At 40.0% G+C, this 230,686-nt stretch carries 183 protein-coding genes, 1 tRNA gene and 9 pseudogenes (1 of these 193 cut by a window edge); 107 read left to right on the forward strand and 86 right to left on the reverse strand.

Annotated elements, in window-relative coordinates; all coding sequences use genetic code 11:
• From KZC02_RS10890 to KZC02_RS10905, 4 genes are all read left to right on the forward strand, one after another.
• On the forward strand, positions 1–1,095 hold the 3' portion of the coding sequence (locus tag KZC02_RS10890) for a DUF5723 family protein (RefSeq protein WP_221394130.1). The gene continues 453 nt to the left of window position 1, outside the view; 1,095 of the gene's 1,548 nt are visible here — the last part of the coding sequence; its start codon lies off the left edge, out of view; the stop codon is at positions 1,093–1,095.
• 78 nt (positions 1,096–1,173) lie between these two features.
• Positions 1,174–1,569: a peptide-methionine (R)-S-oxide reductase MsrB gene (msrB, locus tag KZC02_RS10895; RefSeq protein WP_221394131.1), complete on the forward strand. Its 396-nt coding sequence runs from the start codon at positions 1,174–1,176 to the stop codon at positions 1,567–1,569.
• 81 nt (positions 1,570–1,650) lie between these two features.
• The gene (locus tag KZC02_RS10900) at positions 1,651–4,209 is read left to right on the forward strand and encodes a penicillin-binding protein 1A (RefSeq protein WP_221394132.1); all 2,559 of its coding nucleotides are present in this window, start codon (positions 1,651–1,653) and stop codon (positions 4,207–4,209) included.
• A 190-nt stretch (positions 4,210–4,399) separates the two neighbouring features.
• Positions 4,400–5,170 (forward strand): TSUP family transporter, encoded by a 771-nt coding sequence (locus tag KZC02_RS10905; protein WP_221394133.1) that lies wholly within the window; start codon positions 4,400–4,402, stop codon positions 5,168–5,170.
• 258 nt (positions 5,171–5,428) lie between these two features.
• On the opposite strand, the gene KZC02_RS10910 is transcribed toward KZC02_RS10905, so the two are convergent.
• Positions 5,429–7,198: an ABC transporter ATP-binding protein gene (locus KZC02_RS10910; RefSeq protein ID WP_221394134.1), complete on the reverse strand. Its 1,770-nt coding sequence runs from the start codon at positions 7,196–7,198 to the stop codon at positions 5,429–5,431.
• A 233-nt stretch (positions 7,199–7,431) separates the two neighbouring features.
• On the opposite strand from KZC02_RS10910, the gene KZC02_RS10915 reads away from it, so the two are divergent.
• From KZC02_RS10915 to KZC02_RS11000, 18 genes are all read left to right on the forward strand, one after another.
• Entirely contained in the window at positions 7,432–7,986 is a 555-nt protein-coding gene (locus tag KZC02_RS10915; RefSeq protein ID WP_221394135.1) for a DUF4126 domain-containing protein, read from the forward strand.
• Positions 7,987–7,999: 13 nt separating this feature from the next.
• Entirely contained in the window at positions 8,000–8,911 is a 912-nt protein-coding gene (locus tag KZC02_RS10920; RefSeq protein ID WP_221394136.1) for an AraC family transcriptional regulator, read from the forward strand.
• Positions 8,912–9,003: 92 nt separating this feature from the next.
• A complete protein-coding gene (locus tag KZC02_RS10925; RefSeq protein WP_221394137.1) occupies positions 9,004–10,380 on the forward strand; it encodes a glycoside hydrolase family 88 protein in 1,377 nt (458 codons plus the stop codon).
• 209 nt (positions 10,381–10,589) lie between these two features.
• Positions 10,590–11,288 (forward strand): sugar phosphate isomerase/epimerase, encoded by a 699-nt coding sequence (locus KZC02_RS10930; protein WP_229254177.1) that lies wholly within the window; start codon positions 10,590–10,592, stop codon positions 11,286–11,288.
• A gap of 340 nt (positions 11,289–11,628) precedes the next feature.
• Positions 11,629–12,774 carry a Gfo/Idh/MocA family protein gene (locus tag KZC02_RS10935; RefSeq protein ID WP_221394138.1) on the forward strand — a complete coding sequence of 382 codons (1,146 nt, stop codon included), beginning with the start codon at positions 11,629–11,631 and terminating at the stop codon, positions 12,772–12,774.
• 153 nt (positions 12,775–12,927) lie between these two features.
• The gene (locus tag KZC02_RS10940; protein WP_221394139.1) at positions 12,928–13,704 is read left to right on the forward strand and encodes a 3-ketoacyl-ACP reductase; all 777 of its coding nucleotides are present in this window, start codon (positions 12,928–12,930) and stop codon (positions 13,702–13,704) included.
• 188 nt (positions 13,705–13,892) lie between these two features.
• Positions 13,893–15,134: an MFS transporter gene (locus tag KZC02_RS10945; protein WP_221394140.1), complete on the forward strand. Its 1,242-nt coding sequence runs from the start codon at positions 13,893–13,895 to the stop codon at positions 15,132–15,134.
• 305 nt (positions 15,135–15,439) lie between these two features.
• On the forward strand, positions 15,440–15,820 hold the full coding sequence (locus KZC02_RS10950; protein ID WP_221394141.1) for a hypothetical protein: 381 nt from the start codon (positions 15,440–15,442) through the stop codon (positions 15,818–15,820).
• Between the two features lie 136 nt (positions 15,821–15,956).
• Entirely contained in the window at positions 15,957–16,193 is a 237-nt protein-coding gene (locus KZC02_RS10955) for a hypothetical protein (protein ID WP_221394142.1), read from the forward strand.
• Positions 16,180–16,500 carry a type II toxin-antitoxin system PemK/MazF family toxin gene (locus KZC02_RS10960; protein ID WP_221394143.1) on the forward strand — a complete coding sequence of 107 codons (321 nt, stop codon included), beginning with the start codon at positions 16,180–16,182 and terminating at the stop codon, positions 16,498–16,500. The genes KZC02_RS10955 and KZC02_RS10960 overlap by 14 nt, the downstream gene beginning before the upstream one ends.
• A 260-nt stretch (positions 16,501–16,760) precedes the next feature.
• Positions 16,761–17,141, forward strand: coding sequence for a hypothetical protein (locus KZC02_RS10965; RefSeq protein ID WP_221394141.1), 381 nt, complete (start codon positions 16,761–16,763; stop codon positions 17,139–17,141).
• A 141-nt stretch (positions 17,142–17,282) separates the two neighbouring features.
• A complete protein-coding gene (locus KZC02_RS10970; protein ID WP_221394144.1) occupies positions 17,283–18,395 on the forward strand; it encodes a Gfo/Idh/MocA family protein in 1,113 nt (370 codons plus the stop codon).
• A gap of 36 nt (positions 18,396–18,431) precedes the next feature.
• On the forward strand, positions 18,432–19,115 hold the full coding sequence (locus tag KZC02_RS10975; protein WP_221394145.1) for a DUF6624 domain-containing protein: 684 nt from the start codon (positions 18,432–18,434) through the stop codon (positions 19,113–19,115).
• 5 nt (positions 19,116–19,120) lie between these two features.
• Positions 19,121–20,125, forward strand: a complete 1,005-nt coding sequence (locus tag KZC02_RS10980) for a glycosyl hydrolase family 18 protein (protein ID WP_221394146.1) — start codon at positions 19,121–19,123, stop codon at positions 20,123–20,125.
• A 58-nt stretch (positions 20,126–20,183) separates the two neighbouring features.
• Positions 20,184–20,873, forward strand: coding sequence for a hypothetical protein (locus KZC02_RS10985; RefSeq protein ID WP_229254179.1), 690 nt, complete (start codon positions 20,184–20,186; stop codon positions 20,871–20,873).
• 209 nt (positions 20,874–21,082) lie between these two features.
• Positions 21,083–22,111, forward strand: coding sequence for a serine hydrolase (locus KZC02_RS10990; protein ID WP_221394147.1), 1,029 nt, complete (start codon positions 21,083–21,085; stop codon positions 22,109–22,111).
• Between the two features lie 271 nt (positions 22,112–22,382).
• Positions 22,383–22,712, forward strand: a complete 330-nt coding sequence (locus tag KZC02_RS10995) for a hypothetical protein (RefSeq protein ID WP_221394148.1) — start codon at positions 22,383–22,385, stop codon at positions 22,710–22,712.
• A gap of 73 nt (positions 22,713–22,785) precedes the next feature.
• Positions 22,786–23,136, forward strand: coding sequence for a hypothetical protein (locus KZC02_RS11000; RefSeq protein ID WP_221394149.1), 351 nt, complete (start codon positions 22,786–22,788; stop codon positions 23,134–23,136).
• 12 nt (positions 23,137–23,148) lie between these two features.
• On the opposite strand, the gene KZC02_RS11005 is transcribed toward KZC02_RS11000, so the two are convergent.
• The gene (locus KZC02_RS11005; RefSeq protein ID WP_221394150.1) at positions 23,149–23,502 is read right to left on the reverse strand and encodes a helix-turn-helix domain-containing protein; all 354 of its coding nucleotides are present in this window, start codon (positions 23,500–23,502) and stop codon (positions 23,149–23,151) included.
• A gap of 90 nt (positions 23,503–23,592) precedes the next feature.
• On the opposite strand from KZC02_RS11005, the gene KZC02_RS11010 reads away from it, so the two are divergent.
• The 3 genes from KZC02_RS11010 (at position 23,593) to KZC02_RS11020 (ending at position 25,402) form a co-directional block, all read left to right on the forward strand.
• The gene (locus tag KZC02_RS11010; RefSeq protein WP_221394151.1) at positions 23,593–24,159 is read left to right on the forward strand and encodes a hypothetical protein; all 567 of its coding nucleotides are present in this window, start codon (positions 23,593–23,595) and stop codon (positions 24,157–24,159) included.
• Between the two features lie 104 nt (positions 24,160–24,263).
• A complete protein-coding gene (locus tag KZC02_RS11015) occupies positions 24,264–25,058 on the forward strand; it encodes an SDR family oxidoreductase (protein ID WP_221394152.1) in 795 nt (264 codons plus the stop codon).
• Between the two features lie 20 nt (positions 25,059–25,078).
• Positions 25,079–25,402: a nuclear transport factor 2 family protein gene (locus KZC02_RS11020; protein WP_221394153.1), complete on the forward strand. Its 324-nt coding sequence runs from the start codon at positions 25,079–25,081 to the stop codon at positions 25,400–25,402.
• Here the strand turns inward: KZC02_RS11020 and KZC02_RS11025 are convergent.
• Positions 25,392–25,772 carry a helix-turn-helix domain-containing protein gene (locus tag KZC02_RS11025; RefSeq protein WP_221394154.1) on the reverse strand — a complete coding sequence of 127 codons (381 nt, stop codon included), beginning with the start codon at positions 25,770–25,772 and terminating at the stop codon, positions 25,392–25,394. The genes KZC02_RS11020 and KZC02_RS11025 overlap by 11 nt on opposite strands.
• Positions 25,773–25,970: 198 nt before the next feature.
• Between KZC02_RS11025 and KZC02_RS32890 the strand changes: the two genes are divergently transcribed.
• The 5 genes and pseudogenes from KZC02_RS32890 to KZC02_RS11050 all read left to right on the forward strand — a co-directional run bounded on the left by KZC02_RS32890 (position 25,971) and on the right by KZC02_RS11050 (position 28,521).
• The gene (locus KZC02_RS32890; RefSeq protein ID WP_221394155.1) at positions 25,971–26,552 is read left to right on the forward strand and encodes a DUF1801 domain-containing protein; all 582 of its coding nucleotides are present in this window, start codon (positions 25,971–25,973) and stop codon (positions 26,550–26,552) included.
• Between the two features lie 16 nt (positions 26,553–26,568).
• Positions 26,569–26,766, forward strand: a complete 198-nt coding sequence (locus KZC02_RS11035) for a DUF1801 domain-containing protein (protein WP_221394156.1) — start codon at positions 26,569–26,571, stop codon at positions 26,764–26,766.
• 111 nt (positions 26,767–26,877) lie between these two features.
• A complete protein-coding gene (locus tag KZC02_RS11040) occupies positions 26,878–27,081 on the forward strand; it encodes a hypothetical protein (RefSeq protein ID WP_221394157.1) in 204 nt (67 codons plus the stop codon).
• Positions 27,078–27,524 carry a PIN domain-containing protein gene (locus KZC02_RS11045; protein ID WP_221394158.1) on the forward strand — a complete coding sequence of 149 codons (447 nt, stop codon included), beginning with the start codon at positions 27,078–27,080 and terminating at the stop codon, positions 27,522–27,524. The genes KZC02_RS11040 and KZC02_RS11045 overlap by 4 nt, the downstream gene beginning before the upstream one ends.
• Positions 27,525–27,680: 156 nt before the next feature.
• A pseudogene (locus KZC02_RS11050) lies at positions 27,681–28,521 on the forward strand (SMP-30/gluconolactonase/LRE family protein).
• Between the two features lie 10 nt (positions 28,522–28,531).
• Here KZC02_RS11050 and KZC02_RS11055 read toward each other — a convergent pair.
• Positions 28,532–29,383 (reverse strand): tyrosine-type recombinase/integrase, encoded by an 852-nt coding sequence (locus KZC02_RS11055; protein ID WP_221394159.1) that lies wholly within the window; start codon positions 29,381–29,383, stop codon positions 28,532–28,534.
• A 197-nt stretch (positions 29,384–29,580) separates the two neighbouring features.
• Between KZC02_RS11055 and KZC02_RS11060 the strand changes: the two genes are divergently transcribed.
• From KZC02_RS11060 to KZC02_RS11090, 7 genes are all read left to right on the forward strand, one after another.
• Complete coding sequence (locus KZC02_RS11060) at positions 29,581–31,242, forward strand: DUF6345 domain-containing protein (protein ID WP_221394160.1); 1,662 nt, start codon at positions 29,581–29,583, stop codon at positions 31,240–31,242.
• A gap of 114 nt (positions 31,243–31,356) precedes the next feature.
• On the forward strand, positions 31,357–31,593 hold the full coding sequence (locus KZC02_RS11065) for a hypothetical protein (RefSeq protein WP_221394161.1): 237 nt from the start codon (positions 31,357–31,359) through the stop codon (positions 31,591–31,593).
• A gap of 254 nt (positions 31,594–31,847) precedes the next feature.
• Positions 31,848–34,250, forward strand: coding sequence for a TonB-dependent receptor (locus KZC02_RS11070; RefSeq protein WP_221394162.1), 2,403 nt, complete (start codon positions 31,848–31,850; stop codon positions 34,248–34,250).
• Between the two features lie 7 nt (positions 34,251–34,257).
• Positions 34,258–35,205: a DUF4249 domain-containing protein gene (locus tag KZC02_RS11075; protein ID WP_221394163.1), complete on the forward strand. Its 948-nt coding sequence runs from the start codon at positions 34,258–34,260 to the stop codon at positions 35,203–35,205.
• Between the two features lie 380 nt (positions 35,206–35,585).
• Complete coding sequence (locus KZC02_RS11080) at positions 35,586–35,990, forward strand: hypothetical protein (protein WP_221394164.1); 405 nt, start codon at positions 35,586–35,588, stop codon at positions 35,988–35,990.
• A gap of 108 nt (positions 35,991–36,098) precedes the next feature.
• Entirely contained in the window at positions 36,099–36,791 is a 693-nt protein-coding gene (locus KZC02_RS11085; protein WP_221394165.1) for a DUF421 domain-containing protein, read from the forward strand.
• 78 nt (positions 36,792–36,869) lie between these two features.
• Positions 36,870–37,271, forward strand: a complete 402-nt coding sequence (locus KZC02_RS11090) for a DUF1398 domain-containing protein (protein ID WP_221394166.1) — start codon at positions 36,870–36,872, stop codon at positions 37,269–37,271.
• Positions 37,272–37,322: 51 nt separating this feature from the next.
• Here the strand turns inward: KZC02_RS11090 and KZC02_RS11095 are convergent, their stop codons facing one another.
• Complete coding sequence (locus KZC02_RS11095) at positions 37,323–38,336, reverse strand: low specificity L-threonine aldolase (protein ID WP_221395012.1); 1,014 nt, start codon at positions 38,334–38,336, stop codon at positions 37,323–37,325.
• 144 nt (positions 38,337–38,480) lie between these two features.
• Between KZC02_RS11095 and KZC02_RS11100 the strand changes: the two genes are divergently transcribed.
• Positions 38,481–38,663, forward strand: a complete 183-nt coding sequence (locus KZC02_RS11100; RefSeq protein WP_221394167.1) for a hypothetical protein — start codon at positions 38,481–38,483, stop codon at positions 38,661–38,663.
• Between the two features lie 107 nt (positions 38,664–38,770).
• On the opposite strand, the gene KZC02_RS11105 is transcribed toward KZC02_RS11100, so the two are convergent.
• From KZC02_RS11105 to KZC02_RS11110, 3 genes and pseudogenes are all read right to left on the reverse strand, one after another.
• Positions 38,771–39,568, reverse strand: coding sequence for an FAD-dependent oxidoreductase (locus tag KZC02_RS11105; RefSeq protein WP_229254181.1), 798 nt, complete (start codon positions 39,566–39,568; stop codon positions 38,771–38,773).
• 101 nt (positions 39,569–39,669) lie between these two features.
• Positions 39,670–39,918: pseudogene (locus KZC02_RS33305) on the reverse strand (FAD-dependent oxidoreductase); the annotation flags it as partial.
• A 175-nt stretch (positions 39,919–40,093) separates the two neighbouring features.
• Positions 40,094–42,412: a GH92 family glycosyl hydrolase gene (locus KZC02_RS11110; protein WP_221394168.1), complete on the reverse strand. Its 2,319-nt coding sequence runs from the start codon at positions 42,410–42,412 to the stop codon at positions 40,094–40,096.
• A gap of 307 nt (positions 42,413–42,719) precedes the next feature.
• Between KZC02_RS11110 and KZC02_RS11115 the strand changes: the two genes are divergently transcribed.
• From KZC02_RS11115 to KZC02_RS11125, 3 genes are all read left to right on the forward strand, one after another.
• Positions 42,720–43,562: an MBL fold metallo-hydrolase gene (locus KZC02_RS11115; protein ID WP_221394169.1), complete on the forward strand. Its 843-nt coding sequence runs from the start codon at positions 42,720–42,722 to the stop codon at positions 43,560–43,562.
• 288 nt (positions 43,563–43,850) lie between these two features.
• Positions 43,851–44,621 carry a patatin-like phospholipase family protein gene (locus KZC02_RS11120; RefSeq protein WP_221394170.1) on the forward strand — a complete coding sequence of 257 codons (771 nt, stop codon included), beginning with the start codon at positions 43,851–43,853 and terminating at the stop codon, positions 44,619–44,621.
• A 119-nt stretch (positions 44,622–44,740) separates the two neighbouring features.
• Positions 44,741–45,907 carry an ATP-binding protein gene (locus tag KZC02_RS11125; protein ID WP_221394171.1) on the forward strand — a complete coding sequence of 389 codons (1,167 nt, stop codon included), beginning with the start codon at positions 44,741–44,743 and terminating at the stop codon, positions 45,905–45,907.
• A 13-nt stretch (positions 45,908–45,920) separates the two neighbouring features.
• Here the strand turns inward: KZC02_RS11125 and KZC02_RS11130 are convergent, their stop codons facing one another.
• The 3 genes from KZC02_RS11130 to KZC02_RS11140 form a co-directional block, all read right to left on the reverse strand.
• On the reverse strand, positions 45,921–47,261 hold the full coding sequence (locus tag KZC02_RS11130; RefSeq protein WP_221394172.1) for a vanadium-dependent haloperoxidase: 1,341 nt from the start codon (positions 47,259–47,261) through the stop codon (positions 45,921–45,923).
• Entirely contained in the window at positions 47,258–50,653 is a 3,396-nt protein-coding gene (locus tag KZC02_RS11135; protein ID WP_221394173.1) for a VCBS repeat-containing protein, read from the reverse strand. The genes KZC02_RS11130 and KZC02_RS11135 overlap by 4 nt, the downstream gene beginning before the upstream one ends.
• 96 nt (positions 50,654–50,749) lie before the next feature.
• The gene (locus KZC02_RS11140) at positions 50,750–52,648 is read right to left on the reverse strand and encodes a RagB/SusD family nutrient uptake outer membrane protein (protein WP_221394174.1); all 1,899 of its coding nucleotides are present in this window, start codon (positions 52,646–52,648) and stop codon (positions 50,750–50,752) included.
• 236 nt (positions 52,649–52,884) lie between these two features.
• Here KZC02_RS11140 and KZC02_RS11145 point away from each other — a divergent pair.
• Positions 52,885–54,062 (forward strand): IS3 family transposase gene (locus KZC02_RS11145; RefSeq protein WP_221389931.1). Its coding sequence is split into 2 segments (ribosomal slippage): positions 52,885–53,155 and positions 53,155–54,062, totalling 1,179 coding nucleotides; the frame shifts between segments, so codons are not numbered across the junction.
• Here the strand turns inward: KZC02_RS11145 and KZC02_RS11150 are convergent.
• The gene (locus tag KZC02_RS11150) at positions 54,036–57,161 is read right to left on the reverse strand and encodes a TonB-dependent receptor (RefSeq protein WP_221394175.1); all 3,126 of its coding nucleotides are present in this window, start codon (positions 57,159–57,161) and stop codon (positions 54,036–54,038) included. The two genes, KZC02_RS11145 and KZC02_RS11150, sit on opposite strands and share 27 nt — an antisense overlap.
• Positions 57,162–57,818: 657 nt before the next feature.
• Here KZC02_RS11150 and KZC02_RS11155 point away from each other — a divergent pair.
• Positions 57,819–59,168, forward strand: coding sequence for a vanadium-dependent haloperoxidase (locus KZC02_RS11155; protein WP_221394176.1), 1,350 nt, complete (start codon positions 57,819–57,821; stop codon positions 59,166–59,168).
• A gap of 55 nt (positions 59,169–59,223) precedes the next feature.
• Here the strand turns inward: KZC02_RS11155 and nadB are convergent, their stop codons facing one another.
• From nadB to KZC02_RS11185, 6 genes are all read right to left on the reverse strand, one after another.
• On the reverse strand, positions 59,224–60,804 hold the full coding sequence (nadB, locus tag KZC02_RS11160) for an L-aspartate oxidase (RefSeq protein ID WP_221394177.1): 1,581 nt from the start codon (positions 60,802–60,804) through the stop codon (positions 59,224–59,226).
• 294 nt (positions 60,805–61,098) lie between these two features.
• The gene (gene nadA / locus KZC02_RS11165) at positions 61,099–62,094 is read right to left on the reverse strand and encodes a quinolinate synthase NadA (protein WP_221394178.1); all 996 of its coding nucleotides are present in this window, start codon (positions 62,092–62,094) and stop codon (positions 61,099–61,101) included.
• 211 nt (positions 62,095–62,305) lie between these two features.
• Positions 62,306–63,727 (reverse strand): inorganic phosphate transporter, encoded by a 1,422-nt coding sequence (locus KZC02_RS11170; protein WP_221394179.1) that lies wholly within the window; start codon positions 63,725–63,727, stop codon positions 62,306–62,308.
• 198 nt (positions 63,728–63,925) lie between these two features.
• Positions 63,926–64,978, reverse strand: coding sequence for a 23S rRNA (adenine(2503)-C(2))-methyltransferase RlmN (rlmN, locus tag KZC02_RS11175; protein WP_221394180.1), 1,053 nt, complete (start codon positions 64,976–64,978; stop codon positions 63,926–63,928).
• A 165-nt stretch (positions 64,979–65,143) separates the two neighbouring features.
• Complete coding sequence (locus KZC02_RS11180) at positions 65,144–65,680, reverse strand: CvpA family protein (RefSeq protein WP_221394181.1); 537 nt, start codon at positions 65,678–65,680, stop codon at positions 65,144–65,146.
• Complete coding sequence (locus KZC02_RS11185; RefSeq protein WP_221394182.1) at positions 65,677–66,129, reverse strand: GatB/YqeY domain-containing protein; 453 nt, start codon at positions 66,127–66,129, stop codon at positions 65,677–65,679. Before KZC02_RS11185 ends, KZC02_RS11180 begins: the two co-directional genes overlap by 4 nt.
• Positions 66,130–66,289: 160 nt before the next feature.
• On the opposite strand from KZC02_RS11185, the gene KZC02_RS11190 reads away from it, so the two are divergent.
• Positions 66,290–67,009 (forward strand): pyridoxine 5'-phosphate synthase, encoded by a 720-nt coding sequence (locus tag KZC02_RS11190; protein WP_221394183.1) that lies wholly within the window; start codon positions 66,290–66,292, stop codon positions 67,007–67,009.
• A 110-nt stretch (positions 67,010–67,119) separates the two neighbouring features.
• On the opposite strand, the gene KZC02_RS11195 is transcribed toward KZC02_RS11190, so the two are convergent.
• Both KZC02_RS11195 and KZC02_RS11200 read right to left on the reverse strand, forming a co-directional pair.
• Positions 67,120–68,490, reverse strand: a complete 1,371-nt coding sequence (locus KZC02_RS11195; protein WP_221395013.1) for a Gfo/Idh/MocA family protein — start codon at positions 68,488–68,490, stop codon at positions 67,120–67,122.
• A gap of 260 nt (positions 68,491–68,750) precedes the next feature.
• Complete coding sequence (locus tag KZC02_RS11200) at positions 68,751–69,053, reverse strand: SCP2 sterol-binding domain-containing protein (RefSeq protein ID WP_221394184.1); 303 nt, start codon at positions 69,051–69,053, stop codon at positions 68,751–68,753.
• A 219-nt stretch (positions 69,054–69,272) separates the two neighbouring features.
• On the opposite strand from KZC02_RS11200, the gene KZC02_RS11205 reads away from it, so the two are divergent.
• From KZC02_RS11205 to xylA, 3 genes are all read left to right on the forward strand, one after another.
• The gene (locus KZC02_RS11205) at positions 69,273–69,698 is read left to right on the forward strand and encodes a hypothetical protein (RefSeq protein ID WP_221394185.1); all 426 of its coding nucleotides are present in this window, start codon (positions 69,273–69,275) and stop codon (positions 69,696–69,698) included.
• A 144-nt stretch (positions 69,699–69,842) separates the two neighbouring features.
• The gene (locus tag KZC02_RS11210) at positions 69,843–71,960 is read left to right on the forward strand and encodes a SurA N-terminal domain-containing protein (protein ID WP_221394186.1); all 2,118 of its coding nucleotides are present in this window, start codon (positions 69,843–69,845) and stop codon (positions 71,958–71,960) included.
• 227 nt (positions 71,961–72,187) lie between these two features.
• Complete coding sequence (gene xylA, locus KZC02_RS11215) at positions 72,188–73,516, forward strand: xylose isomerase (RefSeq protein ID WP_221394187.1); 1,329 nt, start codon at positions 72,188–72,190, stop codon at positions 73,514–73,516.
• Positions 73,517–73,671: 155 nt separating this feature from the next.
• Here the strand turns inward: xylA and KZC02_RS11220 are convergent, their stop codons facing one another.
• The 8 genes from KZC02_RS11220 to KZC02_RS11250 all read right to left on the reverse strand — a co-directional run bounded on the left by KZC02_RS11220 (position 73,672) and on the right by KZC02_RS11250 (position 84,349).
• Entirely contained in the window at positions 73,672–75,177 is a 1,506-nt protein-coding gene (locus tag KZC02_RS11220) for a RagB/SusD family nutrient uptake outer membrane protein (RefSeq protein WP_221394188.1), read from the reverse strand.
• Positions 75,178–75,205: 28 nt separating this feature from the next.
• Entirely contained in the window at positions 75,206–78,670 is a 3,465-nt protein-coding gene (locus KZC02_RS11225; RefSeq protein ID WP_221394189.1) for a SusC/RagA family TonB-linked outer membrane protein, read from the reverse strand.
• Positions 78,671–78,690: 20 nt separating this feature from the next.
• Complete coding sequence (locus tag KZC02_RS11230; RefSeq protein ID WP_229254183.1) at positions 78,691–79,527, reverse strand: FecR family protein; 837 nt, start codon at positions 79,525–79,527, stop codon at positions 78,691–78,693.
• The gene (locus KZC02_RS31725; RefSeq protein ID WP_229254185.1) at positions 79,475–79,702 is read right to left on the reverse strand and encodes a hypothetical protein; all 228 of its coding nucleotides are present in this window, start codon (positions 79,700–79,702) and stop codon (positions 79,475–79,477) included. The genes KZC02_RS11230 and KZC02_RS31725 overlap by 53 nt, the downstream gene beginning before the upstream one ends.
• Positions 79,703–79,748: 46 nt before the next feature.
• Positions 79,749–80,426: an RNA polymerase sigma-70 factor gene (locus KZC02_RS11235; RefSeq protein WP_221394190.1), complete on the reverse strand. Its 678-nt coding sequence runs from the start codon at positions 80,424–80,426 to the stop codon at positions 79,749–79,751.
• A gap of 157 nt (positions 80,427–80,583) precedes the next feature.
• Positions 80,584–82,296 carry a GMC oxidoreductase gene (locus tag KZC02_RS11240; protein WP_221394191.1) on the reverse strand — a complete coding sequence of 571 codons (1,713 nt, stop codon included), beginning with the start codon at positions 82,294–82,296 and terminating at the stop codon, positions 80,584–80,586.
• 206 nt (positions 82,297–82,502) lie between these two features.
• Positions 82,503–83,024 (reverse strand): gluconate 2-dehydrogenase subunit 3 family protein, encoded by a 522-nt coding sequence (locus tag KZC02_RS11245; protein WP_229254187.1) that lies wholly within the window; start codon positions 83,022–83,024, stop codon positions 82,503–82,505.
• An 83-nt stretch (positions 83,025–83,107) separates the two neighbouring features.
• Positions 83,108–84,349, reverse strand: coding sequence for an MFS transporter (locus KZC02_RS11250; protein WP_221394192.1), 1,242 nt, complete (start codon positions 84,347–84,349; stop codon positions 83,108–83,110).
• Positions 84,350–84,738: 389 nt separating this feature from the next.
• On the opposite strand from KZC02_RS11250, the gene clpB reads away from it, so the two are divergent.
• From clpB to KZC02_RS11265, 4 genes are all read left to right on the forward strand, one after another.
• A complete protein-coding gene (clpB, locus tag KZC02_RS11255) occupies positions 84,739–87,342 on the forward strand; it encodes an ATP-dependent chaperone ClpB (protein WP_221394193.1) in 2,604 nt (867 codons plus the stop codon).
• Between the two features lie 212 nt (positions 87,343–87,554).
• Positions 87,555–87,686, forward strand: coding sequence for a hypothetical protein (locus tag KZC02_RS32895; RefSeq protein ID WP_310590431.1), 132 nt, complete (start codon positions 87,555–87,557; stop codon positions 87,684–87,686).
• On the forward strand, positions 87,667–88,107 hold the full coding sequence (locus tag KZC02_RS11260) for a DJ-1/PfpI family protein (RefSeq protein ID WP_310590432.1): 441 nt from the start codon (positions 87,667–87,669) through the stop codon (positions 88,105–88,107). Before KZC02_RS32895 ends, KZC02_RS11260 begins: the two co-directional genes overlap by 20 nt.
• Before the next feature lie 167 nt (positions 88,108–88,274).
• Positions 88,275–89,780: an ATP-binding cassette domain-containing protein gene (locus tag KZC02_RS11265; protein ID WP_221394194.1), complete on the forward strand. Its 1,506-nt coding sequence runs from the start codon at positions 88,275–88,277 to the stop codon at positions 89,778–89,780.
• 254 nt (positions 89,781–90,034) lie between these two features.
• Here the strand turns inward: KZC02_RS11265 and porQ are convergent, their stop codons facing one another.
• Positions 90,035–91,114, reverse strand: a complete 1,080-nt coding sequence (gene porQ / locus KZC02_RS11270) for a type IX secretion system protein PorQ (protein ID WP_221394195.1) — start codon at positions 91,112–91,114, stop codon at positions 90,035–90,037.
• Positions 91,115–91,202: 88 nt separating this feature from the next.
• On the opposite strand from porQ, the gene KZC02_RS11275 reads away from it, so the two are divergent.
• The 6 genes from KZC02_RS11275 to KZC02_RS11300 all read left to right on the forward strand — a co-directional run bounded on the left by KZC02_RS11275 (position 91,203) and on the right by KZC02_RS11300 (position 101,149).
• Positions 91,203–92,762, forward strand: a complete 1,560-nt coding sequence (locus KZC02_RS11275; RefSeq protein WP_221394196.1) for an acyl-CoA carboxylase subunit beta — start codon at positions 91,203–91,205, stop codon at positions 92,760–92,762.
• Positions 92,763–92,961: 199 nt separating this feature from the next.
• A complete protein-coding gene (locus KZC02_RS11280; RefSeq protein ID WP_221394197.1) occupies positions 92,962–94,236 on the forward strand; it encodes a Gfo/Idh/MocA family oxidoreductase in 1,275 nt (424 codons plus the stop codon).
• A gap of 102 nt (positions 94,237–94,338) precedes the next feature.
• On the forward strand, positions 94,339–97,782 hold the full coding sequence (locus KZC02_RS11285; protein ID WP_221394198.1) for a family 16 glycoside hydrolase: 3,444 nt from the start codon (positions 94,339–94,341) through the stop codon (positions 97,780–97,782).
• 267 nt (positions 97,783–98,049) lie between these two features.
• Positions 98,050–98,883: an SMP-30/gluconolactonase/LRE family protein gene (locus KZC02_RS11290; RefSeq protein ID WP_221394199.1), complete on the forward strand. Its 834-nt coding sequence runs from the start codon at positions 98,050–98,052 to the stop codon at positions 98,881–98,883.
• Positions 98,884–98,926: 43 nt separating this feature from the next.
• Positions 98,927–99,454: an RNA-binding protein gene (locus KZC02_RS11295; RefSeq protein ID WP_221394200.1), complete on the forward strand. Its 528-nt coding sequence runs from the start codon at positions 98,927–98,929 to the stop codon at positions 99,452–99,454.
• A 159-nt stretch (positions 99,455–99,613) separates the two neighbouring features.
• Entirely contained in the window at positions 99,614–101,149 is a 1,536-nt protein-coding gene (locus KZC02_RS11300) for an IS1182 family transposase (RefSeq protein ID WP_221389638.1), read from the forward strand.
• Between the two features lie 155 nt (positions 101,150–101,304).
• Here the strand turns inward: KZC02_RS11300 and KZC02_RS11305 are convergent, their stop codons facing one another.
• The 7 genes and pseudogenes from KZC02_RS11305 to KZC02_RS11335 form a co-directional block, all read right to left on the reverse strand.
• Positions 101,305–101,673: a DMT family protein gene (locus KZC02_RS11305; RefSeq protein WP_221394201.1), complete on the reverse strand. Its 369-nt coding sequence runs from the start codon at positions 101,671–101,673 to the stop codon at positions 101,305–101,307.
• Positions 101,670–102,860, reverse strand: coding sequence for a nucleoside permease (locus KZC02_RS11310; RefSeq protein WP_221394202.1), 1,191 nt, complete (start codon positions 102,858–102,860; stop codon positions 101,670–101,672). Before KZC02_RS11310 ends, KZC02_RS11305 begins: the two co-directional genes overlap by 4 nt.
• A 67-nt stretch (positions 102,861–102,927) precedes the next feature.
• On the reverse strand, positions 102,928–105,588 hold the full coding sequence (gene mutS / locus KZC02_RS11315) for a DNA mismatch repair protein MutS (RefSeq protein WP_221394203.1): 2,661 nt from the start codon (positions 105,586–105,588) through the stop codon (positions 102,928–102,930).
• Positions 105,589–105,766: 178 nt separating this feature from the next.
• Positions 105,767–106,360, reverse strand: a complete 594-nt coding sequence (locus KZC02_RS11320) for a pseudouridine synthase (RefSeq protein WP_221394204.1) — start codon at positions 106,358–106,360, stop codon at positions 105,767–105,769.
• A 45-nt stretch (positions 106,361–106,405) separates the two neighbouring features.
• Positions 106,406–106,990: a Uma2 family endonuclease gene (locus KZC02_RS11325; RefSeq protein ID WP_221394205.1), complete on the reverse strand. Its 585-nt coding sequence runs from the start codon at positions 106,988–106,990 to the stop codon at positions 106,406–106,408.
• A 76-nt stretch (positions 106,991–107,066) separates the two neighbouring features.
• A pseudogene (locus tag KZC02_RS11330) lies at positions 107,067–107,845 on the reverse strand (exodeoxyribonuclease III).
• 99 nt (positions 107,846–107,944) lie between these two features.
• Positions 107,945–108,589 (reverse strand): hypothetical protein, encoded by a 645-nt coding sequence (locus KZC02_RS11335; RefSeq protein WP_221394206.1) that lies wholly within the window; start codon positions 108,587–108,589, stop codon positions 107,945–107,947.
• Positions 108,590–108,849: 260 nt separating this feature from the next.
• On the opposite strand from KZC02_RS11335, the gene KZC02_RS11340 reads away from it, so the two are divergent.
• Positions 108,850–109,347, forward strand: a complete 498-nt coding sequence (locus tag KZC02_RS11340; RefSeq protein WP_221394207.1) for a DUF4494 domain-containing protein — start codon at positions 108,850–108,852, stop codon at positions 109,345–109,347.
• 164 nt (positions 109,348–109,511) lie between these two features.
• Here KZC02_RS11340 and KZC02_RS11345 read toward each other — a convergent pair whose 3' ends face one another.
• The gene (locus KZC02_RS11345; RefSeq protein ID WP_229254188.1) at positions 109,512–110,189 is read right to left on the reverse strand and encodes a hypothetical protein; all 678 of its coding nucleotides are present in this window, start codon (positions 110,187–110,189) and stop codon (positions 109,512–109,514) included.
• A 197-nt stretch (positions 110,190–110,386) separates the two neighbouring features.
• Between KZC02_RS11345 and KZC02_RS11350 the strand changes: the two are divergent.
• Positions 110,387–111,216 (forward strand): annotated as a pseudogene (locus KZC02_RS11350) (UDP-2,3-diacylglucosamine diphosphatase).
• On the opposite strand, the gene KZC02_RS11355 reads toward KZC02_RS11350, so the two are convergent.
• The 4 genes from KZC02_RS11355 to KZC02_RS11370 form a co-directional block, all read right to left on the reverse strand.
• Entirely contained in the window at positions 111,213–111,956 is a 744-nt protein-coding gene (locus KZC02_RS11355; protein WP_221394208.1) for a carboxypeptidase-like regulatory domain-containing protein, read from the reverse strand. The pseudogene KZC02_RS11350 and the gene KZC02_RS11355 overlap by 4 nt on opposite strands.
• Positions 111,957–112,133: 177 nt before the next feature.
• Complete coding sequence (locus tag KZC02_RS11360) at positions 112,134–112,967, reverse strand: phosphatidate cytidylyltransferase (protein ID WP_221394209.1); 834 nt, start codon at positions 112,965–112,967, stop codon at positions 112,134–112,136.
• Complete coding sequence (locus KZC02_RS11365) at positions 112,942–113,160, reverse strand: DUF2007 domain-containing protein (protein ID WP_221394210.1); 219 nt, start codon at positions 113,158–113,160, stop codon at positions 112,942–112,944. Before KZC02_RS11365 ends, KZC02_RS11360 begins: the two co-directional genes overlap by 26 nt.
• A 57-nt stretch (positions 113,161–113,217) precedes the next feature.
• Positions 113,218–114,171: a CPBP family intramembrane glutamic endopeptidase gene (locus KZC02_RS11370; protein ID WP_221394211.1), complete on the reverse strand. Its 954-nt coding sequence runs from the start codon at positions 114,169–114,171 to the stop codon at positions 113,218–113,220.
• Positions 114,172–114,290: 119 nt separating this feature from the next.
• Here KZC02_RS11370 and dusB point away from each other — a divergent pair, with 119 nt between their 5' ends.
• From dusB to KZC02_RS32900, 6 genes and pseudogenes are all read left to right on the forward strand, one after another.
• Entirely contained in the window at positions 114,291–115,280 is a 990-nt protein-coding gene (gene dusB, locus KZC02_RS11375) for a tRNA dihydrouridine synthase DusB (protein ID WP_221395016.1), read from the forward strand.
• Complete coding sequence (locus KZC02_RS11380; protein ID WP_221394212.1) at positions 115,274–115,804, forward strand: acetyl-CoA carboxylase biotin carboxyl carrier protein subunit; 531 nt, start codon at positions 115,274–115,276, stop codon at positions 115,802–115,804. The genes dusB and KZC02_RS11380 overlap by 7 nt, the downstream gene beginning before the upstream one ends.
• Positions 115,805–115,866: 62 nt before the next feature.
• On the forward strand, positions 115,867–116,586 hold the full coding sequence (pyrH, locus tag KZC02_RS11385; protein WP_221394213.1) for a UMP kinase: 720 nt from the start codon (positions 115,867–115,869) through the stop codon (positions 116,584–116,586).
• A 28-nt stretch (positions 116,587–116,614) separates the two neighbouring features.
• Positions 116,615–117,173, forward strand: a pseudogene (gene frr, locus KZC02_RS11390) (ribosome recycling factor).
• Between the two features lie 58 nt (positions 117,174–117,231).
• Positions 117,232–117,480, forward strand: a complete 249-nt coding sequence (locus KZC02_RS11395) for a hypothetical protein (protein ID WP_221394214.1) — start codon at positions 117,232–117,234, stop codon at positions 117,478–117,480.
• Between the two features lie 160 nt (positions 117,481–117,640).
• The gene (locus KZC02_RS32900; RefSeq protein WP_310590449.1) at positions 117,641–117,802 is read left to right on the forward strand and encodes a type II toxin-antitoxin system RelE/ParE family toxin; all 162 of its coding nucleotides are present in this window, start codon (positions 117,641–117,643) and stop codon (positions 117,800–117,802) included.
• 48 nt (positions 117,803–117,850) lie between these two features.
• On the opposite strand, the gene KZC02_RS11405 is transcribed toward KZC02_RS32900, so the two are convergent.
• The gene (locus KZC02_RS11405) at positions 117,851–118,846 is read right to left on the reverse strand and encodes a UDP-glucuronic acid decarboxylase family protein (protein WP_221394215.1); all 996 of its coding nucleotides are present in this window, start codon (positions 118,844–118,846) and stop codon (positions 117,851–117,853) included.
• 41 nt (positions 118,847–118,887) lie between these two features.
• Positions 118,888–120,204 carry a UDP-glucose/GDP-mannose dehydrogenase family protein gene (locus KZC02_RS11410; protein WP_221394216.1) on the reverse strand — a complete coding sequence of 439 codons (1,317 nt, stop codon included), beginning with the start codon at positions 120,202–120,204 and terminating at the stop codon, positions 118,888–118,890.
• Between the two features lie 267 nt (positions 120,205–120,471).
• Here KZC02_RS11410 and KZC02_RS11415 point away from each other — a divergent pair.
• From KZC02_RS11415 to KZC02_RS11425, 3 genes and pseudogenes are all read left to right on the forward strand, one after another.
• Positions 120,472–121,580 (forward strand): annotated as a pseudogene (locus KZC02_RS11415) (acyl-CoA dehydrogenase family protein).
• Between the two features lie 124 nt (positions 121,581–121,704).
• Positions 121,705–122,616 (forward strand): SPFH domain-containing protein, encoded by a 912-nt coding sequence (locus tag KZC02_RS11420; RefSeq protein ID WP_221394217.1) that lies wholly within the window; start codon positions 121,705–121,707, stop codon positions 122,614–122,616.
• 1 nt (position 122,617) lies between these two features.
• Positions 122,618–123,055 carry an NfeD family protein gene (locus KZC02_RS11425; RefSeq protein ID WP_221394218.1) on the forward strand — a complete coding sequence of 146 codons (438 nt, stop codon included), beginning with the start codon at positions 122,618–122,620 and terminating at the stop codon, positions 123,053–123,055.
• 216 nt (positions 123,056–123,271) lie between these two features.
• Here KZC02_RS11425 and pafA (KZC02_RS11430) read toward each other — a convergent pair whose 3' ends face one another.
• The 3 genes from pafA (KZC02_RS11430) to KZC02_RS11440 form a co-directional block, all read right to left on the reverse strand.
• Entirely contained in the window at positions 123,272–124,918 is a 1,647-nt protein-coding gene (pafA, locus tag KZC02_RS11430; protein ID WP_221395017.1) for an alkaline phosphatase PafA, read from the reverse strand.
• A 55-nt stretch (positions 124,919–124,973) separates the two neighbouring features.
• A complete protein-coding gene (gene pafA / locus KZC02_RS11435) occupies positions 124,974–126,647 on the reverse strand; it encodes an alkaline phosphatase PafA (RefSeq protein WP_221394219.1) in 1,674 nt (557 codons plus the stop codon).
• Between the two features lie 191 nt (positions 126,648–126,838).
• On the reverse strand, positions 126,839–129,649 hold the full coding sequence (locus KZC02_RS11440; protein ID WP_221394220.1) for a pitrilysin family protein: 2,811 nt from the start codon (positions 129,647–129,649) through the stop codon (positions 126,839–126,841).
• Between the two features lie 260 nt (positions 129,650–129,909).
• Between KZC02_RS11440 and KZC02_RS11445 the strand changes: the two genes are divergently transcribed.
• On the forward strand, positions 129,910–130,302 hold the full coding sequence (locus KZC02_RS11445) for a hypothetical protein (protein WP_229254189.1): 393 nt from the start codon (positions 129,910–129,912) through the stop codon (positions 130,300–130,302).
• A gap of 61 nt (positions 130,303–130,363) precedes the next feature.
• Entirely contained in the window at positions 130,364–130,891 is a 528-nt protein-coding gene (locus KZC02_RS11450; protein WP_221394221.1) for a thioesterase family protein, read from the forward strand.
• Here the strand turns inward: KZC02_RS11450 and KZC02_RS11455 are convergent.
• Positions 130,881–135,473: a translocation/assembly module TamB domain-containing protein gene (locus tag KZC02_RS11455; protein WP_221394222.1), complete on the reverse strand. Its 4,593-nt coding sequence runs from the start codon at positions 135,471–135,473 to the stop codon at positions 130,881–130,883. The two genes, KZC02_RS11450 and KZC02_RS11455, sit on opposite strands and share 11 nt — an antisense overlap.
• Positions 135,474–135,628: 155 nt before the next feature.
• Between KZC02_RS11455 and tsaD the strand changes: the two genes are divergently transcribed.
• On the forward strand, positions 135,629–136,627 hold the full coding sequence (tsaD, locus tag KZC02_RS11460) for a tRNA (adenosine(37)-N6)-threonylcarbamoyltransferase complex transferase subunit TsaD (RefSeq protein WP_221394223.1): 999 nt from the start codon (positions 135,629–135,631) through the stop codon (positions 136,625–136,627).
• Positions 136,628–136,654: 27 nt separating this feature from the next.
• On the opposite strand, the gene KZC02_RS11465 is transcribed toward tsaD, so the two are convergent.
• Positions 136,655–137,218, reverse strand: a complete 564-nt coding sequence (locus KZC02_RS11465; protein ID WP_221394224.1) for a Uma2 family endonuclease — start codon at positions 137,216–137,218, stop codon at positions 136,655–136,657.
• Positions 137,219–137,432: 214 nt separating this feature from the next.
• Between KZC02_RS11465 and KZC02_RS11470 the strand changes: the two genes are divergently transcribed.
• Complete coding sequence (locus KZC02_RS11470) at positions 137,433–138,227, forward strand: MOSC domain-containing protein (protein ID WP_221394225.1); 795 nt, start codon at positions 137,433–137,435, stop codon at positions 138,225–138,227.
• Positions 138,228–138,306: 79 nt separating this feature from the next.
• Here KZC02_RS11470 and lpxA read toward each other — a convergent pair whose 3' ends face one another.
• The 4 genes from lpxA to KZC02_RS11490 form a co-directional block, all read right to left on the reverse strand.
• Positions 138,307–139,119, reverse strand: coding sequence for an acyl-ACP--UDP-N-acetylglucosamine O-acyltransferase (lpxA, locus tag KZC02_RS11475; RefSeq protein WP_221394226.1), 813 nt, complete (start codon positions 139,117–139,119; stop codon positions 138,307–138,309).
• A complete protein-coding gene (locus KZC02_RS11480) occupies positions 139,116–140,501 on the reverse strand; it encodes a bifunctional UDP-3-O-[3-hydroxymyristoyl] N-acetylglucosamine deacetylase/3-hydroxyacyl-ACP dehydratase (RefSeq protein ID WP_221394227.1) in 1,386 nt (461 codons plus the stop codon). Before KZC02_RS11480 ends, lpxA begins: the two co-directional genes overlap by 4 nt.
• Positions 140,502–140,589: 88 nt before the next feature.
• On the reverse strand, positions 140,590–141,639 hold the full coding sequence (lpxD, locus tag KZC02_RS11485; protein ID WP_221394228.1) for a UDP-3-O-(3-hydroxymyristoyl)glucosamine N-acyltransferase: 1,050 nt from the start codon (positions 141,637–141,639) through the stop codon (positions 140,590–140,592).
• Positions 141,640–141,732: 93 nt separating this feature from the next.
• A complete protein-coding gene (locus KZC02_RS11490; protein WP_221394229.1) occupies positions 141,733–142,965 on the reverse strand; it encodes an HD domain-containing protein in 1,233 nt (410 codons plus the stop codon).
• 120 nt (positions 142,966–143,085) lie between these two features.
• Between KZC02_RS11490 and KZC02_RS11495 the strand changes: the two genes are divergently transcribed.
• A tRNA-Ile gene (locus tag KZC02_RS11495) sits at positions 143,086–143,159 on the forward strand.
• A gap of 414 nt (positions 143,160–143,573) precedes the next feature.
• Here KZC02_RS11495 and KZC02_RS33310 read toward each other — a convergent pair.
• Together KZC02_RS33310 and KZC02_RS11505 are read right to left on the reverse strand one after the other, a co-directional pair.
• The gene (locus tag KZC02_RS33310) at positions 143,574–143,693 is read right to left on the reverse strand and encodes a LuxR C-terminal-related transcriptional regulator (protein WP_221395018.1); all 120 of its coding nucleotides are present in this window, start codon (positions 143,691–143,693) and stop codon (positions 143,574–143,576) included.
• Positions 143,684–144,202, reverse strand: a complete 519-nt coding sequence (locus tag KZC02_RS11505; RefSeq protein ID WP_221394230.1) for a response regulator transcription factor — start codon at positions 144,200–144,202, stop codon at positions 143,684–143,686. Before KZC02_RS11505 ends, KZC02_RS33310 begins: the two co-directional genes overlap by 10 nt.
• Positions 144,203–144,612: 410 nt before the next feature.
• On the opposite strand from KZC02_RS11505, the gene KZC02_RS11510 reads away from it, so the two are divergent.
• The 5 genes from KZC02_RS11510 to KZC02_RS11530 all read left to right on the forward strand — a co-directional run bounded on the left by KZC02_RS11510 (position 144,613) and on the right by KZC02_RS11530 (position 155,019).
• Positions 144,613–147,654, forward strand: a complete 3,042-nt coding sequence (locus KZC02_RS11510; protein WP_221394231.1) for an Ig-like domain-containing protein — start codon at positions 144,613–144,615, stop codon at positions 147,652–147,654.
• A gap of 19 nt (positions 147,655–147,673) precedes the next feature.
• A complete protein-coding gene (locus tag KZC02_RS11515; protein ID WP_221394232.1) occupies positions 147,674–148,714 on the forward strand; it encodes a T9SS type A sorting domain-containing protein in 1,041 nt (346 codons plus the stop codon).
• Positions 148,715–148,985: 271 nt separating this feature from the next.
• Positions 148,986–150,986: an ATP-binding protein gene (locus KZC02_RS11520; RefSeq protein ID WP_221394233.1), complete on the forward strand. Its 2,001-nt coding sequence runs from the start codon at positions 148,986–148,988 to the stop codon at positions 150,984–150,986.
• 252 nt (positions 150,987–151,238) lie between these two features.
• Positions 151,239–152,849 (forward strand): M81 family metallopeptidase, encoded by a 1,611-nt coding sequence (locus tag KZC02_RS11525; protein ID WP_221394234.1) that lies wholly within the window; start codon positions 151,239–151,241, stop codon positions 152,847–152,849.
• A gap of 433 nt (positions 152,850–153,282) precedes the next feature.
• Positions 153,283–155,019: a thiamine pyrophosphate-dependent enzyme gene (locus KZC02_RS11530; RefSeq protein ID WP_221394235.1), complete on the forward strand. Its 1,737-nt coding sequence runs from the start codon at positions 153,283–153,285 to the stop codon at positions 155,017–155,019.
• A gap of 80 nt (positions 155,020–155,099) precedes the next feature.
• Here the strand turns inward: KZC02_RS11530 and KZC02_RS11535 are convergent, their stop codons facing one another.
• From KZC02_RS11535 to KZC02_RS11550, 4 genes are all read right to left on the reverse strand, one after another.
• Positions 155,100–156,272, reverse strand: coding sequence for a glutathionylspermidine synthase family protein (locus KZC02_RS11535; RefSeq protein ID WP_221394236.1), 1,173 nt, complete (start codon positions 156,270–156,272; stop codon positions 155,100–155,102).
• A 125-nt stretch (positions 156,273–156,397) separates the two neighbouring features.
• Entirely contained in the window at positions 156,398–157,009 is a 612-nt protein-coding gene (locus KZC02_RS11540) for a hypothetical protein (RefSeq protein ID WP_221394237.1), read from the reverse strand.
• Positions 157,010–157,250: 241 nt separating this feature from the next.
• On the reverse strand, positions 157,251–158,534 hold the full coding sequence (locus KZC02_RS11545) for an aminotransferase class V-fold PLP-dependent enzyme (protein WP_221394238.1): 1,284 nt from the start codon (positions 158,532–158,534) through the stop codon (positions 157,251–157,253).
• 214 nt (positions 158,535–158,748) lie between these two features.
• Entirely contained in the window at positions 158,749–159,522 is a 774-nt protein-coding gene (locus KZC02_RS11550; protein WP_229254190.1) for a M23 family metallopeptidase, read from the reverse strand.
• Positions 159,523–159,665: 143 nt separating this feature from the next.
• On the opposite strand from KZC02_RS11550, the gene KZC02_RS11555 reads away from it, so the two are divergent.
• Positions 159,666–160,637, forward strand: a complete 972-nt coding sequence (locus KZC02_RS11555; RefSeq protein WP_221394239.1) for an aldo/keto reductase — start codon at positions 159,666–159,668, stop codon at positions 160,635–160,637.
• Positions 160,638–160,775: 138 nt separating this feature from the next.
• On the opposite strand, the gene KZC02_RS11560 is transcribed toward KZC02_RS11555, so the two are convergent.
• Positions 160,776–161,186: a DoxX family protein gene (locus KZC02_RS11560; protein WP_221394240.1), complete on the reverse strand. Its 411-nt coding sequence runs from the start codon at positions 161,184–161,186 to the stop codon at positions 160,776–160,778.
• A 177-nt stretch (positions 161,187–161,363) separates the two neighbouring features.
• Here KZC02_RS11560 and KZC02_RS11565 point away from each other — a divergent pair, with 177 nt between their 5' ends.
• Together KZC02_RS11565 and KZC02_RS11570 are read left to right on the forward strand one after the other, a co-directional pair.
• Positions 161,364–163,655: a TonB-dependent receptor gene (locus KZC02_RS11565; protein WP_221394241.1), complete on the forward strand. Its 2,292-nt coding sequence runs from the start codon at positions 161,364–161,366 to the stop codon at positions 163,653–163,655.
• A gap of 152 nt (positions 163,656–163,807) precedes the next feature.
• Positions 163,808–164,119 (forward strand): isoamylase early set domain-containing protein, encoded by a 312-nt coding sequence (locus KZC02_RS11570; RefSeq protein WP_221394242.1) that lies wholly within the window; start codon positions 163,808–163,810, stop codon positions 164,117–164,119.
• Between the two features lie 132 nt (positions 164,120–164,251).
• On the opposite strand, the gene KZC02_RS11575 is transcribed toward KZC02_RS11570, so the two are convergent.
• On the reverse strand, positions 164,252–165,178 hold the full coding sequence (locus KZC02_RS11575; protein WP_221394243.1) for a hydroxypyruvate isomerase family protein: 927 nt from the start codon (positions 165,176–165,178) through the stop codon (positions 164,252–164,254).
• Positions 165,179–165,355: 177 nt separating this feature from the next.
• A complete protein-coding gene (locus KZC02_RS11580) occupies positions 165,356–168,049 on the reverse strand; it encodes a PVC-type heme-binding CxxCH protein (RefSeq protein WP_229254191.1) in 2,694 nt (897 codons plus the stop codon).
• Positions 168,050–168,225: 176 nt separating this feature from the next.
• Here KZC02_RS11580 and KZC02_RS11585 point away from each other — a divergent pair, with 176 nt between their 5' ends.
• The 3 genes from KZC02_RS11585 (at position 168,226) to KZC02_RS11595 (ending at position 169,340) form a co-directional block, all read left to right on the forward strand.
• Positions 168,226–168,450, forward strand: a complete 225-nt coding sequence (locus KZC02_RS11585) for a hypothetical protein (protein ID WP_221394244.1) — start codon at positions 168,226–168,228, stop codon at positions 168,448–168,450.
• Between the two features lie 252 nt (positions 168,451–168,702).
• The gene (locus KZC02_RS11590; protein WP_221394245.1) at positions 168,703–168,888 is read left to right on the forward strand and encodes a hypothetical protein; all 186 of its coding nucleotides are present in this window, start codon (positions 168,703–168,705) and stop codon (positions 168,886–168,888) included.
• A 35-nt stretch (positions 168,889–168,923) separates the two neighbouring features.
• Positions 168,924–169,340: a hypothetical protein gene (locus KZC02_RS11595; RefSeq protein WP_221394246.1), complete on the forward strand. Its 417-nt coding sequence runs from the start codon at positions 168,924–168,926 to the stop codon at positions 169,338–169,340.
• Positions 169,341–169,395: 55 nt separating this feature from the next.
• Here the strand turns inward: KZC02_RS11595 and KZC02_RS11600 are convergent, their stop codons facing one another.
• Positions 169,396–172,473, reverse strand: a complete 3,078-nt coding sequence (locus KZC02_RS11600) for a PVC-type heme-binding CxxCH protein (RefSeq protein WP_221394247.1) — start codon at positions 172,471–172,473, stop codon at positions 169,396–169,398.
• Between the two features lie 110 nt (positions 172,474–172,583).
• Here KZC02_RS11600 and KZC02_RS11605 point away from each other — a divergent pair, with 110 nt between their 5' ends.
• Positions 172,584–173,174 carry a hypothetical protein gene (locus KZC02_RS11605; RefSeq protein ID WP_221394248.1) on the forward strand — a complete coding sequence of 197 codons (591 nt, stop codon included), beginning with the start codon at positions 172,584–172,586 and terminating at the stop codon, positions 173,172–173,174.
• A gap of 58 nt (positions 173,175–173,232) precedes the next feature.
• Here KZC02_RS11605 and KZC02_RS11610 read toward each other — a convergent pair whose 3' ends face one another.
• Positions 173,233–173,517: a putative quinol monooxygenase gene (locus KZC02_RS11610; RefSeq protein WP_221394249.1), complete on the reverse strand. Its 285-nt coding sequence runs from the start codon at positions 173,515–173,517 to the stop codon at positions 173,233–173,235.
• Between the two features lie 135 nt (positions 173,518–173,652).
• On the opposite strand from KZC02_RS11610, the gene KZC02_RS11615 reads away from it, so the two are divergent.
• The 3 genes from KZC02_RS11615 (at position 173,653) to KZC02_RS11625 (ending at position 175,543) form a co-directional block, all read left to right on the forward strand.
• On the forward strand, positions 173,653–174,579 hold the full coding sequence (locus tag KZC02_RS11615) for an alpha/beta hydrolase (RefSeq protein ID WP_221394250.1): 927 nt from the start codon (positions 173,653–173,655) through the stop codon (positions 174,577–174,579).
• A gap of 77 nt (positions 174,580–174,656) precedes the next feature.
• A complete protein-coding gene (locus tag KZC02_RS11620) occupies positions 174,657–175,088 on the forward strand; it encodes an antitoxin Xre/MbcA/ParS toxin-binding domain-containing protein (RefSeq protein WP_221394251.1) in 432 nt (143 codons plus the stop codon).
• A gap of 2 nt (positions 175,089–175,090) precedes the next feature.
• On the forward strand, positions 175,091–175,543 hold the full coding sequence (locus KZC02_RS11625; protein ID WP_221394252.1) for an RES family NAD+ phosphorylase: 453 nt from the start codon (positions 175,091–175,093) through the stop codon (positions 175,541–175,543).
• 116 nt (positions 175,544–175,659) lie between these two features.
• Here the strand turns inward: KZC02_RS11625 and KZC02_RS11630 are convergent, their stop codons facing one another.
• The 6 genes from KZC02_RS11630 to glp all read right to left on the reverse strand — a co-directional run bounded on the left by KZC02_RS11630 (position 175,660) and on the right by glp (position 180,198).
• Positions 175,660–176,076, reverse strand: a complete 417-nt coding sequence (locus KZC02_RS11630; protein WP_221394253.1) for a hypothetical protein — start codon at positions 176,074–176,076, stop codon at positions 175,660–175,662.
• Between the two features lie 116 nt (positions 176,077–176,192).
• Positions 176,193–177,185, reverse strand: a complete 993-nt coding sequence (gene moaA / locus KZC02_RS11635; protein WP_221394254.1) for a GTP 3',8-cyclase MoaA — start codon at positions 177,183–177,185, stop codon at positions 176,193–176,195.
• A gap of 95 nt (positions 177,186–177,280) precedes the next feature.
• Positions 177,281–178,186, reverse strand: coding sequence for a bifunctional molybdenum cofactor biosynthesis protein MoaC/MoaB (gene moaCB, locus KZC02_RS11640; RefSeq protein ID WP_221394255.1), 906 nt, complete (start codon positions 178,184–178,186; stop codon positions 177,281–177,283).
• A gap of 74 nt (positions 178,187–178,260) precedes the next feature.
• Positions 178,261–178,707 carry a molybdenum cofactor biosynthesis protein MoaE gene (locus KZC02_RS11645; RefSeq protein WP_221394256.1) on the reverse strand — a complete coding sequence of 149 codons (447 nt, stop codon included), beginning with the start codon at positions 178,705–178,707 and terminating at the stop codon, positions 178,261–178,263.
• A 114-nt stretch (positions 178,708–178,821) separates the two neighbouring features.
• Entirely contained in the window at positions 178,822–178,980 is a 159-nt protein-coding gene (locus KZC02_RS11650; RefSeq protein ID WP_229254192.1) for a MoaD/ThiS family protein, read from the reverse strand.
• A 27-nt stretch (positions 178,981–179,007) separates the two neighbouring features.
• Positions 179,008–180,198 carry a gephyrin-like molybdotransferase Glp gene (glp, locus tag KZC02_RS11655; protein ID WP_221394257.1) on the reverse strand — a complete coding sequence of 397 codons (1,191 nt, stop codon included), beginning with the start codon at positions 180,196–180,198 and terminating at the stop codon, positions 179,008–179,010.
• Between the two features lie 535 nt (positions 180,199–180,733).
• On the opposite strand from glp, the gene KZC02_RS11660 reads away from it, so the two are divergent.
• Positions 180,734–181,483, forward strand: coding sequence for a lytic transglycosylase domain-containing protein (locus tag KZC02_RS11660; RefSeq protein ID WP_229254194.1), 750 nt, complete (start codon positions 180,734–180,736; stop codon positions 181,481–181,483).
• A 129-nt stretch (positions 181,484–181,612) separates the two neighbouring features.
• Entirely contained in the window at positions 181,613–182,059 is a 447-nt protein-coding gene (locus KZC02_RS11665; RefSeq protein WP_221394259.1) for a peptidylprolyl isomerase, read from the forward strand.
• Positions 182,060–182,138: 79 nt separating this feature from the next.
• On the opposite strand, the pseudogene KZC02_RS11670 reads toward KZC02_RS11665, so the two are convergent.
• From KZC02_RS11670 to purH, 4 genes and pseudogenes are all read right to left on the reverse strand, one after another.
• Positions 182,139–183,757, reverse strand: a pseudogene (locus KZC02_RS11670) (sodium/sugar symporter).
• Between the two features lie 167 nt (positions 183,758–183,924).
• The gene (locus KZC02_RS11675; protein WP_221394260.1) at positions 183,925–184,383 is read right to left on the reverse strand and encodes a hypothetical protein; all 459 of its coding nucleotides are present in this window, start codon (positions 184,381–184,383) and stop codon (positions 183,925–183,927) included.
• 17 nt (positions 184,384–184,400) lie between these two features.
• On the reverse strand, positions 184,401–184,787 hold the full coding sequence (locus KZC02_RS11680) for a hypothetical protein (protein ID WP_221394261.1): 387 nt from the start codon (positions 184,785–184,787) through the stop codon (positions 184,401–184,403).
• Positions 184,788–184,937: 150 nt separating this feature from the next.
• Positions 184,938–186,413, reverse strand: coding sequence for a bifunctional phosphoribosylaminoimidazolecarboxamide formyltransferase/IMP cyclohydrolase (gene purH / locus KZC02_RS11685; RefSeq protein WP_229254196.1), 1,476 nt, complete (start codon positions 186,411–186,413; stop codon positions 184,938–184,940).
• Between the two features lie 326 nt (positions 186,414–186,739).
• Between purH and KZC02_RS11690 the strand changes: the two genes are divergently transcribed.
• Together KZC02_RS11690 and KZC02_RS11695 are read left to right on the forward strand one after the other, a co-directional pair.
• A complete protein-coding gene (locus KZC02_RS11690; protein WP_221394262.1) occupies positions 186,740–187,528 on the forward strand; it encodes an SDR family oxidoreductase in 789 nt (262 codons plus the stop codon).
• A gap of 68 nt (positions 187,529–187,596) precedes the next feature.
• A complete protein-coding gene (locus KZC02_RS11695) occupies positions 187,597–188,205 on the forward strand; it encodes a 2,3-diphosphoglycerate-dependent phosphoglycerate mutase (RefSeq protein ID WP_221394263.1) in 609 nt (202 codons plus the stop codon).
• A gap of 96 nt (positions 188,206–188,301) precedes the next feature.
• On the opposite strand, the gene KZC02_RS32905 is transcribed toward KZC02_RS11695, so the two are convergent.
• The 5 genes from KZC02_RS32905 to KZC02_RS11715 form a co-directional block, all read right to left on the reverse strand.
• Entirely contained in the window at positions 188,302–190,371 is a 2,070-nt protein-coding gene (locus tag KZC02_RS32905) for an FG-GAP-like repeat-containing protein (protein ID WP_310590433.1), read from the reverse strand.
• On the reverse strand, positions 190,355–191,686 hold the full coding sequence (locus KZC02_RS32910) for a VCBS repeat-containing protein (protein ID WP_310590434.1): 1,332 nt from the start codon (positions 191,684–191,686) through the stop codon (positions 190,355–190,357). The genes KZC02_RS32905 and KZC02_RS32910 overlap by 17 nt, the downstream gene beginning before the upstream one ends.
• Before the next feature lie 45 nt (positions 191,687–191,731).
• On the reverse strand, positions 191,732–195,046 hold the full coding sequence (locus tag KZC02_RS11705) for a VCBS repeat-containing protein (protein ID WP_229254199.1): 3,315 nt from the start codon (positions 195,044–195,046) through the stop codon (positions 191,732–191,734).
• A gap of 139 nt (positions 195,047–195,185) precedes the next feature.
• Positions 195,186–196,652 (reverse strand): RagB/SusD family nutrient uptake outer membrane protein, encoded by a 1,467-nt coding sequence (locus KZC02_RS11710; RefSeq protein ID WP_221394265.1) that lies wholly within the window; start codon positions 196,650–196,652, stop codon positions 195,186–195,188.
• Positions 196,653–196,722: 70 nt separating this feature from the next.
• Positions 196,723–199,815, reverse strand: coding sequence for a TonB-dependent receptor (locus tag KZC02_RS11715; protein ID WP_221394266.1), 3,093 nt, complete (start codon positions 199,813–199,815; stop codon positions 196,723–196,725).
• Positions 199,816–200,245: 430 nt separating this feature from the next.
• Between KZC02_RS11715 and KZC02_RS11720 the strand changes: the two genes are divergently transcribed.
• Complete coding sequence (locus KZC02_RS11720) at positions 200,246–203,281, forward strand: FAD-binding and (Fe-S)-binding domain-containing protein (RefSeq protein ID WP_221394267.1); 3,036 nt, start codon at positions 200,246–200,248, stop codon at positions 203,279–203,281.
• Positions 203,282–203,617: 336 nt separating this feature from the next.
• Here the strand turns inward: KZC02_RS11720 and KZC02_RS11725 are convergent, their stop codons facing one another.
• Positions 203,618–204,862 carry an MFS transporter gene (locus tag KZC02_RS11725; RefSeq protein WP_221394268.1) on the reverse strand — a complete coding sequence of 415 codons (1,245 nt, stop codon included), beginning with the start codon at positions 204,860–204,862 and terminating at the stop codon, positions 203,618–203,620.
• 37 nt (positions 204,863–204,899) lie between these two features.
• Positions 204,900–205,307 (reverse strand): alternative ribosome rescue aminoacyl-tRNA hydrolase ArfB, encoded by a 408-nt coding sequence (arfB, locus tag KZC02_RS11730; RefSeq protein WP_221394269.1) that lies wholly within the window; start codon positions 205,305–205,307, stop codon positions 204,900–204,902.
• A 308-nt stretch (positions 205,308–205,615) separates the two neighbouring features.
• Between arfB and KZC02_RS11735 the strand changes: the two genes are divergently transcribed.
• Entirely contained in the window at positions 205,616–206,899 is a 1,284-nt protein-coding gene (locus KZC02_RS11735; RefSeq protein WP_221394270.1) for a DUF6600 domain-containing protein, read from the forward strand.
• A 161-nt stretch (positions 206,900–207,060) separates the two neighbouring features.
• The gene (locus KZC02_RS11740) at positions 207,061–208,080 is read left to right on the forward strand and encodes a GntR family transcriptional regulator (RefSeq protein WP_221394271.1); all 1,020 of its coding nucleotides are present in this window, start codon (positions 207,061–207,063) and stop codon (positions 208,078–208,080) included.
• A 188-nt stretch (positions 208,081–208,268) separates the two neighbouring features.
• On the opposite strand, the gene KZC02_RS11745 is transcribed toward KZC02_RS11740, so the two are convergent.
• From KZC02_RS11745 to KZC02_RS11765, 5 genes are all read right to left on the reverse strand, one after another.
• Complete coding sequence (locus KZC02_RS11745) at positions 208,269–209,552, reverse strand: TIM barrel protein (RefSeq protein WP_221394272.1); 1,284 nt, start codon at positions 209,550–209,552, stop codon at positions 208,269–208,271.
• A 183-nt stretch (positions 209,553–209,735) separates the two neighbouring features.
• Complete coding sequence (locus KZC02_RS11750) at positions 209,736–211,859, reverse strand: bifunctional aldolase/short-chain dehydrogenase (RefSeq protein WP_221394273.1); 2,124 nt, start codon at positions 211,857–211,859, stop codon at positions 209,736–209,738.
• A 253-nt stretch (positions 211,860–212,112) separates the two neighbouring features.
• Positions 212,113–213,186 (reverse strand): T9SS type A sorting domain-containing protein, encoded by a 1,074-nt coding sequence (locus KZC02_RS11755; protein ID WP_221394274.1) that lies wholly within the window; start codon positions 213,184–213,186, stop codon positions 212,113–212,115.
• A gap of 62 nt (positions 213,187–213,248) precedes the next feature.
• Positions 213,249–213,974 carry a hypothetical protein gene (locus KZC02_RS11760; RefSeq protein WP_221394275.1) on the reverse strand — a complete coding sequence of 242 codons (726 nt, stop codon included), beginning with the start codon at positions 213,972–213,974 and terminating at the stop codon, positions 213,249–213,251.
• Positions 213,975–214,210: 236 nt separating this feature from the next.
• A complete protein-coding gene (locus tag KZC02_RS11765; RefSeq protein ID WP_221395022.1) occupies positions 214,211–216,301 on the reverse strand; it encodes a prolyl oligopeptidase family protein in 2,091 nt (696 codons plus the stop codon).
• A gap of 298 nt (positions 216,302–216,599) precedes the next feature.
• On the opposite strand from KZC02_RS11765, the gene KZC02_RS11770 reads away from it, so the two are divergent.
• Complete coding sequence (locus KZC02_RS11770) at positions 216,600–218,924, forward strand: response regulator (protein ID WP_221394276.1); 2,325 nt, start codon at positions 216,600–216,602, stop codon at positions 218,922–218,924.
• Positions 218,925–218,964: 40 nt separating this feature from the next.
• Here KZC02_RS11770 and KZC02_RS11775 read toward each other — a convergent pair whose 3' ends face one another.
• On the reverse strand, positions 218,965–219,885 hold the full coding sequence (locus tag KZC02_RS11775; protein WP_221394277.1) for a PE-PGRS family protein: 921 nt from the start codon (positions 219,883–219,885) through the stop codon (positions 218,965–218,967).
• A 92-nt stretch (positions 219,886–219,977) separates the two neighbouring features.
• On the opposite strand from KZC02_RS11775, the pseudogene aspS reads away from it, so the two are divergent.
• From aspS to KZC02_RS11815, 11 genes and pseudogenes are all read left to right on the forward strand, one after another.
• A pseudogene (gene aspS / locus KZC02_RS11780) lies at positions 219,978–221,743 on the forward strand (aspartate--tRNA ligase).
• Positions 221,744–221,909: 166 nt separating this feature from the next.
• Positions 221,910–222,545, forward strand: a complete 636-nt coding sequence (locus KZC02_RS31730; RefSeq protein WP_229254201.1) for a polysaccharide biosynthesis/export family protein — start codon at positions 221,910–221,912, stop codon at positions 222,543–222,545.
• 38 nt (positions 222,546–222,583) lie between these two features.
• On the forward strand, positions 222,584–222,835 hold the full coding sequence (locus tag KZC02_RS31735; RefSeq protein WP_229254203.1) for a polysaccharide biosynthesis/export family protein: 252 nt from the start codon (positions 222,584–222,586) through the stop codon (positions 222,833–222,835).
• A 35-nt stretch (positions 222,836–222,870) separates the two neighbouring features.
• Positions 222,871–222,963 (forward strand): annotated as a pseudogene (locus KZC02_RS31740) (hypothetical protein); the annotation flags it as partial.
• Between the two features lie 81 nt (positions 222,964–223,044).
• The gene (locus tag KZC02_RS31745) at positions 223,045–224,307 is read left to right on the forward strand and encodes an SLBB domain-containing protein (protein WP_229254375.1); all 1,263 of its coding nucleotides are present in this window, start codon (positions 223,045–223,047) and stop codon (positions 224,305–224,307) included.
• A gap of 264 nt (positions 224,308–224,571) precedes the next feature.
• Positions 224,572–225,093, forward strand: coding sequence for a hypothetical protein (locus KZC02_RS11790; RefSeq protein WP_221394278.1), 522 nt, complete (start codon positions 224,572–224,574; stop codon positions 225,091–225,093).
• A gap of 505 nt (positions 225,094–225,598) precedes the next feature.
• Positions 225,599–226,909: a flippase gene (locus KZC02_RS11795; RefSeq protein WP_229254204.1), complete on the forward strand. Its 1,311-nt coding sequence runs from the start codon at positions 225,599–225,601 to the stop codon at positions 226,907–226,909.
• 158 nt (positions 226,910–227,067) lie between these two features.
• Positions 227,068–227,553 (forward strand): hypothetical protein, encoded by a 486-nt coding sequence (locus KZC02_RS11800; protein ID WP_221394279.1) that lies wholly within the window; start codon positions 227,068–227,070, stop codon positions 227,551–227,553.
• A gap of 276 nt (positions 227,554–227,829) precedes the next feature.
• On the forward strand, positions 227,830–228,777 hold the full coding sequence (locus KZC02_RS11805; RefSeq protein ID WP_221394280.1) for a sugar transferase: 948 nt from the start codon (positions 227,830–227,832) through the stop codon (positions 228,775–228,777).
• A 365-nt stretch (positions 228,778–229,142) separates the two neighbouring features.
• Entirely contained in the window at positions 229,143–229,754 is a 612-nt protein-coding gene (locus tag KZC02_RS32745; RefSeq protein WP_304488627.1) for a DapH/DapD/GlmU-related protein, read from the forward strand.
• On the forward strand, positions 229,751–230,608 hold the full coding sequence (locus KZC02_RS11815; RefSeq protein ID WP_221394281.1) for a bifunctional 2-polyprenyl-6-hydroxyphenol methylase/3-demethylubiquinol 3-O-methyltransferase UbiG: 858 nt from the start codon (positions 229,751–229,753) through the stop codon (positions 230,606–230,608). Before KZC02_RS32745 ends, KZC02_RS11815 begins: the two co-directional genes overlap by 4 nt.
• Positions 230,609–230,686 lie beyond the last annotated feature (78 nt).

The raw sequence follows: 230,686 nt of genomic DNA on the forward strand, positions 1-230,686 counted from the left end.
GAGCCGCTCGCCAGGCTGTTGAGTAAAACAACAAGGCTGGACGATTTGCAAGGGCCGGTTTTTGAAAACCAGTCAGGGCAGTTGCATCTTAATGGATTTGGTGAAGTTGCATTCACGCTCGGAGGCGTAGTGCTCGACAATGAAATTGATTTCCTGAAAATAGGTGTTACCGTTAAACGGCTTATTGGCCTGTATAACGCCCATGCTATTGTAGAAAATTCCTCCTATAACATTTTGCCGGACCCGACCTGGGACGACAAGCGCCAGTATATCAATATCAATCAGATCAATGTCAAATATGGCCTAACAAGAGATGAAGGATTTAAAAACATAAGGCCAACGCCAGCCTGGTTATTAGGCGGCGCTGCTCCCGGAAGTGGCTGGGGTTTCGATCTGGGTGCAGTATATGAATTCAGGCCGGATGTTAACAAGTTCACTTATACCGAAAAAGGCGAGCGCAAAAGAGATGCTTCAAAAAACAAATACCTTTATCGTGTTGCTGTATCCCTGACCGATATTGGAAGAATTCATTTCAAAAATCCGGCTTATGTATTACAGCAGGAAGTACACACTCAGAACAAAACTTTACTTTACGATTCATTTCAAAAACTGGAAGGTTCGGAAGGAGCATTTACTGCGATTAACAATTCATTGGGTGTAAGCGGTTCTCTTGCTCCGGATTTTCACTCAGTACTGCCGATGTCTTTTCAGGCGAGTGTGGATTATCATATAAAGCCAAATGTATATGTGTCAGGTTTATGGGTACAAAACCTCGTTCCCCAAAGTGCTTTTGGAATGAAGGCAGAATCAGTCGTTGCAGTAACGCCCCGGTATGAACACAAATGGTATGAAATTTCTGTTCCGCTTACGCTCATGAACCGTTACCGGTCACCGGCTATCGGGCTGGCTGGAAGAGCAGGGCCGCTATGGATAGGTACCGATCATTTAACCGGACTTTTAAATATTGGTAAACCGAAAGCGTTTAATATATATTTTGGCATATCAGCAGGTTTGTTCCGAAAGCCGCCTGAAATGCAAAATAAGTGCTGGCCTCGCGAAAATTCATGGTTGAGACGTATTTTCAGCAAACGATAAATGTCTGCAGTATGTTATCCTGGTTGGCAGCACACTTTTTTTACAGAAACTGAAAGTTTAAATTATAATCAGGAAAAAATGAGAGAAATAGAAAAAACCAAAGAAGAATGGCAGGCTGAACTAACCGGACAGCAATGTTTTGTTCTTTTTGAAAAAGGCACCGAACGTCCGTTTTCGCATCCCTTTAATGATAATAAAGAAGAAGGCACTTATGTATGTGCTGCTTGCGGGACACCTTTATTTACATCTGAAACCAAATATGAGTCCGGATCAGGATGGCCAAGTTTTTTCCAGCCTATTTCTTCTGAAAACGTAGAAGAAATAACGGATAAAAGTCACGGTATGGTTCGTACAGAAGTAGTGTGCCGCAAATGCGGAGGGCATCTGGGCCATGTTTTTAATGATGGACCCAAGCCAACAGGACTAAGGTATTGCATGAATGGTGTTGCTCTTAAATTTAACAAAGCAGAATAGAATATTTTTTAGTAAAAGCCGGACTTAGCCATAAATGTCCGGCTTTTCTTATCTTTGGACACTTACGAACCTTAACGTTTGATGGAAGTTATCAGATCGTTTTTTAATAAAATCAGAACTTTGTTGCAATCTGTTGTAAGACAGGCCTCAACATTCATTAATAGCATAGTATATCGTTTTTTCTGCCTGGTCGCTGGAAAAGACCGTACTGATGCGTTTCTTTATACTGTCCGTAAAAATAGAAAATCATTCAGGGAATGGCGGGATAGCAAACTGGACAAAAACTCGGCTTATTATAAACCGGTTTCCATTGCATGGAAAACCTTATTATACGGTTTTCTGGGTTTTGCTTTCTATATTTTTTGTATAGAAACCAATTTTCTTTACCTCATGGGAAGCATGCCCAGTGTAGAAGACCTGCAAAATCCAAAAGTTTCGCAATCTTCCGAAATTTATACTGCAGACGGCGTTATGATCGGGAAATTTTATACCGAAAACAGAACACCTGTTACTGCAAAAATGATTTCCCCGAATCTGGTTAAAGCTTTAATAGCCACGGAAGACATCCGGTTTTATACTCATTCAGGAATTGATTATAAAGCCATGGCAAGTGTGGCGCTAAACATAGTTTCAGGCACTACGGATCGTGGAGGTGGCAGTACAATTACACAGCAATTAGCTAAAAAACTTTTCAAAACACGGAAAAGTGATGCCAGGGGTTTACTTGGTCCTGTTCCGGGATTAGGGACACTTATTTATAAAACCAAAGAATGGCTGACGGCGATCAAACTGGAAAGGAATTTCACCAAAGAAGAGATCCTGACCATGTATTTCAACACAGTAGATTATGGCAACAATGCTTATGGGATAAATACAGCTGCAAAATCTTATTTCAGCAAATCCCCTGATAGCCTGAACATACAGGAATCCGCTGTGCTCGTCGGGTTGCAAAAAGCTACAACTACATACAATCCGATACGCAATCCAAAACGCTCACTGGAACGTCGTAATGTTGTAATTTCCCAGATGCAGAAATACGGTTACCTCACTGTAAAGCAGGCCGATTCTATCAGCGCATTACCAACGATTTTAAATACAAAATTTGAAACGCCTTATGACGGCAATGCCAATTACTTTAAAAATGCAGTAGTTGATTTTGTAAAAAAATGGGGTGAAGAAAACGGTTACGATCTGTATACCGATGGTTTGAAAATCTACACGACCATTGATTCCCGGATGCAGGAAGATGCAGAAGAAGCAATGACCCAGAAAATGAAACAATTACAGCGCGTTTTTGAAGATCACTGGGGTAAACAAAATCCATGGGTTGATGAAAACGGTAAAGAAATCCCTGATTTTCTTGCCAACGTTGTTAAAAGAACAAGCAGGTATAAAAATCTGGCAGCCAAATTCCCAAACAGTCCGGACAGTGTACTTTTTTATCTCAATAAAAAAGATACGATGACAGTTTATGACTGGAAAAACAGCGGGGAAATGAAAAAATACTGGAGTTCGATGGATTCTCTGGATTATTATAAAAGAGTATTGCGTGCCGGAATGATGGCGATGGACCCGCACAATGGCCAGATTAAAGCCTGGGTAGGTGGACTGGATTATAATTATTTCAAATATGATGCTGTAAAACAAGGTAAAAGACAACCTGGATCCACATTTAAGCCATTTGTTTATACCACTGCCATTGATGATTCCAGCTTCAATATGTCACCTTGCAGCCAGATTGAGGACAAACCTTTCTCAAAAAAATATGTAGAAAAAGGCGAAGAAAAAGAATGGAAACCAAGAAATGCAACGGGTTACTGGACTTACTCCAACATGACTTTACGCCGGGCCCTGGCGCAATCTGTCAACTCTGTTACAGCACAGCTAACTGACGAGGTGGGGCCGGCCAATGTAGTTCGTTATGCTAAGAAAATGGGAATAACAACACCATTGGAAGCACTGCCATCAATTGGCCTCGGACCGTTTGACGTATCACTTTATGACATGGTTGCTGCTTACAGCGTTTTTGTGAATAATGGTACTTATACCAAACCTATACTGGTTACAAAAATTGAAGACAGTAATGGTAAAATCATTGAAGAATTTCAGCCGGAACACCATGAAGCGATTAGCCCGGAATCAGCATTTCTGATGGTACATATGCTTAAAGGTGGTGTAGAAGAACCGGGTGGAACTTCGGGAAGTATCAAATGGCGGTTTGATGTAGCTAAAAATAACAATGAAATAGGCGGTAAAACGGGTACAACTTCTAACAACTCAGATGGCTGGTTTATGTGTATTACGCGCGATCTGGTGATTGGTGCCTGGGTTGGAGGAGATGACAGAAGTATTCACTTCCGAACGACTAACCTTGGGGAAGGTGCTAAAACGGCATTGCCCATCGTAGGCAGTTTTCTCGAAAAGATTTATAAGGATAAATCTATTGGTATAGAACCCGGTCCATTTCCTAAGCCCAGCTTTAAGATTAACAAGGAATATCAATGCGTTACTTATTATGCACCATCTGATGACGATTCTCTGGAAATAGAAGGTGATAGTACACCGGTTAAAAGAAATGAAGATGACGACTTTCTGATAGGCCCGCCGCCAATTCCGATAGATACGGGAAGAAGGAACTAGTTTTGAAGTTCAAAGTTTAGACAGGCCGCCACTTTAATGTAGCACTGGTTCAGCATAATATTCGAATCTTTTAAAATCAAAGGCGTTATTTCGAGTGAAATTATTTTTATATAAAATCAGAGGCGTGGAGATTTGTTTCTTCTACCTCTGATTTTTTATTTGTGTTTTATAAAAGGCAGAAATTGATTAAATGACCCAGGAATTAATATTACTTTGTTTTGTTTCTTTTTTTGCCGGTTTTGTTGATGCTATTGTAGGAGGAGGCGGTTTGATCCAGACACCTGCCATGTTGATTATATTGCCGCAATATCCCATTGCAACGCTGTTGGCAACCACCAAAATCCCTTCATTCAGCGGTACTGCATTTGCCGCTTTTAAATATTCAAGGAAGATAAAAATTGACTGGAAACTCCTGGTTCCTGTCATTTTCACCGCATTCTGTGGAGCTACACTTGGAGCTTACTGTATCACACTAATCGGCAGTGATGGGATCAAACCCGTCATTCTGGTATTTCTAATAGGCATTGCGATTTACACCTATTCTCAAAAGAATTTTGGATTACATCAGGAGAAGGATCTTTCTTTTGCCAGGCAATTAATTATTGGTCTCACTTTTGGCTTTTTGATTGGTTTTTACGATGGCCTTATCGGTCCGGGAACTGGTACTTTTCTGGTACTGGCTTTTGTATCGTTACTCGGAAATGACTTTATCAGATCGAGCGCCAATGCAAAATATGTGAATGTCGGGACTAATATTGCAGCCATTATTTATTTTGCCAAAACAGGGCATATCCTTTATGAATATGCAATTCCAATGGCAGTATTCAATTTATGCGGTTCGTTTCTGGGCATTAAACTGGCATTACTGAAAGGCAATAAATTTATCCGCATTTTTTTCCTGGTTATTGTCTCAGCGACGATTCTTAGGTTTGGGTGGGATATTTTTATGAGGAAGGTTTAATTTTTTGGCTGGTTTTTTATTAAAGTACCGGAAGTAAATAAATGTCAGAAGCAAGACCAGCGTAACAGATATAATGAGGTAAATCAAAGGCACATTTTCCTTTCCATACCGTGGTGTCCGGTATTCCTGGTAAGACATTACCGCCATAAAAATCGCAGTAATGATAATGCCTATATTATATTTTAAGAATTTCATTGCATTGGTTTTTAAGAGGCAATTTTTATTTAAGAAAGGCAAAAAACTTAATCTGAATAAATTCTATCCAATCTTTAAAACCTCCTTATACTGCATTCTGTATAAGTTCGCATAGAAACCTTCTTTTTCCAGCAACTGTTCATGGTTTCCTTCTTCCATGATCAACCCTTTGTCTACTACGATGATCTTATCGGCTTCCTGAATCGTTGAAAGCCTGTGTGCAATAACAATGGCAGTACGGCCTTTCATTAGTATTTCAATTGCTTTTTGTATCAGTTCTTCCGTTTCACTGTCAACCGAAGAAGTCGCTTCGTCCAGTACAATAATCTTGGGTTCGTGAACCATTGCTCTTACAAAAGATATCAACTGGCGTTGTCCGACAGATAATGTAGAACCCCGTTCCATGACATTGTAAGTGTAACCACCAGGTAATCTTTCAATGAAATCATGTACACCAACCAATCTGGCGGCTTCTACGATTTTTTCATGGGTAATAGAAAAATCACCCAAACGGATATTATTTTCTATCGTGTCAGAAAACAGGAAAACATCCTGTAAAACCACACCCACATGCCTGCGCAATGCATTTAATTCATAATCATGCACTTCAATATCATCTACGTAAATGTTGCCTTTATTAATATCGTAAAAGCGCGTCAGTAAATTGATAATTGAAGATTTCCCTGCTCCTGTTGCACCTACAAATGCTATGGTTTTTCCTTCATCAACCGTAAAATTGATATCTTTCAGCACATATTCTTCCTCATTATAAGCAAACCAAACATTTTTGAATTCAACTTTTCCCCGGATCGTTGCCGGAGCAAAAGTCCCTTCATTGGAAGTATATTCGTCGCTGTCCAGCAATTTTAAAATCCTGTCTGTACTTACAATTCCCATTTGTAACGTATTAAAACGGTCGGCAAGCTGACGGATCGGGCGAAAAAACAAGTTGATAAACATTACAAAAGCGGTGACTGTACCAAATGTAACTTCAGATTGTAATATCTGCCTGGAACCATACCATACCACCAAACCGGTTCCGGCAGCTGCGATTACATCAGCAACAGGATAATAAATAGAATAGTATAAAATCGACCTGATGTTGGCGTCGCGGTGCACTTTGTTAATATCCTGAAATTTCTTGTATTCAATATTTTCACTGCTGAAAATCTGTACAATGCTCATTCCTGTGATATGTTCCTGTACAAAAGAATTCAGATTAGAGACCGCCGCACGCACTTCATTGAATGAGTCCTTAATTTTTTCTTTGAACACATAAGTACAAATGAGCATAATGGGAATCGTCGACAAGCTAATTACAGACAGACGCCAATCGGTATAAAACATAACGCCGATGATTAACACCAATTGCAGAATATCCCCGGCAATAGCAGCCATTCCGTCACTAAATACATTGGACAGTGTTTCTACATCAGAAATAGTGCGTGTTACCAGACGGCCAATGGGAGTCTGATCAAAAAATTTAAGACGAAGTCCGATGATTTTCTGATAAAGCTGTACCCGAATATCCCTGATAATATATTGCCCTAACCAGCCTGACATATATGTATTCCAGAACTGGGCTAATCCCTGAATGATCGTAACAATGATCATCACGACCAGCATGAGAGTCAGCTGTGAATAATCTCCGTTGGCAACAGGTTTATCAAGTGTATATTTAATTAAAAGTGGAGTCAGGGGTGCCAGCAATGCGTTCAGCATTATAATGGCGATCAGCAAATAAAACTGCTTCTGATACGGACGAACGAACGCATATAAACGCCGTAAAGTGGGAAGATCAAATATTTGGCCGCTTTTAGTTTCCTGATTCACTGATTATCTTTATAATTTAACTTTAATATCTCAAACATCTCATAACGAACAACAGAAAAGCAAAATTAGTCACCAGCAGAATAAAAAATTGTATAGATAGCGCGAACGTTTCCGTTCGTGATTATTATTTTTGGGCCTCCGGCTTGATTTTATTAAATAATTTATATCATTAAGGCCGGAGGCCTATAAATAGTGATCACGAAGGGGGACGTTCGCGCTATCTAAAAAAACCTATGGAATTGTTTCTCAGTTTGTGTCTCGGATTAGGACTTAGTGCCAGTTGTGGTTTCAGGGTATTCTTACCTATGCTGGCAGCAAATATTGCCGCTATGAACGGATGGATCACTCCGGGAGAAAATTTTGAATGGCTGGCAACATGGCCAGCATTTTTTGCTTTATTGATGGCTACAATTGCCGAAATAGGCGGGTACTATTTGCCTTTCATTGATAATTTACTTGATACCATAGCCACACCAGCCGCGGTAGTTGCAGGCACATTACTGACAACTTCCTTTATACAGATCGACAGTCCGGTTTTACACTGGGGACTTGGGTTAATTGTGGGCGGCGGAACGGCAGGTCTGGTACAGGCCGGCACTGGTTTTTTACGGTTGCTTTCCTCCAAAACAACTGCCGGTATAGGAAATCCTGTGGTTTCTACTGCTGAAAATGTTGCTTCATTCAGCCTTTCCGGATTAGCTATTTTTTTGCCCGTTATTGCTTTGGTGCTGGTAGTTTTAATGGTTTTATGGCTTTTGAAAAAGTTAATACGTTTGAGAAAGTCATAACCCAGTACAGTTCATGTCCGATTCCATACCCGTTCATTCCTTGCCAAGATCACCGGGTAAAGTTCCTGCACTGAAAATTTACAAGTTCAAAAACAGTACTGAAAATGGAACCGAATTACCTGATTCATTGCCAATTACGCCGCTCCCTACTGATACACCGCACCGGCATACTTATTATGAAATCCTGTTTATAGAAAAAGGCCAGGGTTTTCATGAAATTGACTTTCATTCTTATCCCGTACAGGCTTCCGCACTGCATTTTCTTACACCGGGCCAGGTTCATTTACTTCATTTTTCTACATCCTGCCAAGGTTTTATTGTGGCTTTTTCGGAGGATTTCTACACATTTTATAATCCGGAAAACGCAGGACTTTCCCAGCTTTCCTTTTTTCAGCCGGGCCGTCGTCAACCAGTTATTGCACTTACAGATCCCGAAAGGCATTATTTCCATAACATCATGGAAAACATGGTTTCTGATCATTTGCAGGCTGAAACAGATCAGGCACTGATTGGTAAATATTTAGGTTTACTCATACAAAAATGCGGATTGTTGGCTCAAAAAGAATCGCATCATTTTGAAACTAATTCACCACCACCAGACCTGCTGGGCCGTTTTCAGGAAATGGTTGAAAAAAATTTCAGGCAAATGCACGAGGTACAGCAATATGCAACTATGCTTTCTGTGTCGCCGGATTATTTAAGCAAAATCGTTAAAAAATATCTGGGTACGCCTGCACAGGAATATATTCTGGACAAACTTTTACTGGAAGCAAAACGGCTGCTTGTATTTACACACCTCAGCAGCAAAGAAGTTGCCTATCATATCAATATGGAGGATCCGTCCTATTTTGGAAGGATTTTCAAGAAAAAAACCGGACTGACTCCAAACGAATACCGCGACCATGTACGGAAAAGTGCCATTTAATAGCAAAAATGTACCTTGCTGGTAATTAGTACTAATAATATCTCTGTATTGTCCTAAAATAAAAAGGCTTAATAATACTATTGATATAATTTATGCAAATTCGCAACGATCTTACAGCGGCTTCTCTTCAACCAAAAATTGACAAATTGTGGGAGCTTTCAGCTGAAAAAATCCGGCTTATATCCACGGAATATGATAACTCAAAAGGCACTCCGGTATTTACAGTAAATGGAAAATATACCCTGCGCGGCTGGACTGAATGGACACAGGGTTTCCAGTACGGCGCCGAAGTTTTACAATATGACGTAACCGGTGATCCTGCATTTTTAGATAGTGCGAAAAAAAATACGGTTAATTCAATGGCTTCGCATGTAAGTCATTTTGGTGTTCACGACCATGGTTTTAATAATGTCAGCACGTATGGCAATTTGCTGAGGCTAATGAACGAAGGACGGATTACTGAGAACACCTGGGAAAGAAATTTCTATGAACTTGCGCTGAAAATTTCAGGCTCGGTTCAGGCAAAACGCTGGACTGATACCAGGGACGGAAAAGGCTATATACATTCTTTTAACGGCCCGCATTCCCTCTTTGTAGATACTATCCGTTCGGTGCGTGCGCTGATGGTTTCCCATTTGCTCGGTCATAGTTTAATGGGTGAAAATGATGTAAAAACCAGTTTGCTGGAAAAAGGTATTTATCATTCACTTGCTACGGCAAAATACTCTGTTTACTATGGTGAAGGCAGGGATAGTTATGATCTGTGGGGGCGTACAGCTCACGAAAGTGTGTTTAATACCAATGACGGAAATTTCCGGTGCCCGAATTCACAGCAGGGGTTTTCCGGTTTCACGACCTGGACACGCGGATTGGCCTGGGCAATGACCGGTTTTGCGGAACAATTGGAAACCCTTGTTCAATTTTCAGACGACGAACTTATTCCACTTGGCGGACGAGCTGAAATTGAAAGCATTTTTCTCAAAGCTGCCAAAGCTACCTGTGATTTTTATATTGAAAATACGGCAGCCGACGGCATTCCTTACTGGGATACCGGTGCTCCGCAACTGTACAAATTAGGTGATTACACCTCCCGTACTTCCGATCCATACAACGATTTTGAACCGATCGACAGTTCAGCTGCCGCGATTGGTGCGCAGGGATTATTGCGTTTGGGAAAATATCTGAATGATAAAAATGAAGATGGAAGCCGTTACTGGCAGGCAGGTCTAACTGCACTCGATGCCCTTTTTGCTGAACCTTATTTGTCAGCTAACCCTACACATCAGGGATTGATCCTGCATTCTATCTATCACCGTCCAAATGGCTGGGATCATATTACGGCAAGGCAAAAAATTCCAAATGGTGAATCAAGTATGTGGGGGGATTATCATGCAAGAGAGGTTGCGCTGTACCTGCACCGGATCAATAAAGGATTGCCATATTATTCTTATCTGGGAGCGGTTAGATAATTATTGATGGTTAATTGTTAATGACACTTGTATCTGAATATATCAGATTTTGCAAAGTCATGACGACAACCAGCCACTATTTCAATTTCCATAAAAATTATCAATAAAACACTTGCCAGGCCATTGAGAACATCTCATTATTATTAAGATTAAAACTTAGAAGGAAAATTAAATACACCGCCATTAACCATTAATAATTTCAATTAAGAATGAACCTCGATCGCTGCTGTATACATACTATTACAACCAAACCTTGGGGCTTGCCGGAGGCAGTGGAAAATTATGCCGCAGCTGGTGTAAAAGGTATTAGCGTTTGGCAGGGTGCGACCGAAGGAATTGGTCCGCATCGGGCAGGAGAAATCATCAGGAAAGCCGGTTTGGAAATTGTTTCTTATGTCCGTGGTGGCTTTTTTCCTCATACCAGCAGCGCAGGACGAGCTCAGGCAATTGATCATAATAAAAAATTACTTGAAGAAGCTGCCGCTCTTGGTGCTCCTATGATTGTACTGGTTTGCGGCGCGTCGCCGGATCAGTCCATGGAAAAATCGCGCGGGCAAATAAGGGAAGGAATTGAAGCTATTTTACCATTAGCAGAAAAACTGAATGTAAAACTGGCGATAGAACCTTTACATCCAATGTATGCTGCCGATCGTTCTGCCATAAATACATTATCACAAGCCAATGATATGGCAGAATCCTTCCAATCTGGCTTTGTTGGTGTGGCAGTGGATGTTTATCACCTCTGGTGGGATGCAAATCTGGAAAAAGAAATAGCCAGATGCGGCGCTCACGGAAACTTATTCGCTTACCATGTTTGCGACTGGAAAGTCAATACGATCGACCTCCTTAACGACCGTGGATTAATGGGAGAAGGTTGTATTGACCTGAAAAAATTCGTAGCTGGGTAGAAGCAACTGGCTTTAATGGCTTCTGCGAAGTGGAAATATTTTCAAATATTCATTGGGCGAAGGATCAGCATTTGTTTTTAAAAGAAATTACCACGGCATTTTTGGAAAAGGTTTAAGGTTGATTATGCTGATAAAAAATTTGGTCGGCCGCAGGCCTTTAAAAATAATCACCCGGCAAGAACCTGGCGCTATCTTAAAATACTCCATAGGAGCAACCTGTTTGTAGAATAATTGCAATACAAAGATCCAACGCGTGCCGTAGTTACGCAACATACATATTAATTGATAAAACCAGCCTCGCGGTAATGTTTCCTTTAACGGCCAGCTAACAGCTAAAAATATGACAACACATACAATTGGTATTATCATGAACGGCGTAACCGGCCGTATGGGGACAAACCAGCATTTGCTTCGCTCGATCAAGGCAATTATCGAACAGGGTGGTGTAAAAATTTCTGCTGACGAAGTAATAATGCCTGACCCTATTCTGGTGGGTCGCAACGAAAGCAAATTGCAGGCATTGTGCAAACAGTCGGGCGTTACGAAATATACGACTGACCTGGACTCTGTGTTAGCCGATCCACAGTATCAGGTTTACTTCGATGCGCAGGTTACCGGCCGGAGAGCGCCGGCTGTAAAGAAGGCAATCTTGGCAGGAAAGCATATTTACTGTGAAAAACCTACGGGAACCACTACCGAAGAAGCATTGGAACTGTATGAGCTTGCCACGGCAGCCGGGCTCAAAAATGGTGTGGTTCAGGATAAACTCTGGTTGCCGGGAATGCTAAAATTGAAACGATTAATGGAAAGTGGTTTCTTTGGAAAAATCCTTTCCGTTCGTGGCGAGTTTGGTTATTGGGTTTTTGAGGGGCATAGTGTTCCTGCACAACGTCCTTCATGGAACTACCGCAAAGAAGACGATGGGGGAATTATTGTGGATATGCTTTGTCATTGGCGATATGTCCTGGATAATCTTTTTGGAAAGGTAAAAGCAGTATCCTGCCTGGGTGCCACACATATTCCGGAACGAATCGATGAGAATGGGAAACTATACCAGTGCACCGCAGATGATGCATGTTACGCAACTTTTGAATTAGAAGACGACGTGATTGCACAGTTCAATTCTTCCTGGACGGTTCGGGTCCGGCGTGATGACCTGCTGACTTTACAGGTTGACGGCACAAAAGGTTCTGCCGTTGCCGGGTTGCGGGAATGTTATATTCAGCATTACGGCAATACACCCAAACCTGTCTGGAATCCTGATATTGCCCAACCGATCCCCTTCTTTGATGGTTGGTCAAAGGTACCTGAACAAGAGAATTTCGACAATGCATTCAAAGCTCAGTGGGAATTATTTTTAAAACATATAGTCAAAGACACCCCTTTTCCATGGGATCTCAAAGCCGGAGCACGTGGTGTGCAACTGGCAGAAAAGGGAATAGAAAGCTGGGAAAAACGTCAATGGGTAAATATTGAAGAATTGTAAGCAAGGTAATTACCGCTAAATTTTATTCGAGATAAGTTTAAAAGTAAATGCCACGAATACACTAATAGATACTAATATCCGAAAATCACAAAACTATCAGTGAAAATTCGTGCATTAGTGGCATAAAAAAGTATCCGTGGTAAAATATTCATTATGGAAGTAAAAAAAGTGGCATTAATTACCGGAGGGAGCCGGGGAATTGGATTTGGTATTGCAAAAGCTTTGGCGAAAGAAGGCTATAATCTGGCAATCAATGGCGTTCGTGATGAATCAGGTGCTGCTGAAGCATTAGACGAACTACGCCAACTTGGAGCAGAAGTCCTTTATTGCCAGGGAAATATTGCCAATGCTGAAGACAGGGAAGCTATTGTTGAAAAGGTCTATTCGGTTTTTGGCCAGATTAATGTCCTCGTTAATAACGCAGGTATTGCACCACGGGTAAGACTGGATATTTTGGAAACTACGGTCGATAATTACCAGGAAGTTTTAACAACAAATCTGGAAGGACCGTTTTTCCTGACACAAGCTATTGCTAAACGCATGGCGCATACCAAGCAAAATAATTATGCTTTTGAAGCCGCAATTATTTTTGTTACATCCATTTCAGCCACTGTTGTATCCATTAACCGGGGTGAATACTGTATTTCAAAAGCAGGGCTTGCCATGACCAATCTGCTGTTTGCCGTCCGTTTGGCCGAATATAATATTCCTGTTTATGAAATAAGGCCGGGTATTGTTTCCACCGACATGACTTCCAAAGTGCAGGAAAAGTACGATAATCTGTTTCAAAACGGCATTGCATTGCAGCCTCGTTGGGGAACCCCGGAAGATGTAGGAAAAGCAGTAGCCTCACTCACCAGAGGTGATTTCCCCTACTCTACCGGACAGGTAATTGGTGTTGATGGAGGAATGCAAATCGGGAGACTTTAATTGGCTGTTAGCTTCTGACCTTTAGCTATTAGCTTTTTTTGGCTCTGGCACCAGTTAATTTGAATGACCAGATAACTTAATGACACTATTGCAACTGTAAGATTTGTAAAAAAGTTATTGATAACCTTTCAATAATATTCACTTTAAACGAAGCTAGAAGCTAATGGCTGATAGCTCACAGCCAACCGATGTCCATCACTTCTGAATCGCGTCCGTCTTTGCTTTCGCAACTTTTACAGGTGCCGGTTATCGTGGCTGCACTGGGTTATCTGGTCGATATGTACGACCTGTTTTTATTTAGTGTCGTACGTGTTCCCAGTTTGAAAGCTTTGGGAGTTCCAAATGATCAATTATTGACAGAAGGAATTACGCTACTAAATTATCAGATGGCCGGAATGCTCATTGGTGGGGTTCTTTGGGGAATTATTGCAGACAAAAAAGGCAGGCTTTCAGTTTTATTCGGTTCTATCATTATGTATTCCGTTGCCAATATTGGTAATGGTTTTGTAACATCTCTGGATCAATATGCCATACTACGCTTTATCGCAGGCGTTGGCCTTGCAGGAGAATTGGGGGCAGGGATTACGCTGGTAACTGAAGTTCTTCCAAAAGAAATCCGCGGATATGGAACTACGCTGGTGGCAACGCTTGGCGTTTTGGGAGCCATTCTTGCTTATTTTGTAGCAGATATGTTTGCATGGCGGATCTCTTATTTTGTTGGAGGCGGTATGGGGCTTATTCTTCTGGTATTAAGATTTAATGTTTTTGAATCAGGAATTTTTGATAAAGTAAAAGAGAAATCTGTTGACCGTGGAAACATCCTCATGATCCTTACTAACTGGAAACGGCTTTCCAAATATCTAATGGCAATTTTGATTGGCTTACCCATCTGGTTTGTAGTTGGAATCCTCATCACATTCTCTCCTGAATTCGGTTTAGCAAAAGGAATTGAAGGAATTAATGCTGGAAAAGCAGTCATGATTGCATTTTCAGGACAGGTTTTTGGTGATATCGTCAGTGGCTTGTTAAGCCAGTATTTAAAAAGCAGAAAGAAAGTAATCGGCTTATTTATCATCTTTTCCCTTGTTATGGTAGTAGGGTATTTGATGATCCCGATCACCGATTTGTTTTCCTTCTATATTTTATGTGCGCTGCTCGGCTTCTGTAATGGTTACTGGACATTATTTATCACTATTGCCGCTGAATTATTCGGCACCAATCTTCGCGCAACGGTAGCGACTACCGTTCCAAATTTTGTACGTGGTGCAACTATTCCGTTGGCGGCATTATTTGTTCAGTTTAAACCTGGTATAGGAGTGATTCAAAGCGGGTTACTTATAGGCGTTACTACCAGTGCTGTTGCTTTGCTTGCTTTATATTTTATTGAAGAAACATTCACAAAGGACATGGATTTTGTAGAAAAAGAATAAAATTCATTTTAATATTGTATCGTTTTCATTTCCATAGATTAAAATCTGTGGCTACAATTTGTGCATGCTTACAACATTTTTTTAAGTGCATTTTGCAGTGTCACTAACTTCTATATGCGATTTGGACGGGCTTTCCTCTTTACAACGCCCTTCGAAACTAACCGCTAAATAACTCAAACCAATTTCCTGCCACTCGTCACCGGACTGTTACCATTCGTGTACTTTGTAATACATAGTACCTTTCATAACACTTACATTTGTCATGTTCTTTTAGATAAACAACCAGACATAAAGTATAACATGCCATGAAAAATTCAATCAAAACTTTCGCTGTTGCCTTTGCTCTTATTGCTGCTGCTTTCAATGCCAATGCAGAAGATAAAGAAGTTAAAAAATCTGCCGGTTTCGGAACTGGTATTTACACCACAAAAAGCGGTAAAATCAATGTATTGGTAGATAAAGTAAGTACTGATGCTTCCACTACACTCTTACTTAAAAACGAAGCGGGTGACGTAGTGTACCGCGAAACTATCAACAAAAACCAGCAAAAATTCGGCCGTATTTTGAATGTAGACGAACTGGTAGCCGGTAAATATGAAATTGAAGTGACCAGCAAAGGTGAGAAACAAGTCAAATCTTTCGAATTGTCAGAACAAAAAACCGAAAGGGTTTTGGAGATCAAATAAGATTTTACAATATAAATTTCAATAGATGAAGCTTCTGAGAAATCAGAGGCTTTTTTTGGTTCGAATAATAAGCTTAAATTTATCCATCAAATCTTTTTGTCAAAAATCATTAAATTTGATCAATAACATTGAGAACATGACCAGAGAAATAATTATTGAACGAACTATAAAAGCTATTCATCAGCTCCCGGAAGACAAGGCGGAGGAAATTTCTGTGTTTGCTGATTTTTTAATTAAGCGCTATGAAGAACAGCAACTTTTAGATGGAATTCAAAAATTAGCTTCTATCAGTCAAAGTTTTAATTTTTTAAATGAAAAAGAAGACATGTATTCTGTATATGACTTAAAAGAAATTTATAATGCCGAAAGGTGACATAATTCTTATACCCTTCCCATTTACAGATTTAAGTGGCAGTAAACTCCGCCCCGCAGTAATACTTGCGGATACAAGTCTTGATTTTACCGCTTGTTTCATAACAACTCAAATTGGTTGGCAAGAATCGACTGATATACTATTTTCACCCAATATCACCAATGGGTTGAAAAAACAATCCCTAATCCGTACAAGTAAAATTGCCACACTAGACAAAAATCTTGCAAAAGGACTGCTGGGAAAATTATCACAAATTGATTTGACTGAGCTTAATATTAAGCTCAAAGTATTGTTCCAACTTCCTTAGTCTAAGAATCTATAGAATAAAATTCATCTTCAAATTTTCCACTTACACCGATTTACAATAGGTGCTGCCTCCCAGGATTTCTATAGGTTCACTTTTACAACGCCCTTCCAAACCAACCGCTAAATAACTCAAACCACTTTCCCACCACTCGTCACCGGACTGTTACCATTCGTGTACTTTGTAATACATAGTACCTTTCATAACACTTACATTTGTCATGTTCTTTTAGATAAACAACCAGACATAAAATATAACATGCCATGAAAAATTCAATCAAAACTTTCGCTGTTGCCTTTGCTCTTATTGCTGCTGCTTTCAATGCCAATGCAGAAGATAAAGAAGTTAAAAAATCTGCCGGTTTCGGTACTGGTATTTACACCACAAAAAGCGGTAAGATCAATGTATTGGTAGATAAAGTAAGTACCGATGCTTCAACAACGCTTTTACTTAAAAACGAAGCAGGTGATGTAGTGTACCGCGAAACAATTAATAAAAACCAGCAAAAATTCGGCCGTATTTTGAATGTAGACGAACTGGTAGCCGGTAAATATGAAATTGAAGTGACCAGCAAAGGTGAGAAACAAGTCAAATCTTTCGAATTGTCAGAACAAAAAACCGAAAGGGTTTTGGAGATCAAATAAGATTTTACAATATAAACTTAAAACCGAATGGCTCCTGATTACCAGGAGCCATTTTTGTTTATATAGCATATTGATAAGGAGATTTGTAACCGTTGTATCTTTTTAGTTTATCCCAAAACCACTTATTTAACCATCTGTTCTATGAATTCCCGTCGTGATTTTCTGCAAAAAGTTTCCCTGGGTATTGGCGTTACTGCCCTATCCGGTTTGCCTGCCCTTTCTTGTAGTACCAACTCAGATGGTAAACAGGATAAACAATTAAGAGTAGCCATCATGGGATTGGGCGGTTACGCCAATATTGTTGCCAAAGGCATGCAGGAATGTAAACTTGCAAAGATTACAGGAGTCATTTCCGGCACTCCTTCCAAAGTTGAAACCTGGAAAAAACAATACGGAATTCCTGACAAAAATGTTTATAACTACGAAAACATCAGTCAGTTAAAAGACAATCCGGATATTGATCTTGTCTATGTCATTACACCAAATTCACTGCATCACAAGCACGTATTACAAGTTGCAGCCGCAGGCAAACACGTTATCTGTGAGAAACCGATTGCTGACAATGCCAAACAGGCAAAAGAAATGATTGATGCCTGTGCAAAAGCAGGCGTTAAGTTTTATATTGGTTACCGGCTACATTTCGAACCACATACGCGTGAATTGATCCGGATGCGTGAAGCCGGAGAATTCGGCAAAGTTATGCATGTTAACAACTATGCTGGTTTTAAAATAGGCGATCCTACGCAATGGAGGCTTAAAAAAGCGTTGGCTGGTGGCGGTGCCATGATGGATGTAGGGGTTTATTCACTAAATGGGGCACGGTATTGCACTGGTGAAGAGCCAATATGGGTGACTGCCCAGGAAAGCAAGACAGATACAGTCAAATTTAAAGATGTGGACGAAACTGTTACTTTTCAGTTAGGATTTCCGAGTGGAATTATTGCAAATTGCGGCTGTACTTACAATTTCAACCATGTGGAAAATTTGAAACTAATGGGAGAAAAAGGCTGGGCTGAACTGAACCCGGCATTTGGTTATGGACCAATTAAAGGAGTTACACATCTCGGCCCGATAGATCAGCCTGATGTAAATCACCAGGCGTATCAGATGGATGGCATTGCGGAAAGTATACTCAACAACAAGCCTGATCCGAATGTGACCGGCCAGGAAGGGTTAAAAGATATGATCGTGGTTGACGCCGTTTATGAATCCCTTCGAAAAGGCGGAGCAAAAGTTTTTATTAATAAATCTTAGCAGGGTTAAGACACACATTTCCCGTTTATTTAAATTATGAAAATCACTTTTTCATTAATTCTTTTTGCGGTTATCAGCTTTTCAGCACCGGCGCAAAATATTAATGTGCAGCTAAAAAAAGAACTGGATAGTATTTACGTACTTGACCAGAAATACCGGGAATTAATGTCAATAGCACAGCAGCCCAAAAAAGCGGACTCTCTTTCAAAAATTTACAATGTGCCGAAGGAAAATTTATCCAATCGCCTCTGGACTTTTCAATCTGATGTGGATGAATCGAATATGAAAAGGATTGAGGCAATTGTAAAGCAATATGGTTATCCCGGAGAATCCATTGTGGGTTCTCCCGCTAACGAAGCAGTTTTTTATGTAATTCAACATTCCGAAAAAATTGACCAGTATCTGCCATTGGTAGAAAAAGCGGCTCAGGAAAAACAGCTTCCATTTAAATTATACGCCATGATGCAGGACCGTTCTTTGATGCAGAACGAAAAAGAACAGATTTATGGAACACAGGCAAGCGGTTTCAGTGCTGTAAATAAAGAAACTAAAAAAGCTGAATGGACATGGATTATCTGGCCAATAATTGATCCCGAAAATGTAAACAAACGCCGCAAAGAAGCGGGATTTGAGCAGACCGTTGAAGAAAATGCAAAAAGATTAGGTGTAACTTACAGGATATTAACGATTGATGAAGTCAACAAAATGAAAGTACGATAAACAGGATGGCTAAAAATAACAACCTTTATCTCTTATTGATTTTCATTCTGGTTGGGATTTTGCCGGTATTTTCGGGCTGTAGCAAAAAATCCGTTATTGTTGATAACGCTAATGTTTCAAAAACAAAATTCAGGGTAATTGGCTACCTTCCGGGCCGGGAAAATATAATTACTTCTGCCAATTCTATCGATTACAACAAAATCACCTATCTCTATATTGCCTTTATTAATCCGGATTCTTTGGGCAGACTTACCGGAACTGAAAACCTGAAAACTGTTGCGGATATAGCACATACAAAAGGCGTGAAAATCCTGGTATCCATTGGAGGCGGCAGTGCTCCTGCTTATTATCCCAGGTTTTTGACAGGAGAAAAAAAGACAAAAATCATATCTGGTCTCGTTGAATTGGCAGTCAATAATAATCTGGATGGAATTGATGTGGATCTGGAAGGTGGACTGATTGATACCAATTATGAGAATTTTGTCATTGACCTGTCATCTGCTCTGAAACAAAAGAACAAAATGATAACCGCTGCTATTGCTACGGTTTATAAAGATCAGTTCACTGATAAAGCTCTGGCACATTTCGACTTCATAAATATTATGTCATATGACAAAACCGGTCCATGGAACCCGTCCAGAACTGGCCCGCATGCACCCTATGAGATGGCTGTGGAAGATTTGGAATACTGGACAAAAACAAGAGGAATTGCAAAAGAAAAATTAAGTCTTGGCGTTCCGTTTTATGGATACGGTTTTGGCGGAACTGCACCCGAAAGTATTTCATGGAAAAACCTGTTAATTCAATATCCAAATGCTGCTCAGGCGGATGAAAAAAGTGTAAATGATGGTATGATTTACTATAATGGCATTCCAACAATCAGAAAAAAGACTTCATTAGCGCTGGAAAAGGCTGGTGGTATTATGATCTGGCAATTGTTGCAGGACACAACCGGCTCGCAATCATTATTAAATAATATAGATGAAGTTATTAAATCAAAAGGAAGGTAGGTTCTTTGCCACTGCTTGGCGAACCACAAAGACTCTAAGACACAAATAATAGTATAAGATGAAGCAATTCGTGTCTTTCTGCCTTCGTGGCCATTTCATTTTCTTATTTTCATTTTGGCTGTCAAGCGGTTCTACGTTCTCGCAAAACGTTGAATTTCAAATTACAGCACCAACACCATTGAAAGGCAGAAAAGCTATTCTTCTGACCCGCGAGCGCGTATTTGCTTCTACCGTCCATTCAATAAAACTGAACGAATATCCCGTTGGGCTGCAAATGTCACCAGATCTGTTGCCTGATTTGTATGAATTGAATGTTTCAAAAATGAAAGGATCATTGTCCTTTTTCCTGGAACCGGGAACGGTAATACGGCTCGATACCAATGATGTTTCAAAGTCTGTGGTTATTAATTCAAAAAGTAATCCGGACTGGCAAGTATTTCAATCTACAATTCAGCGTCCTTCGGATAAGAAATTAGCACAATATTCGGCAGAAGAGAGCCGCTCCCGCAAGCAGGCCAAAACGGACAGTTTGAATTACTGGACTGAACAGAAAGCGATTGAGTATAAGGCCTTTATTGAAAAGACCGGCGAATTTATCCTCACGCATCCCAAATCTTATGTGAGCCTTTATTTGTTGAAGAGCAACTGGTATGCATTTAAAGACAAAAGGCTTCTGGAAAAGCTCGATGTTTCTTTGGCAGGACACCGTAATTATCAGTTTTTAAAAATGAAGAAAAAAGGGACTTAGGAGTATTCGATAACAGATTCACTTCCTTATTACTATATTGGATAAACGAAAAGTTTACGCTGCCTTATCTCCAAAGTCCTTCTGTATGCTCAAAACTAAAACTTTATTCCTATTCTCCTCTGCATTTCTGTTCCTTCTGATTAGCATCCGCTCAATCTGTCTATTTTCCTGATTCCACCTGGAAGACGAAAGCACCGGCCGAACTAAAAATGAACAAGCAGTGGCTGGACAGCGCCGTGAATATTGCGTTGCACAATGAGAATGATGTCGATCGCGATCTTCGGATTGCCAATTTGAAATCTTACCAGCGAGAGCCTTACTATCAGATTCTTGGCCCAACAAAAAAACGCGGAGGTCCGGCAGGATTGGTAATCAAAAATGGGTATATCGTCGCGCAATGGGGAGATGTGGAAAGAGTTGATATGACTTTCAGCGTTACCAAGAGCTATTTATCCAGCATCGCCGGATTGGCGCTTGATGACGGATTAATCAAAAATGTGCATGACAAAGTAAACAAATATGTTTGGGACGAAACTTTTGAAGGAGCACATAATGCCAAAATAACCTGGGACCATTTACTGACACAAAGCTCGGATTGGTCGGGCAATCTGTTCACACAATACGACTGGGCAGATCGTCCGCCAAAAGATGGTAATATCGACGATTGGCGTAACAGGAAATTGCTCGAACCCGGTACTAACTTTGAATATAATGATGTGAGAGTTAATTTGCTGGCTTATTCGTTATTGCAAGTTTGGCGAAAACCGTTGCCGGTCGTACTCAAAGAAAAAATCCAGGATCCGATTGGTGCATCTACCACCTGGCGCTGGTATGGTTACGATAACTCCTTTGTAAATATTGACGGCGTTATGACGCAATCTGTAAGTGGTGGCGGTCATTTTGGTGGCGGATTATTCATCAATACGCTCGATCAGGCGCGCTACGGGCTACTATTTCTCAGAAAAGGCAAATGGAAAGACAAACAAATTCTGTCCAAAAAATGGGTTAATTCCGTGCATCAACCTTCGTCAGCCAACAAAGCCTACGGCTACTTATGGTGGATCAATTCCGACAATGCAATCACCAATGCTCCTGCTAACCTTTATTACGCCAATGGTTTTGGTGGTAATTACATGATCATAGACAATGCACATGATCTGGTGATTGTGACTAGGTGGATGGATGGGAAAAAGTTGGGGGATTTGGTGAATATGGTGATTCGGGCGAGCGGGGAGTGAAACTTGGTATGATTATTGTCAAAATTAGTCGAAGTTAGGATTTATAAAAGAATATAAACGAGCTAAACGTTATTAATGTAAAGGGCTCGTTACCAAAAGAAGAAGAATTATCTTTGTCTCCTAGTTCGTTCTAAAGAAGTTTAGTAAAATAAATTTCAGTAGATTCGTTTAAATAAGGTTATGCAAGAAATTTGTAAACGACGCCTTAATAAGTTAAAATTGTACAATTACAAAAGAATCTTGACAACTAAGTCAGAAAATCATTAAAATTATGGGCACAAAAAAAGCCTTTTGGCTGTCGTATGACCTAGGAATCAAGGGCGATTATACAGGATTATATACTTTTTTGGATTCGGTTGAAGCGAAGGAGTGTGGTGACAGCATTGCTTTTTTCAAAAAGGATTATGGAACCGACTTCATTGATTCTTTGACTCAAGAAATTCAAAAATGTTTAAAGGTTGCTAAAACTGATAGAATTTATGTCGTCTATATTGATACTAATACTAACTTAATCAAGGGAAAATTTCTTTTCGGAGGAAGAAAGAGAGCTCCCTGGGAAGGTTATGCGACTAAGGGACAAGCGACCGAGGAGGATAATTAGTATGGCGAAGATAGTTTTAACAGACTCTTGTTTTTGGTTAGGCCTCATTGATCCAAACGATCAATATCATGAAATGTCTAACACTATTGCAGAACTGATTGAAGGATACCAAATAATACTTCCATGGCCTTGTCTTTATGAAACAATCTCAACACATCTAACAAGACGCAGAAAGCTTCTTCTTTATTTGGAAGAGTTTATCCGAAAACCAGAAGTTCTCCTTCTCGATGACACAGAATATAAAGAAAATGCATTTAGGGAAGTCTTTATTCAAAATAGATTAGGTCACACTTACAGTCTCACTGACAGCGTAATTCGAGAAATTTTGAAGGACATCAATGTGAAAGTGAATTACCTAGCCACCTTTAACAATAACGACTTCGAAGATGTTTGTCAAAAAAGGCAGATCGAAATTCTCAATTGAAAAATTTGTGGATTAATATCGATTTTCACCAACCCTCTCCAAATCCCATAACCCCCAATCCTGCAAAACATTAATAACCGGCATCAACGACTCGCCATACTCCGTAATTTTATACTCAACCCGCGGCGGAATTTCGGCATAAATTGTTCGTTCTAAAATCCCATCTTCTTCCAATTCTCTTAATTGGTTTACCAGCATTTGCTTGCTGATTACCGGTAATGCCTTTTGAAGTTTGCTAAAACGGTTGACATTTTTGCTTACCGCATAAATAATCAGCGGCTTCCACTTCCCTCCTATCCGGTTCAGGCAATGTGTAACTGGACAGTTATTTGGATTAAAATCTTTGTTTTTGCGGTGATTATCCATTAGTCTATAATAATGTACTACGAAGCAATATACTGACTACTTGTAGTATCGAGACAAAGGTTAGAATTTTGTTTTAATAAATCCAAAATCATGACCATAGAAGAAACCAAAGCATTTATCCAGGCAGAATGGGTAAGTATCACTACCGAAGTCCGTCCAAGTGTTACCAAGTCAGCAGCAGGAGACTTGCAGCCATTTTATTGTTCAAGAGCGTTCAACTATACGCCGGGTGACGTATTCGAATGTACCGTTATCAATTATGCAGATCCAAATGGTAAAGTACCATTGGTGAAAATCCATATTAAGGGACATATTGTTTGGCAAGATGAACATCCACTTACGCCAGGCGCTTACAAAGTGGATTACGTTGCCGATGAAATATATGAAGCAACTCCGCTTATTCAGGGATTTGCAGATGCTATTAACAAGTTACCAGCATCCGGGCTGGACAAATGGGAAGTGAACATTGCACAAAACCTGTTGAAAAAAGGATTTCCAGCTTTTAGCCTTGTAGAAGGAGAAACATATGTGGATTATGACCTCATATATGTTTATGACAACCTGTTTTTCAATGGAAGCAAAAACGTAGATGGCCGTGCATTTGACAAGCCAGAAAACCGACCGACTAATTTGCAGGTGCCTTTAATCAGAAAGTAAAAAAATTCAAGGCCCCAAGGATAAATTAATCCCTATCTGAATCGTTTTTCCATACTTGTTTGAGGTAAACATTTGCCTGAATTTTGTTGAAACAATTCAAAAAAATGGAACAACAATTCAATTTCGATAACGAACTTTCAGGAAAAATTGCGCTTGTAACAGGTGGTACAAAAGGCGCCGGAAAGGCTATTGCTGAAAGACTGGCTAAGGCTGGTGCACAAGTGATTATCACAGCAAGGAACAAACCCGACGTTTGGGATGACGCTCTTCACTTCATAGCCGCTGATTTGAGTAAATCCGAAGGAACAGAAAAAGTCATTGCGGAAATAAAAACACAATATGGCGGCGTGGATATTCTGATCAACAATCTTGGTGGCTCGGAAACACCGGGCGGAGGTTTCTCTGTGTTAACGGACAATGACTGGGAAAACAGTTTGCAAACCAATTTGCTCGCGCCTGTACGGCTCGACAGAGGACTATTGCCTTATATGCTTGCAAAGGCGTCAGGTGTAATTATTCATATTGCATCCATTCAGGGAAAAATGCCTCTGTATGAATCTACATTGCCTTATGCAGCCGCAAAAGCTGGTTTGATCAATTATAGCAAAGGTTTAGCCAATGAAGTTTCGTCCAAGGGTGTGCGCGTTTTAACGGTTTCTCCGGGATTTATAAAAACAACCTCTGCTGAAAGAATGGCCGAACGGCTGGCAGAAAGTGCAGGAATTACCAAGGATCAAGCAATACAGGGCATTATGGATTCACTGGGCGGAATTCGTATGGGACGTCCGGCCAAACCGGAGGAAGTAGCAGAACTTGTGGGTTTTCTGGTTTCACAACGAGCAGGTTATCTAAGCGGAACGGAATATATTATCGACGGCGGCACAATTCCAACCATTTAAGTAACTTCTAATTTTTTAAAATGGATATTCCAAAAGTAATAGAAGACCTGTTTACAGCGCAAAACGAACATAACAGCCAAACATTTGCAAGTAACTTTTCAGAAGATGCAAAAGTATATGATGAAGGAAAAACACATCAGGGAATAAAAGCGATCAGACAATGGAATGAAGCAGCAAATACAGCGTACAAGACAAAAGTTAAACTTGTTGAGATCGTAGATACAGGCAAAAAAACTGTTGCCACAGTATTGGTTTCAGGAACGTTTGACGGCAGTCCGGTTACTTTAAATTATAATTTTGGAATTGAAAATAATACAATCAATTCCCTGAAAATCACCGGCTGATTTCCACAAAATCTGCATCAACACGCTTTTCAATTACGCTGCGAAGGTGGTCCTGATGTTCATCTGCCCAGTTTCCCATTGCATTAATAACCGGTATCAAACTTTCTCCCAAAGTAGTCAGGCTGAATTCGACTTTGGGCGGAAGTACCGGAAATATCTCTCTGGTAATCAGCCCGTGTTCTTCAAGCTGGTTCAACTGCATATTCAATACCCGCCGTGTTGCATCAGGAATTTTGCGTTGCAGCTCGCTTGGCCGTTTATGCCCTTCCCAAATAAAATAAAGCAGCCTTATTTTCCATTTACCATACAGCACCTCGCCGATCAGGTCGAGCCCGCAATTCAATGTGATGGGTATTTTCCTTTCATACATAATACAAAAACAGCTGATTGTGCCAATAAGTGCAAGGTTAGCAAGGTTTGTTTTCAGTAATATAGTTTATCACCCTGGAGTTATTGAATCTTTAATTGTAAATACTTAATCTTGTGTAAATTAAAACAATTTTCTAAAGCCGGATTGGGTAATATTGAAAATCTGTAAATATTTTATACGTGCATTGCTAAAAATACCATGACAAAGAACAATCCTGATGTCGATAACTACATTGCCGGCTTTCCGGAAGAAACCCAAAAGCTTTTGGAACAGGTAAGGCATGAAATCAGAAAAGCTGCACCAGATGCAGAGGAGGCAATTAAATACGGAATCCCGACTTTAATTTTAAACGGGAATCTGGTTCATTTTGCAGGATATAAAAACCATATCGGCTTTTATCCGGCGCCGCAGGGATTGGAGGAGTTCAAGGAAGAGTTATCCGGATATAAAGGTGCAAAAGGTTCGGTACAGTTTCCGATAGACCAGCCGCTTCCATTGGATCTGATCGCACGAATTACAAAATACAGGATTGAAAAGAATCTGGAAAAACCGGAAACCAAGGTTAAAAAGAAGGAGATACAAAAATCCAAAAAGCCTTCGGATAAGGAACAGGTTTCCGTACACATTCAAAAACTTCATGCTGAGATACGGGAAGCAGTTGAAACCATCCGAAAAATCATTTTGAATACAGATCAGGAAATTGCAGAACGGATCAAATGGAATAATCCGAGTTTCTATTACACCGGAGAAATGAAACCATTTGACCCAGAAGGAATATAAAAGGGAAATCGCAGTAATGAATATTCACAAAGGGAAAATCATGCTGGTCTTTCCAAGTGGTGCAAAAGTAAAAAATACGGCAGAATTGTTGGAAGGAGATTATGAGGATGGGAGAAGAACGGTGATTTTCAAGGATTTGGATGATGTAAAATCGAGAGAAAAGTTATTGCAAAATGTGATCAGGGAATGGCTTTCTTTGGTTGAGAAAGACTGATTATTTTATTAGTATGAATGTGCCATAGGTACAACCTGTTTGTAGCATTTTTAGTAATCGTTGACAGTATAAAAGAAATATGTAACTTCGACTTAATAAACGTTCAGTATTATGGTAATCGAAAGAACTAGCAAAGAAATCATTATAAGACTTCCTTCATATGTAGATACTGAAGGCCTCCAGCGCTTGGTAGATTACCTCACCTACAAAGAAGCAACTTCAAAATCGAAAGCCAAACAATCGGACATTGATATTTTAGCTCAGGAAGTTAAAGAAGGTTGGTGGGCAAAAAATCGGAGCCGCTTTGTTAAATGAAAATTATAGTTGATACCAATATTATTTTTAGTGCCCTTCTGAATTCAAATAGTACAATTGGAGATCTTCTGTTCAACTCTGATAAACACTTTGAATTTTATAGCTGTAATTATATGGGGTATGAAATTCAAAAACACTGGAAAAAGCTTCAAAAAATATCAAAACTATCAGACGAACAACTTCAGGTTTCTTATACCTTGGTTCTTTCACGATTGAAATTTATCAATGAAGAAATACTTCCTTTAAAAACTTGGTTAGCAGCTGAACAACTAACAAAAGGAATTGATATTGATGACACAGATTTTGTTGCTTTGACTAAATTTCTAAAAGGCACGTTATGGACCGGAGACAAAGTACTGTATAACGGACTCAAAGAAATTAACTTCAAAAAATTAGTCAACATCACTGAATTAGTCGCACTAAGGCTGAAAGAAAACAAATAAAACTCCTCCAACATAAACAAGTATTAAAAGCCCTTTGGCAGGCTTTTTAAGTAACCCATAATTAAGTTTCCAAAAATGAAAAAATTCAGCAGGACTTACTTTACCAGAATAACATTAGTATTACTTTTTTTACCTGCATTATTGTCAGCACAGATTATGGATTCAAAATCGATTGTAGCTTCCGGAGCGGTAGTTGAAAAACTGGGTGATGGATATAAATTTACGGAAGGCCCTGTGGCAGATAAGCAGGGAAATGTTTTTTTTACAGACCAACCCAATAACACAATCATTCGCTGGGATGCTGTTACGGGTAAATTCAGCACTTTTTCTGATCATGCAGGTCGTTCTAACGGAATGTATTTTGATGCAAAAGGGAATCTGGTATCCTGTGCGGATGAAGATAACCAGGTTTGGTCTTTTGACAAAAAAGGCAAAGCCATTGTTTTGGTAAAAGACTATGATGGCAAATTATTAAACGGTCCGAATGATCTATGGATTGACCCCAAAGGCGGAATTTATATGACCGATCCGCTTTACAAAAGAGATTACTGGAAACGTGATCCGGAAATGCAGCAGGATGGCGAACATGTATATTATTTAAGTCCGGACCATAAAAAGCTTGTTCGTGTAGACAATCAGCTTAAAAAGCCTAATGGGATTATTGGAACAAAAGATGGCAAAAAACTCTACGTTGCAGATATAGGTGCAGACAAAACCTATGTTTATGATGTAACAGCAGACGGGTCTTTGACGAATAAAACACTTTTTGTGTCCAAAGGATCGGACGGTATGATACTGGATGCAGAAGGAAACTTGTACATTACCGGAGACGGCGTAACGGTTTTTGACAAAAAAGGAGAAAAAAATCGCTCACTTCCCGATACATAAGGGCTGGACAGCTAACCTGTGCTTTGGAGGAAAGGATAATGACCTGCTTTTCATTACCGCTGAAACAGCTGTTTATGGTTTAAAAATGAAGGTAAAAGGAGTTAAGTAATATTCGAATATTAAATCATGTCCATAGGACTGAGTATTTTGTGCTTATCTGCTTTCGCAATTTGCTGATACACTTTCGTAGTTTTTATAGAACTATGGCCTAAAAAATCCTGGATAATATGAATATCAGTACCGCTTTCCAACAGATGTGTAGCAAAACTATGGCGCAGCGTATGAACACTTACTTTTTTTTCAATACCTGCCCTGGTTATGGCATTGGCAAATACCTGCTGTACACTTCTGTTGGAATAAGGTTTTGCTGATTGATTTCCCTCAAACAACCATTTTTTAGGCATATACATTTTCAAATATTGCAGTAATATATCCCGGAACCGGATAGAAAGCATGACCTCTCTTTCTTTCAGGCCAAAATCACTTCTTATCACAATCAGCATATTTTTAAAATCAATATCTGAAATTTCAAGTCCGGTTATTTCACTTAACCGGAGCCCGCCACTGTAAAGCCCGGTTAATATCGCGCGGTGTTTGAGGTTGTCTGTGGCTTCCAGAATCCTGTTAATTTCTTTCTTCGTGAGTACTTCAGGTACTTTATATTCTCTTTGCGGCTGGTACAGATGTTCTGTTTCCAGGTCACGTTTAAAAACCCCGCTAAAAAGCAGTTTAATTGCACTTACCATTTGCCGCAGAAAGCCTTCCGAAATATTTTCAGACTGTTTTTCTTCAATATAAGCTTTTAGGTCACTTTCACCGACCGTTGACGGCGATGCTCCTGTCGAAACAAAAAATGAACAGACTGCTTTTTTATAAGCTTTAATAGTACTGTAACTGTACCTGTTTTTTTCCAAAAAGCTCACAAAATTGGCAATCGTTCCTGAAAATGACTCCAAGTTGTTACTATTCATAATGTTGTGATTTTAAAGTGTGTTATACGCAACAAATGTAATGAACATTACAGGAGCCTGTACTTTTGACTTAGTGAGCGGTAAAAGAGCCTGTTAACTTCTTTAATCAGCTCCAAAGCTATCCTGCCAGGCTTTGAAAAGGAAGGCGTAAAAGTGCTCCGACGAAACAGGAAAACACTCATGTAATTTAGGAAAAAATGGAATTAAAACTGATCGAAAGAAAATCACCTTTTGCTGAAAAAGCGGGAAGCTTTGGATTAAATATTGGTGAGTCAGAGGACAGGTACGGCGCACACAGTATCCAGGAGTTCCCTTCTATCGGCGAAAGAGGAAGGCTTAACTTTACACATGCTGATGCGCAAGGATTTATGGATTGGTATGGCAACTGGAACAAGGGAAATTTCTGGTTTACAGATTCCGGGGTACAGGTATGGGGTTACGAGGAATCTTATGACAACTGGCTGGATACTTATGGTATGGATTCAGTGGTTGTTTTTTACCATTCCGGCCATGGTGGTATGGACGGAAATGGCGTGTTTTATGCACCGCTGGGCGGTTACTGGGATAACCGGATTGACGCAGTTTCCAGTAATATGGTGATTGGCAATGAGCAATTGAAATACTTATTCTGGTCTACATGCCAGTCCCTAAAAGTATCCGATGTTGCAGATGTTAACCCAAACCTGTTAAGTCCGATCAGTACGTGGCATAACTCGAACCAGGGTTTGAGGATGATTTTTGGTTATCAGTCTAACAGCGTGGACAATCCTAATTATGGCCGTTATTTTGGGAATAACTGGAATGCAGGGCAGAAATTCAGTGAAGCGTGGCTGAATGCAAGCTGGGCGATATCACACAACCAGATCCCGACAGCTACTGCGATGGGCTCTACTCCAGAAGAAGCTCAGAACATTCTTTTCAACGAACGTTACTTCGAATGGGGAGGTGTTGCCAAAAACTGGTACTGGTGGCGCTGGGGCGGATTTGAAAGGCCTGTTTTCCAGCTTACCAACCGTCAGGAATTACCCAAAAAGCCGGAAGTGCTCCTTTTTGGCGCACCTATTTTTGATGAAAATTATATAAAATCAATGGCAAACGAACTGGGTTTTTCAAAAAAAGAACGCGAATCATTTGCTATTGAACGGAATGGAAATATCATTTTGGAGGGTTCAGATAAGCAACTAACTATTGATAAAGACGGTCGCCTGTTAGCTACATTGGGAGATGCGAATTATAAAAATACGACTGCCCTTGACACCGACAAAGCCATTGCAAAAGCCGAAGATGCGATTAAACAACTTAATTTTGACCAGCAGGGAGCTGATCTGGTATATGATTCTGTTCGTGTGGATAAAGCTCAGGGCGGAACAACCAATGGCAGCGGAAGAATAGAAGATGCATATGTAACCGACACAACTGTTATTTTCAGGCAGGCTCATAAGGATATTAAAAGCATTAATAATAACCACGGCCTGGTAATGATGACCTATGATAATGATGGAAAACTGACCCGTATCCATAACTCGACACGGAAAGTGATTGGTACAACGCGCAATCCGCAAAGGGTAGCTCCTAATCCTGTAAAGGGAGAGAAAAAACTGGAATTTAGACATCTGGATGACATTTCACTGAATCTGGCTTTTCAGCAGGAACTCGAACATGTTACAGGAATTAAGCTTGGAACCAGCCGCAGCGGACAACCACTGGATACGGAAGTAGTTGATTCAAAAGAAGGTTATGATTTTTCCGGAAGCAGCGGCGAACTGGTTGCACACCGGGAATATGAACTGAACCATGGAGACGTGGATGGTTTGCCCATGCAGAAAATCCACAGAGTGAGAGTTCCGTTATTTACCTGATATTTTTTTATTCAAAACTGGCAGGAGCTGTTACTTCTGCCAGTTTTTTTATGTGTTTCCAACCATGCAGACCGTTTTCGTTTCTTTACAGCATTAGAAACTAAATAGTTAGCCATGAAAATTAAAAATTCAATCAAAACAATTCTTTTCAGTTCAGTAATTTCTATTGTTGTCTTTGGCTATGAATTTCAACTTAACGGAAAAATTATTGGTGCAGTTTCCACCATTAATAATGGAAAAGTCTGGTTGCAAAAAGACGTTTCAGAAGAGATTAAACTGGTTCTGGCCAGTGTTTCTTCCGGCTTAATGTTAAGGAATAATATGGAAGAAAATGCGTTAAGTCTGAAATGAGTGAAATGAAAAAATGAATTACAACTGATCGTTGGATTAGGTAACTCTATTTTCAAAAATGAATCAGTCATTGGAAAAATCCTGTGGCTGATTCTTTTTGTTATGTAGAGAAATAAACATTTGATCTTATTTCTTAAAATACAATTATATACAAACTATTACTATAACTTTAATTTAATTCGCACAGGTCTATTAAACTATTTTTACAATCAATTGTCTGCTGATACTTACACAGACTAAACTCAACATGAAATATGCACGTTATTTTTACCCTCATTTTTCTGCTTATTTCAGTACTGGCTTCTGCCCAGCAACGCATAACCATCAGCGGATATATCAAGGAGAAAGGAAGCCTGGAGCAATTGCCGGGTGTAAATGTATACATCCCTGATACACCCTACGGTGCCGTTACCAATTCATATGGTTTTTATTCCTTAACCATACCGGCTGCCGATTCAGCTACGGTTCATTATTCTTTTGTAGGTTATGAAAAAGCGGAACACCGGATAAGCTTGTCTAAAGATATTCAGCTCAATATCATACTTTCCACAGTTAATCAGTTGGAAGAGGTTACTGTTTCAGCGCGTCGCGAAGAGGATTACGTAAGCAGGTCGGCTCAGATGAGCCAGATTGAGATCCCAATATCACAGATAAAAAAAATACCTGCCTTTTTTGGTGAAAAAGATGTACTTCGTGTTTTGCAGCTGATGCCAGGCGTACAAAAAGGAACCGAAGGGCAAACCGGCCTGTATGTACGAGGCGGCGGGCCAGACCAGAACCTAATCATTCTTGACGATGCCATTGTGTACAATGCCAATCACCTTTTTGGTTTCTTTTCTATATTCAACAGCGATGCACTCAAAAGTGTGGAGCTAACCAAGGGAGGTTTTCCGGCTCGTTATGGCGGCCGCTTATCGTCGGTACTGGAAATGAATATGAAGGAAGGAAGCAAGGACAAACTGCATGGTGAAGGTGGAATCGGTGTTATTTCTTCCCGGCTGACTTTGGAAGGGCCGATTACTAAAAAATCATCTTTCCTCATATCAGGGAGGCGTACATACATAGATTTTTTTGCCAAACCTCTTATCGCTCAGCAACAAAAAGGTGAAGACAATCAGGTAAAGCCCGGTTATTATTTTTATGACCTGAACGCAAAAATGAATTACGATTTTGGCCAGAAAGACAAACTTTATATCAGTGGCTATTTTGGCCGGGATAAATTTTACGCCAATGAAAGCAGTTCGACTTCTGTGTCCAAAGCCGGGCTCGACTGGGGAAATGCAACGGCAACCATGCGCTGGAATCACCTGCTCAACCAAAAATTGTTTGTCAATACCTCTTTCATTTTCAGCAATTTCAATTTCGGGGTTTCAAGTTATTCAAATGAAACCAATGCCGGAATTGACAATGATGAGTTTAGCCTGGAATACGATTCACGAATCCGGGATCTGGGCGTTAAAACTGATTTTGACTTTTATCCTTCTACCAAACATGCCATAAAATTTGGTGCACAGGCTACTTTTCATAAGTTTATTCCATCCGCACTGGCCATTGCCGGTACTTTTATTGATACATCCATCAAGCGCTCAGTTCAGCCAATTAATACATTGGAAGCCGGACTGTATATTGAAGATACCTGGCAGGCAATGGACGCATTAAAAATGAATGCAGGATTCAGGTTAAGTTCTTTTCAGACAGAAACCAAAACTTATATCCGTCCTGAACCCCGGTTTTCTGCTGCTTTGCGCCTTGCACAGGATTTTTCTTTCAAAGGATCTTATGCACAGATGAACCAATATGTCCATTTACTATCCAATACCGGCCTCGGCCTGCCTACCGACCTTTGGGTGCCAACTACCGACCGCGTTGCTCCACAACAGTCCAGACAGGTTGCGATTGGTTTTGCAAAAGATCTGGAAAGACCAGCCCTTTCTCTGACTCTGGAAGGTTATTATAAGAAAATGAACCACATTCTCAATTACAAAGAAGGATCTTCATTTTTGAGCATTAATGGAGAAAATGCCAATGAATTAAGCTGGGAAGACAATGTTACAGCCGGAAAAGGGTGGTCATACGGAACGGAATTCCTGATCCAGAAAAAAACAGGGAAACTTTCGGGCTGGATTGGCTACACCTTATCGTGGACTAAATGGAAATTTCCTGAACTCAATTTTGGCAAAACATTTTACCCAAAATATGACCGGCGCCACGACCTTTCTGTTGTTGGCATCTACGAAATCGGGAAAAGAATCACATTATCGGCTACCTGGGTATACGGAACCGGAAATGCTCTTACTTTACCAATTTCTAAATACACCGGTTACAGCGATAATTTCCTGAGCCGGATTAACCCGAACGGAACAATTAATACCGAATTGCGGGGCCGGAGAGTAAGCGAGTATGGCGACAAGAACAGTTTCCGTGCAGAAGCATTTCACAGGATGGACATTGCCCTTCAGATTCGCAAGAAAAAGAAAAGGCACGAACGGACATGGGAATTCGGAATTTACAATGTCTACAACCGGCGAAATCCATTTTTCTATGATATATCAGAAGATGAGGTGACAAACGGTACGACGACAACCACGAAAAACACACTGAAAAAGTATTCCCTTTTCCCCTTACTTCCTTCGTTCAGTTATAACTTCAAGTTTTAAGTAAATTATGAAACTGTTTCAATTCGTAATCCTGTTTTTCATACTAGGTATTTCAGCCTGCGATTCGCTGGTCACAGAAGTGTCTCCGGATAATCTGCCTGACATACAATCCAAATTAGTAGTACAGTCATTCATTTCTCCCCAGGCGTCGCGGACCATTGTCGCAGTTACAGAATCCATCCCGTTGTTTGGCGAATCTGAGGCTGGTACCGGCGCGATAAAAAACGCATTGGTCAGAATTTCTGATGGTGTCAAAAAAGCAACTATTCCTTTTGATACAGCTACCAATCTTTACAGTATTACGAAGGAAAAGTTTGAGATCGTGGCTGGTAAAACTTATACCCTAATAGTCTCCGATGGCAAAAGGACTGTAACTTCTACCTGTAAAGTGCCACTTAAACAAACAGTTGCAAAAACGTACGTGGTCGATACGACTTATTCCAATAACGGATTTGACCAGGATACGATACTTACGATTAAAATGACCTGGCAGGATATTCCGGTTGATACCAATTATTACCGTATACGTGCCACTGTGGATCTTGAGTATAGTATTCCGGACGGCACGAACGCTGCAAATTTCAAGGAAAAACGCGTTACAAACAGGTTTAATTTCAGATGGGATGATACCATTGGACGAAACGATTTCCAGAGCGATGCAAATCTGGACGGAGCTATTTTCTCCTCAGCTATCGGCAGAAGTACGCTCCCTTCCGTACAAATATATGATTATGGCAACGGTAACAGATTTGTTGTTTATCCTAAAAGTAAAATACTGGCAATTACTTTTAACATAGAAAATACCGACGCGACCTACTTTAAATATCACCGCTCACTGGAGTTAAGCGGCAACGAAAACCCGTTTTCTGAACCCACGCTGATCTATAACAACATTGAAGGCGGCCTTGGCTGCTTTGCTGCATATAATACAGGAAGTGTGGTTTACAAGCCATAAATTTCAAATTTTCTATTTCTACATTTTATTCCATAATGAGGTAGTTTAACCTCATTATGTTTTCACTTTTTCTGACATCTGGCTGTAATTATTTATTACTCCGGTTTTATATATAACTACAAATCAGTAATTTAGATAAATGAAAGCATCAGTTTTCTATCTTATTCAAGATAAAGAGTATATTGTTGAAAACGTCCCGGTTTATAGCACATGCATTAGATACAGCGGCATGATTTTTTCGATGTAAAAGACAAATGGATAATAGGAATATACTATTTCAAACTTTTCTTATTATAATAAACGGCATCTTAATACCACCTCTGACAAAGGTTTATACACACCGGCTATTATAGTCTTGCTAATCTTTAAAAACTATTGCTATGGACTTACAAGGAACAAATTTGACACAGGATGGCTCACAACCAGAAGACAAGGACATCAATGAGCCGGATACCCTCGTAGAAACTCTTGAGGCTTTGAAGGAAAGAGGTTTTACCTATGATTTCAATCTGACCGCACACGCACTGGAAGTACATAAAGAAGATGGCATCAATATGTCTCTGGCACCGGAAGATTTCAATATTGTTGAAGTTTTTCGTTTTGAGGGAATGACTAATCCTTCCGATATGTCTATATTATACGCTATTGAATCAACAAATGGCCTTAAAGGAACACTTTTAAGTAGCTATGGAGTATATGCAGACGCAATGTCTAATGAAATGATTAAGAAACTGGATACAAGAAGTTCTTTTTTGGCACATCCCGACAACCAATTACCTAGCTAAGAACCTGGCATTTTACTGAAATAATATGCCAGAATATTGATGAGATGTTATCAAACTTTTGACCGGGTTTGATAACATCTTTTTTTGTCATCTAACGCAAATCTGAACATGAAAGAAATATTTGAATGGGAACGGCTCCTGACCAATGAGCTACCCCTCGTTTTTGTCTTTGAAGTAATATTTCGCTCAGCAATCATGTTTACGATTGTACTTGTAGCATTACGCGCGACAGGAAAAAGGGGTGTAAAGCAATTATCCATTTTTGAAACTGTGATTATCATTGCACTGGGCTCAGCAGCAGGCGACCCGATGTTTTATGAAGATGTGGGTATTCTTCCCGCGCTGGTTGTGTTTACCACAGTCATTTTACTTTATCGCGGCGTAACATGGCTTACCGGTAAAAGTATATGGTTCGAAAAGCTGGTGGAAGGTGAAACGGTTTGCCTTATCAAAGAAGGAAGATTTTCTATCTCGGAATTTAAAAAAGAAAGCCTGGCCCAGGATGAATTTTTTTCAGAGCTCAGGTTAAAAAGTATTGAACATCTGGGACAGGTAAAAAATGCTTATCTGGAGCCTTCGGGAGAAGTCAGCGTATTTTTTTATGATGATAAAGAAGTTTTGCCCGGGCTTCCGCTATTACCCGATTTATATAAAGTTAAAAGGAAGGAAATTCATGTTGAAAGCTGCTATGCCTGCTCTTTTTGCGGAAATGTTGAAAATTTGAAACCCGGGACTGCGACTTGTACGAATTGCAAAAGAGATGAATGGGTACTTGCAATTAAAACACAAAGGAAAGCCTGATTATTTGATTGTTTTGATATCAGTTTCTTATATTTGAACAAAGCAATATTCTGTTTTAAACAAACAATACAATACTCCATGGAAAATATAACATTGACAGAAGATCTTATCGTATCTGCTGAAAAAAGAGCTGCGGGACAACCATACCCTTATCTTGTAAAAAACCTAAAAGCTCTGGGTATTGACAATTACATTGTAAAAGTAAGCACTCATAAACGCACTTATAATGCAACCAATGGCGAAAAACTGATTATTGCCGGTGATATGCCCGAGTACGAATGTGCTGAAACTTTTGAACTGGAAGCTGTAAAAGCAGCAGTAAAAAGAACACAGGACGGACTGACGGATTATCCTACATTTTTAAGGGAAATAGGAGATGCGGGGATACACACTTATGTGGCTGATATAACCGGTATGAAGGTCATTTATCAGGGCCCGAATTCTGAATATGAATACGAAGAAGTTATTCCTGCAATTTAAGATATTTGTAACCATCCCTTCTCGTTCATCAGCAGGGATGGTCACAAAACACTAAGCTAGCCTCTTTCTCATTTCTTCCAGGTGATTGTCAGTAAAATCATGGTGTGTTACAAAACGAACCAGATTTTTCCCGAATGTAACTGCTTTAATCCCCTTTCCGGCCAGTTTTTGAACGTAATCTGTTTCAGAAATCTGTTCTTCCAAACGGATAATAACAATATTGGTATCAACAGGAAACAACTCTGTTACTTCTGATTTCTTTAGGAAAATGTCTCCGATTGCACGGGCACGGATATGATCTTCTTTCAGGCGTTCAACATGATGATCTAATGCGTAGATCCCTGCCGCAGCAAGAAATCCCGCCTGACGCCAGCCACCACCCATCAGTTTCCTGAAACGCCGTGCTTTGGTAATTGCCTGTGTTGATCCGATCAGCAAAGACCCGACAGGGCAACCCAGGCCTTTTGATAAACAAATACTGATACTGTCGAACACCTGCCCATATTGTACCGGGAGTTCCCCGGTTTCAGCTAATGCATTGAAAAGACGTGCCCCATCCAGATGTAATGGTATCTTTTTGTCCAGACAAACCTGCTTTATGGATTTAATCTCATTAATATCATAGTAAGACCCGCCGCCTTTATTCATCGTATTTTCAAGTGAAACAAGACGCGTAATAGTCGAATGAATATCGTTTTCCGGGCTGATCGCTTCTGCAACCTGTGCAGCTGTTAACCGGCCACGGTCGCCATCCATTAATTTAACAGACGAAAAAGAATTGAGCATAATCCCTCCTCCTTCATACAGATATATATGCGAATGCTTATCACAGATAACATCACTTCCAGGCTGCGTATGTACCCTGATAGCCAACTGGTTAGTCATCGTTCCCGACGGGCAAAAAAGGGCGTCTTCCATACCAAAAAGCCGTGCAGCTTTCTCCTGCAATGCATTGACAGTCGGATCATCACCCATTACGTCGTCTCCTACCTCTGCCGACCACATAGCTTCCTTCATTTGTGAAGTTGGCTTTGTAACTGTATCACTACGCAGGTCTATGATTATTTTCATATTTTAATAAAATATCTGAAAAATAAGTATAATCTGTTTTAAACAGGATTTTTGGTCAAAGCGTGAAGATATAAAATGAATTGAGGAGATTTGTAAGATTTATACAGATATGAAATCTTAATTACATAAAAAGAGCACATGGAGTTTGAAGAATATCTAAAACAAAAGAAAATAGACGCAATAGCATTCAAAAATGCAGATAATCCGAGGTTTCTGGAATGGAGCGAACTATTTAAAACCATGCATCCTGAGAGTTTTACCGCTCAGAAAAAATTCCTGATCAATGATATCAGAAGGAGATATCTTCTTTCGGATTTGTAGTCACCCCCGGGCGTTGCCCGGGGGTAAGATATGGAAACTTTTCAGGATAGTTTAGGGAATTGGATCATGAATTTATTCTAAATTCTCAATTCTAAATTCTTAACTCCCTACCCTTTCATCTCCTGCATGAGTTTCTGGAGAATGCCTACGGTTTTTTCGGTTTGTTCTTTACTTGGTGTTGTATCCCAATTGCCTACAATTCCATTACTTCCGATATAAATTCCATCTTTGCGTGATATGAAATTGGCACCATTAGTATACAATTTGTAATTGATATCAGCCTGCGGGATAAGACAGGAAAGCTGTCCGGATACAGGCGTTAATTCTGCATCATTGAAAACCGGTTTTGCACCCAGCCCCATACAATTTACAATTACTCTTTCGGGCAACGCGTCGATATCTTCCAGCTTTTTAATTTCCTGAATTTTCACTTTCCCGCCAAACATCAGAAAATCATTGAGATGGTGCCTCAGATATGACGGTATGTTAAACATCAGATTCGTTCTCCGGGTTACATGTCCGGCGTTGAAAGGATGTTCTTTTTCACTCAGTTTTACACGGTCCGGTATGAGTCCGTGTGCTTCAAAATCTTCTCCTCCTGCGCCAGGAATATATGCCGGTTCTTTTTCAAACACGCCATATTCCTCTGCCCAGCAGGCAATTTCATCCATTCCCAAAAGAAACTGAAAACGACGGAATGAATAACGTGTCGCTTCTTCCCAGGTTTTCTGAAACTCAGGTTTGGCGACTTTCACATCACAAACCCGGGAAGCCGGAGACCAGGTCCCTGTTGCCAGGTTGCTGGTAATATTCGGCGGAACATCTTTGGTATAAATCGTAACATCACATCCGCTTTCCTGTAATAAACGCGCAGTAGCAATCCCAACTGTACCGCATCCCAGCAAGGCAATTTTTTTTCACCGGTAGCCATAACGTTGTTCCTGGCAATATTGCCCGTTCCCCATGACAACGACCAGCCACTGCCTCCGTGACCGTAATTATGAACAATGGTCTTATTTCCGACCTGTTCCACATCGAGCCTTGGACCTGATGGACGGAATGGGCGTAAACCAACTGTTTCCTTCACAATGCGGTCCATTGAAAGCCTGAGCTTTGGGATCTGATGGTAACCGCGATTGATATAAAAATGTTTATCGGGATATAATTGCTGTGTTTTGGGAGCGCAGGAAGTAGCAATGGCACCAACGGCAAAACCGGCAGGAATTGCTTTTCCAAAAAAGTTTCTACGGTTCATTATAATAGATTAGGAAGATGGATTCTAACGAAAATTAAAGAACACAAACTTCGAATGCAAATTTTACGCTGGCACAAGCTGCCTAATCAGAATAATATTTTACTATCTTTCTATTAATACAATTAAACCATTGCATTATACAAAATAAAAGAAATAATATTTTATCAAAATAAAATTATTCAGATAACGACGGAGGCAGGTCACTGATGTTGGCTCCCCAGTTTTTATTAGGCTTGTCAGCCATTTGTAAAACCAGTTTACCACCTTTTATTAATTCTTCGTGTAACAGGTAGGTTTTCGTAAATGGCTTTCCATTTAATGTAGCCGATTGTATGTACAGTGCAGTGGCAGAAACGCCTTTTGCAATGATACTAAACTTTTTTCCTTTCAAATTCAGAACCGTTTCTTCAAAAACCGGGCTTCCCAAAACATAAACCGGGGAACCTGGTGTAACGGGATAAAACCCCATCATGCTGAACGCAAGCCAAGCCGACATTTGTCCGCCGTCTTCATTTCCGCTTAATCCACCCATTCCGGTATCGTATTCTTCTCTTATGATCTTTCTTACCAATTTCTGTGTTTTCCAGGGCTGGCCGGCAAATGCATATAAATAAGGGATCTGATGGTTTGGTTCATTGCCATGCCAGTAATGGCCCTGTTCGAAAAGTGTATCCAATTTATTACTAAAGGCCTTACTTCCACCCATTATCTTTTGCAACCCGGCAACATCCTGCGGTACAAACCAGGTATATTGGGCAGGTGACCCTTCGGTAATAAACGAAGACCGTTTCACAAAAGGATCGAATGATTTTATCCAGCTTCCATCCGCATAACGTCCACGCGCATAACCTGTTGAAGGATCTATTACATTCTGATAATTCAATGCCCGTTTTTTTAGAGCAATTGCATCATCCTTATGACCAAGCCCGGATGCCAATACAGAAAGGCAGTAATCGTCATATGCGTATTCAAGTGTGCGTGATACCTGCTCACGTTTATGAAATGCCTGCCAAACACTGTCTTCCAACGGAACATAACCGTATTTAAGATAAGACTCCAGCGCTCTCCTGCCTTTCCCGGCTGCATAACTCTTCGTATCTGTATTGACTTCAAAAGCATTTTTACGAAGTGAAGTATAAGCTGACTCAAGATCGAAATTTCTTATATTTTTGACATAAGCGTCTGCAATGACTGACATGGAATGGTCGCCAACCATAGCTGAAGTATAGTGGTTCCAGCAAGGAAAAATAGGCATCCAGCCTCCTTCTTCCGCTTTTTTCACCAATGACTGCATCATATCACCGGATTGTTCAGGTTCCAGTAAATGATGTAACGGCATGGCTGCACGGAATGTATCCCACATGCTGTAATCACAGTAATAATCAAATCCTTCGGCTTTTTGCAAAGGCGTTCCTCCGGCAAAAGAAGGATATTTCCCATCAAAGTCAGAATATAATCTCGGAGACAACTTAGTTCTGTACAAAGCACTGTAAAAAAGCTTTTTATCGTTCTCACTACCTTTAACTTCTGCTTTTCCTAATGCTGCATTCCACAATTTTTGAGTTGTTTTTTGTATCGTTTCAAAGCTTTTACCTTCAATTTCCTTTTGAAGATTCAGCCTGGCTCCTTCCAGACTGGTAAATGAAGTACCGATCTGAACCAATACAGTTTGCCGGGCTGCACCAAATCCAATATACGCTCCCAATTTTTCCTGCATTCCTTTACCCTGATATAATCTTCCGCCAGGCACAATGGTATCGCCCTTCCAGACTCCAAACTGGGTAATCTTTTTATCAAACTTTAACACAAAGTATCCGCTGAAACCCGCTGACTGTCCGGATCCCTGATAAATGCGATGAACAGGATTATAACCCGTTATTTCGCCTTTCTCCGGAAAAATTTCTACAAACCCTTCTCCCTCATCGCTGTTAGGCTCGACCACAATAAAAGATTCATCATCACTTTCAAAAGTAAAACGCATCATGGCTGAACGTAATGATGCTGTAACTTCTGCATTGATCTTATAATCTTCAAGACCTATGCCATAATAATCTGGTGACGTCTTTTCTTTTTCATGGACGAATGGCGTGGCTCTCAATTCCGGATTTACTTTTAATTCTCCTGACATAGGCATAATAGTAAGCGTTCCGTAATCCTGTACACAGGAACCATTCAGCCAGTGTGTACCACGAAAACCCTGAAAAAGTGAATCAGTATAGTAATAGGGAGCAATACATTTTGTTTCAGTAGATCTGGTTTGTGGAGTCCATTGGGTCATTCCATGCGGAGCACCAACAACCGGAATCGTTTGTCCTTTCAGCTCGCTTCCTGCTTCGCTATGCGAACGCGCACTCTCTATAGTAGACGGTGCCGTTCCAATCCGGGTTTCTACATATTCCAACACCGTTTTCTGAGCAAAACCATACTTACAATTGAACAGACTTAAGAGCAGGAAGAGATAAAATGATTTTTTAAACAAACCAGAAATAGTCATAAGAAAATAAGACTTTACCTTACAAAGGAAAAAAGATCAAAAAAATAATGATATGTTTAAGAGCCTGTTGAAATTTAGAATGTAAAATTGTTTATTGTTTATCGCTTATTTTTTAAAGGAAGTAAGACAAATTTTTTCGGAATAGCGGGCTATTCCGAAAAAATTTGGCGCAGATGTACTCAAAAAATAGCATAAACAACTTTACATAATGAATTTTAAACATGCTCTAAACAGTTTTAACAAAAACCAAATCTGCTTTACTTGCATAGCCAGTGAACACAGGACGATATAAACGGATACTTCCCTTATGAATTTACATATCATCGATACAGGATTTTTCAAACTGGATGGCGGAGCAATGTTTGGTGTGGTTCCCAAAACACTTTGGAATAAACATAATCCGGCAGATGAAAAAAATCTTTGCAGCTGGGCTATGCGCTGCATGCTTGTTGAAGATGGGAATAAATTAATGCTTATTGACACCGGATTAGGTGACAAACAGGATGACAGGTTCTTTGGATTTTATGACTTGCACGGAGATGCAACATTAATTTCATCTATTCGGGAGAAAGGCTACGATGTTACAGACATTACCGATGTAATACTTACACACCTCCATTTCGATCATGCAGGCGGTGCTGTCCGATACAAAACTGACCGTTCTATTTTAATCCCGACATTTCCTAATGCAACTTATTGGTCCAATGAAGAACACTGGCAATGGGCAACCAACCCTAATCCGCGAGAGAAAGCATCGTTTTTGAAAGAAAACATCTTACCGTTGCAAGAATCGGGACAATTGAAATTTATAAAAAAGGGAATGTCCCCATTTCAGCATATTGATTTCATTCATGTAGATGGGCATACCGAACAAATGATGCTTCCAGTTATCAGTTATAAGGATCAAAAAATTATTTACGTTGCTGATCTTCTGCCTTCATCCTTTCATGTTCCGCTGCCATGGATTATGAGTTACGATGTACGGCCGTTATTAACAATGCAGGAAAAGGAAGCCCTTCTTGAAAAAGCTGCGGATGAAAAATACATTCTGCTATTCGAACATGATCCTATATATGAAGCCGCATTGGTTGAAAAAGCAGAAAAGGGAATAAAGATTCAGGAACGGGGAGATTTTATTAATTTTATCTGAATGAGAAGAGAAGGTTATACAGAGAACCACAGAGATTTAATAGAGTTTCACAAAGGTTTCTTTTAATTTAAAACTTTTTGTTACTATTAGTCCTTAACACGAATTCTTTTGTATTGCTATCGGCCGACAGCATTCGGCTATCAAATTGATGCATGGAAGGAGATTTTGACTGATTCCCGATAGCAATACTGTCTTACAGATTGTACTCAAAAATTTTTTTTAATCCTTAAACATAAAAGTTCTGCGCAACTCAGCGCTAACCCCTGCTAACTCTGCATTTAAACACTTATGACGAAAATAGGACTTGTTTTATCCGGAGGCGGAGCACGCGGTATTTCACATATTGGTGCTGTGAAGGCTCTAATGGAGCAGGGAATTACTGTGAATGTTATCAGTGGAACCAGTGCCGGAGCATTTATTGGCGCCTTGTTAGCTTATGGATATTCCCCTGATGATATTCTTGAAATCTTCTTAAAAACATATTTTTCAGGTTATTTAAGATTTGGATTCAGTATGGGAGGTTTACTGAGAATAGACCGTGCGGAAGAAATCCTGAAAAAATATATTCCTGAGAATACTTTTGAAGCACTAAAAATCCCATTAGCCGTAACTGCGACTGACATCAACGCCGGCGAAGAAATATGTTTCAGGACCGGCGAATTAGCCAAACCGGTTTTAGCATCCTGTTGTCTGCCGGGATTGTTCAAACCTATTATTTTTGAGGGAAGGGAATTGGTTGACGGCGCTATTTTCAACAATTTACCGGTTGCTGCTATTGAAAAAGAGGTCGATTTTATGATCGGCATTCACTGTAACCCAATTATGCTTCAAAAATCATCTGCCCATATGCATAGTATTACTTACCGGAGCTTCCGGTTGGCTATGCGCGGAAAAGCCAAAGTAAGCCTGGATCAATGCGACCTGCTTATAGAAGCCCCGGAATTGGGTGATTTCAATACTTTTGACTTTCGAAAAACGCAGCAGCTGTTTGATATAGGCTATAAGTATACAAAGGAATTATTATTGCAAAAAGATGTGCTTTCGACAATTGACCGCTAGCCATCCGGCGCGTTGTTATTGGCTTTGGATAGTTTAATTTTCGATGTGACTTTAAACTTTATCCTTGTATATCCAAAGTTTAACTTTGGATATACAAGGATAAAGCCATATATTTAGGTATGATCAAGCGGAAATTACAGCAAAATATAGAAAAGAAATTAGGTCAGTCCCCTGTTGTTTGTATACTTGGACCCAGGCAGGTAGGCAAAACAACGCTGGCTAAACTAATTGCTAATACCGATAAAAAAAGTTTTATATATCTTGATGTGGAAAATCCACGGGATATTGCAAAACTAGATGATGCTTATTCCTATCTGGATAACTACCGGCAATCATGCATTCTGATTGATGAAGTACAACTTATGCCCGAATTATTTTCGATATTAAGACCTCTTATTGATGATTACAGGAAACCAGGAAGATTTATTTTACTAGGGTCCGCGTCACCATCATTGGTTAAAGGTGTTTCAGAATCTTTAGCAGGGCGGATTTCTTATCTGGAACTTACTCCAATAGGAATTTCTGAAATAATGGAAGCATATCCGCTTCGTGTACATTGGTTCCGAGGTGGTTTTCCAAATGCGTTGTTAGTCGAGCATGTATCTGATGGACAAGATTGGTTGCAGGATTTTATAAGAAGTTATATAGAACGTGATCTGGCATATCTATTCGGGGCAGAGCTCGTTCCTGTTCTACTACGCAACTTTTGGAGTATGCTAGCTCATACACACGGCAATATCTGGAATTCTGAAATATTTGCCCGTTCCCTTGGTGTAACTGCACCTACCGTTTTACGTTATTTTGGATTTTTAGAAGGAGGGTATATGGTGAGAAAACTTCCACCATGGTTTGTGAACGCAAAAAAACGACTCGTAAAATCTCCAAAAGTATATATTCGGGATACGGGAATACTACATAGCTTACTAAATATCAGTACACAGGATGAATTATTAGGACATCCCGGAGTTGGTGCATCTTGGGAAGGATATGTCATAGAACAGATTTCACAACGGATAGGAAGTGGCATTGAATTGTTTTTTTACCGGACTTTGGCAGGTGCAGAATGTGATCTGATTTTAGTTCGAGGAATAGAACCAATTGCCTGTATCGAAATCAAACTAAGCAATTCTCCTTCAATTACAAAGGGATTCATCAGTTCAACGGAAGATCTGAATCCTAAATATAAATATATCATTACTCCGGAAAGTGATAGGTACACAACAAGTTATGGAGTAATTGTAACTAATTTAAATGATTTTATAGAAAATGATCTGACTAAAATTTAATGTTGATTATTAATTATTTGATAGCAACAGCCGGCTGAGAGCCGTCAGCCGACAGCTTCACAACTACCCAATTTCCCACTTTTTCCCCTTGCTCAAACCCAACGTCAATAGCATCTTTGAAATGGATTCCCCCGTAAAACCTGGAAATGGCGGCTTCCTGTGCCGCATTATTAAATGATTTGAAACTGCGGGCTTTCAGGCCAAAACGCTCTTCCACTGTGTCGGTATAAGCAAAGTTTTCTCCAAAATAATGCGTAAGAATAACAGACACAGCCGATGATATTACTGAATGTCCACTCAGATATTCCGGGAACGGTGGCGTTTGTAAAAATGGTTTCCAGGTTGGATCAATGTATTTGCGGATCGCCGTTTCCGGACGTATCCGGTTACTTCTGTATTTTTCATCCCAGCAAGCCATAAATCCGTCCATCATACCAATGGCAACGGCTGTATTTACCTGCATGGTTTTAGCAAAATTTGTTTTTCCCTTCCGGCATGCAATATCTGTGATTCCCATCCAGTGCGAACCTGGGGATATTTTTTTCATACCCACCAGTAAATGTCCCTTATTGTCCAATGCAAATGGATTACAATCCCAGAATGCAGCAATCACTTTGTGTTCCGTTCCTGATTTATCATCATAATTCAACTTCATCAATTTAAAAAATTCAGAGCTTTTATCCTCGGAGAAAGCGATAGGAGGAACAGGTTTAAACTGAGATGCAGAATCCAGTGTAAAAGGCCTGACCGTATTAAAATAAGGCTCAACCGGAGGAAAATATCCCGGAGGAGTCGGGTACCAGCTGCCATTTATTTCCTTTGGTTCGTAACGCGGAAAATTACTGATCAGATTATATCTGTCTGCTTTGGCATACTTCAAAATTTGCTTACTGACAGCCAGTGCATATTTGCCGGATCCTGTAATGATGTCATTACTAAAACCAATGGAGCGACAGGAGTCGATCAGATGATCCTGGTATTTTTGCAATAATACCTTTCCTGACGGCTGCATTTTTTTGGCTGTTTCAAGCATCGCTAATGCAGCACTAAGCTGATACGAATAGGTTTCAACACTATCCGGTTTCACAATCTTTGGAAAACCATTCAGTACACCTGCCATACTTTTTGTGGCTGAATCATTTAATGCTACCACTTCATAGCCCGCAAGACAAGCATACGAAAAAAAACGGGCACCCAAAGGTGGATTTGTAACGTCATGCACCATTACGTCCGTCATGTGTGCAGTAATATTGCCTATTGTTTCAGGACTTATATCCGGTATTTTCTGATCAGCCGTTTTACATCTGAACAGCGTTCCGGTGAGAATAATAAGAAGAAAGATTTTACTTTTCATTTTGAACTCAATTGATATGCTTTTATTTCCTGTTGATTGATCCCGAATAATAATTTATTACCAATTGGAAGCACACTTCTAACGTCTCCATTTAGTGCAAAACCGGATTGTAACTGGGGGATATAATCAAATTTTCCTTTGCCGTTTCCTTTCAGTAATACGCCATAATTTGCATCATATTTCCCAAATCTTAAACGTGCCTTACTCACATTGCCGCATATTAGTAAATCCTTATTTCCATCGTGGTCATAATCCAGCGGGGTAATGGTATAAGCTGGTGAAACCTGAACTTCCAGAGGTAATGATCTCTCAGTAAATTTACCATTGGCACCACTTTCAAAATAGGCCGTCTTGAAATAATTGGCTTTTAAAGATTTCGCTCCCTGCAATTCTTCCGGCGTAAATATTTCCTTAACTGTTGCTTCCGCATAACTTTTATAATCCTGAAAGCGCGTACGCATAATGCTCATCTGGTCCAGCAGTTCGTCCCGGGTGATATACGGATAACTTTTGCCGTGAATATAAAAACTCATGATCGGATCAATAGCTCCGTTGTCGTCAAAATCTTTATAAATTAATTCCGCCGGCTCTGCGTCACTTGCTTTGCATTGTGTATTCAGGCCCATATTTCCAACCACCAGATCCGGTTTTCCGTCTCCGTTTAAGTCATCCAGCAAAATTTTGTTCCACCATCCGGTATAGGATTTTGCAAAAAAATCTTTCGTTCTATTCAACAGTTTTCCATTGGTATTGATAAAAACAGTAATTGGCATCCATTCTCCGACAATGATCAGATCCGGTTTTTTATCGCCGTTCAAGTCCGTCCAGGCCGCATCCGTAACCATTCCTATCCTTTCTATTTCAGAAGAAACCTGCTTCGTCTGATTGCTAAATTTCCCTCTTCCGTCATTGATCAAAACATAACTTTCAGGTGTTTCAGGATAACGTCCCGGAATTACGCGTCCGCCTGCAAACAGATCAGGTTTTCCGTCTCCATTCATATCTGCTACACGTACACAGCTCACACTGGTCAGCATTTTGGGTAATGCATCTGTCTTTTTTGTAAAATTCCCCTTACCATCGTTGATATACAACCGGCTTTGCAAAAGCGGATCTTCGGGCAAAAATGCTGCATATCCACCACTCGCTACAAACAAGTCCGTAAAGCCATCTCCGTTCGCATCAAAAAATACAGCATCAGTATCGTCACTTTGTTTATCACTACCAAAAGCCAAAACAGGTTTTGTAGTAAATGAGCCTCCTTTTTGCTGAAAATACAGTTTCCCCGCTTCGCCAGAGCCACCACCGGTATAGACGTCTTCCAGCCCATCACCATTTACATCGGCCTTGGCCATGCACGGGCCTGAAAACGAAATTGGGTTGATCAGTAAAGGCTGACGTTTAAAATCATTGGTTCGAATTACCGGACTTTTAAAAGCAACAGGAGAATGTACGGATGTAAAAACAGGGGTGGGAATTTTAGTAAATGACTTCCCGGTTTTAGCATTTTTTTCAGATAATGCAAGTATCTGGTTTGTTTTCGGATTGAGTATCTTTTCTCTTTTTCCACTTTGCCAGATTATAACCAATGAATCAATAGCATTGTCCCTTCCCAATCCAAAATGTAAAACCGGTGATACACTGGATTGGTAACCGCGGGTTGGCATTTGTTCCAGATATTGCTGTTGTCCTTTATGATAAATCGTAATCCTTGCGCCTAAACCTAAGGTATTTTTACTATCTCCTTGTGTTTTGATCTTCAGGTAATTATTCTTTAAATATTTATCGCTTTCATTCTGATAAATAAAAGCAGGAATATTGATGTTGTTAACGACCAGATCCAGATCTCCGTCATTGTCCAGATCAGCATAAGCCGCACCTCCGCTGTTAGAAATCTGGCTCAAACCCCAATTTTCTGCTACATTATTAAAAGTCAGGTTCTTATTATTCTGAAATAAATAATTTTTCATATTGGAAGAGGGCATCTTATATACCAATTCCAGAACATCTTCTCTTTTCACCTGCCCTTCTTTTCTTTTTAAATGATCTCCCATGTATTTTACAAAATCCATATTCGTAAAATCACGCAGATTTCCATTGGTTACAAAAAGGTCTTTCCAGCCATCATTGTCATAATCAGCAAACAAAGGCGCCCAGCTCCAGTCCGTATTAGATACTCCTGCCAGCTGCCCGATTTCCGAAAAAGCAGGTTTCCCTTTACCCTTTACCCCTTCCCCTTTTGCCCCTTCATTCAATTGCAGCATGTTCCGCATATACTGATGCCTGAACCCTACTTTGACATTGAAATCAAATAGTTCATAATTATCCAGTCCAGCCAGTAATTTTTGTCTGCGGTTATCTTCCGGCAACATATCAAGGGTAAAAATATCAGGCAGTCCGTCGTTGTTAAAATCAGCAATATCATTGCCCATTGATGAGTGTGAAGTGTGGCCGATACCTGCGTCTGTTACGTCAGAGAAAGTACCGTTTTTGTTGTTGATATATAAAAAATCAGGAACCGAATAATCATTGGAAACGTACATGTCCGGCCATCCATCCTGATTGATATCAGCAATTCCTATCCCCAATCCGTAAGTTAACGGAGAACTGTGAATTCCCGACTTGATGGTTACATCAGTAAAAAACGGAGTTCCGTCTGATTTTAAATCATTACGAAATAACCTTACACCGCAAATCGGGTCATCTTTTTTAAGCAGATCAGCTGTGCTGGATTCGTCCAGTATGGGTAATGCTTTGGGATTATGATTTAACAAAAACATATCAAGATCGCCATCCCGGTCATAATCAAAAAATGCAGCCTGCGTACTGTTACTTGGCGCTGAGAGGCCATATTGTCCGGCCATTTCTTCGAATTGAGGAATCCCGTTATCGTTGTTTCCTTTATTGATAAAAAGCTGGTCTTTTAAACTTTCGGGAGAAACATTTCCTGAGTAACATACATAAATATCCAGTTTGCCATCGCCGTTTACATCCGCCATAGTTACGCCGGTTTTCCATGGTTTTTCCCTACCGCCAACACTTGAAACCGCTGTAATATCTTCAAAAACCATTTTTCCTTTATTCAGGTAAAGTTTGTTTGAAACCATATTACCTGTAAAATAAATGTCATCCAGCCCGTCACCGTTTAAATCACCGACCGCTACGCCACCTCCGTTATAAAAATATTCATACATCAGCACATTGGTATTCAGTCCTTCCGTTAATGTATTGGCAAAATCAACTTTGGTTTGTTCCGGCGTCAAAAGGGTAAACAGAGGCGTGTCTGTTTCAGGCTTTTCTTTTTCAGAAGTCGATGAATTCTGACAGCCAGTGAAAATAAAGGTTCCTGTAATAATCAGGCTCAAAAAATATTGAACGTTTATTCGTATCATATTTCGGACTTACGCAGGTATATATAATAGAAAAAAGAAACTATGCCTTCATGGAAGACATAGTTTCTTTAAAATTAATCATTATAAAAAGACAAACTAGTTATCGTAACCAGGATTTTGAAGTAATGATGCATTCCTGTTAATTTCATTACGGCTGAAAGGACGGAAATACATTTTATCCACCCATGTACGGTTTTCATGAGATTTTTCTTCAACAGGCGTGTAAGTATAATCGTAAACCGTTGTATCGAAATGATACGGTTCTTTCATAGACTTACCTGTTTTGAATTTACCAAGAACGTTAACATATTGTAATGGACGTCCAAGTGTTTCTTTTGCAATCATCCAGCGACGTGCATCATGATAACGCTGTTCTTCATAAGCCATTTCAATTCTTCTTTCGTGACGGTAAGCTTCTTTTAAAGCTGCACCAGTAGCTTTTGATGCAGGCATACCAGCACGGAAACGAATTTTGTTCAACCATGTAAGAGCAACTGCTTCCTGTCCTAATTCAATACTTGCTTCAATATAATTGAAAACAGCTTCAGTATATCTCAGGAAAGGCCACGGAATATTCTGACGGTCAGTATTTTCAACAAGATCCGGATTAGGATCAATAAATTTACGCATGTAATAACCGGTACGGCTTCCGTTCCAGTCTTCAATTGTACTCTGACGTGTATCTAATCCTTTACGGTTAAACAAGGCCCCTTTATCGTCCAGAAGGTCGTAAGCACCAGTCTGTATCTGATTTGTAGGGTCAACATTTCCTGAAATTTTGTTACGCGGTTTCCAGGGAGCTCCGTCATACATTACAGTTGCATAAAAACGAGGGTCACGATTAACATATGGCGCAGCTTTTTGAACAGGATTTGTCCAGGCAAAAGAAGTTCCATCCATCATTTCGTAATCATCAACCAGTAAACCGATTGGTGTATTACCAGCCCAGTTATGATAACCGTTCGGGCCATTTCTTAACCCAGTCTGGCGCGCACCACCTTCATTCCCGTCATTAAGACTTGGTGTAAAAAACTTACCAAAAATGATTTCATTACCTCCTGACGGATCCAGTGTTTTGTCAGCACTGTACCCAGCCATTGCAATAGAAATATAATTAAGCCTGCCTTGTTCAGCTGTTGCAGGAGCAGTCAGGTCTAATTTGTATCCACCATTACCTCCGTCAATTACAGCCTTTGCAGCAGCCTGAGCGGCAGTCCAGCGGGCAGCACGGTCTCCGGATAAATATCCAAGAAATTCAGGATGAGCAAATCCTGCAACCAATGCTGATTTCGTTTTTGCAGTTGGAATATCATGCAGGTCACTTGCTGCATAAAGTAAAACCCTTGATTTAAGAGCTAACGCAGCAACTTTTGTAGCACGGCCTTTCACAGCTGTTTTACCATCTAATAACAAAGCAGCACTATCAGCATCGTTTATTATTGACTTTACACATTCATCATAAGTATTACGGGCAACTGAATAATCTTCATTTAAGGCATACACCTTTTTGATGATTGGTACAGAGCCATAATAGCGTAATAATTGCTGATAGTAATAAGCCCTTAAAAAATACGCCTCACCTTTCAGACGCGCTTTCAAAGTTTCATCCGTAAAAGTAGCCGAAGCCAGGTTATTTATTGCCTGGTTTGCTGATCTGACGCGGGTATACATAGCTCCCCATCCGTACGTATCATCTACCCAACCAAGATTGGAAGGGCTTAAACTTCCTTCATTTACTGTGTTAATACTACGGCCGGTATGGGTAAATACAGCTTCGTCGGTAAGAGAAGCCAGCATTTGTTCACTAAAACCTCCCTGCTGAAGACCGGCATAAATCCCGGTAACAAAACCTTCTGCGAGTGCTCCGTCTTTCCATACTTCCTCAGTTGGTATTTCAGTTGGAGGCGTTACGTCCAGGAAGTCTGTATTGCAGGATGAGAGCCCTAATGTGGCCGACAGTGCAATCAGTAATATATTTCTATAATTCAATTTCATATTCATAATTAATTAAAATCCTACACGTATACCTGCATTAAGAATTCTCGACTGTGGATAGTATTGTCCACTTGTGCTTGTAGATTCAGGATCCCAGATTTTGATTTTAGAGAAAGTAAACAGGTTCAATCCATTTACATAAACCCTGAATTTATTTAACCCTAATTTCTGACCAACTGGACTTGCTACCTTTAAGTGGACATTGAGTTAAGTGAAACTTTTATAACTTAACACTTATGTCTGGAGAAAGAAGAGTATTTGACAAGGAGTTCAAACTGATGAGCGTTGAACTAAGCAATAGCCGCACAGACCTTGCTGCACTGGCAAAAGAATTGGATGTTCCACCTGCTATGCTATACCGCTGGCGTAGAGAGTTTTCTGCGAAACAAAACGGTAGTTTTCCTGGCAACGGAAAGGTGATTTTAAGTGAAACGGAACAGGAATTGGCCCGGCTAAGGAAAGAACTCCGCGACACACAACTTGAACGAGATATCTTAAAAAAGGCTGTAGGCATTTTCTCCAGGAGCGATGGCAAATATTCGGGTTCATAAAGGATCACCGGAAAATATTTCCCATTGAGAAAATGTGCATGGTTTTTAAGGTAAGCAGAAGCAGGTTTTATACTTGGCTGAGCAATAAACTATCGGATACAGCTATTGAAAATCAGACCCTTATCGATAAAATAATTGTTATTCATGGGGATAGTAAACAAACGTACGGAAGCCCCAGGGTCACTCAGGAATTGTACAAACTGGGGGTGAAAGTGTCCCGTCCAAGGGTCGCCAGACTGATGAAGAAAGCAAAAATAAGAAGTATTGTCAAGAGAAAATTCCGTGTCACAACAGATTCTGAACATACATATCCGGTTGTAGCAAATAAGCTTAACAGGCAATTTAAAGTAGAAAAAATAGCTACTGCGTGGGTGTCTGACATCACATACATTAAAACGACGCAAGGTTGGCTATATCTCACCATAGTACTGGATTTAGCTGACAGGAGAGTAATTGGATGGGCGCTTAGTTCAACAATGAAAGCTATTGATACTGTGATACCTGCGTGGAAAATGGCTCTGAAAAATAGAAGCGTAACCTGTGAATTAATTTTCCATTCGGATAGGGGAATTCAATACGCCTGCAACGAATTTAAAAGTTTGCTGGACAAAAGCCCACTGGTAATAAGAAGCATGAGCAGAAAAGGAAATTGTTGGGATAATGCGGTTGCTGAAAGTTTTTTTAAGACCTTAAAAGCAGAATGTGTTTACCAAAATACTTTTATTAATAAACACCAGGCAGCAATAATTGTATTTGAATATATTGAAACCTGGTATAATAGAAAGAGGCTTCATTCTGCCCTCGGGTACATGTCACCAAAAGAATTTGAAGAACTTTTAAATATGCAGAAAATTGCGGCTTAACATTTTGTCCTCTTTATTGTTGCAATTCCAAACAGAAGAGGGAAGATTGTAACCCAACTCGATATTCTTAACACGTACGTAATTATTGCTTTTCAGGAAGTAATTGTTAAAACCAGCCTGATCAACATTTGTGTAATACCTGTTACCTCTGTTAGTCAAACGAGGATATCTTGTATCAGGATTGTCGATGGTCCATCTGTGGTCAAAATCGTATTTCAAATAGTTACCAATATCTCCGGATTCTGTCAGACCTACTAGCTGTAAACCACCAGCAGCACCTTGAAACAACACAGATAAGTCAAAGGCTTTATAACCAAGATTCACAGAAGCACCACCTGTAAACCATGGACGTTGTACCTTTTCAGTACGCAACCGGTCATCGGCAGTAATTTTACCATCACCATTTACATCTTTAAATTTCATATCGCCAGGAAGCAGAGCACCAGCAATCGCGCTATAATCTAACTTATTATCTCTGATTTCAGCTTCGTCTTTAAACGATCCGTCAAATTGATAAACAAGGAATGATTGATAAGGCATACCAGTTGATTGCTGATAAGTAGGCGCACCTGGCGTTTCATCCCAGTATTTGATCTGGTTTCTTGCGTATCCACCATTTACACTCACAGAGTATGTGAAATCCTTGATGCTGCCATCGTAGCTAACTTTGAATTCCCATCCTTTATTTTGCAGTTTTCCCAAGTTTTGAGGAGGAAGTTTACCGTCAATACCAGCTGATGAAGGAGTTGAGCCCGCTTTTGGGATCAAAATCTTAGAACGGTTATTAACGAAGTAGTCAAATTCGAAAGCTACTTTATCTTTAAACAAGGTACCTTCAATACCAAAGTTTGAGTTGTTCGCTACTTCCCATGTAAACTGACCATTTGCAACGCGTGACTCAAGCAAAGTTTTAACAGCCTGATCATTGATTACATACTGGCCAAAATTCATTGTTGAAAGATACTGGTATTCAGCAAGGTTTTCTGTTCCAACGATGTAAGGTTCAGCTCCCATTTGTCCCCATGAACCACGAAGTTTTACGTTGTTCATAAAACGGATGTTGTTTTTCCAGAAATCTTCTTCTGACATACGCCATCCTGCTGATACCCCTGGGAAAAATCCGAAACGGCCATCTTTCGGGAAAATATAAGAACCATCAACTCGCCACAAGAACTCAGCCAGGTATTTTTCCTTATAGTTATAACCAGCACGTCCAAAGTAACTTAGACGGGCACGTTGGTACAAATCTGTTGGATTTATCAAATTTGAATTACCAATATTTTGCTCAGGAGTTCCACCAGCAAAAAGTTGATCGACAACAGGAGAAATGAAATATCTGCGGTAAGCAAAGAAACCATCTGCATCCACTTTTTCACGCTGGATACCGGCCATTACGTTAAAATTATGCGCTCCAAATGCTTTTTCGTAAGAGACCTGTCCTGTCAGCTGTACAGATAATTCCTGTGCTGTTGTTTCAGTCAAACGAGGATCATTGAAAGTTGACCTTGTCGCTCCTGTCAAAACAGGTGTTACACCATCCGCTTCGTAAGAAGTTTTATCCCAATAATACAACGTCCATGGTTTTGCCCATGATTTGCCGCGGCGTATTTGTTTGTCAATTGCCGCCATACCGATCACTTTCAGGCCAGGAACACCAGGAACGTCAAATTCCAAAGTACCATTGGTTTGGATGTAATCACGTTTGTCATTGTTGTAACCAGTCTGGTTGGTAGTAATGATAGCCGGATTCTGGCCATTTTCAATATCAGGACCAGGCCTTCCATCAGGCCAGATTGCAATTTCTGTAGGTTTTCCACGCATTAACATACGGAAGATATCACCTGCACCACCACCATTCGGGAAATGACGAAACTCCTCACGAAGTGCCATACCCAATTTAGCTTTAAGATATTTATTGATCTTAGTATCCAGGTTAAGGCGCATATCATATTGCTTGTAACCTGTTGCAGAATTGATATAGTTACCATCCTGGTTGATATAACCCAATGATGCCAGATAATTGATATTCTCACTGCCACCCATCAACTGTAAGTTATGGCGTTGCTGAGGGGCCCAGTTACGGATAACTTTGCTGTACCAGTCTGTATTCGGGTGAAGCAGAGGATCACTTCCGTCTCTGTATTTTTGTATATCTCCAGGTTGGAAAACAGCAGTTATCAATTCGGAATTGTCTGTTCTTTTGTATGTTCCCGCTGTGTTGAAGCCCTGTAATGCTCCGCCCCACTGTGCTGCAGGAAGATTGTCATAAATCTGCAATTCGTTTCTGATCGTTGCATATTCAGCTGCATTAGACATTTTTGGTGTTATTGTTGGCTGGCTCATACCAACATTCATGTCATATGAGATCTGTGGTTTACCTGATTTACCACGTTTAGTTGTGATAAGAATAACACCATTACCAGCACGTGACCCATAAATTGCAGCCGCTGCATCTTTCAAAACGGAGATACTTTCAATATCAGCCGGATTCAGACGATCCAAACCACCACTACGGTTAGGTACACCATCCACAACGATCAGTGCATTGCTGTTACCCAATGAGTTGGTACCGCGAATACGGATTGCAGATCCATCATAACCAGGTTCACCGCTGGATTGAACAGTGGAAACACCCGGAAGACGTCCGCCCAGTGTATTAGAAAGGTTAGCAGAAGGCGCTTTTTCAAGTTCTGTTCCTTTTACGGCTACTACAGAACCTGTTAATGTTGCCTTTTTGGCAGTACCATACCCCACAACCACAACCTCTTCCAAAGCCTTAGTATCCGACAAAAGTGTTACATCAACTGATGACTTGTTGCCAACTGTGATTTCCTGTGTCAGATAACCGATGTAAGAAAACACCAGTGTTGCATTTGCAGGAACAGTAACTGTATAGGATCCTTCTCCATCAGTTACAGTACCTGATGTAGTCCCTTTTACAACTACACTTACACCAGGAAGTCCGGTGCTTTGATCATCTTTAACTTTACCTTTTACAGTTTCCTGAGCAAATGCTCCGACAACAGTAAGCAGTGAAAGAAAGAGAGAAAATGCATATCGCTGTACGCTGCGATATGTCCATCTAGTAGAAATTCTCATAGATTAATAAATAAAATAGATAAAAAAAGAATTGGTAAAATTTTTAACCTCTAAAACTGCGGGAACACAAAGCGTAGAGCTGGCAAATATGTTACTAGAAACTTAAATAGTTTGTAGTACGAAATGTAGGAACTGAAAAGTAAATGTTTATAGTCATAATGAAGTTTTGCTAGGTTGAGTGAATCTTCAAATCAAAGTAAAAGGTGAATTGCGCTTTTCAAAAACATGAACCAAAATATCCCCAATGGGTTATCTGCACATCTATTATTTGATAAGTACCAAATGTATTTTTATACTCGTTTGATAATGCAAAAAGATATCAAATATTTAACAAATAAAAGGCTTCTTGAAAAAAATCAATGTATTATGAAAAAATAACAATGAATATAAATGTCAAAACGACACAATGCATATTTTCGAGTCAATTTGTAACTCATAATTTACTTATCAATAGAAGTTATTAAGATTTTGACTACTCATTTTTACTACACTTTTTCATTAGAAAAACGTTGAGATTTCCAGTTGAAAATAAATCTTTGATCTAAAAAAAATACAGAATAATTTTGGCATAGTTAAAAAAGACGTTTAACTCAAACCGGAAATTCTTCATTATATTCGCGGTTTATTTTCATCCTTTTCGGCAACAGTGATATTGTAATGAAATTCATCCTACCACTCATCATTATTACACTTTTTACAGTTAGTTGTAAAAAAGATGTTTCCTCTGAAGAATATAATTTAAAGGCCTCAGATCCAAAATTATTTCATGAAACAGCAACGCACTTAACTGACGTAATTATTCATGATATCTTCAAACCGCCCGTTGCAAGCAGGATATATGGTTATTCATTCATAGCAGCATACGAAGCCCTGGTACCAGGTTATCCCGAATATCAGTCACTTGGAGGACAACTAATGAAATTTAAAGGTGCTCCCAGGCCTGATACAAGTCTGGCATATTGCTATCCCCTGGCAAGTATAAAAGCTTTTACTTCCGTAGCACGTACACTTACTTTTTCGGGTAATATGTGGGATGATTATGAAAAAGGATTATTTGAAAAATACAAAAAAATGGGTATTCCTGAGGACGTATACGAGCGTTCGATGGCTTATGGCGATACAGTGGCCAAACACGTAATGGCTTATGCTTCAAAAGATCATTATAAAGAAATAAGAGGCTATAGGTATACTGTTACCAATGCACCGGGAACGTGGGTACCTACGCCACCGGCTTACGCTGATGCATGTGAACCTATGTGGAATACGGTCAGGCCATTTGCACTGGATTCGGTCACCCAGTTTCGCTGCCCGCCGCCAGCTCCTTATGACCTGGCAAAAAACAGTAAATTCATGGCCTTGAGTATGGAGGTTTATAACATAGGAAAAAATCTTACTGAAGAGCAAAAGGCAACTGCCTATTTTTGGGATGACAATCCTTTTGTTACCAATGTGGTGGGCCATGCTATGTTTGCCAGTAAAAAAATGACTCCGCCCGGACATTGGCTTGCCATTATACGTACGCTGGCGCTGGATAAAAAACTGGATCTGGTAAAATCTACTGAGGCCTATACGCTGGGTGCATTGTCATTGTATGATGGCTTTTTATCATGCTGGGACGAAAAATACAGGAGTGTCAGGATAAGGCCGGAAACGGTTATCAATAACAATTGGGATCCGAACTGGCGGCCATTTCTGGAGACACCCGCTTTTCCTGAATATGTAAGCGGACACAGTACTATTTCAGCTGCCTGTGGTGTGGTGCTGGAACATTTGATAGGCAAAAATGTAGCTTTTACCGATTCAACTGAAAAGAAATACGGACACGGAGTTAAGTCGTTCAAATCCTTGGAAGATGCTTACTGGGATGCATCAATAAGCCGTGTTTATGGCGGTATTCATTATCGCGATGGTGTTGAAGAGGGAACGCATCTGGGCAAGAAAATAGGTGAAAACGTATGGCAGAAAGTAATTACCAGAAAAGACAGGAATACAATTGCGGCTAAATGAATATCCGGCAGACTTTCCAGGTCTAAGTTTCCCAGTCTCTGAAACCTGGAAAGTCTTATGCTTTCACATGATCCGCATTATAATGCAACCCAATGTTTTCCCGCCTTGCCATAGCCATTTTGATGATCAGGTAAGATACAGAGATCATATTTCTGAGTTCACAAATAGCAACGGATACTTTGGACTCACGGTATAAATCTTCATGCTCCTGATGCAATAACTGCAAACGATCATAAGCCCGTTTCATCCTTCGGTCGGTGCGCACAATACCCACATAATTAGACATAATACTGTTAAGCTCGCGCGTCATTTCGGTCACCAATACATTTTCTTCCGGATGTGTAGTGCCGGAATCATCCCACTCCGGAATATTGTCCGGTGTAAAAGATTCATCAAAACTTGACAATGTACTTTCATAGGCTCGGTGTCCAAAAACTACTGCTTCCAGTAATGAATTGGAAGCAAGCCTGTTAGACCCATGTAATCCTGTACATGCACATTCTCCTACTGCATAAAGAAAGTTAATATTGGTTTTTCCCCATTCGTTTACCCTAATACCGCCGCACATGTAATGCTGCGCCGGTACAACAGGTATCATATCGGTTCTCACATCAATTCCTGCATCAAGACAGTACTGTGTAATGTTGGGGAAGTGTTCCAGGAATTTTTCATAATCACAATGGCGTACGTCCAGATAAACATGATCTACACCGTTCTTCTTCATTTCAGAGTCAATTGCCCGTGCGACAATATCACGGGGAGCTAAAGAAAGTCTGTCATCATACAATTCCATGAAGGTACTGCCATCAGCACGTTTCAGAATACCGCCAAAACCACGAACAGCTTCTGAGATAAGAAATGAAGGTTTTTTCCCGGGAAGATAAAAACTGGTAGGATGGAATTGTATGAATTCCATGTTATCACAAATACCTTTGGCACGGTAAGCCATTGCAATTCCATCGCCGGTCGCAATGGTAGGATTGGTCGTACTCTGATAAATATTACCAATTCCGCCAGTGGCAAGCATGGTCGTTTTGGCAGTAAATTTTTCAACTTCTCCGGTTCTCCGGTTTAGCACATAGGCACCAAAACATTTGATATCTTCCTGGTAACGGTATACAGTTGCACCCAGATGGTGCTGTGTGATTAATTCTACTGCATAATAATGGGTAAATATCTGAATGCTCTTGTGCCTGTTTACTTCCTCTAAAAGCGCACGCTCAATCTCAGCACCTGTAATATCTTTGAAATGCAGTATCCGGTGATCGGAATGTCCGCCTTCCTTGGCCAGATCGTATTCTCCGCCTGATTCCTTATCGAAACGGGTTCCATAGTCAATCAATTCCTGAATCCGTTCAGGAGCTTCTTTTACAACGATTTCTACGATATTCCTTTTATTTACTTCATCGCCGGCATCCATTGTATCCTGAATGTGCTTTTCAAAAGAATCTGATTCTGCCCAGACAACCGCAATTCCGCCTTGTGCATATTTTGTATTCGTTTCGTCCGCCTGAACTTTGGTTATTACGGCTATCGAAATCTCTCGTTCTGCATTCTCAAAATGCCTCGCAAGTTTGGCGGCATAACTAAGTCCGGCTATACCGGAACCAATAATCAGGAAATCAAATTGAGGCATTTTATGAATTTAGGGGTTATTGAATGTTTTTTTCGGCTTTCGGCTTTGGGCTTTGGGCTTTGGGCTTTGGGCTTTGGGCTTTGGGCTTTGGGCTTTGGGCTTTGGGCTTAAAATTGGGTTCTACAAATAATGGTTCATTCGTTTTTCCGTTTTTCCGTTTTTCCGTTTTTCCGTTTTTCCGTTTTTCCAGGGCGTTGCCCTGGGCTGAGATATTAGAGCCTTTCAGGCTGGCTTTTGATTTGGTTTTTATACTGAACCGTATTGTTGGCCTGGTCTTTGCTCTTAATATTAATTCTAGATTCCTTTGCTTAGTTCAAGCATTCTGGCCACGGATTCGTATGCTTTTAAACGGATATCTTCCGGTACAAAAATTTCAGGTTGCTCGTATAACAATGCTTTGTAAACTTTTTCCAATGTATTCATTTTCATATACGGACATTCAGAACAAGCGCAGGTATTATTATCAGAACCAGGTGCCGGAATCAGTTTTTTATCTGGCACCGATTGCTTCATTTTGTGCAAAATTCCCGCCTCAGTTGCCACGATAAATTTATCATGCGGGGATTCTTTCACAAATTTCAATAACCCGGTTGTTGAACTAACAAAGTCGGATTGCATCAAAATATCCTCTTTACATTCAGGATGTGCTATTAATAGCGCATCAGGATGTTCTTCTCTCAGCTCTTTTAATTTTTCTCTGGAAATGTCAATATGTACAATACAAGCACCGTCCCACAAAACCATTTCACGCCCCGTTTTATGCGCTACATACCTACCCAGATTTGCATCCGGAGCAAATATAATTTTCTGGTCTTTTGGCAGACCGTTTACTATCTGTAATGCATTTGAAGATGTGCAAACTATATCAGTCAAAGCTTTGATCTCAGCTGAGCAATTGATATAACTAATCACGATATGGTCGGGATATTGTGCCTTAAAGGCAGCAAATTTATCAGCAGGAGCAGAATCTGCAAGGGAACATCCGGCGTTAAGATCTGGAATTACTACTTTCTTATTGGGACTTAACACTTTGGCAGTTTCTCCCATAAAGTGTACGCCGCAAAAGATGATCATATCAGCTTCTGTAGCGGCAGCCTGTTGTGACAATCCAAGGCTATCTCCTATATAATCAGCCAGATCCTGAATAGCTGCATCTACATAATAATGCGCAAGGATGACGGCGTTTTTTTCTTTTTTTAATCGGTTTATTTCTGAGATCAGATCGATATCATCTGCTATTGCTTCGGTAACATACCCGTAACGGCTTACTTGTTCTTCAATCGTTGTCATTATGGCGAATAATTGGCTTTTAGTAATTCTTAAAAATCCATGCCGAATTTACGATAATAACCGTTTTAAAAAACTTTCCATTCCAAATGAAGGAGAAAAAGGGAGGTATAGAGATTACACAGAGCTATACAGCGAAAAAAAGAGAGCCACTGAGAATAATAAATCTCTGTGGCTCTCCCCTTTTCTCTGTGTAACTTTGTGTCTCTTTTTCCTAGAATATCCAGCGAAAAAAAACATATATAGTACCGGATAATAACATGGTCACGGGCAAAGTAAGTACCCAGGCAATCACAATATTTCTGATCGTACCAGCTTGTAAGTTTTTTACACCTTTACTGGCAACCATTGCTCCTGCAATACCGGAAGACAATACATGTGTGGTACTTACAGGCAGTCCAAGATAGGATGAAACACCAATTGTACTAGCTGCAACCAGCTCTGCCGAAGCTCCCTGTGCATAAGTAAGATGCTGTTTACCAATCTTTTCTCCGATCGTAATTACGATCCGCTTCCACCCTACCATGGTTCCTAATCCGAGTGATAATGAAATCATTAGTATTACCCAATCCGGGGCATAATCGGTGTAACGTCTGATGCCGGTTTCACTGGCTGACTGCATTTTCAAGTATGCTTTGTCCTCCGTATTTAGTGTGGCATCACCATTGTCAAGAATCGTTTTTGTATTTCTGCTGATCAGTAATAAAGAACGGCGAGCGCTCATTCTGTCTTTCTGAGCAAGTTTATGGTCTGTTAGCGGTTTGCTTATTTCAGTATTTAAAAAAGCAATTTCCGAATGTATGGAGCGCAGTTTTTCCCTGTCAGAGGCAGACAGTTTCAAGGAGTCAATCCTGCTTGTAGTCTGTTCAATACGGGCAAGATCAGCCTTCATTTCAAAAGGATCAATGCTGTTGTCCAAAGCAAAATACCCGGGAACGATTCCAATCAATATAAGCATAACAAGTCCTACGCCTTTTTGGCCATCATTGGAACCGTGAAAAAAGCTAACCAGCGTACACGTTGTAATCAAAATTGCCCTGATCCATATCGGAGGCGGCTGATTTTTCTTTGGTTCACTAAAAATGATATCACGTAAAGGTTTGGAAAAGGCCCTGCGTAAAATGAACATGATAATAATTGCCAGGGCAAACCCAAATATCGGTGAAGTAAGCAACGATGTGAAAAGCTCCTCAGCTTTGGACCAGTTTACACCTGCGCCATGCGTATTTTCAGGCATGAACGTGAATGCTAATCCTACACCCAGAATTGACCCAATCAGCGTATGCGAACTTGAACTCGGAAGCCCAAAGTACCAGGTTCCTAAATTCCAGATTATGGCACTGAAAAGCAACGCAAATATCATGGCGACACTGTGATAAACGTTCTGATCGATCAGCATTTCAACCGGCAAGAGATTTACAATGCCCATCGCTACGGCAATTCCCCCAAAAAATACACCCAGGAAATTGAAAAGCCCGGACCAGATTACTGCAACATTAGGTTTTAAGGAATTGGTGTAAATAACGGTTGCGACAGCGTTGGCTGTATCGTGAAAACCATTAACGAACTCAAATGCACAAGCAGCTAAAATACTGAAAGCGAGGAGAAGGAAGATGTCGGTTTCAAGACCAAACATAAATTGCGTATAAGTTTACTTTATAAAGAAAAAGCTGAAAGTTTATAAATCAATTGTTACTCGGAAAGACGCTAACCCGAAGAATAAATTTCCGGGCAAAACTACTGATTGTTTAGATATACAATGTTACCAAATTGTTAATTTGAAATGATCTTAACAATCCGATAATTTAGATGGCTCAATTGAGTAATACAAATTCTAAGCTACTTCCTTGTTAGCCAATTGTCCGCAAGCAGCATCAATATCCTTTCCACGGCTTCTGCGAACATGGACTGATACACCCCGATCCTCTAAAAAGGCGGCGAATTTATCCAGCCTGTCGGCATCTGTATTAGTAAAATCTGCTTCTGCAATTGGATTGTATTCAATGATATTCACTCTTGCGGGTACACGTTTGGTAAATTCCCATAATTCTTTTGCATCCTGCAAAGTATCATTGAAATTATTGAAAACAATGTATTCAAAGGTAATCCGGTTGCCTGTTTTTTTGTAAAAATAATTCAGTGCCTCGGCCAGGTTATCAAGTGAATTAGATTCATTAATAGGCATGATCTGATTCCTCTTTACATCATTGGCTGCATGCAAAGAAAGTGCAAGCCTGAAACGGACTTCATCATCACCCAGCTTTTTAATCATTTTTGCAATGCCGGCTGTTGAAACCGTTATACGTTTTGGAGACATATTCAGGCCTTCCGGAGAAGTAATATGTTCAATTGATTTAAGGACATTGGCATAATTTAAAAGCGGCTCACCCATTCCCATGTATACGATATTAGTCAATGGTGCCTTAAAGCTTGCCTCTGCCTGCCTGGCAATTGCTACAACCTGATCATAAATTTCACCTGCTTCCAGATTCCGCTTACGATCCATATAACCGGTTGCACAAAACTTGCAGGTCAGCGAACAGCCAACCTGGCTGCTTACGCAGGCGGTCATACGGTCGGCAGCAGGAATTAATACACCTTCTACCAGATTTCCGTCAAAAAGCCGGAATGCCGATTTTACAGTTCCATCGTTGCTTTGCTGCTGCCTGGCAACATCCATGGAATGGATCACAAAATGATTATCAATTAGTTGCCTGGTTGCCAGAGACAGGTTTGTCATTTCTGAAAATGAATTTGCAGATTTTTTCCAAATCCATTCGTAGATCTGTTTGGCACGAAAAGCTTTTTCACCATTTTCAGTCATCCAGCCTTTAAGCTGTTCAACACTCAACTTCCTTATATCTTGTTTTTCCTGTAATCCGGTCATTATTTCTTTCACTAGTTGCTGCAAAGGTACTGAAAATCAACTATTGATTCGTTAACCCGTCCAATAAACCGAAAGTTCAATTCGTGGGTTAAACGTGGTGGTCTTCAAGAGAAGTCAACTTTTTGAAAGTTGACTTCTCTAACTTTTGACCTGTAAATACCGTATTTAAACATCATCCATGTAATCCTTTTTCCATTCACGGATCAGTTCTGTCCCTTTTGGCATTAATTGAAGTGCTTTTGTAATAACCGTTGGTGCAATGGGGACAACCAACGGATATATGTAAGTACCATCTGTACGGTGAGCAGGTATTTTTACACCAATCATATTCACTAACCAAAAGAAAACGCTGATACCAAATACCCACGTAAAAACGCCTACCAAAGCACCGGCAAAACTATCAAAAGTGCCTAAAATGGAATATCTCAATGATCTTCGTATCCTGTACCCAAATTGATTGAGCAGAAAAATAGTAGGAAAAAACACGGCAGAAAAACCGACATAGGGCAGAATTCGCTTTGCCATATGATCGCTGACGTAAGGAGTCAGTATCTCCATTCCCAGGCCCAAAAACTTAAAACCCAAAATCATGGCTACCACAAGTCCTGCAATTCCGATTATCTCGATCAGCAATCCTTTCCGGTAGCCATGCATTGCCCCCCAAAGCAGAGGAAGAAGGATGAGAACATCCAATAATTTCATGCCAATAAACTCTTAACTAATGTAGAAACAACACGTCCGTCGGCTTTTCCGGCCAATTCCTTTGTAGCAACGCCCATTACTTTTCCCATATCAGAAGGTCCGCTTGCTCCAATACGGGTGATGATTTCCTGGACTTTTACTTTAATTTCTTCTTCTGATAATTGTTTAGGCAGGAATTGTTCAATGATTGCCAATTCAGCTTCTTCTACCTGAAGCAGATCTGCACGTCCTTGGGTTTTGTATATGTCTGCCGATTCTCTGCGTTGCTTTGCAGCTTTGGTCAGCAGTTTCAATTCTTCATCAGCAGATAGTTCTCCTCCGGTATTGCCTGGCTTAGTTTCTTCGAGTAATATCAGGGATTTGATAGACCGTAAAGCACGTAATGTATCAACCTCTTTTGCGCGCATGGCATCTTTTATACCTGATTCAACCTGACTTTTAAGTGACATATATTAATGATTAAATGAATGAATAAGTGAATTTAGAACACGTAAATGCTAAATTTGTGTTCAAAGGCACAAAGTTACACGAATCGTTATAAATAGACGAGTAACTACGGCATTAGTCCTGAATTCTATTATTCCTTCACTTAACATGCAAGATTCCATTATGACTCGTCTCAGTGTAAACATCAATAAAATAGCAACCCTTCGCAATTCACGCGGCGGGGATAATCCGAATGTACTTAAAGTGGCATTGGATTGCGAACGTTTTGGTGCTCAGGGAATAACGGTGCATCCTCGTCCGGATGAACGGCATATACGCTATCAGGATGTGTATGATCTGAAAGAAGTTGTGACAACTGAATTTAATATTGAAGGAAACCCGTCTGAACGTAAATTTATAGATCTTGTACTCGCCACAAAACCAGAGCAGGTGACATTGGTTCCGGATACGTTGCTGGCCATTACGTCCAATGCTGGCTGGGACACGGTAAAAAACCGGAGTGAGCTAACCGAATTAATACAGGAATTTAAAAAAGCATCCATCCGTGTTTCAGTTTTTGTAGATGCAGACGAAGAGATGGTAGAAGGTGCCAAAATCTGTGGTGCGGATCGTATTGAACTTTACACCGAACCTTATGCAGCCCAATATTTCGAGAACAGGCAAAAAGCCGTTATCCCGTTTGTTAAGGCAGCAGAAAAAGCCAGGGAAATTGGGCTTGGTATCAATGCCGGCCACGATCTGAGTCTGGATAATCTCCATTTTTTGAAACAATGCATTCCCTGGATGGATGAAGTTTCCATTGGCCATGCCTTGATTTCTGATGCGCTGTATCTGGGTTTGGAGAATACGATCCAGATGTATTTAAGGGAATTGGAATTATAATTTTATAAGATTTTTAAGGAGAAGTCAAGTCACCAAGACTTGACTTCTCTATTGTAAGACTTTCCAAGTCTTAGAGGCGGAGACACCTGGTTTTGGAAAGTCTAATTCTTTCACCAGCCGGTCCGGTACTCTCTTTTTACAAACTGGTTAGCCATATCAAAATTTGTAATTTTCATATTAGCTCCATCCCATAGCAACTTTTGTCTGCCGGGGAAATTAAATCCTTTTCCGTCTGCTTTACTTTCACGATAAAGAAATGATCTTACAGCCAGGTTTCCCATTAGGACTGTTTCAGTAAAAGGCCCGGATTCTTCAAATGCCGAACTTGTATAAGTTCCATGGCCTTTCTTGCAAGCCTGTACAAATTGCTGCTGATGCCCTTCGCTGCTTCCCTGTACCAATGGCCTGGTCGGAGCAGCGGGTTTTACATTCTGAAAGTTTTTTTCAGGCCATAATCTCGGGTTATTGCCAAACATTTCAGCACTTAAAATTCCCTTCGTTCCAATAAACAGCATTCCACCATCTGTCGGGTCAAATACAGTCTTATAATCACAGCCATCCGGTAATTTGGGACGGATACCGCCATCATACCACGAAAAACTAATTTCACCGCCATTTTTAGTTTTGGAAGGAAATTTTAAATGAATTGAAGTTGATGGCGGACAAACATCATCAAAAAAGGCTTCTTTAAAAAAATCAGAATATACAGAACCTACACTGCATTCGACAGACGTAGGATATCCAAGTTTCATAGCGCGGTAAGGCACATCCATCAAATGGCAGGCCATATCTCCCAGTGCGCCAGTCCCAAAATCCCAGTAACCTCTCCAGCGGAAAGGCATATAGGCTTCGTGATAATCACGTTTCGGAGCAGTTCCAAGCCAAAGATCCCAGTCGACACCGGCTGGAACCGGCTGAGACTCACCTTTGTCCTTAGGCGACTTTACACCCTGTGGCCAAACGGGCCGGTTTGTCCAGACTTCAATGGTATGGACATCCCCTAACACTCCGGACTGTACAATAGCTTCTGTTTGCCTGGTTCCGTCAGTACTGCTTCCCTGATTGCCCATTTGTGTTACTACCTTATATTTTTTGGCAGCTTCAGTCAGTTTTCTGGCTTCCCAAATATCTTTTGTTAACGGTTTTTCAAGATATACATGTTTTCCTAATTCCATGCAGGCAATAGCGATCGGGTAATGCATGTGATCTGGTGTTGTCACAATAACAGCATCAATGTTTTTCGCTTCCTTTTCAAGCATTTTCCGGTAATCCTTGTAATACGGCGCCTGAGGAAATTGCTTTCGATACTTTTCAGACTGCCGGTCATCCACATCACATAAGGCCACAAAATTGTCGGTACCATTATTATATGCCTGCCGGATATTATAATCTGCCTTACCTCCACACCCGACAGCAGCAATATTTAACTTATCACTCGGAGCAATAAATCCTTTGCCAAGAACATGTCGCGGCACAATCATAAAACTTCCGGCAGCCAATACACCGGCTTTCAGGAAATGCCTGCGTTTTATTTCAATTTTTGAATCAGTTTGTTGATTTTCCACCTTTTGATCATTTAAGTTTTAAAAACAAATTAATGTGATGTTCCCATGCAGCAGAATGCTCAAAGAGACAATAATCCGCTATATAAACAAAAAGAATCAATAGTTTCAATTACTACTATTCCCGGAAATAATATTAATAAAAAAATAGAAAAATTTGATGCAATTTCTGATTTGTATTATTGTCCCCCGAAAGTTTTAGCGATTTTCATGGCAACTCCCATATCTCCGTCGATTTTAAGTTTGCCCGACATATAGGCCATCATGGCGTTCAGGTCACCATCAATAAGTTTCAATGCATTTTTAGTAGAAACTTCAAATGTACAATCTGCATCGAGATCTTCGTTAGATACCGTGTTAGGAACGACTTTACTATTTATGAATACATTTCCTTCTTCGGTTTTGAATTTAACAGTAGCATCCAGTCCGCTGTCAGTTCCAAGCATGCTGGTCACGCGGTCAGTAAGTATTTGCAGGCTCATATTAATCAGGCTTTGGTTTGTTTTAAATTGCAATTTTTATTGTACTAATGTAACAAATGTATATTCCCTGAGAAGAATATTCAAATGCACTTGGTCTTTCGCTGTAAAACTACAACTTTTGCGCCCTGTTTTTAAAAACCACATTTTGTCCGGATACCATCAATGAGTGAACCAATTATACGTCCTGCATTTCTTACCTTTTTGTGCCTTCTCACATTTATGAGTTCAATATCCGGTTTGTGGAGCCAGTCCGAAAGTTTATGGAACCCGGGCATTACGGCCGAAAACAACTTAAAAAGGTATGAAGAAGCACATGCTGATATTGACAGGAAAGCCAACGTTGCAGAAAAGAAGATAATGAATGACTTTTTTGGATCACTGAAACAACAAACTACTCCTGATGCCATTGTAATCGGCTCTATCATTATGCTCATTTTTGAGACATTTTCCATATACGCGGCTTACCTGATGTGGAACCTGCAGAAAAAAGGATATTACCTGTATCTGGGTGGAATAGCGCTGGCTTTCCTTGCTCCACTGTTTTTAATTGGTGGCTGGCTTGGCTTGGTAACATCAGCAACCGGTATGTTTTTAAGTATTTTTATGGCCATCTTTTACGCTTTTAATCTGAAACATTTACACTGATATATGCAACTTTAAAAGTTAAAAGTTAAAAGCTCTGAATGAAGAAATATTTGAAATTCACGAAATGAATTCAGAATAGATTTCTAAGTCCTTGCATTCCACGCAGAAAAGATTTTATTTTGCGCACTAATTTGAAAAGAGAAAATGGCTTTAATTACAAAAATCAGAGAGAAATCCGGGGTGGCAGTTACGGTAATTGCTATCAGTCTAATACTCTTTATGGTAGGAGGAGACCTGATGGGTCCCAATTCCATGCTTGGAGGAGGCAACAATCAGGTTGTGGGCGAAATAGCCGGTAAAGAAATCAATATCAAAGACTTCCAAAGTCGGGTCGATGGTTTTAAACAAAATTATGAAGCTCAGTCCGGCCGCAGCCTGAACGAAAATGAACTCGCTTCTTTGCGTGATCAGGCCTGGAACCAGTTCGTTGTTGACATTGCTTACAAAAAACAATTTGATGACCTGGGCCTTACCGTTTCTGATGACGAACTGATAGACATGGTACAGGGTAACCATATCAGCCCTTCTATTTTACAGGCATTTTCTGATCCAACTACTGGCAAATTTGATAAAAATGCTGTTGTTAACTATTTAAAAAATCTTAAAACATTACCCATCGAACAACAAAAATCGTGGGAAAATTTTGAGAAAAGCCTTCGTGAAGAACGTACGAGAAGTAAATATGAAAATCTGCTAAAGTTTTCTACCTACACTCCAAAAGCACAGGCTGAAAAAGAATACATTGCCCAAACTGCAAAAGCCTCTTTACGTTATTTATATGTTCCCTACTTTTCTATTGTAGATACTACAATAAAAGTAACGGATTCTGAACTTGAAAAATATCTGAGCGCACACCGTCAGGAATACAAAGGAACTGACACGCGTTCAATTGAATACGTAACATTCCCGGTTCAGCCAGCAAAAGACGACAGTGCTGCACTCTACACTGAAATTAAAGAACTTGCACGCGGATTGGCCACTGCTACAAATGATTCTTCTTTTGCCAGCATGAATTCTGATATTCCGCTACCAATTAACATGTCTTATGCCAACATGTCTGACCAGTTGAAAGAAGCTGTTAAGACTTTTGTACCAGGTGGTGTTTATGGTCCGTACCGCGAAGGCAATACTTATTACATTTACAAATACGGTGGAACAAGAACAGATACAGTTGCATCAGCAAAAGCAAGCCATATTTTAATCCGTGCCGAAAACCAGTCGGATTCTGCCAAAGCAACTGCACGTGTAAAAGCAGAAGCAATACTGGCACAAATAAAAGCAGGTGCGAATTTCGAAGCTCTGGCTGCTACGTCGAGCGCGGATCCAGGTTCAGCACAACGTGGCGGAGACCTGGGTTATTTCCAGAACAATGGCGCCATGGTTAAACCTTTTGAAGAAGCGGTTTTCTCTGCGACAGCACCAGGCCTGATCCCAAGATTGGTAGAAAGCCAGTTTGGATTCCACATCATTAAGGTAACGGCTACGAAATCTAATACTTTATATCACATTGCTGCAATTGGAAAAACCATTGCTCCAAGCCAGACAACCCGTGATGAGGCTTATCGTAAAGCAGACGAATTCGCTAATTCTGTCAAAACAAAAGAACAGTTTGACGAAGCAGTGAAGAAAAACAAAGCTTTGGTTGTTGCTACCGCAAACCGTATCCCTGAAACGGCTACTAATATTAATGCGATTCAGAATGGCCGTGAAATTGTTCGCTGGGCATTTAAAGACGATACTAAAATTGACAATGTATCCCAGGTTTTTGAAACTGAGGAACAATATATCGTTGCCGCTTTAACGGGCAAATCTGATCAAGATGATGTAAAAGTGGAAGACTTCCGTGATGAGCTGACTACCAAAGTACGTAACCAGTTGAAATCGGAACAAATTACCGCTAAACTGAAAGGCGCAACGGGCGATCTGGAAACAATTGCTAAAAAATATGGTGCAGGTGCACTTGTGGAATCCGCTTCTGATATTTCTCTGGCAACAGGATTTTTAACAAGCGCTGGTTTTGATCCTATTGCACTTGGAAAAGCATTCGGACTGAAAGCCGGGCAGAAATCAGGTGTGTTCACCGGTGAAAATGGCGTGTTCATTATGGAACTGATCAATAAAACAGATGCTCCAAAAATTGCAGATTATACACAATACAAAACACAGCTTACCCAATCATTGGAAAGCCGTATGTCTTATCTTGTGAATGAAGCAATTCGCGAAAATGCCAAGATTGAAGATCGCCGCGCTAAATTCTTCTGATAGATTACCAGAAATAAAAAATATTTAAAAAGAGGAGCAGAATTCATTTCTGTTCCTCTTTTTAATTTAGGTTGCAATATTTTCAGAAAAAAGTACTAGTATTGCAGTATGAAATGTCAATAGTACACTTATTATTAAATCAGAAGTTAAAGGATTGAATATTTAAGCTATTAAGCACATCTGGTGAAGAACTGAAGTATTTACAAAACGATTAACAATAACAACAAATGAGCATACTACTTGGAGATCAGGAGTATTTTAAAGGCATCGGGAAAATCGCATACGAAGGCCCCGAATCAGACAATCCGTTAGCTTATCGCTGGTATGATGAAAATCGTATTATTGATGGCAAAACGATGAAGGAACATCTTCGTTTTGCTGTTGCATACTGGCATACATTCTGCGGAAACGGAGGAGATCCTTTTGGAGGTCAAACGTTATTTTATCCATGGGATAAAAAAGCAGATGCAGTTGATCGTGCTAAAGACAAAGCAGATGCTGCTTTTGAATTAATTACAAAACTTGGTGCTCCTTATTATTGCTTTCACGATCTTGACGTAGTTGATTACGAAAGTGACGTGCGCAGCAATGAAAAACGCATGCAGACACTAACTGAATATCTTGCCCAAAAACAAAAAGATTCAGGCGTGAAGCTGCTTTGGGGAACTGCTAATTTATTCGGCCACCACCGTTATATGAATGGTGCTTCAACCAATCCTGACTTTGACGTAGTGACCCACGCAGGTGCCCAGATTAAAATGGCGCTGGACGCAACAATTGCATTAGGAGGTGAAAATTACGTATTCTGGGGAGGTCGCGAAGGTTATATGACTTTGCTTAATACAGATATGAAACGGGAGCAGGATCATTTTGCTCAAATGCTGAAAATGGCTGTTTCCTATGCACGAGGAAAAGGATTTACCGGTAAATTCTTTATCGAACCGAAACCTTGCGAACCAACAAAACATCAGTATGACTATGATGCAGCTACGGTAATCGGTTTCCTTCGCCAGCATGATCTTTTAGAGGATTTTGCTTTGAACCTGGAAGTTAACCATGCAACACTGGCCGGACATACATTCGAACATGAGTTACAGGTTGCTGCTGATGCAGGCATTTTAGGATCAATTGATGCGAACCGCGGAGATTATCAAAATGGCTGGGATACAGATCAGTTCCCGAACGACATTGCAGAATGGACAAAAGCACTTCTGGTAATTTTACAGGCAGGCGGCTTAAAAGGTGGCGGTATCAATTTTGATGCTAAACGCCGTCGTAACTCTACTGACGTAGCTGATGTTTTCCATGCACATATTGGTGGTATGGATGTAGTAGCACGTGCGTTGGTAATTGCTGACAAAATCAGAAAAAACGGTGAGTATGACAAAATCAGAACAGATCGTTATGCAAGTTTTGATGGTGGAAAAGGATCGGAATTTGAAGGTGGAAAACTGAAACTTGAAGATCTTTTCGAACTGGCTGCTGCAAAAGGTGAACCAGCTACAATTTCAGGAAGACAGGAATATCTTGAAAATCTGATCAACAGGTTTATCTAAGCATACTTCAACTATATTGTAACGAAAAAGAAGCGCTGGAATCCCGGCGCTTCTTTTTTCGTTACTGACATCTTCCCTTTTACACGGCCTATTATTAAGCCTGGCCCTGGCTATCGAAACAACCGGTACGACATACTATTTACCAGAGAAATAAATCAATATCCCGGAGTAGGCACCAGGTTCGTATTGTTTCTCAGTTCGGCAGTCGGGATAGGGAATAAAAGCTCTCTTTCAGTTAAAACAGGGCCGTAAGAAAATTTATGCCCAACATAATTATCAAATGTCTTTGAAGTTACATTGAATGCCTTGCGAAGGCGAACCATATCAAACCAGGTAATATTTTCATAACACAATTCGTACCAGCGTTCCTTCCACACTGCTTCCCGGAACTGATCTTTTGACAAACCTGTCAGCTTTGGCAATTGTGCTCTGGTTCTTGTTGCATTGACCGCATCATAAGCATCAGCAGCCGGGCCGCTTACTTCGTTGGATGCTTCGGCATACATCAACAATACGTCGGCGTAACGAATCACAGGCCAGTTAAGATCACTATTCGCAGTGGTAGTCTGAGCGGTTACATCAAAATGTTTATAAATAAAATAACCTCCTAAATTCACTTCCAGATTTCTGTCCGACTGATTTGTGAATTTTGTAAAGAAAAACTGTTTTTCCTTTGCACGCAAATCCGCAGGATCAAACGATTTTACAAAGTCTGCATTAGCATAAAGCCCACCGGTTTCGTCAGAATATGCCGAAATATTTTTGTTGTAAGGGATGATAAACCCTTGCCAGCTACCAGGAAGAATTTGCGTCCGGAACTGGATCATGAAAATATTTTCTTCAATATTCTTCTTTGTTGGGTTGTGCAGGTCATCATATGTAGTAAAAAGCTTAAATTGCTTAGAGTCAATTACTTCTTTGGATTTTTTTGACGCAAGGTCATAGTATTCGGCACCTTTTTGTAAAGGGAAGCCAGCCATAGTAAGATATACTTTTGCCAGCAATGATTTTACAGCACCAGTACTCACCTTACCCGACGCATCAGCCCAGGGCAATCCGGCGGCCTCAGCCGTTTTCAAATCTTCCACAATCAGGTTGTACACATCATCAGGGTTAGCCTGAGTTGGTCTCAGCTGTTCCGATTCCAGTGTAATAGGTTCTGTAATTAATGGAATGCTGCCAAATAATCTTACAAGATTAAAATAATACCAGGCCCTAAGGAAATGAGCTTCTCCCAAAAGTTTGGTAGCTTCGGTAGCATCCATTGTAATGGTAGGAATCTTAGTAATAGAAAGATTGGCATTGGCAATACCTTTATAGTAGGATGCCCAATAATCACGGCTGTAAGCGTTGTCAGAAGTATTTCTAAGATCCTTTACAAAATAACTATTTACTGCCTGGCCTAAATCTGTTGAGGCTAATCCGGTAGCAAATTCCGTCATTGACCAGTCAGCCCCTCCAAAGCCACTATTCATAATGGGATCACGCATAGCGAGGTAAATGGCATTTACAGAACTCCTTGCATGTTCCGGTTTAGTAAAATAATTTTCAACAGTGAAACTACTTGGATCCGATTCATCAAGAAAATCTGAACAGCCTGCTAACCATAATGTGCCGGCAATCATCGCCAGCAGTCTATATTTTTTTGTTATTCCTTTCATTATTTCTCCTTTAAAAGTCTGAATTAAATTAAAATCCAATATTAAGTCCCAGCATAAATACCCTTGGTTTTGGGTAATCATATAATGTCAGCCCCTGATCGAAAGGAGCACTGGAGTTGGATACTTCGGGATCATATCCTTTGAATTTTGTCACAACAAAGAAGTTCTGAACAGAACCATATACTCTTAACCGATCCAGTTTCAGCTTAGAAGTAACTACCGATGAAAAAGAATAAGCCAATAACAGGTTACGTCCACGTATGAAAGATCCATCTGTTACTTTATGGCTGTCATTATTGGTTGTATAATAGGCGTTGATAGGACGAATTTGCGCAATTGGCGTATTCTGGTTGGTTTCTGTCCAGGCATTCAATACTGTTTTGTAACTATTGGCAATGCCTTGTCTGTCTTCCGCAGAGTGAATACTTCTGTCGAGTACATCGTTACCATACATGTATTGCAGATCCACCGTCAGAGATAATCCCTTGTACTGGAAAGTGTTCAGGAAGGTTCCGAATCCGTCAGGAATACCTTTTCCAATAATGGTCCGGTCGTTATCATTAATTGTACCGTCATTATTAAGATCCTGGTATTTCACATCACCAGGCAGCATATTGTATTTCTTTGCCTGCTCAGCTTCGTTGCTTCCCCAGGTACCCAGATGTACCCTTCCAAAGAAAGAACCAACCGGCTCGCCTACTCTTATTACCCCATTACCAGAAAATATATCACTGCCGCCAGACAAGGCCAGTACTTTATTTTTGTTCACCGAAATGTTGAAAGTCGTGTTCCATGAGAAATCACCCATTTTTAATACAGTAGCGTTCACTGCAAATTCAACCCCTTTATTTTCCATACTTCCAATGTTGGAAAAAATGCTTGAATATCCACTGCTCAATGGCAAAGGCGCATTCAGCAACATATCATTTACCTTTCTATGGTATAGATCCAGTTCAAAATTCAGCCTGTTCGAGAATAAACCCAGTTCTAATCCAAAATCGACCTGACGGGTTTTTTCCCATTGCAAATTAGGATTGGACATTCGTGCTATACCAATACCGATATTACGTGCGCCATCAAAAATCACATTATAGTTATCCATACCCGCAAGTGCCCGGTAAGCAGGAATTTCTGAATTACCTGTTGCTCCGTAACTGGTCCTAAGTTTCAGATTTGAAATGGCAGGCACATTCTTCATGAAGTTTTCTTCTGTAACCCGCCATGCGAGTGCAGCAGATGGAAAAAAGGCATACTGATTAGCTGCACCGAATTTAGAAGACCCATCTAAACGTCCTGTAAAAGTTACCAGGTACTTATTAAGCAAACCATAATTCAAACGCGCAAAATAGGAATTCAATCCATAAGCCTGTCCGTTGGAAGAAGGAGCCTGAGGGCTTGACCCGGCACCAAGATTATTAAACTGGAAATAAGTATCGCTGAAACCCTGTGTTCCCGCATAATTTTCAAAACGGTCCACGTGCTGCCAGGACAGACCAGCCATAGCATTTAAAGAATGTATTTTGGCAAATTCTTTATTGTAAGTCAGGTAATTCTCAAACTGCCATGAATTGTACCTGTTATTACGGACATAAGCATCGCCGTTGTCTGAAATATACTGCATTCCCTTCGCTGCGAAATAATCATTTCTCTGGTTGATCACATTGGTACCAACCGTTGATTTCAATTCAAGATCATCAGCGATATGAAAAGTAGCATACATGTTACCCAACATGGTTTGAGTACGCAGATAATACAATCTGTCGGCAGAAACCCGTAACGGATTATCTCCACCTTCCATACCTGGATAATCCCTGTTGCTGGCCCAGGATCCATCTGCATATTTTACAGGGATAATAGGCAATTCTTCCAAAACCTGGCGCATCATGGTAATACCGCCGCCGTCAAGCTGATCGACCTGCTTTTCATTCTGATCCGTGTAACCCAAAGTACCTCCTACTTTCAGCCAGCTTTTAATCTGGGTATCAAATACGAAACGGCCTGAAAATCTTTTCTGCCATGAGCCGCGTGCAATTCCGTCCTGATTACGATAATTTACAAAGGCACCATAGCTTCCTTTTTCATTACCGTTTGTAAGGCCCAGCTGATGGTTCTGCGAAAAAGCCTTTTGAAATGACTCATCCTGCCAATCTGTATCGTACAATGGATTTCCCTGTGAATCGAATAGTTTCGGATTGGTTCTCTTGGTTTTTGGATCGGTATATTTGGTACCTGTTGCCCAACCTACCGGATCGTACTTTGCAGCATTGGCGTAGGCAAGATCTTCTGTAGCCAGAAATTCTTTTGAATTAAGCAGTTTTAATTTTTTTGGAGCAACGCTAATACTGAAATCAGTATCATAAGTAACTTTTCCACCTCCTGTAGTTCCGCGTTTGGTCGTAACCAAAATTACACCATTTGCGCCGCGGGCACCATAGATTGCGGTTGAAGAAGCATCTTTGAGTACCTCGATAGAGGCAATATCATTGGGATTAATATAATCGATTGGTGTACTGCCATTTTGCAGATCAACTGCATTTAGAATTACTCCGTCTATTACATACAAAGGATTATTGGATACACTCAAAGAACTCGCACCACGAATACGGATATTAGCCCTTCCACCCGGGCGGCCCGAGTTTGAAGATACATTCACACCGGTTACCCGTCCCGAGAGCCCCTGGTTTAGCGAAGAAGCCGGACGTTCCTGCAAGGCTTCTGCTTTTACAGTACCAACGGCACCTGTTAAGTCTGATTTTTTTACCGCACCATAACCAACAACAACGATTTCATCCAGCGCATTTTCATCAGGAGCCATACTGACATTTATAGCAGTTTGATTTCCTAAATTAACTTCCTGTGATTTATATCCTACAAAACTAAAAACCAAAACGGATGGCCCGGAATCAGGAACGTCAATTTGAAAGCCACCGTCGGCTTCGGTAGATGTTCCTTTCTGCGTACCTTTTAAAACAACACTTACACCAGGTAATCCTGTACCTTTCTCGTCTGAAACTTTTCCTTTTATCGTTTTATCAACTATAGCCGGAGCAGCAATACTAGTAGCAAGGCTTAATTCTGTACTTATTTCCTGTGGAACTGATGCTGATTCCTTCTTTTCGTCTTTAGAAGAATCACTTGTTTTTTCTTTGTTTTCCGTAATGACAAAAGTGTTTTTCCTTGTCTTTTTATATTTTAATCCATTCTGTTTAAGAATTAAATCCAGGTTTTTTTCAATCGGCTGGCTTAGATCCAGTGAATTTGCAGCTACGTTAACCGAACCAACCAGTTTGTCTTCAAATACAATTTCAACACCATAGTGTTTCTGCAGTTCAAGCAATACATTTTTGAGCATCATTTCCTGTCTTATCGAAACAGGTTGCCTTACAGGCATGGAAGCAAAGGCAATTGTCTGAGAAACAGCAATCTGTTGCGACTGCGTCATCAGTACCAACCCAATTCCCACCCATTGCTTAGCGGATAATTTTAGTTGCATAATTAAAAGGTTTAGATGATTTAGTAATTAGATATAAAGACAGAATCGCCGGAAGTCCGGATGTTCAGATCCAGTACTTCCGACATTGTTTTCAAAAGCTCATCCGCAGTTTTTGTTTCGAAATTGCCAGTGATAGTCCGTGCCGCTATAGAGCGCTCGGCTATATGGACGTGTATCCCGAAATTTTCTTCTAACATGGATGATATCTCTCTGACAGATGTGGAATTAAAGACATAACGCTGATCTTTCCAGGCGGCAAAAGTTTTTGTGTCCTGGTGTTTTTCCAGCTGAACAGAACCATCATGATCCAGAATAGCCAGATCGCCCGGTTCCATCATTACTTCTTTTCTTTGCTCTTTATGGGCATAATCTATACGGACACTCCCATAACGCAATGCAACCTTGGTACTTCTCGGGCGGGCAAAAACAGAGAATTGGGTACCCAGTACTTCAACCTGAAATGAATCCGATGTTTTAACTACAAACCTTTTATTATCAATCGTATGACTGACCGTAAATTCACCCTCACCTTTCAGAAATACTTCCCGCACCTCACTGTTAAATCCGAAACGGGGTATTTTCAGGATTGAATTTGCATTCAAAGCAACGCGGCTGCCATCTTCCAGGTACAGATCCGTCGTTTGTCCATAGCCAGTCTGGTATGTCTTGTATTGAATCGGCTCACGAAACCACCATCCGCAGCCTCCAACCAATAAAATTGAAGCCGCAACCAGCAAAAATCTCTTAAAAGCATTGGATCCAAATTGATCCTGATTAATATCTGATCCTGTTTCATTGCTGTTATTATCCTGATCGATATCTGCATGAATTTTCTGGAAGCAAAAGTTCAATGGCATTGTCCTGATTTGGTATGAACTGCGGAGAGCGCGTTTCATATTCCAGCACCCATTGATAAAAAGTATCCGAGTTTTCTTCCCTTCTGATCCACTCCTCGGCCAACTGCCTTTCCAGTGGATTAGAACGCCCGGACAGGTATTCAAAAAGTACATATTTTGATATAGATGCTTTCATTTCAGTTGTGTTTCAATGATCAACACTGATTGGAAAAAAGGCTTTATTAAAGTGCAATGCAGAAAGAACTTAATAAAGTCAGGAGGCATGAAGTCATCCATTCACCATGCAAGGCAGAACGTAAATGTTTTAATGCTTTGGAGATATGTACTTCCACAGTTTTGGGTGAAATATGGAGTTCATTGGCTATTTCATGGTATTTTTTATTTTCAAACCTGCTCATGAGAAAGACCCGCTGGCATTGTGCAGGAAGTTTCCCTATCACTTCATTAACCTTCAGAAAAAGATTATTGTAGTGAATTTCAGCATCCGGCTGCTGATGGCTGGTAGAAATAGCATTCTCAGTATTTGTTTCAAGAGAATCAGTTTTACCGAACTCTCTGCGCATATACGTATAACATTCATTACGTACCGACCTGAAAAGATAACTGGTATAAGAGGTGTTAATATTTTCGTATGCCTTAGTACGATAAAATTGAAAAAAAACTTCACTGACCAGATCCTCGGCAATTTGTTTGGAATATACAAAACGCACTGCGTGGCTGCACAGCGGATTGTAAAATCTCCTAAAGAGTAATTCCAGCCCTTTTGCAGGATCCTGCTCAAATGTTGACTTCAAAAATACAGCAGAATCAACCTGTCCCGAACCTGTTTTTTCTTCGTGTATTATTGACACAAATGGATTCGCTGGCTTAGGTTCTTCGTTGAGCAAAGGATCGCGCATGTGAGTCTTTTGTTATGTAATAATGTAAAGACTTTTTTGCACTTAGTTTCCCTTAGTCTTAGCATAAAAAAATTAAATACTTTTTTTATGCAATAACAAAAGCAAAAAAAGAACCGCCATCGCTTCCGATGACGGTTCTTCTGTTGGAATATTTTAATTACAAATTCTTAGCCTTCATTTCTTTCACTGCATGATCAACTGCTCTTGCTGTAAATGCCATATAAGTTAATGAAGGGTTTTGGGTGGAAGTGGAAGTCATACTTGCACCATCTGTTACAAACACATTTTTTGCCGCATGTAACTGGTTCCATTTATTCAGCATGGAGGTTTTCGGATCCTTTCCCATACGTACACCACCCATTTCGTGGATGTCATTGCCAGGATTTCTGTGGCCGTCGTGCGATTTGATATTTTTGAAACCGGCATTGGTAAACATTTCAGTAACCTGCTCTAGATAATCCTTGATCATTTTCTCATCATTATCATCGTAACCGACATTAATTTTGAGCATCGGCATACCAAACGGATCTTTCAGGACTTTATCCAGAGCAACATAATTACTTTCTTTTGGAATCGTCTCGCCCATCATGTGTGAACCAACACTCCAGTTGCCATAGTTGGTTTTTAACAAATTCGCTTTCAAAGATTCTCCCATACCATTATGGTCTGAATAAGTCTCGCGGCCGGCACCAAATCCCGCCGCATAACCTCTGAGAAAATCTGTTTCCTGCTTGTAAACATTACGGAAGCGGGGAATATAACCGCTATTCGGAACTCGTCCGTCCGTGGTAGAATCCAGGAATCCTTCATATTCACCCGATATACTTGCGCGGTAATTGTGGAAAGCAATGTACTTACCCAACACACCGCTATCATTTCCCAGTCCATTTGGGAAACGTGATGAAGTGGAGTTCATCAGGATCAGGTTCGTATTTAAAGCAGCTGCATTTACAAAGATGATACTGGCATAAAATTCCATCATTTCCTTTGTGTTGGAATCGATCACGCGTACGCCGGTTACCTTCTGCAGTTTTTCATCATAAATAACAGAATGAACAACAGAATGCGGACGAAGCGTCATATTTCCTGTTTTCATTGCCCATGGAAGTGTCGATGCATTACTGCTGAAATACCCTCCAAAAGGACAACCGCGTTCACACATCGTGCGGTTCTGACATTGTGCACGGCCCTGATCAAGATGAATCTGCTTAGGTTCAGTAATATGGGCAGCACGGCCGATTATGATGTGACGGTCTTTATATTGTTTTGCAACCTGTTCTTTAAAATATTTTTCCACACAATTTAATTCGTGTGGTTTCAGGAACTCTCCATCCGGAAGTGTATCAAGTCCGTCTTTATTCCCTGTAATACCCGCAAATTTTTCCACATGGCTATACCATGGTGCAATATCGTCATAGCCAATCGGCCATTCCACGGCAAATTTGTCCCGCGCCGGACCTTCAAAATCGTATTTACTCCAACGTTGTGTTTGTCTGGCCCAAAGCAACGACTTCCCTCCTACCTGATAGCCGCGAATCCAGTCAAAAGGTTTTTCCTGTATGTAAGGATGTTCATTGTCCTTAGCAAAAAAGTGCGCGGACGACTCTTTGAAATTATAACACCTGCTTGCAATCGGATTAGCTTCGGTAACAGCAAGCGGCAAACGCTCACGGTGTTCGAATTCCCATGGCATCATGTTCGTAGTCGGATAATCCACAATATGCTTCACATCACGGCCGCGTTCCAGAACCAGTGTTTTCAAACCTCTTTCAGTCAGCTCTTTTGCCGACCACCCGCCACTGATTCCTGAGCCAATTACAATGGCATCGTAGGTACGGGCTTTTTTACTATCTATATTGAAATTTGCCATATATTATTAGGAGAATGGAGGAAAGGGTGGCCCGCATAGGGTGGCCCGCAAAGGGTGACCCGCATAGGGTGGCCCGCATAGGGGGATGGAGGATGCACATTCGCAAATCATTTCACCGCCTTTCCATATTAATTTAAGATTATGATTTAAATGGCTGAAAGAAATGGAGTCCGATTATGACTTTCTTCCTTTCCTTCCATCATCCATCATCCCTTGTTCACCGGCACACACCCATGATAACGCGCCGGAATCATTTCGTAATGCGTAATATTTGTCATTACATATTCTGAATTCATGTAACCCTGGATGGTCAGGTTTTTTACCATTCCTAAAAATGCCTTCTGATCCGCGTCACTGCTCTTTTCTATTTCCTGAAGAAGGTGCATTTTCTGATCTTTATTAGCAGCAGCAAACGATTTCCCGAAATTTTTCTGACTTTGAGATTCGAGATTACTAACTCCTTTTGCCAGATTATCCTGTGCTTTTTTATCGTAACAATCCTTCACCATTTTTTGCACAAACCCGCCTACGCCAAGTTCTCCTGCTCCGGGTGTATCCGTTTTAGGAATAATAGTTTCTACCACACCTGTCAAAATTGCTGACTCATCGGCTGAAAGTAAAATATTCCCAGGTAAAGAACTTTTGCTCCACCCTGATGCCCAGGATGGCAAACCCGCCATTACGCCCACAGCCGCAGCCATATTTTTAAGCGCCACGCGTCTTTCCATTTCTTGTTTTATTTGAAAGGTGAATAATTGATAGTTTTGTACAAACACAGAACACGACCTGGATCATGCGTAATAGGTTTGTCTTATTCTTCCAGAAAATCCAAATCCCGTCCGTGCGTTTCAGGAATTGTCAGAATACAGTAAATACCAATAAAAAAGCATATTACCCCAACCAGCGCCCCTGAATTCAATACGGAAAAAGATTCTTTAAAAGATGCAAACAATGTAGTCATCAACACTACTGTACCTCTAACCATGTTTGGAACCGTCGTTGCTGCCGTTGCGCGTAGGTTAGTACCAAATTGCTCAGCTCCAATAGTTACAAACATTGCCCAATATCCAATTCCGAATCCTAAGAATCCTGCAACTGTGTATAAATGTGCCGCAGTGTTAACGCCTGCATATAAATAAACGCCACTGAATATTAACGTAAAAATCATTAGATAAAATACAGCTTTTTTCCTTGATTCGAGCCAATGGCTTAAAAATCCGCTCGACAGGTCACCAATTGAAAGCCCAACGTAACACCACATGATCGAAAGTCCAGGTTTTACGGGTTCTGCAATGCCAAGTGCTTTTCCAAATTCATTGCTGAAAGTGGCAAGAATCCCAATTACAAACCAGGTAGGCAAACCAATTCCGATGCATTTCAGATACCGGCTCAATCTGTCTTTATTATTGAACAATGAAAAGAAATTTCCTTTTTGTATGTGTTTCTGATTTTTAAGATCTTTGAAAATACCGGATTCAAAAACGCCGATCCTCAACAAAAGAAGTGAAATTCCAAGGCCTCCGCCGATAAAATATGCATATCGCCAGCTGAAATATTCGACGGTAAAGTAAGCAACAACTGCTCCCAGCAAGCCAATACCAGCAACAAGAGAAGTTCCGATTGCACGAAGATGTTTGGGCAATATCTCTGAAACCAGTGTAATACCAGCTCCAAGTTCTCCGGCTAGGCCTATACCTGCAACGAAGCGCAACAATTTATAAGTAGTCGGATCCTGCACAAAACCGCAGGCAATATTAGCAATTGAATAAGTGATGATAGAACCAAACAAAACCGATAACCGGCCTTTCTTATCTCCCAAAACACCCCATAAGATACCTCCGATCAATAATCCTGTCATTTGCCAGTTCAAGATACTGGCACCTACTTTCGAAATATCAGCTTCGGACAATCCCAGCGAAGCCAAACTTGGCAGGCGTACAATTCCGAAGAGGAGGAGATCATAAATATCAACGAAATAACCAAGGGCGGCTACAATAACCGGGGCACTGAATAAATGTGAAAAATTAGAACGTGGAGCTGCAATCGTCGTCATTAGTAATAATTAAGGGTTTTATCAGGACTACAATATTATAAAAATAGCCGGACATCTATCCGGCTATATTGCTCAAAATTTTATGTTTTTTAGATCGCACCTGAATTTTCATCTTTTCCGCTAACTATTACTACAAATTCAATCATATTTTGAGTGTTAACAATTGTTCTTTCAGCTAATTATGCATTCCTATATCATAATTTGAGCACTATCATTTCAGTGTAATCCGATAAGTAACAGATTGGGTTGATAATAAAACCTTTTATTCCGGTCAAAATGGCATTTAAATGCATTAATAATTGAAATTCCGGTCAAAATTTCCGGTTAATTATTCTGGTACATCCTTTTTGGTAAATATGTAAACCTTAATCACACATAATATTAACGCCATGAATTTTAACCAATATACCATCAAGGCGCAGGAAGTTATACAGCATGCTGCGCAAATGGCCCAGGGAAACCAACAACAGGCTATTGAAACGGGTCATGTATTAAAATCAATTTTAGAAGAAGATCCGAATACTTCTCTGTTCATTCTTAATCAGTTAAATATAAGTCCTGAGATACTGAATACGCGACTGCAGAAGATTTTGGAGAGTTATCCGCATGTAAGCGGTGGCCAGCCATATTTAGGCAATGATATGGCCGCAGCAAGCGGTAAAGCGCAGAATTATCTGAAGGAATTCGGTGATGAATTCATAAGCATTGAACTTCTTATATTGGGTATTCTGAGTGGAAAAGATTCCACCGCTACCATGATGAAAGAAGTAGGTTTTAAGGAAAAAGATTTGATTAACGCCATAAAAGAACTGAGAGGTAAAAATAATCCCGTGAAAGATCAAAATGCAGAAGCAAAGTATCGTTCTCTGGAACGGTACAGTAAAAATTTGAATGAACTGGCTAAATCCGGTAAGATTGACCCGGTAATTGGCCGTGATGAAGAAATACGTCGTGTATTACAAATTTTAAGTCGTCGCACCAAAAATAATCCGATCCTTATAGGTGAGCCGGGTGTTGGTAAAACAGCTATCGTCGAGGGCCTGGCGCAAAGAATTGTACAAGGTGATGTACCTGAAAACCTTAAATCCAAAATCGTTGTATCCCTGGATATGGGATTGCTGATCGCTGGTGCCAAATACAAAGGTGAATTCGAAGAACGGCTGAAAGCAGTTATTAAAGAAGTCACGGATTCCGAAGGTGAGATTGTACTTTTTATTGATGAAATCCACACATTGGTGGGTGCAGGTGGCGGCGGTGAAAGTGCGATGGATGCGGCTAATCTGCTGAAACCGGCATTAGCACGTGGTGAATTGCACGCAATTGGCGCTACTACGCTGAAAGAGTATCAGAAATACATGGAAAAGGATAAAGCACTGGAACGCCGTTTCCAGGTTGTGGTAGTGGATGAACCAAGTATTCCGGACGCTATAAGTATCCTGCGTGGTATTAAAGAAAAATATGAACTGCATCATGGTGTGCGAATTCAGGATGATGCGGTTATAGCGGCCGTTGAACTTTCAAGCCGTTATATCAGTGATCGTTTTTTACCGGATAAAGCCATTGATTTAATGGACGAAGCGGCTTCCAAATTGCGCCTGGAAATGGACAGCGTACCGGAAGAACTTGATGAGATGAACCGCCGGATCATGCAGCTGGAAATTGAACGCGAAGCTATCCGCCGTGAAAACAATAAGGATAAGGAAACGATTCTGAACAAAGAAATTGCTGATCTGAGTGAAACCCGGAATGCGTTGAAAGCACAGTGGGAAAACGAAAAAGGAAAAGTAAATGAAGTCCGTTCCCTTAAAGAACAATCTGAACAATTAAGACTGGAAGCTGAACAGGCTGAGCGTTCGGGTGATTTTGGCAAAGTAGCTGAAATACGTTACGGACGGATTCCGGAGGTGAACGCAAAACTGGCCGAATTACAGAAAGCAGAAAATACCGAAAGCCTGATGCAGGAGGAGATTACGCCTGAAAATATTGCTGAGGTAGTTGCCAAATGGACAGGAATCCCGGTTAGTAAAATGCTTCAGAGCGACAGAGAAAAATTGCTGCAGCTGGAAGCACATCTACATCAGCGCGTTGCCGGACAGGATGAAGCGATAGAAATGGTTTCAGATGCAGTAAGACGTAGCCGGGCCGGATTGCAGGATGCAAAAAAACCGATCGGAAGTTTCCTGTTTCTTGGGCCAACGGGTGTAGGTAAAACTGAACTGGCAAAAACACTGGCGGAATATCTGTTCAATGATGAGAATGCGATGGTACGTATCGACATGAGCGAATATCAGGAGAGGCACGCTGTAAGCCGTTTGGTGGGGGCTCCTCCGGGATATGTGGGTTATGACGAAGGCGGACAATTGACAGAGGCTGTACGCCGGAAACCATACAGCGTTATTCTTTTGGACGAGATCGAAAAAGCACATCCGGATGTCTGGAATATTTTATTGCAGGTTTTGGATGAAGGCCGGCTGACTGATAATAAAGGCCGCGTAGCCAATTTCAAAAATTCGATCATTATTATGACTTCTAATATCGGCAGTCATATTATTCAGGAAAAATACGCAGAAGACGAAGGCTGGAACCATACATTAATTGTTGAAGAAGCCAAACGGGCGGTGCTCGATCTTCTGAAAGCATCAGTCCGCCCTGAGTTTCTTAATCGTATCGATGAGATCGTCCTTTTTGAACCATTATCTATGAAGAACATTCGTAAGATTGTTGATATTCAGTTCAAAAGCATTCAAAGTATGCTGATGGAACAGGGAGTTACGCTGGATGCAACTGACGAAGCGCTTACAAAACTCAGTGAGGAAGGATTTGATCCTGCTTTCGGAGCGCGTCCTTTAAAACGTGTATTGCAACGTCAGATCCTGAATGAACTTTCAAAAGGTATATTAAGCGGACAGGTTGCCAAGGATTCTGTCATCATGATGGAGCTTAATTCAAAGGGTGATCTGATATTTGAAAATGTCGGTGGCGTAGAGATATAATCACCGAATAATTATATTGATAAAAGAGCGGCTCAAAAGGCCGCTCTTTTTATTTTGCAATATCTCACATTTTCGAGGTAACAGCCGCACATGTGGTTAATTTCTACAATACTTTCTAGCCATACTATTAAATAAATGTAAAATTACATTGGCATACTTTTTGTACAATTAATTAGCAAAATAATCTTACCCACCATTTCAACCCCTTAGCTATGGAACATTCATCAAATTCACTCAAAGTTGCGATATTGGTTGCGGACGGATTTGAGCAAGTCGAAATGACGTGCCCCAGAAAAGTCCTAAAAGATAACGGTGCTGTTGCTCATGTTATTTCACCCACTTAAAGATTTTGTGAAAGGCTGGAACAGGGTTGACTGGGGACAAACACATAAAGTAGATGTACCGTTGCAATTAGCGCGCTCAGAGTATTACGACGCGCTGGTATTACCAGGCGGGGTAATGAGTGTAGATTCATTAAGGCTGAATCTGACGGCAATAGAATTTGTACGTTCATTTTTCTTATCCAATAAACCGGTAGCTGCTATATGCCATGGCCCGCAATTATTGATCGACGCCGACGTCGTGAACGGAAGGACACTTACTTCTTTTGCTTCTATAAGGATTGATCTGGAAAATGCAGGCGCCACCTGGATAGACAGAAAAGTTATTACACACAATGGCCTGATCACAAGCCGTAATGCGGACGATATTACGGCATTTACTGATCAGATTTTGAAGGAATTTAATTTTGCAATGCATCATTGATCTGAAGATAGTAAAGAAGATATTTGTTTAAACAGAAAAAGCATCTCCAAAATGAGATGCTTTTTCTGTTTTAGATTACAGCCAAACTTCTAATCTTTGTAATTCTGTAATTTAATCCGGAACCCAACTTTTTTCCGGCTTCACTATCTGATCCGATTTTATACTGCATGACTGCCATTATCATTCAAGATGTTTCCGTTCGTAAATATGAGACCACAGTATTAACTAATATTTCCTGGAATATTGAGCCTGGTGAGAATTGGGCTATAACTGGCCCCAACGGAGCAGGCAAGACTATTTTGCTAGATATTATTGCAGGGAAATGGCCGGTTTGGAAGGGGAAAATAAAATACGCCTGGGATCAGCCTTTGCGCGAAATGATTGAATTGGTTTCCAATGATTATTCATTTAACCGGATCGTAAGTGCGGGTGCAGAATATTACCAGCAACGTTTTCATGCTTACGAGGCCGAACGCGCACCCACTTTGCGGGCTGTATTAACCGACCAGCTCAAACCGGTTGGTACGATCAATGAAAACTCAGTAAAGCTTCCACCTTCAAAAGTTGACCAGGACAATCTTGATAAAATCAGTAAATTGCTTTCCTTAACGCATTTACTGGATCATCCGTTTGTTACGCTTTCCAATGGTGAAACACGCCGCATGTTAATTGCCAAATCTTTACTAAAAAATCCACGTATACTATTGCTGGACAACGCATTCAGCGGGTTGGATGTACATTCCAGGGAAGTACTTCGTAATGCACTGGATACACTCTCGTTATCGGGTGTTACGATCATTATGGCTACAACTGCTACGGAAATTCCACCTTGTATTACTAATGTCCTGGAATTAAATGCAGGTCATATTGAAAGAATTTCAGCGGTCCGGGAGTTCAAAAAACAGGCTATCGGGTCACATCATTTGCCCAAACCTGATCCTGCTAAACTTTTGCATTTCGGTCAGCCTGTTTTTACAAATTTCGAAAACACACTTGATCTCCGCAACATTACTGTGCGTTATGGCAACGAGCAAATCCTAAACGGCATCAACTGGAAAATCCGTAAGGGAGAAAAATGGGCGCTATCCGGCGCAAATGGCTCCGGAAAATCAACATTGCTAAGTATCATCACTGCCGATAATCCGCAACGTTTTGCGAATGATTTTGATCTGTTCGATAAAAAACGAGGTGGGACAGGCGCTTCTATCTGGGATATCAAACAGCAGATCGGTCATGTTTCACCAGAACTGCATCTTTATTTTCCAAGAAATACAACTGTTTTCAAAACCATAGCATCAGGTTTTTTCGATGCAACCGGGGTCTTTTTCAAGAAACTCACTGACATCCAAACAGAACGGGTTCATGAAGTGGCAGAATTGCTTCATGTCCATGAGCTGATAGAAAAAGATTTTTCACAATTATCAAAAGGCCAGCAGCGATTGGTATTGCTGGCAAGGGCTTTGGTTAAAAATCCTCCGTTACTAATTCTGGATGAACCTTGTCAGGGACTGGATACGGAAGCGATCGAATATTTTAAATCAGTAGTTGATGCTATTTGTGAATCTCCGGAGAGAACGTTGATTTATGTTTCGCATTATCTGAATGAAATTCCAGGTTGTGTTACCAGGTTTATAAAGCTGGAAGCTGGAAAAGTAGTGGAAAAAATTGAGTAATAAGGTGTCTGTATTTACTGAAATGTCAGAGGTTGATAGAAAGGAAAAGATTCGCGCAAAGTAATTCTGTAAAGGATTTCTGTTTCACTGATAATAATTTTGCTAGAATAATATTAGGACAGGATTATAGGATTAACAGGATCGCCTGCCGCAGGATCGCCTGCCTCAGGATCGCCTGCCGTGGGATTGAGTTTATGTAATAAACAGCAATGTTCTACTCTAAATAATGCAAAGCCCAGGCATAAAACCTGAATTCATAAAACCCGTTTAGGTGCCACACGTTCCACCGAAAAGCCGTTTTTCAGGTTCATTACAATAGACAAAGAACTGCTTCCAAAACCCGGAGTGTATTGTGCACGGCCATAACTGACTTCAAATCTTTTGATCCGTAACCAGGCTCCAAATGAAAATCCGGTGAATGCGCCTTTGTCCGTCAGCTTCAGTTCCTGTCTCCGAAGGTGATCATAACCGAGCAATACACGAAAATGTGGGTGGATCAAAAGTTCGGTGCCGATGGACAAGTGCCTTCCCAATTTTTCGGCTACGCCAACTTTGCGAGGTGTTTTATTTCCGTTGGTATTGTAGGTGTAAAAGAGGTTCGGGTCATTATAAACCATATCAAATTTATTGAGATGATGAACCGTTGCCGAGAACCGTACAGGCATATATTCCGGCTTAAAAGTAATTCCTGCACGTATATCCAATGGTAAAACAGGATCAGAAATGCTGGTAAAATTTTGTTTCAGGAAGCCCAGATTCTTAACAACAAATCCAATTGTCATATCCTGTCCCGGATGTTTAAAAAGCCCGCTATAATCCATTGCAAGCCCCCAAACAGTATAGGATTCTATCGACGAAGCGACAAGCTTGGCCGTCGCACCCAATGTGAATGCCCCTATCGTATGCCCGTATCCGGCCGACAAGCCATAGTCCGCGGCCCTGAATTCCCCGATCACATTTCCAATATCATCCGTTTCCTGCATCGTACCATAGTTGAGATATTGCAACCCAACGGCCCAGGTTCCGCCTGATTTTTTCAGGCTTTTGCTGTAAGCCAGATTTACGAATTTTGTATCAGCCAGATAAGGCATCAGGTTTACAGAAACATTATCTGATTTGGTGGAGTCCAGAAGAGCAGGATTTTGTAAAAACAAAACGGGGTCGTTACCTGAAATGGTAAAATGATTGGTACCAAGTGCTGTGCTTTTTGCCTGGGTTGGCAATTGCAGAAAGTCAAGTTTATTTCTTCCGCCGGTTGGCTGAGCAATGGTGATTCCTGTAAGTATAAATAAGAATCCTGTTAAAAAATAAAAGCACCAGCCAATACGCCTCATAAGCACGCAATAATTTCCTGAATCAGTAAAAATGACACTATATTTATGATCTGTTCAATAACAAATGTAACCATATCGTCCGTATTACATGGAATCCAAATCTGCCTCAATTTCAAAAAAAGAGCTTTTAGATAAAAAAAACGCAGAAGCAAGTCTTGGCGGAGGCATTAAACGAATTGAAGCACAGCATGCAAAAGGAAAATTAACGGCCCGGGAGCGTATTTCAGTATTGGTAGACAGAGATTCGTTTGAAGAAATAGGCAAATTTGTAATGCACCGCAGCAAAGACTTTGGATTGGACAAGGAGCATTATCTGGGAGACGGAGTAGTAACCGGATATGGTAAAATAAACGGCCGCCTTACCTACATTTTCGCTCAGGATTTCACAGTATTTGGCGGTTCCTTATCAGAAACACACGCCGAAAAAATCTGCAAGATCATGGATATGGCTATGAAAAACGGCGCTCCTGTCGTTGGATTGAATGATTCAGGAGGTGCGCGAATTCAGGAAGGCGTACTTTCCCTGGCGGGATATGCTGATATTTTTTATAAAAATACCCTTGCTTCAGGTGTTGTTCCTCAAATTTCAGCAGTAATGGGGCCATGTGCTGGTGGAGCAGTGTATTCTCCTGCGATTACAGATTTCATTTTGATGGTAGAAAATACGAGTTACATGTTCGTAACCGGGCCTAATGTAGTCAAAACCGTTACCCATGAGGATGTTACATCGGAAGAACTGGGTGGCGCAATGACACACGCAACCAAATCAGGTGTAACACATTTTGTTGCTCCCAATGAGGTAGAATGTCTTTTGGCGATCAGAAAATTACTGAGCTACGTTCCCCAAAATTGTGAAGACGACGCTCCCCGCCTATCCTATCAGGAAAACAATGAATCCCGTCCGGTTTTGTCCGGTATCATTCCTGATCATCCAAACCAGCCTTATGATATGCGGGAAATAATTTTCGAGGTAGCCGATCATGAAAGTTTCTTTGAGGTGCATGCGCATTTTGCAGAGAACATTGTAGTAGGTTTTGCAAGAATTGCGGGCAGAAGTATTGGGATTGTTGCTAATCAGCCTGCTGTTCTGGCGGGCGTGCTGGATATTAATGCAAGCCAGAAAGCTGCACGGTTTGTAAGGTTCTGCGATTGTTTTAATATCCCGTTATTGGTACTGGAAGATGTACCTGGCTTTTTACCCGGAACAGATCAGGAATGGAACGGAATTATCACCAACGGGGCCAAATTGTTGTATGCATTTTGCGAAGCAACCGTACCGCGCATTACCGTCATTACACGCAAAGCATACGGCGGGGCTTACGATGTCATGAATTCAAAACATATTGGAGCAGATCTTAATTTTGCATGGCCAGGTGCAGAAATTGCGGTAATGGGCGCCAGTGGTGCAGCAGAAATTATCTTCAAAAGGGAAATTGCCGAAGCTGAAAACCCAGCTGAAAAACTGAAAGAAAAAGTAGATGAATACACCAGAAAATTCGCCAATCCATACCGTGCCGCACACCGGGGTTATATTGATGAAGTAATATATCCGGAACAAACGCGCGAAAAACTGATCCGTGGTTTTGCAATGCTTGAAAATAAAGTGGATGTCCTTCCCAAAAAGAAACACGGAAATATCCCTTTGTGAAACTTATCAGTTTTATAGGCATTGATAAGTTTTTCACCTGCATTAATTGGTGACTTAATAAGAAGAATAATTGTCCCATTATAAGTATTAGTGAAATAATACCTATAATGAGACTTGTCCCTTTGTTACATTCTAAATATTATCCTAATTTCATGCTTACTTATTAAAATTTTTAAAATTCCTAAATATCCCTTAACTAATGAAAGAAAAGAAAGGCACTTCTGCATCCAGGAGAAACTTTATTAAAGGTTCTCTGGCAACGCTGGCCACATTTTCAATTGTTCCCCGCCACGTATTGGGAAAAGGATTTATTGCTCCAAGTGACCAGTTAACCAAAGCCATTGTGGGAGTTGGTTCAATGGGCCGCGGGCATATCCCTTATGCCGGAACCAAAGTTGTAGCTCTTTGTGATGTTGATAAAAAACATTTGGAAACAGCAGCAGGAATGGTCGAGAAAGGTGTTAAAACGTTTTCTGATTACCGTGAACTAATCCAGCTTCCTGAAATTGACATTGTCCACGTTGCAACTCCTCCTCACTGGCACGGAATCATAGCTGCTGATGCAGCGCGCGCCGGAAAAGATGTCTGGTGTGAAAAACCTATGACCCGCACCATCGGTGAAGGAAAAAAACTAATAGAAGCAGTTCAGCAGCATGGAAGGATATTCCGGCTAAATACCTGGTTCCGCTTTGAGGATAATTTTTACGGTATGAAAACGACTGTAAAACCAATCAAAAAATTGGTACAAAGCGGCATGTTGGGATGGCCTTTGAAAGTGACCGTTAGCAAGCATACCGGTTTCGACTGGAAATTTTACTGGGTGGGCAAAACCAACAATGCACCTGAACCCGTACCGGCTGAACTGGACTATGAAATGTGGCTTGGACCAGCTCCTTACAAACCATATAGCGCCCACCGTGTTCACCAGACTTTCCGCGGATACTGGGATTATGATGGAGGTGGATTGGGTGATATGGGACAGCATTACATAGATCCGATCCAGTACTTTTTGGGAAAAGATGATACGAGTCCAGTGAGTGTGGAAATTGACGCACCACAGCAGCACACCGAAGCAGTAGGCACCTGGCGCCGGATCACTTATACCTATGCAGATGGTTGCCAGATCGTACTGGATGGTGAAGGTAAAGATGAAAATGTGCCATATATAGAAGGGCCAAAAGGAAAACTTTATCCTAATTTCCAATCCGACATTCAGGATATTGAAAAGAAACTGGCTGCCTTTCCTGATCCGGAACCACAAGTGACGGATTTTGTGGATGCTGTTAAAAACAGGAAAAAATTTGCATTGAATGAAGAAAACGGGCACCGTTCATGTACCATTGTAAATATGGGACTGATTGCACTTCGCCTCGGCCGTTCATTAAAATTTGATCCGGACAAACAGGAATTTATTGACGACGAAGGTGCAAACCGGCTTGTCAATCAGCCAATGCGCGGCCCGTGGACTATTTAATACCGTTTGTTTGGTATTAACTCATTTATAGTTATACAGATCTGTTTTTAAATTTAAAGAAAGATAATCACTGATGGCTTATCGCTGACAGCTAAAATTGATATGAAAAAACACGTATATATTTTATTAATACTTTGCCTGCTTGTTTTTCAGGCAATAGCACAGACGGACCAGAACCGGACTCTTACTACCAAAGTAGCCGATTTACTGGCTCAGGTGCCGGCTGAAAATGCAGCTGGCCTCAAAAAAAATATGGAAGAGCTGGCCGGACTCGGCAAATCAGGTCTCGTTCAGATCGCTTCCATGCTGACACCACCCGGCAAAGGGGATAATACAAAAATCCAGTATGCGTTGGGTGGATTTACCTACGCTGCTACTCAGTCGGGTAAGGAAGAATGGCGTAAAATGGCTGCCGAAGCATACGGTGAAGCACTATCGAAAGTGAATGATCCGGATAGCAAAAACTTTCTGATTTATCAGCTTCAAACAGTTGGAAAAGATGAATCCGTTGATATTCTCAAATCTTATTTAAGTGACGAAAGACTTGCCGGGCCGGCATCAAGAACTTTGGCCAGAATTGCCTCTTCTGCATCCGGTGCTGCTTTACTTCAGGCTCTTGGCACTGCAAAAGGAACCAGTCAGATTGCTATCATAGAAGCACTTGGAGAAAGCCGCTATAAAGAAGCTGCTTCCGCAATTGAAAAAACAGCAGTAAGTACTGATTTGAATTTACGTAAAGTAAGCTTGTTTGCACTGGCTGAAATGGGCGCTCCTTCATCCGAAAGCATCCTGATGGCAGCAGCGCAAAAGGTTTTATACCGTTATGACGAAGCTGATGCCACAGCTGTTTATATTAAATATTTAGCTAACCTTGCACGCAACGGAAGTACCGCGATTGCTGAAAAAGCAGCTTTGGAATTAATAAAAAATACTCCTGCACCTGAACAAACTGCTACCAGATCTTCGGCGTTGAAAGTTTATTCTGACAGCAAGAAACGTGAAAGTGTACCCGTTTTGGTAAAAGCAATGGAAAGTACAGATCCTCAATATCGTGCTTCTGCTTTAAAATTAGGTCAGAAATATACGATGGCAGATGGTACTACACCCTGGCTTAATGCAATGAAAAAAGCAAAGCCGGAAGTGCAGGCCGAAATTATAATGATGCTTGGAAGAGCTGAATCAAAAGATGCGTTGCCGGCGGTTATCAAGTCGTTGGGTTCAAAAGATGAAAATGTAAAACTGGCAGCAATATGGGCAGCCGGAAAAATTGGTCAGGAGAGCAGTATTGTAAGTTTAATACCAATATTGAAAAATGGTAATGCAGAAGAAATAAAAACAGTAAAAAGCACTTTACTAACTATGAAAGGTAACAATGTAGTCGACATGCTGGCGACTGCACTTCCTTCGTTGCCGGTAACTTCCCAACCTGCGGTAATTGATGTTTTGGCTGCCAGAGGTGCAAGTTCAAAGTTCAGTGTAATTACTGCTTTGCTTAAAAGTACAGATCCGGAAGTAAAAAAATCTGCTTTCAGCGCTTTGAAATCCGTAGCAGCTTCCAATGATCTGCCTCCTTTATTTGAGTTATTGAACACAATTTCTTCTACTGAGGAAATTTCAGCCGTTCAGAGTGCCATTAGTGCCGGCGTTAAAGGATCAGGAGATGCAGGCAAACAAAGCGATCTGATTTTAAAACAAATAGCAGCATCACCAGCTGGCAAACAGTCTAATTATCTGGCTGTTCTGGCAACAATAGGTGGTAAAAAAGCATTGTCGTCTGTGGTTACCGCTTTTAATTCAGGTGATGCAGCGACTAAAAAAGCAGCAATTGGTTCTTTGTCGACCTGGATAGATGCCAGTGCAGCAAATGAGTTGCTGGCTATTGCAAAAAAGACAACAGACGCCGAGGAACTGAATTCCGCTCTGAATGGATATGTTGCAGCTATTTCAAAATCTGCTAAAACGCCGGTCAACAAGGTAATTATGCTTCGTGAAGCTATGAGCCTTGCCAAAACGGATGATCAAAAGGAATTGATCCTGAAAGAACTGCCGAAATACAAGACTTTTAATGCCATGCTTTTTGCCGGTGAGTATCTGGATAATGCAGCAGTACAACAAGCAGCTGCACAGGCAGTAATGAGTATTGGTTTGGCTAATAAAAATTTCTATGGCGCCAAAACCCGTGAATTGCTTACTAAGACTTCATCTGTTTTGAAAGGACAGGACAGCGAATATCAGAAAGAATCTATCCGCAAGCATTTGGCAGAAATGCCAGCCGGAGATGGTTTTGTTGCTTTATTTAACGGAAAAGATCTGACAGGTTGGAAAGGATTGGTTGAAAATCCGATTGCAAGAGGTAAAATGAGTGCGGATACACTGGCTGCCAAACAGAAAAAAGCAGACGATGCTGCTAAAAAAGACTGGTATGCAAAAGATGGTGAACTTGTATTCTCCGGGCATGGAGATAATTTGGCCACTGTGAAGCAGTATGGTGATTTTGAAATGTATGTAGACTGGAAAATACAAAAAGACGGCGATGCAGGAATTTATTTACGTGGTACTCCGCAGGTACAGATCTGGGATACTTCGCGGGTGGATGTGGGTGCACAGGTTGGTTCAGGCGGATTATATAACAATACTAAAAATCAAAGCAAGCCTACCAAACTAGCTGATAATGCAATCGGGGACTGGAACACATTTCACATCACGATGATCGGTGACAGGGTTTCGGTTGATCTGAACGGAGAAAATGTGGTTGACAATGTAATCCTGGAAAATTACTGGGATCGTAACCTTCCTATTTTTGCCAAAGAACAAATTGAATTACAGGCACATGGCAACCAGATTAATTACCGTGATATTTATGTTCGTGAAATCACAAGACCAGAACCTTTTCAACTTTCCGATGTAGAAAAAAAGGAAGGCTTTAAAGTTTTGTTTGATGGCACCAACATGTTCGAATGGATGGGAAATACGACTGATTATTTTATTGAAAATGGTGAGTTGGTTGTTGATCCAAAACGAGGAGGAAAGGGAAATCTGTTTACCAAAGACGAATACAGCGATTTTGATTTCCGTTTCGAATTCCAGTTAACACCAGGTGCAAATAATGGTTTAGGGATTCGCACGCCGTTGGAAGGCGATGCAGCTTATGTCGGAACAGAAATCCAGATTCTGGATAATGATGCGGATATCTATAAAGATCTGAAAGAATACCAGTATCACGGATCAGCTTATGGAATTATTCCTGCAAAACGTGGATTCCTTAAACCGTTAGGCGAATGGAATTACGAAGAAGTAAGGGTTCAGGGATCAAAAATTAAAGTGACTTTAAACGGCACTGTAATTGTTGACGGAGATCTTGCAGAAGCCAGTAAAAATGGTACCGCTGATCATCGCGAACATCCGGGATTGAGCAGAACAAAAGGTTATTTAGGATTTCTAGGCCATGGTTCAGCGCTTAAATTCAAGAACATTCGTGTAAACGACCTGACTAAATCTCCACAGACCATAACTACTTCGAAGAAAAAATCTAAGAAAAGTAAATAGTATTTTTAACAAAATTGAATTCCGGCCCGAATAGATTACTATCTGTTCGGGTCTTTTCGTGTAAGAAACAAAATAGACAATTGAAAATTTTAAAATCAAGGCTCAAAAAAATTTGAACCGATAGTCCTCATTCCTGATAAAAACAGCAACTGAAAAATTTAAAACTACTTCAACGCTTCAGGTTGGACTATTTTTTATTTAGATTTGATACAACAAACTGGCATCTGGCTTAAACGCCATCAATAAATTCAAAAAAACTCAACGACCATGCAAACAAAGCGTACGATATTCACAGTAATAATTGTCTTCTTTTCAGTTCTTACAACACACGCACAGCATTCACTTACACGGATCTGGTCAACAGAAGCAACTCTTCCAATACCTGAGTCGGTATTATACAACGCTCAGGATAAACTTTTATATGTAGCCCAGATTGACGGGAAATCAGGCGAAAAAGACGGTAAAGGTGGTATCGCGAAAGTAGGACTGGATGGAAAAATTATTGCTCAGGATTGGATTACCGGCCTTAATGCTCCCAAAGGAATGGGAAAAATTGGTAATAAACTCTATGTGGCTGATGTTACCGATATCGTAGAGATTGATTCAAAAACTGGAAAAATCCTTAAAAAATACGAAGTGGAAGGAGCGAAATTTCTGAATGATTTGACGATAGATGCAAAGGGGAATATTTATGTTTCTGACTCTGATACAAAAAAAGTACATTTATTGAGCGATGGCAAGGTTTCAACGTACTTTGAAGATCTAACCCGTCCTAATGGATTGCTTTCTGTCGGCTCAGATCTCCTGATTGCAGATAATGGCGCATTAAAACGGCTTAGCGGAGATAAAAAAATAACAACCATTGCAGAAGGCATGGATAAAAGTACCGACGGAATTGAACAGGTGAAACCGGGAGAATATATTGTGTCGTGTTGGGCCGGAATGGTCTTTTATGTAAAGGAGGACGGAACTACTGAGAAGTTGCTGGATACCAGCGCTGACCAAGTTAATTCAGCTGATATTGGCTATGACAGCATCAAAAAAATTGTATATGTCCCAACTTTTATGAAAAATAGTGTTGTGGCATATCAGTTAAAATAAATTATATTTATAACTAAAATTTAATCAAAAAACAGGCATTTCTATGGACATTTTTGTTGGGAGTCTTTCCTTTAAGTTGAAGGAAAGCGAGTTGCGTGAGGCTTTTGAAAAATTTGGCGAAGTAAGCTCCGCAAAAATCATTATTGACAAAATTACTCGTCAAAGCAAGGGGTTTGGGTTTGTAGAAATGCCTGATGAAGAACAGGCTAAACTAGCCATAAAAGAGTTGAACGGAGTTGAAATGTATGGGCGCCCATTGGTTGTGAATGAATCACAGAAAAAAGAATCAGCAGGAAGAACAGGAGATAGCAGACCACGGAGTGATGCCCCGAAAAGCCAGGGATTTAGCAGAGAGAAACCAAGTGGAGGTTTTGGCGGAGGCGGATATAGTGGCGGCGGCGGATATAGCGGAGGTGGAGGTAACAGCGGAGGCGGGTATGGAAGCGGAGGTTACAGCAGTGGTAAACCAAAATCTGATTATGACCGCTCCGGCGGACGTGGAGGTGATTTCAAAAAAGGTGGCGGTGGTTCAAAAAGAGGCGATAGCAGGGACAGAGGGGATGATTGGTGAGAAAATCAGCTGCTGTTTATCAGCTTATTAGCAATTAATTCTTAGTTTTTTATAAAACAGAAAATGAGGCTGTCTCAAAAAGGCAGTCTTTTTTCATGTTTATTGAGTTGTTTATTTTTCTGAAATTGATTATCTTTAGGTATAAGCAAATCAGGAAAAATGGGACGCCGACAGCCTACTTTCAAACCTTATCATCAACATCAGTTGATGCTCTTACCCCCAAGTTTAGATGAGTTGATACCCAAAGATCATGCTTGTCGTGTGGTTAATGATATCGTAAACAGGATCAGTTTAGAGCCGTTGAATGCTGCTTATCATACAACAGGCTCATCCAGTTATCATCCCCAGATGCTATTGAAAGTCTTGGTTTACGGCTACGTGAGCAACATTTATTCGAGTAGGAAGTTAGAAGCAGCTTGCAAGGAGAGCATCTACTTTATGTACCTGAGCTCGATGAGCTATCCTGATCATAACACAATTAACCGGTTCCGGGGCGTACGTTTGAAAAATGCACTGCGTGCTGTTTTTGAGCAGGTGGTGGAGCTGCTTGCTCTGGAAGGATTTTTGAGTATTGAAGAAGTGTACACAGATGGCACGAAAATCGAGGCTAATGCCAATAAATATACTTTTGTGTGGAAGAAGGCGATTACGACCAATAAGGAAAAGATGAAAAAGCAGCTGGCCCATATCTGGGAATATGCTCAGAGTGTTGCTGCCAGTGAAGATAACCTACCAGATCCACCAGACCTGACTACGATCAATAAAGAAAAAGTCCAGCAGACTGTTGATAAACTCAATCAGGTGCTGGCTGGAAAAGACAATGTAGACAAGAAGATGAAGGCCAAACTGGGGTATGTTACCAAACATTATCCGGTCAATATCGAACGTTACGAAAAGCAGGAGGCTATTTTAGGCGAGCGGAATAGTTACAGTAAGACTGATATTGACGCCACATTTATGCGTCTGAAAGAAGATCACATGAAAAATGGTCAGCTTAAACCGGCCTACAATGTGCAAATATCAACTTCGAACCAGTTTATTGTCAATTACACGATCCATTCTAATACGACTGATACCAACACACTTGCAGAGCATCTTCAACAACATGAAAACAGTTTTGGTGCATCACCCAAATGTTTGACTGCCGATGCTGGCTACGGCTCGGAAGAAAATTATACTTTGCTGGAAGGGAAAAATGTAACTGCTTATGTAAAGTATAGCCTCTTTGATAAGCGTCAAAATCGCGCCTACAATAAAAAGCACCCATTCAGTGCTGATAAGCTTTTTTACAACGCTGCGGCAGATCATTATATCTGTCCAATGGGCCAGAAGATGCGCTACATTGGTAACAGCAAACGCAAAACAGTCACGGGTTTTGAGCAGACAGCCAAACTCTACAAGGCTATCAATTGTCAGGGATGTCCACTAAACGGTGTCTGTCACAAGTCGAAAAGTGAAAGGATTATTCAGGTCAATGTGAATTTGGAACGACAGAAAAAGAAAGCAGACGAACTTTTGAAAAGTGAAGAAGGTATTGAAAAACGAAAGAAGCGATGTTTTGATGTAGAACCTGTCTTTGGTAATATTAAAAATAACCACGGATTCCGCCGGTTTATGCTTCGTGGTAAGCACAAGGTCGAAATTGAGTGGGGATTGCTTGCAATAGCACAGAATATTAGAAAAAGGGCTGCATAAAGGTCCTATTTTCGTCATATTCTGTTATATAGCCTTGTTAGCTTTAACAATGCTACCAAACCACCAAATCCTAATACAAGAAAATCGAAACGAATGAGGGCACCTCAATTTGAATTTGAGACGCCCTCATTTTCTGTTATATCCTTTATAACTTTTTATTTCTTAAAAATAAAATACACAGCCAAGACTAAAAAGAGAAATCCAATAAAATGATTTATTCTGAAAGTCTCGGTTTTGAAAAACACCAGAGTAAATAAGGTAAAGATGACCAGTGTAATCACTTCCTGGATCACTTTGAGCTGAACAAGGGAAAAAGGGTCTCCATTTTCATTAAACCCAATACGATTGGCAGGTACCTGGAAACAGTATTCAAACAATGCAATTCCCCAACTGATCAGGATGATGGAAAAAAGGCCAAGTTTACTGAACCAGGCAAGCTCTTTGAATTTTAAATGACCGTACCAGGCCAATGTCATAAAAGCATTGGAAAGTATCAGGAGGCCGATTGTCCAGGCTGTTTTCATTCAGTTGCTCTGATTTTATTATCTTTAAAGAAGAATATAAATAATACAAGTACTACCGCAGCAATTCCCGCAGGTACCATCCAGATACTGGTCCAGTTTTTCACATCGTTTACGGTGTACATATCTGCCACGATTCCGGCCATCCAGGATCCAATTCCCATACCAATTCCATAGGTAGCAATCGCGATCAATCCCTGTGCTGAAGAGCGATATTTTTCACCTGCCTTGCTATCCGTATATATCTGTCCGGTTACAAAAAAGAAATCATAACAAACACCATGCAATAGAATCGCCAGGTACAAAAGCCATTCGCTCGAAGCATCTCCGTAGCCAAATCCGATAAAACGAACGATCCATGCAATAAGCCCCACGATCAGCATCCATTTTACACCTAACCGCCTAAAAGCTAATGGAATAAGCAACATAAAAACTACTTCCGAAACCTGCCCCAACGACATTTTATTTTCTACATTCGTCATGCCCGAATCCGTTAATGAAGGATTGGCCATTGCATAATAAAATGACAATGGGATACAGATCAGCAAAGAAGATATAAAGAAAATCGTGAATGAGCGGTCTTTGAAAAGCTTAAAGGCATCCAGACCCAATATTTCTGTAAATGAAGTACTGGTATTAGGTTTAGGAGGCGTATTGGGAAGAAAAAAAGAATAAACCCCTAAAAATGCAGCCGCAACCATTGAAAGTTTGAAGATCATTACGCTGTCACCAAATCCATAATAACCTATAATATTTGATACCACGATCCAGGCAACTGTGCCCATTACACGAATTGGCGGGAAATCTTTCTCGGTATTTTTCACCTGTTGCATCGCAATGGAGGTAGTGAGTGCCATCGTTGGTGCAAATGTGATGCAATAGGCCAGTATTACCCAAAAGAAAGTATCCGCATCAGTAATACCAGTCAGGACATACAACAGAACAGCTCCTGCTAGGCTTAGTACTCCAAGCACTTTTTGAGCTGCGAAATACCGGTCAGCAATCATGCCAACAAAAAAGGGTGATATTATCATCGCTATTGCAAAGGCAGCGTAAGCACCGCCTACCTGAGTCCCTGTTGCATGTAACGTTTTAAACATGTACTTGCTCATTTGCCCGTACCAGGATCCCCATATAAAATACAGGAGGAACATCATGGCCATCAATTGAAAACGTGTCGTATTCTTCATCTTAGGAGTAGAAATATAAAATTAAAATTTACTGTTAATTCACACAGAGCACTTCTTTAATTACCCATTACTTTTTCTTCACTATCTTCTGAAATTCATTCAGTTTCAAAAGTGCTTCTATCGGCGACAACGTATTAACGTCAAGCAAGGACAGTTTTTCTTTTAATTCTTCCAGTCGCGGATCAGCAGGTTCAAAAATACTCAGCTGAAAATTATTCTTAGGAATCTCTTTTACGCGTTTCTTGTGCGCTTCATTTACATGGTCTTTTTCAAGATGCTGCATAATTTCACTGGCTCGTAAAACAATAGCCTGCGGCATTCCGGCGATCTGGGCCACATGTATACCAAAACTGTGCGCACTTCCGCCGGGCTTCAATTTACGCAGGAATATTACTTTATTATCTACCTCCTTTACGGCAACATTGAAGTTTTTGATGCGTGGAAAATCTTCCGCCAGTTGATTTAACTCATGATAATGCGTTGCAAATAACGTTTTTGGCTTATAATCAGGCTGACTGTGAAGATATTCTGTTATGGCCCATGCAATGGAAACGCCATCATAGGTGCTCGTTCCGCGGCCAATTTCATCCATAAGAACCAGGCTCCGGTCACTCAAATTATTCAGGATACTCGCGGTTTCGGTCATTTCAACCATAAATGTACTTTCACCCCGGCTCAGGTTGTCGCTTGCTCCTACCCTTGTGAAAATCTTATCCACAATCCCGATGGACGCCGCTTTGGCTGGAACATAGCTACCCATCTGAGCCATCAATACAATTAAAGCAGTCTGCCGTAAAAGTGCAGACTTACCAGCCATATTCGGACCTGTAATGATGATGATCTGCTGCGTAAGATCGTCCAGGTACAAATCATTTGGAACATAACTTTCTCCCAATGGCAGTTGCTGTTCAATTACTGCATGCCGGCCGTCTTTAATATCCAGTTCTTTTCCCTCTGTAATAACCGGTTTAACATAGTTATTTTTCCGGGCAATGGTTGCAAAAGAACCCAATGCATCCAAAGTTGAAATTACAATAGCATTTTGCTGTATTGTACCCAGATATTCCGCTGCTGTCAGTACCAGTTCATTAAAAATCCGGAATTCAATGGCAGCTATTTTGTCTTCAGCATTCAGTATTTTCTCTTCGTATTCTTTAAGTTCAGGTGTAATATAACGTTCGGCATTTACCAATGTTTGCTTACGGATCCATTCGGCAGGCACCTTACTTTGCTGTGAATGTGTTACTTCCAGGTAATAACCAAAAACCCTGTTATAAGCAATTTTTAGCGACCCTATACCGGTACGCTCTATCTCCCGGTTTTGAAGCTTGATCAGATAATCCTTCCCTTCATATGAAATGGCATGCAGTTCATCCAGCTCAGGATCAACGCCACTTTTAACCATTCGCCCCTGATTGGAAAGAACCGGAGCGTCGTCTTTTATCTCAGTTTCAATTTTATCAATTAAAAAACTGCATGGATTAAGCTGGTCTGCATACTTACCTAAAATAGCATAAGCCGAGCCAGAAGTACTTTTGACTTTACCTGGATTCTCCTTTTTATCTTCTTCCACCAGTTTTGATAAAAGCTCTTTAATCGGGCCAATTTGTTTCAGGGATTTTTTGAGCTGAACCAGCTCCCGCGGGCTGATCCTTCTCACAGCCACTTTGGAGATCAGACGTTCCAGATCGCCTATATGTTTAAGATACTGTGTTACTGCATCATGAAAATCTTCATGGCTCAGGAAATGGTCAACTGTGTTCAGGCGCTCTTCAATAGGTAATTTTTCCTTCAAAGGAAGCACAACCCATTTACGCAGCAACCTGGCGCCCATAGGCGTAACAGTCTGATCCAGAATCTGAATAAGTGGAACACCACCTTCCTGCTGTGCGTTTACGAGTTCCAGATTACGAACTGTGAAACGATCCAGCCATACATATTTTTCTTCCTCCAACCGCGTAACACGATTGATGTGGCTAACTTCTTTGTGTTCAGTTTCACGCAGATAGTGGAGAATAACACCACCGGCAATGATGCCCATGGGAAGGTTCTCAATACCGAAACCCTTTAAAGTGGTTGTTTGAAAATGTGAGGTTAACTGCTCGTATCCATAATCATAGCCAAAACACCAGTCTTCCAGTTGAAAAGTATGGTACTTGCCTCCGAAAAGCTGATTAAATTCCTGCTTGTGTTTTTTACAGAACAGCACTTCCGCCGGTGAAAAGCCTTGCAGCATTTTGTCTATATAAGCTGCATTACCCTGGGAGGTCATGAATTCGCCCGTAGAAATATCCAGAAAAGCAACGCCATATAAATCATCAGAACCGACATGAACCGCTGCCAGATAATTATTTCTTCTGACATCCAGTACATTATCATTCAGTGATACACCAGGCGTAACCAGTTCTGTAACGCCACGTTTTACAATTCCTTTTGCAGTAGCAGGATCTTCCAGCTGATCACAAATAGCTACGCGCTCTCCTGCACGAACCAGTTTTGGAAGATAATTATCAAGAGAGTGATGTGGAAAGCCCGCCAGTTCTTCGTGCGAACCTCCGTTATTGCGGCGTGTAAGTACAATCCCCAGAATTTTAGAAGCGCGTATTGCATCTTCCCCAAATGTCTCATAGAAATCGCCGACTCTGAATAGCAGCAATGCTCCTGGATATTTGGCTTTTATCTGATTATATTGTTTGTTAAGCGGGGTTTCCTTACGTTCTTTTATCAAGTAGTTTTTTAAATTAAAGTTACGGTACAACAGCCATATATTAAAGCCGGCATACGGTTTAACAGAATCCTGTCTTCGTCCACTATTGCAAAACCCATTAGCGGGATACTACAAAATTAACCCTTCTATCCGGGTTTGACAAGGCAAAGGAATGGTTTAATCCGCCATACCCGCAATATTATTGGTACAAACGCTGAATTTCTTCGCCTTTCATTTCCCAGACAATTCCCTGTTTTTCATTGTTATTGTAGTCTGCAAGAGAAACACTACCAATTGCCCACCTGACTAATCTCAATGTAGGAAAATCAACAGCGGCTGTCATTTTCCTGACCTGGTGGTTTTTACCTTCATGCAAAGAAATGGAAACCCAGGAAGTAGGAATATTTTTGCGTACCCGAATAGGCCGGCTTCTTTCAGGAAGCAACGGTTCTGCAATTCGTAAGGCAAGTGCAGGAAGCGTCAGATATGATTTCCCATTAACAGAAATTTTTACTTCTTTTGATAATGTTATGCATGCTTCTTCTGTAATTTCTCCATCCACCTGCACATAATAAGTGCGTTTATGTTTGTTACGCGGTTCGAGAAGTTTAGTTTTCAACAAATTATCATTCGTCAGCAACAATAAACCTTCACTGTCGGCATCTAGCCGTCCAACCGGATAAACATCTTTTGGAAAATTAAAACCCAGATCAGCTAATGTAGCATGGTCGCCTTCGCGGGTAAACTGGGAAAGTACACCGAATGGCTTGTAAATGAGAAAGTAGCGAAACAATTTTTATGTGTTGATAAGAAGTAAACAATTACTGCCTGTAATGTACTATTTTATAACCAATCCTAAATCCAGGACAAAACCCGGAAGTACAGATTCGCCGGATAATTTCATATTTAAAGTATCATGAACAACGACTGGCTTGCCACCACTGTAAATGTAAACTTTACTCTCAAAACGATCAATCAGCCAACCCAGGCGTGTTCCGTTAATTATGTATTCTTCCATCTTATCCTGAAGGTATTTAAGCTCGTCAGATTTTGAGCGAATTTCAGCAACAAAATCAGGACAAATTGGCGCAAATATTTCCTGTTGTTCTTTATTAATTGAATCCCATCTCTCTTGTTTTATCCACGAGATATCAGGAGATCTGACAGCCCCATTTGACAAAGTAAAACCTGCTGAAGAATCAAACATTTCACCTAAGCAATTTTCTTTATTCCAGATTCCAAATTCCAATGAAATCCGAAAATTAAATCCACCTGTAAACGATCCAGTTGGAGACATAAGTATAATATTTCCTTTTGAGTCCCTCTCGAACTCTAGTGTGTCATTCATCTGGCAAAACTGAAAGAACTCATCTTCGCTCATCAGGTCTCCCATTTTTAAAGTTACGGGCATTTCAATATTCATAACTCGTCCTTTTATGTTCCGGCTTTATCAAAATTACAAAAAAGATCCTGCAATAATTATGGGAATAAATCTGCGATCAGCCAGGAACATAATTCTCTATTTCCAGCCAAACCGGACAATGATCTGAATGAACAGCATCATTGAATTGTTTACTTCCTTTAATTCTGCCTTTAATTGTATCAGCTACTGAAATATAGTCAATGCGCCAGCCTTTGTTATTTCCACGTGCTCCAGACCGGTATGTCCACCACGAATATTCTTTCAGATCCGGATTGATATGGCGAAACGCATCTGTATAACCATTATCAAACCATTTGGTCATCCATTCACGTTCTTCGGGTAAAAAGCCGGAGGATTTTTTATTTCCTTTTGGATCATGAATGTCATTTTCTGTGTGTGCAATGTTATAATCACCACAAATTATCAGGTTCGGGCGTTCCTTACGTAATTCATCAACCCAGTCATAAAAATCAGCCAGAAAATTCATCTTGACTCCCTGACGGATCTCACCGCTTGTGCCAGAAGGAAAGTAGCAGTTCAATAAGGTAATATCGCCAAAATCTGCACGCAATATTCTGCCTTCCATATCGTAAACCGGTAAATTGACGCCAATCGAGACCAGATCAGGCTGTATTTTAGAAAAAATAGCTACACCGCTGTATCCTTTTTTTCTGCTGCATGCCAGCCGATCAGTTCATAACCAAGTTTTTCAAAACCAGTTAAATCAACCACATCCGGCGTAGCTTTTACTTCCTGAAAACAAAGAATATCGAAAGATTTATCACTTAGCCAGTCCAGAAGACCATTTTTTAAAGCTGCCCGGATACCGTTTAAATTGTAAGTAAGAATTTGCATAATTACGTATAGAGAAAGATTTGTTCAATATGGTTAATAAAAATGAGGAAGCAAACCGTTGCTTCCTCAAATATAAAACTGCAATAACGAGAACCGGAATTATTTACCAATAATCATTTTGCTTGTAATGTCTTTCTCCAAAGTAATGTAACCAGGATAATTGATTTGTTTACCTGCAATATCAAGTGTTGGTTTCATTTTGACGGTAAAACGTGTAGGTTTTGCATCTGCTTTCCCGGTAAGGGCTACAATCATATTTATCAGCTCATCGCGTGTTTCGTTATTGTTCAGAAGCTGGTATACATTGGCATTCAGCTTGATAGGAACCCTTGTGCTTGCAGTTCCTGGCATTACTTCTATCAACTGGCTCAAATAACCACTGAATATTTCACTTTTAGTCAACAGTACTTTATATTCCAACTGATTAATAGCCGCACGTTTTTTGGTTGGATTGGTAATATCCAGATTTACCCGAAGATCAAGCGGAACATTTTTACGAAGCAAGGCAATGGCAATTCCCGGATATTTAGCCAGATCCAGATCGCTCAGACTTTTAACATTACGAAACTCACGGATATCCATGCCTGCAAGAAATACGCTGTCAACGGAAGCAATTTCGTATTTACATTCTCCAAAAGTTTTTGCCTCCGAAACTTGTTTTCCTACTCCACAGCTTATTAAAAATGCGCTGGTTGCTATTGTGGCAATCATTAAAACTGCAACTATCCAAATTTGTTTTTTCATTATCATCAATTATTTTTTTGCAAGTTAAACAGACGGTATCAGAACGCGAATAGCGCTCCATCATTATTATTATTGTATTTATTTTTCAACAGGATATTTTTAACCCAAAATCAGCTCACATTTAAATACAATATCTTGGACGGAAATAATACATGTCGTCACTAAATCCTGTCAGATGTACGTTCTGTCCTTGCACGGCTGTGGACTAGCAATTACCTTTGCAGCCTTTATTTTTAGGTCTATTAAAAAATCAAATTATCATGGCGAGCTGGTATTTAGGGAAAATTCGTTACCAAAAAGAAGACGAAGCGGGAAGTCTTAAAACAATTAATGAAGTATATCTTGTTGATGCCATTTCATATACAGAATCCGAAGCAAGGTTATACAAACAAATTTCCACCGGAGCCAGTGAATTCAGTGTTACAAGTATTTCACGCATGCGCCTGGCTGATCTTTTTTCTTATGAAGAAGGTGAAAAATGGTTTAAAGCCAAAGTTATTTACTTCTCTGTGGATGAAAAAAGCGGTAAAGAAAAGAAGGTCGTAAATTACATGCTTGTCAACGCGGATGGTATTGACCAGGCGCTGGAAAGAATTACAGAAAGCCTGCGCACGATGCTTATTCCTTACGAAACAACTGATATTAACCTAACTCCGATTCTGGACGTATTTCCATATTCCGCAGAAGAGGAAGAAGTTGAAATCCCAGCCAATATGCGCCCCTTAGCCGAAGTAATGGCAGAAAGAGCGGAAGCGTAAGGGAGTCTGGAGTTTAGAGTTTAGAGTCAAAAAAATAGTTGAAAATCTTTTTTTTAATAAATAACATTCAATTCCAGGCTTCTGCTGGTAACTTTTCATTCTAAACGCTAAACTTTTGACTCTAAACTTTTGACTTTTGAACTTTTGAACTTTGAACTCTAAACTCATTCAACTTTCACTTCCTGATAATTTCTCGTTATGGCTAAAAATGGGTCAGGGCCTAGGCTTTTTAATTTCAATATTACATCACCGGATACAGATTCAGTCAACAACTGATTGGGGCCTAATAAATACAGATAATCGAAAGAGACAGGTAAACTTGCTGCTACTTCTATCAGTTCAAAGCCATATAAAGGATATGTCCCGAACGGCATTGCAGTAATCCAGATTTTATCCCTATTCTCGGAAGTAGCGTAGGATAAGGTATATTCCACACTTTCAAAACCGAAATCCACTCTTTTGCTACCGGTTGCAGCGCAGTAGGTATCAAAATTTCCCTTTTGCTGGGCTTGTGTTTCTGCATCTGGCTTCACATCAACTACTTTCTCGGTTGTCCTTATTTTCTTACCGTTTTCGTCCATTCCGCAATGTATGTAACGGCCGTCCTGAAATGCCAGAATAAAATCAAATGCTTTTCCGGCTTCTCCAAAACTGCTTTCTTTTTTGAAACACATTGTCCCGGTTACAGGATCAAAATAAATTTTTATTTCTCCCTTGGTTTTTTCAGTCTTATCCTCATACTCCATCACGAGCGAATGGCTGAAATAATACTGGCCCTTTTCAGGTTTCCATTGTAAAACACGTTGCTTATCTGCCGGGATTTTTTTAACAGTTTGAGCCACTAAAAAATTTACCTTCGAAAATAAAAGAAGCGACAGAACACTAAAACAGAAGATCCTAAGCATAAAAAAATTGATTGAAACTGCAAGCTAAATAGAGACTTTTGAAAAACCATAACCCTATTATAATTCTTTCAAAGCGTTTCTCTGCTGCCATTTATCGGGAAGATTGTAAATTGCGAAGCATTTGTATACATCGCATGAATTTCAATTTCGAAAAAAGGTCTGTTTTATTACAAGAAGGGCGTCGCGCCTATTTTTCTTCTGATTACCATTTGGGTGTCCCAACATTTGAAAAAAGTCTTGAAAGAGAAAAGCGAATTATTAGCTGGCTGGAATCAATTGAGCATGATGCACAGGTTATATTTCTGGTCGGTGATATTTTTGACTTCTGGTTTGAGTATAAACACGCGGTTCCAAAAGGATTTGTAAGAATTCTAGGCAAACTGGCCCAGCTTTCCGACCGGGGCATTGAACTGCTTATTTTTACCGGAAACCATGATATGTGGATGTTTGGATACCTGAAAGAAGAATTAAATGCTAAAATTTTCAGGAATCCGGTTCACTTCGATTTTATTAACCACCGTGGTACTTCACAGCAAATACTGATAGGCCATGGTGACGGGCTTGGTCCGGGAGACAACACTTACAAGTTCTTGAAAAAGATTTTTGAGAATTCTTTTTTCAGCTCATTTTCCGTCTGGTACATCCGGATGTTGGAATCTGGATTGCCAAAAACTGGTCTCACAGCAGCAAGGTAAGTAACGCCATCAAAGGAGAACAACAGTTTTTAGGAGAAGAAAAGGAATGGCTGTTTCAATATTGCAGTGAAGTGGAGCAATCCCGGCATTTTGATTTTTATATATTCGGGCACAGACATCTGCCTCTTGATCTGAAAGTAAACGAGAGAAGCAGGTATATAAATCTGGGCGAATGGATTACACAGCAAACTTTTGCCGTATATGACGGGACTGATGTAGAACTGAAAAATTTGATTCATCAACAGATTAAGAGAGACAGGGTTATTTAGTTTTTCTTAATATCTTTTTCATCATCAGTTGGTGGAATAAAATCCTGCTTATTGATATTCTCACGAGGTGTTTCACCCAGATCTTTACGCCAGTCTTTTTGTTTTAAATCTCCGTTCTTAACGGATTTAACAAATTTGGCCCAAGCAAAAGGATTCAGGAACGGAAATGTGGTAGCAAAGTTTTTCCCGGCTGCCGATTCCCGTCCAAATAATTGCTGATCCATTGTATACCTGTAATTAGTCTGGCCATTATTTGGAACCTGTGCAGCCATTCTGTTAATATATTCTGCACTCGTGCTGCGGGCTAAAGCGTCCCTATCTGCCTGATCTGGTAATTGCAGTGCTAAAAATGCCTTTTTGAACTCTTCCTCCGTAGCATAAGGATAAATTTTCACCTCAGAGAGCAAAGTAACATCTTCCTGCATGGCCACAATTGCAGAGTAAGTATCGGAATTGAAATTTCTTGGAATGACGTGATGCTGTTTTTTATAACCCACATAGCTGTAAACAATACTGTCACCAGGAAATACAGGAATTGTAAAAGAGCCGTCTGAGTTTGCTAACTTTCCCGTTCCTGCTTTTGGAATAAAAATATAAGCCCCAGGCAAACGTTCGCTGGTTTTTCCGGCAACTACAATACCACTGAATATAATTGCCTTTTGCTCTCCCTGAGCAAAGACATCACGACTGCCAATTATTCCTGAAAGTATTAATATACTTATAAAAAAACACCTTTTCATTCGTTCCGGATTGTTAAGCTAAATCAGTAGTGAGACCGCCTAGGATTCTATTAAATGACAAAAAAATCGTTGAATTAACATTGGTACAACAATTTCAAAAAGTTTAAAAAATCATTCCTTTAGTAGAAACGACTTAATGCTGGATGGATTGTTCCCATTTCAACATCAGTTGGATTACTATGAAAATAACTTCAAAAACGTAATTATAAATGGAGCTGAAAGCAATAAGCCATCGAACCTGTCTAAAAAGCCTCCATGACCGGGAATACTACTCCCTGAGTCTTTAATGGCAATACTTCGCTTGAACAATGACTCAACCAAATCACCATATGTACCTACAACAACGATAATTGCGCCGATACAATACCACTTCCAGGGTTCGAATGTAAGGAAATATTGTCCTAATCCAAAAGCAATAATTGCCGCAAAAGCGGCTCCGCCCATTGCTCCTTCCCAGGATTTTTTAGGAGAAATACGCTCAAAGAGCTTTCGTTTTCCAAATTTGGTACCTGCAAAATAACCTCCGATGTCGGATGCCCACAGCAATAAAAGACTTCCTAAAACAATCTCGTAATTGTAGGATCCGCCTCGCATTGCCATTACTACAATCAAAGAAAAAGGCAGAGCTACATAGATAATACCCAAAAATGTAAATCCGATATTGGTAAAAGGTTTAAGATCATTCTTTTTATACAGTTTAATAAAAAAAACCATTGAAAGTAACGGACTGATTATAAAGTAATTCTCAAACGGAATTATCTCCATTTCTATCAGATACGCAAGTAACATCATAACTGTGCCACAGAACGTACCATAATATGTTAATGGCTGATTACCATCCAGTCCCAATAATTTGTAAAATTCAAGCTGAGTAAGCGAACTGATCGTACAAAAAAGCAATAAACAGGTCCAGTCACTATATAGTATACATCCTATAATAACAATTACGCCGGCCAGTGCTGTGATCGTTCGTTGTTGTAAGTTATTAAGATTGTTTAAACGCTTCTGCATTTTCTAAAATAGTTTGGGCTTGAGCAAGGTCACTTACAGGAACATGTACCTCGCACATGCCAAAAATCGGATAACTGCTATCCTGTTTATTTACAATAACGGCTGCTATGCCATTTTGGTCCAAAGTTTCCCGTGCCAGTTCCGCCTGTATCATTTGTCCGCTCTGAAATGCTTTTACCCAACTTTCTTCCATAATATCTCTATCCTTTGGTTATTTGTGAATGATTAAAAATTTATTTTTTTCCAGTACTCAGGCAATATGTGTGCCTTTCAAACTGGCTTTTTTAATTGTAATAAGAATAGCTGCTGAAAGCACAAGTGACGAAAGTACCAATTGTAACGGCATTGTTTTTGTCTCTTCAATATTAATATCCAAAACTTTGATGTTATACAGATATACCATAACAAGCACAAAGCCATTGTTTATGAAATGGGCCAGTATAGCAACCCACAGACTTCCACTCCAGTAATACAGATAACCAAACAGCGCACCCAGTAACATTCTTGGCAAAAAACCATAAAACTGAAAGTGTATGGCACTAAAAATTGCAGCGGAAACCCAGATTGCCAGGTGATAATTTTTCCAGTGCTGAGATAATTTCCTTTGAATAATTCCCCGGAATAAAGTTTCCTCTCCCAGAGCAGGTAAAAGTACAACAACAAACAGCGCGATTAAAAGCTGACTAATGGTGTCGTATGTGGTCATGAATTTGGTAAGAACGGTGAGCTTATCTTCTTTTTCACGCATCCATATTTCAAGGCCAGACCATGCATGGGGTAATTTCATTGCGGCATTCCACTCAATAAATTTACTGTTGACAGGAATAAAAACGAAAACCAGCAAAGCAGCAAGAAGCCAGATTTTCATTTCAGGTTTTTCCCGGAACTCAAAGTGGGGCAAGGTTTTCCGCTCAATAAAAAACCAGAAGAGAAGTGCCGGCAACAGATAGGAAAAGAAGTGCACAGTACCCTGCAGGATCATCATTGCATACCATCCATCAGCTACCTGATCGGGCTGGGTAATTAACTGATTGAGGATAGCCACGGCACTATCTGCATCTGCTGATAAGAAAAGTGCCAAGACTACAACTGCCAGAACATTGCCAACAGCCATGCCAATAAGCAGAAAACCAAGTAAAACCAATAAACTGCCTAAACTGCCCTGTACACGTGAATCAACCAAATTCAGATTACTTTTTTGCATAATTGGTGTAAATTTACAGTTTATTGTCAATTTAAAATAATGAGATAGTATTGAAATGGATAATGAGTAAATTAATCGTTTACAAAAACCATGAATATAATGTCTCAAACACAGCAAAAATGGTAAAAATCGGAAATATAGAACTTGGTGACTTTCCATTACTTCTTGCTCCTATGGAGGATGTAAGTGACCCGCCATTTCGTGCCGTATGTAAGGAAAATGGTGCAGATCTGATGTATACAGAATTCATATCATCCGAAGGACTGATCCGGGATGCAGCAAAAAGCGTACACAAACTTGATATTTTTGAATATGAAAGGCCGGTAGGTATCCAGCTTTTTGGAAGTGATATAGAAACGATGGGTTCGTGTTCTGAAATTGCATCCAGAGTTAATCCTGACCTGATTGATATTAATTATGGCTGCCCGGTAAAAAATGTTGCCTGTCGTGGAGCAGGAGCAGCATTATTGCAGGATGTCCCAAAAATGGTTCGTATGACGGAAGCCGTCGTGAAATCAACTCATTTGCCCGTGACAGTTAAAACCCGCCTGGGTTGGGATGAAAGCACCAAAAATGTAGAAGATGTCGCAGAACGCCTGCAAGACATTGGAATACAGGCACTTTCTGTACACGGACGTACCCGTGTGCAAATGTACAAAGGCTCCGCAGACTGGACATTGATTGCACGGATCAAAGACAACCCAAGAATTACCATTCCGATTTTTGGAAATGGAGATATTGACACCCCTGAAAAAGTTTTGGAATATAAAAACCAGTTCGGTGTAGATGGAATTATGATTGGCCGTGCTACAATAGGAAATCCGTGGATATTTAATGAAATAAAACATTATCTGAAAACAGGTGAAAAACTGGCCCCGCCTTCTCTGGCCGAACGCGTTGCAGTTTGCCGCAGGCATCTTGAATTTTCTATCCGCTGGAAAGGTCCCGTAGCCGGTGTATTTGAAATGCGCAGGCATTATACAAATTATTTCCGTGGACTGGAAAATTTCAAACCTTTTCGGATGCGCCTTGTGGAAGGAATGTCGTTTGAAGAACTGGATGGTATTCTAAATGAGGTCGTTCATGAATATAGCGAAGCAATATGCTAAAAGTAATTGTAGACGGCGACTATTCCGGTGAAGATCAACCGGATCAGAAAAACATCTTTGAACTGGTACAGGAAAAAGATAAATGGTTTATCAATCAAAAGTTATTCAGCGGAGATCTTGTACGGATACGCGAAAACCATTATCACGTCATTTGGAATAATCAGTCTTACAATATTGAAGTGATTGAATCCAGTCACTCGGAAAAAACATACCAGCTGCTGATCAATGGCCGGCATTTTACGACAACTGTAAAAGATCAGGTTGATCTGCTGCTGGAAGGAATGGGTATGCAGGCCAAACAGGCTCAAAAAATAAATCACGTAAAAGCACCGATGCCTGGTCTCATTCAATCTATTGCAGTTTCGGAAGGTGATCTGGTAAATAAAGGGGATACCTTGCTGGTGTTGGTAGCCATGAAAATGGAAAATGTAATCAAATCTGCAGGCGACGGAAAAGTAAAATCATTGAAGGTTAAAGCAGGAGAAACCGTTGAAAAAAATCAGGTAATGTTAGAGTTTCAATAAATAAATTGTTTATCTAATCCTCCAACACGTATTTTTACGATTAAAATCACCATATCACAGTCATGCCCCAACCAAAATACAAACGTATTCTTCTCAAACTCAGTGGAGAAGCACTCAACGGAGGAGATAAAGGACAGGTTATCGATTTTAACATTCTCGATAATTACGCCAAAGAAATTAAAAAAATTGCAGAAGTAGGTGTTCAGATCGCCATTGTGATTGGCGGTGGAAATATATTCAGAGGAGCTTCTGTTGAAAAATCAGGAATCGACAGAGTACAGGGCGACCACATGGGAATGCTTGCAACTGTAATCAACGGTATGGCAATCCAGAGTTCTTTGGAAAAGCACAATATGAATACCCGCCTGATGTCGGCAATTAAAATGGAGCAGGTTTGTGAGCCTTTGATTCGTCGCAGGGCGGTTCGTCACCTGGAAAAGGGCCGTGTCGTGATTTTTGGAGCCGGAACCGGTAATCCTTATTTCACAACTGATACTACGGCAGGTTTGCGTGCTATCGAATCGGAATCTGAAGTGGTATTAAAAGGTACGCGGGTTGACGGTGTTTACACTGCTGACCCTGAAAAAGACCCCCTTGCTACAAAATATAAAAGCCTGACTTTTGATGAAGCATTGTCCAAGAATTTAAAAATCATGGATTTAACTGCTTTCACACTTTGTAAAGAAAATAATGTCCCGATTATTGTGTTTGATATGAATAAACCTGGTAATCTATTTGACCTGGTAATGGGAGAAGAAGTAGGGACAATGATATCGAATTAATAGAAATAAAAATATCTTACATTAAATCATGGAAGAAATAGAATTATATCTGGAGGACGCCAAGGATACTATGGAAGGCGCAATTAAACACCTTATTATAGAATTGGGCAAAATTCGTGCTGGTAAAGCATCAGCTCAAATGCTTGAAGGTCTCCAGGTGGATTATTACGGCTCAATGACACCGATTCAAAACATCGCGACTATCAACACTCCTGATGCCAGGACAATTGCTATTAAGCCTTTTGAAAAAAATTATTAATAATATTGAGAAAGCGATCCGTAACGGGAACCTCGGATTTGCGCCATCCAATGATGGAGAAATGATCCGGATTTCGGTACCGCCACTCAATGAAGAACGTCGTCGCGAATTAGCAAAACGCGCAAAAAATGAAATTGAAACGGCTAAAATAAATATCCGTAATATTCGTCAGGATACGAATAACTCGCTAAGAAAGCTTACCAAAGAAGGTGTTGCAGAAGACCTGGTAAAAGTTAGCGAAGACCGTGTTCAGAAATTAACGGATGGTTTTGTTTCGAAAGTAGAGCAGATTTATAATGCCAAGGAAAAAGAAATTATGGAGGTTTAAAAGCCCTCATATACATTGCCTTCTTGTTTGCGTTTTTATTTAATAAAATTTTAGATATATGGAAACAACACTTCATTTGGAAACTACAGTTAGTATTAGTCATTTAGCTCAAATGATTAGAAAACAACTGCCAGCAAAAGATCGGTTGGCTTTGGCTACTATGCTTCAGGAAGACGATGATGAACTGACCAAGGAACAAATTCTGGATCAATTAAAGGAAGATTATATTGCTCTTCAGAAGGGAACATTAAAAACCAGGCCAGCATCTGATTTTTTAGCAGAGCTAAAGGATCAGGGTTATTTATGAGTAAAGTAATTAATTCCAATAACTTTGAAAAGGAAGCAAAGAAAATGATCAAAAAATATCATTCTTTGGCTTCTGAAATAGCAAGGCTAATTAAAACCTTTCAGAAAATCCAGTATTAGGAACTCCAATTGGAAAAGATTGCTACAAAATAAGATTAGCAATAAAAAGTAAGGGACGAGGAAAAAGTGGTGGTGCAAGAGTCATTACGTGTGTTGTAGCATTACAGGAATCTGTTATTTTACTATCAATTTATGACAAAGCTAATCAGGATAATATTACTGATAAAGAATTAGAACAACTGCTGATGATTAAGCCATCATAAAAAAGTCCCGCAAATGACGGGACTTTTTTATGATGGCTTAATACTATTTTATTTCCCGGTAACACTAAAATCTTCGAAGCCGCGATGGTTGGATTCTTCATATAATCTTTCTTCCGGCAAGCTGCGGAAATAGTCATATGTAATTTTCAATCCTTCTTCACGAGATACTTTCGGCTCCCAGCCTAATAGCTCTTTTGCCTTTGTAATGTCTGGCTGGCGTTGTTTCGGATCATCCTGGGGAAGATCTTTATATACAACTTTTTGATCCGTTCCGGTTAGTTTGATAATTTCCTCAGCAAAATCCTTGATCGTAATTTCAGATGGATTACCAATATTAACAGGCAATTCATAATCACTCAGTAGCAAACGGTAAATACCTTCAACCAGGTCATCCACATAACAGAATGCGCGTGTCTGAGAACCATCTCCGAAAATCGTAATATCCTCACCTCGTAATGCTTGTCCGATGAATGCAGGAAGTACCCGGCCATCATTGAGGCGCATTCTTGGCCCGTATGTATTAAAGATACGTACAATACGTGTTTCCAGGTTATGGTAACGATGGTATGCCATGGTGATTGCTTCCTGATACCGTTTTGCTTCGTCATAACAGCCGCGTGGGCCGATTGGATTGACATGTCCCCAGTAATCCTCCGTTTGTGGATGAACCAATGGGTCTCCATATACCTCGGATGTAGATGCTATTATGAAACGTGCATTTTTTACGAGTGCAAGCCCAAGTAAATTATGTGTTCCCATTGCTCCTACTTTAAGCGTCTGAATCGGGATTTTCAGATAATCGATTGGACTGGCGGGAGATGCAAAGTGAAGGATATAATCCAGTTCCCCCGGTAAATCTATAAATTTTGTAACATCGTGGTGAACAAACTCAAAATTTGGATTTGACAATAAATGGTCAATATTCCGCATATCACCGGTAATCAGATTATCCATCCCGATTACGTACATATTTTCTTTAAGGAATCGCTCACAAAGGTGCGACCCCAAAAAACCTGCTGCTCCGGTTATTAAAACACGTTTCATTAAAAATGAGATGATTAGGATAAAAAATATTTAATAATTGATCACGCAGGTACTACTCTTTCTCTCCCAATACTGAAATAAGTATAACCAATTTCACGCATCTGTTCAAGCTCATAAAGATTTCTACCGTCAAAAATCACTTTATTTTTGAGCAGTTTACTCATTTTTTCAAATTCTGGTGTACGGAATTGCGGCCACTCTGTAAATATCATTAACGCATCAGCATCATCCAAAGCGGCATAAGGTGTATGACAAAAAGTTATCTTATCACCCATGATCTTTTTAACGTTGTCCATTGCCTCAGGATCATAAACAGTAATGTTTGCACCTGCTTCAAGCAATGCTTCAATATTTTCCAGTGCCGGAGCCTCACGGATATCATCAGTATATGGTTTAAAAGCCAAACCCCATACTGCAATCGTTTTACCTTTCAGATCACCGCTGAAATAACTGTTCACCATTGGCAACAGTTTTTTCTTCTGGTCGTCATTTACTTCCATCACTGATTTCAAAATCCTGAAATCATAATTGAAATCTTTGGAAGTTTTGGCCAAAGCCTGCACATCCTTTGGAAAACAGCTTCCGCCATAGCCAATACCTGCGAAAAGAAACCGTTTACCAATTCTGCTGTCCGTACCAATACCGCGGCGAATGTCGTCCACATTAGCACCTACTTTTTCACATAGGTTTGCTATTTCATTCATAAAGGTAATTTTCATTGCCAGAAATGAATTAGCTGCATATTTGGTCATTTCAGCCGAACGTTCATCCATAAAAATAACCGGATTACCTTGCCGGACCAACGGTGCGTACAATTTCTCCATTACCTTTTTCGCCTTCTCAGAAGTAGTTCCAACCACAACGCGATCCGGTTTCATAAAATCTTCAACCGCAACACCTTCACGTAAAAATTCAGGATTAGAAACTACATCAAACTCAACTTTCGCATTTTTAGCAATAGCTGCTGTAACCCTTTCGGCAGTACCAACGGGAACAGTACTTTTATCAATTATCACCGCATAATGATCCAAAATTAACCCCAAATCATCCGCAACTTTTAATATGTATTTCAGATCCGCAGAACCATCTTCGCCCGGAGGTGTCGGAAGTGCCAGGAATATTACCTGTGCATCTTTGATACCTTCACTTAGGTCAGTCGTGAATTGCAAACGCCCTTCTGCTACGTTACGATCAAATAAAACATCGAGCCCCGGCTCGTAAATCGGTATCTCCCCTTTTTGAAGACGTTCAACTTTTTTAACATCAATATCAACACAAGTTACCTGGTTACCTGTTTCGGCAAAACAAGTTCCTGTAACCAAGCCAACATATCCTGTACCTACAACGGCAATTTTCATAAAGTGTAATTATAATTGTATAGCTGCAATGAAATAATTTTAACAAGAATAAAATTGTACTAAACCAAGTAGCACAAACTAATTTATAGGCAAAAGTAATTTTTTTAAATGAATCATTCTGCCTCAATTTCACATTTGTTCGTTATGACTAAATGAAATCTACATATTTCTTCTTATTATTGAATAATTCTAACTTATCATCAACATATATGGAAACTAAAAGAAAAAAATATTACAGAGACTCAACGCAATGAAACATGCAATCTTATACGTGAAACCGTTCATAATTTTGCTGATATCCATATAAAGCCTTTTGTCAGAAAATGGGACGAGGAACAGTATTTCCCAACAGACATTTTCCATAAACTTGGCGAACTGGGTTTGATGGGAATGCTCGTTCCTGAAGAATATGGTGGTTCGGGCCTGGGTTACCGGGAATACGTAACCGCCATTATAGCATTATCTAAAACAGATCCTTCGATTGGCCTATCCATGGCAGCTCATAATTCACTGTGCACCAATCATATTGCAATGTTTGGAAATTCCGATCAGAAAAAAAATACCTACCTAAGCTTGCTGCCGGGGAATGGATAGGTGCGTGGGGATTAACAGAGCCTAATACCGGATCGGATGCGGGTAACATGCAAACTGTGGCGATCAAAGATGGTGACGCCTGGATTCTTAACGGATCGAAAAACTTTATAACAAACGGCAAAAGCGGAGATGTTACTGTTGTCATTACAAGAACAGGACAACCCGGCGACAAACATGGTGCAACGGCATTCATTGTAGAGCGGGGTACTGCCGGATTTACTTCCGGCAAAAAAGAAGATAAACTGGGTATGAGGGCATCAGAAACGGTAGAACTTGTATTCCAGGATTGTCGAATTTCCGACAGCCAGCGATTAGGAGAAATTGGAGATGGTTTTATCCAGTCTTTAAAAGTTCTGGACGGAGGAAGGATCTCGATTGCAGCGCTGGGAGTTGGTACTGCGCAAGGTGCTTATGAAGCCGCTTTGGCCTATTCCAAACAACGGAAGCAATTCGGAAAATCCATATCCGGATTTCAGGGAATACAGTTTAAGCTCGCAGATATGTACACAGATATCCAGGCATCTTCCTTACTTACTTTTCATGCCGCTGAATTAAAAGACCAGGGCAAAAAGGTCACTTTGCCAAGCGCAGTTGCCAAGTATCATTCGTCCGAAACAGCAGTGAGAGTTGCCAACGATGCAGTACAGATTTTTGGCGGATATGGATTTACAAAAGATTATCCGGTCGAAAAATTTTATCGTGACAGTAAACTTTGTACCATCGGAGAAGGCACCAGCGAGATCCAGAAGATGGTTATTTCTAAGGAAATTTTAGCAGATTAACACCTCCATTACCATTCATCACCATTATGTACCGATGGGCAATATTCCTGCTCGCTGGTACTACATGTATAGGAACTTAGTGAGCAGAAGGTTATTTTCGCATAACACCTAACCCTCACTGACCATGACTCCCTTAATCGTCCTGCTCGTTTTAGTGGTACTATCCATCCTGATGACTGTAAAAGTTGTACCCCAGCAAACGGGGTATATTTTAGAGAGACTGGGCAAGTTTTATACTGTACTACAGCCGGGGATAAATTTCATCATTCCTTTTTTTGACCGGATTGCCTATAAGTATACGCTGAAAGAAAAAGCTGTGGACATTCCTGAACAAATCTGTATCACACGTGATAATGTGCAGGTACGCATGGATGGTGTTATTTTCATTCAGGTGATTGACCCTAAAAAAGCAGCATACGGAATTACAGATTACACTTTTGCCGTGACCCAGCTTGCACAAACTACCATGCGTAGTGAAATAGGCAAACTGGACCTGGACAAAACATTTGAAGAACGTATGACAATCAATCGTGCTGTGGTTGAAAGTATTGACGAAGCTGCTATTGGCTGGGGAGTAAAAGTGCTTCGTTACGAGATCAAAAATATTACGCCTCCGCAAAGTGTTCTGAATGCAATGGAAAAACAAATGCAGGCCGAACGTGAAAGAAGGGCAGTAATTTTACAGTCAGACGGAGAAAAGCAGGCCGCAATAAATGTTGCTGAAGGTCAGAAACAAAAAGCGGTTCTGGAGTCAGAAGGTATTCGTTTGCGCCAGATCAATGAAGCAGAAGGTGAGGCAGCAGCATTAAAATCGGTGGCAGCAGCAACCGCAGAAAGTATAAAAATGGTAGCAGAAGCTATCCAGAATAATGGCGGTGTAGAAGCTGTACAACTGAAAGTGGCAGAACAATATATACAGCAGTTTGGAAAACTGGCCAAAGAAGGCAACACATTAATTCTTCCTGCAAATCTCGCTGATATGGGATCTTTAATCGCCTCCGCACTTACTGTTGTTAAATCCTCAGAAAAGAAATAACATGGATTTATCGCTTCCCCAAATATGGCTTATTGTTGGAATGATCATGCTCCTGGCAGAGCTCATAAGTGTGATGCTGGTATTCGTATTCTTTGCCATCGGGGCCTTATTTACGGCATTATTAGCAGGTCTTGGTATTCTGTCGAGCCCAGAAAACCAGTTAATTGCATTTTCCGTTATTTCTCTTTTATCAATGCTCTTCTTGAGAAAGCATGCAAAACAATTATTGGAAAAACGGGGCAAACAGCATGAATACAATGAGTTCGTAGGTGAAACAGCATTGGTAATCAGAGATATACCGGTAAATGGTGAAGGCAGGATATATTATCGCGGAGCAGAATGGAAAGCGGTTTCGTTTAGTAATATTTTCATTGCAGCGGGAAGTAAAGTGGTTATCATGAGAACCAACGGAATTGTTTTGGTAGTTGAGGAATCCTGATTTTCAGATGCATAAAGTTGTTTGTAGTAGCGTAATTGTTGTTGCATCCTTAAAGGATTTCCGTTCTTTTTTCAAGTCTGTCTACTACCTGTATTGCATCGCTACGCGATTGAAAAGAAAAAACCATATTCAACACTTGAATGCCTTTAGGCATGTAACAAAAAAATTGGCGCGCAAGAAATTCCCTGCACACCAATCTCATATTTCACTATAAACTTACTTCTTCAATGCATCTTCAACCGCATTCCCAATATTACCGCTTCCCGGCAAAATATGAAGTAATGCAGCAATAGTTGGCGCTATATCAGAAACAGACGTTCTTTTTAAAGTTTCTCCTTTATTAATTCCCCATCCAAACAAAACAAACGGAACCTGGGTATCATAGTTGTATGGCGTACCATGCGAAGTTCCGGTAGAAGTACCATAAAACCATCCTGGCTGGGTAATAATCTGAATATCCCCGCTACGTTTTGGGTTCACATTGTTTTTATAAAGTTCAAGCTGGTAGGTATTAAAGGGCGCCTTACCCATATCCGTAAGATTCAGAATATCAGCTACTCCGGGAATTTTTATTAATTCTCCACGAAGTACTTTTGTTACATCTTCAACGGTTATTTTTTTCTCTTTTAACAAAGAATGATTTAAATACAGCTGATTATTCTCTCCGCTAAGCACAAATAAACCTTTTCCAAATTCTTCGAAAAGAACATCTTTTACGGTAGCATTAACGACTTTTCTATCTACCAAACCAGATGGAAGTTTATGCTCTGCAGCAAATCCCGGCACGTCTACCACCCCATGATCGGCAGTCAGAAAAACGGTGTATTCTCCTTTACCAACCCAACCATCCAGGAAACCAAATAAATCTGCAAACTCACGGTCAAGACGTAAATAATCATCCTGCTGTTCCATTGAATTAGGCCCTGCCCTGTGTCCTATATAATCCGGTGAGGAAAAACTGATTGCTAAAAAATCCGTTTCCTTCCCTTTACCCAAATTTTCTCCTTTTACAGCTTCGATCGCTATTTCCTTTGTAATTGTATTACCCCAGGGCGTATTAGCAATTATTCCAAATGCGTCCCCAGCCAATCCTGCCAGCTCATAAGGAAATACAGGTTTGGCTGCACCCGGTAACTTTCCTTCCCAAGCTACATCGTCTGGCGAACTTTGCGTATACTGATTGGCAGGTAACAGCAATTGCCATCCTTTTTTCAGATACTCCGAAGGCATTTTTTTGGCATTATAATCTTTTGCCCATTGCGGCAGGTCGTTCATGTAATATGTACTTGTTACCCAGTTTCCTGTTTTAGAGTCAAACCAAAATGAACCGTTGGATGTGTGACCACCAGGTAAAACTGAACCTCTGTCTTTTATGGCAACAGCAATTGTTTTAGATCGGAAATTGGTTGCAATACGTAGTTGGTCTGTTACTGTGCTGGTGAGCAAATTCCGGGGTGACATTTTTCCAACACTTGTGTTATTACTTCCCACTGTTGCAACCGTGCTGTCTTCAACGCAATAAACACTTTGTTTGGCAATATTATCAAACCATTCATTTCCTACAATTCCATTAATTGCCGGAACTGAACCCGTGTAAACGGATGCATGTCCTGCTGCTGTTACTGTGAGGGCATAACTGTAATGATTATTGCGGCAATTAAATCCTTCGTTCATCATACGTTTAAAACCGCCCTCTGCATACTGATCGTAATACCGGTACAAATAATCATAACGCATTTGATCCACCACAATGCCGACCACAAGTTTTGGACGTGCTAATGATGCGGGTCTTAAAGTAGCTTTTTTGGGGGACTGGGCATTCGCTGAGCAGATTATAAAAATGCTCAATACAAAAAGAATTATTTTTTTCACGTTTAGGAATTTGATTTAAACAAAATAAACCGATGTGGTTTACAATCTATTTCTTCAAAGCTTCTTCAACCGGATTTCCAACATTACCGCTCGGAGGTAAAATGTGAAGTAGTGCGGAAATCGTTGGAGCTATATCTGCAATGGAAGTACGGCGTAAAGTTTCGCCTTTATTAACGCCCCAGCCATATAGTAAGAACGGCACATGTGTATCATAATTATAAGGAGTCCCATGATCTGTTCCTGTTCCGTAAGATGCTGCAAACCAACCTGGCTGAACAATGATCTGAAGGTCACCGCTGCGTTTGGCATTAATATTGTTTTTATATAATTCCAGCTGATAAGTATTCAGCGGTGCACGGCCAATATCTTTCAGGTTAAGTACATCTGCCACTCCATCCGTAGAAAGTAAAGCATCACGAAGTACCTGGCAGGCATTTGCCACAGTAATTTTCTTTTCTTTCAAAAGAGAGTCGTTCAGGTAAACCTGATAATTTTCAAATGCCTTCACATATTCCCCTTCTCCAAAAGCATCATTAAAAGATTTTACAACTTTTCTGGTCAAATCCGTTGAGCTCATCAATCCGGCAGGCAGCTTGTGTTCCTGCCAGAAAGCAGGTACGTCCATTGCACCATGGTCCGCAGTGAGAAAAACGGTATAATTACCTTTTCCCGTCCAGCTATCCAGGAAAGTAAACAGTTCAGCGAATTCCCTGTCCAGATTCAGGTAATTATCTTCCTGTTCAACCGAATTAGGCCCGAATGCATGTCCGATACGATCCGGAGTGGAAAAACTTACCGCAAGAAAATCAGTATCAGTTCCTTTTCCCATATTCTCTCCTTTAATCGCTGCAATTGCCATTTCTTTCGTCATGGTATTTCCCCACGGAGAAGTGGTGATTACACCATAAGCATCACCGGCAGTACCAATCAGTTCGTGTGGAAAAACAGGTTTTTTAGCTCCGGAAAGCGTTCCTTCCCACGGTTCGTCATCGGGCGTGCTTTGTGTATACTGGTCAATAGGCAGCAATGTATTCCAGCCTTTTCTCAAATATTCTGCTGGCATTTTTTTATTGTTGTAATCCTGCACCCAGGTTGGCAAGTCGTTTCTGTAATACGTACTGGTCACAAAATTTCCGGTTTTGGAATCGAACCAGTACGCGCCGTTTGCAGCATGTCCGGCTGGCAGAATAGACGCCCGGTCTTTAATTGCAACACCAATTGTCTTTGACCTGAAATTGGTTGCAATTTGCAACTGATCTGTAACCGTAGTGGTCAGTAAGTTTTTAGGTGACATTTTCCCAACCGTAACATTGGAGCTACCGACAGTAGCAACAGACTTGTCATCGGTACAGTAAACATTGGCATTAGTTATTTTATCAAACCAGTCATTCCCAACAATACCATTTATGGCAGGTAACGCACCGGTATACACTGCCGAATGGCCGGCAGCAGTTACAGTTAATGCATAATGATAATGATTGTTACGACAGTTAAAACCTTCATTCATAAGTCTTTTTAAACCACCTTCCTTGTATTTGTCATAATAGCGGTACAAGTAATCATACCGCATCTGATCCACCACAATGCCTACAACCAGTTTGGGACGTGCAAGTTTTGCAGTACCGGTTTGTGTTTTATTAGCGTTTTGGCTCCAAGCCAGTGAACTGAACAGTAAGCCTGCCGCAACGAGATGCAGCATAAACCGTGGTATTAATTTCATAATTAAAGAATGGTAAGAAAATATAAATATAACAGAGAAGATAAGCGACCTGGTAATCCGGCGGTAATTCTAATCCAATTATAACAATATGTTAATTTAAATACGCTGCAAATATAAAGATGTACTAGCGCTAATAACAGAAAGCCGGACTGCAAATATTGCGGCCCGGCTTTCCGTACTCTTTCTATCAACTATTTTTTCTCGCTTCCTCCCAATGATCCGGGAGCCGTGCTTGCAGGTGCACCTGCTTTTACTTTTGAGAAATCCCCTGCTTTAATAATGCTCAATTTTGAGTAATCAATATGTTTCTGCATAGCCGCTTTTACTTTTTCCGGCGTTAAAGCATCTATATTTTTTTCAAAATCAGCATCCCATTGCATTGTGCGGTTGAGATACAAATTATTGGTTAAGGTATTGGTCAAAGAAGCATCCTGTGCACGTCCAACCTGCCGGGATTGTAAATAACCTGATTTGGCTGCCTTAATTTCATCAGCAGTAAAACCTTCTTTCAGTGCTTTGTCAATTTCCTCTTTAAAAGCTGCTTCCAGTTTTTCTGCATTTTGAGGCGCATAAATTGCATAAGACATAAAAGAACCATTTTTATCCAACGAACTGGCAGAGAATTGTGAACCTACACCGTAACTCAATCCTTCTTTCTGACGGATACGTGTGGCGAGACGTGAATTGAGGAAACCGCCTCCCAACATATAATTAGCCAGTACCAAAGATGGATAATCCGGATCGGTATCCTGTAATGGCATGTTCATTCCGGCTACAAACATGGCATTTGCTTTATCGGGCGTTTCCAATGCTTTGTTTTCAGGTTTGATCGCCACGTATGGTGATGCAACACGGGTAAATGGTTTTGAACTTTTCCAGCTGCCAAACTCTTCATTCAGGATTTTCTGTATCTGTGCCTGATCAAAATCTCCTACAACGGTAGCAGATGCATTATTGGCACCATAAAAATCTTTATGGAATTGCTTTATTTCTTCAATCGTAGCTGCTTTTACACTGGCTACGTCTTCATCAAAAGTGCCAACATAACGAATGTCGCTTTTTGGATAAGGTGTTACGATACGGCGATACTGATTGACTGCAATGGCCTGCGGTTCGCTCCTTTGTGATTCTATCCCGGCCAGTTCTTCCTGTTTTAATTTTTCAAATTCACTTTCGTCAAATGCAGGGGTTTTCAGTACTTCTGCAACCAGTTTCAGCACGGCCGGAAGGTTTTCCTTGGTCGTTTCAATATTTGCACCTGCTGTATTGCTCGCACCAAAGAAACTTACTCTCGCTTTCAGTTTATCAAACTCGTCTTTTAATTGCTGGCGCGTTTTGGTTTTTGTTCCTTTATCCAGCATCGAACCTGTCAGATCAGAGATCGTTGCCTTGTTCATCAGACTTTTTTCATCTCCATAACGCAATGTTATTTTAGCCGAAACAACATTACCACGTGTTTTTTTGGTTAAAAGCGCTGTTTCAATTACGTTTGGTTTTTCAACACGCACGGTTCTTGTATCAATATTTGCCGGTGACGCATCAAAAGCTTCGCCTTCTGCAACCAAAGCTTGCCCCTTATAACCTTTAACCAGCTCCTCTACATTCGGCGCTACAGGAATTTCTGCTCGCACAGGGCTTGCTTCGGGTACAAATGTTCCGAGTGTACGGTTAGAGGGTTTGAAATAATACTGTGCAACACGAAAAACATCTTCAGCCGTTACCTTACGGACATTATCCCTGAAAAGAAATGCAAGCCGCCAGTCTCCGGTCGCAATGGCTTCACTCATACTTAAGCCGACTCTTTCAGCATTCAGAAATTCCAGGTCCCAGTTTTTCAAAATGGTTGTTTTTGCACGCTCTACATCTTCTGCCAATGGCTTTGAAAGCGCGGCAGAATCCAGTGTTGCAATAAGTGCTTTACGGGCTTCATCCAATGATTTCTCTTTTAATACCTCTGCACCAAATAATACCAGTCCCGGATCATGTGCCTGAATACTAAAACCAAATACGGAAGACGCTTTCTTGGTATTGACCAGATTTCTGTAAAGCTTACCATTAGGTTCCGTTGACAATAATTCGGTAAGAACTTCCATGGCTGGATAATCGGCATGTGAACCTGGCATAATGTGATAAGCCGCCATCAGCATCTGGACATCGCCGGTCCGTTTCAATTCTACAAAGCGCTCTCCATCCTGAGTGGGTTCTACTGTATAGGATTTGGGAAGAACGCGGGTTGGCTTAGGAATTTTGCTGAAGTATTCATTGATCAGGGCAATTACTTTTGGCTCATCAATTTTACCGGAAACGGTTAGTACTGCGTTATCGGGCTGATAAAACTTTTTATAGAAAGCCTGTAAATTTTCAATAGGCACATTCTCTATATCGGAACGGTTCCCAATAGTCGATTTCCCATAATTATGCCATAGATATGCTCCTGACACAACACGCTCCATTAATATTCGGAATGGGTTGTTTTCTCCTCTTTCAAACTCATTTCTCACTACGCTGAACTCACTTTCCAAATCTTTCTTGGCTATGTAAGAGTTAACCATACGGTCTGCCTCCAGGTCGAGTGCCCATTTCAAATTATCTTCCGTTGCCGAAAAAGTTTCAAAATAATTGGTACGGTCATCGCTTGTAGTTCCGTTTGGACGCGCACCGTGCGAGGTAAGTTCTGCCGGAATATTCGGATGGCCGGGAGTTCCCTTAAAGACCATGTGTTCCAGCAAATGCGCCATACCCGTTTCTCCGTAACCTTCATGCCGCGAGCCAACCAGATAGGTCATATTCACCGTTACAGTAGCCTTTGAAGGGTCAGGAAACATAAGCACTTTCAGGCCGTTTTCCAGATTGTATTCTGTTATACCTTCTACGGAAGTAGCTTTTTTAATACCCTTCGGCAAGTCCTGCGACATAGCCGGCCCTGCAATGACTGCTGATAATATCAGGCTGAGTACGGTTGTACTGCGAGTCCCTTTTGTTTTTTTAGACTTGATGATCATTCCAAATGATTAGTTTAGATAACATTTATAATTCCTGAAAATAAAAGAGATAACCTATGGAATCAACCACTTCATGATAAGCGGTAAAATTGTAAGGCTAAAATAATGTCATTCACAAAAAACCTACCTTTAATTGCAACAAACCTCACGTGTAAACCTGTATGTACAAAAGCTATAAATAAATTTCACTTTATTTTGCAGACTAATGGGAATACATCCACAAGATTCTCTTATTTTGCTAATAAGATTTAAGTAAAAACATGATCAAAAATAAAAGAATTAATCAGATTATCATTTTTCTATCTTTCAGTATTTTTTTAGGCTGCGCCAGCGGAATTCCAATTTCAACCAGTAAAAAATATCCGATTGAAGTATTATATGATGATAATCCTCTGGAAAGGCCTTATTCAGAAATAGGTATAGTTGAAATTACCAATGAAGACTCCCTGACAGCAAGGCAAACTCAGGATAAAAGGATGATGTTCCGTGGCAATGATGCCAAAACCAAAGAACTCCTTACTGCCAGATTGGTTCTTAAAGCGCAGAAAATAGGCGCGGATGCTATCATTCATGTCAGATACAAATATTATACATCTGTAAAAAGCGAAGGTTATATGCTAAGCGGCCTGGCTGTAAGGTACCGCGGAGAATAACAATTGCACCAATATTCTTCATCGTACCGGCAGGCGGCCCGGTCTTAACTACTCATTATCCATGCTATTTACAGCTGATTTGTCAAACATGCCTGTCGAGGCAGAATCAAGGGTTATTGTACGTTTTCAGGATTGTGATCCGCTAATGCATTTGAATAATTCAAAATATTTTGAATACTTTTTCAATGCGCGTGAAGACCAGGTTTCAAAGTTATACGGGTTCAGCTATGAGGCAATGTTCAGGGAACTGCGCACCAGCTGGGTGGTATATCAGCATCAGATCGCATACGTAAGGCCGGCTTTAATCAGTGAGTGGGTCAGGATAACTTCCAGGGTTATTTACTACAATGAAGATACAATGGTAACAGAATATTTCATGACCAATGATTTGCACACCGAACTGAAGACAATGCTATGGAGCACTTCAAAACACATTAGTATTACAACCGGGAAACGGACACCTCATCCCCAGGAAGTAATGGATTATTTAAAAGCAACCTGCGTACCTGATCTCGATTTCCCCAATCTTCAATTTAACGATCGGATCCATACGATCAAACATGCATTAAATGCAAAAGCTAACGCGTAGTTGAACCTTGTGTTGAAATCAGTTTTTTCTCCGTAGAATCCCTGGAAGTGGAATCCATCGGCAGATATGGAATTTTAAGTACCGGCTTGGGAATGGGAATAAATCGGTTAAAACTATGGGTAAACTGCATACTCACACCACCAGTCGTCACAGTATTATTTAAGTAAAAAGGGTTCTGAATATTGCGGTTGTAGGCCTTCACTCTCACCGATCCCTTTGGATTCAGCCAATACTCCAGCGTCCATTCTCCCAATAAAGTAGTAGCATCATATTGCGTAGTACTGCCTGTAACGCCCGAACTGATCCTTCCGTCGCGTGTTACACGGAAGCGGTCGTTGAGAAAACGGTATGAAAAGCGCAATTGAAGATTATTGAGTGCATTCTGATCCAAAGAAAGACCGGAAACGCCAACTTCCAGATTTTCGTTAATACCGGATGCCCACCTGCTGATCTGGTTAGAAACAAGCTCGCTGATACTATTCCCGAGAATTTGGCTGCTATTTGCCGTTGAATTGCTTTCAGGTAATAATTGATTGATTACGAGCAAGCTACTTACCTGCCGGCTTAGTTCCTGTTCATCCACTTTTAATTTGTTCTGGAATGCTTCGAGCTGTCCGCGCAAACTGTTTAGCGAAGGATTATCTACCACTTTCAGATCATATTTAATTGTAGGGGACATAAGCCGCTCCGACAACCCGATCGTAACTTCCACAGGATAGCGTCTCAACAAAGTATTATATTCAGAGCTGGTATTGGAAAGTGAACTGGTATTTGGCAGTACACCCATCAGGGAAACCATCTGTGTATACCCTGCTTTTACGTCCAGAATGGCTCCATACGGATCGCCCGACCAGACAATCCTGCTCCCGGGTTTTATGTTAAACTTCTTATTAATAACATTTTGTAAGGTAAAATTATAATCACCTTTATCAATTTCATACGTTCCGGCCATTGTGAAATCGCCTTTGGTATCAATGTTGAGGTTGAGCCTTCCGTTACCGTTCGCCCGGATAATATCACCGGTTTGCCTGTCGAAAATAATTTCACACAAAGCATCGGGTGTAAGGTTGAAATTAAAATCCATTTTTATTCCACCGGAAACCTGCTTTCTTGCTCTTTCAGTTGATTCAGACGTACTATCTTCTACCGGCATCTGACTTACAAACTGAATGTAATCCTGGGTTGCCACTTCGGTTGCATTATCCAGAGGAATATAAATTTTGGTTCCTTTGTTGCTGGTAACATTAGCCTCAATATTCAAATTATCAATAGCACCATAAACAGCCACCGGACCGGTAACATAGGCAGTTCCGTAAAAAGTATCGTTATCCTTTGCTGCGGTGTTCAGTATTTTAAAATTATGCAGATCAGCATTAAAACCTAAAGTAAAATACTTAAAGCCGTCATGAAACACACCACCGCGAAGTGTGGCCGTGTTTCCGTCTGTATCGGTAAGCAAAATGTTATTTGCACTGATCTCGCTCTCGCTGAAAGTAATTTTGTCATTAAACGTAAAAACCGATTGCAGGTAATCAAACTTCATCCGTCCTTTCTCAACTGCAAGCGAACCTTCCAGAACGGGTGCATTAATCGTACCTTTAACCGTAACCGTTCCCTGTGCCTTTCCGCTGATATCAGATACCAACCCCTCAGCAAATGGCTCAATTGCTTTAAAATCTATTTCATTAAAAACAGCTTTCAGGTTTAGCGTATTGGAAGTAAGTTTGGGCCGGTATGCTCCGGTTAAGTTTAAGACGTTTCTTGCATTTTTATGCAGCTGAGCATCAATATCCAATTGTCCGGCCCCAGGATCCCACTCTCCCGCACCCGAAAAATTACCAAATTCATAATCTGCGTAACCCAGGCTTTCAATATTAAAATTAGCACCAAGCACAACATTGTTATAAGCATCTTTCACTTTGGCAGAGCCGTCCATAATTCCGGCAAGCTGTGTATTAAAAACAGGGTTGAGAGTTCCTAACTTAAAATTCTTGATATCCAGAACAAGGCTTTTTTCGGCTTCGCTGGAAAGAGTCCCGTTTAACGTTAATCGCTGTTTTCCGCTTATCAGGCCAAGATTTGTAAACGAAACATCTTTTCCGACCACAGAAATCAAGCTTTCCGATGGAACATTCCATTCTTCATCCAGCAAATCCAGTTTGGAGTTTTTGAAGCCAATATCGAGTCCGTTAGGCAGGAACCGGATTTCACCACCCAAATTGGATTTGTTATTACTATTTAACTGCCGGATTCCTCCGTTAAAATCAATATGATCCACATCCCAGGCACCTTCAATTTCCATTTTCTCTGTTGGTACCAAAACACCCATCTTCTGTTGTTCAGAAGTAATGAGGGCCGATGCAAGAACCTCTGCGCTGTTCACAAATTTGGACGAAGTAATGTCAATCTGAGATGTTATAAACTGATTGGTCCCATATTTTGCAGTATCAGCCGTAGCAGTAAGGGTAAGAATAGAAGTATTATCCATTTTAAAAAAGCCTTCCGCTTTGGCGCCTTTGGATATATAAATATCCGGACTGATAAAGGCCAGGAAACGGGAAAGGTTACGCGTTTCTACTTCATAATCAATCTGGTATTTGGTCTGAACGGATTCAACAGGTTTGCCGGCATAATAAGCTTCCCTATTTGCTTTGTTATCTAAAAAGTACAGCTTGTATTCATCCAAAACCTTACTAACATCTTTTAAAGCTTGTGTTGGTAAAAAATCACCCTCGACTCTGGCTGTCAGAAACTCACTTTCCAATTGCAAAGTCCGTTTGTCAGATTGCTGTACAGAAGACAAAACCAACGTATCAATAACCAGATTGCGTTCATTTTTAGTAGTTACCAGATAGGTATTGAGCAATTTGGCATTCCCGGTCAGCTCGTCGATCGTGTTTCCTGTAACTTTTACATCCAGCTCTGTTCTCAAAGTGATGGAATCCTTAATATATCCAAGTGCCTGAAGATTTGCCTTTTTGATAATTCCGCGAAGATCAAAAGCGTTTTTTGGCTTGGACAGATCAAATTCTCCCTGTAAATCAGCAATTAGATTAGTATCTTTTGCACTCACATTGCCATTAAAATACTGATTCTGTAAATTTCCTTTTAAGCTGATATTACGGTAATCATAATTTCTGAAACCCACCCTGCTTACAAGTGCATCCATATTGGTTGAGGCAAATTTGAGCTCCAGACCTTTGCCTGCTATTTTTCCTGCAAAATCCAGTTTCTGCCAGGTTTCATCTTCGTCCAGCAATTTACCAAGCTCAAAATCTGAGGTGATTACTTCTCCCGAATAAGTTGTAGAAAGTGCGTCCGCAATATGAAAAACAAGGTCTCCCGATACTTTGCCAAGATTGGAAGTAGCCGAAGCGTTTACAGCAAAATCTTCAAGTGTACCTTTGAAAGTACCATTCAAAAGAGTTAATCCAAACTTTTGCAGGTCTTTGTGTTTATCCCACTCCGGATAATACTGGATCAGGTCGGCTGGCTCAACTCTGGATGTAAGCAGCTGGATATCCATCATACAGCCTTCAATTTCTGGTAATCCTTTAAAACCAAGATCCCCTACCAAACGACTGTTTTTACCAAAATATAAATCGGTATTGGAAAGAACAAAATCATCTACTTTACCATTAAAATCGCCGGAAATACGCCATGTTTCGTTCAGTTCATCCACATATTCTGAAAACAATCCAAGATCTCTTGAACTGACATGGCTACCGACCAGGTGACCTTTTATTAAAACTTTATGATTGAAATCACCCAGTTCACCGGATCGGTTATAATGAAAAGTGATTTCATCTTTGAGGTAAGAATCTCCGACATGTGCATCCAGCTCTTTCAATTCCATTTTTTTCTGGCAAAACAAGAACCTGGTGTCCATGTCTTTCATCTTTAAACCAGTCTGCTTATCAACCATATTTAAATTTTTTCCAAAAAAGGAAATGGTATCACCCTGCGCCAGAAAATCTTTTAAATCTCCGTTCAGGCCATTGAGCTCAAAATGTGAATAATCAAAAATGCGTGCACCTTTCCGGCGGGCATGCCGTGGATCGTCGTAGCGGAACGTACCATCTGTTATCCTGGATTTTCCAATTGTAAAAGGTGTATTATTTTCGGGAGCATTAGCTGGCCTGGGAGTTTTGGAAGAAGTAAGCTCAACAATCCTGTTGATAAAACCGTCGATATTTAAGTCACCCGATTGAGGAACTACACGCAAATGCACTCTTGGCTGATATACATTTACTTCATCCAGATGAATTTCCTTTGAAGCATTTTCAATAATATTACTAAGGTTCAGATTTACATCAATTCTTCCGACATCAATCATTTGCTGCCGGCTGGTATCTTTAACAGAAATTCCTTCCAGTGATACAACATCAAACCATTTGATATTAACACGCTCAATAGTAATGGGATAGCCCATCGCTTTTGAAATTTTTCCGGTTATGGCCTGAACGGCAAAAGTCTGAACGGAAGGTATCTGAAGAGCAATAGTAGTGATACCAAGCGCAAGTAACGCAAAGATCAGAATCACAGTAAAGCCATTGACAATTATCTTCAGGAATTTTAACATACGTAGGTTCTCAGCAAATACCCGGATTTTTCTTTGTAAAAATATCTGACGCCGCTTTTTTATTGTGTTTTCAAAGCACGCATTTTGCGCTGTCCGGCTAACGTCTGGAATTAGTAATTGTTAATTGCTTATTTTTGCCAATATTTTTCAAAATTATGAATATTCTTGCTATTGAATCGTCCTGTGACGAAACCTCAGCAGCTGTTTTATCTAACGGCAAAATTCGCTCTAATGTTGTTGCTACACAACTCATTCATACACAATATGGCGGTGTAGTTCCTGAATTAGCTTCGCGGGCCCATCAACAACATATATTACCCGTAGTTGAGAAGGCTTTGAATGATGCAAAAGTAACAAAAAATGACCTTGATGCCATCGCATTTACAAAAGGCCCGGGTTTATTAGGTGCTTTATTGGTAGGAACTTCATTTGCTAAATCCATGGCACTCGGCCTCGACATACCATTAATTGAGATTAACCACATGCAGGCGCATGTTCTTGCACATTTTATAGAAGATCCAAAACCACAATTTCCGTTTCTTTGCCTTACCGTAAGCGGCGGACATACGCAGATTATAAGAGTAACCAGTCCGCTGGAAATGGAAATATTGGGTGAAACCAAGGATGATGCCGTTGGTGAAGCATTTGATAAAACTGCCAAATTACTTGATCTGCCTTATCCGGGCGGGCCTTTAATTGATAAATACGCCAAAGAGGGGAATCCGGTTGCATACACTTTTCCCCTTCCCGAAATGCCGGGACTTGATTTTTCTTTTAGCGGTATAAAAACTTCATTTATGTATTTTCTGCAAAAGCAGGTCCGCCAGAATCCTGATTTTATAGCAGAAAACATCAAAGATATCTGCGCCAGCATTCAGCATACTTTGGTCAATATCCTTTTACTAAAATTAAAAAAAGCCTCAAAAGAAACCGGAATTAAAGAAATTGCTATTGCCGGTGGTGTATCAGCTAATTCAGGATTACGGAAATCATTAATTGAACTTGGAGAAAAGCTAGCTTGGAAGGTGTATATCCCTGAATTCGAATACTGTACCGACAATGCTGCAATGATTGCCATGGCAGCTGAATATAAATATCTTATCAATGATTTTTGCGATCAGACAGTGAGCCCTGCCGCAAGGATGGAGTTTTGAATTATTATAGTAATTGATATTTCAAAACTAAACTGTTGTTGGGACGACGAACATTTCGCTCACTTTGATTTGAAATTCAGGTAATACAGAAGCGGCAGAACATACATCGTCATCGGTGCAAATTTTAACATTTTTACGAGAAGTATAGACATAAACAATTTCGTGGTTTGGGACTATATTCCAAACCACTTTTACGCCTGCTTTAAAATATTCTGTTAGCTTATCTTCAATTTTATAAAGCTGATCTGTTTCAGAAATGATCTCAATTATGAATTCAGGTATCACATCCACACCATCACGTCCCTGATAAACCTGTTCTCTTGTAAAATAAGCAATATCCGGACGACGCATTTGGACTCCTGTTAACATTACGTCTGGCTCCACCATTATGGATCCATTCTTGTAGTATCCCTTTTCAATAAAGAGTAAATTCAACACATCATAAATATAATATTGCTTCTTTTTCATTCCTGTAAATTTAATGAGCTCGCCGTCATTCCACTCATATTTGAAGCCGTCATTAGGCTCCCATATCAGGAATTCTTCGAGTGTACGAGGTGATTGATTTACATTATGAGAAGCCTTAATCATAGTTATATGATGTTTCTTTTGCGTTGAAAATTAAGGTACTTTTATTCAAAGATAAAACAATTAACAAAATATTGGAAAACTCTTATTCATATACAATTTATGATTTGTTCCGGAGTAATTCGTCCAATAGAAAATTTGAAAAAGTAATTGAAAACTTTCTTAAGCTGTATATTTATTTTTCTTTAAACACTTACCTACATAATTACCACTACAAATGACCCTTTCAGAAATATGGATTTATCCTGTTAAATCTCTTTCCGGCATCCGTCTTACCCATGCAGAAGTTGAAGAAAAGGGTTTAAAATACGATCGCCGCTGGATGATTATTGACGAAAACGGCGTGTTTGTTACCCAGCGTAGTTTCCATAAAATGGCTCTGATTGATGTAGAACTCCTTTCCGATAGTCTTGTACTTTCCTACCGGCCGGAAAACAATAACCAGATTTCAGTTCCTTTTCAACCCATATCTGCCAATCCTTTAACCGTAACAATTTGGGACGACGAAACGGATGCTTTAACCGTAAGTGACGAAGCAGATAAATGGCTAAGTGATGTGTTAGAAAGAAATGTCAGACTGGTTATCATGCCTGAATCCGCTGAACGTAAGGCGGATCCAAGATATGCAAAAAATGAAGAAAACGTAAGTTTTGCGGATGGCTTTCCTTTTCTGATCATCTCTCAGGCATCTCTGGATCAATTGAACAGCCGTTTAGCGGAACCGATTGAAATGAAGCGTTTCCGACCCAATTTTGTTGTGACCGGTACTACTCCTCATGAAGAAGACGGGTGGAAGTCAGTCCAGATTGGAAATATACAATTTGACATTGTTAAACCATGTGCCCGTTGTGTACTTACAACTGTTGACCCGGAAACCGGTGGAAAAGGGCCTGAACCTTTAAAAACACTGGCTACGTATAGGAGAGTAAATAATAAAATACTTTTTGGGCAAAATGTTGTAGCCAGGGATTTTGGTAAAATAAATGAAGGAGACCGGCTAATACTTCTGTAAAAAACTGACTTGGTGCACATTAAAAAACCCACTTGGTATGAGCAGGTTTTTTAATAATATGTTGCAATATCCGAAATCCTTAAGGCTGCGCTTCAGACTCTCCTGTTCCGTTTGACTGAAATGGACTTTTCATAATTCCTCTTTCAGAATTACGTATGAAATTAATAATGACATCTCTTTCATTAGATGGCGGCAATTCCAGTTCGACCTTCTGTAAAGCCTCAGCATTATTGAGGCCACGCATGTAGATATAACGGTAAATATTCTGAATGTCCACGATCTTTTCATTGCTGTAACCACGTCTGCGCAATCCTACTGAGTTGATTCCCGCGTAGGAAATAGGCTCACGCGCTGCTTTGGTAAATGGAGGAACATCTTTACGAACCAGCGAAGCGCCGGAAACAAAAGCATGCGACCCTATTTTAACAAACTGATGAACAGCACTTAATGCACTGATAATAGCGTATTCTCCAACGTGAACGTGACCTGCCATTTGTACATTATTACCAATAATGCAGTTATTCCCAACCCGGCAATCATGTGCTACGTGTGCATAAGCCATAATCAGGCAATCGGCACCTACGACTGTTTTCCAGTGCTCTTCCGTTCCCCGGCTAATGGTTGCATATTCCCGGATCGTGGTATTATCACCAATAATTGTTAAGGTATACTCATTATTATATTTTAAATCCTGCGGTGTAGCTGAAATTACAGCACCAGGATAAATACGGCAGTTTTTACCAATACGGGCACCGGAATTGATAACGGCATGCGAGCCTATCCAGGTACCTTCACCTATTTCCACATCTTTGTGGATCATCGCAAAAGGTTCAATTTCTACATTCTGGCTAATCTTAGCATCAGAATGAATATATGCTAACGATTGTGTCATTTTTTCTTTACCAAGCTTGCGATCATGTCTGCTTCACATACTAGCTGCCCGGAAACATATCCACGGCCGCTCATCTTTACAATACCCCTTTTCATCGGAGAGGTAAATTCACATTTAAATATAACGGTATCACCCGGAAACACATTGCGACGGAAACGACATGCGTCAATTCCGATCAGGTAAGGCCAGTAATTATCAGGGTCTGGAACACTCGTCAATACCAGAATACCGCCAGTCTGAGCCATTGCTTCTAATTGCAAAACACCTGGCATTACGGGGTTGCCGGGAAAATGACCTAAAAAAAACTGCTCGTTAATCGTTACATTTTTTACACCAACAACACTGTTTTCATCCAAAGCAATGATTTTATCAATCATTTGAAACGGATAACGATGTGCTAATAACTGCCCGATCTGGTTAATATCAAATACCGGTTTTTTAGTCGGATCATATTGAGGAATATTGCCTTTGCCGGATTTAATCAGCTTTTTGATTTTTTTGGCCAGGGCAACATTAGCAGCATGTCCAGGCCTTGCTGCTAATATCTGTGCTTTAATAGGACGGCCGATAAGTGCAAGATCTCCAATCAGATCGAGAAGCTTATGCCTTGCCATTTCATTAGGATAATGCAGGTCTACATTGTTGAGTATTCCCTTTGATTTGTCAACACTCACCTTAGGTTTATTCAGCAATTGTGACAAATGATCCAGTTCTCCATCTTTTACGTCACGATCAACGATAACGATAGCATTGGTTACATCCCCTCCTTTTATCAGGTTTTGCTTATATAATGCTTCCAGTTCGTGTAAAAAAACAAAAGTTCTGCACTTTGCTATATCGTCCTTGAATAAAGTAATATCATTCAAAGATGCATGCTGACTACTTATTACGGTAGAATTGTAGTCAACCATTACAGTCAGGCGGTAATCAGAAAGAGGCAAAGCTACCAGTTCTGTTTCTGCATTTTTGTAATGAACGTATTCGGGTACTTCAAAATAATTACGGTATGCGTTCTGTTCTTCAATCCCTGCATCTGTCAAGGCATCTACAAATTTGATAGAACTCCCATCCATAATAGGCGGCTCAGGACCATCCAGCTGAATTAACACATTATCAATCTGCAAACCAACCAGGGCAGCCAGTGTATGTTCCACGGTATGAATCCGTGCACCATTCTGCTCAATTGTTGTACCACGCGACAGATCTACTACATTATCCACATCAGCATCTACAATGGGCTGATCAGGTAAATCGACACGCTGGAATTTGTATCCGTAATTGGCCGGTGCGGGCACGAATGTCATTGTTGCTACTACACCGGTATGTAAACCCACTCCCGTAACGGATACGGACTTTGAAATGGTTTGCTGTTTTTCGTTCATTATATTCTCCTTATGTACTTAAAGGCGACGGGTTTTTGCTTATGCAAGTTTTGAACTTTTACTTTGCCTTATTATAAATTACTTTAAACTAATTTCTTTCGTGAATTTCAGAAGCCTCTTTTTTGCGTTCCAGGCTTTTCAATCTTTCCTCCATATCAGGAAGTTTTCTCATTGAAGCCATTGAACGCAAATGTTCCGTAAGATCCCGAGCCGGTGAGCCGGAAAGTGACAGCCCTTCTTTTTTAATTGATTTACCTAAACCACTCTGGGCACCGATTTTGGTATGATTTGCTATTGAAAGGTGTCCGGAAATACCCACCTGCCCGGCAATCACACATTGCTCGCCGATCTGTGTGGATCCTGAAACACCCGATTGGGCTGCAATTACAGTATTTTTTCCAATCTCAACATTATGTGCTATCTGCACAAGATTATCCACTTTCGCCCCTTTTCTTATAATTGTGGAGCCCATCGTGGCGCAATCAATTGTGGTATTGGCACCAACGCTTACATTATCTTCCAAGATTACGTTACCTAACTGAGGAATTGTTTTATAAGTACCGTCCGGCTGCGGTGCAAATCCAAAACCATCACTCCCGATCACTGTATTTGCAAAAACCGTACAGTTTTTACCAATTACCGTATTATCGTAAATCCGCACTCCCGGATGAATGATACTGTTATCACCAACTAAAACATTGTCTCCCAAATAAGAATGGGGATATATGATAACATCATTTCCAATGATACAATTCTTACCAATGTAGGAAAAAGCTCCTCTGTATCCGCCTGTACCCATCTGACTGTTTTCGCCAAAAAAACTAGGCTGTTCTACTCCTGATTTTACTTTTGAAAGCCTTTTCTGGTATTCTTCCAGAAGAATGGTAAATGCAGAATATGCGTTATCGACATATATTAAAGTAGTATTTACCTCCTTTTTCGGGATAAAATCTTTGTTAACAATTACTGCAGAAGACTGTGTAGTGTAGACATAAGGTTCGTACTTATTATTGGCAAGAAAAGATATACAACCAGGCTGACCTTCTTCTATCTTAGCAGCCGAACTAATCGTAATTCCCTCATTTCCAACAATAACTCCATCAAGCATTTGTGCAATCTCGCTGACAGTAAATTTCATATTTTTCGGCTATTTCTGGTAACGTGTCTGGACGTAATTAACGCAATTTTTCAAATAGACTTATTTTTATTCAGAAAGAAATTTACATTCTGACTAACCACGCAAAGATACATTTTTACCCCAACATACATAATACTTACGCACAATCTTGGTTAATGCTTCAATGGTCGGAATGTCGGATGCATCTGCGATATCCAATAATTTACCATCTTTCATTTGGACTTGTATCGGATCCTGTTCTTTTTCATAAGCCCAATTGGTGGTCACACCGGTAACTAAAAAATAGGGCATTTGCTGTTCTGTAATCCCCGACTGTAAAAGTTTTTCACGTAACGGACTCAATATCACTTCATCCGGCGGTGTATCCATAAATGTAATTTTAAATAATTTCCTGTCCAGCAACATTTTACTTAATGTTGAAAGCACCGGATCATGATGTATTGTCCAACCTTTTACAGAAGCCCATACGTCATTATCATCCAATCCGTTGAAAGATTTGAGCAAATCCGGCTCTAATTCAAAATCGATCAGTGAGTAAGTATTTTTCAGGAATTTCGAGAAATCAGGGGTTGCAAATAAAACCTCTCCGTTTCTTGACAATTCCCGTGCCCGGTACAAAATCTGGGTAAGCATGGCTTGTGCACTCAACAATGTTTTATGCAAATATACCTGCCAGTACATAAGCCGTCTTGCGTGCAGAAAATTCTCAATACTTAATAATCCCTTTTCTTCTACTACCAGTTGATCCCCACTGATATCAAGCATTTTGATAAGCCGGTCGGCACCGATAGAGCCTTCAATTACACCTGTGTAAAAACTGTCGCGTTTCAGATAATCCATGCGATCCATATCCAGCTGACTGGAAATCATCTGATGAAAGAATTTTCGAGGGTACGTACCTTCAAACATTTGTATGGCCATATCCAGCTTGCCATTCATTTGTTTGTTCAGGTCTTTCATCAACACCAAAGTGACAGACTCGTGCTCAACGCCTGGCATCAGTACACTTTCCAGTACATGTGAAAAAGGCCCATGCCCCAAATCATGTAAAAGTATGGCAGCCTGTGCAGATTCCGATTCCGTATCCCAAATCTGATGGCCCTTTTCCTGCAAAGATTTTAAAGCCTGGCTCATCAGATGCATCGCACCCAATGCATGATGAAAACGGGTATGCAGAGCTCCCGGATAAACAACATCCGCTAATCCTAACTGTTTGATCCGCCTTAACCTCTGAAAGTAAGGATGTTCAACCAGATCAAACAGCAAATCGGAACATATGGTTATAAAGCCATAAACCGGGTCATTGATAATTTTTCGTTTGTTCAAAACAAGTTTTTTGACAAAAATAATAAACTACCAACGGAGAAAAGAAGTTATTCTTATGATAATCGTTTGGAGAATTAACGAGTTTTACTAATTTTGCACTCCAAACTCTGTTACAGAGACGGGCCTATAGCTCATTCGGTTAGAGCAACTGACTCATAATCAGTAGGTGCCTGGTTCGATTCCAGGTGGGCCCACTTGAAAATCAAGGACTTACGAGATAAAACTTGTGAGTCCTTTTTATTTGATACACAATTTGCCACTTTGATTTTCCTTATCCGGAATTAGGCCAAACTTGAAAAACACTTGCATAATTAGCCATATTTAAAAGCTTACAGGAAACGTATAATACAACACGTTGTATTGTTCAGATGTTACTCTGTTTTTTAATATCTAATAAAATCCCTGATTTGCTGCCTGATATTTTAAGGCTATTGACTTAACAAATTTTATATTATTCTTTATGCCGGGGGCAACAAGAAAAGTGTAGCTATTTGTTGCTAAATGAAACTAACACCGTTATTACTTCGCAGATAGTTGGCTCCTGACTCAATTTAAATATTCCAAAAAAAGGTCGAAACCCAAAAGTTAGCAGACGACTGCCAAAGACCTCAAGGCACATAAAGCCCGGTCTTAATTGCCAGCACTACGAGATCCGTGGTCCGGTTTACCTTCATCTTTTTCATCATTCGTTTAATAAATTCCTGGACGGTATTAATGCTCAGGCCCATTTGATTAGCAATTTCTTTTGGCGTATTTCCCGAACATATTTTTTTAGTACTTCTTCTTCCCTTGGCGAAAGGCGGTACTCTTCATTCTGGTCAGAAAAAATGTTATTGACTAGTTTGTCTTTCATCGAAAGGTTTATGTACTTCCCGCCTTTCATGACCGTTTCTATTGCCTCGAGCAGTTCTATATCAGCCGCATCTTTGGTAACGTATCCTGAAATTCCAATTCTAAATGCTTCTCTGATCATCGCGGTGTCAGACAGAGAAGTCAGGATAATAAATTTGGCCTCAGGCAAACGGGGCTGAACGACAGTGATCATCTCAATTGCATTCATACCTGGCATAAAAAAATCAACGATCACCAGGTCTGGTTTCCAATCCGTAAATGGCTCTTTAAGAAAAACATTTGCTTCTGAATAAACCCTGATGTCCGTTTTATCCAGGTTATTTTCAAGTAACAGTTTTAGCGTTTGTCCCAATAATTTGTGATCGTCAATAATGGCAATGGTCATGGGCAATGTACTTTTAAAAAGAATATGAAATTACCGGCTAGTTGTATGCGAAATGTCATCAGCCAGAATCGATAAATAGTATTAGTTTGCAAAATTATATATTTCAAATCCAATCTCTAGCCAAAAGTCCGCTTTTAGTACACCTGTAATAAATTTTAATGACAGGCCAAGTCATGAAAGATATGTTCGTAAATAAATGATTATCAGGATGGTAACTAATTTTAATTAACCTGATCTTTGTCGCGCTAAAAGGGTATAATCAATGAACCTTCAAGTGAAATGTTATTTCATTCCAAAGTTATCATTTCAAGTAAATAGCTCTGAAAAAATTAGCTGACATGCTCTTACCGGCAAACTGATGATACCCTACCGGCAATTCAAATAATTAATACCTAAAATCACACATTTTTATGACACACTTATACAAGAATGGCTCATCGGTCAGCGCCATATCGTTGTTCACATGCAGATCAAAGGATGATCCCGGACCGAAAGGTTTTGGTAACAAATACAGGACTTTAAAATGCTCTGTTATATGCTTTTTACTTTGGATTGTAGTTGCCACGGTTCTTCCTGCTAATTCATTTGCGACGGATATTTATCTGGCGCCAATAGCCAGTGGAAGTGCAAATGGAATTGGCGGCTGGGGTAATGCTGCGAATGCTACTACTTATCTCTCAGCATTATATGTAACGCCACCGGCTGCGGGTACCCACATTTACATCAAAACTGGGTCTTACAGCATGCCCAATAATCCTGGTGGGAACCTGACAATTTTACTGAATTTCGATGATATATTGATCCAGGGTGGCTTTCCACTATCTGCAACGGGGACTGATATTAGCGGATACAACCCTGTTACCAATACTACAACAATCACAGGAAGTTCGGGTTCATGGGTAAACGCATTGTTTTCATCCAACACAGCGACTGTTAAAAAGGTTACCATCAAAGGTTTAACGCTGCTTGCAGGAAATGTTACCAACAATATTTTTGGTCCTAATTCGCTGGCCAGCAACGGTGCGATTTTTGCGGGAGATTTCACTTTCACGGATATTACATCTTCCAATCAGGACAGACCGACAGGTTATGGTTTATTTTTTCTGTTCAGGTTCACCGCTGGAACCAGTAGCCTTACTTTGAACAACTGTTATTTTGCCAACAACTCTAACGGTACACAGGGAGGTTCTGTAATTCAGGATTCCGGCCATAGCGGCACCGGGCAAATTCCGGTTACCATTAATAATTGCAGTTTTGTCAATAATAACACGTTTGGATCGAACAATTCATGGGGAGGTGCCATTTCCATTGTGGCTAACAGTCTTTACAATATCAACGACAGTTACTTTTGTAGCAACACTGCAGCACTTGAAGGAGGGGCTATTGGAATAGGAAGCACCGCAGCAACAAATGCTGTATTGAATGTTACCCGAAGTACCTTTTACAACAACCATACAACTACGGTCAATGGTCACAATGGTGGAGCGATTTTCGCCCAGGTGGGAACACTTCATATTAAGAATAGTAATTTTTACCAGAATTATACTACTGGCGGTGGTACGGATCCATTCCAGCTAGGCGGTGCTGGCGGTGCCATCGCTCAGGCTACAAGCGCGGGGATCAGTACGATTGACGGCTGTGTGTTTTACAAAAATTATGTAAATTCTGCATCGGCAACAAGTGCTTCCTCTTCCATATCTGGCGGAGGCGCTGTGGCATTAGGGCGTCCTGTCACTGCGAGCGGTACATTTTCGGTGACAAATAATAAATTCGTCGGCAATTACTCTACTTACAACAATCCGGCTTTCGCTGACGCGCTGGGAGGAGCACTGGTTGCTCAGAAGTGTACAATCAATGATTTGTCAGGCAATGTATTTTATCAAAATTATATTCGGAACAATTCCTCGCTGACTAATATCAAGGGAAGTGATTTTGCCGCATTTGGAACGGGAGTCGCCATCCAGAATATTACCAATAATACGTTACAGCTTGCCGCAATTTCTGATTATACGCCTGTTGCACTGTACAGTTTTGTTGCTCCAAATACCTTTGGCAATCAGGCACCGGGCAATGATGGTGGCGTTGGCAACCCAACTCCTTCTTCCTGTCCAACCGGTATTTCTTTTACCGACGATTTTGTTACAATTCCTGACTTCAATGTTACTTACACCAATGTTCCCGTAAGTGGCGATGTGAGTACAAACGATATTAAGCCAACTGGGTTCTCCTATGGCACACCCGTAGCACAGGCAGGTAATCCGGCTGGGGCGGTGGTTACATTAACCATGAATGCTACAGGTGGTTACACTTTTGAAAGCAATACACCAGGAGTTTATCATTACGATGTTCCCTTTTGTTTTCCTTCCAGCCCATGCACCATTGAAACACTAACGATTACCGTTCTGGACAAAAACACGGCAAATCCACCGGTTGCAAATCCGGATTATGCCTATGGAATGGGTGCTGCGTCAGGCAGTGGACCGCCAATTACTTCGCATGTAATTACCAACGACGGCACTGGTAATCTCAACGGAGTCCTGGGCGCGCCTACTTTAACCAGTCCTGCACCGGCAGCAACAACCGGAACAATTGCCGTCTCGGGAAATGACGTCATATTTACACCTGCCGCAGGTTTTTACGGAGAGTACGTGGCTACGTACCAGGTTTGCGAAATGCCGGGTGGATTGTGCGCCACGACAACGGCCAGTTTTTACGTGAAGTCACCCGCTGAAACCAACAGTACTTTTGCTGATGACGACTACATCAGTACGCCGATGAACACGACCGTAAGTGGGAATGTAAAAACCAATGACAGCGATGTGGAAGGAAACGTCCAATCCGTGACACCCCAAAGTACCGGAGTAACAGGAAAAGGATCTCTCGTATTGGCAGCAGACGGCAGCTATACATTTACACCGTCATCCGGGTTTACAGGGCCCGTACACTTTACCTATGAAACCTGCGATAACGGGTCGCCTTCTAAATGTGCGATGGCAACGCTGTATGTGATGGTAATGGCGGTGCCGGATTTGACGCCTGCTATACTGAACGATGGAACTGCTCTTATACAAGGCACTTCCCGTGATAACGTAATTATTATCACCAATTTAGGATCAACTACGACGGGAGTAATTACTATAAATATTCCGAAGATGACACCCAATTTCACGGTTTCAATACCTGCTGGCTCGACGATGATGGATGTCTTTGGTGGAACTGCCGTCAATAATTCAAATTGGACTATAACGCAACAAGCAACCCGTTTTGTGCTGACTTCAAATACTGGTGTTACTATTCCGAATAATGGGTCTCTGGCGATCGGTGTAAAAGTTACGGCGATCGGGCTGCCAAATGCAAGTGGAAATCTTAGTGTCCGAATTGTGTTCGGATCCGGTGGCGGCGAAGCTCCTACTACTAACAATGACGACAACAATACCTACACAGTAAACTAACACTAATAAAACCGTTATCATGACTAGAACTTTTAAAAATACAGTGCTAAGCTTATTGATCTTTTTTGGGACATTGAGCAACACTTTTGCACAAAATGACGCCGATCCTGCAATAACGTCTTTTGGTTTTGGGGCGGCATCTGTACCGGTTGGAGGTACGACAACCCTTTCCTTGTTCTTTTTAAATAATGGAGATTTTCAAAGCCTCGTTCCCGGCTCAATCGCCATATTGGTTTCACTGACCAATGCCGGGGAATATACGGCTGAGCCTGAATCAGGCTTGGCGGTTGTTTCGGGGCTGCCAGCCAATTATTTTACCTGGACCTATAATCCTGCAACTAAGGCACTTCGAGGTGTACTCAATACTGCAATCACGCCCGGAGATGGAGGACAAATTGATATCGTTGTTAAAGGTGTTGCAGTCGGTTCGAATACCTCAACTGTGAATATCCAGAGGCTGCAGCCAGCGAATTTGACGGGTGACTTTGTTGGTAACAATACCTTACCTCCGGCATTGCTGGCAGTGACACCGTCACTGCCCGTAACCCTGATCTCCTTCAACGCCCAAAAAGAAAACAGCGGCGTAAACCTGACATGGGTCACAACGGAAGAAGTCAACAGTGATTACTTCGAAGTGCAGCACAGTGTGAACGGGAAATCATGGTCGGTGTTAGGTAAGGTTGAATCCCATAAGGACAGCAAAGTGACCAACAACTATACTTACTCCGATGCAAATCCCGGTGAAGGCATGAATTACTACCGGCTGAACATGGTGGACAGGGATGCTACACATGCTTATAGCCGCATTCGTAGCGTTGATCTGGAAGGAAAATCAGAAACCAATGCAGTTTTTCCTAATCCGGCTGCAACTTTTATAAGTATTGACGGACAGGAAGGCAAAGAGGTGAAAATCTTCGATGTGAACGGGGTTTTGAAAACATCTTCCAAAGTGCAGGATGGACAGATTAGTATAAACAACCTCCGGAATGGTTTGCATCTGATCCAAATGACCAACTCTGCAAATCAGGTTGTGACTAAAAAATTTGTTGTTCTTAAATAATAATTCACAAGTACCACACTATAATTTAATTAAAAAGAGCTCAAATGTGATGAAACACATTTGGGCTTTTTTACTTTCAAATGAAAAAAAGTAACACAAGCAGAATAAAACTATGTTTACCCTAAATTATTACTAAACAGTAACCGGATTTAATTGTGAACACCGTCGCTAATTTTGGTATAACTAAGCGGATATCATAAATAACGCATGAGAACGGCTAGTCTTCGCATTATGATGCCAGTTTTAGATTAGCGCTTTCTGTATTTCTACCATGACAAAATACTTTTTAATATTAGTTTTCTATTGCCTGTTTCAGATTTCTTATGGTCAGATTTCGGACGGATTATTCAAAGCTCTACCCGATACCTTGCAGCCGAAAAACATAAGAAACGTTACGGAGCAAGAAGCCATAAAAATCATTTTGAATGCCCCGATTTCTCTTGCGAATCAGCATCAGGATAATTTTCGACTTCTGGCTGTTAATCTGAAAAAGGCTATTGCAAAGGTTTCGAATCCCGCTACAAAAATCAGATTTGCCGAAGCAATTGCAGGCGTTTATATACTGTTTGGTGAATATGATTCGTCTTTTGTATGGTATGAAAAGTTGGTTTCGTTTGACAAAAGTCAAAAGGTTGAGCTGGATATTGTGTGTAATGCCTATATCAATATGTCGATGTATTATACCGAAATCAATCAACCACAAATGGCCATTGAGATGTTACACAAGGCTACTGACATTGCAAGAATAAACAATGATCCGGAAGATGCAAGGGGAATTAATCTGGCTTATTTTCAGATTTACAGCCAGCTAAGTTTATACCATCAGGCATTGCCTTATCTCAATAACTTTTTAGAAACCGAGCCACCACTGACCAGGTGGGACAACAACGACTATACCGACCGCTTTTTGACCAAGGCCAGAATTTATTCCTATTTATTTCGCGAGGAAGGAAAACCAGCGTATGCAGATTCGGTAAAGAAGTTGATTGGAGAGGTACTAATAGCGAAAAAGGCACAAAGTTCATTTTGGTATTTTCACTGCTACAAAACCCTGGGATTCTTAGAATATTACAAAAAAAATTATAAACAGGCTATTAATTTTTTTGACAAGTCACTTTCGGCTGAATATAAGAATTCGCGCCTGTACCGGCCATTTGCTCCTGAGCTCTACAAAAATGCATCGCTTCTTCTTATGGGAAACGCTGAGGGATTGGGAGCATTACTTGCGATAAATATTCCCGAAAAAGATTTTTATACGCACAAGGAACGTAATAATGTTTTATACCAATACTATAAAAAGAATGGTGATGATAAAAAGGCACTTGATTATTATGTCAAATTTCGGGCATGGACTGATTCAATAGATGTTATCGGCCAAAAAGGAAAAGTGTTCGAAGCGGAGCAAAAATATTCCGTAGCGCAAAAAGAAGCAGCTATCGCAACGCTTGAAACTGAGAAACTGCAGGCCAGCATTGCTCAAAAGAGAACAATGGTTATTGGCGGATTCATTGGATTGATATTGGTTATACTGGCACTGGTAATCTACCTCAGCAGCAAAAGACAAATAGCCAGGAAACAAACAGAAAGACTGGGATTGCTGGAAGAACTGTCGGATATGGAAAAGGAAATGGAGCTGGACAGGCTGCGGCACCAGACTGAAAAAGAACAGGAAATAATTGGCCAAAGGCAAAAAATCTCGAAAAACCTGCATGATGGTGTGAGCAGTGACCTGGTGGCTGTCCGGTATCTTATTTCCGATTTGAAAGCCAAAGCTGAAACAGAAGAAGCCCGATTGTTGCTGGCCGACGTTGAGGTAGAAGTCCAGACTGTCTATGATCGTTCCAGGGATTTTACCCATCAACTCAATGAAAGTAACGCCAAAGAAGAATACAATGCTTTGGAATTGGTTGAGAATCTGACACTACGTTTTGGAGTAGGTAGCAGTCTGAAAGTGCAGTCAGAAGTAGATCCTTTGCTGGATAAAATTATTACTTCCCAGCAAAATAGCGAACTATACAAGGTTGTAAAAGAAGCAGTAGCCAATTGCCTGAAACACTCAGGAGCAACGCAAATGGAAATTAAAGTGCTGAAACAAGATTGTGAAATTGTTTTTGAAATTAAAGACAATGGTCATGGAATGTCCTCTGAAAAGAAAGCTGGACTAGGTCTTGCATCTATGCGTGAACGTGTAAGGTTATTAGGTGGAGATATTAAAATAGAAACCAATACGTCCGGTTTCAGAATTTATGGCAGTTTTCCAAAAACTGCCTGATATCCATGCTCTTATCATGGCAATTCTATTTTTTGTAATTCATTTACCGTTTTAAAACAAGCAGCAAACCAAGCCCGGTATATATTTATTTGGGAGAATGGCCTTATCGAAATATAAATTATACTAATTGATGTATAAGTATCAACTTAAAGACAAGTTCTAAAACTTTTGTACCAAATTTACTTCGGAATCCAAAAGTTCAGTACTTTTAAATAAATCTGAGATTAATATGTGCACTTATTAAAATTTTATATGAAACTAAACCTTTTGTTTGGCCTTTGTTTTTGTTTACTGTCGAAGGCTTCATTTTCTAATTCAACTGCCAATATAAAGGAGACATCCCGGACAATTGAAAAATCGGGAACAAAAGCTCAATCAAAGGCCCTTCCCCGCATTGGCATTGTGGGTTTGGCAATAGAATCAAGCACATTTTCGCCGGCACGCACGCATGAAGAAGCTTTTCATGCGAAAATCGGTGCAGAAATTTTTACTTCTTATCCGTTTTTCTCAGCTGATTCAACAATTCCAAAACGTGCTGCATGGTTTCCGGCATTTATGGGGCGTTCATTGCCTGGGGGTACAGTTACAAGAGAAGCCTACGAATCCATGGTTAAACAATCCCTTGCATTACTTAAAAAGAACCTGCCTTACGATGGTATCTTTTTTGACATCCATGGCGCTATGAGCGTGGTAGGCCTGGACGATCCGGAAGGGGATTTTATTGTCAGGATCCGCGAGGTGATTGGTAAAAAACCCATTGTTTCCACGTCAATGGATTTACACGGAAATGTTTCGTGGCGCCTGGCTCAAAACTCGGATATAATTACCTGCTACCGTATGGCACCTCATGAAGATGCTATGCAAACAAAAAAAAGAGCCGTTGAAAACCTGCTGACAAGGCTTGAAAGCGGAAAGGGAAAGCCTGCTTACAAAGCATGGATCCCAATACCTATATTATTACCGGGAGAACAAACCAGCACCAGAATTGAACCTGGAAAAAGTTTATATGCTGAGGTTGCACCAGCTTCATTACAAAAAGGTGTTGTCGATGCCGCTATCTGGATCGGTTACGCCTGGGCTGATGAACCACGTAACCATGCCGTTGTGATGGTTACCGGCGATGACAAAGAAACCGTTGCCAAAACAGCTGAACAACTGGCTGCCAGCTTCTGGAAAGTCAGGAAAGATTTTGACTTTGTAGCGCCGACTGCCAACTTAAAAGATGCGTTGGATAAAGCAATTGCCAGTCAAAAACACCCGTTTTTTATTAGCGATTCAGGTGATAACCCAACTGCCGGAGGCGCTGGCGACGTAACCTGGACATTAACAGAAATTCTGGCACGCCCTGAATTCAAATCAGAAAACGGGCCTTCTCTTATTTATGCATCCATACCTGGCCCCGAATTTGTAAAAGCTGCCATTGCAGCTGGTGTTGGTGGAAAAGTAGATGCAACCGCTGGTGCAGCAGTTGATGCACGTTTTGCACCTCCTATTCGCCTTGCCGGTACAATAGAATCTATTGAATATGGTGATAAAAATGCAGAGGTGGAAGTGGTGGTAAAAGTAGGAAGTGTTCATGTGATTGTTACCAAACTTCGTAAACCTTACCACAAAGAAGCTGATTTCACCAGACTTGGCCTTAACCCGCGCAAATCTGATATTGTTGTGGTAAAAATTGGTTATCTGGAGCCCGAACTTTACAACATGCGGGCAGACTGGCTACTGGCATTGACACCAGGCGGAGTAGACCAAAATCTGGAAAGACTTGGTTACAAAAGGATTAAACATCCCATGTTCCCGTTAGACAAGGACATGAAAGATCCGGATCTTAAAGCACAATTCGTTCCCCTATCTGATAAATAAACAAGATATGTAATAGCTGATTTAAAGAGAACAGCGATGCAAAAAAGCACTTGGCAAATAAATGCCAAGTGCTTTTTTTATACTTTAATAATAACTTAAATCCTGCTAATCCTGCGGCAGACGATCCTGTAATGCTGTCTTTAACATTATACCTTCGAATTTATAAATCCCGGAACAAAACATGTATTGCGTTACTTGTATATGAATGTTAGAAGGCTGAATCGCAGATTGCCGCCCGGCAATTTATATTAAAAAAAATGCAGTCATTATAAGTGCCGTTCAAACCTTCATATCAGGCATATCCAGAGAAAAAATTGATAGTTTAGGTATTATTAAGAAAATCTTTTCAAATACAAAAGCCTGCGGTACGCTTATTGGGGAAAGTTATAAACCCCATTGATTATACATTAACTTATTACTTTAAAGTCAGGATATGAGCAAAAAAGTTGCAGATCAAATTGTTGAAATGCTGGTCGCCAATAACGTAAAAAGAATCTACGCCGTAACAGGCGACAGTTTAAATGAACTGAATGACGCGGTGAGAAGAAGCGGAAAAATAAAATGGATCCATGTCAGGCATGAAGAAGCTGGCGCTTATGCCGCTGCTGCCGAAGCGGAACTGGACGGACTGGCTTGTTGTGCCGGCAGTAGCGGGCCCGGACATGTTCACCTGATCAATGGATTGTATGATGCGCATCGTTCAGGTGTGCCTGTCATTGCCATTGCTTCCACCATGAACACAAACGATTTTGGCACCGATTATTTTCAGTCGACCAATACCATAAAGTTGTTTGACGATTGCAGTTGTTATAATGAAATTGCAACTACTGCCGCACAGGCCCCGCGTATGTTACAGTCTGCTATTCAGCATGCAATCCATCATAAAGGCGTTGCAGTTTTCGGATTGCCAGGCGACGTGTCCGGTTTACCTGCCGAAGAAAGTGCTACTGCCATGTACAATTACAGAAGCAATCCGGTAATGCGTCCTTCAGACGAAGAACTTGGAAGTGTAGCGGCACTACTGAACAGCAATGCAAAGGTTTCAATTTACTGCGGTATCGGAGCGAGGGAAGCGCATGATGAAATTATTGAACTGGCAGCTTTACTCAAAGCGCCTGTTGGTTATTCCTTCCGTGGTAAAATGGGTATCCAATACGACAATCCGTATGAAGTAGGAATGACTGGTCTGATCGGGCTTCCATCTGCGTATCATGCCATGCATGAGTCGGATGTGGTGCTGTTGCTGGGGACTGATTTCCCTTATGCGCCGTTCATGCCAACTAAAAATAAAATTATACAGATAGATGAAAAACCGGAAAGGCTTGGCCGCAGGGCAAAATTAGATCTGGGCCTTGCTGGAAAAATCAAGGACAGTGTCAAAGCTTTATTGCCTTTGATAAAAAACAAAACAGATGAAAGTTTCCTGAAAGCACAGCTGGATCTATATGATAAAGTAAAAGAAAACCTGCTGACCTATGTACACGACAAAGGAAGAGAAGACAATATTAGTCCGGAGTTTGTAGCATCAACAATCAATCAACTGGCTGCTAACGACGCTATTTTCACACTGGACACGGGTATGTGCTGTGTTTGGGGTGCGCGTTACATTCAGTCCACCGGAAAAAGACTGATGCTTGGATCTTTCAATCATGGTTCTATGGCTAATGCAATGCCGATGGCAATCGGCGCTTCACTGGCTTATCCCGACAGGCAAGTGATTGCCTTTTGCGGTGACGGTGGCTTATCGATGTTATTGGGTGATCTGGCAACTATCAAACAATATCGTTTACCGATCAAACTGGTAGTGTTTAATAACAGGTCATTGGGCATGGTAAAGCTCGAAATGGAAGTACAGGGCTTGCCAGATAATGAGACAGATATGGTAAATCCTGATTTTGCAATGGTTGCTCTGGCAATGGGGTTCAGGGGGATTACCGTGAACGAACCGGATGAAGTCCATAATGCCCTGAAAGACGCTTTTCTGGAAAACGGCCCGGTCTTGATTAATATCATGACCAATCCTGCTTCACTGGCAATGCCCCCAAAAGTGGAATGGGAACAGGTTAAAGGTTATGCTTTGTCGATGACAAAACTGGTACTTGGTGGCAGAATGGACGAAGCTCTGGATATTGCAAAATCCAATTACCGGCATTTAACGGAGTTGTTGTAAGCATTTACTCTGAGTCAGAGAAGTCAACTTTTGAAAAGTTGACTTCTCTAATATCCGGCCGGCTCCAATTCATCTGTATCTTACTCCACCAAATGGCCAACAAATTGTGCTGTATTATCTAAAATTTTTCCACCGCGCCTGAATCCCAGTGCACAGGGTTCTCCGGCATAAAATATACCAGCCTGATATGAAAACCCGGCAGAATCGATTGGAAACGCTATATATTCCTGATATATTTTTGCCTGATCTTCGTACTCACCTTCCACTTGCTGAGATACTTTTCCATCTTCTTCCAAAATAGCCACATTCGCACCTTCTCTGCCAAAAAGCACTTTACATACTGATTTTTTATGCGATAAAGCAGCCGGTTCCGTTTGTAAAAGCAACGGATGATAAGGATATAGATCCCACAAAACTTTCAGGATATATTTGGACTGGAATAACAAGGTGTAAGCAGGATTAAGAATTACAGCTTTACGGTTTCTGATGATCTCCGTCAGTATTTTAGCGAGTTCGGGTTCATCATTTCCAATGAATTCCCAGGGAACAAGTTTGAACCAGTAATCGAAACGGATAAAGCTGCCATCATCCGGATTTTGCTTAAAAATACCTTCTCCATTAGAAAATTCCACTTCTTCAATATAAGCGAAATCAACATCAAAACCGGCTTCCTTCGCTGCTTCGGTAAGGATAGCTACATTGGTATCATCTTCCGGATAACCGCGCATTGTTGAAAAAAGGATCGAGGCTGTCAGGTCACTATTGGCTCTTTTAATATAAAGAAACTGGGCAACAAGCGTTTCGTACAAGGTATTAAACTGCTTAGAGTCGTCCAGATTATTTATCCGTAAATGTGCCCATTGTACTACCGCGCTTTCAGGAATACAAGTTGCTGTGTCTGCATTAAATTCAATCAGTTTTACCGGCTCGCCGTCAATACCACCGGCCAGGTCAAACCGGCCGTATAAGTGTACCTGACGGTCATCTTCCCAGGAAAGTTTGATAATTTCTACCAGATTTTCAGGAATACCCATTTCCTGAAAAAGATTATTATCTACCACATGCTGTCCGGCTTCCACGAGCATATCGTACAATGTTTCGGCAGCATGATAATATTGGTCCGCAGTTTCTTCGCTTATAACAACAACATCACTGGTTACATATGGAGCTGTATCCGTGCCAAGCATCCAGTTCCATCCTACTTTTTGAAGTGCCTTTTCAGGATGTTCCGGAAGAGATTTTAAATGAATCATATTTTAGTAACAGGGAAGATTAAACCAAACCATTCGCATGGTAAAATAATCAATATGACAAAATAACTCATTAAGGAAATTAAGACTGTAATCTTAATGAAACTTAACTTCTTAATGGCGAATAGTCAACCCCCGCTTCTGCCAGCTGAACGTCCGAAGAAACCACTTCTACCACTGGAAGGACGGCTGTTTACGACGCGGGTTGAACGTGAAGAATTTACGGCCTGAACTGCACCCTGCGATTTGTTATATGCACTTGCGCTTCCATAATACCCGCTTGGATTATTATTTTGCTGACGGTAATTATTGATATAACCATTGCCTGAATTACGGCCCAGCATATAGCCCATTCCTCCATAAAGCAACATGGTTGATAAACCGCTATGATGACCCACATTATTCTGGTTGGTACGGATTTCGCTATCAATCAATGCTTTGGCGGCGGATGTACTCAGCGAATCGGTATGTCCGTCCAGATAGGAAACAATAGCAACAGATTTGTCTGCCGCCACATTTTCTTCATCCATGATTTTGAATTCGCCCGGTTTTACTTCCTTAATATGTGAACGGATTCCTTTTGAATAAGTCGTTTCTTCATAACTATAATCCGACTCATCATCCTTGGATGAACAACCCGGCATCATCATTCCTGAGGATAAAATAGTCAGAGCAAGTGCACTGCTGATACTTATGTCTTTTACCTTTTTTATAAAAGAACCTTTTCGTAACTGTGTCATTGTCAATTTGGTTTATTAGCAAGAAGATTACCTTAAAAGTAGTTATTTATAAAATCGAAGGGAAGTATTATTAGTTCAGGTGGTTATATTGTCTTATCAGAAATCCGAAAATGAGATGGATGGCGGTTGTCTTTAACTAAAAAGACATCTATGAAAAAGACTTTCCAAAACCAGACTTTCCATGTTTCTGAAACAGGGATGCCTGGTTTTGGAAAGTCTAACGCATTAACTTCAATTTATATCAGGCTTTCTTTGCAATTTGGCTCAAAGCATCTACAAACCTGTCCAGATCACTTATTTTGGTATACACATGGGGTGTAACGCGTACACAGTTCAAATATTCATAGTTAATCCCAACTGTATGGATCTTATAGTCTTTAAATAATTTACCATCAAGTTCTCCCGGTTTTAATCCATCAATACTAATTCCGGCAATAGCACAGGAATATTCAGGTTTAAGAGAAGTATGGATTTTTACGCCCGGAATTTGCAATGCTTTTTCAGCCCAGTATTTTTTCAGGAAATGGATACGTTCCTGCTTGCGTTTGGTTCCAATTCCTTCCTGAAAATTAATTGCCTCCCCAATAGCCTGTTCAATACAAAAACTTCTGGTCCCCAAAGTCTCGAACTTCCGGATGTCGGCACTGGTAGGTTCATGATTACAAACGAGCGGCCATATTTTGGCAATTTTATCCTTTTTAACCCACATCATTCCGCTTCCAACCGGCGCACTTAAAAATTTATGCAGACTGGTACCAAAATAATCACATTCCAGATCAGGAATTTTAAAATCCAGTAACCCGAATGAATGTGCTCCGTCCACAATCACTTCAATACCTTTCTTATGTGCCATCTGGCTGATCTTTTTCACGGGCATGATCTGTCCTACCCAGTTCACTACATGCGTAAGATGAATAATTTTTGTTTGAGGCGTTATGGCATTTTCGTATGCTTTTACGATTTGCTCATCATCTTCTATCGGAAACTGAAATGTTAATTGCTTATAAACTATTCCGTCACGGAGTTCCCGTTGTTTCCAGGCATTCATCATGTTTGGATAATCGAATTTCATACCGATTACCTCATCGCCTTTTTGCAGTGGTAAGCCAAAAATAACAGTATTAAGTGCCTCAGTTGCGTTGCGGTTGATCGCAATTTCTTCGGCATCACAACCGCCCAGTCCTGCCAAACGCTGGCGTAACGGTTCGCGGCCTTTGTCCATAATCCGCCACATGTAATAAGACGGCCCCTGTGCGGCTTGTCTGTTGTATTTTTCAAGAGATTCCTGAACAACCAGCGGGGATGGCGAAACTCCACCATTATTCAGAATAAGAATATCACTTTTACTCGCAGAATAAGCATCCTGAATAACTGACCAATAATCTTCATTATCGCCATTCACGTTCCACAATTTTTCAGCTTCCTGAAAATCAGCGGCATGCAATTCATTAAAAAGGCTATTGACTCCAAATGCTCCCAAACCAATGGCTGCACTTTTCCTGAAAAAGGATCGACGGTTGTTCATAAATAAAGTTTTTTATAGGAATAGTAATTGAGTGAATTTGACAGGATCATGTAAACCATTTAAGAAAATGGGCCATAAGCAACAAACAATGGTCAATATACAACTTTACCTGAATATTGACACATCAAAAATCGCGTATTGGAATTTTATTATATTGATTGATAAGCCTTTAATAAAAATCCCTGATTCAGCTCAAACCTGTTCCTTTTAAACTTTACTCCCTGATTGCTGCGTTTAGCATCCAGTCGTAAGTATCGTAAGGCTCGGGCAATGCATCACTGTTCAGTTTCAAAAACATCATATGCAAATGTGTCGGCGAACGTTTTTTGTAGGCATTAAAGCCTGTCCGGCCCATTTCAGAGATTTTATCACCGGCATTCACCCATTGGCCGGGCTGCACGTTTACAATATTATTATGAGCATAATAGAATAACCCATCCAGGCAGGGATCATAAATCCATATCCAGTTACCTCCGCGTAGCTCACTGTCCGATTTCCATTCTGTTTCTGTGGCAATCACTATTCCGGATGTGAAAGAAAGTACATCAATCGGGTGCCAGGTACGGTCATCAATACCATCCTGATTTTTGTCATATACAAACAGGTCGTGGGCTGGATGGCTCCCTTTTACATTCATGTCAAAAAGATCAAAACCTTCCGGCCGGAATCCCTCTCCTTTACCACCTATGGATTCTTTGGGTAGATAACAGCGTACCGGGTATACAAAATAAGACGAGTCGATAGCACGGCAGGAATCTTTATTAAACTCTGACCTGATATTGCGCATAACTGTCTGAAAAGCAATCCTTGCCGAATCAGGAGAAATGACACAATCCCTTATATCCAGCTGTATCTGGCGGAAAGTGCTGCAATATTCCAATGTCTTATCAGAGCGATTAGTCCCATTTGTCCAGCCAGCAATACTGAAAATCAATACGATACCGGCAATTCCTTTCACAGTCATTAGTACTACCCCTTTCTTCGTCAACACTGATCGTTTTTACTTTAATCCTGAATTATAAACAAAACCCTTGAAGCCCTGCTAAAATAATAAATTGCAACAAAAATAGGCGTATTACATTAAAAAGCTCCTATAAATTCCTTTAAACGAAAACACTAAACAATTTTACAATGCAATATCGCCGCTTTGGACGCACCGGATGGGAAGTAAGTGAGATCGGTTATGGGATGTGGGGACTTGCGGGATGGACTGGTTCCGACCGCAAAGAAACAGATGATTCACTCAATCTTGCCGTAGAATCCGGCGTTAATTTTTTTGATACTGCATGGGGTTATGCAGAAGGATTAAGTGAAAAAATACTGGGAGAACTGATCAAACGGTACCCTGATAAAAAGCTTTATGCAGCTACTAAAATCCCGCCCAAAAACCGTCAGTGGCCGTCAAGGCCTGAGTTTAAATTAAGCGAAGTTTTCCCGGCCGGCTACATTATTGAATACGCAGAAAAAAGCTTGAAAAACTTAGGGCTGGAACAAATTGACCTCCTTCAGTTCCACGTTTGGGAAGATAGCTGGGCACAGGAAGATGAATGGAAAGAAGCAATCCAGAAACTGACCAAAGAGGGAAAAGTCGAACGCTGGGGACTGAGCCTGAACCGCTGGGAACCGGACAATTCGCTGAAAACGCTGAAAACAGGTTTAATTGACGCGGTTCAGGTAATTTATAATATTTTCGATCAGGCACCGGAAGACAACCTTTTCCCATTATGCAAAAAGATGGATATTGGTGTAATTTCCAGGGTTCCGTTTGATGAAGGCACACTGACAGGAACTTTTACAAAGGAAACCACTTTCCCGGCCGACGACTGGCGTTCGACTTATTTCGTTCCTGAGAACCTGAATTCGAGTGTGGACCATGCCGAAGCCCTGAGAAAAGATATACCGGAAGGTATGACAATGCCTGAACTGGCTTTGAAGTTTATTCTCAACAATACCGATGTGCATACGACCATTCCGGGTATGAGAAAACTGCCTCATGTAAGATCGAATGTATCTGCCAGTGATGGTGAAAAATTAGCAATTGATCTGGCAGAAAAACTGAAACAGCATCGTTGGGACCGTGAGCCAACTCAGTGGTCTCAGTAGAAGCTCGCCCCGATTTGCAATCGGGAGCGGTTATGGTCTCGCGTTTGTAACGCGCTTAAACAATGTTTAATAAGCACGTTACAAACGTGCAACCATAGCCACCCCGATTACAAATCGGGGTGAGTTAAAGAGCTAAATCTATTTAAACAAAGCTTTATCAAAAGAAAACCTTCCGGGACCTGTTAAAAGCAGTGCGATATAAGGGATTATAAACAATATCGCATGTTCCTTTTTATCAAAAGGGTCGTTCGCGTGAACGATGAACAATACAACGAGCATCGTAAAAAGTAACGGTATAAGCACTGCACGGGAAGCCAATCCAATAATTAGTAGAATAGAACAAAAGAATTCTGCACCAATTGTCAGTATTAAAGACAATTCCTCTCCAATTCCAACCGGATCAGCAAAAGTATGATCTCCGCTCATAAAGTTGCTTAGCTTGGCATATCCATGGTTAATCATCAAAAGAGAGATTCCGACTCTCAAAATAAGTACAGCCCAATCGGCCGTATTTGGTAGTTTAACTGGCTTTAAAAAATCTTTCAACATAGATCAATGGGTTATTTGTAATGAGTACTAAGTTACTGTAACCAAAACGGCTTCGCAGATAGTTCAGAAAAAAAAATAATATACCCGCCAAGAATTCATATTTTATTTGTCAAATAATATTTTTAGATTTGTCTAAAATAATATTAAGATTGAAATAAATATAAAATTCGACGATATATGAAATTACTCATACTACTTATATTTTGTACATTGTCTTTGTCCGCTTTTGGGCAACCTCCGTTGGGGCAACATCCGTTGGGGCAACATGTACTATCAGGAAAAATCTCTTTGGAGGGACAAACAGAACCTGCATTTGGCGCAGCGGTCTATATCAACGAATTGAAAATTGGCACTACTGCTGACACATTGGGTAATTATTTGATCACTTCAATTCCAAAAGGCAATTATACGATCAGGATCAGTTATGTTTCTTTTCCGACAATTACAGAAAAAAATATAAGGATCGACAAAAACGTTACAAAAGACTTCACACTAAAATCGGGAGAAAATTCATTAGATGAAGTGGTGGTTACAGGAACGATGAAAGAAGTTTCCAAACTCGACAGTCCGGTTCCGGTGGACATTATTACCGCAAAATTTATATATAAAAACCCGGTACCAAGTATTTTTGAAGGATTAAGCTATGTAAACGGAGTCAGGCCACAGCTGAATTGTAATGTGTGCAGCACAGGAGATATCCATATCAACGGATTAGAAGGCCCCTATACGATGGTTCTGATCGACGGCATGCCGATGGTAAGCGGGCTTTCGACGGTTTATGGATTATCCGGAATCCCCAATAGCCTGATAGACAGGGTTGAAATTGTAAAAGGACCGGCGTCTACTTTATATGGTTCGGAAGCTGTTGGCGGATTGATTAATATTATCACTAAAAATCCATCCAAAGCCCCTACCTTTTCAGCAGATGTTTTCAGTACTTCCTGGCTGGATTATAATGTAGACCTCGGGCTAAAACTGACTCCCAGCCCAAAAGTAACTTCTTTGCTCGGCATCAGTTATTTCAATTACCAGAATCCGATTGATAATAATAAAGATGGCTTTACAGATCTGACTCTGCAAAACCGTATCTCTGTTTTTAACAAATGGTCATTTAATCTTCCGGACAATAAGATGGCCAATGTTGCAATCAGATATTATTATGAAGACCGCTGGGGCGGGCAGATGAACTGGAATAAATCTTATCGTGGTGGCAGTGAAGTATATGGCGAGAGTATTTATACCAAACGTTATGAGATATTGGGTAATTACCAGCTGCCAACCAAAGAAAAAATCACATTCCAGTATTCGTTCAGCTCTCATAATCAGAACTCGGTTTACGGCCATGTACTTTTTAATGCCGACCAGAAAATCTCATTTGCACAATTGTTATGGGATAAAGTAGCAGGGAAACACAACTTCTTATTCGGAGCACCGTTCCGCTATACTTTTTACAATGACAACACGCCCGCAACCAGGTATTCGGATGGAAGAGATCATGCGGACCAAACCTTCCTTCCGGGGGTTTTTGTACAGGATGAAATCAAGATGGGTTCTCATGCGTTGCTGCTAGGTGCGAGATATGATTACAATAGCCGTCACGGGAGTATTTTCACACCCAGACTGGCCTATAAAATAAAGTTAAACCAGACCGATGTAGTTCGTCTTAACATTGGACGTGGTTTCCGTATTGTTAATTTATTTACCGAGGATCACGCTGCGCTTACGGGTTCAAGGCAGGTTATTGTCAGAGAGAAACTGAATCCGGAACAGAGCTGGAATGCAAATATCAATTTTGTAAAAAAGATCGTTACCGGAAATTCCTTTGTTGGTTTCGATGCTTCTGTTTTTTATACTTACTTCACCAACCGCATTTTACCAGATTATGATACTGATCCGAATCTGATTATTTATGATAACCTGAATGGATATGCAGTTTCAAAAGGAATTAGCCTGAATCTGGACTTTAATTTCTCATTTCCCTTAAAAATTATTGCCGGAGGTACGTTTATGGATAATTTCCAGAGCGAGAACGGTATTAAATTCCGGCCTGTATTAACTGAAAAGTTTACCGGAATCTGGGCTGTTTCTTATGAAATTCAAAAAGCGGGTATATCGTTTGATTATACAGGGAATATTTATGGCCCGATGCGCCTGCCATTATTGAGTGAAAACGATCCGCGCGCTGCGATATCCCCAATATGGTCGCTGCAAAATATACAGGTAACGAAGAAATTCCCTAACGGGCTGGAATTCTATGGCGGAGTAAAAAACCTGCTTAATTTCACGCCTCCTGCGAACTCCATTGCAAGGTCTTTTGATCCGTTTGATAAAAACGTAACCTTTGATCCTCAGGGACAAGTAGTGTCAACGCCGGACAATCCAAACCGCTTAACTTTTGATCCATCCTATGTTTTTGCACCCAATCAGGGGATCAGAGGATTCGCAGGTTTCAGGTATACTTTCCACTAAAAATTACATTAAATTTTACGGAAAAATTCATTTTTCAAAATGGTTTATATAACTATTCGGGGATGAAAAACATTTATTATACTGATATTCATTGCATTGAATAATGATTGATTGTATATTTGTAGCGTCAATATAAAAAACACTACATAACTATGGCATTAACTAAGCAATTTGTAAAAAGTAAATCTGTTTACAAAGTTACATTTACAGTACCTGCAGAAGCAGCAGTTGAAACAAAAAAAGTAGCGCTTGTAGGTGAATTTAACGGATGGAATCCGGAGGAAGGCATCGCTTTGAAAAAACAAAAAGACGGTTCATTTAAAGGAACTCTTGAACTTGGTGCAGGAGAATACCAGTTCAAATATATCCTTGACGATGCAAAATGGGAAAACGACTGGGAAGCCGATAAATACGTTCCTGCCGGTGTAGATGCTACTGCTGAAAACTCGGTAGTTGTGTTGTAAAAACGGTTAAACGGTTAAACGGTTAAACGGTTAAACGGTTAAAGGAAAATGGCCTGGTATGGTTTATACTGGTCATTTTCCTTTTTTATTTTAAAGTAACCGAAAAGCTAACATTGCGACGGACCGAGCTAATTACATTGCAAAGTTATCGCTGTCAACGTAAGCTTTGATGAGAGCGGTTTCTCCCTCTTTTCCTTTTTGGGAAACGCCATGCTCCATTCCCATGATGAATGATTTATTTTCTTTTTTGCTACGGTCGTAGATATACTTAAATATATTTTTATAGTTGATTTCTCCCGTGGTCGGCTCATTGCGGCCTGGTTCGTCTCCTATCTGAAAATAATCAATTTCACTCCAGGTCATGTCAATATTGTGAATAAGACGGCCTTCGTTTTTTTGCATGTGGTAAATGTCGTACAGTATTTTACAAGATTTACTGTTTACGCCACGGCAAATTTCGTAAGTCTGATCGGAAGTACGTAAAAACAAATTAGGGGAATCACTCAGTGGTTCCAGAACCATTACCAGTCCGGCCGGTTCCAATATTTCTGCCCCACGGCGAAGTGCATCAATTACATGTCCGGTTTGTACTCCAATCGGCAGATTACGTTCGAAATCACCAGGTACAACTGTCATCCATTTGGCGTTGACGCGCTTGGCAACTTCCACAGCTTTCCGGCAGCCATTTAAAAAAATATCAATATTTTCTTTTTTACCTGCTGCCAGTGTATTGGCCCCATTTCCACCTTTATCTACTACAAAAACGCCCATTTCCATCTTCAAACGAAGCATTTCCTTAGCTATTTTCTCCTGCTCTTCTACGGGCCGGCCCATCATACCATTGTCTTCCAATGCCATGAATCCCTGGTCAGCCATGAATTTCAACTGATCAATTACATCTTTCCCTACACTATTCTGGAACATACCAAAATGTGAGGCATATTTAAGTTTAAATTTATTCGGAGCAAGTGTTCCAGTAGGATTGGCAAAAGTTTCACCTGCTGCAATTGCAGCGCCAGCCACCCCTAATGTAGATTTCACAAAATTTCTGCGGAGCATATCTTTCTTTACGTTATGGTTTTAGACATGTAAAGATGGTTTTTATTAAAATATACCCCAAAAACTAATTTCTTAAATGAATTACCTTGCTACAAATTATTTTGCCAGGAAGAAATGCCACGAATACACTAATTTTCACTAAGTGATAGTTTATGGCCCGTCATATCTTTATGCCTGTTAAGTGTTTCTTTTCTTTTTACGTTTTTCTTTTTTGGTTTTAATTTCAACCGGTGAGGCAATGACTTCTTCTACCGGCTGCGGGAAATAAGGAGCCAGTTCTTTTTTTATTTCTTCTCTGAAAGCATTTTTCACTCCTTCCAGCGCAGCTTCTTTCACTTCTCCGTCTATCTGATTTCCTTTTAATAATTTCACAACAGACTCTTCACCGGGCCAGCTTCCTCCCAAATATCGCGCAGCGCTTGAACGAACTGAAACCGGATCATTGGTATTTAATGCAGCAGATCTTAGCAGGTATACGGCCTCAGTACTTCCCACTGTCTGAATAGACGCCAGTAACGCCACTTTTTTCTTATCGTTTAAAGTTTCCAGCTTTTCAGAAACGTAAGACAGACCCGCCTGTTCAAGAAGTAATCCTCCTGCATCCCGGCCAATTACTTCATCAGATTTAGACAAAGCAAGGTCAAATAACCGGTCATTTTCCGAATCAGGCTGGTACCGGGTTACCAGTTCAATATAATCCCCGGTTCCGTAGGTTTCGTCCAGCAATTTATTCAGGGCTGTTAATCCCTGCTGAGAGTTACTAACAAAGGATTTATCCAAATGTAATAATGCCAGTTTGCTTACTTCAATACGATCCGACGACGGCACGGTCATTACATGAAGCAATGCCTGGGATTTTTCATAACCTGCATGAAAAAAATCAAATGCACGGAAATATTTTAACCTGCTCTTAAAATTCACTGCTGTATCGGATGCCAAAGTAGTCAGAAAAGGAATTGCCTTCCGGGTACGTGCCAGCCAGATAATGTCTTTCCCAGCTGGTGAGCGCTCAGGATTTGCACCGGTTTTTGCCAGCCAGGCAGGAAAAATCCGCTCCCATTGACCTATAGCACCGATACTCAGCGCTTCTACCGACCAACGATCATTCCCTTTATATTGCTGGGCTAATTGCAGCCAGACATCCAGGGCTTCATACGTATGGTTATGATTGATGGCCAGGGCACATTCACGACGAACCTGTGGGTTTGGGTCGGCTGTCAACCTTTTGATATATTCAGTCGGGTCACTGTTGCGCTGGCGAACAGCACGAAGAGCAACAATTCTCAGATTCGGATTAAGTTCTCTGAATCCAATATCCAGGTTCCGGTAATTAAATCCTTCAATATTATTCAAAACCCATAATGCACGAGCTCGCAAACGAGGATTTCCATCATATTGGCGAAACAGGTTTTCCAACTCTGTTTCAGCTTCCCAGCCCAATTTAACACAAGCATTCCACGCCATATAACGCATGGATAAATTAGGGCTTTGTAATGCTTTTACCGCTTCCGCAGGAGACGTCAAATCATATACGGGAATTCTATAGGGCACACCCGGAGGCGCAATCCGGTATAATCTGCCCCTGCTTTTATCCTTCATTTTATTTCCTCCTATTACCGGATCATACCAGTCTGACACAATCAAAGATCCGTCGGGCGCTACACAAACATCAGAAGGCCGGAACCATTTATCGCGCTTACCTTCCATAACCGGCAGAATACCAGTTGATTTGTATCCAGCACCGTCGTCTGCAACGGGAAATGAATTTAAAGCATTTTGGCCTGCATCAGCTAAGATAACCTGATCCCAAAAGCGGCGTGGCAGTAAATTTCCCTCGTAAACCGTCATGCCCATTGGGAAACCGGAACCTGTCTGTAACAGATTTGGTACTACGCCAGGATCGTTCTGGTGCCAGTGGCGTCTCGGAATTTCATCTTCCAGATTGGTCCTGTTAACACGCCAGCTGTTACCGTTCATCTCATCAATATATCCAAAATTCCCGTTCTCCATGACATAAGAAACCCTGTCACTGCCATTTCCCGGCTCTTCCTGATCCGACTGCCACATAGTTCCGTAACTGTCAACGGCCACTTCAAACCCATTCCGAAAGTTTTCTGCCAGAATTTCTACTTTTCTGAAATCCTGGTCACACCGGAAAACCACACCTTGTTTATATTGCCTGAAATTGATTGGCCTTTCATATTTATCCAGTAACGGCCGGTCCTGCCCGTCTACGAGCTGCCTGCCTGCATTGCCATAATTGAAATAGAACTTTCCATCCGGCCCAAATACGAACGCATGAATACCTGCATCGTTCTGAACTCCTCCAATTCCTTTAAACAGTACTTCTTTTTTATCCGCTTTATCATCTCCGTTTGTATCTGTAAAAAGCCATACATACGGACTTTGGGAAACGATCACTTTATTGCCCATCACCCATATTCCGGATGGAGCATTTATTTCAGATCCCTGGTAAAATACTTTAGTAATATCTGCTTTGCCATCTCCGTCTTTATCTTCAAGGATCAGGATACGATCACCCATACCTAACTCGGATTTACCGTTTACGGCAGGCCGGTAATTGTAACCTTCCAAAACCCAAACCCTGCCCCGGTGGTCTACATCAATATTTGTTGGATTGGTCAGGTTTGGTTCAGCTGCAAACAGCGTTGCTTCCAACCCTTCTGCAATGTCAAGTCCTGCAACCGCATTGATCGTAAATCTTTTTTCAGATTCCGAAAGATGTGCATAAATGCTGTCAGGATGAATTATTACCAGTGAATCAGGTGCTTGGCAAAAACCGCGGGTAAAAGAAGAGCAAATAATTACTGCAATTAATACAGTAATTTTATTAAATTTAAATTGTTTCAAAACGTACTTGGATGATGCGGATATTATTCAAAAAAACATTTAAAATTACCTTATGTTTGTTGAATAAAGAAATGAAGTGATATAAAAACAGTGCTACAATATTTATAAGAACTAGTTTGACGGAACAAAATATCAGAAATAATGATTTCTGATTAAAGTTATAATAACAGGCTATAATGGAAGATTTAATCAAAAAAATGATGGAGGCCAATACGCTGTCCGAGCACGAAGCCGTAAGCAAAGCCTGTACAGATTACCTGGCTACTGCCACGGATGACGAACGTCGCGATATTAAAGAGGCAATAAAGAAAAAGGCGAACAGCATTATTTCAGACTCTTCCGAAACGCGTAAAAAAGCACTGGAATTCATTGCCAAAATAAAAATGAGGATATTCCCTTAGAAAATTATGGTCTGAAATATTGGAAAGCATTCATGTAAATAAATGCTTTCTATGTCTGTTACTTCTTCTTCAAACGGCTCATATACTCCACAAGGTTCACAAGTTCGTCAGTGGTCATGGCATCCTGACATATTCATTAAATTCAATCTTAAAATAATAAATAATTATTTCACAAACTTACCATTATTTTGTTATATAACAAAACAATAGTAAGTTTATGAAATCTTCATCTACAAAAGTGCTTTCCTAAACGTGAAAGAAAAAATTAAGCAGCTCATCGCTGAACATTTGATTAGAAAGGCAAGGCTAAAAACCACATTGCATAATTTGGATGCTATTGGTGCAATTAATAATAATATTTTAAATAATATTCTTGATGAAATAAGGGAAATCGATGAATCAATACAAAAACTTAAAGAAATACTTAAACTACTTTAGAAATTTCAGTTTAATACTTTGCCAAAACACTCACAATGGAAAATTTAATTAAGAAATTAAAAGACGCAATTACGATTAGTGACTATGATGCTGCAAGTAAAGCCTGCTTGGATTATTTTGCATTAGCGACCGAAGAAGAACGAAATGATATAAGGAAAGCAATAAGGCAAAAAGCAGATGAAATTATGCTGGAAGCCGTTCAAACACGTCAAAAGGCATCAGAGCTCATTGCCACATTTGAAAACCAGGATGTGTCAATTGAAATAGACGGACAAAAATATCCGTTAAGTGAGTGGGTTACAATGAAGGAATATTGCAGGCGTTTTGGGTTAAAAAATACGATGATAATAAACAACTGGATTAACAGGAAAATTATACCGAGAGAAAATATATTAAATATTGGTCAGCTTAATAATTTAAGACTGATTAAGGCAGTACCATATAAAGAGTGAAGATATATTACATTAAAGGGAGATCGGTTACACAAATCTCCCTTTAATAATCATATTACTTCTTCTTCAAACTGCTCATATACTCTACCAGGTTCACAAGTTCGTCAGTGGTCATGGCATCCTGAAGACCGGCCGGCATCATAGAATCTTTCATTTGCTTCATTGATTTCACTTGCGACATTTTATATTCCTGGGTAGATCCGCCAGGAAATTTCAGGATCAGATCCGTTTCAGTTTTGCTGGAAACAATGCCCGATACGGTCGAACCATCCTTGAAAGTAACTTCAAAACCTTCATAACCAAAACCAATACCTGCACTTGGTTCATAGATCGCTGCATACAATGCTTCCTTTGGTAATTTGCCGCCGATTTCCGAAAGCTTAGGTCCGAAATCCATTCCTGTTGTATTTACCTGATGACAAACCGAACAATACATGGCAAACACTTCTTTGCCTTTAACTGCATTTCCTTTCATACCAACAAGTTCTTTTAGCTCAGGATGCTTTTTCACAGCAGAAGCAGACCCTTCCAAATACTTTGTAGCTTCCATTTTTACGGATTTGCGCCACGCACCGCTTAATCCCTGAACTGCGGCAGTTTTCAGTTCACCAGCAATTTTACCCTCTTTCAATAAAACCAGAACCTCATCTTCACCATTCATTGTACCGCCCAGTGATTTCACGGCTTCACTTCTGAGATTGACAGGATATTTGCTGTCCAAAGCAACACTTTTCAGAATTCCCAATGACTCTTTACTTCCCACACCTTTGATCGATGCCAGCATTCCTTCTGCCTTTGCATCGTCTTTTCCCTTTATAGTATTCCAAACCAAAGTGGTTCCGCCTTGTTTCAGTAATTGCTGACCAGCCTGACGTCCGATATTGGTAGAAGACTGCGACAAAGCCAGTTGCAGCAAACGGTTGTTTTCCGAAATGAGCTCATAACGTGATACCAGTTCCATGTAAGTGGCTGTACCGTAAGATGCATCCAGTAATTTTTTCAGTGCAGCCTGTGCCTCCGGTGATTGTTTGACAAAAGCCGGATCCAAATGACGAAGCGCCAGTTCATTAATTTCATTCTGGTTAGCTGCTTTTCCTTTCATGATTTTTAATAATGCCGCCGATTTTTCCTTTCCACCGGGATTAAAATCAAATGCACGGAAATAACGCAGACGGCTTTTCAGGTCGACATCCGGGTTACTCGCCAGCGATGCCAGTAATGTAACTGATTCCTTACTTCTTGAACGCCACACGATATCTTTACCCGCCTGGCTTTCGATCGGGTTTGGACCGGCAACTGCTTCCCAGGCTTTGAAAAATGAATCCCATTGTCCTTCTGCGCCAATTCCCAGTGCTTCCAGATACCAGCGGTCTTTTCCGTCATACTGCTGCGCAAGCCTTACCCAAAGGCTTGAAATTCCCGGCAGTTTACTTCCATGAATAGCCAAAGCACATTCGCGCCGCACCTGCGGCTCAGGATCGTTGACCAGCAAGCTAACATATTTGACCAGATCCTGGCTTTTATTCTGCGTTACGATTCTTAATGCTGTTATGCGGATATCAGGATTTTTATCTCCAAATGCCTTTTCAAGATAAGCCGTGTTGTTTTTATCAATATTACATAATGTCCAAAGTGCGCGAGCCTGCATTCTCGGGTTTTTACTCTCATATAACTTTTCCAGCTCCGGTACGGCAGTTGTCCCCATTTTCACTAGTGCAGTCCAGGCCAGATAACGTACCGAAACATTCGGGCTTTGTAAAGCTTCTACTGCTCCTGCTACACTTGAAAAATCTGCTCTGGGAATTTTATAAGGCGTATTTGCAGGAGCAATCCTGAACAAACGCCCTTTATTCTGGTCTCCCGCCTGGTGGCCGCCTACACCTGGATCATACCAGTCGGAAACGATCAGCGAGCCATCTGGCGCTACGCAAACATCGGAAGGACGGAACCACTGATCACGTTTTCCATCGACGATATTCACAATCTTAGCTGTATAACCTGCACCTGATTTTTGAACCGGATATGAGCGAACCACATTATGGCCCGGCTCGCAATGGATCATTTGTCCCCAAAACGATTTTGGCAATAAACTGCCTTCGTATACGACCACGCCTGTCGGTGATCCCGAACCGGTCTGTAATAAATTTGGTACAACACCTGGATCATTCAAATGCCAGTGACGGAAAGGAATAGAATCCTCTACATTGGTACGGTTTGCACGCCATCCTGCCCCTGTCAGTTCATCCGTATAACCATAATTACCATACTGCATCACATAGTTAATCCGGACACCTTTGTTTCCATCATCATCATTGTCCGACTGCCACATGGTTCCGTAACTGTCCACAGCCACTTCATAATTGTTCCGGAAATTATTTCCTAATACTTCAATATTTTTAAAATCAGGGTCACAACGAAAAACCATTCCCTGTCTGAGTTTTTTAAAATCGATTGGCTGGCCGTTTTTACCCAAAACAGGATTACCTTTTCCGTCCAGCAGGTGCCCGCCTTCATTACCAAAATTGAAATACAGTTTTCCGTCCGGCCCGAATGTAAATGCATGCATGCCATGATCATGCTGTTCTCCGCCAACGCCCTCAAATATCACTTCCTTTTTATCGGCCTTGCCATCGCCATCAGCGTCTGTGAAAAGCCATACATACGGACTTTGAGAAACGATTACCTTATTGCCCATTACCCAAATCCCCAATGGCGAATTCAATTCTTTGCCCTGATAGAAAACTGTTGTTTTGTCCGACTTGCCATCACCGTTTGTATCTTCCATGATTAAAATACGGTCACCTTCGTTTTTAGTCGGATTACCATTGATGGCAGGACGGTAATTATAAGCTTCACAAACCCAAACCCGGCCCAGATGGTCTACGTCAATATTAGTCGGATTTGTAATAGTAGGTTCAGATGCAAAAAGGGTAGCTTCCAGTCCTTCTGTTACCGACAATCCGGCAACAGCATACTGTGACGATCTTTTTTGCTCATCGGTCAGGTCTTTGTACAGCGTATCCAGCGAGGTACCACTAAAAGTACTTGGATTGGTACGCTGGTAAAAAGCTGTCGTTAGGCCGATCAGCAAACCGGCTGTCAGAATCGGACCGAAGGATTTTTTTAAGTTCATGAGGTGATTAGGATGATTGTCACCAAACCCGAAAACCGGATTTGAGCAATACTTAAATAAAGATTACTAATTTTAGAGTATAAGAGACAATCCACCTGTCATTTACTATTATGAACAAGACTTTTTTTTACGCTATCGCCATTTTCACTTCTGCTCAGGCTTATGGGCAGTCAGTAATTCCACCAGCTGATATTCAAATAAAAACGGCTGTACTGGCGGCTCCTTCCGACAAACAGTCCTATGCAAAAGTGTATGGATATGCACCGGACGGCTCGTTTACTATTCTCAGAAAAGGCACCAATGATTTTGTATGTTTAGCCGACGACCCTAAAAAAGAAGATATCGGCGTATCCTGCTACCATGCTGCACTTGATTCTTTTATGGAGCGTGGCAGAGTGTTGAGCAAAGAAGGAAAAAGCCAGAAAGATATCTTTGATATTCGTGAAAAAGAAGTAAAAAGCGGCCAATTAAAAATGCCCGAACAGCCAACTACACTCTATGTGCTTTCGGGTACAAAGGATAATTATGATGCAGCAGCAGGAACTTTAAAAAATGGTTATTTACGCTACGTCGTTTACATTCCATACGCAACTGCTGAAAGCACCGGACTTCCACTTAAACCGGACGTGCCGGGAATGCCATGGATTATGGACGCAGGAACACACCGTGCACATATTATGATCAATCCTCCGAAACTGTAAATCCATTCATTACTGTATTTATTTTATTAAATCGGCCTCCCGGTTTAAACTAATTATCCTAAACCCTTTCGACTGAAAACGCCAGTGCTTTTTCTGTGAAGAGGGTTTTTGTTTGTTTCCATACTTTTCCAAAATATTCTGATTTCCGGTAATCATTCAATGCCTCTTCCGAGTCCCAGTGACTGTGCGTAACAAATACATTTTGTTCATGCAGGTCACGCCATAATTCCAGATACAAACATCCTTTCATCCCCAAAATCTCATTTTTGGATTGGTTAAAAATATCAAGAAACATCGTTGTTTTCTCAGGAGAAAAAGTCATTCTTACAATTCTGATGATCATGGATAAATCTGTTTGATGTGCTTTTAAAGATAATTAAACTATAAAGCTTTGATAAATCGTTAGAAAATAGTGAACATTTTTTTTCAGGGTAAATTGTAACTTGCAGTGTCTTTTTGAGGAAAAGAAAACCAATCAATGAAAAAAATATCAGCAATTCTTATCGCTTTGGGCCTGTCGGCTATTTCATTTCAATCCATGTCACAAACCGAAACCATCAATCTCTGGCCGGAAGGCAAAGTCCCAAATTTTAAAAGCAGTACCATTCATGAAAAATCTGAAACGGATGCAAGCGGGATTTTGAGGATCAGCGGTGTAACTGTTCCGACCATGACGGCATATATCGCTCCAAAAGAAAAGGCTACCGGAGCGGCTATTATGATTTGTCCGGGTGGCGGTTATGGAATTCTGGCTGCTTCACACGAAGGCAGTGATTTTGCCAAATGGTTTAATGATCACGGAATTTCGGCTTTTGTTTTGAAATACAGGTTGCCCAATGAAAAGGCAATGACACATCAGCACGAGGTTCCGTTAATGGATGCAATGCAGGCTATGAAACTGATCCGCCAGAGTGCAGGCAAATGGAATATTGATAAGGATAAAATTGGCGCAATGGGTTTTTCCGCCGGAGGGCATTTGGCTGCAACACTTTCTACACATTATAATATGGGCGAAAAAGCTTCGGAAGAAGCCAAACCGAATTTCTCCATTCTCTTGTATCCTGTTATTTCTTTCATGCCAAATATCTCGCACGGCGGCTCACGCGATAATTTATTAGGGCCCGAAAAGTCGGATGAGCTGATCAAATATTATTCAAATGAATTACAGGTGAGCGCTAAAACGCCACCCGCTTTTCTGGTACATGCAGAAGATGACGGAGCTGTACCAGTTGAAAATAGTATCGAATATTATCTGGCATTGAAAAAACTTAAAATTTCAGCAGAAATGCATCTTTACCCCCTTGGCGGTCACGGATATGGCTTTCGTACAGAAGGGAAAGGATCATTGGCCAACTGGCCGGCTGCGATGGAAGGCTGGCTGAAAGCAATGGGCTATACGAAATAATCAGATATGTTTTGAAAATTAAAATTATTTGCTAAATTTACTGTCAAATGACCTTAATACTACAATCATTTGACAGTATGAGAACACAGATAATTGATATTTTAGGCGGGCAAAAAGCTTTCAGCCAAAACGTTGACAGCTTTTTGTCGTTTATAGAAATTACTGAAAAAGGATTCCCGATCTCTATCGCACAAAGGGTTCAGAAACGGCTCAATTTATCAAATAAACAATTCAGCGAAATGCTTAATCTGTCGGAAAGCACGTTTCAGCGACGGATCAAAAACAAATCCATACTATCAGCAGGAGAAAGTGAAAAAGTAGTCGATTTCTCCAAAATTATTGCCAAAGGTGTAGATGTATTTGAAGATGAGCATGATTTTAAAACCTGGCTCGAAAGTCCCGTTCTTGCCCTTGGAAACAAAAAACCTCTGGATCTTCTTGGATCTTCAATTGGCCGTGAAGAAGTCCTGAATGTTTTGTTCAGGATCGAGCACGGGATTTTTTCTTAACTATGCAGTTATACCGGATCACAAATCCTACATATTCTAATGATATTCAGGGAACTGGCTGCTTGTATACAAGCGGGCGATGGCACTATAAAGGGACCAGAATACTTTATACTTCTGAATATATTTCGCTGGCAAAATTAGAGATACTGGCAAACACGCCGGTTATTCCTAAAAATCAGGTTCTGGTAACTATTGAAATTCCGGAAACGGCCCTGATTAAAGAAATTACTTCCAAAGAACTTCCTTCCGGCTGGTGGCAATTCCCGTATCCAAACATATTGTCTGATTTTACAGAATCCTGGATTAAAGAAGGTATTTACTGGATCATGAAAGTCCCTTCTGCCCAATCGCTGACAGAATATAATTATTTGCTAAATCCTTTACACGCACAGCATGCTTTGGCAAAAGTGATAAATACAGAGGCGATCCATTTTGACAAAAGACTAAAAAATTAAGCATGACGAGTCATTAGCCAGCGGTGAGAAATTTAGAATTCGATTGTTTGAAATAAAAAGCTGCAATTAAAAAAAACAGCATTACAGATTTTGTAAAATCTGTAATGCTGCCGCAATTAATTTATAGCTACCAGATTACGTGTTTCCGTTTCAGTAACTTCGTTTGTTGTCAGATTAATATTTTTAACGATTTTTTCGTTTTCGTCTGATATTTCTAATGTATAATTTCCATCCTGTACTTCTGAAAAATTCAGCTTCCGGCCGTATTTTTCAATAGCCTTTCCTACCATTTCTTCATGCATCACAATACCTTTATCATTAAGTAAACGAATAGCAACACGTTCTCCTTTTATTTTCTCTAACAGCAGGTTCATAGTGACCGTATTTTTGACCCGGTACATACCTACCCGGAAATTATTACAAGTGTTATTTTTGCATTCAGCCTTTGGTTTAACCATTGCTGCTGAAACATTGGCACTTAACAACAAAACTCCGCAAGCAGCGGCAATTACAGATTTCATTACGTTTTTCATGGCTATATGAAGGTTACTTTTTGTAAAAAATATTTAAAGATTTTACGAAAGAGTCCTTCCCGGCAAGCCATGTTGCATGGTTTATACGAACGGTAAAAAATAAAGGCTGAATGGTTTTACCCGCCAATTGCAATCATCCGGCGGTTTTGTTCATAATCGGATTTGGCCGCTTTTTCTGTGAAATTAACGTGGCCTCCGTATTTGAAGTGTTTCTTGTAGAAATGCGTATAAACAAGCTGACGAACATCTTCTCCTGCACGCAAAGGAGTAAGCAAATCGACCTCAGTAGTATCAAAAAGACAGTTTTTTAATTTTCCGTCTGCCGTGAGCCGGATACGGTTACACCCGGCACAGAACGGATGCGTAACTGTACCAATAATCCCGAAAGTCCCTGCTCCTCCTTTTACCTGAAAACGATTTGCGGTATCTTCCAATTCTCCCTGTAATGCTTCAAACTCAAATTCTTTACTGATTCCTGAGAGAAGATCGGCGTAGGATACAATTTTAGACATATCCCACTGATTACCATTAAATGGCATGAATTCTATAAAGCGAACGTGTAAATTTGGTTCATCAAGCGTAAGTCTCACGAAATCATTAATCTCTGAATCATTCACACCCTTCATAACGACGACATTAATCTTGACTACAAAACCTTCTGATAACAGCAGCCTGATATTGCCCAGCGTTTTGTCGAAATGATCGCGTTTTGTAATACTTTTAAACTGCTCTTCCTTTAAAGTATCCAGACTCACATTAAGTGATCCAACTCCGGCTTCTTTTAATACAGACAGATACTGATCAATAAAAACGGCATTGGTGGTGAGTGTTAATGAAGTCGGTAATTTCCCCAGACTTGAAATGATTTGCCCTGCATCCTTTCGTACCAATGGCTCTCCGCCGGTTAATCGGATTTTATTGACGCCCATTTCAACAAATATCTTTGCCAATGCCTCTATTTCATCTGTTTGCATCAGCCATTTGGCAGGCATAAACTGCATGTCTTCCTGCGGCATACAATAAGTACAGCGCAGGTTACACTTATCTGTCAGCGAGATACGCAGATAAGTATGCTTACGGCCAAATGTATCAACAATAGGTAATGACATGTATCTCAAATAATATTCAATAAGCAACTAATAACGCTCGATCAGCAGATACTTAAAACTCTAAAATTTTAACTGCATCGGCGGCCTGGTCCCGACTAATGCTTATTCCCTTCCATTACACTAAAAACATGCAACACCTGCGGAAAAAGGGCATCTATATATTCAGTAACGCCTCCGGTACTTCCGGGCATTGTAATTACCAGTGTATTCCCGATCAATCCGGCTGCTGACCTTGAAAGCATCGCGGTTGGTATGCGTTCCTGTCCATATTGCCTTGCCGTTTCTGCTATTCCCGGTATTTCACGATCAATCAGTTCAATGACAGCTTCCGGTGTAACATCACGATTGGACAAACCGGTTCCGCCGGTCACCAATATCATTTGGTAAGACAAGCTGGTAAGGCTTTGAATTTTTTCCTGAATAGTTTCTTTATCATCAGGAATAATACTGTAATCGTTTACAGCAATATTAAGCGTCTTTAATTTCTCAATAATTTTTCGCCCTGATTTATCTTCTCCCGCACCACTGGAAATGCTATCGGAACAAACAATAACCGCGGTTTTCAAATTCTCAGGAATTGCTTTTCTATCACTTTTACCTCCTTTTTTCTCTAATAATTTAATATTCCTGATTTCAACACCCTTGTCAATCGGTTTGAGCATATCATACATTGTGAGTGCCACAACAGACGCGCCATGCATTGCTTCCACTTCTACACCCGTTTTATATATTGTTTTGACAGTCAATTCAATGATGACGGACAAATCTTCAATCCTGTAATTTACGGCGGTGTATTCAATTGGAATCGGGTGACAATCCGGTAAAAGATCCGGTGTTTTTTTTACCGCAAGAAAACCGGCCGCTTTGGCCATTTCAAAAACATCCCCTTTCGGTACAGACCTGTTTTGAATCGCTTCTATTGTTTCAGGTTTACTCACCAGCACAGTTGCCTGCGCCGTTGCTATTCTTAATGTATTCGTTTTATGCGTTATATCAACCATCAGAGGTTTTGGTATCTAAATATAATTTAAAGAAAGAATCAGATCAAAAAGCCGAAAGCTGATTGCCGAAAGCCCTACAAATTTTCCTTCCACACAAACCCCTCATTTCCAATCAATTCTTTACCAAAAATAGGAACGTTGGCTTTAATCTCTTCTACAATGTATTCCGAAGCTTCAAAAGCGGCACGGCGATGCGGGGAAGACACAAATACAAACAAACTGATTTCGCCAACCGGTACTACACCCAGGCTATGATAAATATGCAAACAGGTCAGTTCAAACTTTGCAAAAGCAGTTTCACGAATTTCATGAAAAGCCAGTTCTGCCATCTCTTCGTATGCTGAATATTCAATACCGGTAACAATGCCATCGCCCTTCTGATCTGCCCGGATTTGGCCTAAAAAGATGGCATGCGCGCCTATATTGGTTTTAGACTGATGACTGGCGACAGATTCGCCAACAAAAACCGGACTGATTGGCCCTTGTACAAATACTTTTTTCGGTTTCCGAATTTTATCCATCAAAGTAACCCAGGAATATAATGTGTAAAAAAAATCAACCTCCTGCAAAAGGCGGTAGTAAAGCAATTTCTGCCTGTTCGGGAATGAACAGAAAATCGTTCGATATCTGTTTATTCACTGCAATTTTGAACTTTTTTCTCTCATTGCAGGATATTTCTCCCAAATCTGAGTACGGAATTCTCCTACTGTCAGGTTATCATTGATTAGCCAGGACTCGCTCGCCTGCCCCGTTATTTCTGCCAGCATTCCAAAATACATCACTTGAATGCTCATGGTATCGATTTTAAATAAAACTTTGTATTAAAAAGGCAACAGATGTACCTCGACTAAATCTCCTTGCTTAACCACATTTTGTGTAACAGGTAAATAAATAATAGCATTGGCAATCGCAAAAGAACGCAACGCAAATGATTCCTGGCCGTCCAGTGGAATTACCTCTTCGTTTGTAACCGATGCTTTTAAAAATTCATCCCGCTCACCATTAAAAGAATAGGCAATTTTAGAAGGCAAACGCAACGAACGTAAAAAACAATCAGTTCTGCCTGACATTTTTTTAATTGCCGGCAATACGTATTCATAATAACACACTAATGACGATGCCGGATTCCCTGGCAACGCAAAAAAAAGTTTTTCTTTTCTTTTTGCAAATAATAATGGTTTTCCAGGCTTCTGTTTAACCTTATAAAAAATCGTTACCGCCTGAATGGCTTCCAGCGCTTTTCCAACAAAATCATAATCACCCACTGAAACTCCGCCAGTTGCCAGGATCAGGTCATTTTGCCCGGCAAGCTCCTGTAATGCGTCAATAGTAGATTGCAAATCGTCTTTCGCATACCTGACTTCAATTTCAAATATGCCTTCCTGCTGTAATGCTGCAACAAGCATTGCAGAATTAGATTCGTAAATCTGCCCATGTGCAATCGGCTGGCCCGTTTTTACCAGCTCATCACCTGTAACCAGCAATCCCACTTTTGGTTTTTTATACACTTCTACATTTTCCACATTCAGACCCAACAGAAATCCAATACTGCCGGGAGAAAGGAAAGTATTTTCTGGCAAAGCTACCGCTCCCTTTTTTATCTGCTGACCGATATTACGAACATTAGTACCCGCATTGACCGGATATTCATGAATGACAACCCTGCCATTTTCCTTTAAAGTATGCTCCTGCATAATAACAGCGGTAGCCCCATCCGGAACCGGCGCGCCTGTAAATATCCTGATCGCCTCACCTTTGGCCAGTATTTGTTTTTCGGGTTCTCCGGCTTTGGATTCATTAATGATATTCAAAGAAACTCCTGCCTGAGTAATATCCGAGTGATCAATCGCGAACCCATCCATCGACGATTGCCGGAATGATGGTAACGACAAAGGTGCCAAAACATCTCCTGCCAGAACAAAATTTAATGCTGCCTGTGTACCTCTGATTTCAGTAGGCAACAGCTCAGTATTAGCCATGATTTCTTGTTTCGCTTCCTGAACAGTAACCATATATTTATCAGATTTTGATTGCAAGTTAACACATCAAAATAACCAAACCACATATTTGGACTTTACCGGATAAATACCAAAAACATAGAAATTTAAGCGATTTTATAAAAAAATCAATACTAAATAAACATAACACATTGATTATCAGTGTATAATTAATTTTCAAAATACTGAATTCAAGGAATAATCATATAAATGTTGAAATATAACTATTTTGCAATTATCCATTATTCCAGGTGTTTATTCCCTTACGTCATCAGAATCAAACAAAATGTATTGCATTTCTAAAAATTACCAAAATTTGCACATCTTAAATTAGTACAAATATCCAATCTTAGAAATGCCTGTAAATCAGATTTTTATACAAAAATGAAACATTATTTATTCTATACCGTTATCTTCGCACTATGGGAAGCCAAATCTGACGGCCAAACTGTGTGGAAAACGACTGTAATGGAAGACCACCTAAAAATATGTTTCACGAAATTATATATGCATGATTCGACTAATCTTTGTTACCTTCTCAATCGCCGTTATGGGGAAATTATCCATGCCCGAGGTGAAGGTGGAAAAGAAAGAACTGAAAGAAACTAAAACCATCAACTCAGATCTTCTTGCTATTGACTTCTGTGGCGAGGCCGTACCATTATCCGAGCTTCGCATTGCCCAGCGATACCAAAACATGATCAGGAATTACGATAATCCTACATTTCGTAAGCTGATGACAAAGACTAAACAAAGGATGCGGATTATAGAACCAATCCTTAAAAAGTACGGAGTACCAGCCGATTTCAAATATTTGCCTATTATTGAGAGTGCTATGGCCAATGAGTCCACATCTCATAAAGGAGCAGGAGGTTACTGGCAGTTTATGCCATCAACAGCCAAGTCACTCGGACTGGTAGTTAACGAAACCCAGGATGATAGAAATCATCTGACAAAATCTACTCATGCCGCCGGTAAATATCTCCGCCGGCTACATCGCCAGCTTGGTTCCTGGACACTTGTTGCAGCGGCCTATAATGCAGGCCCTCAGCGTATTCAGGATCGTATGGATTCTCAAAATAAAGATGACTACTTCAAGCTAAAACTTAACGCTGAAACTTCAAAATACATTTATAAACTTATTGCAGTAAAAGAGTGGTTTTCCAATCCTGAAAGAAGCCGTGAATGGGGCAGCGGACAGGTTGTAAATCGTTTGGCTGAAATCGATTTTGACAAAAAGAATCTTCCGATAGTGGAAGAAGAGCCAAAAGTATTGGCAAAACTTGATTCAGATTCGTAAATCAGATAAGTTTATTTTACGTTAGTAGTAAGGAAAGGCTTTATATGCTTTTCTTTGCATAAGTGTATCCATATATGCATGTATATGGATATTACTATTTATATTTTATCTCAAATTTGTTTTACTGACATGACAAAAGCAGAAATGATCACAGATAAAGGAACAATGCTGATCGAATTTTACGATCAGGATGCTCCTATCGCAGTGAAAAACTTTGTTGATCTTTCAAAAAAAGGTTTTTACGACGGACTGATTTTTCACCGTGTAATTCCTGATTTTATGGTTCAAGGCGGAGATCCAACCGGAACAGGTCGCGGAGGTCCGGGTTATACAATTAAATGTGAATTGAAAGGCGGAAATCAATATCACGACCGCGGAGTGCTTTCTATGGCTCACGCAGGGCGTGACACCGGTGGTTCCCAGTTCTTTATTTGCCACAGCCGTAACAACACAGCACATTTGGATGGCAACCATACATGCTTTGGCAAAGTGGTTGAAGGCGTAGATACAGTTGACCTGCTTCGTCAGGGAGACCATATTCAAAAGATTACTATTATTGAAGAAGAAGTTGCGTAAAAGCCTCTTTTATTTATAAACGGAAACGGCCCGGAAAATTTTCCTGGCCGTTTCCGTTTATAAATAACTCAAATAAATTTTACCAGAAATGACTGTATAAGAAAGCGATCATAGCAATAACGCCGGTTGCACCGATAATAAAAGCACGATGAGGAACAAACATAGACGAATCGATTTCCAAACCTTTCTTTTCGTCCGGAAGTACCAATCCAAGAACAATCATCACTGCCACACAAATCAGGAATACCAGTCCCATACGATCCAGGAACGGAACCTGTGTCCAGTCTGCGAAAGGCAGATAGTTATTGTGCATACCAAGCGCAATAATAAACCCGCCTACAATTGCAAATAATGCTCCGGCTGAGTTAGTCCGTTTCCAGAAAAAGCCCATAATAAACGAAGCAAAGATCCCCGGAGAAAGCAAACCTGTCATTTCCTGTATAAACTGAAAACCTCCTTTTTTATCGATTCCCATATAGGGCGACACAACAATAGCAAGAATCATAGCCACTACAACCACAATCCGGCCCGTTCTTACCAGCGATTTTTCATCCGCATTTTTACCCATATATTTTCTAAAAATATCCAGTGTAAAAATCGTTGAAATACTATTCGCTTTTCCTGCAAGTGAGGCAACAACAGCGGCTGTAAGTGCTGCAAACGACAAACCTTTTAATCCGGCAGGGAGTAAATTTAGTAATACCGGATATGCTTTATCAGGATTAATTGTTCCATCGGGTCCTAACATTTCCGACTGGAAAAGACCCTTACTATATAATGCGTAAGCTGCAATACCGGGAAGTACAACGATAACTGGCATTAAAAGTTTAAGAAGTGCAGCAAACAGGATACCGTTACGTGCAGTTTTCAGATCGGCTCCCAAAGCACGCTGCGTAATATATTGATTACAACCCCAATAGTTAAGGTTCACAATCCACATACCTCCAAGCAATACAGTTAAGCCAGGTAACTGCATATAAAATGGGCTGGTTTTGTGAAATATCATGTGAAAATGGTCATCATGATTGGAACGCATCATTTTAATTCCGGCCATTACCCCATCAATCCCCGATTCTCCTGAAACAAGATTAATAGCAAGGTAAGTTGTAGCCAATCCACCAATTACCAGGAAGAAAACCTGAATAACGTCTGTGAAGCCGATTACTTTCATACCTCCGATCGTAATGATAATAGCAAAAACCGCCAGTGCGATCATACAAAACTGGAAATCCAGCCCGGAAATACCTGACACTGCCAGTGCTCCAAGATAAAGGATAGAAGTAAGATTGACCAGAATATATAATGCAAGCCAGAAAACGGCCATAATTAAGCTAACCGTCGGATTATAACGCTGACTCAAAAACTGAGGCATCGTATAAATTTTATTTTTGAGGTAAATAGGCATAAAAAAAACTGCAACGATGATCAGTGTTGCAGCTGCCATCCACTCATAGGTGGAAATACCAAGCCCCATGGAAAAACCATTTCCTGACATACCGATAAATTGCTCGGCGGAGATATTGGAAGCGATTAACGATGCTCCGATCGCCCACCAGGTGAGTGACCCCTCGGCTAAAAAAAGTCTTTTGTAGATTCAGTAGTAGTTTTTTTCCGCTGGTAGATCCAGTAACCGTATCCTGAAACCAGAATAAAATAAAAGAAGAAAACGATGTAATCCAGAGTTTGTAATTGTTGCATTTCAAATCTTAGAATTGGATGATAGGATAAGCATTATCAGTTTAAGTCGAAAGGTACACTATTTTCGGAAAATAGTACAACCACTCTTATTTGGTTACATACGATATTTCAGATTATAACGAATATTTTATCTGTAAACTGGTATAGAAGTCTGCAATCAGGCTACTTTACTTATCTGTTTTATCAGAATCGGGAAGCCGCAGCGGATTTACCGGTAATCGTTTGGATCGTTTAAAATGACTTGTTTGCTCTGTTCTATGATACGATTCTGAAAAAGAACTGCCCTGGTTCATTTGATCTAAAAATATTTCAAATCCGTTATTTCCGGCGAAGATCAGCCAATAAGAAACTTCCAAACCAGATGTCATATATGCCAGCATCACATATTGCTGATTCCCGTTAAAAAATCCTTTTACTGACTGAATATTTTCCAGCTCCAGTATTTCCTGTCCGCCACGGGTGTAATAAAGCCATTCGTCCATGTAATCAATATATTTTCCTATACGATCCGGATTGCTGACAAATCTATTATCCAGCATCAATGCGATTCCTTCATTAAACCACTGCGGCACCTGCGTAGTGATTTTCCACCAGCCTAATCGTTTCAGAAGTTCAGTATGGCTCATTTCGTGACTGGTTACATTCACGTCCAGATCCTGTATGTTGAGAATAATGAAAGAACTTCCCCAGGGTGTTCCCAGGCTGCAACCTGCTCCTTCGGTACTGTTACAATATTTTTGATACTGCTCGGGATTACTGCAGATAATAATATCAGGTTTGGATTTTTTCCTGAATAAAAAGAATCTATCCGCATTTCTGCGCTTTGAACAACTCTTTTTATTTGCTTAAAATGTGCAGATTGAATATCCGGACTTACAAAAATATTTTCCTGTAATTTCCGGAATCCGGTAAAACGGATGGTCTCACAACTGAACAGCTGCGGGTAAAGGATAATAAAACTTATAGTAATTACTGACAATCCGATCAAAAGATGCTTAGCATATTTAATGACCGGATTGTTAGTTTTCAAGCGGAAGAGATTTTAGCCAGGAATTACTATGATAATTCGAGGCGGATTTTATAATAAGAATGGAGATGCCACGAATACACAAGTGTTCACGAATATATAGAAAAAAATTCGTGAACATTTGTGTATCCGTGGCAAAAACCCTCCCCAAAATTAATGTTTAAAGTGGCGGATTCCGGTAGTTACCATTGCAACACCGTTTGCATTACAGTATGCAATCGAATCTTTGTCACGTATTGATCCTCCTGGCTGAACAACAGCAGTGATCCCAGCCAAATGCGCTATTTCCACACAATCAGGGAAAGGGAAAAATGCATCGGAAGCCATTACTGAACCTTTCAGGTCAAATCCAAAAGCATTGGCTTTGTCAATAGCCTGACGCAACGCATCAACACGTGAAGTTTGCCCGGTTCCGCTTGCCAGCAGTTGATTTTCTTTGGCAAATACGATCGTATTGGATTTGGTATGTTTACAAACTTTCATCGCAAATTCCAGCGCTTTCAACTCATTCTCGGTTGGTGTTTTGTCCGTAACCGTTGTAAACTGCGCAGCTGTTTCCATAGCCAGATCTTTATCCTGCACTAAAACGCCGTTCAATATGGTTTTGAACATAATTTTAGGAAGATCAACCTCATTACGTTTTAACAGTATCCTGTTTTTCTTGGATTGCAGCAGAGCCAACGCAGCATCTTCGTATTCCGGAGCAATCAGGATTTCCATGAATAATTTATTCAATTCCTCTGCTGTTGCCAGATCTACTTTTGTATTCGTGATCACAACGCCGCCAAATGCAGAAACAGGATCGCAGGCAAGAGCATTATCATAGGCTTCTTTTGCAGTTGCTGCCGTCGCAATGCCACAGGCATTAGTATGTTTGATAATAGCAAAAGTCGGATTAGCCCCTTCGAACTCATCAATCAGGCTTACACAAGCATCCACATCAACTAAATTATTATAGGACAATTCTTTGCCATGCAGTTTTTCGAAAATACCTTCCAGATCACCGAAGTAAGTCGCACTTTGATGTGGGTTTTCACCATAACGTAACGTTTGAGAAGGAAGCTTTTGAAAATCATAAAGTGCCGCATCTGCTGCTGCTTCTTTTGATATAAAAAAGCTGTTAATCGCGCCATCATAATGAGATGAAACAGCGAAAGCTTCTCCGGCATATTTCCGGCGGTCTTCCAGATCTGTTGCTCCGCTTTTCGCTGACAATAAATCAACAATATCAGCATACTGGCTTCTTGAAGAAACAATCAGAGTATCTTTGAAATTTTTCGCAGTAGCTCTGATCAGGGAAATACCGCCAATATCTATTTTTTCAATAATATCTTCCTCAGAAGCACCCGAAGCCAAAGTTTCTTCAAAAGGGTATAAGTCAACGATTACCAGATCAATAGCAGGAATGTTATATTGCTCAGCCTGAGCTACATCACCGGCATCATCACGACGGTACAATATTCCTCCCATGATGGCAGGATGTAACGTTTTAACCCGGCCTCCGAAAATAGAAGGATAACCTGTAAGTTCTTCTGCCGCCGTTACCGGAATCTGAAGGTTTTCAATAAATGTTTGAGTACCTCCTGTTGAATAAAGTTTTACACCATTTTCGTGCAGGAGACGAACCAAAGGTTCAAGTCCATCCTTATAGTAAACAGATATAAGTGCGGATTGGATTTTTTAGACATTGTTCGATTATACGATTTTAGATAAGATCATGAAAATGTGGAATTTAAATTCAAAAATGACTTTATCCCAAATTTGAAAATCCCGTCTTCTTTCAAAAAATAAACCGCAAAGATAGATTAAAAAAGTACGAAGTGGGAAGCCTTTGAAGTAAACAGTTCAAAGTAAAAACAGTTTAAAGAAAGATAAAGAGCCGTGCGATGTGAAAAACAGGGAGGTATGAAGTTTGTAACGTACATTAAAATAAATACAATTCTGAAATTTAAAATATGAATCTGGATCTGACAGGAAAAACGGCTTTGGTATGCGGCAGTACACAAGGTATAGGAAAAGCTACGGCAATAGAATTGGCATTATTAGGAGCAAATGTTACGCTTGTAGCCAGAAATGAGGAAAAATTAAGAGAAACGGTGGAAGAGCTCGATCATTCATCCGGACAACTACACCGCTATGTAGTGGCCGATTTTTCAAATCATGAAAATGTAAAAGAGGCGATTGAAAATTATCTCCGTTTATGCCCGGATGTACATATTTTAGTTAATAACACCGGCGGCCCTTCCGGCGGTCCAATCATTGAAGCGGAAACCGAGCAATTTATCAGGACTTTTCAGATGCATGTGGTCAATAACCAGTTTCTGGCACAATCCGTAGTTCCATCTATGAAAAAAGCAGGCTTTGGCCGTATTGTTAATATTATCAGTACTTCTGTAAAACAACCGATTATTGGATTGGGTGTATCCAATACAATTCGTGGCGCGGTATCAAGCTGGTCTAAAACTTTGTCACTGGAACTGGGACAGTTTGGTATCACTTCCAATAATGTTCTGCCTGGTTTCACAAAAACTTCAAGGCTGGATGCTGTATTGGAAATGAGAAGCCTATCCTCAGGCAAATCGAAAGAAGAAACAGCCGAACAAATGCAGGCTTCCATCCCAATCCGCAGATTTAGCGAGGCGGAAGAAGTGGCAGCGGCAGTTGCTTTTTTATGCAGTCCGGCGGCGGCAAGTATCAGTGGAATTAATTTACCCGTTGATGGTGGAAAAACCGAAAGTATGTAATCCGGTTAGCGCCAACCAAGTGCGATTCCGGTTTTAAATATTTCACTTACGCGATATAAAACTCCTATATGCCCAATTTAATCATAATCAGACACGGTCAGTCTGAATGGAATCTGGAAAACCGCTTTACCGGCAGTACTGATATTGAACTTACACCTAACGGAGAAATAGAGGCACAGAATGCAGGCAGGCTAATTAAAAGATATCCATTGGACGAAGCATTCACTTCAGTATTAAAAAGAGCCATACATACCTTATCAATAGTGCTGAAAGAAATTGACAGGGTTTTGCTTCCTGTCACTAAAACTCCCGCTTTAAATGAACGAAGCTATGGTGACCTGCAAGGCCTGGATAAGCTTGAAATGATTAAAAAATACGGAGAAGCACAGGTTCTGTCCTGGCGAAGAAGTTATGACATTATTCCTCCGCATGGCGAAAGCCTTAAAGATACATACGACCGGGTTGTACCTTATTATCTGAAAGAAATTGAACCTAAATTGAAAGAAAACAAAAATATTCTTATTGTAGCTCACGGAAATAGTTTGCGCGCTCTGATGATGTATCTGGAAAAGATCAGTGAGCAAAATATTGCAGATGTAAATCTGGCAACCGGCGTTCCGAGATTGTACGAGTTTGACTCGGGGATGTTTCTTACAAGAGCTACTTATGTTCATTGAATTAATCAAAAACATGTTTACAAGACATCGTGAAATGAAAATACTATTTCTGCCAATACGAAATGCATTGTCAGAAATAGTATTTCAATGAATTGATCACATAACCGGTTTCTTAACTCCCAATGCTTTGATCATTGTAAGCGGCAAATTATTTCTTGCAATTACCCACACCTGATCAGCACCAACTTTTAACGATTTGATATCCCGTATTTCACCATTCAGTAAAAATCCTGTTTCAACCGGCGAAAGCGATTCAAAATTACCTTTCCCTTTGTTGATCAACACCAAACCGTAACTTGAATCATAGCGTCCCTGATAGGTGCTCACACCCAGATAATTCCCTCCTCCTAATAAATCAAGCTTACCGTCACCATTGATATCCGCTGCTGCCCATGTAAATATTTTTGAAACCTGGGCTTCATTTGGCAGATCATGTACAACAAAACCACCATCCTTATTTTCAAGATAAACAGATTCAAATTTATCTACCTCCACCAGTCTTGCATCTTTCAACTCTTCCGTTTTAAAAAGCTGGTCAATTGTTTTTCCTGCATACGATTTATAATCGGTAAACCTTTTATTGATAATTGAAGGAATACGTTTTCCCAATTCATCCTTAAATGCAACCGGGTACCAATTATCATCAACACTGTAAGCAAGCACCTGTTCAAGGCCCATATTATTGTCAAAATCCTTTACCCACATTTTAAGATGCGAGTTGGGTTGTTTCTTGAATTTGTTGTTAGCCCCCAGATTCCCTACTACCAGATCCATATCTCCATCCTGATCAAAATCTGCCGCAGTTACACATTGCCAGAAACCAGACGGAGCCTTGTATTTACCGGATTGCTCAGACTTCAAATTCCCCTTTTTGTTCAGGAAAACGGTTACCGGCATCCAGTCACCTACAACAATAAGATCTTTCTGTTTGTCTCCATCCATGTCGGCCCATACCGCATCCGTAACCATACCTATATTACGTAAACCGGGAGCCAGTTGAACGGTTTTATCAGTAAAATGACCTTTCCCGTCGTTGATCAGGATGTAAGAATTCGGGGCAATTCCATATTTAAAAGCCACTACTCTCCCGCCAATAAACAAATCCAGATCTCCGTCATTATCTATGTCAAATGGTTTTACACATGATTTATTATCAAACATCGGCGGTAGCGCACTCCTTTCTCTTTTAAAATTACCTTTCCCGTCATTCAGGTATAACCTGTCAAACTGCTCAGGCATTTTATCGTAAAACTCATTGCCTCCCGACACCACATAGAGGTCTTTAAATCCGTCCTTATTTGCGTCAAAGAATACAGCATCTACGTCTTCAAATGTGGAATCTGCGTTTATATCAGCTTGTGGGCTGACTACAAACTTTCCGTCTTTCCTTTGCAGAAATAGTGATCCTGCCTGCCATTTCGCACCACCTACATACATGTCTTCCAGCCCATCGCCATTCACATCTGCAACCGCTACTTTGGGACCTTCCGTTGACACTAAAAATGGGATCAGGCTTTCACGATACGAATCGTAATATTGGTTTTCCCGATGTTTATACGGAATTTTGAAACGCTCGGTAACATCTTCAAACAATTTCGGATCCGGTCTTTTGACAATCCATAATGCGGGTTGTACAGGTTTTAAATCAGCTGAATACTTGATTTTAAGCAGTTGATTAGCTTTTACCTGCGTCAAAACCTGCATATGCTGATTAGGCCAGACAATAATAAGACTATCTGTTATCCTTTCTTTTCCTACTCCAAAATGAATAACCGGCTCACTCGATGATTCGAAACCCCTCGTACTGGCCAATTGCTGCATCTGCATTCCGGCAGCGTTTTTGATAACAACTTTAGCGCCCAGAGCAAAGGTATTACCTGGATAACCTTCCAGCTTTACGCGCAAATATCCCGATTCAGGTTGTTGCTTGTTAGTTTGATTTTCATAAAAAACCGATGGCTCATTCAGATTATTTGTTACCAGGTCCAGGTCTCCGTCATTGTCAAAATCCGCGTAGGCGGCTCCATTTGAAATCCCTTCTTTTTCGAACCCCCAAACCAGCGATTTATTTTGAAACAATAATTCCTTAGTACCTTTAAAAACATAATTATGAACCTTTCCTTCCGGCATAATTGCCATTGCAGCGGCATCAAATGCTTCCAGCATTTGCAACTAAATTTTGTTCTGTTTCGTGGGCGATATATTTAGTATAATCAAGATTGTTAGGACGGTGGGCAATTCCGTTACTAATAAACAAATCTTTAATTCCGTCGTTATCATAATCCGCCAATAAAGGCGACCAGCTCCAGTCCGTTGCTGCAACTCCGGCCAATGCTGCGACATCCATGAATTTTTTACCCGATAAATTAATCTGCAAACTGTTCCGGCTTAACTGAGGCATATATCCAAATGATAATTTGAACAGATAAATATCAAGCGGGTCTTCTCCAATTGAGGATTTTTCAATTTTCTCCTCTTCCGGATACATATCCAGTGTCATAATATCCGGATAACCGTCATTATTAACATCGGCAATATCATTTCCCATGGAATAACGGCTTGTATACCTAAGCATTTCTTTACCTTTTTCATGAAATGTACCGTTCCCATTGTTGATATAACAATAATCATCTTCATGAAAATCATTGGAAACATAAATATCATCCCAGCCATCATTGTTCAGGTCGGCAACAGCAATACCCAGGCCATATCCCATGGCAGCGCCAAAAATTCCGGACTTTTCACTTACATCTATAAACTTAACTGGTTTTGAAGGATCTCCTTTTACATTACTGACCTGGCTTTCATACAAATAATCGCCCGATTCGTTGTTGCGAAGTGTACGCGTGGTCACCTTATCATAACTTAGAGAAGTATGAACAGCATGATTCAGCAAGTAACAATCCAGATCTCCGTCCTGATCATAGTCAAAAAAAGCAGCCTGTGTTGAGAATCCTGAAAAATCCAGTCCGTATTCAGCTGCTTTTTCGGTAAAAGTCCAATTTCCGTTATTAATGTAAAGCTCATTTTTGCCTTTCAAATCCCTGAATTTGCCCACCGCACAAACATAAATATCCAGCAATCCATCCCCATTTACATCAGCCATCGTCACACCGGTTTGCCAGTCTGCAATTCCTGAAACCCCGGCTTTTTCTGTAATATCTTCAAATTGAAAAGAGTTGGTTTCTCCTTTTCCTTTGTTTAAATACAGCTTATTTTTACCCTGATTGGATACAAAAAATACATCCGTCAAACCATCATTGTTAATATCGCCCGTTGCCACACCTCCTCCATTATAGAAATAGAGATAATCCATAATGTTAAGTTGTTTATCAGGTTTGAGCTGATTAACAAAGTTCACCCCGGTAGCAACAGAATCTTTTAGTTCAAAAAGTGGCGGGTCCTGCTTGGTTTGTTTAGAATGACAAGCCTGAAGTATAATAACAACAGCTAAAAATATGCTAAACTTAATCCCTTTCATTATGATTTTTCAGTTTGTTAAAAGAGGTTTCTAATTAAATATCAATTATTTATTCACAGGCTTAAATACCTGGATCGTACTGTTGTTTCTGCCAAGGATCAGTTGTCCCTGTTTCAGTCTTTTCAAAGTACGAATTTGTCCATCAGCCCAAAAACCCGTTTCGGATGGACCTTTAACTTTCAAAATGCCCTTATTATTTTTGAGTATCAATCCTTTTGAGGCATCATAACGGCTAATTTCAGGAAGTACATCAAAGAAATTACCTGCTAACATCAAATCCGTATTTCCATCAAAATCATAATCTAAAGGTACAATGCCATAAACCGGACTGAACTGCGCTTCTGATGGTAACGGCAAAAAAGTAAAAGCAGCACCTTTCGATTCATTACGTAAAATAGCAGACTCAGAGGTATATACTTTTTTAATTAAAGCGCCTTCCAAATCATCCTCATCAAATATTTCCTGAACAGTTTTGCCTGCGTACTCTTCATATTTTACAAATTTCTTTTTTAAGGAAGGCATTGCCCTAAGCAAGTCGGGTTTCATAATCATTGGAAAAAGAACTCCCGTTTCATCCGGACTATTTATGATTTGTTTTATTACGCCGTTTTTATCAAAATCCTTAACATACATTTCAACAGGCATACTTTGCGACGCTTTCAAACGGGAGTTTAATCCTAAATTTCCCAAAACGATGTCCATATCACCATCATTATCCATATCGGCGACTTCAACCGTGTTCCACCAGCCGTGTGTTTTATAAGTTTTGCCTCCAGTATCTTTAAATTTACTATCGGTTTCTAACTTTAAATGGCCTTTGTTGTTTTTAAAGATCATCACTGGCATCCAGTCTCCTACCAGAATTAATTCCGGGAAAAGATCTCCATCCAGATCTGCCCAGGTTGCATCGGTTATCATTCCTGCATGCTGCCCTTCAGTAATAAGTTCTTTTGTCTTGTTTTTGAAGTTCCCTTTACCATCATTCACAAGTAAATAGCTTTCAGGATTTAAACCATACTGGCCGGATATCAGCCTTGACCCGATAAACACATCCATATCTCCGTCCCTGTCAAAATCGGCAACAGAAATACAGGACGCATTGATCTTTATATCGGGAAAACCATTGCTTTTTGTAAAACCGCCTTTACCATCATTCAGGTAAAGTTTGGGCTGCAAATTAATATCGTCAGCCTTAAATTCGTTGCTTCCTGATACAACCAGCAAATCCAGGTTTGAATCATTATTTGCATCAAAGAACATGGCATCCGACGCTTCCGAAGTAATATCTTTAAGGAAAATTTCCGGGGTTTTGTCAGCAAAGTTCCCATCTTGCTTTTGAAGATATAATCTTCCACCCTGCCCGGTTGCACCTCCCGCATAAACATCATCCAATCCGTCCTTATTCACATCTCCAACCGCCAACGCCGGGCCAAACCGGGAATACATCTGTTTGATCAGAGGGTTTGTATTGTAATCAACATAATCGGCTTCTTTATGCACAAAATCAATTCCGCTTGAAGCAGTTACGTCCGCGAATGCCGTTTTAATTTTTTTATGAGAAGCAATCCAAAGAATTCCTGCACCCTTTTGTTTTAAAACATAAGACGAATCGGCATTAACATTATTCAATACCTGCTTTTTATCATCAGGCCAAATAACGGTTACTGAATCAATTACCGGATTACTGCCCAATCCAAAAACCAATTGCATATCAACAGATGACTGAAATCCACGGCTGGACGTTTGTTGTAACATCTGTGTCTTTTTGCTTTGATGGACATATACTTTTGTTCCAATACCGTATTTGTTGCCATTTTCTCCATCCAGTTTAAATTTCACATAATGAAATCCTTTTTTCTCATTGGACCGGTTCCTGTATACGAATGCTTCTTTATTTACATTACTAACAACCAGATCCAGATCGCCGTCATTGTCCAGATCACCATATGCAGAACCATTGGAAAATGAAGGATTAGACAGTCCCCATTCTTCGGATTTATTGGTAAAAGTCAGGTTCCCATTATTTCTGAATGCATAGTTGGCAATAGGCTCAGAAGGCATTTTATCAAGAAGCATTTTATAATCCAGTTTCTTTGTCCTGCTGATTTCTGCAAGGTTGGAAGGATTGGCAAAAAACTGAACGAAATCCTGATTTGTCAGATCCTTATTAATCCCGTTTGCCACAAAAATATCTTTTTCGCCATCCGCATCCAGATCCAGTATCAGCGGTCCCCAACTCCAGTCGGAAGCGTAGGTACCGGCAAAGCGGCCTATTTCACTAAACCAGGTTTTATGGTCTGCATCATCTGTTTGGTTAAGCTGGAAAGTATTTTGCATGTACTGATAATGAAAATCACGAGAAACCTTTAGTTCCATCAGATTATGCCCTTCAAACGTCGTAGTTAATTTTAATCTACGGTCGGCGGCAGGCAGCATATCCGTGACGAAAATGTCTAATTTCCCATCATTGTTCAAATCAGCAATATCTGCTCCCATTGCAGTCATACTAATATGCTGTGTAGCCTCTTTTATTGATTCCGTGAAAGTCCCGTTCCTGTTATTGATATACAAATAATCATGTTCGTAAAAGTCATTACAAACGTAGATATCGGGCCAGTTATCATTGTTTACATCCCCAACAACAATGCCAAGCCCAAAACCGATCAGGCTCCCGAAAATTCCGGCTTCCGCACTCACGTCCTTAAAAGTGTTTCCATCATTCCTGAACAATTTATCACCACCATCTGTGTCCCGCTGATTACGGATGTTAGCAAACCCCAATCGTCCTACCGGAATAAAACTATTGTTCAGAAGGAACATATCCAGATCGCCGTCATGATCGTAATCAAAAAAGGAAGCATGGGTTGAATATCCATGATCGTCTAACCCATAAACTGCAGCAGATTCTTCAAAAAGAAGATTTCCTTTATTAATAAACAATTCATTAGCGCGTCCTTTGCTTTCGAGACCTGAATTGCACACGTATAAATCCAGTAATCCATCGCTGTTTACATCTGCAAACGCAGCACCTGTACTCCATGAGCCTTTTCCCCCAACCTTTGCCTTTTCCGTAATATCTTCAAAGCGAAAGTTACCCTTGTTCAGATACAACTTATTTTCACCAATGTTAGCCGTAAAATAAATATCGGGTAGTCCATCATTATTAATATCCCCTATTGCCACACCGCCACCATTATAAAAGTTACGGTAATTGAATATGTTGAGATTTTCACTGCTGGTTATTTCATTGGCAAACTCAATTCCGGTATAGCCCGGCGACATTTCTTCAAAAAGAGCAGGCGCATCTTTTTCATCCGTGTTACAGCCCGTAACCAGTAACACCAGTAAAAAAATATACAATGAAGATATTGAATGCTTTATGCTGCCAATCATTTAAAGTACCATATTGGGTTATGCGTACCAAAGTTAATTAATGTAAAAGAAGCAAGCCTGAATAAGCTTGCTTCTTTTATAATATCAGAATATGATTAACTATTATTTAGTTGTAACCCGGATTTTGTTTAAGATTTGGATTCAAACCAATCTGAACTGCTGGAATCGGAAACAATGTTCTTGTAGCAGCAGTAACACTTTTGAAATCCCAGGCTTTAGTAAATTGTTTGAAACGGATCAGATCCTGACGACGGTGATATTCCCAAGCCATTTCACGGCCTCTTTCTGCCAAAAGAATATCGTCTGTTAATGTAGTAAAGTTAGGAACTCCAGCTCTTGTTCTAATCACATTAACATCTTCCAGGGCAGCAGCTGTTTTACCTAAACGGTAATTAGCTTCTGCACGCATCAGATATACATCACCTAAACGGAATACCACGAAATCGTTGTCCTGGCTTCCGGATGGATTGTTTTTCTGAATTTCATATTTCACACTTCTTACCCCTGCATTACGGGCAACAACACCTGCAGGCATTACTAATGCAGGTATATCAATTGTGTAAGCAAAAGGAACACCCTGATCATTAATAGGTTCTCCTGCAGCAGTATACTGCTGACCAACCAGCCACATATTTTTACGTAAATCACCATCAGCAAATGAACGATAAAACGATGCCGTTGTCGCAACACCATTATATGTAGATTGTGACAAACTGTAAGTCAGCTGATTAAGATAATTCAAAGTGTATCTCTGAATCTCAAATCCGGTTCTTTTGTCTTTATCAAAAGGTGTTGCAAGGATAATTTCAGGAGACTTCTGGTTTGTAATAGAAAATACACTAAAGAAGTCAGCTGCCAATGAATACTTTTTAGAAGCAATGATATGATCAGAGTATGTTATTGCTTTCTGCCATTGCGGTGTACCGGTATATATCTCAGCATTCAGGTACAATTTCGCAAGAATCATATCAACAACATATTTGTTCATACGTCCGTAATAAGCACCGCCCGCTGTTTCGCTCAAATTCGGATACACTGCAAGTAATTCACTCTCAATCCAAGTGTACATTTCTTTACTTGTTTTTTGAGTTGGAGTAGTTCCTCCAAGCTGATCTGCAATGATAACGTTACCAAAGTGATCCATTGCAATGTAGTGATAGAACGCACGTAATGCTTTCAGCTCTGCAATTAGCCCAGGATCTGTCTGAGCACCTAACTGACTGTTAATAGCAGTAATACTTTCATAGCACATCTTCCAGATATTATTGAAAAGATCTTCATTGGTTTCCCATTTGTGCTCGTGCATACGCACCCATTTACCACCGTCTCCCCAGTCACCACCTCTTGTTGGTATTACCGCTTCATCAGTAGAAACATCAATTTGCCAGTATTTGTCAAAATAACCGCCCAGGTTATTATAGATCGGCCCGATCAATGCAGCCTGTTGTCCTGCTGTTCCACCGAATTCGTCAGTAGGAACAACATCGTAGGTATTTTCAGTCAAATCCGTACACGACTGGCCAGCAACCGCAAACAGACATCCAAAAAGTAAGTATTTATATTTCACTTTCATATTTTCAATTATTTTATCAAGTCTTAAACAAATCTTTTTTCAAAAATTCATTCAATGGTTTGTTGGTAAATTAAAATGTAAGGTTTACTCCCAGCTGTACTGATCTGGTTTTAGGATAGATACCGGTTGCATCAATACCAAGTCGGTTAGGACGTTGATTTGTTCCGTTATCCTGAAGATCCCCTTTAACCTGTAATTCAGGATCAATACCTTTGTATTTAGTAATGATCAATAGATTATTACCTCCAACATAGAATCTTGCATTGGATATGTATTTATCCTTGATAGGCAGGTTGTAACCAATTTGCCAGTTATCAAGACGAACAAATGTTCCGCTTTCCATCCAGTAATCAGACATACGGCTTGCGCTGTAATTAGCTGGCAGATCACTGATACTGCTCAACATGTTAGTCTGAAGAATTGATCCTGGAAGAGACAAGTTCGCACGCATGTTATTCATGATTTTGTTACCGAAAGTACCTCTGAACTGGAAACTAAGATCAAAGTTTTTATATCTGAAATTGTTAATCCACGCACCGGTAAAGAATGGCTGAGGATTTCCTTTAAATCCAACCTGAGCAGAACCTGGTATACTTGTAGTATCTCCTGTCTCAGCAGATTTAAATAACATTTTACCATCTGTTCCGAATCTGACAAATTCAGGTACGTTGTTGAATGTTCCCAAAGGAAGTCCTTCTTCTAATACAGAAGCATATACATCTGATAACCCTCTTCCACCGAAATCATTAAAAAGAACGCGTCCTGAATTGAACTCCTCATTTTTCAATGAAACAATAGTATTCTTATTGTAAGCGCCTACTACACGGCTTGTCCATGTGAAGTTATCTTTACTTACGATATCACCACCAAACGAAAGTTCAAATCCTGAATTACGCATTTTACCAACATTTGCAATAATTCTATCCGTATAATACTTTACACCGTCAGCAGGTACAGAGTAAGGATACAACATGTCGCTCGTAGTTTTGTTGTAGTATTCAACAGTTCCGGAGAATCTTCCTCCTACCAATTGAAAATCAAGTCCTATGTTAGCTTGTGCAAGTTTTTCCCATTTCAGGTTAGGATTAGCATTTTGTGTTACAGCATATCCTGGCAAATAATTATCAATACTTCCGTCATAATAATTATCTTTTATACCATACAATTTAAGTGATTGATATGGTGCAATACCTTCTGAGTTACCAGTTTGCCCCCAACCAACACGCAATTTCAAATAATTGAAAGTATTGGATTTAGGAAAAAAGGATTCTTCTGAAATTGTCCAGCCAGCTGCAATAGAAGGGAAAAGTGCCCATTTATTATTTGCACCAAATTTAGAACTACCATCGTAGCGTAAAGTACCTGTTAAATTGTACTTTTCATTCAAATTCAAAGTAGCTCTTCCAAAGAAAGAAGCAAGTTTTGTTTGGTTTTTGTAAGAACCGGTATAAGTAGAATTAGGGCTTATCAAAGTACCTGCACCACTACCTAATTTGTCATATCCAAAAATATCAGTAACAAACTGGTTGTTATTAGCATTGAAACCATCGTTGGTTACATCCTGATAAGAATAACCTCCTAATAAAGAAAAATTACTGTTTTTCTCTCCAAAGCCTTTCAGATAATTGGCAGTTAATTCAACAAGTTTATCAGTAGTTTGATCCAATTTTTGCTCAGCTCTGCCATTTACTGATTCATATCCTCTTGCAGCCCTGTTTCTCGAACGCCCCTCGTTATAATCATCGCTTCTTAAAGCACCGTTTACACCTACTGTCAGACCATCCAGAATTTCATATTTCAGGTTAAGCCCACCAATAACCACACGGCGACTACCTTCAAATTTCTGATTCCTCAACATTGATACCGGATTGTACAAATCAAAACTTCCTGGTATTTCATAATATCCGTTAGTTGCAGGATTAATTACAGGAAGCGTAGGAAGATAAGTTGTAGCACGTACAATGATATCACCATCAGCAATCTTGCTATTGGTATTTGTAACTGACAAACTGTATTGAATGTTAAGACGGTTATTAAACGCTTTCTGATCCAAATTAATACGGCCAGTTAAACGGTCAAAACCTGTTTCTTTAATAATTCCCTGACGATTTAGGAAGTTAAGGGAACCGCGATAAGAAAATGTTGGAGAACCTCCTGATATAGCCAGATCATGGTTGTTAGTAATACCTGTTCTGGATATTTCGTCAATCCAGTCAGTACTGTAACCTTTTCCCTGTGCATCTACCGGGAATTTTTGCTTATCACTAAGTGAAGCATCACCTGCGATTCTGCTTACCTGAGCTCTGTAATCATCTCCGTTAAGTAAATCAAGACGGTTAGATATTGTTTCAACACCAACATAATTGTTGAAAGAAACCGTCGTACGGCCAGACTTTCCTCTTTTTGTTGTTACAATAATTACACCATTTGCAGCACGTGAACCATAAATAGCAGATGCAGATGCATCTTTAAGTACATCCATTGATTCAATATCGTCAGGCGAAATTGTGTTCATAGGAACACCGATAATACCATCAACAACATATAATGGATCACTGCCACCTGCAAGAGAAGTATATCCACGAAGACGAACAGTAGGATTTGAATTAGGATCACCAGAAGGCTGGGTAATTACCAGACCAGCTACTTTTCCCTGAATAGCCTGTAATGGATTTGGGTTTATACCTGCATTAAAATCTTTTGCGCTTACAGACTGAACCGAACCGGTTACATCCTTACGTTTCGCAGTACCATATCCAACAACAACGACTTCTTCAAGTGCTTTTACGTCATCGCTCATTTGTACATCGAGCTTCGACTGATTCCCTACAAGCACTTCTTTTGAAGAAAAACCAATAAAACTAAATACAAGTGTTTCAGTTGGAGAAGCAGAAACTGTGTAGTTTCCGTCCATGTCTGTGTTGGAACCTTTTGTAGTTCCCTTTACTGTAATAGATACGCCGGGTAATCCATCACCTTTCATATCTGTCACTTTCCCGGTAACTGTTACCTCCTGCGCAAATACGCTGGTTGTAATACTAAGCAATGCAAACAACAAGATTGCCAGGCCGGATTGGCGGGCACTCCAGGTTTCTTTTCCCTGTTTTCCTCTTGCGTTTAAATCATCATTCTGACGATGGCCCATTAAGGATAATTTCATCATAGGTTTGAAAAATATTTGGTATTTGTATGTGTAAAAAAACCGATTGACATCATTTTTAAATTTCCGGTTTCAAAGCAAAAAAAGTGCCTAATCGATGATGGATATACGCAATTTTTTATGAACTAATCAATGAAAAAATAAAATTTTTATACAAACGGTTCGACAAATTAATATAAATAGTCCGGATAATACAAATATGCTAAACACAAAATGGTGACAAATTTTAAGTATTTTTTATTTAGCTTATTTTGTCCGTTTATAATACAAAATTGACAATGGAGAAATACAAATAAGCCACTACACGCCTAAATAGCAATAAAAGTTTAAACTGCGCGGTTTATTTATCAGAAATGTTCTGATACAATTTACTTCAGATCATGCAGTGTTGTTCGTAACTTTGAGCCAGATTTAATTCCCCATTTCGCTATTTATGACATTGCTGTCTTCTGTTTCCAATACTGATTTAACCTTGCTTGCCAATCAACTCGAAGGTGACCTTTTTCATGACAATACAATTCGTACTTTGTATGCCACTGATGCTTCTGCCTACAGAGAAATGCCATTGGCAGTTGCTATCCCGAAAACAACTGCTGATATCAAACACCTGATTGAATTTGCAAGCCAGCATAAGGTTTCTCTTATCCCCCGTACGGCCGGAACTTCGCTCGCAGGACAGGTGGTTGGCAGTGGAATTGTAGTGGATGTGTCCAAGAACTTTACCAAAATTTTAGAGATCAATGCTGAGGAACATTGGGTACGCGTGCAGCCCGGCGTAGTCAGGGACGAATTAAATATGGCTTTGAAACCATATGGCCTGTATTTCGGGCCGGAAACTTCAACAGCGAACCGTGCCATGATTGGTGGAATGGTTGGGAATAACTCATGCGGATCTAACTCTATTATATATGGAAGTGCACGGGAGCATACGCTGGAAGTAAAAGCAATACTGGCTGATGGGACAGATGCTGAATTCAAAAGCCTTTCATCTAAAGATTACAAGGAATTAATAAGCGCCTCAGCACAGAAAAATGGCAGTGCACAACTGGTTGATAAAATATATTTGAAGACCAATGAAATACTTTCTTCGGCTGAAAACCAGGCTGAAATCAGGAAGAATTTCCCAAAACCAAGTATAGAAAGGAGGAATACGGGCTATGCGCTGGATATGCTCCTGAATACAGAACCTTTCCAGGTATTGGCTGCTGATGGTACTCAAAATCCTATCAGGCCATTTAACATGTGCAGCCTGATCGCAGGTTCAGAAGGAACGCTTTGTTTTCTGACCGAAATCAAACTTAACCTCGTACCACTGCCACCCAAAACACAAGGATTGGTTTGTGTGCATTGTAATTCGATTGATGAGGCATTGCGGGCTACGGTACTTACATTGAAATACCGTCCGCAGGCAGTTGAATTGATTGATGATTACGTTCTGGAATGCGCCACCATGAATGTAGAACAAAAGAAAAACGCATTTTTTGTAAAAAATAAGCCTGATGGTTCATTCCCGGCTATTTTAGTTGTGGATCTTTCAAGGGAGACCAAAGAAGAGGTTGAATCACTTGCACAAGAGATGACACTCGAATTGCAGAATGCCGGAATGGGATTTCATTATCCACTTCTTTTTGGCGATGATACCAAGAAGATCTGGACATTAAGAAAGGCTGGTTTAGGATTATTATCTAATATTCCGGGTGACGAAAAAGCGGTAGCAGTCATAGAAGATACTGCGGTAGATGTGTACGACCAGCCAGAATATATTCGTGATTTCAATGTTATTCTTAAAAAACATGGTATGTCTGCTGTTCATTATGCGCATGCAGGAACCGGCGAAATTCATTTGCGTCCTATTATTAACCTTAAAACCAGCGAAGGCCATCGTCAGTTTAGGATGATTGCGGAGGAAATTGCAACACTGGTCAAAAAATACGACGGCTCACTTTCCGGCGAGCATGGCGACGGGCGTCTTCGTGGTGAATTTATTCCTAAAATGGTTGGTGAACATAATTACCAGCTTTTTAAAGAAATAAAGAAGGCCTGGGATCCAAACAATATCTTCAATCCGGGAAAAATTGTGGACACAGCGCCCATGGATACTTTTCTGCGTTACGAAGCTGATCAGAAAACGCCGGAGTTTAAGACTTATTTTCGGTTTCATGACCAGGATATTTTACAGCACGCCGAGCAATGTAATGGTTCGGGTGACTGCCGGAAAACGGAAATGAGCGGTGGTACAATGTGCCCGAGTTTCATGGCAACCCGCAATGAAAAAGACACTACCCGAGCCCGCGCCAATATTTTGCGTGAAATGCTTACGCATTCGCCAAAGGAAAACCGGTTTGATAATCATGAAATAAAAGAAGTGTACGACTTGTGCCTTGCATGCAAAGGATGTAAGGGAGAATGTCCTTCCAATGTAGATGTAGCCAAACTGAAAATGGAATTTTTACAGCAATATCATGATGTACATGGTGTTCCGTTCCGTTCGTGGCTGGTTGGAAACTTTTCTGCCATGACAGGATTAGCAAGTTATGTGCCATGGGCTTATAATCTTATTTATAAAAATGCCCCATTACGTAAAATTGCGAACCGTATTGTTGGTTTCCACCCCGAAAGAACAATGCCGCTTTTACATCAAACTACGTTAAAAAATTGGTGGAATAAGGAAAGTAAAAGGAAAATTGGCAATGGCAGGGAAGGCATGAATGTAACCAGTTCTTCAATTGGCAACTCTCCAGGAAAAGTGTATCTTTTCTGTGATGAGTTTACCAATTATAATGATGTAGAAATTGGTAAGAAATCAATTCTGGCACTTGAAAAACTCGGTTATGAAGTTGTAATTCCGGAGCATGGGCCATCTGGTCGTCCTCAGCTTTCTAAGGGATTATTAAAAGACGCCAGGAAAATCGCAGAAGAAAATATCAGGCTTCTGAAGGATATTATTTCTTATGATACACCGTTGGTTGGTATTGAACCTTCCGCTATTCTGACTTTCCGTGACGAATATCCGGATCTGGTAAGTGACGAATTGGTTGAAGATGCAAAAAAACTGGCTCAGAATGCATTACAATTTGATGAGTTTATAGCACGTGAAATTGAATTAAAGCATATTTCAAAGGATGTTTTTACCAAAGAAAAAAGACTGATCAAATTGCACGGGCATTGTCAGCAAAAGGCAATTTCCAGTATGGTTCCCACTAAAAAAATGTTGTCACTGCCTGAAAACTATACGGTTCAGCTTATTCCATCGGGATGCTGTGGTATGGCAGGATCATTTGGCTATGAAAAAGAACACTATGATATTTCCATGCAGATTGGTGAACTGGTGTTATTTCCGGCCGTTCGTCAACAGCCCGAAGAGGTAATTATCGCCGCGCCAGGAACAAGCTGCCGCCACCAGATTCATGATGGAACAGGCCGGAAAGCATTACATCCGGCAGAAATATTATGGGATGCGTTGATTTAAGCAGTTGGATGGATTGTGGTTTTGTTGGTATTATTAATGTTATAATTGTTGTTGCATCCCTGCGGGATTGGAGGAACAGTAACTATTAATTTTTCTACCGCGCGACAGAACGCCAATATTGTATCGCTACGCGATTTTAGGAAGATATGACAATACTTTCGTGTATTAAATATTGACGTATCGTTAGATAAAATCAAATATTGAATTGCAAATATTCTTTAAAGCCTGAGCATACAGTACTGGTACCATCAAAAGATACTGGAACTCCCCCAAATGCCAGAGGCATGCTACAACAACATCAATATAATCCCAAAAACAACTTATACCTCAAAAAAACTAAACTTCTTCATAATCCAGTTCCTTCCCATACGTTTCTTCCATTTTCCAAAGTGAAAGCAGTGCCGGAACAAAACAAATTATACCAATAATAGTACCCCCCTGTAATACGCCCCATTCAGGTTTAAGGAATTGAAAAACAGGTAATGTGATCAGTACAGTTGCTCGCACATTATTGGCGACGGATGTGGTAACAGTTGCCCTCAGATTTGTACCAAATTGTTCGGCAGTCGTGGTCAGGAACATAGCAATATAACCAATTGAAAATCCCAGCCAGGCATAACAGATATAAAGTGTCGTGGTCGTCTGAATGCCTCCGTACATCAACCAGACTGCACCAATAAATGTCATGGTCAACATTAATAATATAGCTTTTCTTCTGGATTGAAGCCATTGACTTAAAATACCACTGAAAAAATCTCCGCTCACAACGCCCATATACGTATACAACACACAATTACCAGCCTGGACATCGCCCGGAATACCAAGCGCTTTTGCAAATTCATTACCAAAAGTGGCATAAATACCAATGACCATATAAGTAGGCAGACCAATTCCCATACATCGGATATATCGTATCAGCCGTGAGCGATCAGTAAAAATAGTCCACCATGGTACTGATTTGGCATTTCTCTTTTTGAGACTCAGATCGAAAATAATGGATTCCAAAACATTTACCCGTAAAGCCAGAAGAACCAAACCCATTCCGCCACCGATGAAATATGCTGTACGCCAGTCGGTAAGTTTTACAGCAAAAAAGGCTGCTATTGCTCCTGCCAAACCCACACTGGCAACTACCGAAGCACCATAACCTCTTAATTCTTTTGGGAGGATCTCTGCAATTAAAGTAATTCCTGCACCCAATTCTCCTGCAAGCCCGAAACCGGCAATGAACCTTAAAACAGAATAAACTTCAATGTTATTGGTAAAACCGCAAGCAATATTCGCAAGAGAATAAGTTAAAATAGAACCGAACAGTACAGAACGCCGCCCTAATCTGTCTCCCAATATCCCCCAAAGAAAACCTCCGATCAATAAACCAGCCTGCTGCCAGTTATAAATATGAGCTCCAATAGTTGAAATCTGATCTTCGGTCAGGCCCAAATCTTTCAAACTTGGCACCCGGACAATATTGAAAAGCAGCAGATCATAAACATCTACAAAATAACCCAGTGAGGCGACTATAACGGGAAGAGTAAGTACGGAACTGATGTTTACAGATTTATCTGTACTGATGGAATTCATATTCTATAAAGGAGTGATGTCCGTATTAATTTAAACCTTATTCTTCAAAAGGCTTTTTGCGTAAGGATTTAACTGTTGAATTACGCTGCTTAGTCTGAAGTCTTTCTGTTTTGGAAGCCAATGTCGGGCGTGTTGGCCTCCTTTTTTTCTGTACAGTAAAAGCTTTTCGGATGAGATCGTTGAATTTAACAATGATCTTTTCTTTGTTGGCTAATTGCGAACGTTCTGTTTGGTGATACAAAAGCAATATTTTTTCATTTGTCAGCTTATTGTTCAATTTTTCATAAAGTGTCTCTTTTTGTTCATCGGTTAATATTGCAGAATTTGGGATGTCAAATCTCAATTCCACTTTTGTCTCTACTTTATTCACATTCTGGCCACCGCTTCCCCCGCTTCGGGCTGTTTGAAAAACAAGTTCAGGGTGCAGGATTTCCGGGTTTATCATTATTCGATTTATAAATATTGTTAATGTGTTGTTAATATTCTTACCCCAATATAGGGGATTTACGCTTCAGGGATGTCGTAGCTCTGATTTAAACAACACATTTTACGATTTAAAGAAAATACAATTTTCTCTTTTACAGTTACTTATGTAAAAATGTTAGTCTCATTACAACCAATTAAAAAATAATCAGATCATTATACAAATTGCATCAGATACTGCACTCACATAAAGGTCGTTAAACCAACAACAAAAAGGATAGTCTTACAATCGAATTTAATTTCAGAACAAAACAATTAATCTATATAGCTATGAACACCATGCAAAAACTCCGGATATTCAGCTTATCGCTTCTTCTGCTTTCCGGTTTGTCGGCACAGGAAAAGGTAGAGGCACAACCCGGCGCTTCTATTTCATTCCAGACTTTTTACAATGAATTAGCTCCTTACGGGCGTTGGATCAATTCACCGCAATATGGTTCTGTCTGGACTCCATATGTTGATCCTGGTTTTCAGCCTTATTCTACCAATGGCTATTGGGAAGTAACAGAATTTGGAAACACCTGGGTTTCGGATTACAACTGGGGATGGGCAGCATTTCACTATGGCCGCTGGTCTTATGATGATTATAACGGCTGGTTCTGGATTCCTGGTTATGAATGGGGGCCAGCCTGGGTAAATTGGCGGACTGGCGGTGAGTATTATGGCTGGGCTCCATTGGGTCCTGGCATGAACATCAATATTTCAGTAAATATTCCTTCTTTCTGGTGGGTGTTTGTTCCGCAGCGTTACATTGCAAGCCGTAGCTGGTACAACTATTGTGCTCCACGTAATCGTGTCTCATATATTTATAATCAGACCACGATTATCAACAACTATTATCAGCACAACAACCGCAGCTACGCTTATGGACCGAGACGTGATGAAATTGAACGTGTAACCAGAAGAAACGTACCTGTTCGTCAGATAGATATGAATCAGAGAGGCCGTGTTATTACAGATCGTTCCAGCCGTGGAAATGGAGGATATGATGCTCCCGACCATAACGGACCTGTATATCAGCGCAATGGCAGACAGAGTACAAATGATTCAAGATATAATAACGGAGGAAGATCCAATGCAGATCGTTATGACAACGGAGTTCCTAATGGAAGAAATGGAAATAGCCCATCAGGGAATAATTCAGGTGGAAATTCCGGAAGAACGGGTTCATCCAATGGTGGTTACCAGTCTCCTGAACGTAATTCACCTTATAGCAGTCCTGCACAAAGAAACAGCCCTGCAACTTCGCCATCCAATAACGGAAGCAGCCGTGATTACGAACCTGCAAGACAAGGCAATTCGCCAAGTGTAGAACCTAACAGAGGAACAAGTAGCCCTTCTTACAATTCGGAAAGCAGCAGATCGGGCCGTTCATCTGACAGAGGCGGAAGTTCAAATTCCGGCAGAACGCAGGAAAGTGCTCCGGCTGTCCGTTCTGCACCAGCGGAAAGAAATTCGGGATCAAGAGAAGCGGCTCCACGTGGTGAGTCATCAAGATCTGACAATTCAGGAGGAAACTCTCGTTCTGAAAGAAGCGGAAGATCTCCCAGATAATTATTGATTGCATGTAGTTAAGCCCGTTAGGAAATATTCTTAACGGGTTTTTAATATAAAAAATGGGTAATTATTGGTTAATTCTGTCTCTTATCAATAGACTGCTATTTATCAAATCTCAAAAAAGATCATTAGCATGTTTCTAATCCTTTTTAGTAATAATGGAAATACAATTTGATATCGAGTTCAAGGAGAGTGCACCGAAATACATGCAGATTATCAAATCCCTTTTGCAGGCAATCAGCAAAGGGAAACTGAAAAGAGGTGACAAAATTCCATCAATTAACCAATTGAGCGAAGAATATCTTTTGTCAAGAGATACTGTTGAAAAAGCCTACAAACATTTGATCAAGGATGGTGTTTTAATTTCAGTTCGTGGAAAAGGTTATTTCATCAACCGTGTTGACATTGAAAACACAGTCAGGATCTTATTGGTTTTTAACAAAATAAGCAATTATAAAAAACAGATATACAACGCTTTTGTTGAAAATATGGGTCGTAATGTAAATGTCGATTTGCACATTCATCATTCCAATATAAATATTTTCAAAAACCTGATTAAGAATAGTTTAGGCGAATACGATCACTATGTAATTATGCCTCATTTCTATGAAAAAGCAGAAGAAGCAATAGAAGTGCTGAAATTAATCCCACCTGAAAAACTGATACTGCTGGACAAGGACGTTGAACTGAACAGTAAAAAGCATTCATCTGTTTTTCAGAATTTCGAGAAAGATATTGTAGCTGCACTGAATGAAGCCGTAGACTTACTTAAAGTCTACAAAAAGCTGATTCTCATATTTCCAACGATGATTCCCTATCCAAAAGAGATCATTAAAGGCTTTCGTATTTTTTGTATTCAGCATGAGTTCGAACACGAGATCATATACGATTTCCATGAAAACAGTGTTGTTTCAAAAAATGCAGCCTATGTGGTAATTGAAGAAAATGATCTGGTAAACCTGATTAAAAAGTGCCGTGAACAGCAGCTCGTTATTGGAAAAGACATCGGCATTATTTCCTATAATGAAACTCCTTTAAAGGAAATTTTACTGGATGGTATTACGACTATTTCCACGGATCATGAGCAAATGGGAAGGACAGCAGCTGAACTGATTAATGAAAATAAGAGGGCAATTATCAAAAATCCTTTTACACTGATTAAAAGAAAATCGCTTTAAAAAACTGTTGGTGTTGCTAAGAATTTGTCATGGTGAGCGAAGTCGTACCACAATCTAAAAAGTCTAAATTATTTGATATCAAAAACTTGAACTTCTTAATTTGGAGTTCGACTCCGCTCACTCTGACAACATCATATCAATTTTATTAAGCTTCTTAATTAAGACCAAGTAGCTCAAAAATCATTAAATTATAAACCCGTAGCTACTGTTATTCTTCCTCTCTCGTTCATCAGTTCCGAACGAACTTTCAGATTTCTGAACAAGCCGATCGGCTCCAAAGCACCACCGCTCAACCGCATTGATTCACGTACCAATGGCCGTACATCAGTCCTGAAAGCATTTTGTAAAATCTGTTGTGCGAGAACAACGTCATTTTGCATACGTGCCTGTTCGAGTTTGTTGCGGTCGACAAGCAAAGCCTGTGCATACGACAATAAAATTGCTTCGACTGACTGAAGTAAATCTTCTAACGGGTCTTTCACATTATGACTTGCATCAATCATCCATGCATACCCGTCACTTCCTTTTCCAGCACGTTTCATTCCTTCAACCAGCTCAACAAAGATCAGAAACAGCATGTAAGGACGAATACTTCCAACTGTCAGATCATCATCGCCATATTTGGAATCGTTGAAATGGAAACCTGCCAAACGGCCTTCCATCATTAAGGTAGCAACGATCTGTTCAATATTGGCATTCGGCAAATGATGGCCCAGATCAACCAGAACATCAGCCTTCGCTCCCAACTTCTGACAGAACAACAATGAACTACCCCAGTCCTGAATAACCGTAGAATAGAAATTCGGTTCGTATGCTTTGTATTCTACAAAAACTTTCCAATCATCCGGCAATGCGGCATAAATTTCCTGCAAAGATTCAAGCGTGTTCTGGAAAGATTTTACAAAATTAGATTGACCAGGAAAACATGAACCATCTGAAAGCCAGATTGATAATGCTTTTGAACCTAATTCCTTACCATATTTAATTACCTCAATATTATGTTCAACAGCTTGCTTCCGAACCTTCGGATCTACATGAGAAAGTGACCCGAACTTATAAGATAACTCCTGATCCTTCTGATCCTGAAATGTATTTGAATTTACAGCGTCAAATGTAAGATTATGTGACGTTGCCAAACTGATAATGGACGCCGCCTGTTCAGGAATATCCCAGGGAATGTGTAAAGAAATGGAACCGCTTGAACGGTTTAATGCGTGAAGCAAACCCACATCTTCGACTTTTTCTTCAAGAGAGCGTGGTTCGCCGCCACCTGAAAAACGGCCAAACCTGGTTCCTCCTGTTCCTAATGCCCAGCTTGGAATGGCAACCTGAAAAGCCTGCAATGCGTTTACGATCTCATTCGCATTGATCCCCTGTTCACCTAACTGTTCTTTTAAAAATATAAACTGATTGTTGTGCCTTGATAGTAAACTATCATTATGCTGATCAATCTGATATTGTTCAATTTTCATAAATTGTGTAGCTTTTTTGGCAGTTAGCAATTAGCTTTTAGCCTGTTCATTGTAGATTTTGACTGAACGCGGGGCTATTAGCAGATTTGAATGTTTTATATTCCTTTAAAAGGATTCTGAAGTCAAGATTTAATATTTCAAATGGCTATACTTATTACAGCCATTTGAAATATTAGACTTCAACTACCTTACAAAGGCAGCTGGTACACCACCATCAACATTGATTACATTTCCGGTACTTTTACTTAGCAGGCCGCCAACCAAAACAAAAACACCGTTTGCTATGTCTTCAGTATGGATTTCTGCACCCAAAACTGTACGTTTAGCATAGTATGCAGGAAGTTCTTCGATCTTGATTCCATATGCTTTTGCACGGCCAGCTGCCCAGCCACTTTCCCAGATTTTACTTCCGGAAATTACAGCATCAGGATTTACTACGTTTACACGGATTTTGTCAGGCCCTAATTCTGCAGCCAATAAGCGCGTCATATGTTGCTGAGCCGCTTTCGCAGTTCCATAAGCAACATTGTTTGGCCCGGAAACTAACCCATTCTTACTTGCAATATTTACAATATCTCCACCCAATCCCTGCTGACGCATTATGGCAACGGATTCCTGGGAAACCAGGAACTGGCCCTTTACTAATACATCCTGCAAAATATCCCAATCCTTGATCGTAGTTTCGGCCAGAGGTTTAGAAATAGAAAGGCCAGCGCAGTTTACTACAATATCAACTCCTCCGTATTTAAGCTTGGTTGTATGCAAAGCACTTTTAATCTGATTTTCATCAAGTACATTCGCAATAGTTGTTGCAGAGAAATCTTTACCGAATTTGCCATCAAATTCTGCTTTGGTTTCGGCAAGCGCGTTTTCATCAATATCTGAAATCACTACACATGCACCTTCCTGCAAAAATTTCTGGGCGATAGCTTTACCAATACCACCCGATCCGCCGGTAACAATAGCGACTTTACGGGAAAGGGCTTTTTCCTTTGGCATCCGTTGTAATTTCGCTTCTTCCAAAAGCCAGTATTCAATGTCAAATGCTTCCTGTTCAGGTAAAGAAACGTAAGAAGAAATCGCTTCTGCCCCTTTCATTACATTGATTGCATTGGTATAAAATTCAGCGGCTACACGTGCAGTCTGTTTGTCTTTCGCAAAAGAGAACATTCCCACACCAGGCAACAATATAATAACCGGATTCGGATCACGAACAGCCGGGCTGTTATCATGTTTGCAACGATCATAATATGCCTGATAATCTACACGGTATGCTTCAAATTGCGGACGGATCTGATCCAGGATTTCGGCGTCTGTTCCAGTTAGTTTATCAAATGGGAAATCCAATACCAACGGACGGATCTTTGTCCGAAGGAAGTGGTCAGGGCAACTTGTACCTAACGGAGCCAGTTTAGACAAATCCTCACTTCCAATGAATTCCAGAACACGTTCGTCATCCGTAAAATGACCGATCATTGCTTGTTTGTCCGAAGCCAGGCCTCTCAGATACGGAGCAAGTTTACCTGCAATTTCCTGACGTTTTTCTGCCGGTTCGTTTTCAACAATTTTCCCACCAAATACCGGACGGCTTTTGCCATAATTTTCAGCCAGATATTCCGATGCTTTTTCTATCGTATCAAGTGTATTAATATAGGATTCATATGCAGTATCTCCCCAAGTAAACAATCCGTGTCCACCCAGTACAATTCCACGGATACCCGGATTATCTGCCAAAGCCTTTTCCAGTTTTAATCCAAGATCAAAACCAGGACGTTGCCAGGGAACCCACGCAAGTTCTCCGCCGAATAATTCTTTTGTTATAGCCTCTCCTTCTTTGGATGCTGCAATGGCAATCAATGCATCCGGATGTAAGTGGTCTATGTGCTTGAATGGCAAAAGGCCATGCAGAGGCGTATCAATGGAAGGTGCTTTGGAATTCAGATCATAAATACAATGGTTGAAAAGCTCAACCATTTCATCTTCAAATTCCAGACCACGGTATATATTTTTCAAATTATGTAAACGGTCCTGATATAATCCGGCAAGTCCGCTTCTAGTTAAAGTACCAATATCACCACCGGAACCTTTGATCCACATTACCTCAACAGGATTTCCTGTTAAAGGATCTTTTTCTACTGTTTTACAGCTTGTATTTCCACCGGCATAATTTGTCAGGCGAAGATCGGCACCCAACAAATTGGAACGGTAAAGAAGAAGTGCAACCTGATCATCTCCAAGGGAAGCTGCTTTCTCCTCATCCCATAAATAGCTTACATACTTATACTCGACTGTTTTTGAAATGCTCATATGTTTTATTAGATTTAATTATCAATTTTTGAAGTATCTGACCATAATCCAGAAAGCACTAAATGAAACAAATACTACTCTGCTAACCGGACACAAGATTAGAAAACTTACCCATTGGTACCGTCCTGTGGTATCCTGCATGTTGAAATAATTGAAGAATAAATATGAGTTAATAAAGTATTTTATTAAATAAAATAGCCTGAACAGAAATTTCCATCCAGGCTTTATAATTGATTTTTTTACTCTTATTACATTATTTCTGAATGACGATTTTTTTTATTGCTCCCCCTACGGTAGTTGTATACATACCGTTAATTAAATTATTGCTATTTACAGACTGACCCGGAAATATATTCTGTTCCAGTACGACCTGACCGGTGTTATTGCGTATTACTGCTTTTTCTGTCTTCTCTAAATCTTTTACAAAAAACTGATTTCCCGCCGGATTAGGATAGATACTGATACCTGCATAATCATTCTTTACAGAAATAATTCTTGAATACTCAAACTTCCCATCATAATCCATTTGTTTGAGACGATAGTAGGTAGTTGTAAAAGGAGCCAAATCAGTAAAATGATATATTCTGTTTTCCCTGGAATCTCCACTGCCATCTACAAAACCTATTTTTTCAAAAGTTTTTGCATCAGCACTTTTTTCGATATCAAAACCGGAGTTGTTGGTTTCGGACGAGGTTTGCCAGGTGAGGATGTTTAACCCATTTTGGTTCCTGGCTAGGAAAGAGACAAGCCTTACAGGAAGGGAAGTAAAGTTATAGTTATTAGCAATTAACGTCAATCCCGTTGCTTGACTATTACTTACTCTTACTCCGTAAAGTCCAAAGCCAGTTGTAATAAATTTATTGTCACCATTGTTTATTGCCACTATCGAGCCATCTTTATACCAATAATATGTGTTGTTCCCAAGCGTACCACCTGCATCTATAGAGAGAATTACATCTGCTGTCGATAATTCAGGAGTAAAAGAAGCAGATATATTAATGTTGGCCTGCCAATTATAAAAGCTTAAACGACTTACGTTATTCTCAATTCCATTAAAGGTAAATCTATTTGAACCTATACTTAAAGACCTATTGGGCAATCCGGTCAGATCGGGAATTGTACCACTTAGAAAATTAAAATTCAAATATCCGTATTTTAATTTCGTGAGATTACGTAATTCAATCGGGATACTTCCAATCAGCGAATTCGAGCCTAAACTTAACTCCTCCATATTTAACAATTTTCCCAACTCTATTGGAATATACCCACTAAGCTGATTTTGTTCTAAGTTTAGTTTGTTAAGATTTGTTAGGTTACCAATTTCCACTGGGATCGGTCCAGAGATTTGAGTATTTGATATGGCAAGAGACTTTAACTGATTTAAGTTGCCTAGTTGAGCAGGTAATTCCCTGTCAATGAGAAATTCCGGGTAAGATCCAACAATTCCAGATTAGCCAAATCTCCTATTTCCGTTGGTATATCTCCCGAAATTCCAGCAGCCTTCATGTTAAGTGTTTTTAACTTTTTTAAATTTCCTATCGAAGCTGGTATAGTAATTGATCCAGAGCCTGCAAAAGCATCACCATTACTGAAATCTAAATTTTCCAGATTTACTAAATTACCGATACTTGATGGAATATTCCAAAAAGGTGTTATACCCAAATACCTTAACTTTGTTAACGATCCGAGTAGTTCTACATTTGTTTCATTAAAAAAATGGCCCCATAAATTAAGATATTCAATCTTTGTTAATGAAAATAATTCTACAGGAAGACTTCCCGATAATCCTTGAGAAAATTCTGTCGTTCCATAACCCGAGAAATTAAGATAAGTTAACTCAGTTAGATTACCAATTTGAGCCGGAATAAATCCAATCATATCAACATCAGGTAAATTAACTTCCGTTATTCTTCCTCCCCTACATGTTATACCATACCATCCACAGGGATTGTCTCCCGGCGATCCCGGAATAATCCATCCAGTATTATTGTACCAGCCGCTACCCCCAGCAGAATTATATAATGCAACCAGTGCCAGCCGATCACCTTCCAACGAACCTTGTGCAAGAGTATTTAGTGAACAGAATAAAAATAATGTGAGTAAACAGTGTTTCATGGTTTTAGATTAGTTGTGATTTAGTTTTCAACCGATATAAAAGGCACAGAGAATGACCTGAACAAAGTTGCTCTTGCATGTCTTAAAAGGAAGAATTTGATAACGTTTGAGAAGCAATAATCACTGATGGGTGTTGGATTGCTTTATAAACAACCATCAGTGACTTTATAAGAATGGCAACAATATTATAATAATCAGGCTAAGAATCAAGAAATTTCAATAATTAAAAATCGAAATCACTTCCAAACCAAGCCCATATTTGAAAACAAAAAAGCATAGATATCTGCTTGGGTTTCGAGCGCTTTTTTGGTATTGCTTGCACCATGTCCTGAATTTGTATCAATCCGGATAAGCAACGGATTAGTAGAAGATGCGCCGGCTTTTGCCTGAAGTTCAGCTGCATATTTGAAAGAATGGGCTGGTACTACCCTGTCATCATGATCTGCGGTGGTAACCATGGTTGCAGGATACTTTCCACCATCCTTAATATTGTGCAATGGAGAATAACCCAGAAGCATTTTAAATTCGTCCGCATTATCACTGCTGCCATAATCTGCTATCCAGTTCCAGCCAATGGTAAATTTGTGAAAACGCAGCATATCCATCACACCAACTGCCGGAAGTGCCACTTTGAAAAGTTCGGGTCGCTGGTTCATTACAGTTCCTACAAGTAGTCCTCCGTTTGACCCTCCCTGAATCGCCAGCTTGTCTGTAGATGTATATTTTTCTTCGATCAGAAATTCAGCAGCGGCAATAAAGTCATCAAATACATTTTGCTTTTTCAGTTTCATTCCCTGCTCGTGCCATGTCTCGCCATATTCACTACCACCTCTAAGATTTGCTTGTACATAAATACCACCCTGATCCAAAAAAGGAATGCGTGTAGGACTAAACGCAGGAGTAAGGCTGATGTTGAATCCGCCATATCCGTATAGAATCGTTGGATTGGATCCATCGAGCTTCAAACCTATTTTATAGGTAATGAATGCCGGAATTTTTCTCCCGTCTTTGCTTGGATAAAAAACCTGCCTGGTTTCATAATCCTCTGGTTTGAAAGAAACTTCCGGCTCACGAAAAATATTACTTTGCTTGGTGGAAATGTCATACCTGAAAATGGTAGGTGGATAATTAAAAGAAGTGTAGGTATAAAAAACAAATTTATCCTCCTTTTCACCCCCAAATCCACCGGCGGTTCCCAGTCCGGGCAGCAATACTTCATTTTCCGGTTTGCCTTTTAAATCATAAACATAAACCCTGGTTGTAACGTCTTTTGAATAGGATACAAACAGTTTTCCACCAGCTGTTCCGACCCCCTGCAATGGTTCAGATTTTTCAGCAATTACAGAACTCCATTGTTTACTTTTTAAATCATAAAATAAAACCTTGCTATTCGGTGCGTTCTCATTGGTTTCTATCAGGAATCCATTATCAACGTTTTCAATAAGCGAATAACTAAAATCTGTAATCTCCTCTTTGACTGCGAGAAATTTTGATTCCCCCTTTTTTAAAACCCACAAACCGTTCCCATCTTTACCTTTACCCCGGTCACTTACATAGAGCGTTGCAAACTGCTCATCTTCTGTGGTACTTACCGTATGAAATCTTTGCGGGTTAGCCGGGTCTTCATAAACCAGCTTGTCGTCTTTCTGCGAAGTTCCTACTTTATGATAATATACCTGGTGATTCTCGTTTTTAGCGACCAATGCACTTCCCTCAGGTTTTGGATAACTGCTGTAATAAAATCCATCGTTCTGCCAGGCAGCACCGGAAACTTTAACCCATTCTACCTTATCCGACAACATTTCCAGTGTCCTCATATCCATTACCTGATATTCCTGCCAGTCGGAGCCGCCCTGGGAAAAACCGCAAACAGCGTGCATCCCGTCTTTGGAGAGACTAAATACGGTAAGCCTGGTAGTTCCATCAGTAGAAAGTTTGTTAGGATCAAGTACAACTTCCGGACTTCCGTCTAATCCTTTCTGACGGTATAGTACTGACTGATTCTGTAAACCATCATTTTTGTAAAAATAAAAATAATCTCCCTTTTTGCCTGGTGCAGAATATTTGGGATAGTTATATGCTTTTTCCAGATCAGTGAATATTTTCCCTTTAAAAGGAATTCTATTCAGATAATCAAAAGTAACTTCATTCTGAGCTTTCACCCAGGCTTCTGTTTCAGGCGACCTGTCGTCTTCCAGCCAGTGATACGGATCGCTTATTTTTGTGCCATGGTATTCATCAAGGTGTTCGATCTTATTAGTTACCGGGTAATGCAAATTTTGTGTAAATCCGTTGGTATCCGTCAGAGCGGCAATAATTGCTGTCATTCCTGCAAATTTAAAATTCATGTAAAATGTGAATCAAGGTATAGATTATTTGATACATGCGGCAATTCAATCATCAATTATAGCGAATTAATAATCTGACTTTTATGAAAGTAAAAAAGTATAGAATAATCTTTATATTAGAAATAGTACTTTTATATAACTAATGCTACAAAAATCCTTTATTTGTAAATTAAAACCAGATGATTTTATAAGACTTTCTGGCTTAAACTTATTTCAATCCTGATAAATGAATTGGAATCGACAATTCCTGATTTTGGTATTATTATGTACCTTTCAAATGACCGCTCCTTTGGCGTTTTGTCAGGAAAATAAATCGTCGTTATCATTGCCTGAGGCACGGCTGGGAGTTCTGGATTTGAGAAACACAAATTTTTATACCGCCGACATTCCGGTTAAAGGGCAATGGAAGTTTTTTTGGAATACCTTAAAGGAACCTTCTGAAAATATCGAATACTTTGAATATGCAGAATTACCACGACTTTGGAAGGATACAGTATGGAAAAACAAGAAAATTCCGTCGCAAGGCATTGCCAGTTATGAAGTAAAGATTCTGCTTCCTAAAGTAAAAGAACATTTGGCGCTTAAAATCCCGGACGCATACTCTTCATACAATTTGTATGTGAACAATAAACTTTTTGCCACAAACGGAAAGCCCGGCGAAACCAAAGAAACAACAATTCCATACTGGTCTACCCAGGTAATTCCACTTCTGGAAACCAGCGATACGCTAAATTTGCTTTTACAGATAGCTAATTTTCATCATTATAAAGGTGGGGTAAACAGAAATATAGAAATAGGCCTTTTTAGTAATCTTAAAAGGGAAAGTGATATCGATCATGCTTCGGATTATTTCCTGACGGGTTCTATTTTTATGGGCGGTCTTTTCTTTCTCGGATTGTACCTTTTTGGCAGGCACGACAAATCCATTTTGTATTTTGCGCTCTTTTGCTTGTGTTACAGTTACCGGATTGGAGGAGCGGGACAATATTCACTTCACGATGTCTTTCCTTATTTAAGCTGGAATTTCACTTTGCACTGCGAATATCTGTCATTGTACCTGGCTGTGGCCATGTTCGCTTTATATACCAGATCACTGTATCCGGAAGATGCGCCTCAAAAAATCATGAGTATTATGACAGGAATCTGTTTTGGGTTTATAACCATTACGATTATTTCCCCACCTGTTTTATTTACCAGGCTGATTAATTATTTTATTATAATCGTGCTGGTTTACGTTGTTTTTGCGACTTACATATACTGGATTGCCGTAAGAAACAAGAGAATTGGTTCCAAGTATGCATTGCTCAGTACAGCAGCAATTTTCATTATTATCATTTCCGATACGCTCGAATATTATCACATTACTACACCTGACAAAGAAATTTTATTTTTTGGTTACCTGGGTTTTTTCTTTTGTCAGTCCTTGATTCTATCATTCAAATTTGCAACGACCCTAAAAAAAGCCAAAGAGGAGGCTGAAATTGGGCTGAAGGTCAAAAGTGAATTTCTCAGTACAATGAGCCATGAAATTAGAACACCACTGAATTCGGTCATTGGCATGACGCACCTGATGATGAAAGAAACACCGCGGCCGGATCAGCGACAAAATCTGGACGTTATGCTGTTTTCAGCAAACAATTTGCTTACGATTGTCAACGATGTTTTAGATTTCAGCACCATTGAAGAAGGAAAGATTGTTTTCACAATCGGCCCAATGGATATATCGATGATCGCACGAAATATCCTTTTAGGTTACAAAGCAACAACTTCTAACCCGGGCATTAATTTTATACTAGATTTAGATAAAACCCTTCCTTCAAAATTATCAGGAGACAGTGCAAGAACCACCCAAATTATTGACAATCTTGTACATAATGCCTGCAAATTTACTGCATCCGGATTTATCAGATTAGCGATCAACGAGGAATCAAGAAATGAAAAAGAGATAACGTTAAAAATTTCAGTTGAAGATACGGGCATTGGAATCCCTGCCGATAAACAAAAAATGATTTTTGAGCGCTTTACCCAGGCTGATTCTTCCTTTTCACGTGGATTTAGCGGAACTGGCTTGGGCTTAGCTATCAGCAAACGGATCCTTGAAGTGCAGGGAATAGAGCTTTTACTAAAAAGTGAAGAAAATAAAGGCTCCGTTTTTTATTTTACTCAAACATTTCAAATTATCCAGGAAGAACTAAAATTACCCCAAACGTTAAATCTTCCTTTATCCGGAGTCCAAATTTTAATTGTTGAAGATAATCCAATGAATGTATTGGTTCTCAAAAAGTTTTTACGGCGATGGGGAGCCGAATCGGAAGTTGCGGAAAATGGAGAGGAGGCCGTTAATAAACTGGATCCATCCAAACACCAGATTATTTTAATGGACTTGCACATGCCTGTAATGGATGGTTATGAGGCTACCAAAGTATTAAGAAGCCGTGGCGAAACAGTACCAATTATTGCGCTTACAGCCAGTGTTGCGCTGGATGTTGAGAAGGATATTTATGGAATAGGTATCAATGCAATTATATTCAAACCTTTTATTCCTGATAACCTGCTTCAAACCATTTCCAATCACGTTTTCGCTGCACCGTCGGTACAATGAAGCATTAATGAGACAGTTTATTAACTCTGTACTCAACCCATTATTTTCTCTTATAATAATTTAATGTTACACTCGAAGCATTCCCCTTTTCGCTGATTGTATAAAACCCATGAAGTTGCCGGTCAAAACAAATCCCTTCACCCTGAGGTTCCAAGGCTACTGTTAGTTGTTTATTAGCACTTTTAGACAATGTTTGACTTACAGTTTCACCCTCTTTTCTGGTCCAGTAAAATACGCTGATATATGTACGGAGAACAACTTCTTTTCCATCAACAGCAATATTTCCGCTTGTGACAGTAACAATAGATGGAATGGTGCCCATTTTTTCAGCCGTAATAGTTTCAGAAGTAGACTGAGGATAAGCCAAACGATAAATCCCGGTTTGATCCGATTCTTTTGAAATGATAAATATGTCCCTGGTATCAGGATCCAATAATAAGGTTTCAGCGTCACGCGGACCATCAGGATATCGGTATGTTATCTTTTCGAGCCGGTCAGCTGTGAAAGAGCCGTTAATATCACCGATCTCAGGTATCCGGTAAATAACATTCGTTTCGGTCATAGGCGGATTGTTATTTCCAATTTCACCGATATATAAATAATTAACTCCCGAAGCAGGGCCAGGCCCGCTTGCAATATCTTCCCAGTCGTGGTTCCGGGAGCCGGGAATGTTAAATTCTTTTATATTCTTACCATCTTTACTTATCAGGTATAATGAATTTGGCTGGCCGGAATCCTGCATTGTCCATAAATAACCATTTAAATTGGCACTTTCTAATAATCCGGAAGCCTCATCTATTATGCCGGGTTGAATTGCAAATTTTTCCGGTGTAACCTCAAACTGATCTGATCTCCCGGAAGCAGGTTTCGGATCAGGGTCACTACAAGCCGATATAAAACAAGATATTAACAGGAACAGGGAAAATCTTACTTGTGCAATACCGGTTTTATTTATAATCATAAGAAACACTTCATGTTAGATTTGCTAAAATTACGTACTTTTGCGCCATTTATTATCAGGCAGTTTCTTTTTATCAGTATTAAAATAATTATATGTTACGTACACATACCTGTGGTGAGTTAAGCTTAGAGCATGTAAATCAGGACGTTGTATTGTGCGGATGGGTTCAGCGTATTCGTGACAAAGGTGGAATGATATGGTTGGATTTACGTGACCGTTACGGCTTAACCCAGCTTCTTTTTGAAGAAGGTAAAACTCCGGCAGATGTGTTGGCAATGGCACGCTCAATGGGTCGGGAATTTGTAATTTGTGCCAAGGGAGAAGTAATTGAACGACTTTCTAAAAATGATAAAATAGCAACTGGTTCTATTGAAATAAGGGTTTCCGAACTCTCCATTTTGAATCCGGCCAAGTTACCGCCATTCCTGATTGAAGACGAAACAGACGGAGGTGATGATATCCGCATGAAATACCGCTACCTGGATCTTCGCAGAAATGTAGTGCGCAAAAACTTACAATTACGTCATCAGGTTGCGCGTCACACACGTGCTTATCTGGACGAACTTGATTTTATAGAAGTAGAGACACCGGTTCTGATTAAATCCACTCCCGAAGGAGCACGCGATTTTGTGGTTCCCAGCCGTATGAATCCGGGTGAATTTTATGCTTTACCGCAATCTCCCCAAACATTCAAACAATTATTAATGGTAGCCGGATTTGACCGCTATTATCAAATTGTAAAATGTTTCCGGGATGAAGATTTGAGAGCAGACCGTCAGCCTGAATTTACACAAATAGATTGCGAAATGTCTTTTGTAACGCAGGAAGATATCCTAAACACATTTGAAGGGCTGATCCGCAATTTATTCAGTAAGGTTAAGGGTATAGAATTACCGGAAGTTCCGCGTATGACATATGCTGATGCTATGCGTTTATACGGTTCCGATAAGCCGGATATACGTTTCGAAATGAAATTTGCCGAACTTAAAGGAGAAAGCCAGGATTTCACCTCCGGAAAAGGGTTTGGTGTATTTGATGATGCGGAACTGGTCGTTGGTATTTGCGCACCAGGCTGTGCGGTTTATACACGCAAACAAATGGACGAGCTGACGGACTGGGTTAAACGTCCGCAGATTGGTGCAAAAGGACTAATTTATGTCCGTTATAACACAGATGGAACTATTAAATCGTCTGTTGATAAATTTTATTCCGAAGAAGACCTAAAAAAATGGGTCGAAATATTGGATGCTAAGCCGGGGGATTTGCTCCTTATTATGTCCGGTAATGCTGACAAAGCGCGTAAACAATTAAATGAAGTCCGCCTGGAAATGGGAACTCGTCTGGGTTTCCGCGATCCAGCTAATTACCGCGTGTTATGGGTTCTGGATTTCCCGCTATTGGAATACGGAGAAGCAGAGAACCGCTGGTTTGCCATGCATCATCCTTTTACAAGCCCAAAACCGGAAGATATTGAATTATTAGCCAGCGATTTAGGCAAAGTAAGGGCTAATGCATACGATATGGTTATCAATGGTGTTGAAGTTGGCGGAGGATCAGTACGTATTTTTGAACGTGACCTTCAGCAGCAAATGTTTGGGATATTAGGATTTTCTCCGGAAGAAGCTCAGGAACAGTTTGGCTTCCTGATGAACGCGTTCGAATTTGGAGCTCCCCCCACGCAGGAATTGCATTTGGATTTGACAGACTTTGCTCCTTATTTGGAGGTGTAGATTCGATCCGTGATTTCATTGCTTTCCCAAAAAACAATTCAGGACGTGACGTAATGATAGATTCCCCGTCTACAATTTCCGGTGTTCAGTTAAATGAGCTGTCGATTGCTGTGAAAATGAACGATTAAAAAAATTAACAATCTTAAAAAATGACAATTTTTTAAGATTGTTATCAAAGTTATTTTACATTTCGTAGTTTTGCAACTTGCTTATAATAAAGTGATTTGTTAAGAATAATTTTTCGATCCTTCCTGCTCTCATAAAATTGTAATTAATATACTACTAATACCTTACATGCATTATTTATCATATAGGAACTTGCCTGGCCTTAGAATAACATTCTTTTTTATCCTCCTGGTAAACACGATTGCTATTGGTCAGAACCAGATACCGTCTCTTCCCCAACAAACTCCCGGCCAATCTAGCCCTGCTTCAGGTTCTCAGGCTGTCGAATTTTATAATCAAGCTAAATCGGCTGGCATGTCAGACCTGGACATTGAGAAAGCCGCACTACAACGCGGATATACTCTTGATCAGATTTCTACCATGCGCAAGCGTATACAACCAGGGGAAAAAGAAGTTAAAGATCCTAATCGTGATGAATTGGATGAAACAAGAGATCAAGATGAATTAGACGAAGAAGCCAATAATCAGAGGGATTCAACCGGTTTGAGAAGAGCATATTTAAGAAGGTTAAATCGTACTTTCGGATCGGCCTTTTTCGCAACTTCAACCAACACTTTTGAGCCGAATTTAAGAATTGCAACTCCCAGAAATTATATATTGGGACCAGAAGATGAACTTGTTGTGGATATTTACGGAAATTCCGTGGATAACTTCAGAATGAAAATCAGCCCGGAAGGCACAAGTGAAAATGTTAAACCTTGCACCCGTTTATGTGAATGGTTTAACGATAGAACAAGCTTATAGAACGAATTGTTAACAGACTCAGACAGGCATATTCTACATTGAACCGTCCTGGTTCCGGAACTTATTCTTCCATCACTCTTGGCAATGTAAGAAGCATAAGGATTATGATTACCGGTGAAGCAATTAATCCTGGAACCTACACTGTTTCATCCCTGGCTACTGCTTTTAATGCGCTATCATTATCCGGCGGACCTAGCAGGAATGGTTCTTTCCGGAATATAGAAGTAATAAGGAATAACAAAATCATAAAAAAATCGATTTATATCGTTTTCTTGTTGATGCCGATTTAAATGACAATATAGCTTTACAGGATCAGGATATTATTTTGATACGCCCATATGAAACCAGGATTGAATTAAAAGGAGAAGTTAAAAGATCAGGAATTTTTGAGGCAAAATCAGGTGAAAAAATCCTGGATATTATAAGATACGCAGGAGGTTATACACCAGATGCGTATACATCCCTGATTACATATCAGCGTAATACCGGAACGAGCTATATGATCGGAAGTGCCGATTCAACACAATTAGCGACCTTAATACCTTTTAATGGTGATGTAATTACCGTTAAAAAAATAATGGATGTGGTTAGTAATCAGATTGAAGTAAGAGGAGCAGTAACTATACCTGGTGTTTATGCTCTTGAAGACAGATCAAATACAGTTTTAAAACTGATAACTATTGCCCAAGGATTAAGCCCAAGAGCATTTTTGAACAGAGCACTTCTTGAAAGATCAAGTGGAGATACTCAAACTGGAATTGTATCTATTGATCTGAGAAAATTAGTAAATGGAGAAATTGGAGATATTCCATTACTTCCAGGAGACATTTTAACAATTAAGTCTATTGAAGAATTAAAAGAATTTACTTTTTTGTCAATTACAGGTTCCGTAATTAATCCAGGAAATTATTACTACTATAAAGATATAACAATAGCAGATTTAATATTTCAGTCAGGCGGGTACACCGAAGGAGGTATTCCTTATAGGATAGAGGTTTCCCGTAGAATAAAAAACGATACGTTAGATTTACCTAGTGCGCAGAATGTTCGGGTTTTCACAATTGATGTGTCTGATAATTTGGTTATTAACCCAACAGATCAAAAATTTAAACTTTCTCCTTACGATATAATAATTGTCAGAAAGTCACCACGCTATGAAGTTCAGAAAACAGTGACAATTCTTGGCGAAATTAAATATCCGGGTAATTATACTATTAATTCAAACTTTGAACGTATATCAGATCTTTTCCCAAAATCTGGTGGTATTAAGCCTGGCGCTTACATTAAAGGTGCTCGCTTTTATCGGGATCAGGAATTAATAGCTCTAGACCTGAATGCGATTCTCGAAACGCCTTCATTGGCTTCTAATATTTTACTTGCAGATGGAGACACCCTTTATATTCCGAAAGAATCTGAAACTGTTCGTATACAAGGTGGTGTACAAAACCCATCAATAATGAATTATGATGATCAGTTCTCTTACAAGGACTATATTTCCCAGGCCGGGGGATATACTGAACTAGGCTGGAAAAGCAGAGTTTACGTTTCTTATCCAAACGGAAGGACACACAGATCAAAGAAATTTTTATTTTTTCGGTCCTATCCCAAAGTTGAGCCTGGTTCAATAGTAACTGTTCCTATTAAAGCAATGCGCCAGGATCGTGAAAGAACTCCCGGCGAACGTATAGCTTTATTTTCTTTCCTTGCCTCCATAGCAAGCACGCTAACTATTGCAGTTATTAGTATAAGTAACAAAAATTAGTAGTGCTACCAATGAATTATACAGAAAACAATATGTCTGATCGTCAAGTTGAAATACCTTCAAAGTCAAGCTCGGTTCTTGATCTTCGCTTTGAAGATATAGTATCTTTTTTCTAAAACATTTATTCTCACTAATTGTTATTGCCTTTATTTGCGGAATTTTTGGATTTGCATATAGTTATACTTTAACCAAAAGGTATGAATCCAGTATAACTTTGTTACCTGAGTATGGAGGAGCAAAAAAAGTTCTTATTCTTTACTCTCAATGGGGATAAACTCAGAAGGAGCTGAAAAATTACTTCCTGATCTTTACCCGGTAATATTGCAAAGTTCGAATTTTGGGATATTTTTGTTAGAGCAGCCGGTTATTGATCAGGATAATCATTCTTACAAATCGCTTAAACTATTTTTACAGCGGGATACGACTCAAAGTTTTTTTTCTAAATTGTTTTCAAGGAGGAAATCAAAAAAGACAGGTAAACCCGTAAAGCTCTCTAATCCGGAAATTCTATCACTTTCAGCAACAGAAACGGGGAATATTAAGGGAGCAATAGGATTGATAAATTCAACAATAGATCAGAAAATTGGGGTTGTAACTATATCCGCAGATACCGAAGATCCTTTTGTATCATCCATTTTAGTTGAAGCCGCTAAAAATTACCTTGTAAATTATGTTGAAGAGTATAGAACAGCTAAAGCTTTACAGCAAGTTGTCTTGCTCAAAGATCAGGTTTCGGCCGCCAAAGCGCGGTTAAAAAAATCAGAGTACTCGTTACAAAGCTTATAGAGATAGAAATCGTAATCCTTTTCTTAATGTAGCCCGAATAGAAGAACAACGCTTACAATCTGATTATCTTCTCGCAGAGTCACTGCATGATGATCTGATTCGTCGTTATGAGCAGGCGTTAATTAAAGTAAAAGAAGAAAAACCAGTTTTTAAGGTTCTCGAGCCTGCTAAGGTCCCTCTTGTTAAAAGTAGTCCTAAACGCTTTCGTTTCTTTTTTATCTGTGCATTCTTAGGAGGAGTTACTTGTTTAGCTTATATTCTCTTATTCAAGAAAAACATAACAAGGCCTATTTTTTCTATTCCTTTTGGAATTAAGCTTGGCAGAAAAGTTTATTCAAAGTAAGCTGGAATTAAAAATTCTGCAGTATTGGGTAATTTTAAACGATTAGTATTTGTAATATACAGTTATACTTAAGTTTAGCATTAAAACGTATATTCATACTTGAATCTTTCTGAAATTCAAGTTCGATTATTCAAATACGTTAATTAATTTGTCTTTAAAGAAGTGATAATAACAACCAAATTCAAAGAAATAAAATCTAAATTGGCCACGCCAGTGGTTTCAAACATTTTGTGGTTGTCATTAGACAAGGTACTTAAGCTTGTTATAGGACTAATAGTAGGAATCTGGGTTGCCAGATATTTAGGGCCGTCTCAATGGGGCGAATTAAACTATGTATTAGCGTTTATTACGATTGCAGGAACGGTAGGCAAGCTGGGAATGGATGGCTTTTTGATAAAGGAAATCTTAGAACATCCATCGAAGAAAAATGAAATATTGGGTACTTCGTTTTTCATGAGGTTACTTATCATCCCATTTGTGCTGGGAGCTATACTCATTTATTTTTACTTACTTAATCTGAATGCAGATTATTACTGGTTGCTGGCATTCTTATCACTTAATGTTTTTATCACTCCTCTGGATCTTATTGATTTAGACTTTCAGTCAAAACTCCAGTCCAAGCTTACTGTTGTTTCTAAAAATACAGCATATGTACTGGGAGCATTTTTGAGAGTATATTTATTAGTCAGTAATAAACCATTGGTATGGTTCGCGGCCGGAATGGGCTTTGAGGCGCTTTTATCCTACATTTTTTTAACAATTCTTTATCAAAAAAATAATAATATATTTCAGTGGACAGTAAGTATTTCACTTGCTAAAAAGTTACTTCGAGCAGGCTGGCCTTTTACTTTGTCAAGTTTGGCAGTAATACTTTATATGCGGATAGACCAGGTTATGCTCGGATCTATGGTTAATGAAAAGGAGCTTGGTCTGTTTAGCTCTGCAATAAAGATTTCCGATATTTTTATTTTTTTACCAATGGCTGTATCAAGCAGCTACCTGCCTTCATTGGTCCATGCAAAAAAAACAAGTCAGGAGCTGTTTATTAGAAAAAATCAGTTCTTTATTAATTGGATGGCACGTATCTCCATAGTATTAGCGATCCTGGTAACTCTGTTTTCAGATCAAATAATTCAAGTTTTATATGGAGCAGACTACATGCAGGCCTCCGGAATTCTGGTTATTCATATCTGGTCACTGGTTCCTATGTTTTTAGGAGTAGCAACAAGCCAATATTTGATAATTGAAAACTTACAAAAATTCAGCTTATACAGAACGGTATTGGGATTAATTTTTAATGTATTGCTAAATTTATACCTTATTCCAAGATATGGAGCTTTTGGAGCCGCATTTGCCACTACTATTTCTCAATTTGTAGCCGCGGTATTTAGTATGGCACTATTTCAACAAACAAGAATATTATTTAAAATGCAGCTAAGGAGTCTTACAATGTTTTTTAATTTTAGTTTATAATTCATTTCAGATTACTTACTACGCAAATAGATTCTATACTTTTTTGGTATTTGAACTTATATATGAATTTAAAACCGGTTAATATTTAAAAGTTGTACTAAAACCTCACACAATGTTAAAGATTATCAAAAATATAGTTATAGGCCAGGCAAGAAGTTATGGAGTGCTGGAAGAGATCAGAAAAAAAAACGGACGAAACAAACTGGAGTATCATTTTCAATTCTGCTATCAGCGGTTCTACCTGGTTCAAAAAACAATCTCTTTATCCAGGCAGATGGGCAGCAGGTTATCCATTTCTATACATACTTTTTCGTGTTTATAATGACATCAAACCCAGGAATATCTTAGAATTTGGTCTTGGTGAAACCTCTAAGTTATCCTATCAGTACCATGAGGCATCTGTTGGGTCTAAGCTTACCATAATTGAACAGGATCAAAACTGGTTAAATTTTTTCTCGAATACGATTCACAACGTGGTTCCCAACACTATCCTACTTAACTTGGAATACAAAAGCATAGAGGGGTTTGAAACAAAGGTTTATGAGGGACTTCTTCAAAAACTAAATAGTGAAAAGTTTGATTTTATATTGGTCGACGGCCCTGGGGAAGTGATCATTTTTCAAGATCCCAAATTGTTGATTTAGTTGAGAATAATAATTTAGCCGACGAATTTATAATTATAATGGATGATTATGAAAGAACCGGCGAACAGGAAACCGTAAAAAAATTAAAGGAAGTATTTAAAAATAAGGGTATTTCTTTCGTAGAAGAAACATATCATGGTGCAAAAAGCACTTTATTGATATGCTCAGAAAACTACAAATTTCTTACCAGCCTATAAAGTAGCGCAACGCTTGAAAACTTGGTAACGTATACACGTATTGAAACCTGTATAATTACTCAATTTACAATCTAACCTTATGAACAATGAATTAGCTCCTATACTTCTATTTGTATTTAACCGCCCAGCGCATACCAGGCAAACCTTAGAAGCATTAGCAGAAAATACTTTAGCAAGCGAGTCTATCCTTTATATTTTTGCAGATGGAGCAAAGGATGAAGGGAACAAAGAAGATTTGCTTAATATAAAAGAAGTTAGAGAAATAATAAAGAAAACACAATGGTGTAAGGAAGTTCATATTATTGAGTCTGAAACTAATAAGGGCCTGGCAAATTCGATTATAGATGGGGTAACAGAGAAAGTAAATCAACATGGAAAGGTAATCGTTCTGGAAGATGATCTCATTACGTCAAAAGGTTTCCTGGAATATATGAATCAAGCTTTAAACAAATTTATTTCAAATGAAAAAGTAATGCATGTTTCAGGTTACCAATTCCCAATTGATTCAACACAGACAGGTAGTTCATATTTTATTCCGCTGATTTCTTCCTGGGGTTGGGGTACATGGAAAAGAGCCTGGAACCAATTTGACCCATTATCCACAGGATATCAAAGATTAAAAACAGATAAAGAGTTAATAAGAAAATTCGATTTTAACAATTCATACCCCTATTCAACAATGTTGCTTAATCAAATGGAAGGTAACAATAATGTTAATTCCTGGGCAATACGTTGGTGGTGGGCCGTATTTAACCATAATGGAGTGTCACTTTTTCCAGACAGCAGTTTAGTTAAAAATATAGGTTTTGATAAGAGTGCTACCCATACAAAAGGATCTAACCCTTATGAAATTAATGTTTTTGACAAAGATTATTTTATAACGTCATATCCAACAAGAATTTCAATTAATGAACCTGCTATAATACAACTCCAAAAATTGTACCGCAAAACCAATCCTGCATATCAAGGATTATTTGATAAGTTATGGAGAAAAGTTATTAATAAAATACAGTTTGTAATTAGCTAATTAAAAAAACTATCTCTTAGTTTGAACATAGGAAACTATTCAATAATGCTCCGTGAAAAAAAAGTTAGTTTACTCATATTTGCTTCAGAGCCACATTCAGTTGCATATAATAGGATGCAGATTATAATCTGTTTCAACTTGAAAAACCAACATTCTCACAACGTATTAAAGATAAACTCGTGTAGACTATAAATCCATTTGCAGTATTCTTATTATTAATAAGTTTAACTCTATACTAAAAAGCATTGTTTAAATACAAAAGAAATTATAATATTCATAACTATCTAAATATTAAATCTGGACTAGCTAATTGATATTATTTTAATGTCACTAATGTAAGTATACCATTATCAACATAAAACATTTTGACTTTGAACATTAAAGCATACATAGGTAAAATAATAAATTATGCTATTTCTTCAAAAAGAAAAAATGAACACTTGATGCTTATTGGTAAAGGTTCAACTATTAAGGGAGCAAATATTGAAATCAGGAATGGCAGCAATAACAACATCCGCTTTACAGTTGGTGATAATTCTATAGTAAATGGTAATTATATTTTTGAGAAAGAAACGGGTAAAATTACAATTGGAAGCAGAGTATTTATAGGAGGAGGAATGTTTATTTGTATTGAGAACATTGAAATTGGTAATGATGTAATGTTCTCTTGGGGATGTACAGTTGCAGATAATAACTCACATTCTCTTATATCATCTGAACGGAAAGATGATGTAAAGGATTGGAAAAAAGGAATTGATGAGAATAAGATTGGTTACTACAAAAATTGGGATAATGTTAAACATGGTCCGGTAATCATTAAGGATATGGCATGGATAGGTTTTAATTCTATTATTTTAAAAGGAGTTACTATTGGCAAAGGAGCGGTAGTTGCAGCCGGAAGCGTAGTTACTAAAGACGTTCCTGACTTTGCAGTTGTTGCTGGCAATCCCGCGAAAATTATAAAATTTACAACATGAACTGGCACGAGACAATAATTTCAATAAGGCAAAATCCGGAATACGATGATTTGGTAAGATTGGCTTACTTTGACGAAGATCTGATTCTAAATTCTGAGCGTTTTAGTAGCAGTGAAGAATTTGAGGAAACATTAAAGTTACTAAAAAAATATGCGCCTAATGGTCAATCCATTCTAGATATTGGTGCTGGGAATGGCATCAGTTCTATAAATTTTGCGAAAAAAGGATACGAAGTAACAGCAGTTGAACCAGACCCTAGTGATACTGTTGGTGCTAATGCAATCAGAATATTAAAAAAACATTATGAACTTAATAATTTAAGCATTCATGAGAAGTATGCAGAAGAAATAGGTTTTGAAAATGGAAGCTTTGATATCGTTTATGTACGACAGGCAATGCACCATGCTTATCAATTGCCAAAATTTATTTCTGAATGTGCTCGCGTACTAAAACCGGGTGGAATCTTATTTACCGCACGTGACCATGTTATTTATAACGATGCAGATAAGAAATGGTTTTTAAAAATGCATCCTTTGCATAAATTTTACGGTGGTGAAAATGCATTTACAGCTGAGGAATATAAAACTGCAATGACGGATGCCGGATTACAGATAAGGCATGAGATGAAATTTTATGACTCGCCAATTAATTACTTTCCAATTACAACGGAGAGTATATCAAAATTTAAAGAAAACAGGCTTTCTTACTTCAAATCCATATTATCAAACAGAATAGGATTTATTGCAAATATACCAGGGATCGCCTTTCTATATGGATTAAAAGTTGGCGATTCTATATTTGATGAAAAAAATGTGCCGGGCAGGATGTATAGTTACATTTCCCAAAAAATATAGCTAAATAGTCTTTAATGCATTGCTAAACACCGACTGGTTACTATTAATTTGCAATTGGTTACTATAATTCCTTTAGAA

The organism is Dyadobacter sp. NIV53 (assembly GCF_019711195.1).
GTDB lineage: Bacteria > Bacteroidota > Bacteroidia > Cytophagales > Spirosomataceae > Dyadobacter.

Excerpts from the sequence above, each read along its gene's own strand:
- msrB (WP_221394131.1), top strand. The coding sequence starts at position 1,174 with ATGAGAGAAATAGAAAAAACCAAAGAAGAATGGCAGGCTGAACTAACC.
- KZC02_RS10900 (WP_221394132.1), top strand. The coding sequence starts at position 1,651 with ATGGAAGTTATCAGATCGTTTTTTAATAAAATCAGAACTTTGTTGCAA.
- KZC02_RS10905 (WP_221394133.1), top strand. The coding sequence starts at position 4,400 with ATGACCCAGGAATTAATATTACTTTGTTTTGTTTCTTTTTTTGCCGGT.
- KZC02_RS10915 (WP_221394135.1), top strand. The coding sequence starts at position 7,432 with ATGGAATTGTTTCTCAGTTTGTGTCTCGGATTAGGACTTAGTGCCAGT.
- KZC02_RS10920 (WP_221394136.1), top strand. The coding sequence starts at position 8,000 with ATGTCCGATTCCATACCCGTTCATTCCTTGCCAAGATCACCGGGTAAA.
- KZC02_RS10925 (WP_221394137.1), top strand. The coding sequence starts at position 9,004 with ATGCAAATTCGCAACGATCTTACAGCGGCTTCTCTTCAACCAAAAATT.
- KZC02_RS10930 (WP_229254177.1), top strand. The coding sequence starts at position 10,590 with ATGAACCTCGATCGCTGCTGTATACATACTATTACAACCAAACCTTGG.
- KZC02_RS10935 (WP_221394138.1), top strand. The coding sequence starts at position 11,629 with ATGACAACACATACAATTGGTATTATCATGAACGGCGTAACCGGCCGT.
- KZC02_RS10940 (WP_221394139.1), top strand. The coding sequence starts at position 12,928 with ATGGAAGTAAAAAAAGTGGCATTAATTACCGGAGGGAGCCGGGGAATT.
- KZC02_RS10945 (WP_221394140.1), top strand. The coding sequence starts at position 13,893 with ATGTCCATCACTTCTGAATCGCGTCCGTCTTTGCTTTCGCAACTTTTA.
- KZC02_RS10950 (WP_221394141.1), top strand. The coding sequence starts at position 15,440 with ATGAAAAATTCAATCAAAACTTTCGCTGTTGCCTTTGCTCTTATTGCT.
- KZC02_RS10955 (WP_221394142.1), top strand. The coding sequence starts at position 15,957 with ATGACCAGAGAAATAATTATTGAACGAACTATAAAAGCTATTCATCAG.
- KZC02_RS10960 (WP_221394143.1), top strand. The coding sequence starts at position 16,180 with ATGCCGAAAGGTGACATAATTCTTATACCCTTCCCATTTACAGATTTA.
- KZC02_RS10965 (WP_221394141.1), top strand. The coding sequence starts at position 16,761 with ATGAAAAATTCAATCAAAACTTTCGCTGTTGCCTTTGCTCTTATTGCT.
- KZC02_RS10970 (WP_221394144.1), top strand. The coding sequence starts at position 17,283 with ATGAATTCCCGTCGTGATTTTCTGCAAAAAGTTTCCCTGGGTATTGGC.
- KZC02_RS10975 (WP_221394145.1), top strand. The coding sequence starts at position 18,432 with ATGAAAATCACTTTTTCATTAATTCTTTTTGCGGTTATCAGCTTTTCA.
- KZC02_RS10980 (WP_221394146.1), top strand. The coding sequence starts at position 19,121 with ATGGCTAAAAATAACAACCTTTATCTCTTATTGATTTTCATTCTGGTT.
- KZC02_RS10985 (WP_229254179.1), top strand. The coding sequence starts at position 20,184 with ATGAAGCAATTCGTGTCTTTCTGCCTTCGTGGCCATTTCATTTTCTTA.
- KZC02_RS10990 (WP_221394147.1), top strand. The coding sequence starts at position 21,083 with ATGAACAAGCAGTGGCTGGACAGCGCCGTGAATATTGCGTTGCACAAT.
- KZC02_RS10995 (WP_221394148.1), top strand. The coding sequence starts at position 22,383 with ATGGGCACAAAAAAAGCCTTTTGGCTGTCGTATGACCTAGGAATCAAG.
- KZC02_RS11000 (WP_221394149.1), top strand. The coding sequence starts at position 22,786 with ATGTCTAACACTATTGCAGAACTGATTGAAGGATACCAAATAATACTT.
- KZC02_RS11005 (WP_221394150.1), bottom strand. The coding sequence starts at position 23,502 with ATGGATAATCACCGCAAAAACAAAGATTTTAATCCAAATAACTGTCCA.
- KZC02_RS11010 (WP_221394151.1), top strand. The coding sequence starts at position 23,593 with ATGACCATAGAAGAAACCAAAGCATTTATCCAGGCAGAATGGGTAAGT.
- KZC02_RS11015 (WP_221394152.1), top strand. The coding sequence starts at position 24,264 with ATGGAACAACAATTCAATTTCGATAACGAACTTTCAGGAAAAATTGCG.
- KZC02_RS11020 (WP_221394153.1), top strand. The coding sequence starts at position 25,079 with ATGGATATTCCAAAAGTAATAGAAGACCTGTTTACAGCGCAAAACGAA.
- KZC02_RS11025 (WP_221394154.1), bottom strand. The coding sequence starts at position 25,772 with ATGTATGAAAGGAAAATACCCATCACATTGAATTGCGGGCTCGACCTG.
- KZC02_RS32890 (WP_221394155.1), top strand. The coding sequence starts at position 25,971 with ATGACAAAGAACAATCCTGATGTCGATAACTACATTGCCGGCTTTCCG.
- KZC02_RS11035 (WP_221394156.1), top strand. The coding sequence starts at position 26,569 with ATGAATATTCACAAAGGGAAAATCATGCTGGTCTTTCCAAGTGGTGCA.
- KZC02_RS11040 (WP_221394157.1), top strand. The coding sequence starts at position 26,878 with ATGGTAATCGAAAGAACTAGCAAAGAAATCATTATAAGACTTCCTTCA.
- KZC02_RS11045 (WP_221394158.1), top strand. The coding sequence starts at position 27,078 with ATGAAAATTATAGTTGATACCAATATTATTTTTAGTGCCCTTCTGAAT.
- KZC02_RS11055 (WP_221394159.1), bottom strand. The coding sequence starts at position 29,383 with ATGAATAGTAACAACTTGGAGTCATTTTCAGGAACGATTGCCAATTTT.
- KZC02_RS11060 (WP_221394160.1), top strand. The coding sequence starts at position 29,581 with ATGGAATTAAAACTGATCGAAAGAAAATCACCTTTTGCTGAAAAAGCG.
- KZC02_RS11065 (WP_221394161.1), top strand. The coding sequence starts at position 31,357 with ATGAAAATTAAAAATTCAATCAAAACAATTCTTTTCAGTTCAGTAATT.
- KZC02_RS11070 (WP_221394162.1), top strand. The coding sequence starts at position 31,848 with ATGCACGTTATTTTTACCCTCATTTTTCTGCTTATTTCAGTACTGGCT.
- KZC02_RS11075 (WP_221394163.1), top strand. The coding sequence starts at position 34,258 with ATGAAACTGTTTCAATTCGTAATCCTGTTTTTCATACTAGGTATTTCA.
- KZC02_RS11080 (WP_221394164.1), top strand. The coding sequence starts at position 35,586 with ATGGACTTACAAGGAACAAATTTGACACAGGATGGCTCACAACCAGAA.
- KZC02_RS11085 (WP_221394165.1), top strand. The coding sequence starts at position 36,099 with ATGAAAGAAATATTTGAATGGGAACGGCTCCTGACCAATGAGCTACCC.
- KZC02_RS11090 (WP_221394166.1), top strand. The coding sequence starts at position 36,870 with ATGGAAAATATAACATTGACAGAAGATCTTATCGTATCTGCTGAAAAA.
- KZC02_RS11100 (WP_221394167.1), top strand. The coding sequence starts at position 38,481 with ATGGAGTTTGAAGAATATCTAAAACAAAAGAAAATAGACGCAATAGCA.
- KZC02_RS11110 (WP_221394168.1), bottom strand. The coding sequence starts at position 42,412 with ATGACTATTTCTGGTTTGTTTAAAAAATCATTTTATCTCTTCCTGCTC.
- KZC02_RS11115 (WP_221394169.1), top strand. The coding sequence starts at position 42,720 with ATGAATTTACATATCATCGATACAGGATTTTTCAAACTGGATGGCGGA.
- KZC02_RS11120 (WP_221394170.1), top strand. The coding sequence starts at position 43,851 with ATGACGAAAATAGGACTTGTTTTATCCGGAGGCGGAGCACGCGGTATT.
- KZC02_RS11125 (WP_221394171.1), top strand. The coding sequence starts at position 44,741 with ATGATCAAGCGGAAATTACAGCAAAATATAGAAAAGAAATTAGGTCAG.
- KZC02_RS11130 (WP_221394172.1), bottom strand. The coding sequence starts at position 47,261 with ATGAAAAGTAAAATCTTTCTTCTTATTATTCTCACCGGAACGCTGTTC.
- KZC02_RS11135 (WP_221394173.1), bottom strand. The coding sequence starts at position 50,653 with ATGATACGAATAAACGTTCAATATTTTTTGAGCCTGATTATTACAGGA.
- KZC02_RS11140 (WP_221394174.1), bottom strand. The coding sequence starts at position 52,648 with ATGAAATTGAATTATAGAAATATATTACTGATTGCACTGTCGGCCACA.
- KZC02_RS11150 (WP_221394175.1), bottom strand. The coding sequence starts at position 57,161 with ATGAGAATTTCTACTAGATGGACATATCGCAGCGTACAGCGATATGCA.
- KZC02_RS11155 (WP_221394176.1), top strand. The coding sequence starts at position 57,819 with ATGAAATTCATCCTACCACTCATCATTATTACACTTTTTACAGTTAGT.
- nadB (WP_221394177.1), bottom strand. The coding sequence starts at position 60,804 with ATGCCTCAATTTGATTTCCTGATTATTGGTTCCGGTATAGCCGGACTT.
- nadA (WP_221394178.1), bottom strand. The coding sequence starts at position 62,094 with ATGACAACGATTGAAGAACAAGTAAGCCGTTACGGGTATGTTACCGAA.
- KZC02_RS11170 (WP_221394179.1), bottom strand. The coding sequence starts at position 63,727 with ATGTTTGGTCTTGAAACCGACATCTTCCTTCTCCTCGCTTTCAGTATT.
- rlmN (WP_221394180.1), bottom strand. The coding sequence starts at position 64,978 with ATGACCGGATTACAGGAAAAACAAGATATAAGGAAGTTGAGTGTTGAA.
- KZC02_RS11180 (WP_221394181.1), bottom strand. The coding sequence starts at position 65,680 with ATGAAATTATTGGATGTTCTCATCCTTCTTCCTCTGCTTTGGGGGGCA.
- KZC02_RS11185 (WP_221394182.1), bottom strand. The coding sequence starts at position 66,129 with ATGTCACTTAAAAGTCAGGTTGAATCAGGTATAAAAGATGCCATGCGC.
- KZC02_RS11190 (WP_221394183.1), top strand. The coding sequence starts at position 66,290 with ATGACTCGTCTCAGTGTAAACATCAATAAAATAGCAACCCTTCGCAAT.
- KZC02_RS11195 (WP_221395013.1), bottom strand. The coding sequence starts at position 68,490 with ATGATTGTGCCGCGACATGTTCTTGGCAAAGGATTTATTGCTCCGAGT.
- KZC02_RS11200 (WP_221394184.1), bottom strand. The coding sequence starts at position 69,053 with ATGAGCCTGCAAATACTTACTGACCGCGTGACCAGCATGCTTGGAACT.
- KZC02_RS11205 (WP_221394185.1), top strand. The coding sequence starts at position 69,273 with ATGAGTTCAATATCCGGTTTGTGGAGCCAGTCCGAAAGTTTATGGAAC.
- KZC02_RS11210 (WP_221394186.1), top strand. The coding sequence starts at position 69,843 with ATGGCTTTAATTACAAAAATCAGAGAGAAATCCGGGGTGGCAGTTACG.
- xylA (WP_221394187.1), top strand. The coding sequence starts at position 72,188 with ATGAGCATACTACTTGGAGATCAGGAGTATTTTAAAGGCATCGGGAAA.
- KZC02_RS11220 (WP_221394188.1), bottom strand. The coding sequence starts at position 75,177 with ATGAAAGGAATAACAAAAAAATATAGACTGCTGGCGATGATTGCCGGC.
- KZC02_RS11225 (WP_221394189.1), bottom strand. The coding sequence starts at position 78,670 with ATGCAACTAAAATTATCCGCTAAGCAATGGGTGGGAATTGGGTTGGTA.
- KZC02_RS11230 (WP_229254183.1), bottom strand. The coding sequence starts at position 79,527 with ATGCCATTGAACTTTTGCTTCCAGAAAATTCATGCAGATATCGATCAG.
- KZC02_RS31725 (WP_229254185.1), bottom strand. The coding sequence starts at position 79,702 with ATGAAAGCATCTATATCAAAATATGTACTTTTTGAATACCTGTCCGGG.
- KZC02_RS11235 (WP_221394190.1), bottom strand. The coding sequence starts at position 80,426 with ATGCGCGATCCTTTGCTCAACGAAGAACCTAAGCCAGCGAATCCATTT.
- KZC02_RS11240 (WP_221394191.1), bottom strand. The coding sequence starts at position 82,296 with ATGGCAAATTTCAATATAGATAGTAAAAAAGCCCGTACCTACGATGCC.
- KZC02_RS11245 (WP_229254187.1), bottom strand. The coding sequence starts at position 83,024 with ATGGAAAGACGCGTGGCGCTTAAAAATATGGCTGCGGCTGTGGGCGTA.
- KZC02_RS11250 (WP_221394192.1), bottom strand. The coding sequence starts at position 84,349 with ATGACGACGATTGCAGCTCCACGTTCTAATTTTTCACATTTATTCAGT.
- clpB (WP_221394193.1), top strand. The coding sequence starts at position 84,739 with ATGAATTTTAACCAATATACCATCAAGGCGCAGGAAGTTATACAGCAT.
- KZC02_RS32895 (WP_310590431.1), top strand. The coding sequence starts at position 87,555 with ATGGAACATTCATCAAATTCACTCAAAGTTGCGATATTGGTTGCGGAC.
- KZC02_RS11260 (WP_310590432.1), top strand. The coding sequence starts at position 87,667 with ATGTTATTTCACCCACTTAAAGATTTTGTGAAAGGCTGGAACAGGGTT.
- KZC02_RS11265 (WP_221394194.1), top strand. The coding sequence starts at position 88,275 with ATGACTGCCATTATCATTCAAGATGTTTCCGTTCGTAAATATGAGACC.
- porQ (WP_221394195.1), bottom strand. The coding sequence starts at position 91,114 with ATGAGGCGTATTGGCTGGTGCTTTTATTTTTTAACAGGATTCTTATTT.
- KZC02_RS11275 (WP_221394196.1), top strand. The coding sequence starts at position 91,203 with ATGGAATCCAAATCTGCCTCAATTTCAAAAAAAGAGCTTTTAGATAAA.
- KZC02_RS11280 (WP_221394197.1), top strand. The coding sequence starts at position 92,962 with ATGAAAGAAAAGAAAGGCACTTCTGCATCCAGGAGAAACTTTATTAAA.
- KZC02_RS11285 (WP_221394198.1), top strand. The coding sequence starts at position 94,339 with ATGAAAAAACACGTATATATTTTATTAATACTTTGCCTGCTTGTTTTT.
- KZC02_RS11290 (WP_221394199.1), top strand. The coding sequence starts at position 98,050 with ATGCAAACAAAGCGTACGATATTCACAGTAATAATTGTCTTCTTTTCA.
- KZC02_RS11295 (WP_221394200.1), top strand. The coding sequence starts at position 98,927 with ATGGACATTTTTGTTGGGAGTCTTTCCTTTAAGTTGAAGGAAAGCGAG.
- KZC02_RS11300 (WP_221389638.1), top strand. The coding sequence starts at position 99,614 with ATGGGACGCCGACAGCCTACTTTCAAACCTTATCATCAACATCAGTTG.
- KZC02_RS11305 (WP_221394201.1), bottom strand. The coding sequence starts at position 101,673 with ATGAAAACAGCCTGGACAATCGGCCTCCTGATACTTTCCAATGCTTTT.
- KZC02_RS11310 (WP_221394202.1), bottom strand. The coding sequence starts at position 102,860 with ATGAAGAATACGACACGTTTTCAATTGATGGCCATGATGTTCCTCCTG.
- KZC02_RS11325 (WP_221394205.1), bottom strand. The coding sequence starts at position 106,990 with ATGAATATTGAAATGCCCGTAACTTTAAAAATGGGAGACCTGATGAGC.
- KZC02_RS11335 (WP_221394206.1), bottom strand. The coding sequence starts at position 108,589 with ATGAAAAAACAAATTTGGATAGTTGCAGTTTTAATGATTGCCACAATA.
- KZC02_RS11340 (WP_221394207.1), top strand. The coding sequence starts at position 108,850 with ATGGCGAGCTGGTATTTAGGGAAAATTCGTTACCAAAAAGAAGACGAA.
- KZC02_RS11355 (WP_221394208.1), bottom strand. The coding sequence starts at position 111,956 with ATGAAAAGGTGTTTTTTTATAAGTATATTAATACTTTCAGGAATAATT.
- KZC02_RS11360 (WP_221394209.1), bottom strand. The coding sequence starts at position 112,967 with ATGCAGAAGCGTTTAAACAATCTTAATAACTTACAACAACGAACGATC.
- KZC02_RS11365 (WP_221394210.1), bottom strand. The coding sequence starts at position 113,160 with ATGGAAGAAAGTTGGGTAAAAGCATTTCAGAGCGGACAAATGATACAG.
- KZC02_RS11370 (WP_221394211.1), bottom strand. The coding sequence starts at position 114,171 with ATGCAAAAAAGTAATCTGAATTTGGTTGATTCACGTGTACAGGGCAGT.
- dusB (WP_221395016.1), top strand. The coding sequence starts at position 114,291 with ATGGTAAAAATCGGAAATATAGAACTTGGTGACTTTCCATTACTTCTT.
- KZC02_RS11380 (WP_221394212.1), top strand. The coding sequence starts at position 115,274 with ATGCTAAAAGTAATTGTAGACGGCGACTATTCCGGTGAAGATCAACCG.
- pyrH (WP_221394213.1), top strand. The coding sequence starts at position 115,867 with ATGCCCCAACCAAAATACAAACGTATTCTTCTCAAACTCAGTGGAGAA.
- KZC02_RS11395 (WP_221394214.1), top strand. The coding sequence starts at position 117,232 with ATGGAAACAACACTTCATTTGGAAACTACAGTTAGTATTAGTCATTTA.
- KZC02_RS11405 (WP_221394215.1), bottom strand. The coding sequence starts at position 118,846 with ATGAAACGTGTTTTAATAACCGGAGCAGCAGGTTTTTTGGGGTCGCAC.
- KZC02_RS11410 (WP_221394216.1), bottom strand. The coding sequence starts at position 120,204 with ATGAAAATTGCCGTTGTAGGTACAGGATATGTTGGCTTGGTTACAGGA.
- KZC02_RS11420 (WP_221394217.1), top strand. The coding sequence starts at position 121,705 with ATGACTCCCTTAATCGTCCTGCTCGTTTTAGTGGTACTATCCATCCTG.
- KZC02_RS11425 (WP_221394218.1), top strand. The coding sequence starts at position 122,618 with ATGGATTTATCGCTTCCCCAAATATGGCTTATTGTTGGAATGATCATG.
- pafA (WP_221394219.1), bottom strand. The coding sequence starts at position 126,647 with ATGAAATTAATACCACGGTTTATGCTGCATCTCGTTGCGGCAGGCTTA.
- KZC02_RS11440 (WP_221394220.1), bottom strand. The coding sequence starts at position 129,649 with ATGATCATCAAGTCTAAAAAAACAAAAGGGACTCGCAGTACAACCGTA.
- KZC02_RS11445 (WP_229254189.1), top strand. The coding sequence starts at position 129,910 with ATGATCAAAAATAAAAGAATTAATCAGATTATCATTTTTCTATCTTTC.
- KZC02_RS11450 (WP_221394221.1), top strand. The coding sequence starts at position 130,364 with ATGCTATTTACAGCTGATTTGTCAAACATGCCTGTCGAGGCAGAATCA.
- KZC02_RS11455 (WP_221394222.1), bottom strand. The coding sequence starts at position 135,473 with ATGTTAAAATTCCTGAAGATAATTGTCAATGGCTTTACTGTGATTCTG.
- tsaD (WP_221394223.1), top strand. The coding sequence starts at position 135,629 with ATGAATATTCTTGCTATTGAATCGTCCTGTGACGAAACCTCAGCAGCT.
- KZC02_RS11465 (WP_221394224.1), bottom strand. The coding sequence starts at position 137,218 with ATGATTAAGGCTTCTCATAATGTAAATCAATCACCTCGTACACTCGAA.
- KZC02_RS11470 (WP_221394225.1), top strand. The coding sequence starts at position 137,433 with ATGACCCTTTCAGAAATATGGATTTATCCTGTTAAATCTCTTTCCGGC.
- lpxA (WP_221394226.1), bottom strand. The coding sequence starts at position 139,119 with ATGACACAATCGTTAGCATATATTCATTCTGATGCTAAGATTAGCCAG.
- KZC02_RS11480 (WP_221394227.1), bottom strand. The coding sequence starts at position 140,501 with ATGAACGAAAAACAGCAAACCATTTCAAAGTCCGTATCCGTTACGGGA.
- lpxD (WP_221394228.1), bottom strand. The coding sequence starts at position 141,639 with ATGAAATTTACTGTCAGCGAGATTGCACAAATGCTTGATGGAGTTATT.
- KZC02_RS33310 (WP_221395018.1), bottom strand. The coding sequence starts at position 143,693 with ATGGGCCTGAGCATTAATACCGTCCAGGAATTTATTAAACGAATGATG.
- KZC02_RS11505 (WP_221394230.1), bottom strand. The coding sequence starts at position 144,202 with ATGACCATTGCCATTATTGACGATCACAAATTATTGGGACAAACGCTA.
- KZC02_RS11510 (WP_221394231.1), top strand. The coding sequence starts at position 144,613 with ATGACACACTTATACAAGAATGGCTCATCGGTCAGCGCCATATCGTTG.
- KZC02_RS11515 (WP_221394232.1), top strand. The coding sequence starts at position 147,674 with ATGACTAGAACTTTTAAAAATACAGTGCTAAGCTTATTGATCTTTTTT.
- KZC02_RS11520 (WP_221394233.1), top strand. The coding sequence starts at position 148,986 with ATGACAAAATACTTTTTAATATTAGTTTTCTATTGCCTGTTTCAGATT.
- KZC02_RS11525 (WP_221394234.1), top strand. The coding sequence starts at position 151,239 with ATGAAACTAAACCTTTTGTTTGGCCTTTGTTTTTGTTTACTGTCGAAG.
- KZC02_RS11530 (WP_221394235.1), top strand. The coding sequence starts at position 153,283 with ATGAGCAAAAAAGTTGCAGATCAAATTGTTGAAATGCTGGTCGCCAAT.
- KZC02_RS11535 (WP_221394236.1), bottom strand. The coding sequence starts at position 156,272 with ATGATTCATTTAAAATCTCTTCCGGAACATCCTGAAAAGGCACTTCAA.
- KZC02_RS11540 (WP_221394237.1), bottom strand. The coding sequence starts at position 157,009 with ATGACACAGTTACGAAAAGGTTCTTTTATAAAAAAGGTAAAAGACATA.
- KZC02_RS11545 (WP_221394238.1), bottom strand. The coding sequence starts at position 158,534 with ATGAACAACCGTCGATCCTTTTTCAGGAAAAGTGCAGCCATTGGTTTG.
- KZC02_RS11555 (WP_221394239.1), top strand. The coding sequence starts at position 159,666 with ATGCAATATCGCCGCTTTGGACGCACCGGATGGGAAGTAAGTGAGATC.
- KZC02_RS11560 (WP_221394240.1), bottom strand. The coding sequence starts at position 161,186 with ATGTTGAAAGATTTTTTAAAGCCAGTTAAACTACCAAATACGGCCGAT.
- KZC02_RS11565 (WP_221394241.1), top strand. The coding sequence starts at position 161,364 with ATGAAATTACTCATACTACTTATATTTTGTACATTGTCTTTGTCCGCT.
- KZC02_RS11570 (WP_221394242.1), top strand. The coding sequence starts at position 163,808 with ATGGCATTAACTAAGCAATTTGTAAAAAGTAAATCTGTTTACAAAGTT.
- KZC02_RS11575 (WP_221394243.1), bottom strand. The coding sequence starts at position 165,178 with ATGCTCCGCAGAAATTTTGTGAAATCTACATTAGGGGTGGCTGGCGCT.
- KZC02_RS11585 (WP_221394244.1), top strand. The coding sequence starts at position 168,226 with ATGGAAGATTTAATCAAAAAAATGATGGAGGCCAATACGCTGTCCGAG.
- KZC02_RS11595 (WP_221394246.1), top strand. The coding sequence starts at position 168,924 with ATGGAAAATTTAATTAAGAAATTAAAAGACGCAATTACGATTAGTGAC.
- KZC02_RS11600 (WP_221394247.1), bottom strand. The coding sequence starts at position 172,473 with ATGAACTTAAAAAAATCCTTCGGTCCGATTCTGACAGCCGGTTTGCTG.
- KZC02_RS11605 (WP_221394248.1), top strand. The coding sequence starts at position 172,584 with ATGAACAAGACTTTTTTTTACGCTATCGCCATTTTCACTTCTGCTCAG.
- KZC02_RS11610 (WP_221394249.1), bottom strand. The coding sequence starts at position 173,517 with ATGATCATCAGAATTGTAAGAATGACTTTTTCTCCTGAGAAAACAACG.
- KZC02_RS11615 (WP_221394250.1), top strand. The coding sequence starts at position 173,653 with ATGAAAAAAATATCAGCAATTCTTATCGCTTTGGGCCTGTCGGCTATT.
- KZC02_RS11620 (WP_221394251.1), top strand. The coding sequence starts at position 174,657 with ATGAGAACACAGATAATTGATATTTTAGGCGGGCAAAAAGCTTTCAGC.
- KZC02_RS11625 (WP_221394252.1), top strand. The coding sequence starts at position 175,091 with ATGCAGTTATACCGGATCACAAATCCTACATATTCTAATGATATTCAG.
- KZC02_RS11630 (WP_221394253.1), bottom strand. The coding sequence starts at position 176,076 with ATGAAAAACGTAATGAAATCTGTAATTGCCGCTGCTTGCGGAGTTTTG.
- moaA (WP_221394254.1), bottom strand. The coding sequence starts at position 177,185 with ATGTCATTACCTATTGTTGATACATTTGGCCGTAAGCATACTTATCTG.
- moaCB (WP_221394255.1), bottom strand. The coding sequence starts at position 178,186 with ATGGTTGATATAACGCATAAAACGAATACATTAAGAATAGCAACGGCG.
- KZC02_RS11645 (WP_221394256.1), bottom strand. The coding sequence starts at position 178,707 with ATGGATAAAATTCGGAAACCGAAAAAAGTATTTGTACAAGGGCCAATC.
- KZC02_RS11650 (WP_229254192.1), bottom strand. The coding sequence starts at position 178,980 with ATGAGCATTCAAGTGATGTATTTTGGAATGCTGGCAGAAATAACGGGG.
- glp (WP_221394257.1), bottom strand. The coding sequence starts at position 180,198 with ATGGTTACTGTTCAGGAAGCGAAACAAGAAATCATGGCTAATACTGAG.
- KZC02_RS11660 (WP_229254194.1), top strand. The coding sequence starts at position 180,734 with ATGGGGAAATTATCCATGCCCGAGGTGAAGGTGGAAAAGAAAGAACTG.
- KZC02_RS11665 (WP_221394259.1), top strand. The coding sequence starts at position 181,613 with ATGACAAAAGCAGAAATGATCACAGATAAAGGAACAATGCTGATCGAA.
- KZC02_RS11675 (WP_221394260.1), bottom strand. The coding sequence starts at position 184,383 with ATGAGCCATACTGAACTTCTGAAACGATTAGGCTGGTGGAAAATCACT.
- KZC02_RS11690 (WP_221394262.1), top strand. The coding sequence starts at position 186,740 with ATGAATCTGGATCTGACAGGAAAAACGGCTTTGGTATGCGGCAGTACA.
- KZC02_RS11695 (WP_221394263.1), top strand. The coding sequence starts at position 187,597 with ATGCCCAATTTAATCATAATCAGACACGGTCAGTCTGAATGGAATCTG.
- KZC02_RS32905 (WP_310590433.1), bottom strand. The coding sequence starts at position 190,371 with ATGCTGGAAGCATTTGATGCCGCTGCAATGGCAATTATGCCGGAAGGA.
- KZC02_RS32910 (WP_310590434.1), bottom strand. The coding sequence starts at position 191,686 with ATGAAAGGGATTAAGTTTAGCATATTTTTAGCTGTTGTTATTATACTT.
- KZC02_RS11710 (WP_221394265.1), bottom strand. The coding sequence starts at position 196,652 with ATGAAAGTGAAATATAAATACTTACTTTTTGGATGTCTGTTTGCGGTT.
- KZC02_RS11715 (WP_221394266.1), bottom strand. The coding sequence starts at position 199,815 with ATGATGAAATTATCCTTAATGGGCCATCGTCAGAATGATGATTTAAAC.
- KZC02_RS11720 (WP_221394267.1), top strand. The coding sequence starts at position 200,246 with ATGACATTGCTGTCTTCTGTTTCCAATACTGATTTAACCTTGCTTGCC.
- KZC02_RS11725 (WP_221394268.1), bottom strand. The coding sequence starts at position 204,862 with ATGAATTCCATCAGTACAGATAAATCTGTAAACATCAGTTCCGTACTT.
- arfB (WP_221394269.1), bottom strand. The coding sequence starts at position 205,307 with ATGATAAACCCGGAAATCCTGCACCCTGAACTTGTTTTTCAAACAGCC.
- KZC02_RS11735 (WP_221394270.1), top strand. The coding sequence starts at position 205,616 with ATGAACACCATGCAAAAACTCCGGATATTCAGCTTATCGCTTCTTCTG.
- KZC02_RS11740 (WP_221394271.1), top strand. The coding sequence starts at position 207,061 with ATGGAAATACAATTTGATATCGAGTTCAAGGAGAGTGCACCGAAATAC.
- KZC02_RS11745 (WP_221394272.1), bottom strand. The coding sequence starts at position 209,552 with ATGAAAATTGAACAATATCAGATTGATCAGCATAATGATAGTTTACTA.
- KZC02_RS11750 (WP_221394273.1), bottom strand. The coding sequence starts at position 211,859 with ATGAGCATTTCAAAAACAGTCGAGTATAAGTATGTAAGCTATTTATGG.
- KZC02_RS11760 (WP_221394275.1), bottom strand. The coding sequence starts at position 213,974 with ATGAAACACTGTTTACTCACATTATTTTTATTCTGTTCACTAAATACT.
- KZC02_RS11765 (WP_221395022.1), bottom strand. The coding sequence starts at position 216,301 with ATGACAGCAATTATTGCCGCTCTGACGGATACCAACGGATTTACACAA.
- KZC02_RS11770 (WP_221394276.1), top strand. The coding sequence starts at position 216,600 with ATGACCGCTCCTTTGGCGTTTTGTCAGGAAAATAAATCGTCGTTATCA.
- KZC02_RS11775 (WP_221394277.1), bottom strand. The coding sequence starts at position 219,885 with ATGATTATAAATAAAACCGGTATTGCACAAGTAAGATTTTCCCTGTTC.
- KZC02_RS31730 (WP_229254201.1), top strand. The coding sequence starts at position 221,910 with ATGCATTATTTATCATATAGGAACTTGCCTGGCCTTAGAATAACATTC.
- KZC02_RS31745 (WP_229254375.1), top strand. The coding sequence starts at position 223,045 with ATGATCGGAAGTGCCGATTCAACACAATTAGCGACCTTAATACCTTTT.
- KZC02_RS11790 (WP_221394278.1), top strand. The coding sequence starts at position 224,572 with ATGGGGATAAACTCAGAAGGAGCTGAAAAATTACTTCCTGATCTTTAC.
- KZC02_RS11800 (WP_221394279.1), top strand. The coding sequence starts at position 227,068 with ATGGAGTGCTGGAAGAGATCAGAAAAAAAAACGGACGAAACAAACTGG.
- KZC02_RS11805 (WP_221394280.1), top strand. The coding sequence starts at position 227,830 with ATGAACAATGAATTAGCTCCTATACTTCTATTTGTATTTAACCGCCCA.
- KZC02_RS11815 (WP_221394281.1), top strand. The coding sequence starts at position 229,751 with ATGAACTGGCACGAGACAATAATTTCAATAAGGCAAAATCCGGAATAC.